Raw genomic sequence first — 230,686 nt, forward strand, 5'->3', positions numbered from 1 at the left:
GTCGTCGCCGCCGTCACCGGGCACGGCGCCGTAGGCGGTGATGGAGGTGCACTCGGCGGGCTGCGACGACGGTGGCGCGACCTGCTCCAGGTCGATCAGGTCGATGACGTAGAACGCCGCCGTGTCACCCGCGTCGCGTTGCAGCTTGAACCGGGTGCCGGCCGGGTAGGTCCGCGCCAGCAGGGCGTTCGCCTCGTCGAACAACCGCCGCGCGTCGGCCTGCGGCGTGTTGGTCAGCCCCTCGGGGTCGTCCGTGGTGCCGTAGAGCCAGCTGTGCTTCGACGACAACGTCAGCTTCCGCGTGAACACGTCGTCGACGTAGAGGCTGATGGTGGCCTCGATGCCGCCGCCGCCGGCCGCGTCCGGGATCGAGTTGCGCACCACGATCGAGTTCGCCGCGGCGGTCGAGGTGAACTCCACGAACTGGCCGGTGCCGGTCAGCCGCACGGACTTGCGGCCGGACGACTCGGTGGCGAAGTTGGTGTGCCCGAACCGCCGCAGCGGGTCGGCCTCCAGCAGGGTGCCCTGGTAGCGGGCCGCTTCCGCCTCGTGCTCGACGTACGGCACGGCCGCGCCGCGCCCGACCACGATCGACCGGGAGAACGCGTTGTTCGTCTCGTCGGTCTCGGTGACGACGTTGGTCGCGTCGGCCGTGGCGGTGATCGTCGCGCCGCCGGCGGTGGCCGTCCAGGTGCCGCCGACCGGGACGCTCACCGTCGCGCCCGCCGCGACGGCCGGGCTCTGCCCGGTGAGGGTGGCGCCGCCGACCGTGACGCGCGTGACGCTGCCCGCCGCGACCGCGGTGGTGCCCCGGTTGTGCACCGACGCGGTGAACGACACGGGCGTGCCGACCGCCGGGTTCGACGGGGTGGACGTGACGCCGGTGACGGTCAGGTCCGGGCCGGGCGCCTGCGACACCACCAGCGGGGACGGCGCGGTGTGCGCGTTGTTGCCGTTGTCCTGCTCGACGACGGTGTCGGTCGGGTCGACCACGGCCCGCACCGGGTAGCTGCCCATCGCCCGCCGGCCCGCGTTCACCGACACCGCGGCCGACGCGCCGGCGGCGAGCCCGGCGACCGGCGCGCTGCCGACGACCGTGCCGCCGAGGCTGAAGTCGACCGAGGTCGCGCCCGAGGCGGCCGAGCCGGTGTTGCGGACCGTTGCCGACAGCGTGACGGCGTCGACCTCCGACGGGGTGGCCGGCGTCCACGTCACCGACGCGACGGTCAGGTCCGGGTTCGGCGCGGGCGTGCCGACGACCTGGAGCTCGGCCACCTGCCCGCCCGGCGCGCCGGTGTTGCCGGAGAACTCCAGCCGCACGTCCGCCGCCCGCCCGCCGACCGGCACCGTCACGGTGTTCTGGTTCCCGGTCGGGCTGAACGCGTGGTCGGCGCGGGCCGCCAGCGACGTGAAACCGGTCGCGCCCTGCTCCCGGCCGAGCACCTGGAAGCTCTGCGTCCGCGGCCCCCACGCCGGGTCGGGGTTGAGCTTGACCACGACCGAGGTCACGTCGGCGTTCGCGCCGAGCTTCACGGTCAGCGTGGCCGACTGCCCGCCCGCCTCCCAGTACGTGGCGAGGTTGCCGTCGTTGGCGTTGGCGGCGACGAAGCCGAACGTCGACGACGACGCCTCGATCGGCTTGCCGGCCGCAAGGTTCGTGCCGCCGCCGCCCTGCCCGACGCGCGTCACCGCGTTGCTGTCGGCGGACACGTTGCCCGCCGCGTCCCGCGCCCGCACCGTGTAGGTCACGGTGGCGGTGGCCGGTTGGCTGTCGGTGTAGGTGAGCGTGGTGCCCGACACGGTGGCGCGCGCCGCGCCGTTGGCGTAGACGGTGTAGCCGGTCACGCCCGTGTCGTCGGTGGACGCCGTCCACGCCAGCCGGATCTGCCCGGCGGCGGGCTGGGTGAAGGAGAGGGAGCCCGGCGCGGTCGGCGCCCGGCCGTCGCCGGTGGTGGCGCCGTAGACCTCGAACGCCGAGACCTGGGCGGCGGGCCAGCCGGTGTTGCCGGTGACGCGCAGCCGCACGTGCCGGGCGTCGCGGGCGGTGAAGTCGATGGTGGCGGTGTTGCCGCTCGCCGGGGCGAACAGCCGCGCGGCGGACGGCGAGAGGTCGGTGAACGACGTGCCGTCGGTGCTGCCCTGGACGGCGAGCGCCTGCGTGCGCTCGCCCCAGCCGGTCGGCAGCTTCAGCACGACCCGGCTCACGCCGAAGGTCGCGCCGAGGTCGACCTGGAGCCACTGCGGGAACGCGTTGTTGGCGCTCTCCCAGTAGGAGGCCTGGTTGCCGTCGGTGGTGTTGGCCGCCGGGTAGCCGGCCTGCGAGCTGCTCGCCGAGGTGGGCTTGCCCGCGGCCAGGTCGACCGCGGCGGCCCGCACGGGGTCGGGCGCCGCTGAGGCGGGGGAAAGGCCGAGCGCGGTCAAGCCGACCGCGAGGATGCCGCCGATCAGTCGCCGGCTGCGCTGCTTCCGTGTCATCGGTGTCCTCTTCGTTGGGGACGACGGTGCGCTGTCGGCAGACTGCGGCGGAGCGCCTGCCGCTAAGTTGCGATTCGATATGAAGATTTTGAGCTTGGATTGTCAACTTCTTGCGAGGTTGCGTACAAAGGTTTCAGACGAGCGGCGGTTCGTCAACGGCCGACCGGACGCGGGCAGCACGAAACAGGGGCCCCCGGATCGGGAGCCCCTGCCTCGGGATCAGGACGTCAGCGGCCGGCGGGGGTGACGTTCAGCAGCCGGCCGGCCAGCCCGCGCGAGCGGGTCGACAGCTTCTTCGCCACGGCCGTCAGCACCTGGCCGGGCGCCGACTCGGGGTGCGCCAGCACGATCGGCGTGCCCGAGTCGCCCTGCTCGCGGACCCGCGGGTCGAGCGGCACCTGGCCCAGCAGCGGCACGTCCGCGCCCACGGCCTGGGTCAGCGAGTCGGCCACGACCTGCCCGCCGCCCGTGCCGAACACGTCCATCCGGGTGCCGTCCGGCAGCTCCAGCCACGACATGTTCTCGATCACGCCCGCGATCCGCTGCCGCGTCTGCAACGCGATCGACCCGGCCCGCTCCGCCACCTCGGCCGCCGCCTGCTGCGGCGTGGTCACGACCAGGATCTCGGCGTTCGGCACGAGCTGCGCCACCGAGATGGCGATGTCGCCGGTGCCCGGCGGCAGGTCGAGCAGCAGCACGTCCAGGTCGCCCCAGAACACGTCGGCCAGGAACTGCTGCAACGCCCGGTGCAGCATGGGGCCCCGCCACACGACCGGGGTGTTGCCCGACGTGAACATGCCGATCGAGATGAGCTTCACGCCGTGCGACTGCGGCGGCATGATCATCTTCTCGACCTGGGTGGGTCGGGCGTCCGTGCCCAGCATCCGCGGGATGGAGTGGCCGTAGATGTCGGCGTCCACCACGCCGACGGACAGCCCGCGCGCGGCCATCGCGACGGCCAGGTTCACCGTCACCGACGACTTGCCGACCCCGCCCTTGCCCGACGCGACGCAGTACACCCGGGTCAGCGAACCGGGCTGCGCGAACGGGATCACCGGCTCCTCGACGCCGCCGCGCAGCGTCTTGCGCAGCTCCGTGCGCTGCGCGTCGCTCATCACGTCCAGCTCGACGCGGACACCGGTCACGCCGTCGAGCGCGGACACGGCGGCGGTCACGTCGGCGGTGATCTTGTCGCGCAGCGGGCAGCCGGAAACGGTCAGGAAGACCGCCACGTCCACGACCCCGTCGTCACCGACCACGACGTCCTTGACCATGCCGAGGTCGGTGATCGGACGCCGGATCTCCGGGTCCTGGACACCGGCCAACGCCTTCTGCACGTCGTCAACGGTAGGAAGAGTCACGGGAACGCCTTCGGGAGAGGTGGTGGGACCGCCATGCTACGGCGGGCCGTGCACCTCCAAGCTACCGGTTGGTCACCCCCGTTCCGGGGGCAGCGCGCAGCCGGTCGCGTGCTTTCCGTAACATTGGTATCCGTGCCGGAAACCGGATCTGCCCGGTTGCCCACCCGTACCGAGCTGGGGGTGTGGCGATCCTTCCTCCGGGCGCACGCGAGGCTCACCCGGATCCTGGAATCCGAACTGATCGCCGAGCAACGCTTGTCGCTCGCGGCCTACGACGTCCTGGTCCAGCTCGCCGAGGCGCCGCAGCACCGACTGCGGATGACCGAGCTGGCCGACGCCGTGCTGCTGTCGCGCTCCGGCGTCACCAGGCTGGTCGACCGCCTGGAACGCGCGGGCCTGGTGCTGCGGGAACGCGCGGACGGCGACGGCCGCGGCGTGGTGGCGGTGCTCACCTCGCAGGGCCTGGAACGGCTGCGCGTGGCCTCCGGCACGCACCTCGCGGGCGTGGCGCGGCACTTCGCGGAGACGTTCGGCCACGCGGAGCTGGAGGCGTTCGGCCACACGTGCGACCGGCTGGGCGCCGACGAGCCCTGACGCTCACGACGACGGCACGTCGTCCTTGACCTCCCTGAGGCCCGGCAGGTCCTTGCCGTCCTTCGGCTCCTTCGCGTCCTTCGGCTCCTTCGCCGCGTCCTTGCCGTCCTTGCCGTCTTTGGCGGGCCGCTTGCGCTCGCGGAACACGCGTTCCAGCTCGCTGCGCAGGTAGTCGCGGGTCGCCACCTCGCCGACGGCGATGCGCAGCGCGGCCAGCTCCCGGGCCAGGTACTCGGTGTCGGCCTTGGTCTGCGCGGCGCGGGCCCGGTCCTCCTCCAGCGACACCCGGTCCCGGTCGTCCTGCCGGTTCTGCGCCAGCAGGATCAGCGGCGCGGCGTACGCGGCCTGCGTCGAGAACGCCAGGTTGAGCAGGATGAACGGGTACGGGTCCCAGCGCAGCGCCACCGCGAACAGGTTCAGCAGGATCCACACGAGCACCAGCAGCGTCTGCCCGAACAGGAACTTGCCGGTGCCGAGGAACCGGGCGAGCCGCTCGGAGAACCGGCCGAACGCCTCCGGGTCCAGCGACAGCCGGAACCGGCCCTCCGTGCGCGGCTGGTCGAGCCGTCGACGCGGCAGCAGCTCAGGCATGGGACAGCCCCGTTTCGCGCCAGTTGGCCGGCAGCAGGTGGTCGAGCACGTCGTCCACGGTGATCGCGCCGAGCAGGTGGTCGCTCTCGTCCACCACCGGCCCGCACACCAGGTTGTAGGCGGCGAAGTAGCGGGTCACGTCACCGAGCGACGCGGTCGGCGCCAACGTCGCCAGGTCCGTGTCCAGCACGCCCGCGACCAGGTCGGACGGGGGCTCGCGCAGCAACCGCTGGATGTGCACGCAGCCCAGGTAGCGGCCGGTCGGCGTGGCCGTCGGCGCCCGGCACACGAACACCATGCTGGCCAGCGCGGGCGTCAGGTCCGGGTTGCGCACGTGCGCCAGCGCCTCGGCCACGGTCGCGTCCGGCGCGAGCACCACCGGTTCCGGCGTCATCAGGCCGCCCGCGGTGTCGAAGCTGTACTCCAGCAGCCGCCTCACCGGCTCGGACTCCTCCGGCTCCATCAGCTCCAGCAGCCGGTCCTTCTCGCCCTCGGGCAGCTCCGACAGCAGGTCGGCCGCGTCGTCGGGGTCCATGGCCTCCAGGATGTCCGCGGCGCGCTCGTCGTCCAGGTAGGCCAGCAGGTCCTTCTGGTCCTCCTCGGCCATCTCCTCGATCACGTCGGCGAGCCGTTCGTCGTCCAACGCCTCGGCCACCTCGTAGCGCCGCTTGAACGGCAGGCTGTGCAGGGCCAGCGCCACGTCCGCCGCGCGCATCGTCTCGAAGATCGCCACCAGGTGCTGCGCGCCCTGCGGCTGCCCGGCCAGCTCGGTCACCGACAGGCCGGTCAGGTCCTCCCAGTGCAGCACCTGCACCGGCCCGCGCCGGGCCAGCCGGCCCGTGCGCTCCCGGACCGCGACCCGGGTCATCCGCCAGTCCCGGGTGCGGCTGGGTTCCATCGCGGCGTCGACCAGCACCGCCGCCGCGCCGGAGGCGAGCGTGACGCGCGCGTCGAGCAGCTCGCCGACGACCAGCACCTCGTTGGCGCGCTGGTGGAACTGGCGCAGGTTGACCGACCCGGTGGCGAGCGTCACGGCGTTCGGCTCGATCGAGTTGACCCGCAGCATCGGCACGAAGATGCGCCGCCGCGTCGCCAGCTCCAGCACCAGGCCGAGCACGCGGGGCGGCTGGCGGTCCACCCGCAGGCCGATGACCAGGTCGCGGACCTTGCCGATCGACTCGCCGTCCGGTCCGAAGACGGGCAACCCGGCGAGCTGAGCGGCGAAGACCCGGTTCACGGCAGGCACGTGATCAGGCTAGTCCGCCGGGTCCTCCGCCGCTGCGTTCCACTGTGGACCTAGGGGCGGAACGCGCGGCTGATCGCCTCGACCGCGACGGCCATCCCGTCCCACCCGCCCTCCAGGCACCACAGCCAGGTGTCGACGGCGCGGCAGAACGTCCAGGCGCGGGCCCGCCCGCCGTCGAGCTCGCCGATGTCGCACAGCGCGGCGAACCGGTCGCGCAGGCCGCGGTCGCCGGCCAGCTCGCCGAACCTGTTCCACAGCAACGGGATCATGCCGAACTCGCGGTCGCCGGCCAGCGGTTTCGGGTCGATCATCAGCCACGGCTCGCGGTCGCCGCGCAGCACGTTCTCGTAGTGCAGGTCCTGGTTGACCAGCGTGTTCCCGGCCGTCCCGGCGAGGTCGCGCCCCAGCTCGCGGGCCTGCTCGACCAGCGCGGCCGGCAGCGGGCCGCCCAGCGCGGCGTTCTCCGCGACCAGGTCGGGGAACTCGTGGCGGCGCAGCCCGGGACCGGCCGGGACGCGCAGCCGGCGCAGCAACCCGCCGGTGACCGCCAGCGCCTCCTCGATCGGCGCGTCGAGCAGCGACCGGGTGTGGTCGAGGCGTTCCAGCAGCAGCGCGCCGTCCCGGTCGTCGTGGTCGAGCAGCGCCACCACGCCCTGGCCGTCCCACGCCCGCAACGCCGCCGGCTCCTGCCGGGTCTCGTCGTCCAGCCAGGTGAGCTTGAGCACGGCCGGGTGGCCGTCGGCGCGGCGCACCGGCAGGACGACGGCGACGTTGCCGTGGAGCAGGTCGCCGTCCGGGGTGAGGCGCCAGCGCGCGCAGCACTTCGTGGCCAGCGCGGGCAGCGCGGCCCGCCACTCCCGCGCCTGGTCGCCGAGGATCGCGCCGAAACCGTCCGGGACGGTGATCACGCGGGCTCCAGGCGGTAGACGTCGTCCCAGTCCGGGCGGCCGTTGAGGCGGGCGGCTCTCAACGCCTGCGCGGAGTCGTCGTCCAGGTCGGCGCGCCGGGCCGTGGCCCGTGCGTCGACCAGGTGGGAGTGGGTGGTGGGGGAGCGGACGGTGACCGTGCACGCGACGCCGTCCGCCAGGCCCGGCACCTGCTGCTCCGTGCCGCCGACGGCCACCAGGACGGCCCCGTCGCGCCACAGCGCCCACACCAGTCGCGGCTCGTGGCCGTCCGGTCGGATCCACACCGCGGCGGCCTTGCGCAGCGCGTTGTCCAGCACCTGCTCGATCTCCACCGGTTCAGCCTGCCACGCGCCTGTGAGCCGTGACTCACGAAATAGCGGGCGGTATGCGGGCGTGCCACCCTTCGACCCACAGTAGTTACCGGCCGGTACGAGGAGGTACCCCCAGTGGTCGACCAGCAGCGCCCCCGTCGCTCGTGCCTGGCCGTGCCCGGCTCGAGCCAGAAGATGATCGACAAGGCTCGCACGCTGCCCGCGGACCAGGTGTTCCTCGACCTGGAGGACGCGTGCGCGCCGCTGGCCAAGCCGGGTGCGCGCAAGACCATCGTGGCCTCGTTGAACGAGGGCGACTGGGGTTCCCGCACGCGGGTGGTCCGGGTGAACGACTGGACCACCGAGTGGACCTACCGCGACGTCACCGAGGTCGTCGAGGGCGCGGGCGCGAACCTCGACTGCGTCATGCTGCCCAAGGTGCAGACCGCGCAGCAGGTGCACGCCCTGGACCTGCTGCTCACCCAGATCGAGAAGACGATGGGCTACGAGGTCGGGCGGATCGGCATCGAGGCGCAGATCGAGAACGCGCGCGGCCTGATCGACGTCAACGCCATCGCCACCGCGTCGCCGCGGGTGGAGACGATCATCTTCGGCCCGGCCGACTTCATGGCGTCGATCAACATGAAGTCGCTGGTCGTCGGCGAGCAGCCGCCCGGCTACGACGTGGGCGACGCCTACCACTACATCCTGATGCAGATCCTGATGGCCGCCCGCGCGCACGACAAGCAGGCCATCGACGGCCCCTACCTGCAGATCCGGGACGTCGACGGCTTCCGCCGGGTGGCCGGCCGCTCCGCCGCGCTCGGGTTCGACGGCAAGTGGGTCCTGCACCCGGGCCAGATCGACGCGGCCAACGAGGTGTACAGCCCGAAGCAGGAGGACTACGACCACGCCGAGAACATCCTCGACGCGTACGACTACTTCACCTCCGAGCGGGGCGGCAAGCGGGGCGCGGTGATGCTCGGCGACGAGATGATCGACGAGGCGTCGCGCAAGATGGCGCTGGTCATCTCGTCCAAGGGCCGCGCCGCGGGCATGTCGCGCACGAACATGTGGTCGCCGCCGGAGGACTGATCCGCCACCCGTTCGCCGTCGGCCGCGGTCGTGGAGTGGGGGCGGACCGGTGGGATCGGTGCTTACGGTGCGGCGGGGTGGACCGCTAGCATCGTCGCCGATGATCACGCGTCCGCTCCTCTCGCGCCCGGCGGTCGGTCACGACGCGGCGCCTCCGGCGGGCCTGACGGGGCGGCAGGTGCGATTACGCGCCGTCGTCCCCGCGGACCGCCACACGTTGACCGGTTTCGACCGCGCCGCCGCGCGCGGCGGCTCCCCGCGGGTCGGCGGGTACCGGCACTGGGCGGCGCACCGGGCGGTCGACGCCGGGGGTGGCGTCCAGTTCGCGATCGAGACGCTGCACAGCCGGATCCTGGTCGGCTCGCTGTGGACCGGCCAGGCCGACCCGCGCTCCGACCGGTTCAGCTACGGCATCGGGATCGGCCCGCAGCACCGGCGCTGCGGCTACGCCGCCGACGCCATCACCACGCTCCTCGCGTTCATGTTCGACGAGCGCGGCTACGGCGAGTGCGAGGTCGGCGTGCACGCCGGCAACACCGCCTCGCTGACCCTGCACGGCGCGCTCGGCTTCCGGGAGGAGGACCGCCCGCGCGACACCGAGCTGCCGCGCGGGTGGGTCGACCACGTGGTGCGGATGAGCATCACCGCGTACGAGTTCGCCCAGCTCCAACCGACCCTCGTCGCGGCGCGCCCCAGCCGGGGACGGCACTGGCGTCCCCGGCGGGGGAGGCACTGGCAGGTCCGGCTCTGACGGGTCCGGCGCCGACCGTGACCGCCGTGACCGCCGTGACCCGGAGTCACGGCGGCGTGGCGGGCTGTCGACCCCGGCGGTGAGCATGCCCACAACCAGCGGCGCCGAGTGGCGATCATGGTGGGCCGCGTGTGCATGGTGGTGGGCGTGTCCAGACATCGCACGCCGCGCAGGCGGCTGTTCCAGCGCCGCCACGACGACCTGGTCGAGCGCAGCTTCCGGCCGTGCCCCGCCTGCTCGCACGACGTCCACGTGTTCGCCGACGTGTGCCGCCACTGCGGTGGCGAGCTGGAGCTGCGCGCCTCCTGATCAGCGCGGCGCGGGCAGGTTCCCGGCCTCGCGGTACAGCCACACCACCAGCACGATCCACAGCACCGCGGCCAGCACCCACAGCACGGTGAGCACCACGCCGATGATCAGGCCGGCGGTCGCCATGCCCCAGCCCTGCTCACCGGTCCGCCGGATCTGCTTGCGCGCCACGATGCCCAGCACGATGCCCGCCGGCGAGAACAGGAACGCCGTGATCAGCGCCGCGATCGCCATCCCGTTCGTCTGCGCGGTCGGCGGCGGGTAGTAGCCCGGCTGCGGTCGGTACGGCTGCGACATGCGGATCCCCCTGCGAATCGTGCGGGCGCACAGGCTAACCCGCTGTTTCGGTTCAGCGCGTGGCGATGAGCACTCTCGTGACGCGAACGGGCGTTAACCGGTCCATACTCGCCGGTAACCCGTGAGCTACGAAGGGAACCGCGATGGCGCGCCTGGCCCGGACCGCAGGACTGACCGACGTCCAGGAGGAGATCCTGTCGACGGTCCGCACCTTCGTGGACAAGGAGATCATCCCGCACGCCCAGGCGCTGGAGCACGGCGACACGTACCCGGCCGACATCGTCGAGGGCATGAAGGAGATGGGCCTGTTCGGGCTCACCATCCCGGAGGAGTTCGGCGGGCTCGGCGAGTCGCTGCTGACCTACGCCCTGGTCGTGGAGCAGATCGCGCGCGGCTGGATGTCCGTCTCCGGTGTGATCAACACGCACTTCATCGTGGCGCACATGCTCAAGCAGCACGGCACGCCCGAGCAGCAGCAGAAGTACCTGCCCCGGATGGCGACCGGCGAGGTGCGCGGCTCGTTCTCCATGTCCGAGCCGGAGCTGGGCTCGGACGTGGCGGCGATCCGCACGCGGGCCGTGCGCGACGGCGACGACTTCGTGGTCAACGGCCAGAAGATGTGGCTGACCAACGGCGGCACGTCCAACCTGACCGCCGTGCTGGTGAAGACCGACGAGGGCGAGGAGAAGGCGCACCGGAACCTGACCACGTTCCTGGTGGAGAAGCCCGAGGGCTACGGCGAGGTCGCGCCCGGCCTCACCATCCCCGGCAAGATCGACAAGATGGGCTACAAGGGCGTCGACACGACCGAGATGGTCTTCGACGGCTTCCGGCTCCCGGCGGAGCAGGTGCTCGGCGGCCGGACCGGCCGCGGGTTCCGGCACATGATGGACGGCGTCGAGGTCGGCCGGGTGAACGTGGCGGCGCGGGCGTGCGGCATCGCGCTGCGGTCGTTCGAGCTGGCCATCGAGTACGCGCAGCAGCGCAAGACGTTCGGCAAGCCGATCGCCGAGCACCAGGCCATCGCGTTCAAGCTGGCCGAGATGGCGACCAAGGTCGAAGCCGCCCACCTGATGATGGTGAACGCGGCGCGGCTGAAGGACTCGGGCGCGCGCAACGACGTCGAGGCCGGCATGGCCAAGCTCATCGCGTCCGAGTACTGCGCCGAGGTGACCCAGGAGGCGTTCCGCATCCACGGCGGCTACGGCTACTCCAAGGAGTACGAGATCGAGCGGCTGATGCGCGAGGCGCCGTTCCTGCTCATCGGCGAGGGGACGAGCGAGATCCAGAAGACCATCATCAGCCGGGGCCTGCTGCGCGACTACCAGTCGCGCGGCTGACCTCCCGGCGTGTCCTGCGCCGGGCCGGGGTCCGGCGAGGTCCTCCGTGATCGGCGGGCGGGCACCGTTCCGCTCACCGGCGAGGACCTGGGCGGGATCCGGTGGACCGTCACCAGCCGGGCCTGCCGCGCGCCCCCGGTCGCGTGGCCGGCTGCGGGACGGGTTGTCCACAGGCCGGGGCCGGGGTGCCGCGCATCGTCGGTCCCGGCCGGCAGAATCAAGAACAGGGGTCCCCTGGTCGGGGGACCCCCGCGGCGCGTGCGGGACCATCGGGGCCTCCGCGCCAGGTCACGTTTCACACCCTTCCCGGCGACCTGTTTCGCGCCGCCCGCCCACTGTTGGCAGGATGGGGAGATCAGCACCGCGAAGAGGTGGTCACCGTGACGAGTTCCTTCTCCGGCCAGAACCGACCCGGGGTGCCTCCCCGCCTGCCCACCCCGCCCACCGGTTGGCCCATCGGCTCGTACGGCACCTACGAGGAGGCCCAGCGCGCCGTCGACTTCCTCGCCGACGACGACTTCCCCGTCCAGGAGGTCACGATCGTGGGTGTCGACCTCATGCTCGTCGAACGGGTGACCGGTCGCCTCACCTGGGGCCGGGTGCTCGGCACGGGCGCGGCGTCGGGGGCTTGGTTCGGGTTGTTCGTCGGCGTCCTGCTCAGCCTGTTCAACACCAGCCCCGGCGCCAGCCTCGGGCCCATCGTGGCCGGTCTGGGGGTCGGCGTCGCCTTCGGCCTGATCTTCGCCGCGGTCGGGTACGGGTCGGCCCGCGGCAAGCGCGACTTCCAGAGCGCCAGCCAGCTCGTGGCGGGCCGCTACGACGTGCTCTGCCAGCCCCGTTCCGCCGAACGCGGCCGTGACCTGCTCGCCAAGCTCGCCATGCGCCCCTCCGACGCGGGCAAGGCCGGCAAGGACTGAGGTTTGCCGCACCACCGGATCGGGTAACGCCGTTCCGGGCTCCGGTGGTTGCGGCACCTGATCACCGGGCCTACGTTCGTTCCACCGTTCGGCCCAGCCGGCGGTGGGGCACGACGGGGTGCCGGGCGTCGCGGTCTGGCTCCTCCGCTGTCGGGAGAGGAGGCAGGACCGATGAGGGGCAAGGGTCATCGGTTGGCCGCCGCAGGGAGCGCCGCGCTGATCGCGTCGTCCGTGCTGGCGGGCTGTGGTTCGGGTGACGGCGGGATCACCATCAACGTCTACAAGTACCCGCAGCAGAACTTCCAGAAGATCGTCGACAACTGCAACGAGCGCGCCGACGGGTACGAGATCGTCTACCACAAGCTGCCGCGCGAAGCGGACGGCCAGCGCGAGCAGATGGTCCGCCGGCTGGCCGCCGGGGACGACGACATGGACGTGCTGGCCCTCGACGTCACGTGGACCGCCGAGCTGGCCGAGGCCGGCTGGATCAGGGAGTTCACCGGCTCGACGAAGGCCCAGGTCGAGGACGGCACGCTGGAGACGCCGCTGGAGACCGCCCGCTACGAGGGCAGGCTGTACGGCGCGCCGGACAACACGAACGTCCAGCTCCTCTGGTACCGGGGCGACCTCGTGCCCACGCCGCCGACCACGTGGTCCGAGATGATCGAGATGGGCACGCGGCTCGAAGAGGACGGCAACGACAAGACCCCCGGCCGGGTCGCCGCCCAGGGCAAGCAGTACGAGGGCCTCGTCGTCCTCTACAACACCCTGGTCAACACCGCCGGCGGGCAGATACTGGACGACGGCGGCAGCAAGGCGGTCATCGACGACGGCGCGGTCGAGGCGCTCGAGGTGCTCAAGCAGTTCGCCACCTCCAAGGTGGTCGACCCGTCGTTCTCCAACGCCGCCGAGGACGACGCCCGCCTCGCCATGGAGACCGGCAAGGCCGCGTTCCAGCTGAACTGGCCCTACGTCTACGCCGCCGCCCAGGCCGTGCCCGACCTCGCCCCGAACCTCAAGTGGGCGCCCTTCCCGTCGATCGACGGCGGACCGGCCAAGGTGACCGTCGGCGGCATCAACTACGGGGTCAGCGCCTTCTCCCGGCACCCCGACGAGTCGTTCGACGCCGTCACGTGCCTGCGCAGCGCGGAGCACCAGAAGTTCGCCGCCATCAACGACGGCGTGCCGCCCACCATCGAGTCCGTCTACGACGACCCGGAGATGGCCAAGCCGTACCCCATGAAGGAAGCGATCCTGGAGACGCTGAAGAACGCGAGCGTCCGCCCGCGCACCCCCGCCTACCAGAACGTCTCGACGGTCATCTCCACGGTCCTCTCGCCGCCCGCCGACATCGACCCGCGGCCCACGGCCGACCGGCTGCGCGCCGAGCTCCAGGACGCGCTCGACTCGAAGGGGGTGCTGCCGTGAGCCACGCGTTGGACGCCGAACCGGGCGCCACCGGTCCGGGCCCCGCCGAACCGGAGCCGTCGTCCCGGGCCAAGGCCGCGCTCAGCGAGGGCAAGAAGGCCGAACGGCGGCTCGGCCTGCTGCTGTGCGCGCCCGCGATCCTCATCATGGCCGCCGTGGCGGGCTGGCCGATCATCTACTCCGTCTGGCTGTCGTTGCAGCGCTACGACCTGAAGTTCCCGGACCGCACCGAGTTCGTCGGCCTGGACAACTACGTCACCGTGCTCACCAACCCCTATTGGTGGAACGCCATGTGGGTGACGATCCTCATCACGGTGGTGTCCGTGGCGGTGGAGCTGGTGCTCGGCATGGCGCTGGCGCTGATCATGCACCGGACCCTGGTCGGCCGGGGCATCGTGCGCACGTCCACGCTCATCCCGTACGGCATCGTCACGGTCGTGGCCGCGTTCTCCTGGCGCTACGCCTGGACGCCCGGCACCGGCTACCTGGCCCAGACGATCGCCGGCGGCGAGCCGGTGCTCACCCAGAAGATCCCGGCGATCATGGTCGTGACGCTGGCCGAGATCTGGAAGACCACGCCGTTCATGGCCCTGCTGCTGATGGCGGGCCTGGCCCTGGTGCCGGACGACCTGCTCAAGGCCGCCGCGATGGACGGCGCGAGCGCGTGGCAGCGGTTCACCAAGGTCATGGTGCCGGTGATGAAGCCGGCGATCCTGGTGGCGCTGCTGTTCCGCACGCTCGACGCGTTCCGCATCTTCGACAACCTGTTCGTGCTCACGGCGGGCTCGCAGGGCACGTCGTCGGTGTCGATGCTGACCTACAACAACCTGATCAAGGGCCTGAACCTGGGCATCGGCTCGACCATGTCGGTGCTGATCTTCGTCGCGGTGGCGATCATCGCGTTCGTGTTCGTGAAGCTGTTCGGCACCGCCGCGCCCGGCGGCGACGGCGGGGGGAGGCGCTGATGGCGGGCATCGGCGGGGCCGTGACCACGAGCCGCAAGGCGCGCTGGACCGTCCTCAACGTCCTGGTGGTGGCGTACGCGCTGTTCCCGGTGCTGTGGATCGTGTCGTTGTCGTTCAAGACCAAGGAGACCCTGGGCGACGGCAACTTCATCCCGCGCGCCTGGACGTTCGACAACTACAAGGCGATCTTCTCCACCACGGAGTTCGTCCGCGCGCTGGTGAACTCGATCGGCATCGCGCTGATCGCCACGGCCATCGCGGTCGTGTTCGGCACGATGGCCGCCTACGCCATCGCCCGGCTCGACTTCCCCGGCAAGCGGCTGCTGGTCGGGGTGTCGCTGCTGATCGCGATGTTCCCGCAGATCTCGCTGGTCTCGCCGCTGTTCGAGATCGAGCGGGCGCTCGGGCTGTTCGACACCTGGCCCGGCCTGATCCTGCCCTACATCACCTTCGCGCTGCCGCTGGCGATCTACACGCTGTCGGCGTTCTTCCGCGAGATCCCGTGGGAGCTGGAGAAGGCGGCGAAGATGGACGGCGCCACGCCCGGTCAGGCGTTCCGCCGGGTCATCGCGCCGCTGGCCGCGCCCGGCGTGTTCACCACCGCGATCCTGGTGTTCATCTTCTGCTGGAACGACTTCCTGTTCGCGATCTCGCTGACCTCCACCGAGCGCTCGCGCACGGTGCCGGTCGCGCTGTCGTTCTTCACCGGCGGTTCGCAGTTCGAGGACCCGACCGGGTCGATCGCCGCCGCCGCCGTGGTGATCACCGTCCCGATCATCCTGTTCGTGTTGTTCTTCCAGCGTCGGATCGTCGCCGGGTTGACCTCCGGCGCCGTCAAGGGGTGAAGCAATGGCCGAGATCGTCCTGGACAGCGTGACCAAGCAGTACCCCGACGGTGCGGTGGCCGTGCGGGACGTGGACCTCGAGATCGCCGACGGCGAGTTCATCATCCTGGTCGGCCCGTCCGGCTGCGGGAAGTCCACGACCCTGAACATGATCGCGGGCCTGGAGGACATCACGTCCGGCGAGCTGCGCATCGGCGGCGAACGGGTCAACGAGCGCGCGCCCAAGGACCGCGACATCGCGATGGTGTTCCAGTCCTACGCGCTCTACCCGCACATGACGGTGAAGGAGAACATGGCCTTCCCGCTGCGGCTGGCCAAGGTGGACGACGCCACCGTGGAGAAGAAGGTCCGCGACGCGGCCGCGATCCTGGACCTGACCCACCACCTGGACCGCAAGCCGTCCAACCTGTCCGGCGGGCAGCGGCAGCGGGTCGCGATGGGGCGGGCGATCGTGCGCAGCCCCAAGGCGTTCCTGATGGACGAGCCGCTGTCGAACCTCGACGCCAAGCTGCGCGTGCAGATGCGCACGTCGGTGTCACGGCTGCAGAAGCAGCTCGGCACCACCACCGTGTACGTCACGCACGACCAGACCGAGGCGATGACCCTCGGCGACCGGGTCGTGGTGATGCGCGGCGGCGCGGTGCAGCAGGTCGGCGCGCCGCAGTTCCTCTACGACAACCCGGCCAACCTGTTCGTCGCCGGGTTCATCGGCTCGCCCGCGATGAACTTCGTGCCCGCGGCGCTGGAGGACGGCGTGCTGCGGTCGCCGCTGGGCGACGTGCCGCTCACCGACCGGGTGCGCGGGCTGCTGGAGAACGCCGACGCGCCCCGTGAAGTGATCATGGGGTTGCGGCCCGAGCACTTCGAGGACGCCCGACTGGTGGACGACGCCGTTCGCTCGAAGGGGGTCACGTTCACCAACCACGTGGACGTGCTGGAGTCGATGGGCTCGGACAAGTTCGCCTACTTCAGCGTCCAGGGTGAACAGGCGACCTCGGCGGAGTTGGCCGAGCTCGCCGCCGACGCGGGCTCGGCCGACGTGCCCGGCGGCGGCGTGTCGCTGGTCGCCCGGATCGCCGCGACGTCCACCGCGGTGGAGGGCGAGCCGGCCGACATCTGGTTCGACGCCGACCAGGTGCAGCTGTTCGACCCGGGCACCGGCCGCAACCTCACCTACCGCGGCTGAGCCGCCACGCCGTCCCCCGTCGCGCGAACCGCGCGGCGGGGGTGGCCTTTCACAGTTCCCGATGAAGCCCAACGGGAGGTTTCCGGAGGTCACGGGAAGGTGCCGACCAGTCCGGACCATCGGCAGGAACGAACTCCGTAGGCCATTCAGCGCAGCAAACCCACACCTCGTCGCACGTGTGGCGCTGCGGCTGCCGGCGATCCCCACGCTGGGCGGAGGCGGAAACGACTCCGGCCGTTTAGGGCCGGGGCAGGGGAGTCCGCCGAGCACAGAGAAGAGCGCGAGATGGGGATTCTTGACGGCAAAGCAGTGGTGATCACCGGGGCGGGACGGGGTCTGGGCGAGGCCTACGCGATGCACGCCGCGCAGGCCGGCGCCGCGGTCGTGGTCAACGACGTGGACGGTGACCAGGCCGAACAGGTGGCCGAGCACATCCGGGCGTACGGCGGGCGCGCGGTGGCGAGCACGGCGACGGTGGCCGATCCCAGCGAGGCCGAGAAGATCGTGGGAATGTGCCTGACCGAGTTCGGCCGGGTCGACGGCCTGGTCAACAACGCCGGGCTCAACTACGAGGCACTGCCGTGGGAGGACGAGCCGGAATCCATCCGGCGGATCGTCGAGGTCAACCTCCTGGGCGTCATGTACACGGGAATGGCCGCGATGCGCGTGATGCGCGAGCAGGGCCACGGCTCGATCGTGAACATTTCGTCGGGCGCGTTCCTCGGCCAGCGCAAACTCGGCGCCTACTCGGCCACCAAAGGCGCGGTGGCCTCGCTCAGCGCGTCGTGGGCGCTCGACCTGGAAGGGGACAACATCCGGGTCAACGCCGTCTGCCCGGTCGCCCACACCCGGATGGTGTGGAAGTCGGAGCGCTCGCTGCGGGCCATCCCCGCCGACCGCACCCCCGGCAAGGTCGCGCCGCTGGTGCTGTTCCTGCTCAGCGACGCGGCCGACGGCATCACGGGCCAGATCGTCCGGTGCAACGGCAGGCAGCTGCACCTCGTCGGCCACCCGTACTTCAAGCAGCCGATCCTGGAGAGCGACACCTGGGACACCGCGTCGGTGAAGCGGGCGTTCGACGGCGTCCTGCAAGCCCACCTGGAACCGTTCGGCCTGGAGAAGCGCATGCCGCCGCGGCTGCGCGAGCTGGTCGAGCCCGGCCGCACGGCCTGAGGTCGAGCGGGGGAGTGCCGTCCGGCGCTTCCCCCGCTTCGAAGCGCGGGACCGGCGTGTTTCACCTGTTTGCCGCCGCGCTGAATCGGATCCGCCCGGCTGGTCACACCTTCGGGTGATCGCCTGACAGGTGGACCTTGCTGCGACGATGCTGGACATGGGCACGCGCGCTCCCCGGGTCACGGACTGGCGGCTGGTGGTGCAGTCGCGGTTGGACCGCGTGCGGGCCGACCTCGCCGCGCTCGGACCCGTGGATCCGCTCGACCAGGAGAGCGCGCAGTGGCGCGGGGTGGCGGAGCAGGAGGCCGCCGTCGTCGAGGACATGGTCACGCGGGCCGAGTCGCGGTGGCGGACGGTGGCGTCGTGGTGGTCCGGGTGGCACATCGAGCGGGCCTGGCGGTCGCTGCACGAGGCCGAGATCGCGGTGGTGGCGGCGGACAGCGGGTTCCTCGGGCGGCTGCCCGGCCTGAAGGCCCGGGTCGCGGAGAACCTCGACGAGCACGACCCGCGGCGCATCGCGCTGGAGGAGCTGCGGCCCGGCGAGTTCCCCCTCGCGGTGGAGCGGGAGATCGTGGTGGACGCGCTGCGGGCCGCCTTCGACGCCTCCGACTTCGCCCACGCCGGGTCGCGGGCGCTGCGCAACAAGCTGATCGCCACGTCCGTGGTGCTCTTCCTGGTGAACACCGCGCTCGGCGTGATCGGGCTGACCGAGCCCGGTCTGGTGCCGATGTGCGTCAGCGCGGAGAAGCTGCCGACGGTGTGCCCGTCGGGCAAGTCGGCGGCCGGCGCGGACGTGTGGCTGATCCAGCTGTTCGGCGCGTTCGGCGCGGTGCTCTCGGCCGTCGTCCTGCTGCTGCGCCGCCGACCCAGCCTCTCGCCGTACGTGATGGTCGGCTACCAGGCCATGATCAAGGTCCTGCTGGGCGCGGCGCTCGCGGTGGTCGGCATCCTGGCCCTGGGCGCGGGCGTGACGACCGGTCTCATCGGCGTGGCGTCCCAGGCCGCCCTGCTGCTGTGGGCCGTCATCCTCGGCTACGGCCAGCAGGTCGCGACCCGGCTGCTCGACAGCTACACGGACCGGGTGATGGACCAGGCCCGGCCGCTGCCCAGGCTCGAAGGCCAGCGATGACCCCGGGGCTCACGGCGACAGCCTGCCCACCGCGAGCCGCGATCCCGCGGCGCCGGCGGCGGCTCACCGGCGCGACCGCAGGGTCGAGATGACGTCGGCGTCCCACCGGTGCGTGCGGATCAGCCGGTACCGCTCCGCCGCCACCCACAGGTACGCCTCGGTCTCCGTGCGGTCGCCCACCAGGTCCGCCTGCCGCAGCATCTCCACCACCGGCTGGTACTCCTCGGCGTACCAGCGCGCGGCGACCGCGGCCCGGTCCAGGAACACGCCCTCGTCCTGCATCAGCCGGAACCCCCACGCCTCCACGTGCTCGCCCAGCTCCGCGTACTCCCACGGGTCCGACAGCAGCACCGCCGCCCGCGCCTGCCCGTCCAACGGCGCCCGCTCCAGGAACAGCCGCCGGTAGTCCTTCACGATCAGGTCGCCCCGGTGCCGGATGCCGTGCGCCGGGATCCGCGTCACGACCTCCGTCACGTACGCGTCGATCACCTCCAGCCCCAGCGCGTGCGCCACCGACACCCGGTGGTGCCCGTCCTGCACGAAGTGCAGGTCGCCCACCCGGTACACCTCGATCGGCGGCACCGCCTCGCCCCGCCGCTGCGCCAGCGCCAGCCGCTGCCACCGCTCGCGCACCCGGGCCGACGTCGGCCGGAACCGGCGGTCGAAGTCGCGGGTCCGGTCCACGCTGCCGACGATCGAGTCCAGCCGGACCACCCGCAGCCCCAGCCGCCGCTCGCCGAGCATCCCCAGCGCCTCCACCACCTCGTGGAACGGCAGCATGATGTTCACGTCGTCGGGCTCGCGGCGCAGCCACGCCGCCAACCGCGACATCACCTGGCGGCGGCGGGCGCGCAGGAAGTCGTGCTCCGCGTCCGCCCGCGGGAAACCGGTGTCACGGGGCACGGTCGACTCCTCCTCGGGTCACGGGGACGTCCAGCACCCGGTAGCCCACGACGTTCACCACGCGGGTCGAGCCGAGCGCCCGGTCCGGCTTCGCCCGGCCGTGCGGGTGGATGTGCCCGTGCAGCAGCAGCGGTGGCCGCAACCGCCGCACGGCCTCGTGCAGGCACGCGAAGCCCCGGTGGGGCGGGTCCGGCTCGTCGCCGCAGCCCAGCGGCGGCGAGTGGGTGAGCAGCAGGTCCACCCCGCGCCCGTCGCGCCACCGCCGCCACCGGGCCGCCCGCAGCACCCCGCGCAGCCGCCGCGCCTGCTGCCGCTCGGTCCACTGGTTCGGCCCGCCGCTGTACCGGACGGACCCGCCCAGCCCGGCGATCCGCAGCCCCGCGACGTCCACCACCCGCCCGTCGGCGTTCACCGCGCCCGCGGGACCCGGCCAGCGCGCCGGCAGGCCCGCCTTCGTCCACAGGCCGCGCACGTCGGCGTAGCCGGTCAGGTCCACGTCGTGGTTGCCCGGCACGAACACGCACGGCCGGTCCAACGCCCCGGCCAGGAACTCCAGGTAGTCGAACGGCAGGTCGCCGGCCGCCACGACGAGGTCGACGTCGTGGCGGCGCACCCGGTCGGTCCACAACGCCTCGACCACCTCGTCGGCCACCGCGAGCACCCTCGGCACCCACCGAGCCTAAGCGCTGCCGCGGTCGGCGACACCTCGTCGGTGAAAGGGTGAACACCGCGGTCGTCCGCCTGCCGCACAAGGGAAACCGGGTTAACGTCACAGGGTGCTCGCCGAGCTGTTCCTCGACGCGTCCCGCGCCTGCGACGTCCACAGCCCGCTCACCCGCACCCTGCTGGTGGCCGCGGCGGACGACCTGGCCCGCGGCGGCGTCACCGCGCGGGTGATGGCGGGCGCCGAGTGCGACCGGCACGGCACCGTGCCCGGCCTGCGGTTCGCGGGCGCCCTGCACCGGCTCGTCCTGGAGGGCCGCGCGCCGACCCTGGCCAGGCACTACCCGACGGCCGGCGGCCGACCGGACCTGCGCACCGTGTGGGACGACGCGCTGCCCGTGCTGCACGAGCACACCGACGAGCTGCGCGCCCTGGTCACGTCCACGGTCGTGCAGACCAACGAGCCCGGCCGCAGCGCGCCCCTGTTCGGCGGCCTGCAGACCGCCACCCACCTGGCCGCGGCCGAGGCGGGCCGGCGCGCCACGTTCCCGATCCGGCTGCTGGAGGTCGGCGCGTCCGGCGGCCTGAACCTGCGCCCGCACCGCCTCGCCTACCGGGTGGACGGCGTGACGTTCGGCGACCCGGGCAGCCCGTTCGCCCTCGACCCGGGCTGGACCGGCCGCCCGCCCGTCGACCTGCGCCACAACCTGCGCCTGGTCCGCCGCGCGGGCTGCGACCTCAACCCGGTCGACGTGTCCACAGAGGACGGGCGGCTGCACCTGTCGTCGTTCGTCTGGGCCGACCAGCGGGCCCGCTTCGAACGGCTCCAGGCCGCCGTCGAGCTGGCCCGGCTCGACCCCGTCCCGGTGCGGCGGGCGACCGGCCCCGAGTGGCTGGCCGAGCAGCTCGCCCGCCCGGAGCGCGACGTGCTGACCGTCGTGTGGCACTCGGTCGTCTGGCAGTACGCGTCGCCGGCCGACCGCGCCATGGGCCGGGCGATCCTCGCCGACGCGGCCTCCCGGGCCACCCCGGTGGCGCCGCTGGCGCTGCTGGTCTACGAACCGCGCCGCACGCACACCGCGGGCGCGTACGAGTTCCGGCTGCTGCTCAAGCTGTGGCCGGCGGGCGTCTCGCTGCGCCTGGGCACGGGCGTCGGGCACGGCATCCCGTTCACGTGGGACACCGCGCCCTGGAACTGACCGGTCAGCTCCCGGTCGCGATCAGCAGGGTCACCGTGGCGAGCCACCCGATGAGAAAGGTGAGCACCCAGAACCGCAGGTTGGTGAACATTCTGGACATGGGGGGACGTCCCGTCGCTGGCTGGGGAGGGTGAAGGGGCTCAGAGCCATTGGTTGCGACGGAATATTCGGTACAGGGTGAGGCAGACGACGAGGATCACGGCGATCACCATGGGGTAGCCGTACTTCCAGTGCGTCTCCGGCATGTGGTCGAAGTTCATGCCGTACACGCCGACCACCATGGTCGGCACGGAGATGATCGCCACCCAGGCGGCGAGCTTGCGCATGTCCGAGTTCTGCTGGAGCGTGATCTTCGCCAGCACGGCGTTGACCAGCGTGGTGAGCAGCTCGTCGAAGTTGATCACGCGTTCGGACACCTCGGTGAGGTGGTCGTCCACGTCGCGGAAGTAGGAGCGCACCTGCTCGGGGATCAGCGGCGTGTAGCCCTCCGCCAACCGCCGCAGCGGCACGGCCAGCGGCATCACCGCCCGGCGCAGCTCCAGCACCTCGCGCTTCATCAGGTAGATCTGGTCGGCGCTGACCCGGCTGCGCGGCTGGAAGACCAGCGCCTCCATCTGGTCGATGTCGTCCTCGATGTGGTCGGTCACGTCGAGGTAGTTGTCCACCACGTGGTCGGCGATCGAGTACAGCACCGCGGCCGGTCCCGTGCGCAGCCGCTCCGGCTCCTCCTCCAGCTGGCGCCGCACCGCCGCCAGCCCCGAGTGGTTGCCGTGCCGGACCGTCACCACGAACTCGCGGCCCAGGAACACCATGATCTCGCCGCTCTCGACGATCTCGTTGGCGGTGTCCGGCGACGAGTTCTGGATGTACCGGACCGTCTTGAGCACCATGAACAGCATGTTGTCGTAGCGCTCGAGCTTGGGCCGCTGGTGCGCGTGCACGGCGTCCTCGACGGCCAGCTCGTGCAGCCCGAACGTGTCCGCGACGCCCTGGATCTGCTCCTCGTCCGGCTCGTGCAGCCCGATCCAGACGAACCCGTCGCCGCGCTTGCGCACCTCCTCGACCGCGTCGACGTGCGACCAGCGGCCGGGCAGGCGCTTGCCGTCGACGTAGACGCCGCAGTCCACGACGTACCGCGCGAGCGGCACGGGGATGGGCAGCGGGGGTCGTTCCTGCGCGCGGCCTCTCAAGCCGCCGAGCGAGGGCAAGCTGGGCACGGGTCCTCCAGGTGGGGAGCGTCGACTCGACGAACGACGACGGCACGTCCCGACCGGTACCGCTGGGCCTAGCTGTGGAAAGCCGGCTCCCCGATGAGGACGCGCGAGGTACTCGCAGGATGGGGGTCGTTACTCATCGGTAGTCCTCACCTCCTCGGGTCGACTGGCCGCGGCGGTGTAGTCGCTCACAGACCAGTTGCCGAGGGTACTCCCCCGGTGCTCACACTGTCGTCCCGGTCGGCGTGGTCCTCGATCACACCGACCCCACCAGTAGCCGGCCAACGGAGGCGTGCGGTGCAGTTCGGGCGTTATTACGAGGAGTTCGAGGTCGGCGCGGTCTACAAGCACTGGCCCGGGAAGACGGTCACCGAGTACGACGACCACCTGTTCTGCCTGCTCACCATGAACCACCACCCGCTGCACCTGGACGCGCACTACGCGGCGGAGACCACCGAGTTCGGCAAGAACGTCGTGGTCGGCAACTACGTGTACTCGCTGCTGCTGGGCATGTCGGTGCCCGACGTGTCGGGCAAGGCCATCGCCAACCTCGAGGTGGAATCCCTCAAGCACGTCAAGCCCACGTTCCACGGGGACACCATCTACGGTGAGACCGAGGTGCTGGACAAGACGCCCTCGAAGTCCAAGGACGACCGCGGCGTGGTCCACGTCGAGACGCGCGGGTACAAACAGGATGGAACGGTCGTCTGCGTGTTCCGCCGGAAGGTCATGGTGCCCAAGCGCTCCTACGCGCCCGGGAACGCGACCGGTGCGGCGCGCGGCGGCGAGCAGCCGGGCAGGCCCGAACCCTCGGCCGGCTGAGCCGGCGATTAGACAAGGGAGTGACGTGACCTCGCTGGATCTGGTGCGGCAACGACTGGCCCGGTTCGCCAGGAGCGAGGCGCACGGCGTCTCGCCGCTCTACGAGCACCTGGCCTCCCACGCCGCCGACGATCCGGAGGTCGCCGGCCTGCTGACCGCCGCCCCGGAGCGGTTCGCGCACGCGACCCTGCTCCTGGCGGCGGCGCACCGGCTGGTGCAGGCCGAGCCGTTCCACCGGCTGTCCGACTACTACCCCTCGCTCGGCGGCACGTACGGCGCGGACGAGAGCACCTGGCGGCTGTTCCGGGAGTTCGTGCTCGACCGCGCCGACAAGGTGCGCGAGCTGGTCGCCACCCGCTCGGTGCAGACCAACGAGGTGCGGCGGGCCACGCTGCTCTACCCGGCGCTGGCGCGCGTCAAGGGGCCGGTCGGGCTGCTGGAGGCCGGCTGCTCGGCCGGCCTGCTGCTCGGCCTCGACCAGTACGGCTACCGCTACCAGACCCAGCAGGCCGGGCAGCTCGTCGCGGGGCCGGCCAAGGCCGCGCTCGGGCTGCACTGCGCGCTGGAGCTGGCGCCGGGCGCGGAGCTGCCCAAGATCCCCAAAACGGTGAAGATCGCGGCCAAGGTGGGGCTGGACCGGGCGCCCGCCGACCTGACCGACGAGGACACCTACGCGTGGCTCGAGGCGTGCGTGTGGGCCGACCAGCCGGAGCGGCTGCGGCTGTTCGGCGTGGCCGCGACCGTGCAGCGCAAGTCGCCGCCGGAGTTCGTGGTCGGCGACGCGGTGGCGGACCTCGGCGCGGCCGCCGCCCGCGTGCCCGAGGACCTGCCGCTGGTGGTGCTGACCAGCAACGTCCTGCCGTACCTGGCGGGGGAGGAGTTCGTGGCCGCGCTGCGCGACCTCGGCCGCCCGGTGTGGTGGTTGAGCCACGAGGGCTACGCGGCGGGCCTGGCGCACGTGCTGCCCGGCCGGGACGACCTGCGCCCCGGCCCGGACGACCCGGCGTTCGGCGTGGTCGGGCTCGTCCGGTTCGAGGGCGGCGAGGTGCGGTCGGCGCAGGCGTTGGCGAGGACGGCGCCGCACGGCCAACGGTTGGTATGGCTCCCCTGAACGGGGGAGGCCGTTCACGAACGGGGTAGTTGGCCCCAGGCTTCGAGGGTCTCGCGCAGCATCTCGGTCAGTGGGAGTGTGGCCAAGATCGCAGCGTCGACCCAGCGCGCGTCCACCGCGTCGTCGCCTGGTCGGAGCACGCCGGATCGCACCTGGCAGGCGTAGTCGTGGATCTCGTAGACGCCGCGTGGCGCCGTGCGGGTGACGCTGCCCACCAACGCCCCGACGGTTACGGAGAGTCCCGTTTCCTCGCGCAGTTCCCGCACGATTGCGGTCTCGTCGGACTCGCCGGGCTCGACTCGGCCACCCGGTATCGACCACAGTCCCTCACCTGGAGCATTGCCCCTCCGCACGAGTAGCAGTCGCCCGTTCGAGTCATGGACGATGCCACCGACACAGCGGATCCGGGGCTCACGTTCGGCCGTCACGATTACCAAGAGTAGTCACACCGGGTTGGCGGTGCAGGACGCTGACCCAAGTGCGGTACAAATCTCCCGACGTGTCGCGGAGTGCGGTACAACGGTTTTCACTGGCGCCAAACGGGTGCGGTAGCGAACGGGGTTGATCACCGTGAATCTGAAGAAGATTCTCACTTTCGCCGGGGTCGGCTTGGTCCTGTTCTTCCTCATCGCAGAGCCTCAGCAAGCGGCTCAGCTGGTGCAGAACATCCTGGGCACCCTTCGGGAAGCCGCTGAGGCGCTCATCACCTTCGTGAAACAATTGTTCTGAGTCGCCCGACTCCTCCCCCACGGCGAGAGGTCGCAGGCATGTTCGCACCACGGGACCCCGACGAGTACCTGCTCCCCACGGAGCGTCGGGTCATCCGGGTACGCAGGCACTGGAGCAGCCTGCTCTGGGATCTCCTGGAGGCCGGCGCGCTGCTCGCCGGCGCCATGATGATCTCCTACCTGCTGCCCGACAACGCGGTCATCGTCCAGAACATCCTCTGGTACGCCTCGCTGTTCGTGCTGCTCAGGCTGGCCTACTTCGTCATGGAGTGGTGGGTGGAGCGGATCGTCGTCACCGACAAGAGGTTCATGATCTCCTCGGGGGTCTTCGAGACCAAGGTCGCCATGATGCCGATCAGCAAGGTCACCGACCTCACCTACGAGCGTTCGGTGCTCGGGCGCATGTTCGGCTTCGGCACCCTGGTCGTGGAGTCGGCGGGTCAGATCCAGGCCCTCAACCGGATCGAGTACCTGCCCAACCCCGAGGAGGTCTACGACGCCATCTCGGAGTTGACCTTCGGCGACAAGAAGGCCCAGGCGGAGCGCTTCTCGATGATCAAGGCGCAGCGGGCGGCGCGCGGCAAGAAGATGGTGCCGTAGGTCAGACCCGGCCGTGGTGGAGACTGGCAGGGTGCGCATCGACCTGCACACCCACTCGACCGAGTCCGACGGCACCGACACGCCCGCGGAGTTGGTGGCGGCCGCGGCCGCCACCGGCTTGACCGCGGTCGCGCTCACCGACCACGACACCGCTGCCGGCTGGGCGGAGGCGGCCACCGCGCTGCCACCCGGCTTGAAGCTGGTGCGCGGCGCCGAGCTGTCCTGTGCCTCCGACGACGGCCGGGGCCGGGTCATCACCGTCCACCTGCTCGCCTACCTGTACGACCACACCTCGCCCGCGCTGGTCGAGGAGCAGCAGCGGCTGCGCCTGGAACGACGACACCGACTGCGCCGGATGGCCGAGCGGATGGTCGACGACGGGTTCCCCATCGACCCCGACGAGCTGATGGCGGCCATGCCCGCCGACGCGCCCGCCGGACGTCCCCACCTCGCCATGGCGTTGATCCGGGCGGGCGTGGTGTCCACCGTCGACGAGGCGTTCGCCCGGTACCTCACCGGCGGCCGGTACTACGTGCCGCGCACCGACACGCCCGTGGCGCGGGCCATCGAGATGATCACCGAGGCGGGCGGGGTGACCGTCCTCGCCCACCCGTTCGCCACCTCGCGCGGCCCGATCGTGACCGACCAGGTGGTGGCCGACCTCGCCGGCCTCGGCCTGGCCGGCGTCGAGGTCGACCACCCCGACCACGACCCGCCGACGCGCGCGCGGCTGCGCGGCCTGGCGGGGGAGCTGGGGCTGCTGACCACCGGGTCCAGCGACTACCACGGCACCAACAAGACCGTGCGCCTCGGCGCGGAGACCACGTCACCGGACGTGCTCGACGCCCTGGCCGACCGGGCAACCGGGTGCAAGGTGCTGGTCGGTTGAGGTAGCGCCGCGAGAACTGTCGGACTCCCTCGGTAGCGTTGCGCCCGTGCAGGAACAGCTGGGGTTCGACTTCGGCGCGATGCCGAAGAAGCTCGTGCGGGTGACGCCGGCGAAGCTCACCACGTGGGCCGACTGCCCGCGCCGCTTCCGCATGGCCTACCTCGACCGGCCGTCGCCGCCGCGCGGCGGGGCGTGGGCGCACAACACCCTGGGCGCGGTCGTGCACAACGCGTTGAAGGCGCTGTTCGACCTGCCCGCCCAGCGGCGCACCCCCGAGCAGGCGGTCGCGCTGCTGCACCGGCAGTGGAAGAACGACGGGTTCCGCGACGCCGAGCAGGCGGCCGTGTACCGGGACCGGGCGGTCGGGTGGGTGCGCGACTACGTCACCGAGCTGGACACGTCGATCGAACCGGTCGGCATCGAGCGCTGGGTGTCCACGCCCACCTCGAAGATCGTCGCCGAGGGCCGGGTCGACCGGATCGACCTGCGCGACGGCGAGCTGGTGATCGTCGACTACAAGACCGGGCGGCACGCGCTGACCGTGGACGACGCGCGGGGCTCGCAGGCGCTGGCCCTGTACGCGCTGGCGGCCCGGCGGACGCTGCGCAAGCCGTGCCACCGGGTGGAGCTGCACCACCTGCCGACGGGCACCGTGGCGGTGTGGGAGCACACCGAGGAGAGCCTGGGGCGGCACGTGTCGCGGGCCGAGGAGGCGGCGGACGAGCTGCGCCTGGCCACCGACACGCTGGAAGCCGGCGGCGACCCGGAGATCCTGTTCCCGCCGCGCACCGGCAACCAGTGCACGTGGTGCGACTTCCGCCGGTCGTGCCCCGAAGGCCGGCAGGCCGCGCCGACGATCGACCCGTGGTCGTTGCTCGCGCCGTAGAGTTGGCCGCGTGACGATGGTGGACAGCGGACCCGAAGCACGCCTGGCCAGGCTGTGGCGCGGCGTCAGCGGCGCGCTCGCCGTCGGCTTGGCGCTGCTCGCGCTGGCCCTGATCGGCGTGCAGGTCTACGCGGGAGCCCACGACCTGCCCGGACCGGGCCTCGCCGTGGTGGCCGGGCACGGCGCGGCGGCCGCCGCCGCGGTGGTGGCGCAGGTCGTGGCCGACCGCCGGCGCGGCTGGGCGGTGGTGTGGTGCGGCCTGCTGGTCGTGCTGCTGACCGCGTCGACCCTGTGGTTCTTCTGGTGGGCCTAGCGGCTCGGGCCGGTCTCAGGACAGCCAGGCGCGCCAGGTCGGCAGCAGCGTGGCCAGCAGGGCGTCCGGCGCCTCGGTGTTCGGGTTGTGCATGACGCCGGACAGCACGGCGAAGTCGGCGTCGAGGCGTTCGGCCATGTCCCGCTGCCCGGCGGACGACCAGGCGTCGTCCAGGTCGCCGCACACCACCAGGCACGGGATGCCGTTCGACCGGGTGACGCGGGCCAGCTTGGCGACCAGGTCCGGTTCGGCGCGCAGCGCCTCGCCCATGCCGAGCAGCCCGACGGGTGACGAGCGGACGAACCGCTCGCGGTAGAAGTCCTTCAGCTCCTGCGGCACCATCCGCCAGCGCGGGTTGAGCGCCAAACGGGTCTCGTTGACCTGCTGCGACGCCTCGATGCCCTGCTCGCGGAGCACGATCTCGCCGTAGTCCAGGGCGGTGCGGCGCTCACCCGGCGGCAGCTCGGACGGACCGGACGCCATCAGCGTCAACCCGGCCACCGGCGCGCCCGCCAGCACCGCGCCACGCGCCACGAGCCCACCGAACGAGTGACCCAGCAGCAGCACCCGCCTGCCCTCGGCGGCCAGCTTCGCGGCCAGCTCGGCCACCACCCCGCCCAGCGCCTCGGGCCGGTAGTCGGACTCGGCCGGCGGGCCGGGCGACTCGTACTGGCCGGGCAGGTCGATCGCCACGACCTCGATGCCGGCGTCGGCGATCGGGTCGAGCAGCGGCGCGAAGTCCTCTTTGGACCCCGTGTAGCCGGGGAGGAGCAGCGCGGTCGCGCCGAGGTCGGGTCCGGCGGCGGGCGCGTGGAGGGCCGCGACGGGCCCGTGCCTGCCGGGCAGGTCCACGCGTTGCGCCCGGTGCGGGCTGAACTGCGAGTGCACGTCTGGCAGTCTGCCGCACCGGCCGCTCGTGCGCGTGACGCGTTACCGCAGTGGACGCCGCGCGGCGTGGTGCCGGGCGTGGTTCCGGGGGTTCAGCGGAGGGCGACGAGCGTGCCGCCGCGCTGCTCCAGCACGACCGGGCCCTCGGTGGCCATCTCGACCGGGCCGGTGTGGTCGCCGCGGTCGACCGGGATCGACGCGACCTCCTCGCCGGTGATCTGGTCGAGCACCTTCAGCCCGGCGTCGACCGGCAGCAGCAGCCGGCCGGCGAGCGTGGTGCCCGCGCCGAGCGTGCCGGTCGCGGTCCACAGCGGGTTCAGCTCGGTCAGCGACAGCGCCACCGTCTTCGACCCGGTGAACCAGTAGACGTTCGCGGTGCTGGTGAACGTCGACGCCACCCGTCCCGGCGGGTCGCCCGCGAGCTCCTCGGCGGTGACGTCGACCGGGTAGCTGCCGATCGAGGAGCCCGTCTCGGAGTCGAACACCACGAGCCGGCCCGGCACGACCAGCGCGACCCGGTTCGCCGTCACCGCGACCACCCGCGCGCCGTTCTCACCGGTCACGGTGGAGGTGATGACCTGCGGCTCGTCGGACTTCTCGGGGTTGGGCTTGAGGATGGTGAGGCGGTCGGACGGGTCGAGGGAGGGGCAGCGCTCGATCATCGCGATCTTGCCGCCGGTGACCGCGAACGAGTGGTACGTGCAGCCGGTGCGCGGCTGCTTGTTCGGGTTCACGATCGCGCGCAGGGCGCCGTACTCCATCGAGCGGACCAGGTCGTCGCGGCGGTAGACCTCGACGTACGTCCCGCCCGTGGTGAGCACGTGCGAGCCCTCGTTGAGCAGGCGGGTGCCGAACTCGGCGTCACCGTTGCGCTGCGGCCCGCGCTTGCCGGAGGCCGTCTCGAGGGTGGTGATCTCGGAGCAGTTGGTGTCCTTGCGGTGCGCCGCGAACACCCGGCCCCAGGCCGTGGTGACCGTGCACAAGGGGAGGTCGCGGGCGTAGCGCCAGCGGACGTCGCCGGTGAACGCGTCGCGGCCGACCACCTCGCCGCCGTCACCCGTGACGACAACCGAGTCGAGGTTCACCGGAACAGGTGTCGCCCCACTGGGCGCACGCCAAATCTCCGACAGCGTCGGCGGCATCGCGGTGACGGGCTGCAACGGGGTGATCTCGGACGGACCCGTTTGGCTGACGGTGTTGCGGGCGTCGCTGGTCAGCCACAGCACGAGGCTCGCCACCAGCACCGCGACCACGACCAGGGTCAGGCCGATGAAGTCGCCCCTGGTGCGCCACGACCTGGACGGCACCGGCTCGTGCGGCTCGGTGCCGTGCGGATCGGCGTCGTGCGGCTCGCGGCCGTCGTCGTGCGGCTCGACCTGGGGTTCGACGGGCTGCGCCAGGACGTCTTCCCCGTCCAGCACGACCTGCCCGTTCGACTCCGCCTGCTCCGGCTGGCCCACTGCCCGGCTCCCGATGGTCGGTGATCTGTCGCGTTCGTCTGGCGACATGCTGCCACCACCGGGAAGAGGTCGGTGTGAGGCGGCGGCCCTACCGCTGCCCGCGACCTCCCGCAACCGCGCGCGCCCGCCCGTCCTGCCTGGTGGGTGCGGCCTGACTGCCAGTTCTCGGCGGTCGATCCCCGGGCCAGTTCCCGGCGGCCGTTCCCAGCCGCCCGATCCCGGCCACCCGTTTCCCGGCCACCCGTTCCCCGGTCGCGCACTTCCACCCGCCCGTTCCCGGCGGCCCGGTCCTCGCGGTCCGGGCCGGTTCCGTTCCGGGTGGTGGCCGGTCGCGGCGGGGTGTGCCGCTGTCTCCTGGCGGACCCGGGTCGCCGTGGTGGCGGTGGGCGGGTTGGCCAGGGGCCGGGGTTGGTTCGGGGCTCCTCGTTTCAACCGAGGTGCGGTAACGGTGTTTCCGTACAATTTCAGGCCATGATCACCCGATCGTGTGGCTGATCGGGCCGGGCAGCGCTCGTGCCCGCGCTGCCCACCACGATCATCCCCTACTCGGCCGCCGCGGGCTCGGTGGAGTCGCCGCCGGTGCGGCGGCGCCTGCGACGACGCGGGCGGTCGGCGTCACCGGCCGGGGTGGCCGACGACTCCGGGGCGCCCGCGGTGACCTCGGCGGACGCCTCGGCGGTCCCGCCGCCCTCGCCGGCGGCCGACACGCCACCGCGGCTGCGGCGGCGCTTGCGCGGCCTGGTGCCGCCTTCCTCGCCCGAACCGGAACCGGTGGTGCTGCCACCGCTGCCGGCGCCGGACTCGGCGGCCGGAGCCGCGTCACCCGACCGGCCGGTGCGGCGGCGCTTGCGCGTCTTCTTCTCGCCCTTGAGGTTCTCCTCCGGCTCGGCGTCCAGGCCCGCGCGCGTGCGCAGCCCCAGCGGCAGCCGACCGGTCGAGCCCGCCGGGATGTCCAGCTCCGCGAACAGGTGGTCCGACGTCGAGTACGTCTCCACCGGTTCCGGTTTGCCCAGGTTGAGCGCGTCGCTGATCATCTTCCACCGGGGCATCTCGTCCCAGTCGACCAGCGTCACCGCGACACCCGTGCGCCCCGCCCGGCCGGTGCGGCCGATGCGGTGGACGTAGGTCTTCTCGTCCTCGGGGCACTGATAGTTGATCACGTGCGTGACGCCCTCGACGTCGATGCCGCGGGCCGCCACGTCGGTGGCCACCAGCACGTCGATCTTGCCCGAGCGGAACGCCCGCAGCGCCTGCTCGCGCGCGCCCTGCCCCAGGTCGCCGTGCACGGCCGCGGCGGCGAAACCGCGTTCGACCAGGTCGTCGGCGACCTTCTGGGCGGTGCGCTTGGTCCGGGTGAACACCATCGACAGGCCGCGCTCGCGCGCCTGCAACGCCCGCGCCAGCAGCTCCGACTTGTCCAGCGCGTGCGCCCGGTAGACGAACTGCTCGGTGCGCTCGTGGATGGCGCCCGCGTCGTTCTCCTCGGCCCGCACGTGCGTGGGCTGGTTGAGGAACGTGCGCGCCAGCGTGATGATCGGGCCGGGCATGGTCGCCGAGAACAGCATGGTCTGCCGCTCGTCGGGCACCATGCGCAGGATCCGCTCGATGTCGGGCAGGAAGCCCAGGTCGAGCATCTCGTCGGCCTCGTCGAGCACCAGCCCGCGCACCTTGCCCAGCACCAGGTGGCGCTGCTCGGCCAGGTCGAGCAGCCGGCCCGGGGTGCCGACGACCACGTCGACGCCCTTGCGCAGGGCCGCGATCTGGGGCTCGTAGGGCCGCCCGCCGTAGATGGCCAGCACGCGCACGTTGAGGTGCTTCGCCGCGTCCGTCAGGTCGTGGGTGACCTGGAGGCACAGCTCGCGCGTCGGCACGACGACCAGCGCCTGCGGCGTGCCGTCACCGGGGGTGACGATCCGTTGCAGCAGCGGGATGCCGAAGCCCAGCGTCTTGCCGGTGCCGGTGCGGGCCTGGCCGATGACGTCGTCGCCGGCCAGCGCCAGCGGGAGCGTCAGCTCCTGGATGGCGAACGTGCGGTGGATGCCCGCCTCGGCCAGGGAGCGCACGATCTCCTCGCGCACCCCCAGCTCGCCGAACGTGGGCGAATCGGACTTGACCGGGGCGTCGGCCACGAGCGGGTGCGAGGTGTCGTCCTCGGGGACACCTGCCTCGCTGTGCTCCAAGGCCACCGGGTCGACATGGGTCTCTTCGTTCGTCGCGGTCAGGGTGATCGCCTCTCTCGTACCAGCGCGCCACGGCCTGTACGGGCCGCTCGACCGCGTCACCGCCACTCGACCACCGCTAGGGGGCCGGGCGGGTCGCGGGAGGGCCAGCGAGGTGTGTGCGCGCACCCTCTCCTGGCGGCACGGTGCCGCCGCAGTTCAGCCTTCGGCACCGCTGCGAGCCCCCACTGGGCCGCGCCGCGCCGGGCGTCATCTGTCGAGTCTACCCGCCGACTAGGCCGATCGGGCTGGTTCGCGGCCGTGAGTGCGGATTCGCGTGCCTGGGGTGTCGCCGACGACACGCGACTAGGCTCCGTGGCATGAGCGACCGGGGAGTGGGTGCAGCGGTGGACCAGGTTGCGGTGGGCGGCGCGGACCAGGTGGCGGAGGGCGTCGTCGACCTGCTCGGGGCCCTCGCGTACGGCGAGCTGTCGGCGTTCGACCGGCTCGCCGAGGACGCCAGGACCGCGCCCACGCTGGCCGGGCGCGCCGCCCTGTCGCAGATGGCGGCGGCCGAGATCGGCCACTACGCGCTGCTGGACCGCTACCTGGCCGAGCGCGGCCACTCGCTGGAGGAGGCCATGCGGCCGTTCGCCGCGGGCTTCGACGGCTTCCACGCCTCCACGGCGCCGCGCTCGTGGCTGGAGTCGCTGGTCAAGGCCTACGTCGGGGACGCGCTGGCGGCCGACTTCTACCGCGAGGTCGCCGAGTGGCTGGACGAGCCGACGAAGGAGCTGGTGCTCGCGGTGCTGGCCGACACGGGTCACTCGGCGTTCGCCGAGCGCGAAGTCCGGTCCGCCTGCGACGACGACCCGAAGCTGCGAGACCGGCTCACGTTGTGGGGTCGCCGGCTGCTCGGCGAGGCATTGACGCAGGCCCAGTACGTGGTGGCGGAGCGCGACGGGCTGGCGGAGCTGATCGTGCGCGGCTCGGGCGACCTCGCGGGCATCGCGGCGCTGTTCCGACGCCTCCAGCAGAGCCACACGCGGCGCATGTCGGCCCTCGGGCTCGGCTAGGGTTGGTGTTCGAAAGCCATCAACGCCGCACGGAGGTCAGCGTGGAGGTCAGGGTCGGGATCGCGGACAGCCCGCGGGAGCTCGTGGTGTCCAGCGGGCTCACCCCCGAAGAGGTCGAGGCGCAGGTCCAGGACGCGCTGAAGGCGGGCACCGGGCAGCTCGTGCTGATCGATCAGAAGGGCGCCCGCTACCTGGTGCCGGCGGCGCGCATCGCGTACGTGGAGATCGGGCCGAGCGACTCGCGCCGGGTCGGGTTCATCTCCGGCGACTGAGCGCGCGGCACTGGGCCGAGTGAACTCCGGGCCCGGGCGACCGGGCACGCGAAAGGGCACCCGATCGGGTGCCCTTTCGCGTTCTCCGGCCCCGGTGATCAGCCGACTTTGAACGGCGGCGTCGAGGTGCCCGCCACGCGGTAGCGCAGCCACGGGTCGCGGTCGGTCAGCGCGCCGGTCGCCGAACCGTCGGGGGTGCGCAGCAGCGCGGTCCGCGCGCCACCCTCCACCAGCTCGGTGACCTGCTCGTTCGCGCCGACCCGGCCGTACCAGTGGTAGCGGCCGTCGATGGGCTGGAAGTAGCCGCGCAGCTCGACGTCGACCGGCACCTCCCGCTCGTCGAACACCAGCACGGCCGCGCCGGTGTAGCCCTCTTCGTCGTGCTCGTGCTCTTCGGACATCACGCCTCCTCGACGTCGACGACCCGCAGCCGGGGTCCTTCGGGCCGGTCGCCGTCGGCGAACCCGGTGCTCAGCGGCTCGTCCGGGTCGAGTGCCACGCCCGCGGAGCGGAGCAGGCCGTCGATGGCGTGCCAGATGATCGTGGTCAGGTAGTCGCTCAGGCTCGCCCGGGTCATGGACTGCCGGTCGAGCCACCAGTCGCCGGCGTTCTGCACCATGCCGACCAGCGCGTGCGCCCACGGCTCGGCGCCGCCGGAGTCCATGTCGAACGCCCGCAGGTAGTCGCCGAGCAGCCGGGCCAGGGCCGCCGCGATCAGCTGCTTGTCCTCGTTGACGACGTCCTGCTCGACCGGCCGGTCGGTGAACGACTTGCGCACCACGAACCGGTACAGGTTGGGGTGCTCCTCGATCACGGACAGGTACGCGTCGACGATGCCCTGGATGCGGGGCCGGATCGGGCCGTCGAGGTCGATCGCGGGGCCCATCTTGTCCATCAGCATCTCGGTGCCGCGCCGGCCCACGGCCAGGTAGAGGTCGGACTTGTCGGCGAAGTGCCGGTAGAGCACCGGCTTGCTGACGCCCGCCTCGGCGGCGATCTCGTCCATGCCCACGTCCGGGCCGTGCTTGGCGACGGCGCGGATGGTGGCCTCCACGAACTCGGCGCGCCGCGCTTCGCGGTGACCCTTCCACCGTTCCCGGCGGGCGTCGGTTCCGCCCTTGACAGTTCGAGCCATGTGACGCACGCTACCAGAAGTAACCGTTACCTCAAGTTACAGATAACTCTCCCCGGGAGGGACCACCGATGACGAAGGCCTTGAAGGTCGCGGATCGCGAGAAGACCGCCGAGCGTCTGCTCAACTCCTCGGCCGACAAGTTCTACGACCCAGAGGTGGACATCGACTGGTCCGCGCCCCTGGTCGACGGCCTGCGGTTCACGCCGGAGCACCGGTGCTCGCTGTACGGCACCGAGCTGTGGGACCGGATGAGCCCGGACCAGCGCGTGGACCTGTCCCGGCACGAGGTCGCGAGCGTGGCCAGCGTCGGCCTGTGGTTCGAGATCCTGCTGATGCAGATGCTGCTCAAGGAGGTCTACCGCTCGGACCCGACGACCAAGCACGCGCAGTACGCGCTGACCGAGATCGCCGACGAGTGCCGGCACTCGACGATGTTCGCCCGGATGGTCGAGACGATCGGCTGCCCGCCCTACGGGCCCGGCCAGTACACCTACCAGCTGGGCAAGCTGCTGCCGGTGATCGGCTACGGGCCCGCCCTCTACGGGTCGATCCTGGTCGCCGAGGAGATCCTGGACCGGCTCCAGCGCGAGACGATGGCCGACGAGACCGTGCAGCCGCTGGTGCGCATGGTCAACCGGATCCACGTGCTCGAAGAGGCCCGGCACGTGCGGTTCGCGCGGGAAGAGGTCGTGCGCGGCATGGCCGGGCTGACCCGGAAGGAGCTGCCCTACCAGCGGTGGCTGATCGCGACCACGTCCATGTTCATCACCCGGTCGCTGATCAACCCGGACGTGTACGCGGCCGTGGGGCTGGACAAGGAGCAGGCGCACAAGGCGGCGCTGGCCAACCCGCACTGGCGGGAGAGCATCCGCTGGTCGGGCGAGCGGATCATGAAGTTCCTGGACGAGGTCGGTCTGGTCGGCAAGCCGGGCATGAGCGCGTGGCGCCGCTCGTTCCTGCTCGGATGAACGCCGGGACGGCCGCCGTCGCCGTGGGCGGCGATCGGGCCGGGGAGGCCGGCCGGTACACGACCTCCGACGGCACGGCGCTGCACGTCGTGGACACCGGGCCGCGGGACGCCGAGGTGACCACCGTGCTGCTGCACGGCTGGACGTTGGACCACACGTCGTGGGACCTCGTGGCGTCGGGGCTGCCGGGGCGCGTGCTGCGGTACGACCACCGGGGTCACGGCCGCTCGGCGCCCGCGGCCCCGGGCACGGCCACCATCGCGCGGTGCGCCGACGACCTGGCCGAGCTGGTCGCGGCCCTCGTGCCGACCGGCCGGCTCGTGCTGGCCGGGCACTCGATGGGCGGCATGACGATCATGGCGTTGGCCGAGCAGCACCCCTCGCTGCTCGACCGCGTCGACGGGGTCGTCCTGGTCGCCACCTCGTCGGGTGAGCTGGCCGGGTCGACGCTGGGGCTGCCGGGCGCGGTGGGCCGGGCGTTCGTGGCGGGGGAGAAGGCGGTGAACCGGCGGATCGCCCGGTCGCGCCGGCCCGTGCTGCTCACCCGCACCGAGATGGTCCGGCCGGGGCTGCGGTGGCTGCTGTTCGGCAAGCGCCCGTCGTGGCGGGACGTCGCCATGACGGCCGCGATGGTCGGCCGGTGCCACCCGGTGAGCATGGTCGGGTTCCGCGACTCGCTCGACGGGCACGACCGGCGCGAGGCGCTGGCCGGGCTGGCGGGTGTCCGCGCGGTCGTGCTGGCGGGCGCGGAGGACCGGCTCACGCCGCTGCGGCACGCGCGGGTGCTGGCGGACGAGCTGCCGCACGCCGAGCTGGTGATCCACCTGGGCGCCGGCCACATGCTGCCCTTGGAGAGGGCGCGAGAGGTCACAGCGCACATCACCGCGCTGCTGTGAGCAACCGGTCGAGGGCCGCCACCACCAGGGGTACCCCCGCGAAGGGGAACCCTTGTCTTGATCCTGCCGGCAGCCACCGACAACCACCGCGCGTCCACGACGACCTGTGGACAACTCGGCGCGGCGGTGATCGCCGGTGAGGGCCGCTTGTCGGGGGCGGCCCTTACCGCGCGGACGCCCCCCGGCTCAGCGCCGCAACGGGGCTCAGTGCTGCAACGGGAAGCCGCCGCCGATGCCCCGCCAGGCGAGGTTCGAGATCAGGGCGACCGCGTCCTCCTTCGCGAGCTTCCGGTCGTCGGCCAGCCACGCACGTGCCGTGACCTGCGACAACCCCACCAAGCCGACCGCGAGCAGCCGGGCGCGGTGCTCGTCGAGGCCCGCGTCGGCGGTGATCGTGTCGGTGATGGCCTCCACGCTGTCGGTCGTCGCCCGCTCCACGGCGCGCGCCACCGCCGGCTCGCCGCGCAGGTCCGACTCGAACACCATCCGGAACGCCTGGCCCTCGCCGTCCACGAAGTCGTAGAACGCGGCGACCGCGGCCTTCACCCGCTGCTTGTTGTCCGTCGTGGACGCCAGCGCACCGCGCACGCGGTTCACCAGCTCGTCCACGTGGGACTCCAGCAGCGCCATGTACAGCTCAAGCTTGCCGGGGAAGTGCTGGTAGAGGACCGGTTTGCTGACCCCCGCGCGTTCCGCGATCTCGTCCATCGCGGCGGCGTGGTAGCCGTTGGTCACGAACACGTCCTGCGCCGCGGCCAGCAACTGGGCACGCCGAGCGGTCCGCGGGAGCCGTACACCCCGCCCCGCCGCGCCGCCGTGGTGCCCGACCGCAGTCTGGGTCGTCTCCGTCATGGTGCCTCCAGCCAACCAATCACTTCGCGCAACCGGGAAGGGGGTTGCCCTTCCGGCTCGCCGGCAACCTTACTCGCTGGTAGCTGCGTTCCGGGAAAGCTTCTCGTTTCGTAGGACGCCCGGCCAGGCATCCTGGGGTGGTGACCGAGACGCTGGAGGCCCGCAGGACCGCCATCACCCACGTGCCCCTGTCCACCGCGCCGCTACCTCCACTGGACACAACGATCCAGCCGTGGCCTGGTGACTACGTCGAGGTGGGCGGGCACAGCGTGCACGTCCGCCGCACCGCGGGACCGGCCGGGGCGAAGGCGGTCTACGTGCACGGGCTCGGCGGCTCGGCGACCAACTGGACCGACCTGGCGGCACAGCTGCGCGAGCACGTCGAGGGCCACGCCCTGGACCTGCCCGGGTTCGGCCGGTCCGAGCCGATCGACGGCTACGACTTCCGGATGACCACCCACGCGCGGGTCGTCATCGAGTACATCGAGTCGCTCGGCGCCGGCCCCGTGCACCTGTTCGGCAACTCCATGGGCGGCGCGATCACGTTGATCGCCGCCTCCGCCCGGCCCGACCTGGTGCGCACCCTCACCCTCGTGTCGCCCGCCGTCCCCGACCTGCGGCCGAGCCTGAGCCGGGTGTCGGACCGGCGGCTGCCGCTGGCGTTCCTGCCGGTCGTCGGCCCGCGCGTGCAGGCCCGCCTGGCCGCGATGACGCCACGCGAACGCACCCACCAGATGCTGCGGCTGTGCTTCGCCGACCCCGACGCGGTGCCGGCCGACCGGATCGAGCAGAGCGAGCACGAGTACACCGAGCGGTCCGCGCAGGCCTGGGCGGGCGGCGCGCTCAGCGCCAGCACGGTCGACCTGATCCGCTCGTGGCTGGTGCCGAGGTCGAAGTCGATGTGGCAGCTGCCGCCGAGGATCACCGCGCCGACGCTCGTCGTGTGGGGCACCGAAGACCGGCTGGTCAGCGTGCGCAAAGCACCCAGGGTCGCCCGGCTGCTCCCGCGCGGCCGGCTGCTCGTGCTGCCGCGCACCGGGCACGTGGCGCAGATGGAACGACCCGTGTCCGTGGCGCGCGCCGTGACAGGCATGTGGGAAGCGGTCGAACGGCAGGCGTGGTGACCCGCGACCCGTTCAGCCGACCGGGGACGCGCAGGTCACCTGGAGTCCGCCGCCCGGTCGCGGTTGTGGCACCCTGGTTGCCGTGAACCGGACGTCGCAGGGCGCGCGTGACACGGCGCCGTCCTCTGATGGCCCGCCGCCGCTGTCCGAAGAGCGCTACCGCCGCGGCACGCGCCGCACCGGCGCCGAACCGCTCGCCGCGGCCTGGGAACCGGCCGGTCGCCGCCGCCGCAAGCGCCGCCGGGGCCTGAAAGGGCTGATCGCCGGCTACGGCTGGCGGATCTACGCCATCCCCGTGCTGCTCGTGCTCACCGCGCTGGTCGTGCTCGACACCGCCGCGCCGTCGACCTCCGCCGACGGCGGGACGAACCCGACCACCGGCCCGCCCACGCCGCCGGCCACCTCCGGGCCGCCCGAAGCGACCGAGAAACCGCCGGTCGACGTGGACCTCAAGAACTTCCCCACCGCGCAGCTGCCCGACGGGCCGAAGTTCTCCGAACAAGGCGCGGGCACGTTCGCCGTGGTGCCGGGCGGCACCCAGCCGGCAGGCACGGGCGGCAAGCTCTACAAGTACGCGATCGCCATCGAGGACGGCGTCGAACCCGCGGACTACAACGGCGACCGCGAAGCATTCGCCCGCACGGTCGACGGCATCCTCGCCGACCCCCGCAGCTGGGTCGGCACCGGCCAGGTCACCATGCAGCGCGTCGAAGGCGGACCGGTCGACTTCACCGTGAGCTTGACCACCACCGGGACCACCCACGCCCTGTGCGGGTTCCAGATCCAGTTCGAGTCGTCCTGCTGGCACCCCGGCACCGAGCGGGTCGTCATCAACGTGGCCCGGTGGGTGCGCGGCGGCAAGGTCTACGGCAGCGACCTCAGCGCATACCGGACGTACGCGATCAACCACGAAGTCGGCCACGTGCTCAAGAACCCGCACGAAGGCTGCAAGGAGAACGGCAAAGCCGCCCCGGTGATGATGCAGCAGTCGTTCGGGGTGGCCAACGACTACGTCGCCCAGCTCAACTCGGTCGACTCCTCCAACCGGTACGCGGTCGAGGCCAACGGCCTGGTCTGCACCCCCAACCCGTTCCCGAACGCGCAGTGACATGGCGCCGCCTCCGGCGTCGCGGCGAGGTCGCCGGAAGTCGGGCGTCCGAGCCTCGTTTCCCGGCGATCGAAAAGCGTGATCGCCGGGAAAGGAGACTCGGACGCCCGACGCGACCTCGCGGTGAGGTGGCGGTGAAGGCCACACAGAGGTGTGAGGTGGGGTGTCCCGAGGCTTGGGACGACTTCCCATCGGGGAAGACGGACGGGCAGGCTGGTGTTGTCCGTCGGTAGAGGACATGTTTCGTCGAGGAGGACTCAGATGGCGCTTCCGCCGCTCGTGGAGCCCGCAGCGGAGCTGACCAAGGAAGAAGTAGCGCGCTACAGCCGCCACCTGATCATCCCGGACGTCGGGGTCGACGGGCAGAAGCGGCTGAAGAACGCGAAGGTCCTGGTCGTCGGAGCGGGTGGCCTGGGCAGCCCGGCCCTGCTCTACCTCGCGGCGGCGGGTGTCGGCACGCTGGGCGTGGTCGACTTCGACATCGTCGACGAGTCGAACCTCCAGCGGCAGGTCATCCACGGTCAGTCCGACGTCGGCAAGCCCAAGGCCGAGTCGGCCCGGGACTCGGTGGCCGAGATCAACCCGTTCGTGAAGGTGGTGCTGCACCAGACCCACCTGAACTCGGAGAACGCGCTCGACATCTTCCGCGACTACGACCTGATCCTGGACGGCACGGACAACTTCGCCACCCGGTACCTGGTCAACGACGCGGCCGTGCTGCTGGGCAAGCCGTACGTGTGGGGCTCGATCTACCGGTTCGAGGGCCAGGTCAGCGTGTTCTGGGAGGACGCGCCGAACGGCCAGGGCCTGAACTACCGCGACCTCTACCCCGAGCCGCCGCCGCCCGGCATGGTGCCGTCGTGCGCGGAAGGTGGCGTGCTGGGCGTGCTGTGCGCGTCGATCGGCTCGGTCATGGTCACCGAGGCGATCAAGCTGCTGACCGGCATCGGCGACCCGCTGCTCGGCCGGCTCATGGTCTACGACGCCCTGGAGATGTCCTACCGGACGATCAAGATCCGCAAGGACCCGGAGAGCCCGAAGATCACCGAGCTGATCGACTACGAGGCGTTCTGCGGTGTCGTGTCCGACGACGCGCAGCAGGCCGCCGCGGGCAACACGATCACGCCGCTGGAGCTGAAGCAGAAGCAGGACAGCGGCGAGGACTTCCTGCTGGTGGACGTCCGCGAGCCGCACGAGTACGAGATCGTGAAGATCCCGGGCTCGGTGCTCATCCCGAAGGACCGCATCCTGTCGGGCGAGGCGTTCGCGGAGCTGCCGCAGGACAAGCAGGTCGTGCTGCACTGCAAGTCGGGCGCCCGCTCGGCCGAGGCGCTGGCCGTGCTGCACCAGGCCGGGTTCAAGGACGCGGTGCACGTGGGCGGCGGCGTGCTCGCCTGGGCGCGCGAGGTCGACCCCTCCCTGCCGACGTACTGAGCCGACCCACGACGCCGGGGCTGCCCTCAGAGGCCGCCCCGGCGTCGTGCGCTCACGGCTCGGTCATCTCGGCCAGGAACGGCGGCAGGCGGTGCCCCGGTGGCGCACGACCAGCAGGAACGGCCGGTCGAACCGCACCACCAAGGCCGGCGGCTCGGCGAGGTCCGAGGCCGCCGCCAGGTCCACCTCGGGCAGGTGCAGGCCGACCTCGGTGAACCGCACCCCGGTGACCAGGTCGGCCAGGGCGCCGGGCCTGCGTGGCGTCGGTCACAGACCAAATCCTCCTACCGAGACCGCAATAATGCGGTTAGGCCGAATGCGTGGACACCACGTGTTCGAACGCCCGAGGTCCACCAACGGGAGGCCCGGTGCAGGTAGCGTGCCGGCCGTGACCACTCCGGAGCCGCCGCCGTCGCACGTGCGCGCCGCGTTCGGCGCGCGCGACGCCGAGCCGGAGCTGATCGACGGCGGACCGGTGTGGCGGTGCGGCGACGCGGCGATCCGGCCCGCGGGCAAACCGGCCGAGGCCACCTGGGTGGCCAAGACCCTCGACGCGCTCGACGTCGACAACCTGCGCGTGGCCAGGCCGCTGCGCTCCACCGACGGTCGGTACGTGGTCGGCGGCTGGGCGGCGACCAAGTACCTGTCGGGCCGCGCCGAGCCGCGTCACGACGAGGTCGTGGACGTGGCGGTGAAGCTGCACCGGGCGACCGCCGAGCTGACCAGGCCCCGGTTCCTGGACGCGCGCGTCGACCTGTTCGCCACCGCCGACCGCTGCGCGTGGGACGAGGAGAAGGCCGACCTCGACCCCGACCTCGGCGGGCGGCTGTTCGACCTGACCGCCGCCCGCCGCGAGCCGGTCGCGCTCAAGCCGCAGGTGGTCCACGGCGACCTGTTCGGCAACGTGCTCTTCGCGGGCGACGCCGCGCCGGCGATCATCGACTTCGCCGCCTACTGGCGTCCCGCGCCCTACGGCGCGGCCGTCGTCGTGGTCGACGCGCTCGCCTGGGGTGGCGCGGATCACGGTCTGCTCCAGCGGTGGGCGCACCTGGAGGAGTGGCCGCAAATCCTCCTGCGAGCCACCCTGTTCCGGCTCGCGGTCCACGCCCTGCACCCCCGTTCGAGCAGACAATCTCTGGCGGGCCTGGAGCGAACGGCCGCACTCGTCGTCGACCTGCTGTGACCTCACCCTCAACGCGCCGTAGCTGAGCAGGCAAGTTCGCGTGGACGAAACAATCCGCGGTCTGGCGTTAACAGCCGGTTCTTACCGTCGGGCACGTGACCGACTCCCGCAGGATCGACACGCACTGCCCGTACTGCGCGCTGCAATGCGCGATGACCATCGAGAACGGCAAGGTGTCGCCGCGGGAGTTCCCGACCAACCGCGGCGGGCTGTGCCAGAAGGGCTGGACGTCGGCCGAGCTGCTGACCTCGCCCGCGCGGCTGACCACGCCGCTGGTCCGCCGCGACGGCGAGCTCCGGCCGGCCGGCTGGGACGAGGCGCTGGACCTGATCGCGGCCAAGCTCGCGGAGCTGCGCGAGGAGCACGGGCCGGACTCGGTCGGCGTGTTCGGCGGCGGCGGGCTGACCAACGAGAAGTCCTACCTGCTCGGCAAGTTCGCCCGGGTCGCGCTGGGCACCTCCCAGATCGACTACAACGGCCGGTTCTGCATGTCCAGCGCCGCCGCCGCGGGCCTGAAGGCGTTCGGGCTGGACCGCGGCATGCCGTTCCCGGTCACCGACCTCGACCACGCGGACGCGATCCTGCTGGTCGGCGGCAACCCGGCGGAGACCATGCCGCCGTTCGTGCAGCACCTCAAGAACGCCGAGCTGATCGTCATCGACCCCCGGCGCACGCCCACCGCCGAGCTGGCCACCCTGCACCTGCAACCCGCGCCCGGCACGGACCTCGCGCTGGCGCTCGGCCTGCTGCACACCGCCGTGGCCGACGGCTACCTGGACAAGCAGTACCTCGACGAGCGCACCACCGGCTTCGACGACGCCTGGCGCGTCGCCGCGACGTGGTGGCCCGAACGGGTCGAGCGGGTCACCGGCGTGCCGGTCGCCGACCAGCGGGCGGCGGTGCGCATCCTGGCCGAGGCGCACAACGCCTTCATCCTCACCGGCCGCGGCACCGAGCAGCACGCCAGCGGCGCGGACACCGTGTCGGCGTGGATCAACCTGGCGCTCGCGCTGGGCCTGCCCGGCCGCGAGTACTCCGGGTTCGGCTGCCTCACCGGCCAGGGCAACGGGCAGGGCGGGCGCGAGCACGGCCAGAAGGCCGACCAGCTCCCCGGCTACCGCAAGATCGACGACCCGGCGGCCCGCGAGCACGTGATGGGCGTCTGGGGCGTCGACGACCTGCCCGGACCGGGCCGTTCGGCCTACGAGCTCCTCGACGCGCTCGGGCAGCCCGGCGGACCCAAGGCGCTGCTGGTGTTCGGCAGCAACGTCATCGTCTCCGCGCCGCGCTCGCAGCACGTCGCCGACCGGCTCGGGGCGCTGGACCTGCTGGTCGTCGCCGACCTGGTGCTGTCGGAGACGGCCGCGGTCGCCGACGTCGTGCTGCCGGTCACGCAGTGGGCCGAGGAGAGCGGCACGATGACGAACCTGGAGGGCCGCGTCCTGCTGCGCCAGGTGGCGGTGGCGCCGCCGGAAGGCGTGCGCAGCGACCTGGACGTGCTGCACGGCCTGGCCACCCGCCTCGGCCAGCCCGCCGAGCGGTTCCCGACCGAACCCGAGGTGGTGTTCGAGGAGCTGCGGCTCGCGTCCGAGGGTGGCGTCGCCGACTACTCCGGCGTCACCTACGAGCGACTGCGCCGGGGTGAGGCCCTGCACTGGCCCGTCGTGCGGGACAGCACGCCGCGCAACTTCCTCGACCGCTTCGCCCACGCCGACGGCCTCGCCAGGTTCGTCCCCGTCGAGCACCGCGGCCCGGCCGAGCTGCCCGACGCCGACTACCCGTTGCAGGCGACCACCGGCCGGGTGCTGCAGCACTACCAGTCCGGCGCGCAGACCCGGCTGGTGCCCGAGCTGACCAAGGCCGAGCCCGAGGCGTACGTGGAGGTCCACCCGGACACCGCGGCCAGGGCGGGCCTGGACCACGGCGGCATGGCGGCCGTCGTGTCGCGGCGCGGCCGGACCGTGGCGCGGGTGCGCTGCGTGCCCTCGATGCGGATCGACGTGGTGTTCCTGCCCTTCCACTACGCGGGCGAGGGCCGGGCCAACCTGCTGACCAACCCGGTGCTGGACCCGACCAGCCGGATGCCCGAGTTCAAGGTGTGCGCGGTCCGATTGGAGTCGGTATGAGGAACGTTGTCATCGTGGGCTACGGCATGGCCGGCGCCCGGCTGGCCGACGAGATCCGCCACCGCGACCCGAAGGCGGAGCGCGTCTCGGTGACCGTGCTGGGCGACGAGTCGCACCACGCGTACAACCGGGTGCTGCTCTCCAGCGTGGTGGCCGGGTCGCTGACGCCCGACGCGGTGCGGCTGCACGACCCCGACTGGGCCGCCAAGCACCACGTCGACCTGCGGCTCGGCGGCGCCGTCACCAAGATCGACCGCACCCGCCGGGTCGTGCACGTCGACGACACCGAGGTGCCCTACGACGCGTTGGTGCTGGCCACGGGCTCACGCTCGTGGGTGCCGCCGACGCCCGGCCTGCTCGACGGCAACGGCGACCTGGCCTCCGGCGTGGTGGCGTTCCGCTCGCTGGACGACTGCGCCGAGATCGTGGCGAAGGCCTCGCCCGGCACGCCGGTCGCGGTGCTCGGCGGCGGGCTGCTCGGGCTGGAGGCCGCCCGCGGCCTCGCCGGCCGGGGCTGCCTGGTCACCGTGGTGCACCCGGTCGGGCACCTGATGGAACGGCAGCTCGACGCGGGCGCGGGCCGGGTCCTGGCGACCACGTTGAACGGCCTGGGCATCGAGTTCCGGCTCGGCGTGCTGGCCGCGAGGTACACGCCCGGCGACGGCCTGGAGCTGGACGACGGCACGCACGTGCCCGCCGACCTGGTCGTCGTCTCGGCGGGCGTGCGCGCGGAGACCGGCCTGGCCGAGCAGGCGGGCATCGACGTCGACCGGGGCGTCCTGGTGGACGACGCGCTGCGCACCAGCGACCCCAGGGTGCACGCCATCGGCGACTGCGCCCAGCACGTCGGCACCGTGTCCGGCCTGGTGCAGCCCGCGTGGGAGCAGGCGGCCGTGCTCGCCGACCGGCTCACCGGCGTCGCGCCGGCCGCCCGCTACGCCGGCACCACCGTCGTGACCAGGCTCAAGGCCCGCGACGTCGACCTGGCCGCGTTGGGCGACGTGCACGTGGGCGTCGACTCGGCCGACGACGAGGTGCTGTGCTTCCAGGACCCGGCGCGCGGCCGGTACGCCAAGCTCGTGCTGCGCGACGACAAGGTCACCGGCGCGATCGTGCTCGGCGCACCGGACGCGGCGGCGGCCATCACCCAGCTGTTCGACCGCGGCCTGCCCGCGCCGACCGACCGGCTCGCGCTGCTGCTGGGCCGCGCGCTGCCCGCCGAGAACGAGGCCAGCCCCGCCGACCTGCCCGCCGCCGCGGTGGTGTGCCGGTGCAACACGGTCAGCAAGGGGCAGCTGGTCAGCGCCTGGCGGGGCGGCGCGACGACGCTGTCCGCGATCGCCGAGGTCACCCGGGCCGGCACGGGCTGCGGCGGCTGCAAGGACGCGGTCTGCGGGATCGTCGACTGGCTCGCGGCCTCACAGCCCCAGTCCGCGTGATGTGCGGGGGAGTTGCCGCCGACGACACCTGTCCGAACGTCGGGGTAACGGGCCGTTCTTACGGTTCCCACAACGGGAAATCGGTGTCCGGGAGGGTCCAATGAGCACGGTGGTGGAGACCGAGGGCGTTGCGCCGCAGGCGAAGCGCGGCGGTCGGTGGATCGAGCACTGGGAGCCGGAAGACCCGTCGTTCTGGGAGGCGCGGGGCAAGCGGATCGCCCGCAAGAACCTGGTCTTCTCGATCCTGGCGGAGAACCTGGGCTTCACGGTGTGGAGCCTGATGAGCATCGTGGTGGTGAGCCTCGGCCAGGTCGGCTTCAGCTTCAGCGTCGGCCAGACGTTCTGGCTGCTGATCGTGCCGAACCTGGTCGGCGCGGTGCTGCGCATCCCCTACACGTTCGCGGTGCCGAGGTTCGGCGGGCGGGCGTGGACCACCATCAGCGCCGGCCTGCTGCTGATCCCCACCACGATGCTGGCGATCGCGGTGTCGGACCCCGGCACGCCGTACTGGTTCTTCCTGCTCACGTCGGCCGCGATGGGTTTCGGCGGCGGCAACTTCTCCTCCTCCATGGCGAACATCTCGTTCTTCTACCCGGAGGGCAAGAAGGGCCTGGCGCTCGGCCTGAACGCGGCGGGCGGCAACCTCGGCGTGGCGATGGTGCAGCTGGTCGTGCCGATCGTCATCTCGCTGGGCACGGGCATCAACCTGGCCTACGCGGCGCTCGTCTGGATGCCGTTCGTCGTGGTCGCGGCGGCGTGCGCGTGGTCGCTGATGGACAGCCTCACCCAGGCCAAGCCGGACGGCTCGTCGTACAAGAAGGCCATGTCGAACAAGCACACGTGGGTGATGTCGTTCCTGTACATCGGCACGTTCGGCTCGTTCATCGGCTTCTCGTTCGCGTTCCCGTCGCTGATCAAGCTGAGCTTCGTCGAGTACAAGGGCTTCGTCGCGCTGGCCTTCCTCGGCGCCCTCATCGGCTCGGTGAGCAGGCCGTTCGGCGGCTGGCTCGCCGACCGGTTCGGCGGCGCGCGGATCACCGTGGCCGTGTTCGTCGGCCTGGCCGTCGGCACGGTCGGCCTGCTGGTCAGCATCGAGGTCCGCAGCTTCGCGCTGTTCTTCGGCTCGTTCATCGCGCTGTTCGTGCTGGCCGGCATCGGCAACGGCTCGACCTACCGGATGATCCCGGCGATCTTCGCCGCGCAGACCGACGACATCCGCTCCGCCAAGCGGCAGGCCGCCGCCGTGGTCGGCATCGCGGGCGCGATCGGCGCGTTCGGCGGCGTGCTGGTCAACCTGGTGTTCAAGTTCTCCCTCGAGGGCAGCAAGACGCTCGCGCCCGCGCTCACCGCGTTCCTCGTGTTCTACGGCCTCTGCCTGGCCACCACCTGGTGGTTCTACCTGCGGCGGCGGGTCTTCGCCCGCGTGCCGAGCCTCGCCTACGCCGGGGTGTGACGCACACAACGCTCTGAAGTGCGGCGTGAGGCTGCTTTAACGCCTGCGCAACATTCGCGACCTTGGCACGACACGGTGCCCGGTGAGCATTGACCCGGGCAGAAGAAGGGATTGGTCCCATGACGCGAACGCTCGTAGTGGTCGGTCACGGCATGGTCGGGCACCGTCTCGTGGAGGCGCTCCGCGAGAAGGACGCCACCGACCAGTGGCGGATCGTCGTGTTCGCCGAGGAGACCCGCCCCGCCTACGACCGGGTCGCGCTGTCGTCTTACGTGGACAGCTGGGACGCGGGGTCGCTGAGCCTCGCGCCGCACGACGACGACGCGGTCCGGCTGCACCTGGACGACAAGGTCGTGCACCTCGACCGGGACGCCAAGGTCGTGCGCACCGCGAAGGGCCGGGTGCAGCCCTACGACGCGCTGGTGCTGGCCACCGGCTCGGTGCCGTTCGTGCCGCCCGTGCCCGGCCGCGACCTGCCCGGCTGCCACGTCTACCGCACCATCGACGACCTGGACGGCATCCGCGCCACGGTCGAGTCGGCCCGCGCGGCCGGCCGGCACGCGGGCATGGTGCTCGGCGGCGGCCTGCTCGGCCTGGAGGCGGCGAACGCGCTGCGCGGCATGGGCATCTCGCCGCACGTGGTCGAGCTGGGCCCCCGGCTGATGCCGCTCCAGGTGGACGAGGGCGGCGGCGGCCTGCTCAAGCGCCTGGTGGAGAAGCTGGACCTGACCGTGCACACCGGCACGTCCGCGTCCTCCATCGAACCGGACGGCGAACGGCTCATCGCCAAGCTCTCCAACGGCGTCGAGCTGGACCTGGACGTCGTGGTGTTCTCCGCGGGCATCCGGCCGCGCGACGAGCTGGCCCGCTCGTTCGGCCTGGCGGTCGGCGAGCGCGGCGGCATCGTCGTCGACGAGGCGTGCCGCACCTCCGACGAGCACGTCTACGCCATCGGCGAGTGCGCCAGCCTCGACGGCGTGGTGTACGGCCTGGTCGCGCCGGGCTACTCGATGGCCGAGGTGGTCGCCGACCGGCTGCTCGGCGGCGCCGCGCGGTTCCCGGGCGCCGACATGTCCACCAAGCTCAAGCTCCTCGGCGTGGACGTCGCCTCGTTCGGCGACGCGCACGCCAAGCAGGAGGGCGCGCTGGAGGTCGTCGTCAACGACGCCGTGGCCGGCACCTACGCCAAGGTCGTGGTGTCCGACGACGCGAAGACCCTGCTCGGCGGCATCCTGGTCGGCGACGCGTCCAAGTACACGTCGCTGCGGCCCCTGGTCGGCAGGGCCCTGCCCGGCGACCCGGTCGCGCTGATCGGGCCGGAGGGCGGCGTCGAGCTGACCCTGCCGCACGACGCGCAGGTGTGCTCGTGCCACGCGGTCACCAAGCAGCAGATCGTGGACGTGGTGAACTCCGGCGAGGCCGTCGACGTGCCGGGCATCAAGGCCTGCACGAAGGCGGGCACCGGCTGCGGCTCGTGCGTGCCGATGCTGAAGAAGCTGCTCTCCGAGTGCGGCATCGAGCAGTCCCGCGCCCTGTGCGAGCACTTCGACCACTCGCGCGCCGACCTGTTCGAGATCATCCGCTCCACCGGCATCACCACCTTCACCGAGCTGATCTCCCGGCACGGCCGCGGCTCCGGCTGCGACCTCTGCAAGCCCGCCGTCGCCTCGATCCTCGCGTCCCTGGACAACGGGCACGTGCTGGAGGGCGAGCAGGCCGCCCTCCAGGACACCAACGACCGGTTCCTGGCCAACATGCAGCGCAACGGCACCTACTCGGTCGTGCCGCGCATCCCCGGCGGCGAGATCACGCCGGAGAAGCTGATCGTCATCGGCGAGGTCGCCCGCGACTTCGGCCTCTACACCAAGATCACCGGCGGTCAGCGGATCGACCTCTTCGGCGCCACCGTCGACCAGCTCCCGGAGATCTGGAAGCGCCTGGTGGACGCCGGGTTCGAGTCCGGGCACGCCTACGGCAAGGCGCTGCGCACGGTGAAGTCGTGCGTCGGCACCACGTGGTGCCGCTACGGCGTGCAGGACTCCGTGTCGCTGGCCATCGCGCTGGAGCTGCGCTACCGCGGCCTGCGGTCGCCGCACAAGCTCAAGTCCGCCGTGTCCGGCTGCGCGCGCGAGTGCGCCGAGGCGCGCGGCAAGGACTTCGGCATCATCGCGACCGAGAACGGCTGGAACCTCTACGTCGGCGGCAACGGCGGCTTCACCCCGCGCCACGCCGACCTGATCGCGTCCGACGTGGACACCGAGACCCTGATCAAGCTGATCGACCGGTTCCTGATGTTCTACATCCGCACCGCGGACCGGTTGCAGCGCACCTCGACGTGGATCGAGTCGCTGGAAGGCGGGCTTGACCACCTGCGCGACGTCATCGTCGACGACAGCCTCGGCATCTGCGCCGACCTGGAAGCGGCGATGGCCAAGCACGTGGACAACTACGCCGACGAGTGGCGCGGCGTGCTGGAGGACCCGGAGAAGCTCTCCCGCTTCACCTCGTTCGTCAACGCGCCCGGCACGCCCGACCCGACCATCAGCTTCCGCGAGGAGCGCGGCCAGAAGGTGCCGGTTCTGCTGGGTGTTCCCACTGTTGGCCAGGCGGAGGTTTCCCGATGACACCTGTGTGCGAGTTGAACGCCCTGCAGCCCGACCGGGGGGTGGCGGCCCTGCTGCCCGACGGCTCCCAGGTGGCGGTCTTCCTCACCTCGGCCGGGACCGTGCACGCGCTGGGCAACATCGACCCGTTCAGCAGCGCGGCCGTGCTGTCGCGCGGCATCGTCGGTGACCGCGGCGGCGTGCCGGTGGTCGTGTCCCCGGTGTACAAGCAGGCGTTCGAGCTCTCCACCGGCAAGTGCCTGGACGACCCCTCGACCGGGGTGCCGGTGCACCCGGTGGTCGTGACCGACGGTGTTGTCGAAATCGGGTCAATCCAGGTCGGGTCACCGTGAACGCCGCCCCGCTGGCCGGGTACACGGTCGGTGTGACCGCCGCCCGGCGGGCCGACGAGCTCGGCGCCCTGCTGGAGCGCAAGGGCGCGACCGTGCTGCACGGTCCCGCCATCCGGATCGTGCCGCTGCCCGACGACGCGGAGCTGCTGGCCGCGACCAAGGCGGTGGTGGAGGAACCGGTGGACGTCGCCGTGGCGACCACCGGCATCGGCTTCCGCGGCTGGGTGGAGGCCGCGGAGGGGTGGGGGCTCGGCGCGCGCCTGCTGTCCCGGCTGTCCGGGGCGCGGGTGCTGGCCAGGGGGCCGAAGGCGCGGGGCGCGGTGCGTGCCGCCGGGTTGGTGGAGGCGTGGTCGCCGGAGGGGGAGAGCAACGCCGAGCTGCTCGACCACCTGCTGCGGTCCGGTGTGTCCGGCCTGCGCATCGCCGTGCAGCTGCACGGCGAGCCGCTGCCGGAGTTCACGTCGACCTTGCGCGCGGCCGGTGCCACGGTCGTCGAGGTCCCCGTCTACCGCTGGACCGGCCCGTCCGACCCCGCGCCTCTGGAACGGCTGCTGGAGGCGGTGCTGGCCGGCCAGGTGGACGCGCTGACGTTCACCAGCGCGCCCGCCGCCGCTTCCGTGCTGCGGACCGCCGAGGCCATGGGCAGGCAGGCCGAGCTGGTCTCGTTGCTGCGCCGGGAGGTGCTGGTGGTGGGTGTCGGCTCGATCACCGCGAGCCCGCTCGTCGCGGCCGGCGTGCCGGTGGTCCAACCCGCCCGCGCCCGCATCGGCGCGCTGGCCCGTGAACTGACCCTGGAACTGCCCGCCCGCGCCACCAAGCTGCGCATCGCGGCCCGTGACGTGGAGCTGCGCGGCCAGGCGGTGGTCGTGGACGGCGAGCTGCGCCCCGTCCCGCCCGCGCCGATGGCCGTGCTGCGCGTCCTGGCCGCCGCGCGCGGCCGGGTCGTGTCCCGCCGCGACCTGCTGGCCGCGCTGCCCAGCGGCGGCGAGGAGCACGCCGTGGAAACCGCCGTCGGCCGGCTGCGCTCGGCGCTGGGCGAACCGCGCATGGTCGCCACCGTCGTCAAGCGCGGTTACCGCCTGGCCATGGACCCCGCCGGAGTGGCCGTATGACCCTGGTTCTCGTCGCGCACGGCACCCGCGACCCCGCCGGCGCCGTCGTCGTGGAGGAAATCGCCTCCCTGGTCCGCGCCCGCCTCGGCGGCGTACCCGTGCGGGTCGCCTACGCCGACGTGCGGCAGCCGGACGTCACCTCCGTGCTGGGGTCCGTCGCCGGCCCGGCCGTCGTCGTCCCCGCCTTCCTGGCCGCGGGCTACCACGTCCGGGTGGACATCCCGGCGCAGGTGGCGGCCTCGGGCCACCCCGACGCGGTGGTCACCGACCCGATCGGCCCGGCCCTCGTCCCGGCGCTGCTGTCCCGCCTGGCCGAAGCCGGCTGGACGGCGGGCGACTCGGTGGTCCTGGCCGCGGCGGGCTCCTCCGACCCCCGCGCGCTGGCCGACGTCCGCGCCATCGCCACCGCCCTGTCCCGCCGGGTGGGCCCGGTGAGCATCGGCTACGCCGCCACCGCGGATCCGCGCATCGGCGACGTGGTCGCCTCCGCCTCGGGTCGCGTGGCCGTCGCCTCCTGGCTGCTGGCGCCCGGCCTGTTCCACCGCGTCGTCGCCGACTCCGGCGCCGCCGTCGTCGCCGCCCCGATCGGCGCCCACCTGCGCGTCGTGGAAGCCGTCCTGCTGCGCTACTACGAGGCCCGCTGCTTCCAGGACGTCGCCTGACCCGCGAGTCCTACGTTCAGCACGCGCGTGTCCTACGTCCGGAACGTGCGTGTCCTACGTTCGCGCACCCCGAGTTGAACGCTCGGGCGCGGGCGGGCGCGCGCGGGCACGGAATAGTTGAGGGTTCAACCAGGTTGACTCGGGCGAGGCCGCCGGAACCAGGGGCGGTCACCCTTCGAGGAGGCAGCCATGCCCGCCGTCACCGCCGACACCCTGACCCTGCCCCGTCTCCCGGAGCTGCCCGAAGCCACCACGGCGTGGCGCGGGGTGCGCCGGGTCGTGCGGGCGCAGCGGTTCCTCGAAGGCGAGGGCTTCCAGGTCCGCCGCCCGTTCCCGGGCGTCGAGCTCGCCGACGCGGACCCGTTCCTGCTCCTGGACCACATGGGCGCCGTCGAGTACGGCCCCGGTGAGGCGAAGGGCGCGCCCTGGCACCCGCACCGCGGCTTCGAGACCGTCACCTACATGATCGACGGCGTCTTCGAGCACCGTGACTCGACCGGCGGCGGCGGGGTGATCACCAACGGTGGCACGCAGTGGATGACCGCCGGTTCCGGCGTGCTCCACTCCGAGCTGCCCTCGCAGGAGCTGGTGGCCCGGGGCGGGCTGTTCCACGGCGTGCAGCTGTGGGTCAACCTGCCGAAGGCCGCCAAGTGGACCCCGCCGCGCTACCAGGACATCAAGCCCGAGAACACCAGGCTGCTGTCCAGCGACGACGGTGGCGCGCTGGTCCGCGTGATCGCCGGCGACGTGGCGGGCCACCAAGGCCCCGGCATGACGCACACGCCGATCACCTACCTGCACGCCACGCTCACCGCCGGGGCACGGCTGACCCTGCCGTGGCCGGAGGACTTCACCGCGATGGTGTACGTCCTGTCCGGACGCGGCACGGTCGGCACGGACCGCCGCCCGCTCGAAGAGGGCCGACTGGCCACCTTCGGCGACGGCGCCGCGCTCACCATGCGGGCCGACACCACCTGGGACGTCCTGGTCCTGGGCGGGCTGCCGCTGCGCGAGCCGGTCGCCCGCTACGGGCCGTTCGTGATGAACACGCGGGCCGAGATCCTGCAAGCCGTCGAAGACTTCCAAGCCGGGCGACTGGGCGTCACGCACGTGCCGCACGTCACCGCGGCGGACGAGGAGCTGTCATGACCGATGTCCGCGAACTGCTGCGCAAGGGACGCCTGTTCCGCGCGTCCGGCGACCCGAGCGGCGCGGCCCGCTACCTGGCCGAGGCCGCCGAGCACGCGCCGGAGGACCGGACCGTGCTGACCGAGCTCGCGCTGGCGCACTTCCAGTCCGCCGCGCTGGGCAAGGCCGAGGGCGTGCTGAAGACCCTGGTGGACCTCGACCCGTCGGACGGCTACACGCGGCTGCTGCTGGGCCGCACGCTCAGCCGCCAGAGCAGGCACGCCGAGGCGCTGCCGCAGCTGCGCCTGGCCGCCGCGATCACCCGGGACCCGGAGGTCGGGTCCGAGGTGGCCCGGGTCGAGGCTCGGCTCAGAACAGGGCCGGAGGCTCCTCCGCCTTCTCCTTGACCGCGTCCTCCCAGCGGTACGTGCGCAGGTCGACCTTGCTCCCCTCGACCACCACACCCTCCTCGCGCAGCCGTTGCAGCTGCTCGTCGGCGATGTGGGGCGCGCACGTGCCGTTGGCGCGGAGCACCCGGTGCCACGGCAGGTCGAGCCCGTCCTGGTTGAGCACCTGCCCGACCAGGCGGGGCGACGGCGCGCGGGCGATGTCGGCGACGTCGCCGTAGGTCGCGACCCGGCCGCGCGGGATCCTGCGCACGACGGCGCGGACCATCTCGTGCAACTCTTCGTCCACCCGCACAGTGTCGCAGGCGTGGTGCCGCTGCCGCGCAGACGGCGGGGCGGACGGCGGGGCAGACGGCGGGGCAGACGGCGGGGCGGACGGCGGGCACGCCTCGCCGGGACGCGACCCCGCGAGGCGTGCCGCGCGGGGCGTGTCGGGGGGTCGTGGTTCCATGCTCCCCGTGGCAGGGAACAGGGCGCCGTTGTTGGTGCGCCGGGTGCGGCAGGAGGAACCCCGGCGTGACTGGGACGCGCCCGCACGCGCCGTGTTCGACCACGCGGGCGGGCCGTTGCGGGTGCTCGGCGGTCCCGGCACGGGCAAGACGACGTTGCTGGCCGAGGTCGTGGCGCACCGGGTGCTGCACGGCGGTGTGCACCCGGAGAACGTGCTGGTCCTCGCGCCCAACCGGCGGGCGGCCGAGGCGATGCGCGCCCACATCACCCGCCTGCTGACCGGCGCCCGGGCCGACGGCGTCCTGCCGACCACGCAGGAGCCGCTGGTCCGGACCGTCCACTCCTACGCCTTCGCGGTCCTGCGCGCGCAAGCCGTCCACCGGGGCGAACCCGCACCCCGCCTGCTGTCCGGCCCCGAGCAGGACGCGGTGGTGCGCGAACTGCTCGCCGGCGACGTGAGCATGGGCGCCCTGAAGTGGCCGGAACGCCTGCGTCCCGCGCTCGCGCTGCCCGCCTTCGCGCACGAGCTGCGCGACCTGATGCTCCGCGCCACCGAACGCGGCTTCGCCCCGGAGGACCTCACCGAGCTGGGCCGCAAGCACTCCCGCGAGGAGTGGGTCGCCGCCGGCCTGTTCGCCACCCAGTACGAGCAGGTCAACCTGCTGGCCAGCAGCGGGCAGGGGCACGCGCCGTCGTTCGACGCGGCCGAGCTGGTCGGCAGCGCGCTGCTGGCCTTCCAGACCGAGCCGGACGTCCTGGCCGCCGAGCACCGGCGCGTGCGGCACCTCCTGGTCGACGACGCCCAGCACCTCGACCCGTTGCAGCACGAGCTCATCCGCGTGCTGGGCGAGGCCGCGCACGAGTTCGTCCTCGCGGGCGACCCCGACCAGGCCGTGTTCTCGTTCCGCGGCGCGGACCCCACCCTCCTGGCCGAGGCGGACGGCCCGGCGGTCGTGCTCACCGCGGGCTACCGGATGGCGCCGGAGATCAGGGCCGCGGTGGGCCGCCTCGCCGGCCGCCTGCCCGGCGCGTCACCCACCCGAACGGTCTCCCCGGCCGACGGCACGGGCAACGTCCAGGTCCGCCTGTTCGCCTCCGCCGCGCAGGAAGCGAGCTGGGTGGCCGACCAGCTGCGCCGCGCCCACCTGATCGACGAGGTGCCGTGGTCGCACATGGCCGTCGTGGCGCGCTCGGCCACCAGGTCGCTGCCGGTCCTGCAACGCGCGCTCCTCGCGGCGGGCGTCCCGGTGGCCGTGCCGCGCGACGAGCTGCCGCTGGCGCGCCAACCGGCCGTGATGCCGTTCTTGGCGCTGCTGCGCTGCGCGGCCGTGCCCGGCACCCTCGACGAGGACACCGCCGCCATGCTCCTGGCGTCACCGCTCGGCGGCGCCGACCCGCTGGCGCTGCGCCGCCTGCGCCGCGGCCTGCGGCGGCTGGAACTGGCCGCTGGCCGGGACCGCCCGAGCGGCGAGCTGCTGGTCGAGGTGATCGAGTCGGACGACCGGCTGGCCGCGCTGGAGGACGCCGAGGCGCAGCCGGCCCGCCGCGTCGCCGGCCTGCTCCGCAAGGCGCGCAAGGGGATCGCGGACGGCCTGACCGTCGAGCAGGTGCTGTGGGAGCTGTGGCAGACCACGGGCCTGGAGCTGCGCTGGGTGGCGCAGTCCGCGCGGCACGGCACCGTCGGCATGCAGGCCGACCGGGACCTGGACGCGATCGTGGCGTTGTTCGAGGCCGCCGCGAAGTACGTGGACCGGCTGCCCGGCTCGGGCGCCGAGGGTTTCGCCGACTACCTGGCCGCGCAGGAGATCGTCGGAGACACGCTGGCCGCCGCCGCGCCCACCGGCGAAGCGGTGTCGGTGCTGACCGCGCACGCCGCCGCGGGTCGCGAGTGGACGGTCGTGGCGGTGCCGGGCGTGCAGGAGGGCAGCTGGCCCGACCTGCGGCTGCGCGGGTCGCTGCTCGGCGTGGAACGCATGGTCGACGTGGTCGCGGGCGTGTCGACCGAAACGGTGTCCGCGGTCGCGCCGATCCTGGCCGAGGAACGGCGGCTGCTGCTCGTCGCGGCGAGCCGGGCCCGGCGGACGTTGCTGGTCAGCGCGGTGCGCGGGGAGGACGAGCAGCCGTCGCGGTTCCTGGACGAGATCGAGGAGCTGTCGACCGACGAGCCGGAACGGCCGACGTTCACCCCCGAGCGCGGGCTGGTGCTGGCCGAGCTGGTCGGCGAGCTGCGCCGGGTCGTGTGCTCCGACGACGAGCCGGCCGAGCGCCGGGACCGCGCGGCGGCGCAGCTGGCCCGGTTGGCGGCGCAGGGCGTGCCGGGCGCGCACCCGGACTCGTGGTACGGCTTGGCGGAGGTCACCACCGACAGTCCCCTGTGGACCGACGAGCACACGGTCAGCGTGTCGCCGTCCACCGTCGAGACGCTGGCGAAGTGCCCGCTGCGCTGGGTCGTCGAACGGCACGGCGGGCAGGACCCGGCCGAGCTGGCGTCGATCACCGGCACCCTCGTGCACGCGCTGGCGCAGGCCGCCGCGACCGGCGCGAACGAGAAGGAGCTGCGGGTCAAGCTGGACGAGGCGTGGGCCGCGGTGGACGCGGGCGCGCCCTGGTTCTCCCGGCGCGAGCGGATCCGGGTGGAGCGGATGCTCGACACGTTCCTGGGCTGGCTCGCGTCGAGCCGCTCGCAGCTCACCCAGGTCGCGGTCGAGGAGGAGATCTCGGTCGAGATCCCCCGACCGGACAGCGGCCCGAAGCTGCGCGTGCGGGGCCGCGTCGACCGCCTCGAGACCGACCGCGACGGCCGGCCGGTCGTCGTGGACGTGAAGACCGGCAAGTCGCCGGTGAGCAAGGACAAGGCGCAGGAGCACCCGCAGCTCGCCGTCTACCAGCTCGCGACGGCGCTGGGCGGCTTCACGCACCTCGGCCTGGGTACCGACCCGGGCGGCGCGCGCCTGCTGTACGTGGCCAAGGAGGACCGCAAGACCGGCGCTGTGGAGCGGGAGCAGGTGCCGCTGGACGAGCAGGGCGTGCGGGTGTGGCTGGAGGCCGTGCAGCTGGCCGCCGGGTCCAGCGTCGGGCCGTCCTACCAGGCCAGCGAGAACGCGGACTGTGACCGCTGCCCGGCCCGCACCACCTGCCCGGTGCACTCCTCCGGCCGCCAGGTCAGCCACTAGCGCGGTCCTGACCAGCCAATTCGGCCTCGCCCTGCGGGTCGCCGAAGCCGGCCGGACCCGACCACGGAGAATGCGGGACGTGGTCGTGCCGAACGGGGTCGAACGGGTGGCGGGTGAGCCGGTGGCGCTCGCCGGCCCGTTCGAGGTCGCCGAGGCGCTCGGCCTGCCCAAGCCGACGCCCGAGCAGGCCGCCGTCGTCGCCGCGCCCACCGCGCCCGCGCTGGTCGTGGCCGGCGCCGGGGCGGGCAAGACCGAGACGATGGCCGCCCGCGTGGTCTACCTCGTCGCCAACGGCTTCGTCACGCCCGACCGGGTCCTCGGCCTGACGTTCACCCGCAAGGCCGCGCGCCAGCTGTCCGACCGGGTCCGGCTGCGGCTGCGCCGGCTCGGCGGCTCCACCCTGCTCGACCGGCTCGACCCCACCGGCGAACGCCGGGCCGCGGTGCTGACCACCGAGCCGGTCATCCTGACCTACCACGCGTACGCGGGCAGGCTCGTCGGCGAGCACGGCCTGCGGCTGCCCGTGGAGCCGGGCGTGCGGCTGCTCACCGAGACGGCGGCGTGGCAGCTCGCGCACCGCGTCGTGTCGACCTGGAACGACGACCTGGACACCGACAAGGTCCCCGCGACCGTCACCGGCTACCTGCTCGCGCTGGCCGGCGAGCTGGGCGAGCACCTGGTCGACCCGGTCACGCTGTGGCGGCACGCCGAGCGGCTGTGCGCGGTGATCGAGAACGCGCCCAAGACCGCCCGGCAGCGCGACGGCCTGCCGGAGTCGCTGAAGGCCGTGGTGAACGCCCAGCGGCTGCGGGTCAACCTGATCCCGCTGCTGGAGGCCTACCAGGCGCGCAAGCGGCGTGAGGCGGCGATGGACTTCGCCGACCAGATGTCGCTGGCCGCCCGGCTCGCGTCGGAGCACCCGGAGGTCGTGCGCGGCGAACGGGAGCGCTACGGGGCCGTGCTGCTCGACGAGTACCAGGACACCGGTCACGCCCAGCGCGTGCTGCTGCGGTCGTTGTTCGGGCGGGGCGAGCCGATGCCCGTGACGTCCGTGGGCGACCCGGCGCAGGCCATCTACGGCTGGCGCGGCGCGTCGGCGGCGAACCTGCCCCGGTTCGTGCACGACTTCCCGCCCGCGAAGAAGTACGGCCTGCTCACCAGTTTCCGCAACCCGCCGGAGGTGCTGGCCCTGGCCAACGCGGTGTCCGCGCCGCTGCGCGCCACGGGCCTGGACGTGGACGAGTTGCGGGCCCGTGACGGCGCCGGGCCGGGCGACGTGCGGATCGGGCTGTTCGACGACGTGCGGCAGGAGCTGGACTGGGTGGCCGACACGGTCGCCGCGCAGTGGGAGCAGCACCTGGACGGCAGCGACGAGCCGCCGACCGCCGCCGTGCTGGTGCGCCGCCGTTCGGACATGGCGAACATCGCCGCGGCGCTGCGGGAACGCGGCCTGCCGGTCGAGGTCGTCGGCCTGGGCGGGCTGCTGGACGAGCCGGAGGTGCGCGACCTGACCAGCGCCCTGCGCGTGCTGGTCGACCCCCTGGCGGGCACCGCCGCCGCCCGCCTGCTCACCGGTTCGCGCTGGCGGGTCGCCGCGTACGACCTGGCGGCGCTGTGGACGCGGGCACGTGACCTGGCGGGCGCGCCGAGCAGGCAGTCCGTGGCGGCCGACCCGCTGGCCGTGATCGCCGACGCGCTGCCCGGCGAGCACGCCGAACAGGCCGGTCTCGCGGACGCCCTGGACGACCCGGGCGACCCGACCGCCTACTCCGCCGAGGGCTACCGGCGCATCCGGCGGCTGGGCGCGGAGCTGTCGTCGTTGCGCCGCCGCCTGGTCCAGCCGCTGCCCGAGCTGGTCGCGGACGTCGAGCGCACCCTGCTGCTGGACATCGAGGCGATGGCGCGACCGGGCGGTGTCGGTCGGGCGCACCTGGACGCGTTCGCCGACGTGGTCAACGACTTCGCCGCCGCCAGCCCCTCGGCCACCCTGCCCGCGCTGCTGGACTACCTCTACACCGCCGAACAGGCCGAGGACGGGCTGGAACCCGGCGAGGTGGAGGTGGCCGAGAACCGGGTGCAGGTGCTGACCATGCACTCGGCGAAAGGCCTGGAGTGGCACATCGTCGCCGTGCCGCACGTGGTGAAGGACGTGTTCCCGGGCCGGAAGAAGTCGTCGAGCTGGCTGCGCTCGGTGGCGGAGCTGCCCGCCGAGCTGCGCGGTGACGCCGAGGACCTGCCGAAGCTGCGCATCGCGCCCGACGCCAACCGCAAGGAGGTGGAGGAGGCGCTCGCCGGGCACGAGGACGACTTCGACGCCCGACGGCTGGTGGAGGAGCGGCGGCTGCTGTACGTGGCGCTGACCAGGTCCGAGCACAGCCTGCTGGTGTCGGGGCACTGGTGGGGCGAGACCGGCGACAAGCCGAAGGGGCCGTCGGCGTTCCTGACCGAGATCCGGGAGTCGGTGCTGGCCGCCGACCACCCGCCCGCCGACATCTCCCACTGGGCGGCCCGGCCGGCCGACGACGAACCCAACCCGCTCGCGTCGCAGACGAAGACGGCCCAGTGGCCGACCGACCCGCTGGGCAAGCGCCGTGCCGCCGTGGCCGGGGGAGCCGAGCTGGTCCTGACCGCGCTGGACCGCCACCTCTCCGCCCCTCCCGCCCCACCCGCCCCACCCGCCGAACCGTCCGCGGCCGACCTCGACCTGCCCCCCGAGCCCCCGGCCGACGACCTGCCCCCCGACCCGCTGGACCTGCCCGAACCCCCGGACCACGAGCCGGACTTCGAGCCGGATTTCGAGGCGGACTTCGAACCGGGTGCGGAGCCGGAGTTCGGGCCGGAGCTCGGGCCGGACTCCGCGGTCCCGCCGCCACCCGACGCCCCCGAAACGTCCGAAGAAGTCGAAAGCCCCGAAAGCCCCGAGGTCTTCGACGACGACGACGACCCGGAGGGCTGGGCCCGCGACGTCGACGTGCTCCTCGCCGAACGCGCCGCCGCGGCCGACCGCCGGGAACGGGTCGTCCTGCCCGACCACCTGTCGGTCAGCCAGCTCGTCGAGCTCGCCGCCGACCCGGACCTGCTCGCCCGCCGGCTGCGCCGTCCCCTGCCGTTCCCGCCCAACCCGCTGGCCCGCCGCGGCACCGCGTTCCACACCTGGCTGGAACAGCGGTTCGGCGCGAGCCGCCTGTTCGACCTGGACGAGCTGCCCGGCGCGGCCGACGACGGCGCGGCGCCGGACACCGACCTCACCCGCCTGCAGGACGCGTTCCTGGCCAGCTCGTGGGCCGACCGCGTGCCGCACGACGTCGAGGTGCCGTTCGAGGCGGAGATCGACGGCCTGTCCGTGCGCGGCCGGATGGACGCGGTGTTCGCCGACGACGACGGCGGCTGGACCGTGGTCGACTGGAAGACCGGCGCGGTGCCGGAACCCGACCGCCTGCCGGCGCTGTCGGTGCAGCTCGCGGCCTACCGGCTGGCGTGGGCGGCGTTGACCGGCACGCCCGTGGAGAAGGTGCGGGCGGCGTTCCACTACGTCCGCCAGGACCACACGCTGCGCCCCGCCGACCTGCTGGACGCCGACGGCCTGCGCGAGCTGATCCGCTCGGTCCCGGCCTAGGTGTTCACCCGCGCGTGCGCGGGCACTTCCTTCAACACCCGGTCGTAGAGCACTTCCAGCAGCCACCGCCCGAACAGCGACGGCCCGAACTCCGTCGACCGGTCCTCCGGCGGCACCAGCAGCTCGGCCGCGCCCGCGGCGTCCACCGCGACCACGCCGATGCCGTAGTAGTCCAGCTCGATCAGCGGCCACGCCTGCTTGCCCAGCGGAGCCGGGAGCACCACCGAGCAGGGCGCGAGCGTCATCAACGTCCCGCACGACTGCAACGCGCGGTCCACCGTGGACTCACCCACCAGCACACCGACCAGCTCGACGGCCGGCACGGGCAGCCGGTCGTGCGCCGACGGCTCGAACCACGAGCGGAACCACGAGGGGTCGGCCTGCGGCGGCCAGCCGTTCGCGCTGCGCCACTCGTGCACATCGGCACGAACCCGCACGACGGCCGACACCTGGTGACCCAGCACGGCGACGTCGGGCACGACGATGCCGCGCCAACCCAACGCCGACGCGGCGGGGTGGAGGAGCGGTTGCACTCGGGCATCCTAGGACTGGTTGCGGTTTCAATGACAGACCCTCGGCCGCGCTGGGTGTCGAACCCAGTGCCGAGAGTGATCAGGGAGTTGAGCGTCCCACGCGCAAGGCCCACAGGATCAGCGGCACCTGCAACGGCAACCGCCCGTACGCGACGGCCTTCACCCTGGGTGACTTCGCCCGCAGGTCGTAGGCCATCTTGACGTTCGCCGGGAACACCGCCGCGAAGAACCCGGCCGCCAGCTTCCCGCCGACACCCCGCGTGCGCGGCACGGCCACCGTCGCCGCCAGCGCCAACTCGGCGACCCCGGACAGGTACGTCCAGGTCCGGGGCTTGCCGGGCAGCGCGCGCGGCACGATCGCGTCGTAGGGCTTCGGCTTGGCGAAGTGCGTGACACCCGCGACGCCGAGCAGCCCGGCCAGCGCGAGCGCCGACCGGGAACGGGAACGAGTGGGTTCCATGGGGTCACCCTGTCACGTCGTCCGGCGAACGGCGCTCCCAGGGCTCCTCCGGGGTTATCCTCCCCCACCGTGAGCGGTGATCCCGAAAATCCCGGACAGCCCGAGCGGGCGGCCGTCGCCGCGTTCGCCGACGACTTCCTCGTCGGCCTGCGCGAGTGGCTGGCCATCCCGTCGATCGGCGCCGACCCGGCCCACCACGGCGACGTGGCCGCTTCCGCGCACTGGCTGGCCGACGCGCTGCGCCGCGACGGGTGGCCCGACGTGCGGGTCTGGGACGAGGGACCGGCACTGCCCGCCGTGTACGCCTGTTGGCCCGCCGCCGATCCCGAAGCGCCGACCGTGCTCGTCTACGGCCACCACGACGTGCAGCCGGTCGACCCGGTCGAGCAGTGGCACCACCCCCCGTTCGAGGCGACGGTGATCGGCGAGGAGCTGGTCGGGCGTGGCGCCAGCGACGACAAGGGCCAGGTCGCGATGCACCTGCTCGGCGTGCGGGCGCACCTCGCGGCGACCGGCGCGGCGCAGCCCTCGGTGACGGTGAAGCTGTTCGTGGAGGGCGAGGAGGAGTCCGGCTCGCCGTACCTCACCCGGCTGCTCGACGAGCACCGCGACGACCTCGCGTGCGACCTCGTGGTGTTCACCGACACCCCGCTGTACGGGCGTGACGCGCCGACCGTGTGCACCGGTCAGCGCGGGGTGTACGGGGCGGAGGTCGTGTTCACCGGCGGGAGGTCCGACGTGCACTCCGGGCGGGCCGGCGGCAGCGTGCCGAACCCGGCGACGGCGATCGCGCGGCTCGTCGCGGCGCTGCACGACGAGGACGGGCGCGTCCAGCTGCGCGACTTCTACGCCGATGTGACCGAACCCACCGCCGCCGAACGCGCCGACTACGCGGCGTTGCCGTTCGACGAGGCGGAGTGGCTGGCGAACGCCGGCGGAGCCCAAGGCCTGGCCGGCGAACCCGGCTGGTCGACCCTCGAACGGGTCTGGGTGCGGCCCACGGCGGAGGTGAACGGCATCGAGGGCGGCTACACCGGGCCGGGGCTGAAGACGATCGTGCCCGCGCGGGCGTCGGTGAAGCTGTCGTTCCGGCTCGTGCCCGACCAGCGGCCGGAACGGGTGGCGGACGCGCTGCGCGAGTTCGTGGCCCGGCACACCCCGGCCGGGCTGCACGCCGAGGTGATCGCGCGCGGTGACGGCGTGCCGCCCTACGCGGTGGACGTCTCCCACCCGGCCGTGGAGGCGGTGCGCGACGCCGTGCAGGCCGCGTTCGACCAGCCCGTGCGGTTCAGCCGGACGGGTGGCTCCGGTCCGGCGGCGTTGCTGCACGGGTGGCTCGGTGTGCCGGTCGTGTACCTCGGCGCGACGTTGCCGGATGATCGGATCCACGCGCCCGACGAGCGCGTCGTCGTGCCGCTGCTGCTCCGCGGCGCCGAGGCCGCCGCCCGGTTGTGGCGGCTACTCCCGGAGAGGCTGTCATGATCCGCCGCATCGACCCGGGCGAGCCGCTGGCCGACCGGCCCGGCCACTCGCTCGTCGGCGTGATCAGGATGCCGGACACGGTGCAGAGCCCGGTCCGCGCGATCCTGAAGCGGGTGGTCGGCGCTCTCGGCGCGCTCATGGCGGCCGTGCTGATCGTGTACATCGACCGCGACGGCTACCGTGACGTCAACGGGGACGGCCTGTCCCTTTTGGACGCGGTGTACTACGCGACCGTGTCGCTGTCGACCACCGGGTACGGGGACATCGCCCCGGCCAGTTCGTCGGCGCGGCTGGTCAACGTCCTGGTGATCACCCCCCTGCGGGTGCTCTTCCTGATCGTCCTGGTCGGCACGACCCTCGAAGTGCTCACCGAGCGTTCGCGGCAGGCGCTGCGCATCCAGAAGTGGAGGATCAAGGTGCGGGACCACGTCGTCGTCATCGGGTACGGCACGAAGGGCCGGTCCGCCGTGAGCGCCCTGCTGGGCGACGGCGCCGAGCCGGGCTCGATCGTCGTGGTCGACACCACCCAGGAGGCCTTGGACGCCGCGTCCGCCATCGGCCTGGTCACCGTCCACGGCTCCGGCACCAGCAACGACGTCCTGCGCGTGGCCGGCGTCGCCCGCGCCCGTGCCGTGGTCGTCGCCGCGAACCGCGACGACACCGCCGTCCTGGTCACCCTCACCGCCCGTGAGCTGGCGCCGAAGGCGCAGATCGTCGCTTCGGTGCGGGAGCGGGAGAACGAGCACCTGCTGCGCCAGTCCGGCGCGGACTCGGTCGTGGTCTCCAGCGAGACGGCGGGCAGGCTCCTGGGCATGGCCACCGCCACCCCGTCCGTGGTCGACATGGTGGAGGACCTGCTGACCCCGGACGCGGGCCTGGCCATCGCCGAGCGGGACGTGGAACCGTCGGAGATCGGCGGGTCGCCTCGCCACCTGCCGGACATCGTGCTGGGCGTGGTGCGCGACGGCACCCTCTACCGGGTGGACGCCCCGGAAGCCGACGCCGTCGAAGCGGGCGACCGCCTCCTCTACATCAAGAAGGTCACCCCACCCCGCGAAGCCTGACCACTCCGCCCCGTCCGCCCACCTGGCACCGGCCCACCCGCCGCCGACGCCGGGTGGGCGTCATTCGGCCAACGGGATCCGCACCTCGAACGCGGCCCCGACCGAATCACCCCTCCGACCGCCTCCACCCACCTCGCCCAGCTCCCCGCCCTGCCGACCAGCGCCCGCCCCAGGCGGCTCGCTGTCCTTCAGGTCTGGGCTCGCGCCGGGCAGCCCGCCGCCCTGCCCCTGCTTCTCCGCCACAGCCTCAGCCTTCGGGCCGGTGACCGGAGCGGGCGGTGCCAGGTCCATCTCCGGTGTGGCGGTGGCGGTGGCGACTTGGTCGGGGTCGATGCAGGACAGTTCGCCGCCGTGGGCGCGCGCGATACCGCGGGCGATCGGGAGTCCCAGGCCCGAGCCGCCGGAGCGCTGGTCCCTGGCCTCGTCCAGGCGCACCAGCCGGTCGAAGATGCGTTCCCTGTCCTCCGGCGGCACGCCCGGGCCGTTGTCGGACACGACCAGCCGCGCGAAGCTGCCCACCCTGGACACGCGCAGCCGCACCCTGCCCGACGGGCCGGTGGCCTGGCGGGCGTTGTCGGCGAGGTTCGCCAACACCTGGGCCAACCGCTGCGGGTCGCCCGAGACGAACGCCGGCTCGCCCTCCGCGACGATGTCGAAGTCCGGCGCGAGCAACCGCGTCCGCGCCACCTCGGCCTCGGCCAGCGCGAGCAGGTCGACCCGTTCCCGGTGCAGTTCGAGACCGGCTTCGATGCGTGCCAGCGCCAGCAGGTCGTCGACCAGCCGCCCGGCCCGCCGCGACTCGCGCACCAGCAGCAGGTTCAACCGCTCCCGCTCCTCGGCACCGGCGGTCTGCATCAGCGCTTCCGCGACCGCCTGCACGCCCGCGATGGGTGTCCTCAGCTCGTGCGCCGCGTCGGCCACGAACCGTTTCGTCCGCTCCTCCGATCCCTCCAACGAGTCCAGCATGTCGTCGAACGCGGCCGCCGTCCGACCGAGCTCGTTGTCCGCCCGCGACGGGTTGAGCCGGTACCCGCGGTTGCCGCGCGCGATCGACCGGGCCAGCGTGGTCATCGCGTCCAACGGCGCCAACGCCCGCCGGACCACCAGCAGCATCGCCCCGATCGTCACCGCCAGCGCGCCGATCCCGGCCAGCAGCAGCAACCGCCGCAGCCTGGTCTGCGCCGCCGTGATCACCGCGGTCTCCGCGTACACCGTGATCTTCGACCCGTCGATCAACTGCCGACTGACTTCGTTCGCCACCTCCTCGTCCGGCTTGTTCCCGAACACCGTCCCGTCCGGCATGACCAGCCAGACCTCCACGCCCCGACCTTCGAGCCGGTTCGCCAGTTCCGCCCCGCGCACCCGCTGTTTGACCAGCTGCTGCGCCACCCGCGCCTTCTCCAGCAGCGCGGTGTCGACGTCCCGCTTGGACTGCGCCGCGAACAGCGCGTCCACCAGCAGCACGACGCCGATCAGCACGACGCCGAGCACCCCGATCGCGGACAGCGTCACCCGTCGGCGCAGCGAGACGGTCCGCAGGCTCACGTCTCGTCCGCTCTGAGCACGTAGCCCAGCCCGCGCACGGTGTGCAGCAACCGCGGCCCGTGCTCCTCCAGTTTGCGGCGCAGGGCGCTGACGTGGACCTCGACCAGGTTCGGGTCGTAGTCCTCGTAGCCCCACACCGCGGTGAGGATCTGCGTCTTGCCCACCACCCGCCCACGTTGCGCGGCCAGGTACCGCAGCAGGCGCAGTTCGGTGGCGGTCAACTCGACCGGCGCGTCACCCCGCAGCACGACCGCCGAGTCGGCGTCCACCACCAGGTCGCCGATCTGCACGGTCGACGGCGTCCGACCCAGCCGCCGCAGCACCGCGCTCACCCGGGCGACCAGCTCGGCCAGCACGAACGGCTTGACCACGTAGTCGTCCGCGCCCTGGTCGAGCCCGCGCAGCCGGTCGGACACCCCGTCCCGGGCGGTCAGCATCACCACCCCGGCCCCGCACGTCCGCCGGATGACTTCCAGGAGCATGAAGCCGTCCCGGCCGGGCAGCATCACGTCGAGCACCACCAGGTCCGGCCGGAACCGGACCAGGTCGCCCTCCAGGTCACGACCGTCCGGCCGGACCTGCACCTGGTAACCCGCGTCCCGCAGGGCGGAACTCACCGCGGCGCCGATCGCCTCCGCGTCCTCGATCACCAGCACCCTGGCAGCAGTCGACACCTCCTTATTCTGCGTCGCGTCGCCCAGCACGGCCGCAAGGCCGTGACGAGGCCGGAAAGTGACGGTCACCCGTCAGCGCCTGCCCGGGCACCGCCGCACCCACCCGTCGCCGCCTGTGGGCGGTTGGTCGCGAGGGGCGATGACCTCGGGTGCGGTCGCGGGTGTTGTCGGGTCAGGCGGTGAGGGCGGGATAAGCCCAGGGACAGTGACGGTCCCTCGTCAGCGCATCTGCCCGCCCATCGCCACACCCACACGTCGCCGCCTGCGGGTGGCTGGTTGCGATGGGTGATGACCCTCGGCGAGGTCCTGGGTGTCGGCAGGTTGGGTGGTGAGGCCGGGACGGGGCCGGACGAGTGGCGGTCACTCGTCGGCGCCTGCCCGGCATCGCCGCACTCACCTGTCGCCGCCTGCGGGTGGCTGGTTGCGGCGGGTGATGACCCTCGGCGAGGTTCTGGGTGTGGGCAGGTTGGGTGGTGGGGCGGAACGGGGCCGGACGAGTGGCGGTCACTCGTCGGCGCCTGCCCGGGCATCGCCGCACCCACCCGTCGCCGCCTGCGGGTGGCTGGTTGCGACGGGTGATGACCCTCGGCGAGGTCCTGGGTGTCGGCAGGTTGGGTGGTGAGGCCGGGCCGGGACCGGACAAGTGAGGGCTATCCGTCGGCACCTGTCCGTGCATCGCCGCACCCATCTGTCGTCACCGGTGGGCGGTGTGGTCGTGACGGGTGATGACCCTCGGGCGAGGTCCTGAGTGTCGGCAGGTTGGGTGGTGGGGGCGGGACGGGGCCGGACGAGTGGCGGTCACTCGTCGGCGCCGGCCCGGGCATCGCCGCACTCACCCGTCGTCACTTGTGGGCGGTTGGTCGCGACGGGTGATGACCTCGGGTGAGGTCGCAGGTGTTGTCGGGTCAGGCCGTGAGGGCGGGCCGGGCCTGGCGGTGGCGGTTGTCGGTGCGCCCGGAGCGGGCTCGTGTCACCGACCGTGGCCGGCGGTGCGGATCGGGAGCTGTCTTCGAGCGGCCGGCGGTGGTGGAGGTGGCGGTGTTCGCGGGGGTCGGCCGGATCCCGGACCTCTCCGGCGCGGTGGGCGGATCCAGGGGTGGAGATCCCGGCGCGCGGCGCGGTGCGGCATCCGGCGGCGGGCTCGGGGGCGGGCTGGTTCGGTGGGTTTCGCGGTGGGAGGCACGGGTCTAGTGTCGAACAGCAGTTCGAGGGTGGGCAAGATCACGATCAGGTGATGTTTCGGCGGCCGGCGAGGCCGCCGGCCCGCACGACAACCGCCCGCTCCGTCTGCGACCATCCACGCTGTGGCGGTTCCGCGAAGCCCGGTCAGGTGGGCGCTGGTGCTGCTGGTCGTGGGCCTGGTGGCCGTCGCGGCAGCGGTCGCGTTGTGGTGGCCGCGCACGTCCGCGCAGGTCCAGAAGGCCCCGGCCACGGTCGTCGCACCGGCTTCCTGCGGCGACGCGGAGGCGTACGACCGGGTCGAACTGACGATCGGTGACCGGACGCACACCGCCAAGCTCGACGGCTGCGGGCATCAGCAGGACGAGGTGGTGGAAGTGGTCGTCCCCGCGGACACCGACGGGGAGTTCACCGTGCAAGCCGCCGCCAGCACGCCCGAGGGCATGCCGTTCGACGCCCGCCTCACCACGTTGCTGCTGTGCCTGAGCGGCCTGGCCGGCGGCCTCTACGCCTACCTGCTGACCAGGCGTTCTCAGGCGACGGCCGCCGCCGGCGCCGCATAGGTGTTGCACGACGACGTCACGCCCGTCGTGAAGCCCTGCGACGCCCACTCCGACTGGTTGTCCGGGCTGCCGTGGGCGTTCTTCTCCGGCGGCTCCTCCACGGCGTACTGGAAGTCGTCCGCCGCCTCCTGCGCCAACCCGGAGCCGATCGACCCGGACGCCGCCACCAGGAACATCCCGGCGAAGCAGTTGGCCTGAAGCTCGATCCGCCGCGACATCTCCAGCCCCGCCGGCGTCTCCTCGCCCGCGTCGACGATCTTGCCGTCCGCCGCGCGCAGCATCCCCGTCAACGCCTGCACGTGGTGCCCGTACTCGTGCGCCAACGTCGCCAGGTGCGACCCGGCGCGCTCTCCGCCGCCGTTGTCGCGCAGCCGCCGCGTGGGCATGTAGATGGTCCTGTTGCGCCCGCAGTAGTACGCGACCGCTTCACTCTCCGCGGGCGCCGAGCCGCACGGTCCCTCGGCCAGGTCCGGCGACGTGTCCAGCGCGGGCGGGTCGAACGGCAGGTTCGCCTGCTCCAGCACGGGCCGCCACGCCTGGTCCAGGCACACCACGCCCGCCTTGTAGTACGCCGACAGCTGCGCGTCCGACACCCCGAACCCCGGCAACGCGCACGCCACCGCGGGCAGCCGCACCGACTCGGTGAGCAGCGGGTGGTCGGCCAGCCGGTGCACGGCGCGCGGCCGCGGGGGCTCCGTCTCGGTGGACTGCGCGACCGTCGCGCCCGGCGCGGCCACCGCCCGGCCGTGGATCCGGCGGGACGTCTCCAGCTGCGTGATGCCGCCGAGGCCCAGCACGCACAACACGATCAACGAGAACACGCCGATGAGGACGATCGGGTTGTTCTTGGGCTCCTCGGGCGTGTGCACGGTCCTCCAGTCGGGTCAGCTGACGTCCGCCGCGCTCGCCACCCAAGTGTTGCACGCGCTGGTCTCGTTGTTTTTGAACCCGTGGTTGACCCAGGCGGCGTTCTTCTCGGGCGCGCCGTGGTCCCGGTTGGGGTAGATCGGGTAGTCGCCCCGGTTCCCGGCGTCCGTCAGGGCCACCGAGATGACGTCGCCGGGCACCGCGCCGTGCGACAGGGGCGCGAGCGTCATCCCGCCGAAGCAGGTGGCCTGCAGCTCCTTGCGGCGGTTCAGGTCGAGCCCTTCGGGGGTGTCCCAGCCGCCCTTCTCGTACTGCGCCTGGCTGGACGCCCGCAGGATGCCGGACAGCCACTGGATGTGGTGGCCGTACTCGTGCGCGAGCTGCCCCAGGTACTTGCCGGGGTGGTTGGGGTTCGCCGAACCCTGTTCGTTCGCGTAGTGGTTCGGCGTCCAGTAGATGGTGCCGTCGCAGTACATGGCCGTGCGGTCGGGGCCCATGGAGCCGCACGTGTTGGTGATCTGGGACGTCACCATGACCAGCTCCACCGGCTGGTAGGGCAGGTTCGCGCGCTCGAACGACGGCTTCCACATCGACTCGATGCACGGCAGCGAGGCCCGGAGGAACCGGTCCTGGCCCGCGGGCGAGTAGTCCATCGCCGGCAGGGCGCAGCCGTCGATGTTGAACGCGCCGAGGCCGGCGGCGTGGATCGGGTTGTCGCCCAGCGCGATGACGGCCTTCGGGCCGGCCTTCGGCGTGCTGGTCGACGCGGACCGCCTGCTGCTGGTCTCCGTCTCGGACGTCGTCGTGGTGGTCGTGGTGGTGGTGGGTTCGGGCGTGTAGGTGTAGCTGTCGTACCCGGCGTTGGCCGAGTCGCTCGTGCTCTTGGAGCCGCGGTTCGCGGCCACGATGCCGATCGCCGCCACGCTCAGCACGAGGAAGCCGACGACCAGCACGGCCACCAGCGGGCCCTTGCTCTTCTGCCGGGGCAGCGGCGGGTACGGCATGGGCGCCGGGCCCCAGCCCTGGGGCGGTCCGGGCGGCGGACCCCAGGCGGCGGGCGGCGGCTGGGGCGGGGCCATCGGCGGCAGTTGCGGCGGGCCCGCCGGGTACTGCTGCGGGGACATCGGGTGCTGCTGAGGCGCGGCCATCGGCGGCGGCATCACGGGCGGTTGACCGGGCCAGGACGGCGGCGGGCCGGGCGGGGGCTGCTGGGCGGGCCACTGCTGGGGCTGCTGGGGCTGTTGGTGGTGCAGCGGCGCGGGCATCGGCGGCGGCCCAACCGGTCGTGGCGGCGGCCAGCCACCCGGCGGCGGTGGTTGCGTCATCGCTGGTCGTCCCCCATATCGCGGATGCCCGAATCAGCACAAGAGCTTAGGGGAACTCCGCTATTCTCCGCGGCCGTGTCGAAAAACTGGGGAGCGGCGGCCCTCTGCGCGGTCGCGCTGTGCACGGGCGCCGGCTCGGCCGCGGCGCAGCCGAGCGACACGGCCGGGCTGCCCGGGACGGTCGGCGCGGACGTGCGGCTCAAGCTGGAGCGCGACGGCAGGCTGACCGTGACCGAGGTGGTCACCGTCCCCGACGGCCGGACCGCCACGAGGGTCGTCCCGCTGCGCGTGCCGGTCTCCGCCGATCGCGACCGGGTGTTCCAGGTCGACGACGTGGCGGTGGAGGGCGGGGGCACGGCTACAGCATCGGACGACGAGCTGACGATCGCACTCCGGGCGGGCACGTCCACGGTCAAGTACTCCGTGGTCGGGGCCGTCGCCAAGATCGGTGACACGCTGGAGCTGCGCTGGCAGCCCGCGAGCGGCTGGGACGTCCCGCTCGACTCGGTGAAGGCCTCCGTGATCACGCCGGACGCGCCGCGGTCGGTGAACTGCCTGGCCGGCGAGCCGGGCACGTCGAAGCCGTGCACCAGCGCGGACCTGGGCGACGGGCGCGGCGTGCGGGTGACCGAGATCGGCCTGGCGGCCGGCGAGCGGGTCGACGTGACGGTCGGCTTGCAGGAGGGCGCGGCCCCCGCCAACGCGCGGGTGGAGGAGTCGTCGGGGCTCGCGGCGGCGTTCGCGTTGACCCCCCTCACCGGCATCGGGCTCGGTGGGCTGGTGGTGCTGCTGCTGTGCGGCGGGTTGTCGTTGTGGTACCTCCGCGGCCGTGACGCGCGGGCGTTGGCCGGCGAGGTCGGGCCGGTGAACGTGCTGGTCGCCGACGGCGCCGGGCGGGTGGCGTTCGCCTCGCCGGACGGCGTGCTGCCCGGCCAGGTGGGCACGGTGGTGGACGAGCACGTGGACGTGGTCGACGTGACCGCGACGATCGTGGACCTCGCGGTGCGCAACTACTTGTGGATCGAAGAGGTCGACGGGCACGACTGGCGGTTCGTGCGGCGCAACCCGGCCGACCCGGCGCTGTCCGGGTACGAACGCGCGGTGTACGAGACCTTGCTGCCCGACGGGGTGGACGCGGTGTCGCTGGCGGAGCTGCGGGGCAGGCGGATCGACCTGTCGCGGGTGCGGGACGCGCTGTACGCGGACGTGGTGGCGAAGAACTGGTTCACGCGCCGGCCGGACGCCGAGCGCAACCTGTGGTGGTGGGCCGGTGTCGGGGTCGCCGCGCTGGGCGCGGCGCTGACGGTGGCGCTGGCCCTGGCGGGTGGTGCGGCGTTGTTCGGGCTGGTGGTCCTGGTGGCCGGGGTGGCGTTGGCGGTGGGCGCGCGCACGATGCCCGCCCGGACCAAGCGCGGCAGCGTCTTGTTGGAGCACGTGCGCGGGTTGCGCGGTTATCTGCACACGGCGACGCCGCAGGACATCCCGGAGTCCGATCTGGAGATGGTGTTCTCGCGGTCGCTGCCGTACGCGGTGGTGCTGGGGGAGACGGAGCGGTGGCTGGCCGCGTTCGCCGGCGCCCGGCCGGGGCTGTACTGGTTCGGCGAGGCGGAGCAGGGCGGCGACCTGCGGCGGTTCGCGCAGCGGTTCCCGTCGTTCCTGGGCGCGGTGGACGGTGTGCTGGCGCAGGCGGGTCACCTGCGGTCGCTGCGGGGCTGACCCGCCGTTCACCCGAAAGTGATCTTGCACATCTCGAACACGAGTTCGACACTGGAGTCACCCCCGAAACACGACCCCGCGGGCGGCGGGCGAGGGTTCGGCGGGGTGAAGCCGCTGCCGACCCGGTGCCCACGCGCGCCGGCTCCACCGGGTGGGGCGGCCTGCTGAGACAGGCGGTGGTCCGGACCGGTGCGGGCGCGTGCCCGGCTCCGGATCGGCCGTCGAGTCGCTGGTCGACCGGTCCGAACCCGGTCGGTTCGCGCTGGGCGTAGCGCGACGCTTCGGTGGGTGGGCGACCATCGAGCCCGGCAGTGGTGTGAACCCGTAGGCTGCGTCCATGGCGCTACCCGAACTGCACAGGTTCACGCTTCCCAACGGTCTGCGGGTGGTGCTCGCACCCGACCGCAGCGCCCCGGTCGTCGGGGTGAGCGTGCACTACGACGTGGGCTTCCGCTCCGAGCCCGAGGGGCGGACGGGGTTCGCTCACCTCTTCGAGCACCTCATGTTCCAGGGCAGCGAGAGCCTGGAGAAGCTGGCCCACTTCCGGCACGTGCAGTCCTCGGGCGGCACGTTCAACGGGTCCACCCACCCCGATTACACCGACTACTACGAAGTGCTGCCGTCGGCGGCACTGGAGCGGGCTCTGTTCCTCGAGGCGGACCGCATGCGGGCGCCGAAGATCACCGAGGAGAACCTGCGCAACCAGATCGACGTCGTGAAGGAGGAGATCAGGCTCAACGTGCTCAACCGACCGTACGGGGGGTTCCCGTGGATCCTCCTGCCGCCGGTCCTGTTCCAGACCTTCCCCAACGCGCACAACGGCTACGGCGACTTCACCGACCTGGAGAACGCCACCGTGGACGACTGCGCCGCGTTCTTCGACACCTACTACGCGCCGGGCAACGCCGTGCTGACGGTGGCGGGTGACTTCGACCCCGAGGGGGCGAAGGCGCTCGTCGAGCAGCACTTCGGTGACGTGCCCGCCCGTCCGGTGCCGACCCGGCCGTCGTTCGCCGAGGCGGCGCCGAAGGGCGAGCTGCGGGCCGAGCACACCGACAAGCACGCGCCGATGCCCGCCCTCGCCGTGGGTTACCGCATCCCGGACCCGGTGAACGAGGTCGAGGGCTACCTCGCGTACCTGGTCCTGGCCGGTGTGCTCACCGACGGCGACGGGTCGCGGTTGCAGCAGCGGCTGGTGCACCGCGACGCGATCGTGGTCGACGTCGGCGCCGGCTGCGGCCTGTTCGGGCCGCTGGAGGCGCGCGACCCGGACACGTTCAGCATCACCGCGATCCACCCGGCGGAGGTCACCTCCGAGCAGGTGCTCGCGGCGGTGGACGAGGAGCTGCTGCGGTTGGCCGAGGAAGGGCCGACGGAGCAGGAGCTGGCGAAGGTCACCGCCCGCTGGGTGTCGACCATGCACCGCGAGCACGACCGGCTCACCAGCCGGACCCTGGGGCTGGGGTCGGCCGAGCTGCTGTTCGGGCGCGCGGAGCTGCTGTACGAGCTGCCGGACAAGCTGGCCGGCATCACCACCGACGAGGTCGCCGCGGCGGCCAAGGCGTTGCGGTCCGACTCGCGCGCCGTCCTGATCCTCAAGCCCGCCAGTGGAGGTAACGAGTGAGCGCCCCGACCAAGCACCGCAGCGCCGACGAGATCGGCCGTACGGAGCTAGGGCCTCGCCCGTTCCCGGAGCTGGGCGAGCAGCGGGCGGCGGCGGACCTGGACGCGATCGACACGACGCTGGCCAACGGCCTGCGGGTGCTGGCCGTGCGCCGGGACTCGGTGCCGCTGGTGGAGGTGCGGCTGCGGATCCCGTTCGGCGACCCGGCGACGAGCAGCGTCGGCTCGACGCACGCGGCCCGCGCCGAGGTGCTGGCGAACACGGTCCTCACCGGCACCGCCACCCGCAGCCGGGTGGACGTGGACACCGAGCTGGCCCTGGTCGGCGGCGAGCTGGACGCGGTGGTCGACCCGGAGCGGCTGTCGTTCTCCGGCAACGCGCTGGTGTCCGGTTTCGAGACCGTGCTGGACGTGCTGCGGGACGTGCTGACCGGCGCGACCTACCCGGCCGACGAGGTCGAGCGGGAACGCGCGCGGCTGGTGGAGCGGATCCGGTTGGCGCGGTCGCAGCCGAACGTGATCGCGCGGGAGGCGTTGCAGCGCCACCTGTACGGCGACCACCCGTTCGCCAAGGAGATGCCCGAGGCCGAAGAGGTCGAGGCGGTGACGCGGGACGACGTGCTGGCGCTGCACTCGTCGGCCGTGCTGCCGCGCGGCTCGGCGATCGTCGTGGTGGGCGACGTGGCGCCGGACGCGGCGGTGCGCGCGGTCGAAGCCGCGTTGGGCGGCTGGACCGGCGAGGGCACCGCGGTGGCGTTGTCGCCGCTGTCGCCCGTGCGGGGCGGCGACGTGCTGTTCGTGCACCGCCCCGGCGCCGTGCAGTCCCAGATCCGGCTCGCCGGGCGCGGGCTGGAGCGCACCGACGAGCGGTACCCGGCGTTGCAGCTGGCGAACCTGGTGTTCGGCGGGTTCTTCTCGTCCCGGCTGGTGGAGAACATCCGCGAGGACAAGGGTTACACCTACAGCGCGCGGTCGCACCCGGAGTTCACGCCGGGCGGCGCGACGCTCCTGGTGGACGCCGACACGGCCAGCGAGGTGACCGTCGCGGCGCTGCTGGAGACCAGGTACGAGCTGGGCAGGCTGGGCCTGGTGCCGCCGACGGAGTCCGAGGTGGACACCGCGCGCCGGTACGCGATCGGGTCGCTGCTGACGGCCACGTCGTCGCAGGGCGGGCTGGCGTCGTTCCTGGTGAACCTCGCCGGGCTCGGGCTGGACGTCGGGTGGTTCACCGGGCACCCGGCCCGGCTGGCGGCGGTCACCGTCGAGCAGGTCGCCGAGGTGGCGTTGGAGTTCTTCGCGCCGACGTCGTTCACCGGCGTGCTGGTGGGCGACGCGGAACTGCTGACCCCGCAGCTGCGGGCGCTGGGCGGCGTGACCCTGCCGTGAGCTTCGAGCTGGTGGAACTGCCCGCCCTGTCGCGGTCCACGGTGGACCGGCAGGAACCGTTGCGCGGCGACGCGGAGCGGATCGGGCAGCTGTGGCCGAAGGCGCGCGTCCTCACCGTGGACGCGCGTGGCCGCACGATGGTGGCCGACCGGGCATCGCGCCTGGTCGACCGCCCCGCCACCGAGTTCGGCGACGCCCCGCCGGACACGGCGGTGCTGCTCGGCGAGCAGGACGGCGTGGCGTACTGGGCGGTTCCGCTGACCGAGGACGAGACGGACGTCGGCGCGCCCGCCGGCCGGGCGTGGACCGGGCCGGAGCTGACGGACGAGCCGCAGTGGCTCGACCTGAGGGCGTGCGGCGCGTTGCTCGACGACACCGGCGCGGGCCTGTTCACGTCGGCGGTGGCGTTGTTCCACTGGCACCGGTCGGCGAAGTTCTGCGCGGTGTGCGGCGGGTCGACCGCGTCGATCAAGTCCGGGTGGGCCCGGGTGTGCGAGCGGTGCGGGCACGAGGAGTACCCGCGCACCGACGCGGCCGTGATCTGCCTGGTCCACGACGGCGCCGACCAGGTGCTGCTCGCCCGCGGCGAGGGGTGGCCCGAGGGGCGGTACTCGGTGCTGGCCGGGTTCGTCGAGGCGGGCGAGTCGCTGGAGGCGTGCGTGGCGCGGGAGATCGCGGAGGAGGTCGGCATCGTGGTCGGCGGCATCCGCTACCTCGGCAGCCAGCCGTGGCCGTTCCCGCGGTCGTTGATGGTGGGGTTCGAGGCGGTGGCCGACCCGGCCGAGCCCCTGCGGCTCGCGGACGGCGAGATCGCGCAGGCCCGGTGGGTGAGCCGGGCGGACGTGCGGCAGGCGCTCGCCGAGCCGGGCAGCGTGCCGGACCTGCTGCTCGCGCCGGGCGCCTCCATCGCCTACCGGATGATCCAGTCGTGGGCGGCGGTCGGCTGACCCGGCGCGTCACCGCCGGTCAGGGCGTTTTCAGCAGGTCCGGCCAGGGCAGCGGGCGGACGAAGTCGGCGTACCGCGTCCAGGTGATCTCGGGCAGGGCCGCGTGCAGCCGGGGCAGGTCGATGTCGGTGCCCACCTCGGTGAAGTAGCCGAACATGGCGGCCAGGTCCGCCGAGTACCGCGCCACCACGTCCAACGGCGGGCGGTGGTGGCGGATCGGGCGGCCGATGGCCGCGGTCAACGCCTCGGCCATGGCCGCCGGGGTCAGGGCCTCGCCGGCCAGGTCCAGCCGCCTGCCCGCGAACCGGTCGGGCTGCTCCAGGGCGAGCACGGCGACCGCCGCGATGTCCCGCACCGCGACCAGGTGCAGCGGGCGGTCCGCCGGCATGGGCAGGTGGAACGCGCCCTCGCGCAGACCCCGCATCGTCCACTCGCCGAACTTGTCGTCGATGAACGCGGCCGGCCCGAGGATCGTCCACCGGGGCCCGGCGTCGACCAGGTGCCGCTCGATGCGCTGCTTGCTGTCGAAGTGCGGGATGCCGGTGTCGCGGTCGGCGTTGGACGCGGACGTGAACACGACGTGCTCCACGTCCCGCGCCGCGTCGACCAGCGTGATGCCGTGGCGGACCTCGGTGTCGGTGTCGCTGCCGAACGGCGTGGTCACGGCGAAGACGGCGCGGGCGCCGTCCAGGGCCGCGCGCAGGGACGCGGGGTCGTCGAAGTCGCCGTGCGCGATGTCCGCGCCGAGCCGTCGGAGTTCCCGCGCCGCAACGCTGTGCGGGTCGCGGGTGAGGGCGCGGACCCGGTGGCCGCGAGCCAGGAGGGCGCGGGTCACGGCTCCGCCTTGGGCGCCGGTCGCACCGGTGACCAGAATAGGTTCCATGAGCAAAGGTTGACTCTGAAAATGTTCTGACGTCAAGTGAGTTTGGTAGAGTGCCGTCATGAGCCGACAAGAGCCGGGTGACGCGCTGCTGGCGTGGCTGTACGTCCAGCAGGGCGTGGACGCGGTGCGCGTCGCGGTGGAACGGCGCATCGAAGCCGTGGCCGGGTGCTCGCTGCTGGAACACGAGGCGCTGTACCGCATCCACATGAACGACCGCCTGCTGATGTCCGAGCTGTCCGACCTGCTCGCGGTCAGCCCGAGCGGCGTCACGCGCCTGGTCGAGCGGTTGGTGCGCCGGGGCTGGGTCGCGCGCGAGCAGCCGCCCGACAACCGCCGGGTCGTCCACGCCGTGCTGACCGACGCCGGGCGGCAGGTCCTCGCGGCCACGAGCGCCCCCGCCTACCGGGAATCGGTCGCCGAGGAGTTCGCCGCCGCGCTGAGTGATCGCGACCTCGCGGATCTGAAGCGCGTCGGGCGGAAACTGCTGGAGGCGCACGGCAAATGGGACGCCAAGCGGTTCGCAACCGACTAACGTCGGGAGTTCTACGCGCCCGTGTGGCGACCGTGGTCCTACTCGCCCGATGGGGGTCGCCGTGCACCGCAAGCTGACCGTGCGCGACCTGCGCGCCGGCAACCGGGCGCGGGTGCTGCGCGCCCTGTACTTCGACCACCCGCGCAGCCGGCAGGAGCTCGCGGGCGCCACCGGGCTCAGCCAGGCGTCGGTCAGCACCGTCGTCGCCGAGCTCATCGCGGACGGCATCGTCGTCGAGGCCGGGCAGGTCGACTCGGACGGCGGCCGGCCCCGCGTGCTGCTGCGGGTCGACCCGGCACACGCGGCGGTGGTGGGGGTGGACGTCGGCGAGACGCACGTGCTGGTCGAGGTGTTCGACCTCACGCTGCGACGGCTGGCGGAGGCGACGTTCCCGATGGAGCCCGAGGTCCACTCGGTCGACGACGTGGCGCGACGGGTCCTCGAAGGGCTCGACCGGTGCCTCGCCGCCAGCGCGGTCGGCGACGTGCTCGGCGTCGGCATCGGCGTGCCGGGGCAGGTCGAGGACGGGCTGGTGTACGCGCAGACCGTCGGCTGGCGCGGCGTCGCGCTGGAACAGCTGCTGCGGACCGGCACCGACCTGCCGCTGTTCCTGGACAACGGCGCGAACACGTTGGGGCAGGCCGAGGTCTGGTTCGGCGCGGGCCGCGGCACGGGTGACGCGGTGGTCGCGCTGATCGGGTCCGGCGTCGGCGCGAGCGTCATCGCCGGCGGCGTGCTGTACCGCGGCTCGTCGGGCGGCGCGGGGGAGTGGGGCCACACGACGGTCGCCCTGGACGGTCGCCCGTGCCGGTGCGGCGCGCACGGGTGCCTGGAGGCGTACATCGGCGCGTCGGCCGTGGTCGAGCGGTACCGCGCGGTGAAGGCGGACGTGCCCGCCGAGCAGGAGGCGGCGTTGGCGGCGCTGGTCGCGGACGGCTCGCGGGCGGCCCGGGACGTCCTCGCCGAGACCGCCCGGTACGCGGGCCTCGGCATCGCGAACCTGATCAACCTGTTCAACCCGTCGCAGGTGATCGTCGGCGGCTGGGCCGGGCTCCTGCTCGGCGCGCGGATCCTCGACGACGTGCGCGCCCAGGCCTCCCGCCACGCCCTGCGCCGACCGTTCGAGCAGGCGTCGATCACCCTGTGCGAACTGGGCCCCGAGTCGGTCGCGCTCGGCGCGGCGACCCTGCCGGTGGCCCAGTTCCTGGCCGCGGGAGGTGTGCGCCGCCGCACGGCCAGTCACGTCGTCTGACCGGGCTCAGGCGGTGTGCCGGTACGCCGGGTAGGTGAGGTAGCCCGCGTCACCGCCCTGGTAGTACGTCGCCGTGTCGGCGGACGCGAGCGGCAGGCCGGCGCGGAGCCGTTCGACCAGGTCCGGGTTCGCCACGAACGCGCGGCCGAAGCTGATCAGCTCCGCGCCCAGGCCGAGCCAGCGGTCGGCGGCGGCCCGGTCGGTCCGCCTCGGGCCCATCGGCACCACCGGGTTCACCACCAGGGCGCCCGGCCACGCGCGGCGCAGCCCGATCAGCACCTCCTCGTCGGCGGTCGCCTCCAGGTGCACGTAGGCGAGGCCGAAGCGGGCGAGCTCGGCGAGCAGGGCCGCGTACAGCCGCGGCACCTCGGTCTCCTCGACGCCCCAGAAGGTGCCGCCGGGGGAGAGCCTGATCGCGGTGCGGTCCGCGCCGACGGCGTCCACCGTGGCGGCGACCGCCTCGACGGCGAAGCGGATGCGGTGGGCGATCGGGCCACCGTAGGCGTCGGTGCGCAGGTTGGCGTTGGACGACAGGAACTGCGAGATCAGGTAGCCGTTCGCGCCGTGCAGCTCGACGCCGTCGAACCCGGCGTCGACGGCGCGCCGGGCGGCCTCGGCGTACGAGCGGGCGTGGTCGGCCACCTCGGCGGTGGCCAGGGCTCGCGGGACCGGCGCGGGCCGCGGTCCGTTCGGGGTGAACACCTCGCCCGCGGCGGCGACCGCGGACGGTCCGACCGGCTGGACACCGGTGGTGTCGGGGTGCGAGACCCGGCCGCCGTGCATGAGCTGGGCGAAGATGCGCCCGCCGTTGACGTGCACGGCGTCGGTGACGGGCCGCCACGACGCCACCTGCTCGTCGGTGTGCAGGCCCGGGGTGCCCGGGTTGGACTGCCCGACCAGGCTGGGTTGCACGCCCTCGGAGACGATCAACCCGGCCGTGGCGCGTTGGGCGTAGTAAGCCGCCATCGACGGGGTCGCGAGACCGCCGGCCGCGGCGCGGGCCCGGGTCATCGGCGCCATCACGACCCGGTTGGGCAGGTCCAGACCGCCGAGGCGGTAGCGGTCGAACAGCGTGGTCATGCCGGAACTCCTTCGTACTGGTCGAGGCCCGCGACGGGCCCGACCGGTACGCTAAAACCTGACATCAATGTGAGAGGCAAGCCGTGCGACCGGCGTCACAACGAGGAGGGCGCATGAGGATCGGCGACCTCGCGGCGCGGGCCGGTGTCAGCGTCCGCTCGCTGCGGTACTACGAGGAGCAGGGGCTGCTCAGCAGCACCCGCAGCGCCGGCGGGCAGCGGCACTACACGGAGGACGACGTCGAGCGGGTCGCCTTCGTCCAGCGCCTGTACGCGGCCGGGCTGTCCAGCCGCACCATCACCGAGCTGCTGCCGTGCATCGACTCGCCGAGCGACGAGAACTCGGACGCCGCGATGGAGCGCATGGCCAAGGAACGCGACCGGCTCTCCGACCACATCCAGGAGCTGCTGCGCACCCGTGACGCGCTCGACCTGCTGATGGTCGCCGCCCGGGCCCACCGCGACGCGAGCCGGGTCTCCGCCTGACCGGCCGCTCCGCCCCCCGGCACCCCGGTCAGGGGTCGACCCGGTCCAGCGCCGCGCCGTCCCACGTGGTCTGCGTGCACGCCACACCACGCCCGTTCTTGGGCCGCAGCACGTCGTAGATGTGCATGCGCGGGATCTTGTCGGACACGCCCCAGCCGCTCGGCCAGGTGATCACCCAGTCCATGTCGAGGTCCACCAGCAGGCCGAGCATGCGCGCGATCGTCGGGTCGTCCAGCCGCTCGAACGCCTCGTCCAGCAGCACCAGCCGCAACGGCGAGAACTCGCCGCTCACCGCGTCGTAGAACGACGCCGCCGCCGCGAACAGCGTCACGTACGAGATGAGCCGCGTCTCGCCGGAGGACAGCTGCCGCAGCCGGCGTTCCCGCGGGTTGCCGTCCGGGCCGGTGTCGGCGACCGTGACGGTGAACTGGTGCCACGTCCGGTAGTCCAGGGCGCGGGACAGGATCTCGGCGTAGTTGCCGGTGTGCGCGTCGCGTTCGGCTTCGATGCGCTCGGTGAACACGCGGCGCAGCGTGGCGTCCTGCTCGGGGTCGCGGTCCGCGTACGGGAGGCGGACCAGCGCCAACGCGTCACGCGTGTCCTCCTCCAGCGCCGACGACGGCTTCCACGACAGCTTCACGTGCACGCCCTGGCTGGAGCGGGCCTTGCCGAGCACCTCGTTCATCCGCTTGCACAGGTCCTCGGCGACGGCGATCTGCCCGCGCAGCCACTCGGCCAGGTCGCGGATCAGGTAGTCGGCGAAGATGTTCTGGTACTGCTCGTCGAGGAAACCGCGCTGCTCGGCCAGCTTCGCGGTCACCTGGCGGGCGGCGACGGCCACCGGGCGGGCGCCCTCCTCGCCGGTGACGGTGACGGTGAGCAGGCCGACGTGCTGCTCGGCGGCGATGTCGTGGCTGCCGGCCAGCGCCGTCTGCAACGCCTGGAGCTTGGTGATCACCGTGGCCTCGCCCGCGCCGCGCCGGTCGGTCGCCGCCAGGGCGGTGCGGACCGACGTGACGTCTTCCGGCGTGTCCGGCAGGGCGGCGACGAGGATGCCGGGCGCCTGCACGGTGGCCTTGAAGTGCTCGGTCGCGCGGGTCAGGGCGTCGCGGGCGGTGGTGAGCTGCTCGGCCGACGTCTCCAGCTGGGCGTTCAGCTTCGCGGCCTGCTCGCGGGCCGAGGTGACCTGTTCGCGCACACCCTTGAGCTCGTCGCGCATCCCGCGCCGTGAACGCTCCAAAGTGGACAGTTGGTCCGCGATCTCCTTGGCCTCGCCGCCGATCGCGTCGGTCAGCTCGGCCAACGTCGACGCCTGCGACGCGTAGTCGACGCACCGCGCCTCCGCGTCCGCCTCCGCCGCGCCCCGATCCGCCACGGCCGCGTGGTAGCGGTGCGCCGCGTCGGTCAGGTCGGCGACCGTGCCGCCGCACTGGCGGCGCAGCACGTCGCCCAACCGGTCGGCGGTGCGCTGCGCCTCGGCCGCCGCCTGCTGGGCCTGGTGCAGGCCGTCGGTGGTGGCGGGCAGGCCCGCGTCGCCGGCCTGGCGCACGACCTCGGCGGCGGCGGCTTCGCCTCGCGCCTGGGCGGTGGCGAGCTCGTCGCGCAGCTCCTCGGCGCGGCGGGCGGCGCGGTCGGCGGATTCCTGCGCGGCCTGGAGGCGGCCGTGGCGGGCGACCAGTTCGCGGTCCGCGGGGAAGCGGTCGAGGTGGGCCTCCCACTGCTCGACCAGGCCGCGCGCGGCGGCCAGGTCGGCTTCCGCCGCGCCGAGGTCGGCGCGCAGGGCGGCCAGCTCGTCCTCCAGCTCCGCGATCCGGCGCCGGCGGGCGGCTTCGCGGGCTCCGGCGCCGATGAACTCCGCCGCGTCCTTGTGCCACGCGCCGGTGAGCACGCCCGCCTGCCAGCGGCCGTCGGGCGACACCGCGAACGCGGCGGCCGGGGTGGCGGTCGGGTCCGGGGTGGCGGCCTCCGGGGTGGCGGCCGGGGTCGGGGGTCGCAGGGACACCGAGGCGAGCAGGTCCGCCACGACCGCGGCCGGGACCGGTGAGGCCGGCTCGACGGCCGGGATCAGCACCGTCGCCAGGGACGGGCCGGCGACCGGGGTGCCGGGTGCGGCCACCACGCCCGGTGCGCCGGCCGTGGGGTCCGCAGATCCGGCAGGGGCAGGGGCGGCGGCGGGATCGGGGGTCGGCTGGGGGCGGTCGGGGCGGTCGGGGGTGGTTTCGGCGGGTCCGCTGGTTTTCAACCGAGTGGCGGTAACGGTGTTTCCGTACATTGCCGGGATGGATTCACCCGAAGGTGTGACCCAGGCGTCCAGGAGGCCCGAGGCCTCCAGGGCGGCTTCCAGGCCGGCTTTGGCCTGGTCGTCGACGGTGGGGTGGAAGTCGACCAGGCGGTAGAACGGGGCGCCGGTGGCGGGGTCGCGGTCGGTCGCCGCGAAGCGGTTGCGGTCCGGGACCCGGGCCGTGCCGGAGCGGAGGGCGGACAGTTCGGCGTCACGGGTGTTGATGGACGTGGCCAGGTCGGTCCGCCGCTGCGCCACCGCGTGCCCGGCGTCCCGGGCCGCCGTCACCAGGGGGCCCACCCAGTCGCGGGCGGCGGTGGTGAGGGAGCGGGCGGTGGTCGGGTCGACGGTGGCGGGCAGCGGCAGGGGGGAGTCGGGGCTCGTGGCGGCCAGGGGGCCGGAGGTGCGCCACGCCTCGACGTCGGCCAGCCAGCCCTGGGCGACCTCGGCCAGTTCCTGCGCCTCCTGGTTGCGCAACGCCGCCGCCTCGGTCGCGGCGTGCTGAGCGTCCCGCGCGGTCTGCCGGAGGGCGTCGACCTGGCGTTGCGCCGTGTCCAGCTCGGCGGCCCGCGCGGCCAGCGCGAGCGCCAAGGCCCCCCGCTGCCGCGCCGAGGACGCGATGGACGACGTGCGCGACGCGAGGTCGTCCAACGCCAACTCGTCCACAGCGGGTGGCACTCGGCGTTCGATCGGCAGCGGCTCGGCCTCCGGGTCCGGCTTGGCCCGCACGGACTCCGTCCGCACCTCGGCGTCCAGAGTGGACACGCCGGGGACGTCCGGCACCGCGGCGGGCGACAGGCCGGCCACGCGCAGGTGGTGGCGCAGCGGCTCGACCAGCTCCCGCGCCGAGCCCAGGTCCTCGGCCAACCGCCGCAGCAGCCGCAGCACGCCGTCGACCGCGCCGTCCTCCTGCAACCGCTGCTTGTTCGCCATGTCCAACGCCGCCACCGCCGACGAGCGCTTCTCCGCCACGAGCTTCTCGCGCGTCTGCAGGTCCTGCAGGTCGCGGAACGCCGGCAGCTCCTTCAACGCGCCGATGGTCTCCTCGGCCTGCTGCTCACCGGCCTCCAACGCCGCCAACGAGTGCTCCGCCGCCGCGCGCGCCGCGAGCGTCTCCGCCAGCGACGCCGACAACCGGGCCGACGCGCGTTCCAGCTTCCGCACCCCGTCCTCGGCCCCGCCGAGCTTCTCCGCCGCCGCGCGCAGCCCGCCGAACGCGTAGTCCGAGTACGTCTTCAGGAACGTGCCCAGCGCCGCGTCGGCCGACGACAGCCGCGTGATGTTCTCCCGGATCGACTCCAGGTCGTCGAACGACGTGGCCAGCTGCTCGACCATCGCCTGGTCCAGCGGCGGCAGCGCGTCGGACAGGATCTGCTCCAGCTGCCCTTCCAGCACCTTCAGCCCGACGTCGGGGTTGCGCAGCGTCCGCTGCAGGTGCAGCAGGTCGCCGTACCGGGGCGCGGGCACGCCGTACACGGTCTCGGCCACGCGCGCCCGGAACGCCGCCTCCTCCAGCACGCAGTCCGCGCCGATCAGGTCCCGCAGCTGCGCCGGGCCCAGCGGGGTGCGGTCCGCGCCGACCAGCGTCAACCCGTGACCCACGCGCGAGGAGGTGATGAACCGCCACGAGTCGGTGATCGCCTGCGACGTCTTGGACGCCTTCACGCCCAACCCGCACGTCAGGTACTCGTCGTCGCCGCGCGTCAGCTCGACCCACGCGTACCCGATCCGGTTCGGCCCGCCGTCGTAGTCGTCCAGCATGAGCCGCCGCAGCGACACCGTGTCGAAACCCTTGGAGCCGACCTGCCGCAGGTCGCCGTCCAGGCACAGCGGCAGCAGCAGCTCCAGCGTGCGCGACTTGCCGGACCCGTTGGTGCCCTGGAAGATCGCGCGCCCACCCGAGAAGTCGAACGTCTGCTCGGTGTACTGCCAGATGTTGACGATGCCGCCCCTGTGCAGCCGCCACCTGTTCACGCGGTCTCCTCATCGAACAACGACCAGCTGGGCACGTCCGGCACGACGACCGGCTCCACGTCACGTTCGGGATCGCCGTCGGGCGAGGGCAGCCACCGGTGCGCGGCGGCGTTGAGCAGCCACCCGTCGGCCGAGGCGACCGCCAACCCCATGCGGCGCAGCAGTTCCAGGACCTCGTCGACCAGCCGGTCCAGGTCTTCGGTGAACTGCTTGGACCACGCGGTCGGGTAGTCCTCCACCAGCCGCGCGCACACCGTCCGCAGCCGCGCCGGGACCACGACGTGCCGCCCGTCGGGGCGCGGGTCGGTGTCGAGCAGCTCCGGCAGCGCCAGCAGCGCGATCCGCGCCACCGTGGACGTGCCGGGGAAGTACAGGTCGGTCAGGTAGTCCTCGGGGTCGGCCGCCAGCACGCCCTCGACCCGGCACTCGGTGTGCAGGCCGAAGCACGTCTCCAGCAGCGCGGTCTCCTTGCGCTGGTTGCGCCGCAGCCACTCCGCCTGCTCCGGCGGCAGGTCCGCGTACAGCACGACGGGGTTCTCCACCAGCTTGCGCCGCACCGCGTGCTCGACGCCGCGCGGACCGGGCCGCGCGGCCAGCTCCACCAGCCGCGCCGGCGAGTCGGCCTCCGCCACGGGCCCGGTCAGCAACTGGCCGAGCAGGTCGGTGTCGATGGTGATCAACGCCTCGGCCTGCACGTCCACCGTGCCCTCGGTCTCGTGCAGCACGCCGAGCGACACCAGGTGCCGCAACGCCGCCGTGAGCGCCCGCCGGTCCGCCACGTCGTCCACGACGGTGAGCCCGGCCTCGACCGCCGCCGCGCGGATGTCCGCCACCAGCCGCGACAGCAACGCCTGCCGCCCGACACCGGTCAGCACCGCCATGGTCAGCGCCACGTACGCGTACCCGCGCGGCGACATGCCGAGCACGCCGCGCGAGTCGTCGGCGCCCGGCCCGGACTTGTAGAGCCGCGCGAACCGCCGTTCCACCACGAGCCGGTAGCCCAGCAGCCGGGCGAACAGGTCCTGCAACGCCGCCCGGTGCCGGTAGACCAGGGTCAGCAGCTCGCCGTCCGGCCCGTCGGCGCGCAGCAACGGCCGCCGCAGCAGGGTGCGGGCGCAGCGCACCGCGGTCGCCGCGTCGATCTCGGAGAGGTCGTCGAACATCAGTCGAGCACCAGCGTCGAGTCGTGCAGCGTCAACGTGCCCGCCGCCGAACGGATGCGCGTCGACTTCCCGAGCGCGTGCGAGACGGTCACCCGCAGCCCGCGCACCGGGTCGGTCGCCGAACCCGAGTCGGCCGCCGTGTCGCGCTGCGCCATCGCCAACGTCAGCAGCTCGCACAGCACTTCGAGCGCCTCGCCGGACAACGTGGTGGACGCCAGCCGGGGAGCCGCCGCCGACAGCTCGGCCACCGACGCGGCCCGCCGCTCGTCGGCTTCCCGCGCCTCGGCCAGCAGCGACTGCTCGGTCATCGGGTCGTCCAGGATGCGCGACGTCCGCCCGCGCGCACCACGGTCGCCGCGGCTGCGCACGCTCACCTGCACGTCCACCACCGGTCCGTCGCGCCACGGGGTGCGCTCGTTGTCGCGGTCGTGCTCGGGCGCCGGCGACACGTGCCGCGCCGGGTACAGCCCGAACGCCGCCGCGTACAGCTCGTGGGCCTGCTCGCGCGAGCCGGCGTCGAACCAGCCGGCCAGCTTCAGCAGCTCGGCCCGGCGGCTCGGCAGCAGCCCGCCGCCGGACGTGGCCCGCTTCACGCTCGCCAGCAGCGACCCGATCGCGCGCGCCGTCGCCTCCCGCAGCGCCGTCACCTGGCTCGGCCGGCCGGGCCGGTCCACGAACCAGTCGGTCAGGTCCTGCCAGTCCTCCGCCGACCGCCCGCGCGCCCGTTCCACCTTCTCGCCCAGGTCGGCCCGGCCCAGCAGGCCCAGCAGCTCGGAACGCGCGGAGGTGACGCGGGCCAGGGCGTCCGCGATGGCCGGCGTGTGCCGCAGCACGTCCTCCACGACCATCTGGATGTACTCGACGAGCAGGTTGCGGAACCCGGAGATCTCCTCCGGCGCCAGGTGGTGCCGCGTCACGACCTGGCCCAGGTAGGCGTAGAAGTCGCGCACGGTCGCGGCCAGCTCGGCGTGCTGCAGGAAGAGCGTGGTGACCTGCTCGGCCAGCACCTCGCGGGAGCGGGGCGCGCCGCTGATCAACGCCTCCGACAGCGACTGGCCCAGCCGGTCGAGGCCGCGTTCGACGGCGGGCAGCAGCTCCCGCGACACCTCCCGCGCGCCCTCGGGCACGCGCAGCAGCTCGTCCACGTCGCGCTGGACCCGGACGGCGAGCTTGCCGACCTGGTAGCGGACGCTGCCGTGCTGGAACTCGGCGATGCTGGAGGCCACCACCTCGCGCCGCCCCTGCACCAGGTTGCCCCACTCGACGAGCTGCCGGAGCCGGTTGATCACGTTCTCGATGCGCGACTCGCCCGCCTCGACCCGGCCCTCCCGCTCGGCGCCCGCCAGCGCGCCCGCGACCTCGCCCGCCGACAGGTCGGCCAGCAGCGTGGACGTGAACAACCGCATGATCGCCAGGTACGTGCGTTGGTGATCGCGGGCGTCCAGGTACGCGTAGAGCTTGAGGCGGCCGGCTGGTTCCACGGTGCGCCACCCTAATGCGGCGGTCCGACACGTGCGGGCTACCGTGCCCCGTGTGAGTCTGGGGCGCGCGGTGGGGTTGGTGCTGGGCGTGGCCGCCGACGCGGTGTTCGGCGACCCCGAGAGGTATCACCCGGTAGCGGGATTCGGTCGGGCGGCGGCGGCGCTGGAGCGCAAGCTGTACCGCGACCACCGGGCGGGCGGCGTGGCGCACGTGGTGGTGCTCGTCGGCGGCACGGTCCTCGCCGGGGTCGCGGCGGAGCGGCTGGGCAGGCGCAGCCAGGTCTTCGAGGTCCTGAGCACGGCCGCCGCCACGTGGATCGTGCTGGGCGGGTCGTCGCTCGCCGACGAGGGCACCGCGATGGGCCGCGAGCTGGACGGCGGCGACCTCGACGCGGCGCGCAATCGTTTGCCGAACCTGTGCGGGCGCGAGCCGAGGAAGCTCGACACGATGGGCCTGGCGAAGGCGACCGTCGAGTCCGTGGCGGAGAACACGTCCGACGCGGTCGTGGCGCCGTTGTTCTGGGGCGCGGTCGCGGGCGTGCCCGGTCTGCTCGGCTACCGCGCGGCGAACACCCTCGACGCCATGGTCGGGCACCGCAACGAGCGCTACCGCCGGTTCGGCTGGGCCGCGGCACGGCTCGACGACGTGGCGAACCTGCTGCCCTCGCGGCTGGCCGCGCTGCTCACGGCGGCGGGCGCGCCGGTCGTCGGCGGGTCGGCGGGCGAGGCGTGGCGGACGTGGCGGCGGGACGCGGCGGCGCACCCGAGCCCCAACGCGGGCCAGGTCGAGGCGGCGTTCGCGGGCGCGTTGGAGGTCCGGCTGGGCGGTCGCACGGTGTACGCGCACGGCGCGGAGGACCGGCCGGTGCTCGGGCACGGCCGCAACCCCGACGCGGGGCACGTGACGCGGGCGGTGGAGCTGTCGCGGGTGGTCGGCGCGTCGGCGGCGGCCGTGACCGCGCTCATCGCGCTGGCGCGGCCTCGTCTTCGGCGAGCTGTTCGGCGACGGACTTCCGCCTGACCTTCGGCCGGCCCGCGTCCTCGCGCAGCGCGCCGCCGGGGCGGATCTCGCGGACGGTGAAGTACAGCCAGCCGCCCAGGGCCATCGCGCCGAACGCGATCCACTGCAACGCGTAGGAGAAGAACGGCCCCGCGTCGAGCTTCGGCAGCGGCAGCGACTCCTCCACCCCCGGCTGGCCGTCGGTGAGCTGGAAGTAGCCCGGCCGCAGCTCCAGCCCGGCGGCCCGGCCGACCACGGCGGAGTTCACCGAGTACACCTGCCGGTGCTCGTCCTCCTGGAACGCGTCCCGGGTGTCCGACTCGTCCCGGCGGACCAGCGCGACCAGCGTCACGTCACCGGTCGGCACGGGCTTGAGGCCGGGGACCTTGATGCCGTTGACCGGCCGCACGTAACCCCGGTCCACCAGCACGGTCGGCCCGTCGGCCAGCCGGAACGGGGTCAGCACCTCGAACGCCGCCTCGCCCTGCACGGTCCGCAGCCGGGCCACCGCCTGCCCGTCGGGCAGGTAGCGGCCGGTCAGCGTCACGCGCCGCCACTCGACCTCGGCGTTGGGCCGGTCGAGCAGCGTGGTGACCGGCACCGGGTCCGTGCGCAGGGACGACACGACCGCGCTGTTCTGCGCGTCGCGCTCGGTGTCGCGGTCGAACTGCCAAGGCGCGAGCAGCGTGAAGCACGCGCCCGCGAACACCCAGACCGCCAGCGTCAACGCCAGCCATCCGGGCTGCAACAGGAACCTCAACCGCACGTGACCACGGTAAGCCCTAGGTCGTTGTGACCTGCACCCGGTCGAAGCGGGTGGTGAAACCCGGCCCCGTCGGCGCCGCGACCATCACGCCGACCAGCGCCTCCGCGCCCGGCGGGAAGTACGCGAGCCGCAGCAGGGTCGTGGGCTCGGCGTCGCCGACGCCGTAGCGGACGGTCACCGCGTCGCCCTCGCGCACCGCCGCGATCGTGACCCGGTCGACGTGCCCGGCCGGCACCACCGACCAGTCGGAGAAGTCCCTGGTCACGACGGTGCTGACCTGGAACTCTTCGTCCACCAGCTCGACGCCCGCCTTGATCCAGTTCCGGTCGTCGAGCCACAGCGCGACACCGGCCTGGTCGTACTGGGCGGCGTAGTCCGCGGTGAACGACGCGGCGATGGCGAAGTCGCCGGCCAGCGGCACGCCGAGGACGTGGCCGCTGCCGCGGTCGTAGCCGTAGTGGGTGGTGCGCCAGAAGTCGGTCCCCGGGTCGCTGGTGACGGTCAGCCCGCCCTGGTCGCTCCACGCGCGCGGCTCGTTGAGCCAGCGCCAGTCGTCGCGGTCGAACACCGTGATCCCCATGGGGCCATCATCGCAGTGAACGCGCCGCGGCCAAGGCCTGCCGGGCGTAACCGCGGCCGAACAGCGCGGCGTGCACGAGCAGCGGGAACAGCTGGTGCAGCGGCACCCGGTCGCGCCACCCGTCGGCGAGGGGCGCGGCCTCGTCGTAGGCGGCGAGCACGCGGTCCAGGTGGGGGCAGCCGAACAGGGCGAGCATGGCCAGGTCGCTCTCCCGGTGGCCGCCGTGCGCGGCGGGGTCGACGAGCCAGGCGCGGCCGTCGGCGGCCCAGTGCACGTTGCCGTTCCACAGGTCGCCGTGCAGGCGGGCGGGCGGCTCGTCCGGCGCCCGCACCGGCACGGCCTCGACGGTCCGGGCCTCGGCGGCGGTCAACGCGCCCGCGTCCACCGCGAGCCGGGCGTAGTAGGCGATCCGGTGCTCCGCGAACCACTCGGCCCAGTCGTCGGACGGCACGTCGGGCATCGGCGCGAGCCCGATCGACGCCTCGTTCGGCCCGCCGGGCGGTGGCGCGCCGAACGCCGGTGCGCCGGTCGCGTGCAGCGCGGCGAGCCGGCGGCCGAACTCCTCGGCGGCGGCGGGCGACGGCCGGCCCGGCGCCACCCGCTCCATCGCCAACCACGGCCCGCGGCTCCCGCGCAGCCGCGGCACCGGCGGGCCCGCGGGCTCGGCCAGCCACCGCAGGGAGGCGGCTTCGGCCGCCGCGGCGCCCGGCGAGCCGTGCCGCTTCACGACCACCACGTCGCCGTCGGCGAGGTCGACCTCCCACACGGCGTCGCCGAGTCGCCGGACCCCGGCGCCCGGCACCCCGGTCAGCTCCCGCGCCGCCCGCGCCGGTGTCACAGCCGTTCGCGCACCCAGGCCAGCAGGCCGGGCACGGCGGCCTCCACCATCTCCACCACGCGGTCGAAGCCCGCCTTGTCGCCGTAGTACGGGTCCGGCACGTCCTCGCCGTCCGCGTCCGGGTCGAACGAGCGCAGCAGCCGGACCCGCTCCGGGTCGTCCACCAGCCGCCGCAGCGCCCGCGCGTGCCCGGTGTCCAACGCCACCAGCAGGTCCGCGTCCAAGTGGTCGTCGCCGACCTGGGCGGCGCTGTGCGTGGTCGGATAACCGTTGTCGGCCAACGACTTCGCCGCGCGCGGGTCGGCCGGGTCGCCGACGTGCCACCCCCCGGTGCCCGCGCTGGTCACCTCCACGAGGTCACCCAGGCCGGCCCGGCCCAGGTGCTCGCGGAATATGATCGCGGCCACGGGGGAACGGCAGATGTTGCCGGTGCAGATGAACGAGACGGTCAGCGTCACGGCAGGGGAGTCTGCCAGGTCGAGCGCTCCGCGACCGCTCGCGTTGGGGGTCCAAGCATGTCCGGGGTCGTGGTCGGTGTCGTCGTGGTGCTCGCGGTCTCGGTGATCGCCGCGGTGGTGGCGGCGGTGCGCCGCCGGTCGTGGCCGGAGACACCCGCGTTCGCCCGGCCGCGGCCCGTGACGTCGCCCGGCGGACCGGCTCCCGACCCCAACGCCGGATTCTTCACCCACCGCCGTTTCGCGTTCCGGAAAAGGCATTTCTTCGTCGGCACGGGGTGTCCTCCGGTGCTGGTCGCCGATTTCCCGTCACTCGACGTGTTGCGTCGGGAACAGCCCGTGCGCATTGCCCGTTACGGCATTCGGGTGTGGTGGTGGTTCGAGGAGGATTTCTACCGGGAGGCGGTCGGCTTGGGGGCCGACGACGTGCGAGCATGGGTGCGTGAGCGGGAACGGAAGCAGCGGGCACGGCGGGATCGGGACCGACTGCTCTCAGCGGCCGAAGAGAGTCTGCGAAGGCGAGCTAACGGGTAACGAGCGGTCCCGGAACTCCGACGTCAAAGGCGTGGGGAATGTGTCGGGAAGGAAAGTGAATGACGCGCACATGCGGCGTGCGGCCGGTCCGCCCGGTCAATTCGGGACGGGCGTCGCGCTGGAGCACCGGGCGGCCCGGCCGGACGGGGCCGTCGAGACCGGCGCGGGCCGGCGACCGGTGGTAGTCGAGCCGTTGCTGTGCCGTGAAGCCCGGGGCGGCGCGCCGTCGGCGGTCCACTTGGCGCTGTGCCTCGCCCTGCTGTGCTTCGCGGTCGCCATCTCGATGCTCTGACGGCGGTCCGGGCCCGGTCTCAGCGGGCTCTCAGGCGTGGCGGGCGACGATCGCCTGGTGTCCACAGTGCAGTCGAACCAAGCGCAGTCGACCATGCCGACCATGCCGGCGCTCGCCCGTGCGCTGCCGAGGGTCGAAGACGAGATCCGGGCGTTGGCGACCTCGTCGTCGCTGCCGATCGTGAACACCTTCGCCGGCCGCATCACCGCGGCCGGCGGCAAGCGGCTGCGCTCCGTGCTGGTCCTGGCCGGTTCGCTGGCCGTGTCCGGCCGGATCACCGACAAGGCGGTCACCGCCGCCGCCTGCGTCGAGCTGCTGCACGCCGGCTCGCTGGTGCACGACGACCTGATGGACGACGCCGAGGAACGGCGCGGCGTGCGCACGGTCAACGCGGACTGGGGCACCGGCCCCGCCGTGCTGGTCGGCGACTTCATGCTGGCCCGCGCGAGCCAGGTCGCGCTGGACCGGATCTCGCCGTTCGCCGCGAGCAGGCTCGCCAAGGCCGTGACGGACCTCGTCGAGGGCCAGGTGCTGGAAGTCGTCGACCTCTACGACCCGCACCGCGACCCGGACGACGCGGTGCGGTCCATCGAGCTGAAGACGGGCGCGCTGTTCGAGGTGGGCTGCGTGCTGGCCGCGCACTGCGCCGACGCCGACGAGGCGACCACCGACGCCATGGCCCGCTTCGGCGCGCTGTTCGGGCTGATGTTCCAGCTCCTCGACGACCTGCTGGACCTGGCGTCCACCTCGCAGCGGCTGGGCAAGCCGGTCGGCAACGACATCCGCCAAGGCGTCTACACGGTCCCGCTGCTGCGGGCGTTGACCGACGAGCAGCGCGCGCTGCTCGCGCGACGCGGCCGTGAGCTGACCGACGCGGAGCTGTCCGGGCTGCTGGCGGAGCTGCGGCGGACCAGCCTGGTCGCCGACACCGTCGCGCACTGCACGACGCTGGCCGCGCGGGCGGTGAGCGCGCTGCCGGACCTGCCCGGGTCCGACGCGCTGGACATCCTGCGCGAGCTGCCGGGCGCCTACCTGGACTGGGCCGCCTCCCAGATCGGGTGACGACGCTGATCGCCTAGACTCGCGGCGATGACCAGCCAGGATTCCGGCCGGGCGCTGCTGCGCCACCACGGGGACGTCGACGCCGCGCCCGGGCTCGCGGACTTCGCGGTGAACGTGCGGACGCCCGCCCCGCCCGCGTGGCTGCGCGACCGGTTGGTCGCCGTGCTCGACGGCCTCGGCTCCTACCCGGCCGCCGCCGCCGACGACCGCGCCCGCGCCGCCGTCGCCGCGCGGCACGGGCGCACGCCGGACGAGGTGCTGGTCCTCAACGGCGCCGCCGAGGGCTTCGCGCTGCTGCCGACCCTGCGCCCGCGCCTGGCGGCGGTGGTGCACCCGTCGTTCACCGAGCCCGAGGTGGCGTTGCGGGACGCGGGCGTGCCGGTGCGGCGGGTGCAGCTGTGGCCGGAGGACGACTACCGGCTGCGCGCCGACCTGGTGCCCGACGAGGCCGACCTGGTGGTGCTGGGCAACCCGACCAACCCGACGTCCGTGCTGCACCCGGCGGAGGTCGTGGCGTCGCTGAGCCGGCCCGGCCGGGTGCTGGTGGTGGACGAGGCGTTCGCCGACGCGGTGCCCGGCGAGCCGGAGTCGCTGGCCGGCCGCGCCGACCTGCCGGGTCTGCTGGTGCTGCGCAGCCTGACGAAGACGTGGGGCCTGGCGGGTCTGCGCGCGGGCTACCTGCTCGGCGCGCCGGAGCTGCTGGCCCGGCTCGCGCTGCCCCGGCCGCAGTGGCCGGTGGGCAGCCTGGTGCTGGAGGCCGTCACCGCGTGCTGCGAGCCGGCGGCGGTGGCCGAGGCCGAGGCGCTGGCGCGGGAAGCCCGGGAGCACACCGCGCACGCCGTCGCGCGGCTCGGCGACCTGGTGGTCGTGCCACCGGACGCGCCGTTCGCGCTGCTGCGCGTGCCGCAGGGGCAGCGGGTGCGGGAGGCGTTGCGGGACAAGGGGATCGCGGTGCGGCGCGGCGACACGTTCCCCGGGCTGACCGCCGACCACCTGCGGGTCGCGGTCCGCGCGCCCGAGGAGTTCGACCTGCTGGTGGACGCGCTGCGAGTCGTGCTGGAGGAGCTGTGACGACGCTCGGGGACGTGCTGGCCGCCCTGGAGGCCGCCTACCCGCCCGCGACGGCCGAGCCGTGGGACGCCGTCGGCCTCGTCTGCGGCGACCGCGCCGAACCCGTGACGCGGGTGCTGTTCTGCGTCGACCCGGTCGAGTCCACTGTGGACGAGGCGGTGGCGGTGGGCGCGCAGCTCGTCGTCGCGCACCACCCGCTGATGCTGCGCGGCGTCACGGGGGTGCCGGCCGACGACCCGAAGGGCGGGCTGGTGCACCGGCTCATCCGCTCGGGCATCGCGCTCTACACCGCGCACACCAACGCCGACGTGGCCGACCCCGGCGTCTCGGACGCCCTCGCCGAGGCCATCGGCCTGCGCGTCACCGGCCCGCTGGTGCCCGCGGACGGCGCGCCCGGCACGGGCGCCGGCCGCATCGGCGAGCTCGACCGGCCCGAACCGCTGCGCGACTTCGCCCGGCGCGTCGCCGAGGCGCTGCCCGCCACGGCGTGGGGGCGTGCGCGCGGCCGGCGACCCGGACCGGCCGGTCCGGCGGGTCGCCGTGTGCGGCGGCGCGGGCGACAGCTACCTGACCGCGGCGGCACGCGCCGGCGTGGACGCCTACGTCACCGCGGACCTGCGCCACCACCCGGCGGGCGAGCACCTCGCCGCCGGCGGGCCCGCGCTGGTCGACGTGGCGCACTGGGCCAGCGAGCAGCCGTGGTGCGGGCAGGCGGCGCACGTGGTGCGCGCCGCGTTCGGCGGTACGGTCGAGGTTCTCGTCTCGACCCGCCGGACCGACCCGTGGACCCTGGGCGTGACGAGCCCGAACTCCGAGCACACCGAATGAGAGGCTCACCGTGAAAGCCGATCCCGCCGTGCAGCGCAGGCTGCTCGACCTCGCACAGGTCGACGCCGAACTGTCGCGCGTCACCCATCGGCGCCGCACGCTGCCCGAGATCGCGGAGATCGCCGAGGCGGAGAAGCAGTTCCGCGCCAAGCAGGACGCGCTGACCACGATCGAGACGACCTTGGGCGACCTGAACCGCGAGGTCAAGCGGCAGGAGACCGAGATCGACCAGGTCAGCGCCCGCGAGGAGCGCGACCGCAAGCTGCTGCAGGGCGGCGCGGTCGGCGCCAAGCAGCTCACCGACCTGGAGCACGAGCTGGCCACCCTCGGCCGCCGCCGCGGCGCGCTGGAGGACGACCTGCTGGAGCTGATGGAACGCCGCGAGGCCGTCGAGGCCGACATCCAGCACGCCCGCGTCGCGCTGGACAAGGCGCAGGAGGCGCTGTCCGACGCGGCCCGCCGCCGCGACAGCGCGCTGGCCGACCTGGAGTCGACCGAGACCAAGCGCACGGCCGACCGCGAGCGGATGACCGGCCAGTTCCCGGAGCCGCTGCTGGCGCTCTACGAGCGGGTGCGCAAGCACAAGAACATCGGCGCGGCCCTGTTGCAGTCGCGGCGCTGCGGCGCGTGCCGCATCGAACTGGACCGCAACGCGTTCGCCAAGGTCAAGGAGTCCGCGGCGGACGAGGTCATCCAGTGCGAGGAGTGCGGCGCGATCATGGTGCGGACCGGGGAATCGGGTCTGTGAGGGTCGTCGTCGAGGCCGACGGCGGCTCGCGCGGCAACCCCGGGCCCGCCGGGTGCGGGGCCGTCGTGCTGGACGAGTCGGGCGCGGTGCTGGCCGAGCGGTCCGCGGGCCTCGGCGTCGTCACCAACAACGTCGCCGAGTACCAAGGGCTCATCGCGGGGCTGCGGGCGGCGGCCGAGCTCGGCGCGTCCGAGGTGTCCGTGCGGATGGACTCCAAGCTCGTGGTCGAGCAGATGTCCGGCCGGTGGAAGGTGAAGCACCCGTCCATGCAGCCGCTGGTCGCGCAGGCGCGCGAGGTGGCGCGGGCGTTCGACCGGGTGGCCTACGAGTGGATCCCGCGCGAGCGCAACCAGCGCGCCGACCGGCTGGCCAACCAGGCGATGGACGTGCAGGCGGGCGGCGCCCCAAGGGAACGGGGCCAGAAGGAACGGACCCGGCCGGCGGAGGCCGAGCCCGCGCGGGCCCGGCCTCCGCAGCCGGACCCGGCGACGACCCAGTCGCCGGTGTCGTGGACCGGCGCGGTCGGCGAGCCGACCCGGCTGTACCTGCTGCGGCACGGGCAGACCGAGCTGTCGGTGGCGCGGCGCTACTCCGGTCGCGGCAACCCGCCGCTGACCGAAGTCGGCCGGGGCCAGGCCGAGGCCGCGGCGCGTCGGCTGGCCAAGGTCGAGGGCCTGGCCGCGATCGTGTCGTCGCCGCTGGGACGGGCCCGGGAGACGGCGCGGGCCGTGGCGTCGGCCACCGGCGCCGAGCTGTCGTGGGACGACGACCTGATCGAGACCGACTTCGGCGCGTGGGAGGGCCTGACCTTCACCGAGGCCGCCGAACGCGACCCCGACGTGCACCGGCGCTGGCTCGGCGACCCGTCCGTGCCGACGCCCGGCGGCGAGAGCTTCGACCAGGTGCACCACCGGGTGCGGCGGGCCCGCAACGCCGTCGTGTCCCGCTTCGGCGGCGCGAACGTCGTCGTGGTCAGCCACGTCACGCCGATCAAGCTGCTGCTGCGGATGGCGCTGGACGTCGGCCCGTCGCTGCTGTTCCGGCTGCACCTGGACCTCGCGTCGCTGTCGGTCGTCGAGTTCTACCCCGACGGCCTCGCCTCCGTGCGGCTGGTCAACGACACGTCGCACCTCGGCTAGCCGGCGGGGCGCAGCCGGGCGCGCTCGTCGCGCCGGAACCGGGCGTCCTCGACGGCCAGCGCGAACCGGTCCACCGCGTCGCGAATCGCCTCGGCGGCTTTCGGCGCGATGGTCCCGCCCTCGATGTCCGGGTCGAGCACGAATTCGCCGCGCAGCACCGAATCCGCGCCTTTGCCGGCCAGCAGCGGGTTCAACGCGTAGTCCATCGCGACCAGGAAACCCTGGCTGCCGCCGGTCGCCAGCGGCAGGATCACCCGGCCGCGCAACGCCTTCTTCGGCAGCAGGTCGACCAGCGCTTTCACCAGCCCGCTGTACGCCGCGCGGTAGACCGGGCTGGCCACCACGATGCCGTCCGCGCGCAGCACCGCGGCGACCGCGTCACCGATCTCCGGGTCCCGCAGATCCTCGGTGAGCAGCGGCAACGTCGGCAGCTGCCGCACGTGCAGGGTGTGCACCGCGTACCCGGCCGCGCGCAGCAGCCCTTCGACGTGCGAGACCAGCACGCCGGTGCGGGACGTCGGCGACGGGCCGCCGGAAATCATCAGAATGGAGGACATGGGTCACTGACACCTTTCAGGAAAAGGCTCGGAGTACGAGGTAAAAAGTGTCAGTGGCAACAGATCGCGGCGGCGGTGCGGCCGAAGTCGACGTGCCGGCGGCGGGTGAGTACCCCGATTCCTGCCATGGTTTCGAGTAGAGCAGCAAGCCCACATCACGACAAGGTTTCCCGGCCCTGGTTCCACTGCCTGGGAAGCCGCCGGTATCCTGGTGCGGCGGATGAGTCGGCAGGGCGGTCGCGTCGACGGGTTCTCGGATCCGTCGCCGAGGAAAGTCCGGACTCCACAGGGCAGGGTGGTTGTCAACGGCAACCAGGGGCGACCCTCGGGACAGTGCCACAGAGAACAGACCGCCCCGGCGCGAGCCGGGGTAAGGGTGAAACGGTGGTGTAAGAGACCACCAGCGCTCCCGGTGACGGGAGCGGCTAGGTAAACCCCACCCGGAGCAAGGCCAAGAGGGTGCCCCAGGGCACCTGCGCAGGCGATCGAGGGCTGCCCGCCCGATGCCTGCGGGTAGGCCGCACGAGCCTGTCGGCAACGGCAGGCCGAGATGGATGGCCGCCGAACGGGACCGCCGCGAGGCGCCCGGGAACAGAATCCGGCTTACATGCCGGCTCATCCGCCCCTTCCCGGCCGCTCGGCCGACGGCCGCCCACGGCCCGGGTCTTCCGCGCCTCCCGGTCGACCGCGTACCCCGGCGGGCCCCGCATGCCGGCCCCGTCCGCACCCGCCGTCCGTCGCCGCGGCGGTTCCCACCGCCCCGTCCGGCCGTTCGGCTCAGCCCGGCCGTTCAGCCCACCGCCCGTCCGGCCGCACCCGTCCGTTCGGGCTCATCGGCGCCCGAGGGCCTATGCGCCCGCCTATACATCCGTTGCGTGCCAAGGGTGTTACACAAGTGAGGCCGTTCGAGTGGTTGTCGGTATCAGCCCCGGCCGGCCCGCGTCCTCCTCGCAGACCACGGGCCCTGCCCCGCGGTACCCCGAGGAGGGAACTACATGTCCACCAACAGGAGGCGTGCCACCACCTGGCTCGCCCTCACCGGCCTGATGGGCGCGGCGGCGATCACGGGCTCCACGGCCGCGGTCGCGGCGGCGGCCGCGGAGATGCCGGTCTACCAGGTCCGCTCCGTGGGCCTCACCCAGGACCAGGCCACGGTGTTGCAGCGCGCGTTCGGCCTCAAGGCCGTCCAGCGCGCCGAGGACGGCTCGGTGTCCTTCGCCGACGAGTCGACCTACCTGCGCGTGCCCGGCCTGGACCTGGGCGCGGGCCAGCCGGACGAGTCGGGCGCCGCGACCACGCAGACGGCGCTCGACGTCGACTCCCTCAAGCGCCTGCGCGCCATCCCCGTCGAGGACGCCACCAAGAAGGCCCTCGAAACCCTGCGCGGGGTCGGCCTGCTGCCCGCCAACGCCACCCCGACCGCCGGGCAGACGACGTTCGAGGTCGTCGACGCCAACCAGCAGGCGGTGGTGACCGCGCCGCTGGACACCGCGGTGTCGTTCGCCTTCACCCTCGGCGGCGTGCCGCTGGAGGGTCCGGGCGCGAAGGTGCGGATCGCCTTCGACGGCCAGGGCGCCGTCGCGGGCCTCACCTACGCCGTCCGCGGCCTGCTGAGCGGGCCCAGCGTGCCGGTGCTGACCCTGGACGAGGGTCGTGACCGGTGCGCGAAGGTCCTCGGGTCGAGCGTGCGGCCGACCGGGGTGTCGTACGTGTACGAGGCGCCGCCGCTGGCCGAGAAGGTCGACCGGATCGAGCCCGGCCTGCGCTGCGACGGCGTGAACTCCGACGGCGCGGCCGTCCAGTCCGTCATCGTCGGCGCGGCCGTCGACGCGCGGCTGCCCGAGCCCGGCCCGGCGGACCCGCCGCGCGAGCAGAGCTCGTTCACCCCGCAGTGGACCAACCGGGTCGACGTCGGCAGCGAGGGCACTGGCCCGTGCTCCGGCCTGCCGTGGACGGCGGCCAACCTGGCGTCGTTCAACAACCGGTTCACCTCCGCCGGCGTGCCGGTGCAGTTCAGCTGGGTCAACCACAACGCCTGGGAGCGCGACTTCAAGGACCCGGTGTTCGCGGGCGGCCAGGACCAGCTCTACGCCGACGACGTCGACATGACCTACTGGCAGGGCCACGGCTCGCCGACCGGCTTCTCCTTCGCCGGGTGCAGCAGCAACACCGACACGTTCCTGTCCAACAACGACGCGCGCTGGGGCAACCGGGACGTCGAGTGGATGAGCCTGTTCACCTGCTCGATCCTGCAGGGCACGTCGGGCGGGCAGAGCTGGGCGACGCGCTGGGGCCGGGCGTTGCGCGGCCTGCACCAGATCAACAGCTTCGACACCGTCTCCTACCACTCGGCCGTGCACGGCGGGAAGTTCGCGAACTACCTGGTGCGCACGCCGTTCCTGTGGTGGAACCGGCCGATGAAGGTCCGTGACGCGTGGGCGCAGGCGTCGATCGACACCCAGCCGGCGACGGTGCGGTGGGCGACCATGGGCCCGATCGGCGGCGGTGGCCTGGCCAACTTCAACGACTACTTCTGGAACAAGGGCCCGGTCGGCCCGGACACGCTGCCGAGCACCGGCTACTGGCGCATCTCCGGCTCCAGCTGACGCGGCACGCGCGCGCAGAGGGGTCCCTTCCTCACCTGGGGGTGGGAAGGGCCCCCTTTTCGCGTGCGCGTCACACGCGGCGGGCCGGGCGACCGGGCGGCATGCGGAACACCGGGCGGAACGCCGCGCCGCCGTTGTAGCGGCGCTCCAGCTCGGCCACGTACGCCTCGACGGCCGGGTTCACGATGTCGGCGAGGCTGCGCACACCGGCCTCCGCCTCGTACGCCGCCAGGTAGGTCGCCGCCGCCCGCGCCCGCTCCAGCACCTCCTGGTCGAAGTTGACCGTCCGCTGCACCCGCCGCCCGGTTTGCCGGTCCCCACCGGTAACCTGATCATCGTCCGAGACGACCACGGAGACGGTGATTTCGTTCACTCCGCCGGCTGGTTCGGGCACGGCCTCGGGGGGCTTGGTCATCGGCGAGCCTCCTCGGCGTCGTCACTCCGGCCTGCGGACCGTTCGGGTGTCCCCCGCTCGGCCGGACGGGGGATTCGCCGTGGCCGGCGGGATGTGGGCTGAAGATCGTGCACACTGTGCGTGACCAGGGGCTTCGCAGGCGGGTGAACTAGCTCAGCAATCGGGAGAATCCCGGGACGTCGGTTCTCCACCGGCTCACCCCGCTCCATGATGTCCGTGGTCAGATTAGACGTAATCGACTACCAGGGGAACGCTTATTGATCTACGCACCGCTGATCGCCAGATACACCTGGTGACGAAGACGTGTTCTACTCGATAGCGCACCAACCGGACGGGCACCCCTCGGCCCGCCCGGCGAAGTCCTGCGTACTCAGGAGTACGAGATGACCGCCATGACCCTGGTAACACTCGCCCAGCAGCCGCCCGCTTTGGGCACAGGCGGGGTGCGCCAGTGGATCCTCGACAACCTGGTCCCGCTGCTCTTGTTGACCGTCGCGGTCCTGCTGCTCTGGCTCGGCGGCGGCAAGGGCGACAACGCCGGGGTCATGCGCCGCCTGGGCGGCGTCATCATCGCGTTGGCGATCATCGGCCTGGCCGTCACCACGAACGCGGGCGCCAACATCGGCCAGTGGATCGCCGGCCTGTTCACCGGCGGGTGACCCTTGCGGGTACGCACTGACGACGAGGTCTACCGGGTCGACGCCGTCTGGCTCGGCCCGCCCAAGGCAACCTTCCCGTGGCGTGCGCGGTACGTCGCGTGGGGTGTCGGCATCGTGGTCTTCCTGCTGGTCACGGCTGTCCAGCGGCAGGTCGGCTTCGGTTTCGACTTCATCAACACCGGCTGGGGCTTCGTGGTCACGATCGCCCTGACCAGGTTCATCTGCTCGCGGATCAGCCACGAGCGCCCGCTGTCGTCGGTCCTGGCGATGTGGGTGCGCGAGCTGACCGCGCCGCGGGAGACCACGTCGGGCCGGGGCGGCGCCGCCAGCGCCGCGCGGATCCGGGTCAACGCGCAACGCCCGCGCAAACGTCCCAAGAAGGGTGCGAAACGCGCGAGCGCCGCCACCCGGTCCCAGCTCCGCCCGCAGCAAGACCGCCGTCAGAAGGAGGTGCGCGGTGTTCGGACGCCGGCGTGACCGTGACCGACGATCCGCTGCGCACGTGGCCCAGCACGCGGCTGCGGCGCGCGACGACCGCAAGGTCTACAGCAAGCGCGGACGCCGCCTGCCGGGCGAGCAGTCCGTGCCGAGCTACACGCCCTCGATCTCGGCCCGCAGCATCGACGGCCACCTGCTGCGCACCGGCCAGGAGGTCTACGCCTGGTACCGGCTCGCGCCGCAGCGCTGGTCGTTCCGGTCGGACTCGCAGCGCCAGGACCTGATCGCGGCGATCGCGGGCCAGTACGCCGAGCTGCAGGGCCGCTGGATGCACCTGCGCGTGACGAACCGGCCGTACCCGATCCGGATGTGGGCCGAGGCGCACGTGCACAACGCGGTGCGCCGGCTCCCGGACACCCCCGGCACGCTGAGCTTCGACGACTACATGGTCGGCGAGCAGCAGCAGCTGATGGGCCGGTCGATGGCCGAGAAGGAGGTCTACCTCGGCGTCCAGGTGCAGACCCGCAACATGATGGACCGCGCGGTCGAGCGCGCCGCGCCCGTGCTGCGCAAGGTCTTCCCGGACGCGGTGGACGCCGAGCTGGTCGCGATCGAGTCCGAGATCGACCACCTCGACCAGGTGATCGGCTCCGCCGGCCTGGAGGGCCGCCCGGCCACGGCCGAGGAGATGGCCTGGCTGATGCACCGGTCGTGCTCGCTGGGCCTGCCCGCGCCCCGCAACCTGCCCGCCGTGCCCGGCGCGCCGTGGGAGCCGGAGGACCTGGCGTCGTTCACCGACGCGGCGGACTTCCACCAGGAGCCCTACTCGCCGACGGTCACCGTGCGCGGTCGCACGGGGTCGAACGCGGGCATCAAGCGGCACGTCGCGGTGCTCACCGTCGGCTTGATGCACGGCTTGCAGATCCCCGAGCAGGACGACCCGTGGGTGCAGCGCTCGGACCGGCTGCCCGCCGCCGTGGAGTGGTCGGCGCGGATCTACGTTCGGCGTCCCGAAGAAGTCTCCGGCGAGTTGCAGCGGCAGATGAGCAAGGTGCGCTCGCAGGTGCGCCACTACACCGACGAGCACGAGCTGGACCCGCCGCAGTCGCTGGCCCGCCAGGCGTCCCGGGTGCTGGAGATCGACGACGAGATGACGTCGGGCTTCACCGCGCTGGGCACGCGGGTGCGCAGCTGGTGGCGGCTCGCGGTGTCCGGGCCGACCGAGCGCGAGGCGCTGCGGCTGGCGCAGGGCCTGCTGGACCTCTACAAGCCGAAGGTGGCCATCGAGCACCCCGAGGCGCAGTACGCGATCGCGCGGGAGTTCATCCCGGGCGAGCCGCTGTCGTCGTCGGCGTACCTGCGGCGCGGCTCGGTGCTGTGGGCGGCGTCGGCCGTGCCCACCGCCACGGCCGAGGTGGGTGACCGGCGCGGCATCCTGCTGGGCGAGACGGTGACCGCGACCCGCCGCCCGGTGGCGTGGGACCCGTGGATGGCGCAGGAGCTGCGCGACTCGTCCGGCCTGACCGCGATGGTCGCGGGCCTCGGCGCGGGCAAGTCGTTCCTCGGCGGCGGCATCGTCTACAAGACGTTGCGCGCCGGGGCGCACTGGACGCTGCTCGACCCGTCCGGGCCGCTGGCGGCGCTGTGCGAGCTGCCCGAGCTGAAGCCGTACGCCCGGCCGATCAACCTGCTCAACGCGCAGGCGGGCATCCTCAACCCGTACCGGGTGGTGGCCGAGCCGCAGCTCGACCACTTCATGGACGAGGAAGACCCGGAACGGGCGTGGCGGCGGGAACGCGCGCTGGCCGCGGCCACCCGCCGACGGCTGGTGCTGGACGTGCTGTCCGGTCTGCTGCCGTACGAGGTGTCCCGGTTGCCGCAGACCCGGATCGTGCTGCTGCGCGCGGTCCGCACGGTCGGCGGCCGGCCCAACGCGCACCCCGGCATGGTGTTCGAGGCGTTGCGGCGCGACGCGAGCGAGCACCACGAGCACGCCGTCGTCGTCGCCGACTTCCTCGACGAGATGCGGGAGCGCATGTCGCTGCTCATCCCGGAGCAGGACCTCGACCCGTACAACGAGGCGCGCGACGACCGGCTGACCGTGCTGACCATGGCGGGCCTGAACCTGCCGAAGGACGGCGTCGGCCGCGAGCACTGGACGGACGCGGAGGCGCTCGGCGTGGAGATGCTGAACCTCGCCGCGTGGCTGACCCAGCGGTCGATCTACGAGCGGCCGAAGGACCTGCGCAAGGGCGTCTGGATCGACGAGGCGTTCTTCCTGTCCGAGGTGCCGACGGGTCGCGTGCTGATGAACCGGTTCGCCCGCGACTCCCGCAAGTGGAACGTGCGCGTGCTGCTGTCGTCGCAGATCCCGGCGGACTTCCTGAAGATCCAGGGCTTCGTCACGCTGCTCGACTCGGTGTTCGTCGGCCGGTTGGACGACGACCAGGCCCAGGCCGACGCGCTGCGCCTGCTCAAGGTGCCGATCGGCGCGGGCTACGAGCAGGTGGTGGCGTCGCTGGGTCGCCGTCCGGGCGGTGTCCGCACCAACCTCGAACGCGACCGCGCGCCGCGCCAGTTCATCTTCGGCGACGGCGCGGGCGGTGTGGAGCGCATCCGCATCGACTTCTCCGGGCCGCACCTGGAGCACCTGCGCAACTCCCTCGACACCACCCCGGACGCCATGCGCGAGGGCGCGGACTCGACCGAGGTGGAGGTCTCCTCCCCGCCGCAGGACCCGTTCGCCTACGCCGAGCAGTACACCGACGAGTACGACGACGAGCTGGCGGCCGACCTGGAGGTCGGCCTGACCGATGGGTTGGGCGACTCGGCTGAGCTGGTCGACTCGGCGCACGGCGAGGGAGGAAACCGCCGACCGGGCCGGGAAGGCGGCGCATGAGCGGGATCGCGCGCGGGTCGCGGGCACGCGGGGTACCCGCATGAGCACCCTTCTGCTGGTGGCGCTGGTCGCCGTCGCGCTCTACGCGCGACGGCGGTTCAGACACGCCCAAGAGCACGCCGAGGCGCACGGCCGGCCGGCGCGCGCCCGGTGGCGCGCGATGGCCGTGGTGGTCGCGATCGTCGGCCTCCAGGTGGTCATCGGCGCCACGCCGGCCAGTGCCGCGCCGTGCGGCGAGGCGCCGAACCCGGAGCGGCCCGGCTCGGGCATGGTCGGCGCGATCGACCCGCCGATCGGCAACGGCCTGCCGGACACGCCCTACCTGAACCACGGGTACGCGGGCATGGTCTGGCACACCTACCAGGAGAAGTGCCTGGTGCCCAACGCCACCCCGGTGCTGGACACCTGGATGGGCAACGAGCTGTTCAACATCGGCAAGAACATCGTCGGCGCGACGAACGCCCTGCACTACACGGTCGTCGGCCAGGGCCTGCTGCAACCGCTGGACGAGGCGGTGAAGACGGGCGTGCAGAAGGTCTACGACAACGTCTACCTGCGCTGGTTCGGCCTGGTCGCGCTGATCCTGGCGGTGTTGATGTTCCGCCAGATCTGGCAGGGCGACCTGGCCTCGATCAGCAAGCGGGGGCTGTGGGCGCTGGCCGCGATGTGGCTGGCGACCTCGACGCTGGCGCTGCCGCAGTTCTACAACCTGCTCGACAGCACCCTGGTCACCAAGACCTCGGAGATCCAAGCCGGGTTCATCGACGTGGACGCGGGCCAGGACACCCTCGACAAGCTGCCGACGGACCTGCACACCACCGTGGTCTACCAGAGCTGGCTGCGCGGCGAGTTCGGCGCGCCCGAGGCGCCGCAGGCCACCGAGTTCGGCCCGAAGCTGCTGGCCGCCCAGTCGTGGACGGTGCAGGAGCTCGCCGACCACAAGGACGGCGACCAGGCCGCGCTCGACGCCAAGAAGGCCGAGTACAAGAACATCTACGCGCAGCTCGGCCCGACGAAGGGCTACTTCAGCGGCGAGGACGGCGGCCGCACCGGCGCCGGGTTCCTGTCGCTGCTGCAGGCCGTCGCGTTCTCGTTGTTCCAGCTGTTCGCGAAGGCCGCGGTGCTGCTGGCCCAGCTGCTGCTGCGGGTGCTCACGCTGGCCGGCCCGCTCATCGGCCTGGTCGCGCTGATCCACCACGACCTGCTGCGCAAGGTCGCCCGCGCGGCGGCCGTGACCGTGTTCAACGTGCTGGTGCTGGCGGTCCTCGCGGGCACGCACGCGCTGCTGCTCCAGGCGATCTTCAACGCCACCGGGTTGACGCTGCTGACCAAGGCGCTGCTGGGCCTGATGCTGACCCTGGTCTGCTTCATGGTCGGCAAACCGCTGCGCCGCATGTGGCAGATGGTGGAGATGTCGGTCGGCTCGGCCAGCAACGCGCTGCCCATGCGCGGCGGGGTGTTGTCGCGGTTGCGGAAGAAGAAGGAAGGGCCCTCGCCGCAGGAGGAGTTCTGGGACACCGTGCGCGACGCGGACCCGGACGGGCCCGAGGTGCCGCAGCGGGACCGGCGGCGGGTGCGGCCCGAGGCGGCCAACCCGGTGGCGGCCACCGCGCAGCGGTTGGACCGGGCCGGGAACAGCGTGGGCGAGCTGGGCGTGGGCGCCGGCGGGAACGGCGCGGCGGCGTTGTCCGCGGGCGGGTACGCCGGTCCGGCGGCGTTGCCGTCCGGGCGGTCCAGGGTGGTCGACGCGGTGCCCATCGCCGACCGGAACTACGACCGGGTGGACGACGCGGTGCTCGTGCCGTCCCGGGTCAGCGGGTCCGGTCGGGTGCCGGACGCGCCGACCGGCGTGCCGGGGCCGCGCCGCGCCGAGACGGAGGTCGTGGCGGGACGGCAGGTCCACGTGATCTACCGGCCGTCACGCGGGCTTGAGGTCAGGGACAGCTGATGCCGATCCGAACCAATCGCGGCCGCACGGCCGTGTACCGACGCCTGTGGGGCTGGCCCCTGCGCTCGCCGCGCCACCTGGTCACCTCGATCGTCGGCGTGTTCGTCGTGGTCACCACGATCAGCGTGGTCATCCCGAACGCGATCAAGCCGCCGCCGCGCGGCGGCGCGGCGGGCACCACGTCCACCGTCACGACGGGCAGCAGCGGCGGCAACCAGGTCGGTGTGCTGCCCACCGCCACGTCCACCGCGCTGCCGACCAAGGCGCAGAGCCCCACCGCCGCGCCGAGCTCGGCCCCGGTGAACTCGAACGCGGCGGCCGTCGCGACCGCGTGGGTGGACGCCTTCAGCCGCTTCGAGCCCGGCAAGACGACCAAGGAGCAGTGGCTGGACGGCCTGGACCGGTGGACGGCGGACGAGGTGTTCCCCCGGTTGCAGTCGGTCGAGCCGGCGAACGTGCCGGTGGTGCTCGACAAGACGGTCCGGACCATCAAGTCGTTCACCGATTCGGCGGAGTTCGAGGCGAAGCTCGAGGAAGGCAAGCTGATCGTCACGGTGGCGAAGCTGCCCGAGGGTTGGGTCGTGACCGACTGGACGAAGGTGGGGTGACATGCTCAAGATCGGGCTCGTGGTCGTCGCGGTGGTGGCGGTCGTCGCCGTCGCCGTGACCAACGGCGTGTCCACCGTGCTGGACGAGCACACCCCGTCGGAGGAAGCCGCCAAGATCCGGATGGCGAGCTGCAACGCCGCGATCGGCCCTTGGGGCGGCGGCGGCGAGGAGAAGGGCCGCCGGGAGGCGGACCGGCTCACCGACGAGCAGCGCACCACCGTCGCCAACATCATCTCCATCGGCCGCAAGCGCGAGCTGCCGCCGCTGGCCTGGCAGGTCGCGATCCAGGCGGGCATGACCGAGTCGGGGCTGCGCAGCCTGGACTACGGCGACCGGGACTCGCTGGGCATCTTCCAGATGCGCCCGTCGATGGGCTGGGGCACGCCCCGGCAGGTCACCGACCCCGAGTACGCGATCAACAAGTTCTACGACGTGCTGCTGAAGCTGCCGGACTGGGAGGAGCAGCGGCCCGGCGACTCGGCCCAGGACGTGGAGCGGTCGGCGTTCCCCGACCGGTACCACAACTGGGAGGCCATGGCCGCCTTCCTGATCAGCAAGGAAGGCGACGTCAGCGACCCGGCCGGGTGCGGCGAGAGCGCCGGTCAGTACCTGCTCGCGTCGAACGCGGCGGGCACCGCGATCGAGTTCACGAAGCAGCAGCTCGGGGAGCCGTACCTGTGGGGCGGCAACGGCCCCGACGCCTGGGACTGCTCCGGCATCCTGGTCAAGGCGTTCGGCGCGGCGGGCGTGAAGATCCCCCGGGTGGCGAACGACCAGTACATGTCCGGCGGCGCGTACCTGCCGGTGCGCGAGGCCAAGGCCGGTGACCTGATCTTCTGGGCCACCAACCCGGCCAACCCGGTCACCGTCCACCACGTGGCGATGTACCTGGGCAACGACGAGTACATCCACGCGCCGCAGACCGGTGACGTGGTGAAGATCAGCAAGGTGAACTGGGACTACCACGAGTTGATGCCGCTGGCCGTCCGGCCGGGCGTGTAGGGAGGCACGACGGTGTTCAACCACGAACCCATCCAGCGCCACGCCGGGCCGCCCGCGTCGAGCACGCCGACGCGGGACTACCTGAACAGCCGGCCGCCGGGCACCGACCAGTCGTACGCGGTGCTGCCGCGGTCGCTGGTCGAGGCCATGCCGCTGCCGTGGCAGCAGCAGATGGCGCACCTGCTCGCCGACTTCCACCGCGCCTACGCGCACCTGAACTGGCCGGTGTACCGGGTGGTGCCGTCGCGGATGGAGCGGTTGGTCGACCTGGACGAGGAGCAGCTGGCCGAGGTCGGCGCGATCGTGGAGATCGACGCGGACGGCGAGCTGGTCTACCGGGACCGCGCCGGCGCGCTGATCCCCGACCCGGAGCACAAGACGGTGCTGGTGTCGGTGCTCGACCCGATCCCGGGCGAGTACGCCAACGCCAACCAGAACACACCGCCGCGCGGCTTCCCCCAGCCGCCGGCCGTGCCGCAGCCGACGTTCCCGCAATCGGGCCCGGTGCCCGTGCAGGCGCCCCAACCGCCCCGCTGGTGAACATGACATGCGCTCCGGCGCGTGGAAACCTGGTGGCATGGCTTCTGACCCGAACGCTTGGTACTACTGCCTGACCCACCAGACGGTCGAGCACGGTGTGGGCTGCCGGGGCGGTGACCGCATGGGCCCGTACCCGGACGAGGCGACGGCGCAGCGCGCGCTGGAGCTGGCTCGGGAGCGCACGAAAGCCGAGGACAAGGCCGATAAGGACTGGGGCAAGCGCTGAGGCCGGCCTAGGGTGCACCCCATGGTGATCCGCACCGGCCGAGCGGACCTGGACTTCGGCGGCATCCGGACCGAGTTCGGCCTGCCCGAGCAGTTCCCGGCCGACGCGCTGGCCGAGGCGCAGGCCGCGGTGGCGCGCGACGTCGGCGCGGCCGACCGCGAGGACGCGACCGACCTGCCGTTCGTGACCATCGACCCGCCCGGCGCGAAGGACCTGGACCAGGCGCTGCTGGTGCAGCGGGTCGGCTCCGGGTTCCGGGTGCACTACGCGATCGCCGACCTCGGCGCGTTCGTGGTGCCCGACGGCGCGCTGGACGCGGAGGTGCGCAAGCGCGGCCAGACGCTGTACCTGCCCGACGGCAACGTGCCGCTGCACCCGCCGGTGCTGTCGGAGGGCGCGGCGAGCCTGCTGCCGGACCAGACGCGGCCCTCGGTGCTGTGGACGTTCGAGTGCGGCCCGGACGGCGAGCCGGTCGAGGTGCGGGTGCGCCGGGCGATGGTGCGCTCGACCGCGCAGTTCGACTACGAGACCGTGCAGGCGCAGTTCGACGCCGGCACGCCCCACCCGTCGATCGAGGCGCTGCCCGACTTCGGCCGGTTGCGGCGGGAACGCGCGGTCGAGCGCGGCGCGGTCGAGCTGCAGCTGCCGGAGCAGGAGATCGTGCCGAACGGTGACGGCGACTGGAAGCTCGCGGTCCGGCCGCGCGCCGACGTCGACGCCTGGAACGCGGAGATCTCCCTGCTCACCGGCATGGCCGCGGCCAAGATCATGATCGACGCGAAGGTCGGTGTGCTGCGCACGCTGCCCGACGCGGACGACGGCGCGGTGGACGCGCTGCGGCGGTCGGCGCACGCGCTCGGCGTGCCGTGGCCGGCCGGCACGACCCCGTCCCGGCTGCTCGCGGGCCTGGACCCGAGCAGGCCGGAGGCGTTGGCGCTGTTCGTGGACGCGACCCGGCTGCTGCGCGGCGCGGGCTACACGGCGTTCGACGGCGAGGTGCCCGCCGTCTCCACGCACGCGGGGTTGGCCTCGCCGTACGCGCACGTGACCGCGCCGCTGCGCCGGCTGGTCGACCGCTTCGCCACCGAGGTGTGCCTGGCCGTGACGGCGGGTCAGGACGTGCCCGAGTGGCTGAGCAGGGCGTTGCCGCTGCTGCCGGGCCTGATGGGCGGTTCGGACGCGGTCGCGGGCAAGGTCGACCGGGCGTGCCTGGACCAGGTCGAGGCCTGGGTGCTCGCCGACCGGGTCGGTCAGCGGTTCGAGGCGGTGGTGCTGCGGGCGGAGGGGAACGGCGCGGACATCTTCGTCCCCCAACCGCCGGTGATGGGCCGCTGCACGGGCGAGGACCTGCCGGAAGGCGAGCGGATCGCGGTGCGCCTGGTCGAGGCCGACCCCGAACGCCGCAAGGTCGTCTTCGAACGCCTCTGACCGCTACCCGTCGAGCCGCCCGCTCTTCACCGCCGCCAGGAACGCCGCCGCCGACCGCCCGCCGACCACCAGCACGCCGGCGCCGGGGTTCTTCGAGTCGCGGACCGCGCGCACCTCGTCGCCGCACGCCAGTTCCACGCAGGACCCACCCGACGAGTTGGATCGGCTGCTCTTCCGCCACGCACCCAGCATGTCGACTCCCTCTCGATCACAGCTCCGCTGCAACCGTATCCAGCAACGACAGGGAAGCGGCAGCGGTCAAGGCGGTGGCTTTCATCTCGGCCATGACCGCCTCGTACCGGTGGATGCGCTCGGGGTCGTCCACGAACAACCCGTCGGTGAGCGTCTCCACGTAGACCACGCTCGGTCGACCCGGGGGCGTGAGGACCAGGAACGCCGGCGCGCCGAAACCGGCGTGCGCGCCGGCCGCCGTGGGGATGACGCGGATCTCCACCACTTCGCGTCGAGCCAGGTCGGCGACATGTCGCACCTGCTCCGCCATGACCTCGCGGCCGCCGATCAAGGCGTGGAGCACGTGCTCGTCGAGGACCATGGTCACCTTCGGCGGGCGTGGCGCGGTCAGGACCGCCTGCCGGGCCAGGCGCGCCTGCACGAGCCGGTCCACGTCAGCGCGCACGAGCGAGGTGTTGGTGCCGATGACCGCGCGGGCGTAATCCTCGGTCTGCACGAGCCCTTGGAACAGCGCGGGTTGGTAGACCTGGATCACCGCGGCCGTCTCCTCGGCGGCGAAGAACCGCCGGAGCCGGTCGGGCACCGCGCTGCCCCAGGGTGTGCGCGGTTTGCGCTGCCTCGCCAGCTCGGCCAGGTGTTCGAGGTCGGCGCGTTCGGCCGGGTCGACCCGGAAGCAGTCCAGCAGGTCGCGCAGCTCGGCCGGTCTGATCGACACCTGGCCGCGTTCGATCGTGCGGATCTTGGACACGGAGCAGCCGAGCGCGCGTGCCGCGTCCTCCCGCTCCAGCCCGACCTGCTCGCGCGCCCGGCGCAGCGCCTCGCCCAGTTCGGCCTTGTAGAGGACCGGACTCGCGTCTCCGATCATGTCCCCGCTCTCCTCGGTGATCAACCGAACCAGTGTGCACCACGACGACCGGCCGGCTTACCCCTCGATCGGGCGACTATTCAAAGTTTGTACGCAAGGTTAGCGTCGGTTCATGCGCGAAACGCCCCCATCACGCAGTCAGTCGCTCGGCCGGCGGCTGCGCCACCACCGCGAGGCCGCCGGTCTGAGCGTGGAACAGCTCGCGGCCCGGGCCCGCCTCTCGCCGGACCGGCTGCGCGGCATCGAGGCCGGGCTGCCGTCCTACCCGCCGGACCTGCACTGCAAGTGGGGCGACGAGGCCGCGGCCGTGCTGGACCGGTTGTGCCGCACCGCGCACCGGATCGACTCGTTCGCGCCGTTCGGGCTGCCCCGCCTCGACGGCGTCGACGCCGGGCGCTGCACCGCCTACGTCCTGGAGGGCACGCCCGCCATCCCGGCCGACGTGGCGACCCGGGCCGTGCACGGCGGTGTCGGGGTCGAGCGCCCGCTGACCCTCTTCCACCTGCCGGACGGCTCGTCCGTCGTGTTCTACGCCTACCCGCACGAAGCCTTCTTCACCGAGGCGCCCGACGAGACCGAGGCCGCCCAGGCGTTGTTCTCCCGGCTCCACGACTGCTCGTCGGCCGTGTGAGCCGTCAGAGGGCCGGCTCGTCCAGGGAGATCGCGTGCTTGGCCCGGTCCACCGACTCCTCGGCGGGCGGACCCACCGGGTTCTCGGTGGCCAGGGCCTGGTTCAGCTCGACGAACGGGCGCATCCGCCGCTCGTAGGCCGCGAACGCGGTCGGGTGGTCCACGCCCGCCCGGCCCAGTTCCTCGGCGAGCACGTACGCGCCGACCAGCGCGAGGCTGGTGCCCTGCCCCGACAGCGGCGAGGCGCAGTAGCCGGCGTCGCCGACCAGCGCCACCCGGCCGGTGCTCCAGCGGTCCATGCGGATCTGGGCCATCGCGTCGAAGTAGAAGTGCTCCGCCTCCGCCATGGCGGCCAGCAGCGCCGGGGTCTGCCAGCCCAGGCCGGCCAGCCGCTCGGCCACGACCCGCTTCTGCCAGGCCACGTCCCGGTGGTCGTAGGCCAGCGGCTCGGAGGCGAAGCCGAGCGTCACCCGCAGCTCGCCGTTGTCGCGCACGGGGTAGATCGCGCCGCCCGTGCCCGCCGCCTGGTCCTGGAACCACAGCTGCCACCGGTCGAGGTCGAGGAAGTTGGCGGTGGGGAAGATCGCCAGGTACTGGCCCAGGTGCCGGCCGAACCGCTCCTCCGGCCCGAAGGCGAGCCGCCGCACCGCGGAGTGCGCGCCGTCCGCGCCGATCACCAGGTCGAAGGTGCGGAAGCCGCCGTGCTCCAGCTCGACCCGCACGCCGTGCTCCTCCTCCCGCAGCGTGGTGACCGAGTCGCCGTAGACGTGCTCGACCTGGTCCGCGGTCGTCTCGTGCAGCAGCGCGACCAGGTCCTCCCGCAGCAGCTCGACGTCCTCGCCGTCCAGCCGGCCGCTGCTGAGCGCGTACTCCTCGGACCGGAACAGCTCGTTGCCCTCACCGTCCAACACGGACATCCCGCGCATCCGGGTCCGCGCGGCCCGCACCCGCTCGCCGAGCCCCATCCGGTCCACCACGTCGAGCGCGACACCGCGCACGTCGACGGCCTGGCCGCCCTGGCGGGGGCCGGGCGCGCGTTCCAGCACCGTCACCGAGAAGCCGTGGTGCCGCAGCCAGTGGGCCAGGGCCGTGCCGGCGACGCCCGCACCCGAGACCAGGACGTTGCGCATGTGTTCCTCCGATTGAGTAGACGCTGTACGTTTACGGTGAACACACTGCATGAACGAGCAGAAGACAGCCAAAACTGACCTAGTACAGTTGCACATCTGTACCAGCACAGACAGGGGCGGACGTGTCGACCGGACCGCGGTACCTGGGCATCGTCGCCGACCTCCGGCGCCGCATCGAGCAGGGCGAGTGGCCGCCGGGCGCGAAAGTGCCCTCCACCCGCCGGATCGCCGCCGAGTGGGGCGTCGCCGCGGCCACCGCCGCCAAGGCGCTCGACACCCTGGCCAGGGACGGGCTGGTGCGCGCCGAACCGCGTTCCGGCACGGTGGTCGCCGACACCCGCCGGCCCTCGACCGGCAAGCACCGCCCGGCGCACGCCCGGCAGCCGGAGCTGACCCGGGAACGGGTCGTGCGGGCGGCGATGGCGATCGCGGACGCCGAAGGGCTCGGCGTGCTGTCCATGCGGGGCGTCGCCGCCCGGCTCGGGGTGGCGCCGATGTCGCCGTACCGGCACGTGGCGGGCAAGGACGAGCTGGTCGTGCTGATGTCCGACGCCGCGTTCGGCGAGCGGGGCTACCCGGACCGGCCGCCGGCGGGCTGGCGGGCCCGGCTGGAGCTGTGCGCGCGCACCCTGTGGTCGCTCTACCGGCGGCACCCGTGGCTGGCGCAGCTCACCCCGATCACCCGGCCGCTGCCGCTGCCGAACCTGGCCGTGCACGCGGAGTGGGCGCTGGCCGCGCTGGACGGCTTCGGCCTCGACGCCGCCACCCTGTGCGACCTGCACGTGATGCTCTTCAGCTACGTGCACGGCGTCGCGATCCACCTGGAACGCGAGCAGCAGGCGCTGGGCGCGTCCGGGCTGTCCGAGGACGAGTGGATGGACAGCCAGGAACCCGCGATGGAGGCGATCATGGGCTCCGGCCGCTACCCGACCTTCGCCCGGATGTTCACCACCCTGTCCCGGGACGGCTACGACCTGGACCTGGACCACCTGTTCGAGCTGGGCCTGCGCTCGTTGCTGGACGGCCTCGCCCTCCGGCTGGACCGGCTGTGATCACGCACGCGATCGGGCGGCCCGCCCGGAACTCCTGTGATGTGATGGCCGGGTGACTGATATTCGGGAGCTCACCGTCGGGGTGCTGGGCGGCACCGGAGCGCAGGGCAAGGGCTTGGCGCTGCGGTGGGCCAAGGCGGGCTTGGCGGTCGTCATCGGATCGCGCGACGCCGGGCGCGCCGAGGCCGCGGCCGCGGAGATCCGCGAGCAGGCGGGCGGCGGGCACGTCGAAGGCGCGGACAACGAGGGCTGCGCCACGCGGGCGGACGTGGTGCTGATCGCCGTGCCGTGGGACGGGCACGCGGACACCGTGGCGTCGCTGCGCGAACCGCTGCGCGGCAAGGTCGTCATCGACTGCGTGAACCCGCTCGGCTTCGACAAGCAGGGCCCGTTCGCGCTGCCCGTGCCCGAGGGCAGCGCCGCGCAGCAGGCCGCCGCGCTCCTGCCGGACTCCCGCGTCACGGCCGCGTTCCACCACGTCTCCGCGGTCAACCTCGCCGACCTGGGCATCGAGACCGTCGACAACGACGTGCTGGTCCTGGGTGACGACCGCGAGGCCACCGACCTCGTGCGCGCGCTGGCCGAGACGATCCCCGGCTTCCGCGGCGTCTACGGCGGCCGGCTGCGCAACGCCCACCAGGTGGAGGCGTTCACCGCGAACCTCATCGCGATCAACCGGCGCTACAAGGCGCACGCCGGCCTGAAGATCACCGACATCTGATGCTGCCGGTCGACGACCTCGGCGAGCCGGTCCCGCTGCCCGGCCCGCCGACGCGCGTGGTCAGCCTGGTGCCGTCGATCACCGAAGCCCTGCTCACCGGGGCCGTCGACCCGGCCGCCCTCGTCGGGGCCACGGACTACTGCACCCACCCGCCGGACCTCGACGTCACCCGGGTGGGCGGCTCGAAGTACCCGCGGGTGGACCGGGTGCTGGCGTTGCGGCCGGACCTGGTGGTGGCCAACAGCGAGGAGAACCGCCCGGAGGACGTCGAACGGCTGCGCGCCGACGGCATCCCGGTGTGGGTCACGGCCGCGCCCGCCACCGTCCCCGCCGCGCTGGGCTCGCTGCGCCGCCTGCTCGGCACGGCGTGGGACGTGGAGCCGGACTGGCTGGTCGAGGCCGAACGGCGGTGGCGCGAGGTGACGCCGCCGTGGGCGCGGGCCGTGGTGCCGGTGTGGCGCAAGCCGTGGGTGGTGCTCGGCCGCGACACGTTCGCCGGCGACGTGCTGCTGCGCCTGGGCGTGGTCAACGCCTTCGCCGAGCACCCCGAGCGCTACCCCCGCCCCGAGCTGTCCGAGCTGCAGGACGCCGACCTCGTCGTGCTGCCCGACGAGCCGTACCTCTTCACCCCGGACGACGGCCCGCAGTTCTTCCCCGGCCTGCGTCCCGTGCACGTCTCGGGCCGCCACCTGACCTGGTACGGGCCGTCGCTGGTGGACGCGCGCGAAGCCCTGGAAACCGCGCTCGGGCGCTGACGGCGTCGCCCGGCGGCCGGTCCGGGATCAAGCCGCCTTGAACCGGTCGGTGGCCGCCAGCAGCGCGCGCAGGATGCCCGGCTCGTCGAACGCGTGCCCGGCGCCCGGCACCACCACCAGCTCCGATCCCGGCCACGCCCGGTGCAGGTCCCAGGCCGTGACGGCGGGGGTGGCGAGGTCGTAGCGGCCCTGCACGATCACGCCCGGGATGCCCGCGAGCCTGCCCGCGTCCCGCAGCAGCTGCCCCTCCGCCAACCACCCGCCGTGCCGGAAGTAGTGGTTCTCGATCCGCGCGAACGCCAGCGCGTACCGGGGCTGCGCGAACACCTCCACCAGCTCCGGCCGGGGCAGCAGCGTGACCGTCGACCCCTCCCACACGCTCCACGCCACCGCCGCCGGTTCGCGCACGGCCGGGTCCGGGTCGGCCAGCAGCCGCCCGTAGGTCTCGATCACGTCCGCGCCCTCGGGCACGCGCGACACGACCTGCTCCCACAGCTCCGGGAACAGGAACCCCGCGCCGCCGCCGTAGTACCAGTCGAGTTCCTTGCGCCGCAACGTGAAGACGCCCCGCAGCACCAGCTCGGTCACCCGCTGCGGGTGCGTCTGGGCGTACGCCAGCGCCAACGTCGAGCCCCACGACCCGCCGAACACCTGCCACCGGTCGACGCCCAGGTGCTCGCGCACCTCCTCCAGGTCCGACACCAGGTGCCAGGTGGTGTTGCCCGACAGGTCCGTGCCGTGCTCGGACGCGTGCGGCAGGGACCGCCCGCAGCCGCGCTGGTCGATCAGCACGATCCGGTACGCGGCCGGGTCGAACAGCCTGCGGTGCACGGGCGCGGACCCGCCGCCGGGCCCGCCGTGCAGGAACACCACGGGCTTGCCGTAGGGGTTCCCGCACACCTCCCAGTAGACGCGGTTGCCGTCACCGACGTCGAGCAGGCCCTGGTCGTACGGTTCGATCTCGGGGTACATGCGCCCACTGTGCCCCAGGAACGCCCCGGAGTGGATCACCGTCAGCCGGTGATGTCGACGTCCCCGCTCAGCGACCCGGCCTGGAGCACGTGCCCGGTCAGCGTGCCGCCCTCGGTGACGGTGACCGTGTTGACGGTGTTGTTGACGATCGACTGGGCCTGCTGGTCGAACGACGCCGTGTGGTAGCCCGCGTCACGCAGGATCTCCGCCACGGCCAGCGTGACGCGCGTGCGCAGCAGGTGCGTGTAGCGCTCGACGTCGGCCTGCTGGAAGTAGCTGTGCAGCTCGACGTCGGCCGCCATCTCCCGCAGCGTCATCAGGGAGCCGTACTTGTCGGCGTCCACCCGTGCGCCCGCCTGGGCGCTGGGGCGCGGGTGCGCGGCGAGCCGCACGATCCGGGACAACGCGCTCGCGGGCAGCAGCACGAGGTCCTTGAGGGCACGGCCCACCGGCACCCACGCCGACGCCGGCTCGGCGTCCACGGACTTGAGCTCGGCGCTGATGGGCCGCAGCACGCACGGCGTCCACTCCAGGTACAGCGTGGACTCGTCCATCGCCACGTGCACGAACACGGACAGCACGAGGTCGCGGTCCCAGGTCTCCACCGAGAACCGGCGGTAGAAGCGCGACCACTCCAACGGGTCGTCGCGCAGCTCGTGCGCGTGCGCCCGGGACACGTGCGTGTAGGGCGGCTCGCCGGGCCGGCGCAGGTAGTGCGCCGAGACCCGGTCGGGCAGGTGGTCCACCAGGCCCTGCGCGGCGACCACGACGTAGTCGTCCACCTTGAGCGCGCCGAGCCGGCCGCTCGGCGCGAGCAGCGACGCGGCCCGCAGGTCGGTGACCTTGGCCGTGATGCCGTCCAGGAGCGTCGAGGTGCCGAGGGTGACGTCGGTGCGCGGCACACCGGACCGGCGTTCGAGCGGCACGGCGACGGTCCACGGCTCGTGGATGTCGCCCGCCCCGACGAACGGCTGGTAGCCGCGGTGCACCACGAGCGGCACGAGACCGTCCTCTTCGGACGTGCCGGGCGCGACGCGGGTGGCCGTGCCGTGGCGTTCCGCGATGCGCCGGGCGAGCGCGGGCGCCAGGCGCAGCAGGGCGCGGTCCACCGGAGGCGGCACGGAGCCGCGCAGCGGACCGAAGCGCGCCGTCACGTGGTGCGCGACGACCAGCCGGTTGGCCAGCAGCACGACCAGCGCCGCCGCCGTCAGCGAGAGGCCGACCAGGTCCTCGAACGCGTCCTCCACGGTGCCTTCGGGGTCGCCGCCGATCGTCGTGACCACCGGTCCGATGGCCAGCACGAGGGTGAGGACGGTGATGCCCGTGCGCACCGGCCGGACCGGGCGGGAGTCGCCCCGCCTGGCCCGTGCCGCGAGCCACACCCGGATGATCTTCGGCAGGCTCAGCAGCACCGCGACGGTGATCCACACCACCGCGAGCGACACCGAGAAGTACACCGTCAGGCCCAGCAGCACGAGCACCAGCACGTCGACGACGTCCGTGCGCAGCCGGGCCGCGAGCGCCTCGGTGAGCACGGCCGAGGTGTCCACCCCGGGCGCGGGCGCGGCCGGTCGGGTCGGCTCGACCAGCAGCTCCCGGAGGGCCGCGTCGGCGAAGTCGCGGCTGAGGTGGGCGGCGGCGCACAGGTGGCGCGTGCCCTCGTCGCGGTCGGCGCCCCTGTCACCGTCGGCTGCCGCGTGCCGGACGGACCGCGTGTCGGCCAGGACCATCTTCGGTGTCGCTCCTCAGGGAGTGTCGCTGTGGTCGATCATCGTGTCGAGCAGCTGCCGCGCCTGCGACCAGCGGCCCGTCGGGGCCGTGGCCAGCAGGACGTACTCGATGCCGCCCGTGCGCCAGTAGTGCGCGCGGACCCGCCGGGTCTGGCCCTCTTCGGTCTGGTACTGGAACTCCCAGTCCACCGCGTCGAGACCGCCGTGCCCGGTGCGCTCCAGCGCGTGCTGCCGGTAGTCCTTCAGCCCGGCGTTGCTCTCGGCCGCGGCGGCGATGGTGTCGTAGAGGCCGTCGTAGCCCTCCGGCGGAGCCCCGCCGAACCGCACCTCGACGTCGGGGTCGAGCTGGTCGCGCGCGGTGACGACCCCCGCGCCGCTGCCGTCGACCACCGCGTACGAGTCCGGGAGCACGGTGGTGAGGCCTTCGGGGCCGGTGTACCGGAAGTACCCGACCGGCGTGCCGCTCGACGTGCTCCGCGTCGTCGTCGGCCGGCCGGTGGTCGTCCACGACGACGTCGTGCCGGTCGCCGTCACGTCGTACGGACCCGCCTCGGCGGTGGGCGCGGCGGGAGGCGGATCCTCCCACCACCGCGGCACGTGGATCATCCCCAGGCCGAGCCCGAGGCTCACCACCAGGAAAAGACCCGCGGCCGTCGCGGCGAAACCGAGGGACCCGGGCGCGACCGGCCGTCTCGTCCGTTCCGGGGACGTCTCGTGCGGCGGCCGTTCCGCGTCGCGGTTCTCGGCTATCTTCGCGCCGAGCGAATCGCTCATGGAAACCTTCTCCCGAACCGAGAATCGGAGGTCGACGTGGAGAACCGGATCGACTTGGCGGTCGCCCACCGGTGGACCGAGGTGGCCGAGGCCGAACACGAGCCGGACGCCGTCGACCTGCTCGCGGCCCGGCTGCTCGCGGTCGCGGACACGTGCCGTTCGGTCACCCGCGACGGGGACCTGGAGATCACCAGCGCGGCCCAGTTCGTGCAGTGCGCGAAGGTGGCCGAGCGGCTGGCGGAGCTGGAGCCGGTCGACCCCGACCTGGCCCGGCGGTCGTACGAACTCCGCGAACAGGTGTTGACTGGCCGGGATTTCCGCTGGTCGGACCCGGCGCGCACGGCGGCGCTCGGCGTGGCCGCGGTGGTCGTCGCCTTCGGCGGCGCGACGCTGGGCGGCGGCGAGGAGGACGTCGCGATGGTGGTCGTCTCCGCGGTCCTGGGCAGCGCGCTGCTGTTCGCCACGATCCTCACCTCGCGGCGGCCGGTGTGGCGCACGCGCGCCGAGCTGGTCGCGCCGATGGTGCGGCGGCACGGGCTCTGAGCCGCCACGCGGGCGCGCGACCACTCGCCGTTGGAGACCATCAACCGTCCCGGGTCGACCCGAAATCACGCCTTCGGTCGCGATGGTGGCATACCCGGGGCGCGGTCGACCCGCAATTTTGGGATAACCGGGCGGAAGCACCCGAAAGCGAATAGCGCCCGGTGTCGCGCTATTCCGCTCCCAAAGGAATCACCGGGAATTCGGGCCCGGCACGAACGAGGTCGCCGCACCGGCCCGAGCCGGTGCGACGACCTCGATCAGGACCTCAGTGGAAGGTGTGCTCCGGGCCGGGGAACTGGTGGCCCTTCACCTCGGCCGCGAACTGCTCCGCCGCCGACTTCATCACGCCCGCCACGTCGGCGTACCGCTTCACGAACCGGGGGGCGCGCCCGCGGCGCAGGCCCATCATGTCCTGCCAGACGAGGACCTGCGCGTCGGTGTCCGGTCCCGCGCCGATGCCGACGGTCGGGATGAGCAGGTCGTGCGTGATCTGCTTGGCGACCTCGCTGGTCACCATCTCCAGCACCACCGCGAACGCGCCCGCGGCCTCGACGGCGTGGGCGTCCTCGACCACCGAGTCGAACGCGTCGCTGCGGCCCTGCACGCGGTAGCCGCCGAGCTGGTGCTCGCTCTGCGGGGTGAACCCGATGTGCGCCATGACCGGGATGCCCGCCCGCACGATGGCCTCGATGTGCGGTGCGAAGTGCTTCCCGCCTTCGAGCTTCACCGCGTGCGCGCGGCCTTCCTTCATGAACCGCACGGCCGTCGCCACGGCCTGCTCGACCGACACCTGGTAGGAGCCGAACGGCAGGTCGGCCACGACCAGCGACCGCTTCACCGACCGGGTCACGCCCCGGACCAGCGGGATCAGCTCGTCCACGGTCACCGGCAGCGACGTGTCGTAGCCGTAGACGTTGTTGGACGCGGAGTCGCCGACCAGCAGCACCGGGATGCCCGCCTCGTCGAACAGCTCCGCGGTGTACATGTCGTAGGCGGTGAGCATGGGCCACGGCTCGCCGCGCTCCTTCAGCTCCCGCAGGTGGTGGATGCGCACCTTCTTGCCGGTGGGGGCGCTGCCCGCCCCGTTGCCGTAGGGCGCGGTTACCTCTGACGAGGTCATCGTCGACCGTCCTCCCTCGGGGCCGGCTTCATCGCTGGTCCCCGGGATCTTGTTGCACGGTTACCCGACCAGCCTGACACCGACACCGGGGTAAATGCGCGTAGTGCGAGACGCTTCACACGCTCCGCCCACCACATCGCGCGCCACGCCGATCACGAGTACCGTGCGCCCGCCCCGCTCACCCGCCGCGCAACGCCGTGAGCACCGCCAACGCCACCGCGTCGGGCCGGTCGACCGGCACCATGTGGCGGCTGCCCGGCACCAGCACGGTGCGCCCGGTCGGGGCCATCGCGGCCAGCGCCACGTGCGCCGCGAACTCCCGTCGACCGGCCGTGAGCACGGTGAACGGCGCCCGCGGCAGCGGTCGGAACGCCCGCAGCCGCTCCACCGCGGCCACCTGCGCCGGGTAGGACGCCAGCTCGTCCAGCACGGCCCGCGTCACCGACGGCCGCCCGTACACCGACCGCACCGCCGCCGGCGACGCCGGGTCGCGCCGCCCGAGGGTCGACCCGAGCATCGCCCACCGGCGCAGCCGCGGCGCCTGGGCGGCCACGAGCGGGTCCAACCCGGTCCGCAGCACCCACCGCGCCACCGCCGCCGACACGTCGGACGGGCGTCCCGCGCCCGGCGCCTCCGGATCGGGGTCCACCAGCACCAGCCCGCGCACCCGACCGGGCCGCAACCGCGCCCACGCCTCCACGTGCAGCGAGGCCATCGAGTGCCCCACCAGCACCACCGACGGCTCACCGGCCAGCACCGCGTCCAGCACGGCCACCTCGCGGGCCAGCGTCGCGGGCGCCGACGCGGGGTCGGACCACCCGGTGCCCGGCCGGTCGAACACGAGCACGCGCGCGTCCGGCAGCAACGCGACCACCGCGTCCCAGTCGAACCACGCGCCGCCCAACGCCGAGCTGAGCACCACGGCGGGCCCGTCGACACGCCCGGACGCGCGCACGTGCACCCGACCGGCGAGTGACGCGATCATGGTGGACAACCCGAACCCCTTGGAGCGTGTCGTGGCGGTGGCCAGGTGGAAGTGGCGGACGGCGGGGGTGGTCGCCACCGTCGTCCAGGCGGCGGCCGTGGCGTCGGTCCTGCTGTTCGTGCTCGACGAGGAGTCCGACCTCGCCGAAGGCATCTTCGCGGTCTCCTACCTCCTGGGCCTACCCGTCGAGGCGAACCTGTTCATCGCCTTGGTGCTGGTCGTGCTCGGCGCGGCCCTGCGCAGGCGCAAGCGGGCGGCGCTGTGGACGTTGCTGCTGTTCGAAGCGCTCAACGTGACCTCGGTGCTGCTCTTCCTCGTCCTCTACTGGATCGACCCGTCGCCGTTCCTGGGCGCCGACGAGTCGCCGGACCCGGCGGGCCTGGCGGTCGAGCTGAGCGCCGGCGTCGTCGTCGGCCTCGCGCTCATCGTGCTCCTGCTGGTGGTCCGCGACGCGTTCCCGGCCAAGCTCGCGCCCGGCGCGTGGCGGCAGGCGCTGGTGGTGTTCCTCACCGGGATCGTGGCGTTGTGCCTGCTCGGCTGGGGTCTGACCGAGGTGTTCCCGGGCCACCTGCACGGCTCGTGGCACAAGCTGGTGTGGGCGGCGAACCAGATCACCGGCGAGGTCCTGCCGCAGCGGCGCGGCGGCGAGGGCCCGTCGTGGCTGGGCGTGCTGCTCGGGTTCGGCGGGATGCTCGTCGCCATCGCCACGCTGTACGTGTTCTTCCGCGGCGAGCGCTCCAGCCGGTGGTTGAACGACACCGAGGAGCTGGCCGTGCGCCGGCTGCTGGCCGCGCACGGCGAGCCGGACTCGCTGGGCTACTTCGCGACCCGCCGCGACAAGAGCGCGGTGTTCGCCCCGAACGGCCGCGCCGCGCTCACCTACCGCGTCCTCGCGGGCACCACGCTGGCCAGCGGCGACCCGATCGGTGACGAGGAGGCGTGGCCGCAGGCGGTGCAGGCGTGGCTGGCCGAGGCGCGGCGGTACGGCTGGCTGCCCGGCGTGCTCGGCGCGAGCGAACGCGGCGCGCACGTCTACGCGGCGGCCGGGCTGAAGGCGTTGGAGATCGGCGACGAGGCCGTGCTCGACGTGCGCGAGTTCACCCTGACCGGTCCCGAGCGGCGGGGCGTGCGGCAGGCGGTGAGCCGGGTGGCCCGCGCCGGGCACACCGCCCGCGTGCGGCGGCACGCCGACATCCCGGCCGACGAGCTGGCCGCGATCCTCGACCTGGCCCGGCGGTGGCGCGGCGCGGAGACCGAACGCGGGTTCTCCATGGCGCTGGGCAGGCTGGGCGACCCGACCGACGGCCGGTGCGTGATGGTCGAGGCCTACGACGCGCACGGCGAGCTGCGCGGCCTGCTGTCGTTCGTGCCGTGGGGCAGGCGCGGGCTGTCGCTGGACCTGATGCGCCGCGACCGGGCCGCCGAGAACGGCCTCAACGAGTTCATGGTCGCCGAACTGGTGGCCGCCGCCGGCCGGCTCGGCGTCGAGCGGGTGTCGTTGAACTTCGCCATGTTCCGCGCGGTGTTCGAGGAGGGCGGGCGGATCGGCGCGGGACCGGTGCTGCGGACGTGGCGGGCGGTGCTGAGCCTCGCGTCCCGGTTCTTCCAGCTGGAGTCGCTGTACCGGTCCAACGCCAAGTACGGCCCGGAGTGGCTGCCGCGCTACCTGTGCTTCACCCGCGCCCGCCACCTGCCCCGGGTGAGCATCGCGGCGGGCGTCGCCGAGGGGTTCGTGCCGAGCCTGAGGTCGCTGGTCAAGCGCGGGTCCTCGCGCGCGCTGCGCTACGAGACCGTCGGCACGGGCTTCGCCGCCGCCGTGGCCGAGATCGACGCGACCAAGGTCGAGCCGCGGCAGCCGCGCCGCCCGGAGCAGGTCCGGGTGCGCATCGCCAAGCTCGACCGGCTGCGCGCCGACGGCATCGACCCCTACCCGGTGAACTACCCGCGCGAGCACTCGGTGGCGCAGGCCCGGGAACTGCTCGGCGACACCGTCTCGGTGGCCGGCCGGGTGGTGGCGCTGCGCGAGTTCGGCGGCCTGAGCTTCGCCCGCGTCCGCGACTTCACCGGCGAGGTCCAGCTCATGCTCGACGCCGGGCGCGTGGACCTGGCGGCGTGGAAGGCGGGCGTCGACCTCGGCGACCACGTGGGCGTGCGCGGCGAGGTGATCCGGTCCAGGCGGGGCGAGCTGTCCGTGCTCGCCGACGAGTGGACCGTGACCGCGAAGTGCCTGCACCCGTTGCCGGACAGGCGCAAGGGCCTGGCCGACCCGGAGGCGCGGGTCCGCAGGCGGTACCTGGACCTGGCGGTGAACCCCGACTCGGCGCGGATGCTGCGGCTGCGCAGCGCCGTGGTGCGCGGCATCCGCGACTTCCTGCACGACCGCGACTACCTCGAAGTCGAGACGCCGATGTTGCAGGCCGTGCACGGCGGCGCGAACGCCCGGCCGTTCGTCACCCACATCAACGCCTACGACATGCGCATGTACCTGCGCATCGCACCCGAGCTGTACCTGAAGCGGCTGTGCGTGGCGGGCGTGGACCGGGTGTTCGAGCTGAACCGCAACTTCCGCAACGAGGGCGCGGACGCCTCGCACAACCCCGAGTTCACCATGCTGGAGGCCTACCAGTCCTACGCCGACTACACGACGATGCTGCACCTCGTGCGGGAGCTCGTGCAGCACGCCGCGGTGGCCGCGCACGGCCGCCCCGTCGCCGTGCGCGACGGGCTGGAGGTGGACATCTCCGGGGAGTGGCCGATCGTCCCCGTCCACGCCGCCGTCTCCGCCGCGCTGGGCGTCACCGTCACGCCGGACACCCCGCTGCCGGAGCTGCGCGCCCTGCTCGCGGGCCACGGCATCGAGCCGGCCGACGACGCCGACCACGGCGCGCTGGTGCAGGAGGCGTACGACGAGCTGGTGGAGCCCACCACCGTCGAACCCACCTTCTACACCGACTTCCCGACGTCGGTCTCGCCCCTGACCCGGCCGCACCGCGCCGATCCCCGCCTGGCCGAGCGCTGGGACCTGGTGGCGTTCGGGGCGGAGATCGGCACGGCCTACTCGGAGCTGACGGACCCGCTGGAGCAGCGCCGCCGGTTGCAGGCGCAGTCGCTGAAGGCGGCCAGCGGCGACGTCGAGGCCATGGAGCTGGACGAGGACTTCCTCGACGCCCTGGAGCACGGCATGCCGCCCACCGGCGGGCTCGGGGTGGGCGTGGACCGGGTGCTGATGATGCTCACCGGCACGTCGATCCGGCAGACCGTGCTGTTCCCGTTCGTCAGGCCCGTCTCGTGAGCAGCCCCGCTGCCGCCCTGATGTCCGCCGTGGCGGTGTCGAGCCCGGCCGGGTCGGCGATCGTGGTGTTGCCCTCGTAGGTGACGCCGTCCGGCACGGCGTCGCTGCCCACCGGGTCGGCGTCCCAGAAGTTGCCCCGGTAGACGACGTGCTCCAACGGAGGGTGGACGTGCAGCACGGCCGTGTTGTCCGCGCGGGCCACCACGTTCCCCTCGACCGCCACCCACGTGGCCCCGTAGTCGGTGTAGAGGCCGAAGTTGTACGGCGTGCGCGTGTCCTCGACGACGTTGCCGCTGATCACGGCCCCGTGCTCGGAGGTGCCCTGCGCGCCGGACAGGTAGATCCCGCCGCCGTCGGCCAGCACGCCCATCGTCCGGGTGACGAGGTTGCGCGTGATGCGGGTGCCGCCGCGCGACGGGTGGGCCACGATGCCGTTGTGCGGCACGTCGCGCACGTGGTTGTGCGCCACCGTGCAGTCCGCGGTGTCGTGGAACGTGATGCCGGCCGAGCCGGAGTGGTCCAGGCCGACGTCCGCGACGAGGTTGTCCTCGATCACCGCCCCGTCCGTGCCGGTGACCGAGATGGCGGACGCGGCGAGGGTGTCGAAGTCGCAGCCGCGCACCACGAGGTCCGCGCCGCCGGTCGCGCCCAGCCCCGCGGCGCCCAGCCTGGTGAACCGGCAGCCCTCGAACCGCACCCCGGTCGAGCCGTCCACCTGCACGCCGGCGGGGATCTGCTCCTGCTCCTCGGGCACGGTCAGCCACGCGCCCTCGGCCGGCTCCACCCTCCCGATCCGGCCGCCGTCGTAGTAGCCGTTCGAGTGGTAGTGCAGGAAACCCCGGTCGCCACCCGGCCGCAGCCACGTGGTGTCGGCGAACACCACGCCCCGGAACGCCACGTCCCGCACGCCGGTGGCGCGCACCAGCACCTCCAACGCAGGCACGACCACCCGCGGCTCCTCGCCCGGGCGGGGCAGGTAGTGCACGACGTGCCCGCCCGGCCGCGAGCGGTCCAGCGCGAACGTGCCCTCGGTCAGGAACGCCGGGTCGTTCTCCACCCGGGTCGGCGCCGGGGGACCGGACATCACCTGGCCGAACCACTCCGAGTTGTAGACGTCCACGGCCCAGCCGAACGCGGGCTGCGCCATGGTGATCTCGCCGTCGTGGACGGCCGCGACCGCCGTGCGCGCCTCCGTCCACGGGTAGACGCCCCGGTGCACGAACTCGACGCCCGCCGGGGAGCGCCAGTCCAGCGGCGCGTCCGTGGCGTAGCCGGTCGCGGTGCGGCGGACCGTGCCGGGCAGCCCGTCCACGCCGGCGCGCTCGACCCGCCGCCCGTCCACCACGAGGTGCCGGGTGACCAGGTCGCCGACCTCGGCCCGCCACACCCCGTCCGGTCCCCGCCGGCCGGCGACCTCCCGCCCGCCGCTGACGACGGCTTCCTCCTGCGCGGCGGTGCCGTAGCCGAAGGCCTGGTAGACGACCCGTGAGTCCTCCTCGGTCAGGTCGAGCGGCTCGGTGAGCACGTGCGTGCCCGCCCTGAGGTGCACGGTGACGTCACCGTCCGCCTCACGGGCGGCCTGCCGGGCGCGGGCCAGCGTGGCGAACGGCCGCTCGGCGGTGCCCGGCGTGGCATCGTCCCCGCTCGGAGAGACGTGGAAATCGGTCATGAACAGCCCCCAACGTGTTTATGGCGTAAACCGCAGTAGGTATATCATGGAGGCGTGATGGGGACAGCGGGCGATCCCGACCGTTCGGTGGAGTTGCTGTGGGACGGCCGGCCGGGGCTCAGCCTCCGGGCGGTCGTGGGCGCCGCGGTCGAGGTGGCCGACGCCGAGGGCCTGGCGGGGCTGTCGATGCGCAAGGTCGCCGAGCGGCTCGGCTTCACCACCATGGCCCTCTACCGCCACGTGCCCGGCCGGGACCACTTGGTCGACCTGATGTGCGACGCCGTGCTCGGCGACCCGCTGCCGTCGGCGGGCGGTGGCTGGCGCACGGCGCTGGAAGCGTTCGTCCGGCACGCCTGGGAACTGCGGAAACGGCACCCCTGGCTGGCTGAGGTGCCCGGTCGGCACGTGCCGGGGCCCAACGCGCTGGCCCACTACGAGCACGCGTTGGGCATCGTCGCCGGCACCGGCCTCGCCCCGGCCGAGGTGGTCGCGGCGGTCGGTCTGGTCGCCCGGTTCGTCGACGCCGAGGCGTCCGCCCTGGTCGAGGCCGCGCGGGCGGAGCGCGGCACCGGGGTGAGCGACGAGCAGTGGTGGGGTGCGCGGGACGCGTTGTTCGCCCGGTTCGACCGCTACCCGACGCTGACGTCGCTGTGGGAGGCCGGCGGCTTCGACCAGCCGGACCCGTTCGGCTTCGGTCTGGCCCGGCTGCTCGACGGCATCGAACTGCTGATCCGCCAGCGTGATGAAAAGCGTGATGATACTTGTCGGGTGTGTGGCGGGCCGGTGGTGCAACCGGCGTCCGGCCGGCCCCGCGCGTACTGCTCGCGGGGCTGCCAGCAGCGCGCCTACCGCAGCCGCCGGTCGAGCTGAGCCGCCCGCCGACCCCCGTCGACGGGCGGCCCGGCCCTCAGACCTGCACGGTCGGCAGCACCACGAGCTGCCGCAGGTTCACGTTCCTGGACCGGCTGGTGGCGAACCCGACCACGTCGCCGATGTCGGCCGGGTCCAGCGGCGGCACTTCCTGCCGCCACTGCGCCAGGTGCGCGGCCACGTCCGGGTTGTCGATGTGGCCCGCCAGCTCGCTGTGCACCAGGCCGGGTTCGATGTTCGTCACCCGCACGCCCTTCGGGCCCAGCTCGGTGCGCAGGTTCGCCGACAGGTGCGTGACGGCCGCCTTGGTAGCGGTGTAGACGGCGTAGTCGGGGAACGTGAGGTGCGCGCCGACGGACGAGATGTTCACCAGGTCCGCGGCGCCGACCGCACCCGCCTCCACCAGGTCCGCGGTGAACGCCTTGGTCACGTTCAGCAGGCCCTTGAGGTTGGTGTCGATCATCCGGTGCCACTCGTCGTCCCGGCCCTCGGAGAGGGGGTTGGCGAGCATCACGCCCGCGTTGTTCACCACCAGGTCGACCCGCCCGAAGGCGGTGTGGACCGCCTCGACGGCCTCGGTGAGGTCACCGGTGACGTCGGCGGCGACGGCGAGCGCCCGCCCGCCCTCGGCGGCGATCTTGTCGGCCAGGTCGGTGAGCCGGTCCGCGCGGCGGGCCAGCAGCGCGACCTTCGCCCCGGACCGGGCCAGGACGAGCGCGATCTCGGCGCCGATGCCGCTCGCGGCCCCGGTGACGACGGCGGTGCGGTTGTTCAGGTCGTAGGTCATGGGAAGAACACTGGACCTGGTCCCGGCGGTTACCGGAGGTGCTGGTCGACCTGGGGAGCGGCGTTCCCTGGGACTGGCAGTACCCAGGCTCGGCGCGGGCCGGGCGGCCATACTGGGTGGGTGAACCACGACCTGGGCGAGTTCCTCCGCAGCCGCCGGGCTCGCGTCCGCCCGGACGACGTCGGCCTGCCCGGTGGCGGCCGGCGCCGCGTGCCCGGCCTGCGCCGCGAGGAGTTGGCGATGCTGGCCGGCGTGAGCGTGGACTACTACATGCGCCTCGAACAGGGCCGCACGCCCGCCGTGTCCGACTCGGTGCTGGACGCCGTCGCCCGCGTGCTGCGGCTGGACGACACCGAACGCGCCCACCTGCGCAACCTCGTCCGCCCGACGCCGGCCAGGCGGCCCGCGCCCCAACGCGTCCGACCGGGCCTGCGGCGGCTGCTGGAGATGGCCGACGACGTGCCCGCGTTCGTGATGGGCCGCCGGGCGGACATCCTGGCCTGGAACCCGCTGGCGGACGCCCTCTACGGCTTCGGCGACCTGCCGCCGGAGGACCGCAACTCCGCCCGGCACACGTTCCTGCGCCCGGAGTCCCGCACCTTCTACCGCGACTGGCCCACCGTCGCCGCCGACATGGTGGCGTTCCTCAGGCTGGACGCGGGCCGCTACCCGGACGACGCCAGGTTGGCGGCGCTGGTGGGCGAGCTGTCGGTCAAGGACGAGACGTTCCGCAAGCTGTGGGCGCAGCACAAGGTGCTGGAGAAGACCCACGGCACGAAGCTCATGCGCCACCCCGTGGTCGGGGACCTGGACCTCGACTACGAGACCCTGCGACCGACCGGCGACCCGGACGTGGTCCTCGCCCTCTACACCGCTCGCGCGGGTTCGCCGACCGAGGACCGCCTCAAGCTGCTGGCGAGCTGGTCCGCAGTGCCCTCGGGAACGCCCTCGGAGCAGCAGGCCTGACCTCCGTCACGGGCCCGTCGACGTTCTTCGAGACCCGCACCGCGTCCCAACCGGCCCGCACCTCGACGCAGCTCCCGCCGCTGTTCCCGCTGTACTCGATCACCGCTCGCGCGTATGCCTCGGTCTGCGCCGACCAGTGCGGTGTCCTGGGACGGCGTCCTGCGCATGAGCCTGCGAGGCCCGGAGAGCTGCCTGCACCCTGTTCAAGGGTTCTGAGCTGCTGCGGATCGATCGGACAATAAATCTTGTCAAGACAGGAAAAATTGTCCTAAGCTGGGTGCACACCGACGACCAAGGAGCCGGCCATGTCCTTCCAGGCGTACCTCGACACCATCGAGCGCAAGACCGGCAAGACCCCGGCCGAGCTCCTCGCCGAGGCGGGCGGTCGCGGGTACGACGCCACCACGAAGGCCGGCGTCGTCCTCCAGTGGCTGAAGGACGACTACGACCTGGGCCGCGATCACGGCATGGCGCTCTACCACGTGCTCAAGAACGGCACCGCGATCAGCGCCAAGCACGTCGGCGGCACCGGCGCCCACCGGGACGACTCCGCGACCCTGCGGGTGGACGGCCTCGCCCACCGCTGATCCGATCGACCGAGGAGGCCCCGCGTGCGACTGAACCCCGGTGAGACCCAGGCGACCGGGTGGCGCGTCGAAACGCTGCCCGACGTCGTGCGACGACTGCGCGAAGCGGCCGGCGACGTCACCGGGCGCCCCGTCGTCGTCGCGATCGACGGCCGCGGCGGCGCCGGGAAGTCCACCCTCGTCGAGCGGCTGCGGAAGGTCGTTCCCGGCTCCGGGGTCGTGCACACCGATGACATCGCCTGGCACCACGCCTCCTTCGACTGGGTCGACCTCGTGGTCGACAACGTCCTGCGGCCCCTGCACCGGGGCGAGGCGGTGGAGTTCCGACCGCCGGCCTGGGACGAGCGCGACCGCCCCGGCGCGATCCGCGTCGCCGCCGGTGCGGGTGTCGTGTGGGTCGAGGGCACCGGCATCCTCCGCCAGGACCTCGTCCCGTGGCTCGACGCCTCGATCTGGGTGCAGGGCGACCTGGACGAGCAGGAACGCCGGATGACCGCGCGTGATGGCGACTCCGTCGACCGGCGGCGGTTCCTCGCCGACTGGCTGGCCGAGGAAGTGCCCCTGCTGCTCCGCGAGCAGCCGTGGCGGAAAGCGACCGCGGTCGTGGCCGGCACGACCGTGCTCGACCACGACCCGGACACGGAGGTCGTCACCGCCGCGGCACGTCCTTGACCGGAACCGCCCGCGGTTCCGGTCAGAGCGTGTAGAACCAGTTCTGCACCGTGTCGTGCAGGTTCTCCTCGACCCACGCGCTCATCTCCGCGTCGTGCGACTCGTCCAGGGTGGGAATGCTCACGGCGGTGATGTTCGGCGACCACCCGCGCACCGCCTGCCACTCCCGCACCCCGTCCTGCGGGAAGCACTGGAGCGGAACGCACAGCGCGGCCTGCCGGGCGGCGGGGAGGCCCTGGGCGATCACCTGTGGCACCAGGCCGCCCGCCGGCGGGAAGAACGTGGTCCCGCCCCTCCCACCGTGCCCGATCGTCACCAGGACCAGGTACGTCGGAGCGGCGTGCGCGCCGGGGAACGTCACGCTCTTCGGCTGGGCCGTCGCCCGGTAGGCCACCGCCCCCTCCGGGAAGCGGAGTTCCGCGGGCGGGCGGATCAGCGCGGTGTCGGGCGGCACGTGCACGGTGATCCGGTCGCCCACGAAGCCCGCCAGCAACCGCCGGACCTCCCGCACCGCTTCGGGGTGGATGCGCTCCTGGTCGAGCCCCTGCGCGGCGAGGTGGTCGGGCAGGGCGTCACCCGCGATCGTGCGCGGCACGTCCTGGTTGCGGTCGGCGTCCACCCGCATCCCCGGGTCGAGCGCGGCGTAGGCCGCGCGCAACCGGTTCACGTAGTTCTGCGACAGCTTCCCGCCCGACCAGACGATCACCGCCCGCGTCTGCGCGACCTTGGCGTCCAACGCCTGGACGTAGGCGTCCTCCCGGCCCTGGAGCCTCTCGAAGCGGTCGATGAAGTCCGCGTCACGGGTCAGGTGCTCGATGTTCGAGGTGATCGAGGCGACGAGGAACTGGTTCATCGGTGACGGCAGGTGGTCCGAGATCGCCACGCCGACCTCGTTCAGGGAGGCGCGTAACCGCCTCACACCCTCGGCTCCGACCTGGCTCACGCCGTCGACGGTCATGCGAACACCCTCCCCGGTGTGGAAATGTTCGCGATCGTAATGCCGTCCCGCACGCGTGTTCGCGGGATCACCCGGTCGGCTCAGCTCGGATCAGGAGCAGCGGGTGCCCTCCGGCGGCAGCTTCAGCTCGACCAGGTAGGCGTGCCCGGCCTCGTCGACGCACTCGTTGCCGTGGAAGTAGACGGTGTGCTGGTTCCCCTCGAACGTCAGCAGCCCGCCGCCCAGCTCCTTCGCCAGGCTGACCCCCGCCTCGTACGGCGTCGCCGGGTCACCCGTCGTCGAGATCACCAGCACGGGCGGCAGCCCGGACACCGGCTTGTGCTCCTGCACGGTCGGCGGCACGGGCCAGAACGCGCAGGCGTCCAGCGCCGCGCCCGGCGGCTGGCCGTCGTCCAGGAACGGCGCGGCCTCCTTGTAGCGCCGCGCCACGTCGTTCAGCACGTTCTTGTCCGTCACGCGCGGCTCGTCCACGCACTTCACCGCCACGAACGCGTCCGTGATCGTCGAGTACCGGCCCTGCGGGTCCCGGTCGAAGTAGTTGTCCGCCAACAACATCAGCACGTCACCGCGGTTGTTCGCCAGCTCCGTCAACCCGGAGTTCAGCGGCGCCCACAGCTCCTCCGAGTACATCGCCTGGATCGCCCCGGTGATCGCGTCGTTGTACGACAGCTTCCGGTCGCCCACCGCCACGGGCCGCTGCACCAGCGGCAACGTCAGCTCCCGGAACGCCTGGTTCGCCTTCGCCGGGTCCGTCCCCAGGGCGCAGTCCGGCCGCTTCGCGCACCACGCCGCGAACGCGTCGAACGCCTTCTGGAACCCGGCGCCCTGCGCGATCAGCGACTCGACCTGGTTCTGCGTCGGGTCGACCGCCCCGTCGAGCACGAGCGCCCGCACGTTGCCCGGGAACGCCTGCGCGTAAGCCGCGCCGATGTGCGTGCCGTACGAGTAGCCCAGGTAGGTCAGCTTCTCGTCGCCGAGCGCGGACCGCATGACGTCCAGGTCGCGCACGACGTCCCGGGTGCCGACGTTGGCCAGCACGTCGACGCCCGTCGCCGCGGCGCACTTGTCCGCGTACGCCTTGTTCTCCGCCTCGGTCTGCGCCAGGCCCGCCGGTGACGTGTCGATGTCGCTGTCGAGCCGGTCGGCGTCCCGCTCGGCGTCGGTCAGGCACTTGACCTGCGGCTCGCTCGCCCCGATGCCCCGCGGGTCGAACCCGATCAGGTCGAACCGCTCACCGACCGGCGTGGACTTCACCTGCGAGCCCATGCCCGCCGCCGCGGCCATGCCGGACGCGCCCGGACCACCCGGGTTGATGACGAGCGAGCCGATCCGGTCGCCGGTCGCGGGCTGCCGCAGCAGACCGATCCTGATCGTGCGGCCCTCGGGCGCGGTGTAGTCGAGGGGCACCTCCAGGCGGGCGCACTCGATCGACTTCTTGTTCTTGAACTGCGACGTCGTCGTCCCGGTCGTCGCGTACGGCGCGCAGTCCTCCCAGCCGAGCTGCTGGCCGTAGAACCGCTCCAGCCCGGCGGGCACCACCCCGGCCGGCCCTCTCCGCTCCAACGCGGTCCCGGCGTTGGGCGACCCGGGCAGCACGCTCGTGCACGAGGCCAGGAGCGGGAGGGCGAGGAACAGCATCATCGGACGGCGCACATCTTCGATCGTAGGTGTGACGCGTCGGCCACAACGCGCGCCTTGGCCGCTCCGCGTGAGCGAGAATGCCACCATGCCACAGCTCCGACTCGCCCTCGCCCAGGTCAACGCCTGTGTCGGCGACCTGGCGGCCAACACCGAACTCGTCGTCGAGTGGTCCCGCAAGGCCGTGGAGGCGGGCGCACACCTCGCGGTCTTCCCCGAGATGGCGCTGACCGGGTACCCGGTCGAGGACCTCGCGCTGCGCGTGTCGTTCGCGGAGGCGTCCAAGGAGGCGTTGACCGCGCTCGCGTCCAGGCTGGCCGACGAGGGGTGCGGCGAGCTGGCGGTGTTCGTCGGCTACCTCGACCGCGACGAGCACGGCATGCGCAACGCCGCCGCCGTGCTGCACCGGGGCGGGGTGGCGGCCCGGCAGCACAAGCACCACCTGCCCAACTACGGCGTGTTCGACGAACGCCGGTACTTCACGCCCGGCGACGCGCTGGACGTCGTGCGCGTGCACGGCCTCGAAGTCGGCATGGTGATCTGCGAGGACCTGTGGCAGGACGGCGGGCCGATCGCCGCGCTCGGCGAGGCGGGCGTGGACCTGGTGGTCTCGCCGAACGCGTCGCCGTACGAGCGGAAGAAGGACGACGCCCGGCTGCCGCTGGTGGCTCGGCGCGCGGTCGAGGCGGGCGCGCCGCTGGCGTACGTGAACCTGATCGGCGGGCAGGACGAGCTGGTCTTCGACGGCGACACGATGGTGGTCGCCGCGGACGGCTCGCTGATCACCCGCGCACCCCAGTTCGTGGAGCACCTGGTCGTGCTCGACCTCGACCTGCCCGGCGGCGCGCCCCGCGCGGAAGGCTCGTACGGCGGGTTCACCGTCAACCGCCGCTCCCTGACCCACGACCCGCTGCCCGCCTACGACCCGCTGCCCGTGCCGCAGTCCGCCGAACCGCTGTCCGACGAGGCGGAGGTGTGGCACGCGCTGGTCACCGGCCTGCGCGACTACGTCCACAAGAACGGCTTCCGCTCGGTCGTCCTGGGGCTGTCGGGCGGCATCGACTCGGCGGTGGTGGCCTCGTTGTCGGTGGACGCCCTCGGCGCGGACCACGTGTACGGCGTGTCCATGCCGTCGGTGTACTCGTCGGACCACTCGAAGTCCGACGCCTACGACCTGGCCCAGCGCACCGGCTGCCACTACTCGGAGCAGCCGATCGCGGACATGGTCCGCGTCTTCGTGGACCAGCTCGGGCTGACCGGCCTGGCGGAGGAGAACGTCCAGGCCCGGTGCCGCGGCGTCACGCTGATGGGGCTGTCGAACCAGCACGGCCACCTGGTGCTGGCCACGGGCAACAAGACCGAGCTGGCCGTCGGCTACTCGACCATCTACGGCGACGCGGTCGGCGGGTTCGCGCCGATCAAGGACGTGCTGAAGACGCTGGTGTGGGACCTGGCGCGGTGGCGCAACGCCGAGGCCGAGAAGCTGGGGGAGCTGCCGCCGATCCCGGAGAACTCGATCACCAAGCCGCCGTCGGCGGAGCTGCGCCCCGGCCAGGTCGACACCGACTCGCTGCCGGACTACGAGCTGCTCGACTCGGTCCTGGACGACTACGTCGAGGGCGACAAGGGCTACCGCGACCTCATCGCGATGGGGTTCACGCACGAACTGGTCGACAAGGTGCTGCGCATGGTCGACAAGGCGGAGTACAAGCGCCGCCAGTACCCGCCGGGCACCAAGATCACGTTCAAGGCCTTCGGCCGCGACCGCCGGCTGCCGATCACCAGCGGCTGGCGTGAGGGCTGATCACGTAACACCGTCCCACCGCGGGCACTGACCACCGGCCGCTACCCTCCCTGTCCTCACAGCGGGCAGGGGAGGGGGAGCTTCGGTGGTGACGGAGTCGTCCGAGGACACGTCCGCGCGCCTGTTGCCGCAGGGCGTCGGGATCGCGGCCGACGTGGCCGCGGTCTCGGCGCTGGTGGTCGCGGGCGGGAGCCCGCTCGTGGTGGCGGCCGGCGCCCTGGCCGTGTTCACCGGGGTGTACGTGGTCTGGAAGCGGTGGGCGAAGCCGGTCGACCGGACGCTCGCCGTCGCCGTGGCCGTCGCCGCCCTGGGCGCGGGCGTGATCGGGTTCTCGGTCAAGCCGTCGTCCGCGACCTCGCCACCCGCCGACGCCGCCGCCTCGACCACCAGCCGCACCACGACGACCACCACCACCGTGGATCCGACGACGACCTCTGCCGCCGCCGGCACGGCGGTCACCACCTCGACATCGGTGACCACCACGACCACCGCGACGTCGACCAACCGCAGGCTGTACAGCTCGGGCAGTGACCGGGAGCTCGACTCCATCGACTTCGAGGACGGCATGACGTCCGGGCACGACCTGACGATCGGCCCGATGTCGTTGGACTCGAAGAACGGCGCGCAGTTCGCCCTGCTGGAAGCCGGCGCGCCGGACCCGGTTCACAGCGCGTGCGCCGCGCGCCCGGACGGCGACTGGCGGACCTCCGTGCCGCTCGTGGAGTTCCGCGAAGCCGTGCGCCTCTTCTGCGTCCGCACGGACAAGGGTCGGCTGGGGTTCGTGGAGGTGAGCGCGGTGCGCATGGGCACCGGTGCGGGCATCGACTCGGTCCACCTGCGCTGGACGGTCTGGGAGTAGCGCGGGTCAGGCGGTGGCGGTCGTCCCCGTGGGTGCGGCGGACTTCGCGGTCTTCGGCTTGCGGTCGACGCTGATGGCGCCCGCGATGGCCATCGCGCCGAAGACGATCAGCACCACGGCGAGCAGCCAGGCCAACGCGAGCAGGCTCGCCACCGGCCACACGAGCACCACGACCCCGCCGATCGCGGTCACGACCCCGGAGAACACCGCCCACCCGCTCTTGCCGAACCCGTGGAAGACCTCGGCCACCCCGCCGACCACCCAGGTCGCGCCGAGCAGCAGCGCCAGCACCGCGATGGTCTGGAACGGCGCGCGCAGGCACAGGATGCCCGCGACCAGCGCCAACAACCCGGCGACCGCCAGCAGCCACCGCTGTCGTCCCATCGCGTCCGCGGTGAACGAGGCGGCGAGCCAGAAGACGCCGGTGATGAGCATCTGCGCGCCGAACAGCACCGCCGCGGTCAGCAGCGTCAGCCCCGGCCAGAGCAGGACGGCCAGCCCGATCAACAGGGTGATCACCCCAAAGGTGATCCACAACGCCCGCCCGTGCCCGGCCGGAGTCTCAGCGCGCCGATCCTGACCAGCGGTGTTCGCATCGGGATACGTCATGCGGCCATGGTCCGTCCCCCACACCCCACCCGCAGTCGCCACCGGCGGACTCCGACCTATCGAGTGACCCCGACCGTCAGTCGGTGACACACCGCACATTCCATCCCCACCGTTGGAGTTCATCCCCTCCTCGGCCTACGCTAATTCCAACGTCACAGTTGGACTTCTCCCGACCTCCTCCTCCCCTTCCCTTCACCCGTTCCGCGCAGACCCCCGGAGCTCGCGTTGCCCCCTTCGCTCCCCACCCCCCACCCTCACCCCATGCACCACGGTCACCAGCTCGACCGTCCCCGTCCCCGCCGCCGGTCCGTGACCCGGGCGCCCTTCGTGGTGGCGGTCCTGGTGGCGGCCGTGATCCTGGCGGTGGGCCAGCTCTACCTGACGGTCCCGCTGCTGCCGGGCGTGGCCGAGCGCTACGGCATCCCCCTCTCCACCGCGGCGTGGGTGGGCGGCGGTTTCGGGTTCGCGTTCGCCCTGGGCAACCTGCTCTTCGGCACCATCTCCGACCGCTACGACCGCCGTCACGTGATGGCGGTCGGCCTCGCCCTGGGCGCCGTGGTCAGCGCGATCGCGGGCACCTCCACCGCGTTCGCCCCGCTGCTCGCGGCCCGTTCCGTGCAAGGCTTCCTGGCCGCCGCGATCCCGTCCGTGTCACTCGCCTACGCCACCGAGGCCCTCCCGCCGGCCCGCCGCGCCGTGGGCGTCACCGCCGTCTCCGGCTCGTTCCTGCTGGCGGGCGTGATCGGCCAGGCCTACGCCCTGGGCGTGGACGAAGCCCTCGGCTGGCGCTGGGTCTTCTGGCTCCTGGCCCCCCTGCTGCTGGCCGTCGCCCTCACCCTCACCCGCCTGCCCGCCGTCCCCCGCCCCACCCCCACCGCCCTGGCGACCACGTTCACCCGTCTGGGTCACCTTCTGCGCCGCCCGTCACTCCTGGTCGCCTACACGGGTGGCATCACCCTGCTGCTGACCTTCGTGGGCATGTACACGGCCCTGACCACCACCGTCGGCGAGCGCTACGGCATCCACAGCGCCGTCGACCTGCTCCTGCTCCGCCTGCCAGGCCTGCCCGGCATCGCCCTGGGCCTCTTCGCCGGCCCGCTGATCACCCGCTTCGGCGCCCACCGCGTCGCACCCGCCGCGTTCCTCATCGCCGCCGCCGGCCTGGCCCTGGAAGCGGGCTCCGTCACGCTCCCCGTGCTCCTCGTCGGCAGCGCGATCTTCGTTGCGGGCCTGGCCGTCACCATCCCGGCGCTGGTCACCCTGGTCGGCCGCGCGTCCGGCGAAGCACGCGGCGCGGGTCTGGCTGGCTACGGCTTCCTGGTCGGCCTGGGCGGCGGCATCAGCCCGGTCCTCGTCACCGCCCTGGCCCCGGCGGGCTTCGCCGCCGTCTGCCTGACCCTCGCCGGCCTGCTCATCCTCGCGGCGGCCACCCTCGCGCTGGGCCCCCAGCCGACTCCCGCGCCCGCCACCGTCTGACCCACGCCGGCCATTGCCCGACTCGCGCTCGCCGCTTCCGCTCGCCGCTTCCGCTCGGTGCGCGGGCGGCGTGGTCCGGGGGAGGAGTGAGGTCTGGGCGGTGGGTGGACGGGTGGTGCGGGTGGTGGTGTGGACGGTCGGGGGGTGGTTTCGGCGGGTCCGCTGGTTTTCAACCGAGGTGCGGTAACAGTGTTTCCGTACATTTCCGGGCCAGGTTCACCCGAACGTGTTGCTGCCGCCCTCGATCGACTCCAGCTTACCGCGTAGCCGTGACCTGCGCAGATGCCATCCGCCGCGCCGCCTCCACGACCGCGGCACGGCGGCGTGCGGGGTCGGCCGGTCCGGTCACCATCCGGGCCACCTGGGGCACGGCCAGCCACCACGTCGACAGCGACATGATCAGCAGCACCAGGTCGGCGGCTTCCGGCGACGCGACCATCACCCCGGCCGCCTGGGCCGACCGGAAAGCGTCGACCTTGCGCCGGTAGTGCGCCGCCCGCCCCTCCTCGTCGGGCACGGCGCCGTCCCCGTAGGCCAACGCCTCCCACTGCAACAACCGCACCAGGTGCGGGTTCGCCACGTGGTAGTCGAAGCACCGCCCCGCGTACTCGCCCACGTCCCGCAACGCCTCGGCGTCCAGCGGCACGGCCGCCGCGATCTTCGCCAACTCGTCCGACAGCACCGTGTGGAACAGCTGTTCCTTGTCGCCGAAGTAGTTGTACAGCCGTTCCTTGTTCACCCCGGCCCGCGCCGCGATCCGCTCCACCCGAGTGCCCGCCAACCCGTGCGCGGCGAACTCCACGACCGCCGCCTCCTTCAGGCGCCGCCGCGTCTCCTCGGTGTTCCAGGCCATCCCACGATGGTAGCCAACCGCACCGTTGCCCCCGGCCACCCGAAGATCGAGAAGATCACCGAGCCGAACGGGGCAGCAGCAGCGACACGATCGCGCCGACGCCGCAGATCACCGCGGTGATCCAGAAGATCTCGTGGTACTCCGTCAGCAACGCCGCCGTCAGCGCCTCCCGGTACGCCGCCGCCTTCTCGGCGAACTCCTCCGGCGTCATCCCGAACGGCAGCGGCGTGTCCAGGTCGGCGGTCAGCTCGCGGAACCGGTGCAGGCCCCACGCCGACAGCCCGGCCACGCCGACCAGCATCCCGGTCATCCGCGCCACCACCACCGCGGCCGACGCCACACCGTGCTGCGAGGACGGCACCACCCGCAGCACCGCCGCCGACACCGGCGCGATCACCAGCCCCAACCCGAACCCGGCCACCGCCAGGTCCCGTCCCACCACGAACGACGACACCGAAGCGGGCCACTGCGCGATCAGCGCGTACGCGCCCGCGGCCACCGCCAACCCGACGAACGACACCCACCGGTCACCCGACGGGGTCCGCGCCGCCAGCCACCCGCCGATCAGCGCACCCACCGGCAACGCGATCAGGAACCGCGCCAACATCCCCGCCGCCGCGGCCGAGTCACGCCCCAGCACGGTCTGCGCGAACAGCTCCACGTCCACCAAGGTCACCATCAACGCCGCACCGGTCGCCAACGACACGCCCAGCGACGCCAGGAACGGCCGCATGGCCACCCCCGCCGTGTCCAGCAGCCGCACCGACGACCGCCGCTCCCACAGCACGAACCCGACGAACACCACCGCCGCCGCCCCGAGCGCGGGCCACCCCCACGACGGCAGCACGGACCGCGCCGGATCGGGGTTGTAGAGCCCCACCACCAGCAGCGACAACGCCAACGCCAACAGGCCGCCGCCGACGACGTCGATCCGCACCGACGACCGGACCGACCGCGGCACGGTCGCCTGCACGACCGCCATCGCGATCGCCGCCAACGGCAGGTTCACCCAGAACACCCACCGCCAGCTCTGCGGCTCCACCGACTCGAAGAACGACCACGCGTTGAACAGCGACGCCAACCCGACGCCGTACAGCGTGCCGAGCACGCTGCCCAGCTCCTGCGCCGCGCCCACCACGCCCAGCGCCGACGCCCGCCGTTCCGCCGCCCAGAGGTCCGCGACCAGCGCCATCGTCACCGGCAGCAACGCCCCACCGGCCAGCCCCTGCACCACCCGCCCGGCCACCAGCAGCGGCAGGTCGCCCGCCAACGCCGTCACCGCCGAGCCGACCGCGAACCCGACCAGGCACAGGTGCAGCACCAGCCGCCGCCCGAACCGGTCCGACAGCTGGCCCAGCAACGGCATCCCGGCGACGTACCCGAGCAGGTACCCGGTCACCACGGGCGTCGCGCGCTCCAGGTGGTTCACCGGGATGCCCAGGTCGCGCACCATGTCCACGAGCACGCCGACGACCACGTACGCGTCGAGCGCGCCCAGCAGCACCGCCGTCGCGCCGGCCCCGATCGCCAGCCGACGAGCCCTGGCCGTGCCCACCTCACCCACCGCGGCGCCCACTGCCGGGCTCACGCGGGCGGCGAGACGGTGACGGGCTTGTTGAAGTCGGACAGCTCGATCGTCACCTTCGCACCGCTCGGCAACGTGAACAGCGCCTTCTGCAGCTTCTCATCCCGCACGGAGAACTCCGAGGCGACGTCGGCGTCGATGCCCGGCACGAGCCCGGCGACCACGTCACGCGGCACGGTCGCCTCGACGACCGCGAGCCCGTCGTCGTTCGACACGGTCTTGGCGTCACGCGCGTCGGCCAGCACGCGGGCCACGCCCTTGTCCGGGTCCAGGATCGCGGTCGGGTCGTACACCTGGCCCGCCAGCGCCGCGGGCAGCTTGGTGAACCCGCCGGTCGGACCCTTGAAGTACAGGTCCGTCGCGACCAGCACGTACTCGACCTCGATCAGCTGGCCGAACTGCTCGACCTTCGCCCGGCCCTGCGACTCGCCCTCGGCGTTCAGGTCGCCCTCGGCGTCCTTCACGCTCACGCCCGGCAGCTCGCCGTCCACCTTGATGGTGAAGTGGGTGCTGGTCACGGACTTCATCCCGGCGGACGCCTTCGCCAGCAGGTCCGGCCCGTCCGGCTGGGCCCCGGCGCCACCGGAGGACGTGCAGCCCGCCACGAGGGCGAGCACGAGCGACCCGATCAGGGCGCGACGAGGGAGCATGGGGTGAATCGTAGATCCAGCCGTCCTCCGACACCGCGAAACACCACCGCAAGTCCCTGACCTGCGCAATCATCAACGCGGGGCAAACGGCCCAGCGCGTTCCGCCGAGTCGGCAACGCACGGTTGACCGTCCTTACCTAGGCTTCGGGTCATGAACCGCCAGCAGGAGTTCGTGCTCCGCACCCTCGAGGAACGCGACATCCGGTTCGTCCGGCTCTGGTTCACCGACGTCCTGGGCTTCCTCAAGTCGGTGGCGATCGCTCCAGCGGAGCTCGAGGGCGCCTTCAGCGAGGGCATCGGCTTCGACGGCTCCGCCATCGAGGGCTTCGCCCGCGTGTACGAGTCCGACATGGTGGCCAAGCCGGACCCGTCGACGTTCCAGGTGCTGCCCTGGCAGACGCCGGACAAGAACCACTACTCGGCGCGCATGTTCTGCGACATCGCCATGCCGGACGGCTCGCCGTCGTGGGCCGACCCGCGGCACGTGCTGCGCCGCACCCTGGCCAAGGCCAGCGAGGCGGGCTTCACCTGCTACGTGCACCCGGAGATGGAGTTCTTCCTGCTCAAGGGCCTGCCCGACGACGGGAGCGAGCCCGTCCCGGCGGACAACGGCGGTTTCTTCGACCAGACCAGCCACGAGACCGCGACCCACTTCCGCCGCCACGCCATCGAGGCGCTGGAGGCGATGGGCATCTCGGTCGAGTTCAGCCACCACGAGGGCGCGCCCGGCCAGCAGGAGATCGACCTCCGCTACGCCGACGCGCTGACCATGGCCGACAACGTGATGACGTTCCGGTACGTGATCAAGGAAGTCGCGATCACGCAGGGCGTGCGGGCCTCGTTCATGCCGAAGCCGTTCACCGACCAGCCCGGCAGCGGCATGCACACGCACGTCAGCCTGTTCGAGGGCGACCGCAACGCGTTCTACGACGCCGAGGACCCGTACCAGCTGTCCGACACCGGCAAGATGTTCGTCGCCGGCCTGTTGAAGCACGCCCGGGAGATCTCCGGTGTGACCAACCAGTGGGTGAACTCCTACAAGCGGCTGATCGTGGGCGGCGAGGCCCCGACGGCGGTCTGCTGGGGCCACGCGAACCGGTCCGCCCTGGTGCGCGTGCCGATGTACTCGCCGGGCAAGTCGTCGTCGCGCCGCGTCGAGATCCGCTCGCTCGACTCCGCCTGCAACCCGTACCTGGCGTACGCGGTGATCCTGGCGGCCGGGCTCAAGGGCATCGAGAAGGGCTACGAGCTGCCGCCGCCCGCCGAGGACGACGTGTGGTCGCTGACCGACCGCGAACGGCGTGCCGCCGGGTACGACAACCTGCCGCAGAACCTCGGCGAGGCGCTGACGGAGATGGAGAACTCCGAACTGCTCCCCGAAGCGCTGGGCGAGCACGTCTACGACTTCTTCCTGCGCAACAAGCGGGCGGAGTGGGACGGCTACCGCCGCAGCGTGACGCCGTACGAGCTGCGCAACCTGTTGCCGGTCCTGTGAGGGAGACACCCGTGCGGGTGGTCCACACCGGGCACTCGGAGAAGCTAGGTTTGCAGACCGTGACCGAGGTGCCCGGGCGTTCGGAATCCCGTCCCACGTTCATCGCCTGCACGGTGGCGACCGCCGCCGAACTGCCCGCGGTGAAGGTGCTGTCGAGCTCGTTCCTGGCCAACCACCCGCAGGCCAGGTTCCTGGCGCTGGTGGTCGACGCCCTGCCGGAGAACTCCGGCCCGGGCCTCGTCACCCCCGCCGACCTGGGCATGAGCCAGGACGAGCTGGCGGAGCTGGCCACCGGCTGCACGGCGGCGCAGCTGTGCGGCGTGCTGCGGCCGAAGCTCCTGGAGCAGCTGCTCGGCCAAGGTGTGCCGGTGCTGTGCCTGGACCCGTGGGTGCAGGTGCTCAACCCGCTCACGGATCTGGTCGAGGCCGCCGTGCGCCGCGGCCCGCTGGTCCTGGTGCCGAGGGCGTTGCGGCCGCTGCCCGACGACGGCCTGCGCCCGACCCCGACCGAACTGCTCGAGACGGGCGTCTTCGACCCCGGGTTCCTGCTGGTCGCGCCCGGCGCGGAACCGTTCCTGCGGTCCCTCGGCGAACAGCTGCGCCGCACGCCCGACGCCACGAAGGCCGTGCTCGACATGGCTCCCGCGCTGGTCAACCTGCACGTCCTGCGTGACGCGACGGTCGGCCTGTCGGTGTGGAACGCGGCGCAACGCGACCTGCACCGCCGCCCGGACGGCACGTTGACGACGATCGGCGAACCGGTCCGCAGCGTCCACTTCGCGGGCTTCGACCCCCACCGCCCGTGGCTGCTGTCGGCGGACTTCGCCGACCGCCCCCGGGTCCTGCTCTCGGAACACCCGCAGCTGGCGGAGCTCTGCACGGCGTACCGGGCGGAACTGGTCCGCAAGGGCCACTCGCCGCAGCGGGTCCGGTACGGCTTCGGGCAGCTCGCGGACGGCACCCAGATCCCGGACGAGCTGCGCGCGGACTACCGCGAAGCCGCCCGCACCCACCCGGGCTCGGCCTTCAGCCCGGGCGGCAGGCAGACCACCGAGCCCGCCTCCACGCCGACCACCGAACCGGTGACCGCCGAACCGGTGACCACGCCGGCCGTCAACGGCACCCGCCCGAGCACCGAGCCCGAGGTCCTGCCCCCAGCCCCGGCCTCCACCGAACCTCCCGCGCCGGCCGAGCCTGCCCCGGACCCCGTCGCCGCAACCCCGGCCGCCGCCGAGCCGGCCGCCGCCGAGCCGGCCGCCGAAGGCATCACCCTGACCGGTCACCTCGACCAACCCGCCGAGGGCGTCGACCCGACCGGTCGGGTCGACCAGCCCGCCGAAGGCTCCGAGCCGCCCGTCGAGGTCCCGGCAACCGCCGACCGCGAAGAGCCGGCTGCCGATGCCGCGCCGACTGCTGACAGCGCCGAGCCCGCCGGCCAGGCCGCATCGTCCGCCGATGCCGATGCCGATGCCGAGCCCGCCGGCGATGTCGATGTCGATGCCGAGCCCGCCGCCGACCACCCCCGTCCGGCCGCCGCCGAGCGCTCCACCCCACTCGAACCGGCCTCCCCGACCACCCGAAGCACCCCACCCCCGGCCTTCGGGCCGGACGGCGGAGCGGGCTTCGTGGCCTGGGCGAGCGAACCCGTGCCCGGCCTGCCCGGCAGCACGCGCTGGTCCGTCGCGCTCTGGCGCTCCGACCAGGCCCTCCGCGCCCAGTTCCCCGACCCGTTCGGCGAGGACGGCCCGGCGTTCCGCGACTGGTGCGCGAGCGTCGGCGTGGCCGCGGGCCGGTTGCCGGTCGCCGCCGTGCCCCGGCCCCGCGCCGAAGGACCCGTGCTGCACGACCAGCTCGGCGTGTCCGTCCTCGGCGCCGGCCCGGTCGCCGAGCTCGTCCACGCCGCCGCCCGCGCGTCCGGCCTCCCGACCTCGACCACCGCCGGCTACCCGGTCGTGATCCGGGTCGGCACCGCCGAACGCGTCCCGGACAGCCGCTTCGTCGTCGACTACCTCCTCGACGACGACCAGCCGACCGACGCCGCCGAGCTGTGGGTGCCGTCCGAGGCGACGCGCGCCACCCTCGAACGCCAAGGCGGCCCGGCCGTCCGCGTCCTCCCGCTGCCGGTCGTGGACATCGAGGACCAAGACCCCGAGGCGCACGACGGGGTGATCTTCGGAGCCCTCGCCGATCACGCGATCGACCGCGCGGGCAACGTGCTGGGCGCGGTTTCGGCGTTCCTCTCGGCCTTCCCCGACCGCAACGACGTGACGCTGCGCATCGAGGTCAGCAACGCGTCGGCCCACCCCGAGGCCGCCGAACGACTGCGCTTGGCCACCGCCGCCGACCCGCGCATCGAACTGGTCGACACCCTCGGCCCCGTCGACTGCCTCGTGCACCTGCACCGGGGCGGCGCGTGCGACCGGATCGCGCACACCCTCGCCGGGCACGCCGCCCGCGCCACACCGGTCATGACCTCGGACCACGGCGCGGTCGCCGAGCTGTTCGACAAGGCCGCGGTGATCTTCGTGCCGTGCCGCCAAGGCGTGGAACCCGACGTCCAGGCCGCCGCGAAGCTCATGCGCGCCCTCGCCGACGACCTGCCGACGGCCGTCGCGATCGGCCTCAAGGGACGTGACCACGTCCGCGCCACCCGGGACGTGGCCAAGGTCGGCGAGATCCTCCGCGAACGCGTCGAGCACGCCTACCGGGGCTGGCGCGCCCGCCGGGCCAAGCCCTCGCCGACCGTCGACCCGCTCAAGGCGCTGCACTCGGCGAAGCACGCCCTGCTGCGCCAACCCGACGTGGGCACGGCCAGCCGCACGCCCATGGCGCCGCAGCTGCGCAAGGTGGTCCTGCGCGTCCTCGACCACTACGACAACCACATGCGCAACGTGCTCACGTCCCTGGTCGAAGGGGTCGAGCGCACGGTCTCCGAGGTGGTCCGCCGCCAGGACGACCTGTCCACCGGCGTGGGCCTGGGCGAGCTGGAGGTGCTGCGCGCCGAGCTGGAACAGCACGCCGAGCACCAGGGCCACCTGGCCGACCAGCTCGTCGGCATCGACGACGGCGTCGTCCGGGTCCGCGCCGACATGGCCGGCCAGGGACGGCGGGTGCGCGAGATCGAGGACGCCGTGGTCGCCGAGGCCGCGAAGCGCGCCAAGCAGGGCGACGCCCTGGCCCAGCGCATCGACAAGCTCGCCGTCGCGCTCGAACGCACCCTCGACCGGATCGACTCGCTGGAGTCCAAGGTCGTCGACGTGCTGCGGGACCGCGACACCAAGCTCGAGTTCGGCCTGCGCGCCGCGAACCAGGCGCAGCAGACCGCCGACGCCCTGCGCCGCGTCGTCGTGCGGGAGCACGAGCGGCACAGCGACACCGTGCCGCGCAGCTCGCTCGTGCTGACCGACGTGGGCCTGCTGCGCCTGCCGTCGGACGACGCGTTCATGCTGCCGATGCTGTCCAGCAACGGGGTGTGGGAGACCGGCCTGTCGGAGCTGATCGACTCGGTGGTCGAGCCGGACGGCATCTTCCTCGACATCGGCGCGTACGTCGGGTACCAGACCGTGCGCATGCTCAGCCGGTTCGGGACGGGCGGCGCGGTGGTCGCGGTCGAGCCGTGCCCGTCCGCGCGGGCGCTGCTGCGGCACAACGTCGACGTCAACCTGCCCGAACGGGTGGCGCAACAGCTCGTGCTGGTGGACGCCGCTGCCTGGGAGAGCACCGGTGAGCTGGCGACCCAACCGTCGTTGACGGGCGGGGTGTCGGTCGCGCCGCTGCCGGAGGACGCCGGCGACGACGTGCCGCGGGTGCGGGCGGCCAGGCTCGACAAGGAGCTGGAGGCCGTGCCGTCGTTGCAGGGCCGCAAGCTGTCCGTCGTCCGGGTGGACGCGCCGGGCCGCGGTCACCGCGCGTTGGCCGGACTGGTGCGCCTGCTGCGCCGGGATCGCCCGCACGTGTTCCTGGACTTCTCCGCGACGGCGACGTCGGGTTTCGGCGACGATCCGGTCACGGTCCTGAAGGAGTTCCGGATCTGGGGCTACGACCTGGTGCCGGTGCCCACCCGGGAACCGGCGTCGCCGGAGCAGATCGTGACCGCGATGGAGGGGATGCGGAGCATCCCGCTGTGGTTGCGACCCCGTCCGGTGGCGCCCAAGGGACCGGGTCCGCAGGTCGCGATGCCGGCACGCACCGCGCCGGCAAGCCGCTGACCAGGCGATTTGACACCGACGAAGGTCATGAGTAACTTTTACCGAGTCGCCAGCAAGAACCTCGGAACGAGCGGTTGACACCGCGAATCGGGCCGAGTAGACTACTGCGGCGTCAAGCTCCCAGAAACGAATAAGCAGCACAGAGTGCTGCCTCCGCTCTGGAAACAGATACAAATTGAATGCGAAGCGAGTTCAGCGCGGAGCCGAGAAGCCGAAACCGGCCGATTTGACACCGCGAAAACGAACAAGCTAAGGTTCAACCACAGCAAGCGAAACACCGGAAACACAAAGCCCCGGATTGAACCGCGGTAAGACTGCGGAACGAAATGGTGAGCGCGTGTTCTTTGAGAACTCAACAGCGTGCCGAATAGCCAGTAAATTTATGAACCTCGTCAAGAGGTTTCCTTTGAGATTGTTACTGGACAACTGACATTCATGTCAGTGTTGTTCGGAGCGATCAAACATTCCTTATTGGAGAGTTTGATCCTGGCTCAGGACGAACGCTGGCGGCGTGCTTAACACATGCAAGTCGAGCGGTAAGGCCCTTCGGGGTACACGAGCGGCGAACGGGTGAGTAACACGTGGGTAACCTGCCCTGTACTCTGGGATAAGCCTGGGAAACTAGGTCTAATACCGGATATGACTCCATTAGGCATCTTGTGGGGTGGAAAGTTCCGGCGGTACAGGATGGACCCGCGGCCTATCAGCTTGTTGGTGGGGTAATGGCCTACCAAGGCGACGACGGGTAGCCGGCCTGAGAGGGTGACCGGCCACACTGGGACTGAGACACGGCCCAGACTCCTACGGGAGGCAGCAGTGGGGAATATTGCACAATGGGCGAAAGCCTGATGCAGCGACGCCGCGTGAGGGATGACGGCCTTCGGGTTGTAAACCTCTTTCAGCGGGGACGAAGGGCAACTGACGGTACCCGCAGAAGAAGCACCGGCTAACTACGTGCCAGCAGCCGCGGTAATACGTAGGGTGCGAGCGTTGTCCGGAATTATTGGGCGTAAAGAGCTCGTAGGCGGTTTGTTGCGTCGGCTGTGAAAACTTCACGCTTAACGTGGAGCCTGCAGTCGATACGGGCAGACTTGAGTTCGGCAGGGGAGACTGGAATTCCTGGTGTAGCGGTGAAATGCGCAGATATCAGGAGGAACACCGGTGGCGAAGGCGGGTCTCTGGGCCGATACTGACGCTGAGGAGCGAAAGCGTGGGGAGCGAACAGGATTAGATACCCTGGTAGTCCACGCCGTAAACGGTGGGTGCTAGGTGTGGGGGACTTCCACGTCCTCCGTGCCGCAGCTAACGCATTAAGCACCCCGCCTGGGGAGTACGGCCGCAAGGCTAAAACTCAAAGGAATTGACGGGGGCCCGCACAAGCGGCGGAGCATGTGGATTAATTCGATGCAACGCGAAGAACCTTACCTGGGCTTGACATGCACCGGAAACCTGCAGAGATGTAGGCCTCTTCGGACTGGTGTACAGGTGGTGCATGGCTGTCGTCAGCTCGTGTCGTGAGATGTTGGGTTAAGTCCCGCAACGAGCGCAACCCTCGTTCCATGTTGCCAGCGCGTAATGGCGGGGACTCATGGGAGACTGCCGGGGTCAACTCGGAGGAAGGTGGGGATGACGTCAAGTCATCATGCCCCTTATGTCCAGGGCTTCACACATGCTACAATGGCCGGTACAGAGGGCTGCTAAGCCGTGAGGTGGAGCGAATCCCACAAAGCCGGTCTCAGTTCGGATCGGGGTCTGCAACTCGACCCCGTGAAGTCGGAGTCGCTAGTAATCGCAGATCAGCAACGCTGCGGTGAATACGTTCCCGGGCCTTGTACACACCGCCCGTCACGTCACGAAAGTCGGTAACACCCGAAGCCCGTGGCCCAACCAGCTTGCTGGGGGGAGCGGTCGAAGGTGGGACTGGCGATTGGGACGAAGTCGTAACAAGGTAGCCGTACCGGAAGGTGCGGCTGGATCACCTCCTTTCTAAGGAGCATTCCTCACCGGTTCTCTTCGGAGGGCCTGTGGAGAGCCATGCCGGCGGCGAATGATCGTCGGATGGTTGCTCAATGATGTGGATGCTGGCTATATACAGAATCTGGGATTGTCCGGGGAGTTAGTACTGTCCGTAAGGGCGTGGAAGGGTCTCCCGAGGGTTCGAGTCTTCTGTTCGGTACGCTGTTGGGTCCTGAGGGAACACGTGAGTGTCTCTTTCAGCGAGAAACGACAGGACGGTCTCCGTCCGCGAACCGCTGGTCTTCGGATCGGGTAGGCGTGGGCAGTAGTGGGATGGTGTCTGGTTGTTCTTTGAGAACTGCACAGTGGATGCGAGCATCTTTGTGGCAAGTTATTAAGGGCACACGGTGGATGCCTTGGCACCAGGAGCCGATGAAGGACGTAGGAGACTGCGAAAAGCCTTGGGGAGCTGTCAACCGAGCTGAGATCCAAGGGTATCCGAATGGGGAAACCCGGCCCCAGTCATGTGGGGTCACCCACGCCTGAACACATAGGGCGTGTGGAGGGAACGCGGGGAAGTGAAACATCTCAGTACCCGCAGGAAGAGAAAACAACCGTGATTCCGTGAGTAGTGGCGAGCGAAAGCGGAAGAGGCTAAACCGTATTCGTGTGATACCCGGCAGGGGTTGCGTGTACGGGGTCGTGGGACCTGTTCGTCAGTTCTGCCGGACTGACAAGGAGTCATAAAACGGTGTCGTTAGCGGAACGCGTCTGGAAAGCGTGGCCGTAGAGGGTGAGAGTCCCGTACGCGAAAACTCACCGTCTCCTTACAGTGTTCCCAAGTAGCAGCGTACTCGTGAAATTCGCTGTGAATCTGGCGGGACCACCCGCTAAGCCTGAATACTACCTGGTGACCGATAGCGGACTAGTACCGTGAGGGAAAGGTGAAAAGTACCCCGGGAGGGGAGTGAAATAGTACCTGAAACCGTGTGCCTACAATCCGTCGGAGCCTTTCGGGGTGACGGCGTGCCTTTTGAAGAATGAGCCTGCGAGTTAGTGCTGCGTGGCGAGGTTAACCCGTGTGGGGTAGCCGTAGCGAAAGCGAGTCCGAATAGGGCGTTCCAGTCGCGTGGTCTAGACCCGAAGCGGAGTGATCTAGCCATGGCCAGGGTGAAGCGTGGGTAAGACCGCGTGGAGGCCCGAACCCACCAGGGTTGAAAACCTGGGGGATGAGCTGTGGTTAGGGGTGAAAGGCCAATCAAACTCCGTGATAGCTGGTTCTCCCCGAAATGCATTTAGGTGCAGCGTCGTGTGTTTCGTGCCGGAGGTAGAGCACTGGATGGTCTAGGGGGCCCACAAGCTTACCGAAATCAACCAAACTCCGAATGCCGGTACGTGAGAGCGCGGCAGTGAGACTGCGGGGGATAAGCTTCGTAGTCGAGAGGGAAACAGCCCAGAACGCCGGCTAAGGCCCCTAAGTGTGTGCTAAGTGGGAAAGGATGTGGGGTCGCCCAGACAACCAGGAGGTTGGCTTAGAAGCAGCCACCCTTTAAAGAGTGCGTAATAGCTCACTGGTCAAGTGGTCCTGCGCCGACAATGTAGCGGGGCTCAAGCACACCGCCGAAGCCGTGTCATTTCAGTGTCATGCTGGGATGGGTAGGGGAGCGTCGTTCAGCCATTGAAGCGCCGGAGTGATCCAGGTGTGGAGGCTGGACGAGTGAGAATGCAGGCATGAGTAGCGAAAGACGAGTGAGAAACTCGTCCGCCGGATGACCAAGGGTTCCTGGGCCAGGCTAATCCGCCCAGGGTAAGTCGGGACCTAAGGCGAGGCCGACAGGCGTAGTCGATGGACAACGGGTTGATATTCCCGTACCCGTGTGAACGCGCCCATGGCGAACCTTGTGATACTAACCGCCCGAAGCCCGCTCTGATTCTTCGGATGAGGGGCGATGTGGAGCGCGGGACCTGAACTTGTAGTAGTCAAGCGATGGGGTGACGCAGGAGGGTAGCTCCGCCAGTGAGTGGTAGTACTGGTGTAAGCGTGTAGGCCGGTGTGTAGGCAAATCCGCACATCGTCAAGGCTGAGACGTGATGCATAGCCGATTGAGGCGAAGTAGAGTGATCCCATGCTGCCGAGAAAAGCCTCTAGTGAGTGTTCATGCGGCCCGTACCCCAAACCGACACAGGTGGTCAGGTAGAGAATACCGAGGCGATCGGGCGAACTGTGGTTAAGGAACTCGGCAAAATGCCCCCGTAACTTCGGGAGAAGGGGGGCCGAGGGATTTGAAGCCCCTTGCGGGCTAGGATTTTTCGGCCGCAGAGACCAGCGAGAAGCGACTGTTTACTAAAAACACAGGTCCGTGCGAAGTCGCAAGACGATGTATACGGACTGACGCCTGCCCGGTGCTGGAACGTTAAGGGGACCGGTTAGTCTTTCGGGGCGAAGCTGAGAACTTAAGCGCCAGTAAACGGCGGTGGTAACTATAACCATCCTAAGGTAGCGAAATTCCTTGTCGGGTAAGTTCCGACCTGCACGAATGGCGTAACGACTTCTCGACTGTCTCAACCACAGGCCCGGCGAAATTGCACTACGAGTAAAGATGCTCGTTACGCGCGGCAGGACGGAAAGACCCCGGGACCTTTACTATAGCTTGGTATTGGTGTTCGGTTCGGCTTGTGTAGGATAGGTGGGAGACTGTGAAGCGCTGACGCCAGTCAGTGTGGAGTCGTCGTTGAAATACCACTCTGGTCGTACTGGATGTCTAACCTCGGTCCGTGATCCGGATCAGGGACAGTGCCTGGTGGGTAGTTTAACTGGGGCGGTTGCCTCCCAAAGGGTAACGGAGGCGCTCAAAGGTTCCCTCAGCCTGGTTGGCAATCAGGTGTCGAGTGCAAGTGCACAAGGGAGCTTGACTGTGAGACCGACAGGTCGAGCAGGGACGAAAGTCGGAACTAGTGATCCGGCCATGGCTTGTGGAAGCGTGGTCGCTCAACGGATAAAAGGTACCCCGGGGATAACAGGCTGATCTTGCCCAAGAGTCCATATCGACGGCATGGTTTGGCACCTCGATGTCGGCTCGTCGCATCCTGGGGCTGGAGTAGGTCCCAAGGGTTGGGCTGTTCGCCCATTAAAGCGGTACGCGAGCTGGGTTTAGAACGTCGTGAGACAGTTCGGTCCCTATCCGCCGCGCGCGTAGGATACTTGCGGAAGGCTGTCCCTAGTACGAGAGGACCGGGACGGACGGACCTCTGGTGTGCCAGTTGTCCTGCCAAGGGCATTGCTGGTTGGCTACGTTCGGAAGGGATAACCGCTGAAAGCATCTAAGCGGGAAGCCTGTTCCTAGATGAGGTATCCCACCCCTTTGTGGGTTAAGGCCCCCAAGAGACCATTGGGTTGATAGGCCGGAGATGGAAGGTCGGTAACGGCTGGAGTTGACCGGTACTAATAGGCCGAGGACTTGTCATGAAGACGCTACGCATCCACTGTGCGGTTCTGAAAGAACCGAACCGGACCATCACGGTCCACCCTGCTTTGTGTGGGGTGGGGTGTGGTGCCTACGGGTTGGTAATTTCATAGTGTTTCGGTGGTCATAGCGGTTGGGGAACACCCGGTCCCATTCCGAACCCGGTAGTTAAGCCTTCCAGCGCCGATGGTACTGCACTCGTGAGGGTGTGGGAGAGTAGGACGCCGCCGAACAATTCTTCGCCTTCAGGGGCACTCGATCAACTCGGGTGCCCCTGAAGGCTTTTTGCGTTACCGTCCCGGTCGTGGCCGAGGTGACGAGACACGACGACCTGGCGGAGTTCTGGGCGTTGACGGGTGACTTCTTCAACGCGGACCCCGTGTTCCACACCATCCCGATCGCGGCAGTGGACCGCAGGCTCCACCACGCCGACCCGGAGGACGAACCACCGCTGCTGGTGAGCGTCACCGAGGACGGTGTGCTGGTGGCCGCGGCACTGCGCACACCGCCGTGGCCGTTGACGTTGAGCGGTGTCGGGCCGGAGTGGGCGGAGGTCGTCGCGGACGCGTTGGCCGGCGAAGTGGAACTGCCCGGCGTGAACGGTCCCCGCGAGTCTGTGGAGGCGTTCGTCGTCGCCTGGGCCGCCCGCACGGGCTGCAACGCGCGGGAGCACATGGCGTTGCGCCTGTACGCGCTGGACGAGCTGGACGCCCCCGCCGACGTGCCCGGCACGGCACGGTTGGCGACCATGGACGACCTGGACCTGCTCACCGACTGGCGCACCGAGTTCGGTGTCGAAGCGACCGGGCAGGACCGCGACGGCACCAGCGAGGACCGGGTCCGGCTCATGGTGCGCGTCGGCCTGGAGGCCGGGCACGGCCACCTGATCTGGCACGTCGGCGACACCCCGGTGGCGTGGGCGGCGGCGAACGCGCCGGCGTCCGGCATGTCCCGCATCGGTCCCGTCTACACGCCGCCGGAGCACCGCAGGCACGGGTACGGCGCGGCGGTCACCGCGGCCTGCGCGGCGTGGGCGCAGGAGAACGGGGCCGAGCACGTGGTCCTCTACACCGACCTGGCGAACCCGACGTCCAACTCGATCTACCAGCGGATCGGTTTCCGGCCGGTGGTCGACTCGGCGGAGTTCGTGTTCACCCCGGCCGGTGGCTGAGCAGGTCCCCCGGCTGGCAGTCCAACGCCTCGCACAGGGCGGTCAGGGTGCTGAACCTGATCGCCCTGGCGCGGCCGTTCTTGAGGACCGACAGGTTGACCACGGTCACGCCGACGCGGTCCGCCAACTCGGTCAAGGTCATCCCGCGCTCGGCCAGCAGCCGGTCGAGGTGCACCTGGATGCTCACACGGTTCCCTCCAGGTCCGCGCGCATCTCCGCGCTCGTGCGCATGATCTTGCCAAGTGCCAGGAGACCCAACCCGCTGACCACCGCCCACCACGGCACGTCCCACTCGGCGGTCAGGGACGTCACGCCGGCCTCGGGCAGCACGGGCGCCAGGAGCCGGAGCCGGGCGGCGGCCTCGGTCAGCGTCACGGCCGGCACCGCGACGAGCGTGAACCACCCGAGGCGACGCAGCCGGTCCGCGGTGGCGGCGGTGTGGACGCCGTCGACGGCACCCCGTTCGAGCAGCCGCATGAGGAGCAGGAACAGCAAGGCGTAGCCGGCCATCGGCAACGCGACGTCGACCAGGTAGAGGACCCGTTCCCAGGTCGTCGGCTCGCTCAGGCAGACGCGCAACGACCCCGCGCTGAGGTGCCCGACGTCGGCCTGCGGCACGGTGCGGATCAGTTCCGTGCCCACGTGCGCCGTGATGCACACGGAAGTGCCGTAGGAGGCCACCGCGACCAGCGTGATCGCGGCCAAGGACACCGCGGTGGTCACCGACCACAGGAGCCGGACGACGACGGTCAGCGGCTGCAACGGGTTGCGGGGCACCGTCACACCGTTCCTTCGAGGTCCGCGCGCATCTCCGCGCCGGTCCGCATGACCTGCGCCAGCGACAGCAGCGCGATGCCGGTGATGACCGCCCACCACGGCGCCTCCCACCCGCCGAGGAACGCCAGGAACCCGGCGTCGAACGTGACGGCGGCGTGCACCAGCGAGGTCCGCGCGATCGACTCGACCAGCGCCGCCGCCGGCAGCACCCACAGCAGGTAGTGGCCGAGGCGGCGCACGCCGATCGCGGTGCCCGGGGTGTAGATGCCGTGCCGTGACGCTCCCCGCAGCAGCAACAGGAGCAGCAGGAGCGCGCCGACCTGGGTGAAGGCGGTCGGCGCCGCGGACAGGACGCCGAGCACGTGCTGCCACGGCGCGGGGTCGTCGACGCACAGCGTGACCCGGTCGACGGCGGCCAAGCGGACGCCCGCGGCGAGGTCACGGCCCTCGGTGTCGTGCGGCCAGGAGTCGGCGGTGAAGCACACCGGGTCGAACAAGCCGATCGTCAGGCGGATCGCGGTGGCGAGGCCGTAGACCCCCAGGCTCACCGCGAACACCGCCGACACGACACCGGTCAACGGCTCTAACGGGTTCCCCCTCGACATGACAGCCCCCCTGCATATCGTTTATCGATGTTATCGAGAAACGATACCGTCGAGGACGTCGCGCGTCACGGGCCGGTTGCGGGCGTGGGAGGAGAACACCAGGGACGTGGTCGTGTCGCCGTACCGCTGGGCCTGCTCCACGAACTCCTCCAGCTCGACCGTCGACCGGCACACCACGCGCAGCAGCCAGCAGTCGTCCCCGGTCACGTGATCCGCGTCGCGCACCTGGGCCAGCGTCACCACTCGCTCCCGGAACCGGGGCGTGTCCAGGCTGCGCACCCGCACCCGGACGATGGCCTCGATCGGCAGTCCGAGCCGCCGCGGGTCGACCACCGCCGCGTACCCGGTGACGATCCCGGCCTGCTCCAGCCGCCGCACGCGCTCGGTCGTCGCGGGCGCGGACAGGGAGACCCGCTTGGCCAGCTCGGTGAACGTCATCCGCCCGTCCCGCTGGAGCAGGTCCAACAACTTCCAGTCCAGATCGTCCAGTTCCACCGTGGAATCGTAGGCGGAACCCAGGTCACGCCTGGAGTTCTGCATGGGGAAGAACACGCTGGTCAGCGACGATCTACCCATGACGAACACGCTCCGCTTCCCCGCTGCCGACCCCGCCGACGCGGCGGCGTTCTTCGCCGCCGAACTGGCCTTCGAGGCCGACCCGGACGACGTGGTCCGCGACCTCCGGGCCGGCACGACCGAAGGCTTTCGGCTGGTCGAGACGCGCAGCCCCGAGGCGTTCGCGCGGGTCCGCATCCCCGGCGCGATCAACCTCCCGCACTGGGACGTGGACGAGACGACGACCGCCGGCTGGGACCGCGACCTCGTCTACGTCTGCTACTGCGAGAGCTTCGAGTGCAACGCCGCCACCAAGGGCGCGCTCGAGCTGTCGCGCCTCGGGTTCAAGGTGAAGCGGCTGGCCGGCGGCATCACGACCTGGCACGCGTCGGGCTACCCGGTGGAGGGCGACGCCGTCGAGCCCGGCGGCACGAGCCTGCACGGGATCTCCTGCGACTGCTGATCTACCCTCGGACGAGTGACGCGCCTGCTCGTGCTGCAACCCGACCACGACGACCCGCCCGCCCGCCTCGGCGAGTGGCTGACCACCGCCGGGGCGGTGCTGGACGTGGTGAAACCGTACGAGGAACCGCTGCCGGACGCGCTCGACGGCTACCAGGGTGTGGTGTGCCTGGGCGGCGCGATGGGCGCGCTGGACGACGTCGAGCACCCGTGGCTGGCGGACGTGCGCAAGCTGCTGTCGCAGGCGGTGTCGAAGCGGGTGCCGCTGCTCGCGATCTGCCTCGGCGCGCAGCTGCTGGCGGCGGCCACCGGCGGGCAGGTGCGGCGCAGCCCGCAGGGGCCCGAGATCGGCGTGCAGCTGGTGGCGAAGCGGGACGCGGCGAGCGGCGACCCGCTGTTCGGCGAGCTGCCGTGGACGCCGGACGTGCTGCAGTTCCACGAGGACGAGGTCGGCTTCCTGCCGCCGACGGCGCTGCTGCTCGCGTCGTCCCCGAAGTGCGCGAACCAGGCGTTCCGCGTCGGTGACCGCGCCTACGGCGTGCAGTTCCACATCGAGACCACGCCGGAGATGGTTCTCGGCTGGGCCGAGGGGTACCCGGAGGTGGTGGCGGGCGTGCGACCGGGCGTGCTCGACGCGGACCGACTCGTGGCCGGTCACGAGGACATTCGGGAGGTGTGGCAGCCGTTTGCCGAACGATTCGTGCGCTTGGCCGCCGGTGAGCTGACGATCCACCGGAGCCTGCCGCTGGTGTGATGAACCTCCGTTGGTGTGAGCGTTCATCGATCGGACAGGTAGCGTTCACCTTGTCGTTGTGAGTGTTCATCGGCCAGACGGGTAGCGTTTACCTTCGACTGTGTCGATTCAGTTGGAGGAATCAGCGTGGATGCCTCGCTCCTCGTCATCATCGTGGTCATCACGGCTCTGGTCTTCGACTTCACCAACGGCTTCCACGACACCGCGAACTCGATGGCGACCTCCATCGCCACCGGCGCGCTGCGGCCACGCACGGCCGTCGCGTTCTCCGCGGTGTTGAACCTGGTGGGAGCGTTGTTGTCGGTCGAGGTGGCCAAGACCATCTCCGGCGGGATCGTCGACGACGCGAGAATCACGCCCGCGATCGTGTTCGGCGGGCTGATCGGCGCGATCATGTGGAACCTGGTCACCTGGTACGTCGGGCTGCCGTCCAGCTCGTCGCACGCCCTGTTCGGCGGCCTGATCGGCGCGACGTGGGTCGCCTCGGGCGCGGACGCCGTGCACTTCGAGAAGGTCGTGGACAAGGTCGTCGCGCCCGCGATCGCCGCGCCGCTGGTGGCGGGCATCGTGGCGCTGCTGGCCACCTTCCTGACCTACCGGCTGACCAAGCGGGCGCGGAAGTCCGTGACCGACAAGGGGTTCAAGGCGGGCCAGATCGCGTCCGCCGCGCTCATGTCGCTGGCGCACGGCACGAACGACGCCCAGAAGACGATGGGCATCATCACGCTCACGCTGATCACCGCCGGGACGCTCACGCCGGGCTCGGAACCGCCGCTGTGGGTGATCCTGAGCGCGGCGGTCGCCATCGCGCTGGGCACGTACCTGGGCGGCTGGCGGATCACGAAGACCCTCGGCTCGGGCCTGACCACGATCGAGGCGCCGCAGGGCTTCGCCGCGCAGACCAGCGCGGCGACCGTGATCATGGCGTCCTCGCACCTGGGGTTCGCGCTGTCCACCACGCACGTCGCGTCCGGCGGCATCATGGGCTCCGGCCTGGCCCGCCAGCGCGACGGCGTGCGGTGGGGCGTGGCGGGTCGGATGGCGGCGGCCTGGGGGCTGACGCTGCCGGCGGCGGGCCTGGTCGGCGCGCTCGCGGGCAAGGTCGCGTCGCTGGGCACGCTCGGCGTGGTGGCCGTGGCGGTGGTGGGCATGGCGGTGGCGCTGGTGATCTGGCTGCTGTCGCGCCGTGAGCCGGTGCGGCCCGAGCACGTGGTGGACGAGATCGCGGCACAGGCCGAGACGCACAAGGTGGCGGCGTGAAGATCGACTGGGTGGCGCTGGGCTCCGTCTTCGGGGTGAGCCTGGCGGTGGTGCTGGGCCTGGTCCTGCTGTTCTCCGGCGGGCTGCGCGCGTGGTCGGCGCGGGAGGTGGCGCAGGAGCGGCAGGCGTCGACGGCGCTGCCGACGGTCGCGGCGGTGGCGTGCCTGCTGGCGTGCGTGACCGTAGTGTTGTTCGGCATCTACTTGATCGTGGCGAGCTGACGCTTCCCGGAGCGTCCCGGCGGGCTACGGTGTTCGTCGATGACCGATCCAGCCCGCCTCCCCACGTCCCCCGCCCGGTTCGGCCTGACCGAGGCGCGCGGCGGTGAGCACCTGCGTGCCGCCGGGTGGTGGGAGGGGCGACGGCCGACCGAGGGCAACGAGCCGATCCTGGTGGCGTTGTCCCGCAGCCCCGACCCGGACCTGGCGCTGCTGGGGATCGACCGGCTGCGCGTCGCGCTCGGCGACCGGTGGCCCGAGCTGGACCGGGCGCTGCGGGACGGCGAGGCGTTGCGCGGTCGGCTGCTCGCGGTGCTCGGCTCGTCCACCGCGCTGTCGGACTTCCTGGTCGCCAACCCGGACCGCTGGCGCGACCTGGTCGACGACGAGCCGGTGGACGCCGGGGCGTTCGCGCCCGCCCTGGTCGCCGCGGTCGACGGCCTGACCGACGCGGACGCGGTGCGGGCGCTGCGGGTCGAGTACCGGGCGCTGCTGTGCCGGATCGCCGCCGTCGACCTGGCGCACGTGGTCGAGCCGGACCAGCGGTACGTCAACTACGACGACGTCGCGAGCCTGCTGTCGGACCTCGCGGTGGCCGCGTTGCGGGCCGCGCTGGACGTCGCCGGACGGCAGGTGCCGCGGTCCGACGAGTGCCGGCTCGCGGTGATCGCGATGGGCAAGTGCGGCGCGCGGGAGCTGAACTACGTCAGCGACGTCGACGTGGTGTTCGTCGGCGAGGGCGACCTGGCCGTGGCGACCCGGTTGGCCGGCGCGGTGATGCAGGTCGCGGGCCAGGCGTGCTTCGAGGTGGACGCGGCGCTGCGGCCGGAGGGCAAGGCGGGCGCGCTGGTGCGCACCCTGGACGGCCACGCCACCTACTACCAGCGGTGGGCGCGGACCTGGGAGTTCCAGGCGCTGCTCAAGGCCAGGCCGGTGGCGGGCGACGAGGAGCTCGGCCGGCGGTACATGGACGTCGTGCGGCCCCTGGTGTGGACGGCCGCCGAACGGGAGAACTTCGTGCCCGACGTGCAGGCCATGCGCCGCCGCGTCGAGGACCACGTGCCGGCGGGCCTGACCGACCGGGAGCTGAAGCTGGGCCGGGGCGGGCTGCGCGACGTCGAGTTCGCCGTGCAGCTGCTGCAGCTCGTGCACGGCCGCGGTGACGAAGAGCTGCGCATCACCACGACCACCCAGGCGTTGGCGGCCCTGGGGCGCGGCGGGTACGTCGGTCGCACGGACGCCGCCGACTTCGGTCGCGCCTACCGGTTCCTGCGCACGTTGGAGCACCGGTTGCAGTTGCAGCGGATGCTGCGCACGCACCTGTTCCCGGCTGACGACGACGTGGCCGCGCTGCGCCGGCTGGCGCGTGCGTCGGGGTTGCAGGCCGAGGGCGGGCTGTCGGAGAGCCAGGTGCTGCTCGCCGAGTTCCGCAAGCGCGCCAACCAGGTGCGCCGGCTGCACGAGAAGCTGTTCTACCGGCCGTTGTTGCAGGCCGTCGCGAACGTGCCCACGGAGGCGCTGCGGCTGACCACGTCCCAGGCCGCGGCGCGCCTGGCCGCCCTGGGTTACGCGGCGCCGGACGGAGCGTTGAAGCACATCGAAGCGTTGACCAGGGGTGTTTCCCGGCGGGCCCGGATCCAGACGGCGCTGCTGCCGGTGCTGCTCGACCTGTTCGCCACCACCCCGGACCCCGACCGCGGCCTGCTGGCCTACCGGAAGGTGTCGGAGGCGTTGGCCGAGACGCCCTGGTACCTGCGGCTGCTGCGGGACGAGGGCACGGTGGTCGACCGGCTGGCCGCGCTGCTGGGCACGTCGAAGCTCGTGCCGGACCTGCTGGTGCGCGCGCCCGAGGTGCTGCCGCTGCTGGCCGACACCGACGCGCTCGTCGGCCGCGACCCCATGACCATCGGCAACCCGCTGCGCAGCGCCGTGTCCCGGTACAACGACCTGGAGCGCGCGGTCACCGCCGCCCGGTCGCTGCGCCGCCAGGAGCTGCTGCGGGTGGCGTCGGCGGACCTGCTCGGGCTGGTGCCGCTGCGCACGGTGTGCGTGTCGTTGTCCGAGGTGTGGGTGGCGGTGCTCCAGGCGGCGTTGGACGCGGTGGTGCGCTCGGCCGGTGAGCGGCAGGCGTCGATCGCGGTCATCGGCATGGGCCGGCTCGGCGGACGTGAGCTGGGGTACGGGTCGGACGCCGACGTGCTGTTCGTGTGCGAGCCCGCGCCCGGGGTGAGCGACGCGGACGCCGCCCGGTACGCGTCGTCGGTGGTGGAGCAGGTGCGGCGGCTGCTCAACGCGCCCAGCCAGGACCCGCCGCTGCAAGTGGACACCGACCTGCGGCCGGAAGGCAGGCAGGGGCCACTGGTGCGCACGCTCGACTCCTACCGGGCCTACTACGCGCAGTGGGCCGAGCTGTGGGAGGCGCAGGCGCTGCTGCGGGCGCGGTTCATCGGCGGCGACGCGGACCTCGGCGCGCGGTTCGTCGAGATGATCGACCCGGTGCGCTACCCCAAGCAGGGCCTGGACGCCGGCGCCGTGCGGGAGATCCGGCGCATCAAGGCACGCGTCGAGGCCGAGCGACTGCCGCGCGGCGCCGACCCGTCCACCCACACCAAGCTGGGGCGGGGCGGGCTCGCCGACGTCGAGTGGACCGTGCAGCTGCTGCAGCTGCAGCACGCGGGCGAGGTGCCCGGCCTGCGCACGCCGTCGACCGTGCGGGGGCTGCGTGCGGCCACGGAGGCCGGGTTGATGTCGGAGGACGACTCGTCGGCCCTGATGGACGCGTGGGTGATGGCGACCGAGGCGCGCAACGCCGTCGTGCTCGTGCGGGGCAAGGCCGGCGACCAGCTGCCGACGGCCGGGCGGGACCTGGCCGCGGTGGCGTCGGCGATGGGGCACGCCGGTGACCCGGGCGAGTTCCTGGACTCCTACCGGCGCACGGCGCGGCGCGCGCGGGCCGTGATCGAGCGCATCTTCTACGGGTCCTGAACACTGGGGTCCGTGAAAGCGATCGCGCAGACCGAATTCGGAGATGCCGAAGTCCTCGTGGTGCGGGAGCTGCCGGACCCGCCGATCGCGCTGGACCAGGTGCTGGTCGAGGTGCGTGCCGCCGGGGTGAACCCGGTGGACCGGCTGGTGCGCATGGGGTACGTGGCGAGTTCGATGCCGTGCCACTTCCCGCTGGTGCCGGGCTGGGACGTGGCCGGGGTGGTGCGGGCCGTCGGGCCCGCGGTGGACGGGTTCGCCGTCGGCGACGAGGTGTTCGGCTACCAGCGCAAGGACCACGTGCAGAACGGGACGTACGCGGAGCTCGTCGCGGCCACCGAGCGCGGGTTGGCGCACAAGCCGGCGTCGCTGTCGTTCGAGGAGGCGGGCGGGCTCGCGCTGACCGGGCTGACCGCGCTGCAGTCGTTGCGCAAGGTCGGGGTGTCCTCAGGCGACACGGTGCTCGTGCACGCCGCCGCCGGCGGTGTCGGGCACCTGGCCGTGCAGGTGGCGCGGATCCTCGGCGCGGCGCGGGTGATCGGCACGGCGTCGCCGCGCAACCACGACTTCCTGCGGTCGCTCGGCGTGGAGCCGGTGGCCTACGGGGACGCGCTGGTGGACAACGTGGCCGAGCTGCTCGGCGGCGACGGGCTGGTCGACGTGGTGTTCGACTGCGTCGGCGGCGCGGCGCTCAACGACTCGCCGGCGCTGGTACGCGACCCGGCCCGGATCGTGTCCATCGTGGACACCAACGTGCTGGAGCTCGGCGGCCGCTACTCCTACGCCAAGCCCGTGCGGGAAGACCTGGACTGGCTGGCCGGGCAGGCGGGGTCGGGCGCGTTGAAGGTGGAGGTCCAGCAGACGTTCCCGCTGGCGCAGGCCGCGGAGGCGCACCGGCTGCTGGAGGGCAAGCACGTGCGCGGCAAGATCGTGCTGACCGTGTGACCGGTGGTGAAGGGCCCCCGTCGCGGACGGCGGGGGCCCTCCGGTCGCCTACTCCTCGTCGACGGTCGGGACCGTGGTGAGCAGTTCGACGATCCACTCCTCGACGAGCGTGTCGTCGGACTCCTCGTCCTGGACGAGGCGGTTCGACACCCGGACACCGAGGCCGAGCACGTCGGCGGCGCCGATCGCCTCGATCGCCTCGGCGGCGGAGTCGAAGATGTTGGTGGACAGCACCTGGGCGGGGATTGCGACGTCATCAGACACGGCGCGACCTTAACCGCCCGCCACGATCGGGGTCGGAGCAGCCCTGGTGTCGACGGCCTGTTCACCGGGGACTACCCACCGTCGAACCAGGGCCGCCTCGCATTGACTATCGGTGTTCCTTATGCCGAGACTAGCGACACTCCTGGGGGAGACTCACGTTCGCACGCGTGCGCCCGGACGAAGGACGTCATGGACGACGAGACCCACCGCAAGAAGAGCAGCGCGGTTCTGAAGATCAGCTTGGTCGTGCTCGGCGTGCTGGTCCTGCTCGGGGTGATCCAGGCGGTCACCGCCGGCACGGTCGGCGTCGGCGCGCTGAGCGTCACCCTGCGTGAGCCCCCTTCGCCCTCCGCTTCCGCGTCGTCCTCGTCGTCCACGTCGGACGAGACCGTCGGCAGCCTGGACGGCGCGGTGGGCACCACGTCCCAAGTGGACGTGCCGTCCGGCGCGGACGCGTCCGCCAAGGTCCTCACCGGGTCGTGGAAGCAGGCGCGCGGCCTGCTCACCGTCGAGGTCACCAAGGTGGAGAACGCGGGCGGCCGGGTCAAGGTGTTCGTGACCGCCGTCAACGCCGGCAACGCGAAGATGGACCTGCCCGTCGCGTCCGTCACCGCGGTCGACGACGCGCAGCGCGAGTACGGCGCTTCCGCGTCCGCCAGCCGGTGGCCGGTGTCGATCGCGAAGAACTCCAGCATCAACGGGTACCTGGAGCTGGACCAGCGGGTCGGCGCCGACAGCACCGCGTTCTCGCTGACGTTCGCGGGGATCATCGGCCGGCTCGCGCCGACCGGCGGCGCGGTGACCGTGACCGGGATCCCGATCCCCGCGTAGGTGGACGTCCTCGTCGGTGTCGCGCTCGGGCTGGTCGGCCTGTGGCTGCTGCTCGTGCTGTGCCTGTTCCTGGGGCGGCCACGCGGGGTGGCGCTGCGGCTGGTCCTCCGGCTGCTGCCGGACGTGCTGCGGCTGGTGACCCGCCTGGCCCGCGACCCGCGGGTGTCCCGGTCGGCGCGGGTGCGCCTGTGGCTGCTGCTGGCCTACCTGGCGCTGCCGTTCGACCTGGTGCCCGACTTCATCCCCGTCCTGGGGTACGCGGACGACGCGATCGTGGTGGTCTGGGTCCTGCGCTCCGTCATCCGCGCCGCGGGCCCCGAGGTGGTCGCCGAGCACTGGCCGGGCACACCGGACGGCCTGGCCGTCGTGCGGCGGCTGACGAGGACCTAGCCAGGCACACCGCGAACGGGTCGTCCGAGCCCGACGCGACCCGCTTCCCGACGTCCGCGCCGGTCAACACCTCCGCGAACCGTTGGTGAGGATGTCCAGCAGTACAAAACCACCGGCGGGTGATCGAGTCGTTAGGTGCGGGTGGCCGGTGAGGACTCCGGTGGACCGACGCCGACCGCCGGATCGAAGTACCCGAAGGCCGACGGCCGGGTGACTGTCACAGTCACCCGGCCGTCGGCCTGTGGAGGATCGAGTGGGGCTGGAAGGCAGCGCCCCGCGCCGATCACACGTCGTAGTACAGCGCGAACTCGTAGGGGTTCGGGCGCAGGCGCAGCGGGTCGATCTCCTGCTCGCGCTTGAACGAGATCCAGGTGTCGATGACGTCCGGCGTGAAGACGCCGCCTTCCAGCAGGAACTCGTGGTCCGCCTCGAGGCTGTCCAGCACCGCGTCCAGGGACGCCGGCACCTGCTTGACGTCGCGGGCCTCCTCGGGCGGCAGCTCGTAGAGGTCCTTGTCGATCGGGGCCGGCGGCTCGATCTTGTTCTTCACGCCGTCCAGGCCGGCCATCACCATGGCCGAGAACGCCAGGTACGGGTTGCCCGACGAGTCGGGGCAGCGGAACTCGATGCGCTTGGCCTTGGGGTTGTTGCCGGTGATCGGGATGCGCACGCACGCCGACCGGTTGCGCTGGGAGTAGACCAGCGACACCGGGGCCTCGTAGCCCGGCACCAGGCGGTGGTAGGAGTTCACCGTCGGGTTGGTGAACGCCAGCAGCGACGGCGCGTGGTGCAGGATGCCGCCGATGTAGTGGCGCGCCGTGTCCGACAGGCCCGCGTAACCGGACTCGTCGTGGAACAGCGGCTGGCCGTCCTTCCACAGCGACTGGTGGGTGTGCATGCCCGAGCCGTTGTCGCCGAACAGCGGCTTCGGCATGAACGTGACGGACTTGCCGGCCTGCCACGCGGTGTTCTTGATGATGTACTTGAACAGCATCAAGTCGTCCGCGGCGTGCAGCAGCGTGTTGAACTTGTAGTTGATCTCCGACTGGCCGGCGGTGCCCACCTCGTGGTGCGCGCGCTCGACCGAGAAGCCCTGGTCCTGCATGTTCAGGACCATCTTGTCGCGCAGGTCCGCGTAGTGGTCGGTCGGCGAGACGGGGAAGTAGCCGCCCTTGTACTTGACCTTGTAGCCGCGGTTGCCGCCCTCTTCCTCACGGCCCGTGTTCCAGGCGCCGGAGATCGAGTCGATCTCGTGGAAGGCCGCGTTCGCGGTGGTGTCGAAGCGGATCGAGTCGAAGATGTAGAACTCCGCCTCGGCGCCGAAGTACGCGGTGTCCGCGATGCCCGACTCGGTGATGTACTGCTCGGCCTTGCGCGCGATGTTGCGCGGGTCGCGGCTGTAGGCCTCACGCGTGAACGGGTCGTGCACGAAGAAGTTGACGATCAGCGTCTTCTCGATCCGGAACGGGTCGAGACGCGCGGTGTACAGGTCGGGCAGCAGCAGCATGTCCGACTCGTGGATCGACTGGAAGCCGCGCACCGACGAGCCGTCGAACGCGAGGCCCTCGGCGATGGCGTCGGCGTCGAACGCGGAGGCTGGGAGCGTGAAGTGCTGCATCACGCCGGGCAGGTCGCTGAAGCGGACGTCGACGAACTTCACGCCCTCGTCGGAAATGAACTTCAGGACCTCGTCGGGATTCTTGAACACCCTCGTCGACTCCTCTGCTGCGGTGGGGGCGTGGTTGTACGCCGCTGCGTGGTGCGGCCTGCCATCGTGGCGAAACTAAGACCGCGGTGTTGCCCAGCCGTCACCCACGTGTTTCGCCAGTGTTAACGGGCCTCCCAGGTCGGGCAACCCGACCGCCGCTCCTCACCCGCTGAGCACGGCCTTACTCTGGTGGGGTGAGCAAGTGGACCGGATCGTGGCTGTCAGGACCCCGCTCGGCGTTGGAACCAGGCGCCGACTCCGGAGACGGTACCGGGCAGCAGTGGCGGGGTGAACGCCTCGGCCTGCCCCGCTCGGGTCCCGGCTCCGTCGCCTCCACGGGCCGCCGCGCGATCGCCATCCTGGTCGACTTCGCGCTCTCGGGCGGCGTGGCGGGCCTGTTCACGATGCCCGAGCTGCCGCAGAACTGGAGCCTGCTGGCCTGGTTCTCCATCACCGTCATCGCGGTCGGCTTCTTCGGCTTCACCCCTGGTCACGCGCTGTTCGGGCTGCGGGTCGCCCGGCTGGACGGCGCGGGGACCGTCGGTCTGCCCCGGGCCGCGCTGCGGACGGCGTTGATCTTCCCCATCATCCCGGCCGTGGTGTGGGACGCCGACGGCAGGGGCCTGCACGACAAGGCCGCGGGCACCGTCGTCATCCGCGTCCGCTGACGTTCCCGAGAACGCCTCAGGCCCGCCCCGGGCACTTGCCGGAACGGGCCTGAACTGCGGAAACACTCGTCCGAGGCGTGCTCGGCGACGACGCGGCGAGCTCAGCGACGACGCTCAGCGACGACGCATGGCGCGCTGCACGTTGCGCATCTTGGCGCCCTGGGGCATCGGGCCCTTGGGCAGCGCCGCGCCGCGGCTGGCCAGCGCGGCCAGCCGGTTGTCGATCGTGTCGACCTGGGCGGTCGAGATGTTGCGCGGCAGCTTCATCAGGTGGCCCTGGAGCTTGCGCAGCGGCACCTGGCCGTCCTCGGTGCCCACGATGACGTCGTAGATCGGCGTCTCGCCGATGACCCGCGCCACCCGCTTCTTCTCCTGGGCGATCAGGTTCTTGACCCGGTGCGGCGCGCCCTCGGCGACCAGCACCACGCCCGGCCGGCCGAGCACCCGGTGCACCATGTCACCGCTCGTCGTGCCCGCCACAGCCTTCGTGACGCGCCACTTGCCGCGCAGGTTGTCCAGCGCCCACGCCGCCGCGCCGGCCTGGCCGTCGGCCTTCGCGTACACGGTGCGCTGCACCCGGCGGCCGAACACGATGACCGCGAGCAGCGCGCCCACCGCGATGCCCATGGGCAGCAGCACCCACTGCATGTCCCAGATGAGGCCGATCAGGAACGCCGCGGCCGTCGCGCCGAGCAGGCACGCCAGCATCAACGGCACGAGCGCCTTGTCCTCGCGGCGCTGCATCTTGAACGCCTCGAAGATCTGGCTGCGCTTCGCCTTCGATGCCGCGCGCCGAGCCTTCGCCGCTTCCTTGGAGGCCGCCTTGGCAGCCGCCTTGTCCTGCTTACCAGCCATGCCCACCAGGATACGGCGCGCCGTCGCGCCCCATGACGGGAGTACTCGCTGACCTCTGCGAGGATGCAGCGCATGGACCGGCTGCTGGAGGGACTCGACCCGGAACAGCGCGCCGCCGTGGAAGCTCCGCGCGGCCCGGTCTGCGTGCTCGCGGGCGCCGGCACCGGCAAGACCCGCACCATCACGCACCGCATCGCCTACTTGGCCCAGCGTGGCCACGTCTCGCCTGGTCAAGTCCTCGCCGTCACGTTCACCGCGCGTGCCGCGGGCGAGATGCGGACCCGGTTGCGGGCGCTCGGCGTGCACGGCGCGCAGGCCCGCACGTTCCACGCCGCCGCCCTGCGCCAGCTCCGCTACTTCTGGCCGCGCGTGGTCGGCGGCGAGCAGTGGCAGCTGATCGACCGCAACAAGCTGCGGCTGGTCGCGCAGGCCGCCAACCGCGCCGGCCTGTCCACCGAGTCCGACTCGCTGCGCGACCTCGCCGGCGAGATCGAGTGGGCCAAGGCGTCGCTGGTCGCGCCCGACGACTACCCGAACGCCGCCGGCCGCACGAGCCGTGACACGCCCGCGCCCGCCGACCAGGTCGCGCAGGTCTACCGGACCTACGAGGAGCTGAAGAACCAGGCGCAGCTGCTCGACTTCGACGACCTCCTGCTGCACACCGCGGCGGCGCTGGAGGAGCACGGCGAGGTCGCCGAGGAGTTCCGCGACCGGTACCGGTGCTTCGTGGTGGACGAGTACCAGGACGTCACGCCGTTGCAGCAACGCGTGCTGGACGCGTGGCTGGGCGCGCGTGACGACCTGACCGTGGTCGGCGACGCGAACCAGACCATCTACTCGTTCGCGGGCGCCTCGCCGCGTCCGCTGCTGGACTTCCCGCGCCGCTTTCCCGAGGCGGTCGTGGTGCGGCTGGAGCGCGACTACCGCTCGACACCCCAGGTCGTTGGCCTCGCCAACGAGGTGATCAAGTGGGCGCGCGACCGGCCGTCCGGGTCGCGGCTGCGGCTGATCGGGCAGCGCCCGGACGGCCCGAAGCCGACGTTCACCGAGTTCGACGACGAGACGCTGGAGGCCGCGGCCGTCGCGCGGCGGGTGAAGGCGCTGCTCGACGAGGGCGTGTCGGCCAGCGAGATCGCCGTCCTCTACCGCGTCAACGCCCAGTCGGAGGTCTTCGAGCAGGCGTTGGCCGAGGTCGGCGTGCCCTACCAGGTGCGCGGCGGCGAGCGGTTCTTCCAGCGGGCCGAGGTGCGGCAGGCGATGGTGGCGCTGCGGTCGGCGGCGGCGCACGAGCCGACCGGTGAGCTGCCGAAGGTCGTGCGCGGGGTGCTGGCCGGGATCGGCCTGACCGACGAGCCGCCCGCCGGCGGGACGGCGCGCGAGAAGTGGGAGTCGCTGCTCGCGCTGGTCGAACTGGCCGAGGAGCTGGTCACGACCGTGGACTCGGCGGACCTGCGGGCGTTCGTCACCGAGCTGGAGCTCCGCGCCGAGGCGCAGCACCCGCCGACGGTGGAGGGCGTGACGCTGGCGTCCCTGCACGCGGCGAAGGGCTTGGAGTGGGACGCGGTGTTCCTCGTCGGACTGGTCGAGGGCACGTTGCCGATCCAGCACGCCGAGGGTGACGACGCGGCCATCGAAGAAGAGCGCCGACTGCTGTACGTGGGCGTGACGCGGGCCCGTGAGCACCTGTGGATGTCGTGGGCGTTGGCGCGCGCCGCGGGCGGACGTCGTTATCGGCGGCGCAGCCGGTTCCTCTACGGGCTGGTGCCGGAGGACCACCCGGCGTCGCGCACGGCCAAGCGGGAGCCGCTGCAGAAGCGGCCCAAGCCGCAGTGCCGGGTGTGCGGGTCGGCGCTGGTGGACTCGCGGGCGGTCAAGCTCGGCCGGTGCGCCTCCTGCCCGTCGGATCTGGACGAGGAGCTGCTGGCCAAGCTGCGGGCGTGGCGGGCGGACCGGGCGCGTGAGCTGAAGGTGCCCGCGTACGTGGTGTTCACCGACGCGACGCTGGTCGCGATCGCCGAGCAGCGGCCCGAGGACGTCGCCGGGCTGGTGTCGATCTCCGGCATCGGCGCGGCCAAGCTCGACCGCTTCGGGGACGACGTGCTGGCCCTCGTGCGCGGCGGGCACTGACCGCCACCTCGGCCGGGCCGGCTTCACGGCCCGCTCGCACCTCACGTGGTCGGCGTGGCGCCTCACGTGGTCACTCCCGTCGAGGCCGCACCGGGCGGCGTTGATCCGGCGTTGATCTCCCGTTGATCCGCGGTCCGTGACCGCGCCCGACCCGCCCGCAGGCGGCGTGCTCCGTCCGAGTGGTCGACCCCTAGCGCTCTGTGCAGGGCAAACGCTGAATTTTCACTCAATCGACAGGTATTTGGAAAAACCGGTTGCACCCGTCCTGCACGGGGTCATAACCTGCTCAGGCCGGGCACGAAGTGCCCGCTGGGGATTCAAGAGCTAGCAGTCGAGTACGAGCCACCCGAGGAGGTGACCGGTCGTGAACACTCCCACGTGCTTCGAGACGCCCGGTTACCTGATGACCGGGGTGATCTTGGCTTCAGGCGCTGCTCGTGTCGCGGGGGAGAAGTCTGCCCGCGATCGCCACGCCCTCAAGTGGGGTGCTGAGCGAGTTCAGCTGATCCAGGTGCCGACGCCGCACGCGTCGACCGTTGTCCCGACTCAGAACGTTGCGCCGTCCGCGCACGAGCGAAGTACCTGACCACCTTGTAGTCAGGCCACCAAGCTCACGAAGGCCGCGGACCCGTAACCGGATCCGCGGCCTTCGTGCTGTTCCGACCCGTTTTGCGGTTCGAACGACCAACAAAAACCCCATGCAAGACCCTTGACAGGAGTCCACCTGATGTTGACCGCGACCGTCCCCATAAACGGGACGTTGTCCACCGAGCCGGAGCTCTCCGGGGCGGGTGTCGCCACTCTGATCGACACCGCGCCGGACGCCGGCTTGGAACTTCCTTGCCGTACCAACAACCCCGACCTGTGGTTCGCCGACGCGCCGGCGGAGCTGGAGGAGGCGAAGAGGTTCTGCGCCACCTGCCCCGTCATCGCGGAGTGCCTGGCCGGTGCGCTTGCTCGCCACGAGCCCTGGGGGGTCTGGGGCGGCGAGATCTTCGAGCGCGGAACCGTGATCGCGCGGAAGCGTCCCCGTGGGCGCCCCCGCAAGAACGCAGCACCTGTTGTACCCGCGGCACCCGCCGCGACCGTTGTCCGGGGGGCTAACGACCAGGAGGCCGCCGCGTGACCACGTACCGATCCACCGCAGACGAAACCATGCTGATCGAGGTCAATCCCAAGGGGAACCCCATGCTGCTCGAAGAAAATCTCGCCAGATCCCGAATGCATGACGCGGAGATATTCGCGCGACAGCATCGGCTGGCCCACCGCCTCGTCGTCGCCCGCAGGTGGCGCCGGCTCGCCGGATGGGCCCAGCGCAGGGCTGCCACGAAGGCCCGCGCGATCTGATGCACGGAGCGGCCCGCCCTCCTCGTCCCACGACGGGAGGGCGGGCTTCGCCGTCTCCGCGGTGAGGAAGGAGCACGTCACCGACCACCTCCCCGCCGACCACCGGCCCGATGCTCGGCGGGGCTTTTTCAGTGGGAGGGTTCTGCTCGGCATGGGTACCGTTCTTCGTGTGGCAGCTCACTCTCACAACCATGCCCATGCCCACACCCACGACGGGATCGACTGGTCGTCCCGGCTGGACTCGTTGCGGCAGGCCGATGAGCTGGATGCCGAGGCGCGGCGGGTCGTCGCGCGCAGACTCGTCCGCCTCCTGCCCGACAACCCGGCCGTCCTGGACGTCGGATGCGGCGCGGGTGGGATGAGCGTGGCGCTCGTCGAGGCCCTGTCCGCCCGGGGCGGTGGCACCGTCGTGCTGGTCGACGCCGTGCCCGAGCTGCTGGACGCGGCCACGGGCGTCGCCCGGTCGGCGGCCACCTACGAGACCGACACGACCACGGCGACCGTGCGCGTCCGGCCGGTGCTCGCCGACCTGGCCACCGAACGGCCGGTGGAGATCGCCGGACCCGCCCAGTTGGTGTGGGCTTCGAACGTGGTGCATCACCTCCCTGACCAGCGTGCGGCGGTGGCGGGGTTGGTCGAGGCGGTCGCGTCGGGCGGGTGGCTGGCGCTCGCCGAAGGTGGGCTGAGCGGCAAGTTCCTCCCGTTCGACCTGGGCATCGGCGAGCCAGGCTTGCAGGAACGCCTGACCGCCGCCCGCGACCAGTGGTTCGTGCGGATGCGGGAGAACACGGCCGGCGCCGTTCGCCTGCACGGTGGCTGGAACCTGGCACTCTCCGCCGCCGGTCTCGTGGACGTGACCGCGTTCAGCTACCTGGTCGACCACCCGGCCCCGCCCAAGCAGGCGGTGCGGGATTGGGCGGTGAACCAGCTGGCGTGGTTCGCCGACGTCGCCGGGGACGCCCTCCACCCCGCCGACCGCCGCACGGTGAAGCAACTGCTCGACCCGCAGGACCCGGCATTCCTCGGGCTGCGCGACGACGTGTTCCTGCTGACCGCCAACACCGTCTACCTGGGCCGCAAGCCGTGACCGACACGTGCGCCCGCTGCGGGCGGACGCGTTCGTCCGTCACGGACCCGGCCCAGCTCCTGGCCTGGGTGCGGGAACGGGAGCACGGCGCCGACCAGTGGTTGTGCCACGTCTGTGCGCGGGCGCACGTGCGGGACATCGAAGGCAAGCTGCCGTCGGATTACTGGACTGCCAGGTAGGGCAGCTTGGCTGCCGCCGCCGGGTAGAGCAGGTTGGTGTGAGGTGCGGAGCGCAGCCGACTGGCGTGGACTGACCGCTGCCGCTGGGTGGGGTGGGTGTGCGGGCGTAGGTACGGGCCGCGGATGTGGTGTGGGGGCGAGCGGCTCCATGCAGTGTCCGGGCCCACCAGCACGCTGCGGGTGCCCGGAATAGAGGGATACCAGCCCGCCGTCGAAGCGCTCGCCGTCGACGGACGCAGCATCGCTGCTTTCAACTGCCTCAAACAGTTCCGGCTGGCCACCCGCTACGCCGCACGAGCCGCCTACTTACAGGCCGATGGCGGATGGGGTTGGTGCAGGGCCGGGGTGCTGGTGTGAGGTGCGGGTGCTGGCAAAGACGGGCGCGTGGTGCAGTGGGGATGTGCGGGGTGGGGTAGGGGATGCGGCCCGACTGGTTCCTCGATGGGGGTGAGGAGTGGACTGGGTGTGCGGGCCGGTGAGGTTGGAAGTGTGGGCTTGGCCGGCTGGTGAGGGGGCCGCTGTGGTGGAGGGGCGCGGTGCGGTGGGCTGAAGTGCGGGGTGAGGCAGGAAGCGGTGGGTGAGAGCGGGTGGTGGTGAGAGGGGTCGGTAGGGGCGGGTGGTGTTGGGAGGAGTGGCGGGGCGGTGGTGGTGTGAGGGTGGTGGGGCAGGGGTGGTTGGTGGGTCGGTGGTCAGTGGAGGAGGGCGGTGAGGAGTTTCAGGGTGGCGCGAGGGGTGGCGGTGCCTCGTTTGCTGCCCGCGTCCAGTTCCCTGGTCAGGCCCGTGACGGTGCACATGCCGGAGCGGACGGCGGTGGCCAGGAGGTGGTGTTGGCGCAGCGGGTCCGGTTCGTGGCGGGCGGCGTCCAGGGTGGCTCTCGTCGGTTCGGCGACGGGCAGGCCGGCTTCCACCACGACCTCCGGTGGGCGGGTGGTGCGTTCCAGCAGCACGTGGTCGGCGCACGAACGGCGGGTGGTGGCGGGTTGCAGGAGGTGGATGCGGGGTGGGGGAGGCAGGTCGCGCAGGCCGTGGGCGTGCAGGGCGTCGACGCCGGTGACCACTGCCTTCGGGCCCGCGTAGGCGAGCGCGGCTCGGAGGCGCTGGTCACGGGTGGGAGGGCTCGCGCTGAGCAGCACCACGCCCGGCAGGATGCGCTGCCACGGCCCGCCGGGACGGCACTTGAGGTCGATGAGGTAGCCCGGCACGCCGGTCGCCTTCAGGTCCGCCGAGGTGATCACTTGGTTCATGGGTCAGATCCTCCGGTGGTTCCGGAGGGCGGGCCATGGGGTGTTCGGGATCTGTGGATAAGTGGGTGACCTGTGGACAACTCAGTCGTCGAAGCCTGGTTGCCACTGGGCGACGATGGCCCTGGCCTGCACGTTCGCGTCGAGCTGGCAGAGGATGCCGGTCGCGCCCAGCGTCACCCTGTGGACAAGTAGGTACTGCGGGGGCAGGTTCAACGACCTTCCCGTCTGCGAATCGGGGCTGCGGAGGTCGCCGACGCGCTCCGCCTGCTTCTGCAACCACCGCCGGGTGAAGTGGAACGTCTCCGTCCGCAGCGGCTCGACGAACGGCGCCAGGTAGTTCAGCACGTCCTCGGCGTGCAGCTCGGTCCCGGGACGGATGAACCGCTCCGACCGCAGCAGCTCCACCAGGTCCGCCGAGCGGCCGTCCAGCGCCAGCCGGGTCATCAGGCCCAACGTCCGCGGCAGGCCGTCGGGCAGCCGGGCGACCGCGCCGAAGTCCAGCACGCGCAACCGGCCGTCCGCGCCCAGCATGAAGTTGCCGGGGTGCGGGTCGGCGTGCAGCAGCCCGGACCGGCTCGGCGCGGAGAAGTGGAACTCCGACAGCAGCTGCCCGGCCAGGTCGCGCTCCTCGCGCTCACCCGCACGGATGATCTTCGACAGCGGTGTGCCCTCGGTCCACTCGGTGACCATCACCTTCGGCGAGCTGGCCACCACCCGCGGCACGAGCACGCGGTCGTCGCCGTCGAACGCCTTCGCGAAGATCCGCTGGTTGGCCGCCTCGGTCCGGTAGTCCAACTCCTCCAGGTACCGGTCCCGCAGCTCCTCCAGCAGCGGCTTGACCTCCGCACCCGGCATCACGGCCTGCAACACCCGGCTGAACCGCAGCAACGTGCTGAGGTCGCTCTGCAACGCCTCGTCCGCGCCCGGGTACTGCACCTTCACCGCCACGTCGCGGCCGTCGTGCCACACCGCCCGGTGCACCTGCCCGATGCTCGCCGACGCGGCGGGCGAGTCGTCGAACGAGGTGAACCGCTTCGCCCACCCCGAGCCGAGCTGCTCGGCCAGCACGCGGTGCACGGTGCGGGCGGGCATCGGCGGCGCGGCCGTCTGCAGCTTGGTCAACGCCTCGCGGTACGGCTCGGCCAGCTCGTCCGGCACCGCCGCCTCGAACACGCTCAGGGCCTGGCCGAACTTCATGGCGCCGCCCTTGAGCTGCCCGAGCACCGCGAACACCTGCTCCGCGGTCTTCGCCGACACCTCGGCGCTGACCTCCTCGGAGCTGCGGCCTGCCAGGCGCTTGCCCCAGCCGCCCACCACCCGGCCCGCCACGCCGAGCGGGAGGCTGGCCAGCTTGGCGGTGCGCTGCACGGCCTTGCGCGGGATCTCGCTCACCCGGTGATTCTCCTCCCGCACGTTCACGTGGTCGCAGTGGTGCACGCCCTGCCACAAAACCTACACAGCCCCACCTGAGGGCGGATCACGTCGCGTGACGGCACTCGCAGCGCGGGTGCACCGGCGCGATGCGGTGCTCCACCGCCCCGGTGAACGCGTCCACCTCCAGGGTCGCGTCCCAGGTGGGCGGTCTGGTCGCGGCCTGCTCGGACCGGTCGAGCGCCAGCAGCGCCTGCCCGACCGCCACCCCGGCCGTCGCCGTGACGGTGGCCAGGTCGGCGTGCTGGGCGCGGTCCACCAGCTGCGCGGCGATCATCGGCCACTCCGGGTCCGCGTCGGCCGCGTGCCGGTCCGCGCACCTCAGGCAGCTGCTGCGACCGGGCACGACCAGCGGCCCGACCACGCCCACCCCTTCCCGGACCCGCACGGCCAGGTGCGGTGTGCCGTCCGCCACTAGCCGGTGCAGCACCTCCGGGGCGGGCACCAGGGCGTCGGCCAGGACCACCAGGTCCACGGCCCGCCCCACCGGCCGCACGGTCGCGCACGCCCGCCGCACGGCGTCCTCGGCGGCCTCGGCGCGCGGTCGGCCGACGTCCGCTTCGACGTACCCCGATCCGGTGTCCTCCGGCCCGACCCGACCCCGCGCGACCACCCGAACGTGTGCCACCCCGGAGGCCGCCAGGAGAGCGGCGACGGTGACCGCGAGCCGGCCCTCGCCCTGCACCACGACGGACCTGGCGGCCCGGTCGGCGGGTAGCGCGGCGGCGCACCGGCGGGTCCGCAACGCCCACCCGGTGACCTCGGCGGCCAGCCTCGGGTGCGGCACGGGCACGGACTCCTCGACCAGCCCGGCTCTCGCCAGGCCGTGCAGCACGCCGGCGAGCTCGGCGGCCTGCCGACCGTGACCGGCGAGGCGTTCCCGCAGGTCGGTGAGGGTGTGTCGACCGTTGAGGCCGAGCAGCAAAGAGGCCATCGGCTCCGGCACGTCCTCGACGAGCATCGCGTGCCGCGGGTCGGTGCCGATCTGCACCACGTCGTCCCGGCGGCGCAGCAGCGGCAGGCCGGGCAGGACCCTGGGGCGGTTGGGTAGCTCCACGACGGCAGCCTGCCCGTGACGGCCGGTCCGGCAAAACGCCTGTCCACAGGCGTGCCGGTTGTCCACAGAGGCCACGAAGGGCCTTGACGAGCGGCCGGACGCCCGCGAGGGGCCCGGCCGCCCGTCCTCGATCAGACCTTCGCCTTGCCGAGGATCCGGGTCACCGTGGTTCCGCAGACCGGGCACTTTCCCTTGGCCATCCTGCGGTTGTTGCTCTCGTGCACCTCGCCCGTGAAGTCGCGCTTCTCACGGCACTTGACGCAGTAGCCGTTGTAGGTCTCGGCCACGGCTTCCTCCTCGCTTCGAGAGTGCGGAGCGATCTGCGCCACACTCGGGGGTTGCGCTGAACGCTACCTCCGGGAACGCGCCTCCGCTGCACGCCGCGTCGAGCGTGTCCAGCCGCCTTTCGGTGGAACCTGTCGGTACGTCCCTCCACAGACCGCCGCTTGGCCGCCGCGGATTGTCGGTCCCTGGCCTTACCGTGAACGCCATGCCCGAACCGCAGGTGGAGGTGCGGCGCAGCGCCCGGCGCCGTCGCATGGTGAGCGCGTACCGCGAGGGGGACACGGTCGTCGTCCTGCTGCCGGCTCGCATGAGCAAGAGCGAGGAGAAGCACTGGGTGGCGGAGATGCTCAGCCGCCTGCAGCGCAGCGAGACCCGCAGGCGCTCGCCCACGCGCACGTCGGACGCGGCCCTGCTGGCGCGGTGCGAGGAGCTGGCGGAGAAGTACCTGGACGGCCTGCAGCCGAGCAGCGTGCGGTGGGTGCCGCCGATGCGCACGAGGTGGGCGTCGTGCACGCCGAGCGAGGGCACGATCAGGATCAGCGAACGGCTGCGCGACGTGCCCGCTTGGGTGCTCGACTACGTGCTGGTGCACGAGCTGGCGCACCTGGAGGTGCCCGGCCACGGCAAGGACTTCTGGCTGCTCGTGCACAGGTACCCGAAGGCGGAACGCGCCATCGGGTACCTGGAAGGCCTCTCCGCCGCGGCGGGCCTCGGGATCACCGAGGAAGACTGAAGGCGGCCGAGGGGGTTACTCCTCGTCCTTCTTCGGCTCGCCGCCCTCACCGGACCCGTCCGCGTCACGCAGCGTGCGCTCCAGCTCCGCCATCGGGTCCTCCAGCGCCTTGCGCGTCTGGCCGAACCGCTCGGCGAACTCCATCGGGTCGTCCAGGTCCTCCGCCGTGGGCACCAGGTCGGGGTGCTCCCAGACGCTGTCGCGCTGCTCGATGCCGTGCTGGTCGGTGAGCAGCTTCCACAGCGCCGCCGCCGAGCGGTGGCGCCGGGGCCGCAGCTCCAGGCCGACCAGCGTGGCGAACGTCTGCTCCGCCGGCCCGCCGGACGCACGCCGCCTGCGCAGCGTCTCCCGGAGCGCGTCGGCGCCGGGCAGCCGCTCGCCGACCGCCTCGTTCACCACCACGTCGACCCAGCCCTCGACCAGGGCCAGCAACGTCTCCAGGCGGGTCAGCGCGGCCTTCTGCTCGGGTGTGGTCTGGGGTTCGAGCATCCCCGACTTCATCGCCTCTTCGATGCTCGCCGGGTTGGCCGGGTCGATCTGGCCGGCCAGCTGCTCCAGCGCCGAGGTGTCGACGGTGATGCCGCGGGCGAACTCCTCCACCGTGTCCAGCAGCCGCTGCCGCAGCCACGGCACGTGGCTGAACAGCCGCTGGTGAGCCGCCTCGCGCGCGGCCAGGAACACCAGCACCTCGCTGGTCGGCCGCTCCAGGCCCTCGGTGAACTTCTCGATGTTGTCGGGCAGCAACGCCGCCGTGCCCTCGGGCCCGAGGGGCAGCCCCACGTCGGTCGACGTCAGCACCTCCGCGCCGAGCTGCGCCAACGCGCCGCCCAGCTGCGAGCCGAACGCCATGCCGCCCATCTGGCCGAGCATCGACAGCAGCGGTCCGGCGGCCTCCTTGGCCTCGGCGGGCATCGCGTCGACCCAGGCGCCGGACACGCGCCGGGCCACCGGGTCGCACAGCCGCTGCCACGTCGGCAACGTGCGCTCCACCCAGTCGCGCGCGCTCCAGCTCTGGGACGTGCGGGCGCCCGCGGGCAGCGACGTCACCGGGTCGAGCCACATCTCCGCCAGGTGCACGGCGTCGGCCACCGGGCCGCTCTGGTCCGGGCCGAACCCGGTGCCGCCCTTGCCGGCGAGCTGCTGCAGCGCGATCTGCTTCGCGAGGTCGTAGTTGACCGGCCCGGCCGACGTGCCCGAGTTGCTGAACATCGCACCGAGCTGGCTCAGCATCGCGCCGAGCTGGTTGAAGTCGAAGGGGTTCTCCCCTTGCTCCCCGGGTTTGCGGTCGCGGTCGTCGGGGTCCTGCGGGCTGAACCCGAAGGGCAGGTCACTCATGGGTCCACGGTACGCGGCACGGCAGCCCCGCGTGGGACCGGTTCGCCGGCAGCGTGACGCCGTGGTCGTACCCTGTCTGGCGTGACCGAAGGCACCGACACCGCCGTGGACCAGGCACCACCCCCACCGCACGCGCCGCGGCGCGGCCTGACCCGGCGGACGTGGACCCTCGTGGTCAGCCTCACGGTCGTGCTGGCGCTCGGCCTGCTCGGCGGGTTCGCCCGCGTGCCGTACGTCGCCCTCGGTCCCGGGCCGACCTACGACACGTTGGGCCAGGTCAACGGCGGTGACGTGGTGAAGGTGGACGGTCAGGAGACGTTCCCGACCGGCGGCCACCTCACCATGACCACGGTGTCGCTCACCGACGACGTGTCGCTGTTCGGCGCGCTCGGCCTGTGGATCAGCGGCCGGTACGCGCTGGCGCCGCGCGAGGAGTTCTTCCGGCCCGGCGAGTCCGAGCAGCAGGTCCGCGACCAGAACGTGAAGGCGTTCCAGGACTCGCAGAGCAGCGCCGAGGTGGCCGCGCTGAGCTACCTGGACTACCCGATGAAGGTCGTCGCCGCCGAGATCACCAACGACACCGCGGCCGCCACCGTGCTCGAGCCGGACGACCGGCTGCTGGAGGTCAACGGCAAGCAGGTGACCACGGCCGACGACGTGCGCGCGGCGCTGGAGAACACGAAGCCGGGCGACCGGATCTCCCTGACCTTCGAGCGCAAGTCCGAGCGCAGGACCGCCACCGTCACCCTCGGCCGCACCGACGGCCGCGAGACCGGTTTCCTCGGCGTGCTGCCGCTGGACCGCGCGGACGTGCCGTTCGAGATCAAGATCAGCCTGACCGACGTCGGCGGGCCGTCGGCGGGCCTGCTGTTCGCGCTGTCGATCGTCGACAAGCTCACCCCCGGTGAGCTGAACGGCGGCCAGTCCGTCGCGGGCACCGGCGAGATCGACGACAAGGGGCAGGTCGGCCGCATCGGCGGCATCGGGTTCAAGATGGTCGCCGCCCGCGAAGGCGGCGCCACCGTGTTCCTCGTGCCCGCGGGCAACTGCGAAGAGGCGAAGCAGCACGCCCCGGAGGGCATGCGCCTGGTCAAGGTCGAGAAGCTGGACGACGCCGTGCAGTCCCTGGAGTCGCTGAGCAAGGGCGGCGACGCGCCGAGCTGCTAGCCACTGCTCCCCCCGCACCCACTCGCGAGGACGCGAACGATCGACTTCCCGGCGCCCTCGCCGCGACGCCGGAGGCGGCGCCGTCCAACGCCGGAGGCGGCGCCGTCCGACACCCTCACGGTCGGAGGGTCTCCAGCAGGGCGCGGGTGAGGTTCGGGGCCAGTTCGGGGTGCGCCACGACCTCCTCGGGCACCTCCACGCTGCCGCGCAGCCGCAGCACGCACGCCGCCGAGCCGTCCCTCAGCACCGCCGCCACGAGCCGCGCCTCCCGGCGCTGGGGGTGCTCGGCGGCGAACCTGCGCGCCTGCTCGTCGTCCAGCTCCTGCTCGGTCAGCTCCGCCTCCGCGTCCGGCGGCAGCACGACGATCTCCTGCGCCAACGCGCACCCGTGCACGACGTCGGGCCAGACGATGCCCGCCAGCGCCCGGTCCAGCTCGTCGTCGGGCAGCGAGTCCTGCGCGATCGGCGTCAACGGCGAGGCGGCGGGGTCGAGCTGGCCCGCCAGCTCGGGTTGCTGCGCCAACAGCTCGGCCGTCGGCACCAGCGCGAACAGCTGGGTCGGCTGGTTCCACCCGGCGGTGGACACGAACTCCTCGACCTCGCGGGCGACCTCGGGCAGCACCACGGGTGGCGTTTCACTGGCTGACACGCCCGCCATGGTCGCACCTGCCCCGGCCGCGTCGACAATCAGATGCGAAGACAAGACCGAACGGGGAACCTCGGGCGGCCTCCGTAGAGTTGGACAGAACGTACGAACGCCACTACCGCGATCCAGGAGCGTGCCCCGTGGCCACACGGCCCCCGGTCGGACTGCCCAGGCTGTCCCGTCGCAGCCGGATTCTGCTCATCGTCGGTGCGGTGGTCCTGGTCGGTCTGATCACCGGCTCAAGGCTGCTCGGCACCTACGTCAACTGGCTCTGGTTCGGTGAGGTCGGCTTCCGCAGCGTCTACGGCACGGTGCTCGCGACCCGGTTCGGGTTGTTCTTCGCCGTGGGTCTGCTGGTCGGCGGTCTCGTCGCGATCAACCTGATCCTCGCCTACCGCTCCCGGCCGGTCTTCGTGCCGGTGTCCGGGCCCGACGACCCGGTGGCCCGCTACCGCGCGGTCGTCAGCAAGCGGATGAAGCTGTTCGCCATCGGCCTGCCGGTGCTGGTCGGCCTCATCGCCGGCACCTCGGCCCAGGGCGACTGGCGCGAAGTCCAGCTGTTCTTCAACGCCACGTCGTTCGGGGTGAACGACCCCGAGTTCGGCCACGACATCGGCTTCTACGCGTTCCAGCTGCCGTTCTACACGTGGGTGCTCGGGTGGCTGTTCGTCGCCACGGCGGTCGCGTTCGTGGCCGCGGTCGTGGCGCACTACCTGTTCGGCGGCATCCGGCTGGCGGGCCGCGGCGGTCAGCTCTCGGGGCCCGCCCGCACCCACCTGGCGATCGTCGCCGGCGTGTTCATCCTGCTCAAGGCCGTCGCGTACTTCTTCGACCGGTACAGGCTGCTGTTCTCCGACCGCAACGACAAGTTCGACGGCGCGAGCTACACCGACCTCAACGCGGTGCTGCCCGCCAAGCTGATCCTGCTGTTCATCGCGGTGTTCTGCGCCATCGCCTTCTTCACCGGCGCGGTGCTGCGCAACCTGCAGCTGCCGGCGATCGCGACCGTGCTGCTGGTGCTGTCCTCGATCCTGGTCGGCGCCGCGTGGCCCGCCGTGCTGGAGCAGTTCTCGGTGCGGCCGAACGCCATCGAGAAGGAGGCCGAACCCATCGGCCGCAACATCGAGGCCACCCGGCAGGCCTTCGGGTTGACCGCGGACAAGGTGGAGAGCAAGCCGTACGCGGGCAAGCAGAACGTCTCGCTGGACGAGCTGAAGAACGACCAGGCGACGGTCGGCAACGTCCGGCTGCTCGACCCGGCCGTCATCTCCAAGACGTTCACCCAGTTCCAGCAGCTGAGGCCGTTCTACGCGTTCCCGGAGAAGCTGGACGTCGACCGGTACACAAAGGACAAGCAGCTCCAGGACTACATCGTCGCGGTCCGCGAGCTCCACACCGCCGGCATCCCGCAGGGTCAGCGCGACTGGATCAACCAGCACCTCATCTACACCCACGGCAACGGCATGGTGTTCGCCGAGGCCAGCAAGGTGAACTCGCCCGCGGACGAGGGCGGCAACGGCGGCTACCCGGTGTTCGAGGTGGCGCAGGTCGGCCAGGACGGCAAGGTCCAGCCCGGCCCGTTCGGCGTGGAGCAGCCGCGCACCTACTTCGGTGAGCTGGGCAGCCCGGCCGACTACGCCATCGTCGGCGGCCGCGGCGAGGGCGCTCCCGGCGAGTACGACACCGACGGCTCGTCCTACACCTACGGCGGCAAGGGCGGCGTCCGCATCGGCGGCCTGTTCAACAAGATGGTCTTCGCCGCCGCCTACGGCGAGCGGAACATCCTGTTCAACTCGGCCATCGGCGACGACTCGCGGATCATCTTCAACCGCCACCCGCGCGACCGGGTCGAGGCCGTGGCGCCGTGGCTGACCGTGGACGGCGACCCGTACCCGGCCGTGGTGGACGGCCGCATCACGTGGATCGTCGACGGCTACACCACGCTCGACAACTACCCGTACGCGCGCCGCACGGCGCTGGGCGACGCCACGAACGACTCGCTGCCGGGCGTCGCGCAGCAGCCCAACCGGGAGATCAGCTACATCCGCAACTCGGTCAAGGCCACTGTGGACGCCTACGACGGCACGGTGACCCTGTTCGAGATGGACACGCAGGACCCGGTGCTGAAGGCGTGGATGGGTGTCTTCCCGGGCACGGTGAAGGCCAACAGCGAGATGTCGCAGTCGCTGAAGGAGCACCTGCGCTACCCCGAGGACCTGTTCAAGGTGCAGCGGGAGATGCTGTCGGAGTACCACGTGGACAACCCGCGTGACTTCTACTCCGGCGTCTCGTTCTGGGACGTGCCGTCCGACCCCACCATCGACAACGCCACCACCGTCGAGGCCCAGCAGCAGGGCGTGCAGCAGCAGCGGGACCGGCAGCCGCCGTTCTACGTGCTGGCGGGCGACCCGACCGGGGACGCGAACAAGGTGAGCTTCCAGCTGACCAGCGCGCTGGTGCGGTTGAACCGGGAGTTCATGGCGTCGTACGTGACGGTCAGATCCGACCCGGACAACTACGGCAAGATGAGCGTCCTGACGCTGAACAACGAGGTCAAGGGCCCGCAGCAGATCCAGACCACCTTCCTCACCAACGGCGAGGTCAGCGGCGAGCTGAACCTGCTCGCCCAGCGGCAGACGAAGGTCGTCTACGGCAACCTGCTGACCCTGCCGGTGGGCGGCGGCCTGCTCTACGTGGAGCCCATCTACATCGAGCGGGCCAGCCAGAACACCCAGTTCCCGCAGTTGTTCAAGGTCCTGGTGAGCTTCGGCGACAAGGTGGGCTACGCGCCGACCCTGGCCGAGGCGATGGAGGAGGTCCTGTCCGGTTCGTCGTCCCAGGTGCCGCAGACGGACCCGAACGGCCAGCCGCCGACCTCGACCCCGTCCACCACGCCCACGGCGCCCAACGACGGGCAGGGCGGCACGGAGCTGCAACAGGCCGTGCGGGACATCCAGGCGGCGCTCGCACGGGTGAAGGCGGCGCAGTCCAGCGGTGACTTCGCCGAGCTCGGCAACGCCTACAAGGCGCTGGACGACGCCACGAAGAGGTTCAACACGGCCGCCGGCGCTCCGACCACGACGCCGACGACCACCTCGGCGTCACCGCCACCGACCGGCTGACCTGCGCTGATATCGCCATCGGGTGGCCTGGGACACGTTCCGGGCCACCCGATTTGCATTCCGGTTAACCCCAGGCGTAGAGTTCTAAATGCAGCGCGGGGTGGAGCAGCTCGGTAGCTCGCTGGGCTCATAACCCAGAGGTCGCAGGTTCAAATCCTGTCCCCGCTACAAAGTGGGAAAGCCGTGTTCACGGAGATCGTGAACACGGCTTTTTCGCATTTACGGCGGGGAACCGGGGCGCAGCCCTTGGACTCCGTCCGGTGCGAGTTCGGCGGAGGAGCGGGACCGGCGCCGGCAGCGGGAATGCGATGGCGTTTCGGCTGGGTGAGCTGGGGTTTTGCCGGTTGGGGGACCCCGGTGAAAAGTGGTTTTCAGGGCGTGTATAGTTGTCCTTACAGCGCGGGGTGGAGCAGCTCGGTAGCTCGCTGGGCTCATAACCCAGAGGTCGCAGGTTCAAATCCTGTCCCCGCTACCACGTGAAAGGCCCCCGGAGTCACGACTCCGGGGGCCTTTCGCTTGCGCGTGCTCAGGTCATGTTCTCGGCCCAGTACTGGGCGCACGTGAGGGAGCACACCCGGCCTTCGCCGCTGACCGTGCGGTGCCTGCGGATCTGCTTGCCGCACACCATGCACTCGTCCTTGCCCGCCTGCTCCGGGATCGTGCCGGACGCCCAGGCGCGGGCGTTGCGGACTACCTTCGTCCCCGTCGTCCATTTGATGCCCACAGCTGACCTCCCAGTCGTACGAACACCCGACGTAATGGTCCCACCACCCGACGTGTTTGCCACGTCGAGAGCACGACATCACCGGGTTGTGCTATCGCCCGATGGTGCGGGCGGAGCCGGGTGGCAGCGGCGCGTGACCCCGCGCTGCCGTTCGAGTGAACGCAAAGTGCGGCTTCCCTTGTGCCTCAATGGATTTCCACTCGGCGTGGACAGACCGGGTCAAGAGGCCGAACGCGTGGCGTTGATCAGCGGGCGGTTACGCAGCGATGTTTGCGTTGCTCCGCTTGGCCCAACTCGACTAGCCCGTGATCAGCCACAGTGGACAGAACGGCTGACCATTGTGGACAGCGGCCGGTGAGCGTGGCACCGTTGGTGGGGTGTCGGACCTGAATGCGACGGCGGCCGCCCTGCTCGGGCTGCTGCACGACGGACCCAAGACCGGTGGCCAGCTCGTGGCTGAGGCCGGAGAGCGCTTCGGCGCGTTCTTCAGCGTCACCCGCAGCCAGGTCTACCGCGAGCTGCCCGCGTTGGCGGACGCGGGCCTGCTTCGCCTCGGCAAGCAGGGCCCGCGCTCCAGTCAGCAGTACGTGCTGACCGCGGCGGGCAAGAAGGCGTTCAAGAACTGGCTGCTCTCCGAGCCTGGACCGGACCACCTGCGCAGCCCGCTGATCCTGCGGCTGGTGCACGCGGGCTCCCTGACCGCAAAACAGCGGCAAGGGCTCGTGGACTCCGCCCGCGCGAGCTACGGCGCCCACCAGGAGGCCCAGAAGATCGCCGCCAAGACCGCGGAGGACGCCTACGCCAAGGCGGTCGCCGAGTTCGGCCTGGCGCACGCCAAGGCGGTGCTCAAGCTGCTCGACGCCATCCCGACGGCCTGAATCGCGCCCACCGGTCGCACTCCGCGACCGGTGCCGGCGTAATCTTGGGACGTGAATCCCGACGTCGAAGCAGACATCAAGGACCTCTCCGCCACGCTCACGAGCATCGAGGCGGTCATGGACCTCGATGCGCTGCGCGCCCAGGTCGCGGAGCTGGAGCAGGCCGCGGCCCGGCCGGACCTGTGGGACGACCAGGAGAAGGCGCAGAAGGTCACCAGCCTGCTCTCGCACCGGCAGGGCGAGCTGCGCCGCATCACGACCCTGCGCGAGCGCCTCGACGACCTGTCGATCATGTACGAGCTGGCCGAGGACGAAGGTGACGCGGGCAGCCTCGCCGAGGCCGACAACGACCGCGCGAAGCTCCGCGACGAGATCTCCTCGCTGGAGGTCCGCACGCTGCTGTCCGGCGAGTACGACGAGCGCAACGCGCTGGTCACCATCCGTGCCGAGGCGGGCGGCATCGACGCGGCCGACTTCGCCGAGATGCTGCTGCGGATGTACTCGCGGTGGGCCGAGCGGCACGGCTACGGCGTCGACGTGTTCGACACGTCCTACGCCGAGGAGGCGGGCATCAAGTCCGCCACGTTCCGCGTCACGGCCCCCTACGCCTACGGCACGCTCAGCGTCGAGCAGGGCACCCACCGCCTCGTGCGCATCTCGCCGTTCGACAACCAGGGCCGCCGGCAGACGTCGTTCGCGGGCGTCGAGGTGGTGCCCGTGGTCGAGCAGACCGACCACGTCGACATCGACGAGAAGGACCTCAGGGTCGACGTCTACCGCTCCTCCGGCCCCGGTGGCCAGGGCGTCAACACGACCGACTCGGCGGTGCGCCTGACGCACATCCCGACCGGCATCGTGGTCTCCTGCCAGAACGAGCGCTCGCAGCTGCAGAACAAGGCCACCGCGATGGCCGTGCTCCAGGCCAAGCTGCTCGAGCGGCAGCGGCAGGAGGAGCAGGCGAGGATGGACGCGCTCAAGGACACCGGGTCCAGCTGGGGCAACCAGATGCGCTCCTACGTGCTGCACCCCTACCAGATGGTCAAGGACCTGCGCACGGAGCACGAGGTCGGCAACCCGTCCGCGGTGCTCGACGGCGAGATCGACGACTTCCTGGAAGCCGGCATCCGCTGGCGCAAGCAGCAGCAGTCCTGATCGGTCAAGCCCCCATCCGGCGGGCGAGACGAGGGCTTCACCCCGCCCGCGAGTACACTCGCGCCTCGTGATTCGCCTCGAACACGTGTCCAAGGTCTACAAGAGCTCCGCGCGTCCCGCGCTCGACAACGTCTCGGTCGAGATGGACAAGGGTGAGTTCGTGTTCCTCATCGGGCCTTCCGGTTCCGGGAAGTCCACGTTCCTGCGGCTCCTGCTGCGGGAGGAAGTGCCCAGCAAGGGCCGCGTGTACGTGTCGAACTTCGACGTGGCCAAGATGTCCCGGCGCCGGGTCCCCCGCCTGCGCCAGTCCATCGGCTGCGTGTTCCAGGACTTCCGGCTGCTGACCAACAAGACCGTGGCGGAGAACGTCGCGTTCGCGTTGGAGGTGATCGGCAAGCCGCGCAACACCATCGTGAAGGTGGTGCCCGAGGTGCTGCAGCTGGTCGGCCTCGACGGCAAGGCCGACCGGATGCCGCACGAGCTCTCCGGTGGTGAGCAGCAGCGGGTGGCGATCGCCCGCGCGTTCGTCAACCGGCCGCTGGTGCTGCTGGCCGACGAGCCGACCGGGAACCTGGACCCCGACACCAGCCAGGACATCATGTTGCTGCTGGAGCGGATCAACCGCACCGGCACGACGGTGGTGATGGCGACCCACGACCACTCCATCGTCGACTCCATGCGCCGCCGCGTGGTCGAGCTGGACAACGGCCGAATCATCCGCGACGACGCGCGGGGTGTTTACGGCGTGGGCCGCTGAGCCCGAGGCCGCCGGACCCCCTCATCCCCCGACCCTGAGGAACGTTCCCCCCGATGCGTACCAGCTTCGTGTTCAGCGAGGTCGTCACCGGCCTGCGCCGGAACGTCACGATGACCATCGCGATGATCCTCACGACCGCGATCTCGCTCTTCCTGCTCGGTGTCGGCCTGCTGGTCGTCAACATGGTGGGCAAGATGCAGGACGACTACCTCGGCCAGCTCGAGGTGGCGGTCATGCTCACCAACGACATCAGCGTGAACGACAAGGACTGCACGCAGCAGCCCTGCTCGAGCCTGCGCAGCCAGCTGGAGACCACGTCCGGGGTCGAGACGGTCGTCTACGAGAACCGCGACAAGGGCTTCGAGCGGTTCAAGAAGGTCTTCGAGTCGCAGCCGGAGCTGGCGAAGCTGGCCCGCCCCGAGGCGATCCCGGCGATGTTCCGGGTCAAGCTGGAGGACGCGCAGCGGTCCGACGTGATCGTGCAGGCGTTCACCGGCAAGGCGGGCGTCAAGAAGGTCGACGACCAGCGCGAGGACCTGGACCGGCTGTTCGGCTTCCTCAACGGCGTGCGCGACGCGGCCCTGGCGCTGGCGCTGCTCCAGGCGTTCGCCGCGCTGATGTTGATCTCCAACACGATCCAGGTATCGGCGTTCACCCGGCGCACTGAGGTCGGCATCATGCGGCTGGTCGGCGCCACCCGCTGGTACACCCAGCTGCCGTTCCTCATCGAGGCGGTGGTCGCCGGCGTGATCGGCGCCGTCGCCTCGATCGGGTTGCTCGTGGTGACGAAGCTCTTCCTGCTCAACCGGGTGCTCGGCGAGCTGTTCGCGGCCAACATCATCCCGGAGGTGAGCATGGTGGAGATCCTCTTCCTCTCACCCATCCTGGTCGGTGTGGCGATCGCGATCTCGGCGCTGACCGGCTACGTCACGCTGCGTCTCTACGTGCGCTTGTAGGTTCCGGCTGCCGATAACCGCTGGCGCGCTCACGTAAGGTTCCGGTCATGGTCAAGGAACGCGGTCAGAAGGTGATCGCGTCGAACCGCAAGGCTCGGCACGACTACACCATCCTCGACACCTTCGAAGCCGGTGTCGTGCTCGTCGGCACCGAGGTGAAGAGCCTCCGCATGGGTCGGGCGTCCCTCGTGGACGCCTTCGGCCAGGTGGACGACGGCGAGATCTGGCTGCACGCGCTGCACATCCCGGAGTACGTGGCGGGCACCTGGACCAACCACGAGGTCCGCCGCAAGCGCAAGCTCCTGCTCCACAAGGGCGAGATCGAGCGGCTGATCGGCAAGACCAAGGAGAGCGGTCTGTCGCTGATCCCGCTGTCGATGTACTTCAAGGACGGGTACGTCAAGGTCGAACTGGCCCTGGCGCGCGGCAAGAAGTCCTACGACAAGCGGCAGGACCTCGCCAAGCGGGACGCGGAGCGGGAGATCCAGAAGGCGCACGGCCGCGCGTTGAAGGGCCGCTACTGAACGGGCTGCCCGGCCTGGTCGACGTGCACGTGCACTTCATGCCGCAGCGCGTGCTGGACAAGGTGTGGGCGTTCTTCGACGAGGCGTCGCGGCACTACGGCGTCGACTGGTCGATCCGCTACCGGCTGCCCGAGGCCGAACGGCTGGCCGCGCTGCGGTCGTTCGGCGTGGTGGCGTTCGCGCCCCTGGTGTACCCGCACAAGCCGGGCATGGGCGAGTGGCTGACGGACTGGGCGCTGGACTTCGGGTCGCGGGTGGACGGCGCCGTGCCGACCGCGACGCTGTACCCGGAGCCGGGCGTCGAGGCGTACGTGTCGCGGGCGTTGTCGGCCGGCGCGCGGTGCTTCAAGGCGCACGTGCAGGTGGGCGGCTACGACCCGCGTGCCCTCGACGGCGCGTGGGGCCTGCTGGCCGAGGCCCGGGTGCCCGTGGTGGTGCACTGCGGGCACGGGCCCGTGCCGGGCGCGCACACCGGGCTGGACGTGTTCGAGGACGTGCTGCGGCGGCACCCGTCGCTGGTGGCGGTGCTGGCGCACGCCGGGATGCCCGACTACCTGGGCGCGTTGGACCTGGTCGCCCGGTACGACGGGGTGCACCTGGACACCACGATGGTGGGCGTGCCGTTCACCGAGGCGCGGGCGGCGCTGCCGGGTGACTGGGCGTCGCGGCTGGTCGACGTGGCCGACCGGGTGGTGCTCGGCTCCGACTTCCCGAACATCCCGTACGACTACTCGGCGCAGCTGGCCGCCATCGAGGGCTGGGCCGCCGCCGACGACCGGCTCGGCGAGCCGTTCCTACGGGCCGTGCTGCACGACAACGGGGCCAGGCTGCTCGGGCTCAACCCAGGTTGAGGTAGGCCAGGACGGCGCGCACCCGGCGGTGCTCGCTCGTGCTGGGCTCCAGGCCGAGCTTCGCGAAGATGTTGCCGACGTGCTTCTCCACCGCGCCGTCGGACACGACCAGCGAAGCCGCGATGGCGGCGTTCGACAGGCCCTCCGCCATCAGCCCGAGCACCTCGCGCTCACGCTGGGTGAGCGAGTCGACCGGGTTGCGCTTGGACCGGGCCATCAGCTGCGTGATGACCTCGTGGTCGATGCTCGTGCCGCCGTCGGCGACCCGGCGGACCGCGGCCACGAACTCCGCCACGTCCGCCACGCGTTCCTTGAGCAGGTAGCCGATGCCGTTCGCGCCGCCGGCCAGCAGCTCCACCGCGTACCGCTCCTCCACGTACTGCGAGAGGACCAGCACCGGCAGGTTCGGGATGCGCTTGCGCGCCTCGATCGCCGCCCGCAGGCCCTCGTCGGTGAACGTCGGTGGCATCCGCACGTCCACCAGGGCCAGGTCGGGGCGGTGCTCGTCGATCGCGGCGAGCAGCGCGCCACCGTCTTCCACCGCCGCGACCGTCTCGATGCCCTCGTCGGCCAGCAGGCGTTGCACACCCACCCGCAGGAGGACCGAGTCCTCCGCGATCACCACGCGCACGGCAGCTCCGTCCGGATCACGGTCGGCCCGCCGATCGGGCTCACCACGACGACCACGCCGTCAATCGTCGCAGCCCGGTCCGCCAGGCCCGCGAGGCCACCACCCGGGCGCACCTCCGCGCCTCCGCGACCGTCGTCGGTGACCTCCACCACCACGGAGTTCGCCGTGCGGGACACCTTCACGTGCGCCCGGGTCGCGCCGGAGTGCTTCGCGACGTTGGTCAGCGTCTCGGCGACGGTGAAGTACGCGGTGCTCTCCACGGCTGTCGGCGGGCGCGGCTCGACGTCCACCTCCACCTCGACCGGGATCGGGGACCGCGCGGCCAGCGACGACAGCGCCGCGTCCAACCCGCGGTCGCCCAGCACCGACGGGTAGATGCCGCGGGCCAGGTCGCGCAGCTCGGAGATGGCGAGCTTGGCGTCCGCGTGCGCCTCGGCGATCAGCTCGCGCGCGCCGTCCGGGTCCGACTCCATCTTGCTGCGCGCCCGGCCGAGGCCCATGGCCACGGCGACCAGGCGCTGCTGCGCGCCGTCGTGCAGGTCGCGTTCGATGCGCCGGCGTTCCGCCTCGGCCGCCTCCACGCCCCGGGCCCGGCTGGCCGACAGCTGCTCCGCCTTGGCCGACAGCACGCCGTAGCGCGACGGGCCGAGCAGGGACTGGGCGAGCAGCGCGTGACCCCGGCCGAGGGCCTTGAGCACCCGGTACGACAGGACGCCGAACAGCAGGCCCAGGACGCTGACCGGGATCGCGCTGGCGAAGGAGTCGATCAGCCACACGTTGCCCGCGCTGAACGTGACCTCCCACGTCATCGGCAGCCAGTGCAGGTAGAACGGCAGGAGCACGGTGGCCGCGACGACCGCCCACAGCGTCACCGTGAGCGCGAACTCGAACACGCCCAGCGGCAGCATGATCAACCAGTAGGCCAGGTCGCGCCACGTCGCCGGGTCCTTCGCGATGGCCTTCGCGCGGGCGGTCGCGCCCTCGGGCAGCGCCCGGTACGGCCGGGGGATGTCCACGCCGAGGGTCGCCCGCAACCAGGACCGCTCGGCCGTCGCCGCGCCGCGCGCCACGGTCAGCGTCAGCACGCCGAGGGGCACGCCGACCCAGATCACCGCGGTGCCGATGCTCACCGCGCCCAACGCCACCAGCAGGACGAACCAGAAGAGCCCGGTGACCAGGTTCAGCAGGAAGTACCCGCTGACCCGGCCGATGTTCGGGTTGACCCGCGTCGTCATGTCCCCCACCTTCACGCCCGATGTTGCCCCGACCAGCATCGCTCGAACGGGTGGTCGGGACCATCAGGTCCGCCGGTCGGCGAGGGGTGGGGACAGCCCTACCAACGTAATGGGAATGAACCGGGGACGGCGGGGGGTTATGCTGTGCGGGAGCAGTACCTCACGACACGGGGGTGAACGGTTTCGACTTTGTGCGTTGATTCAAGGGAAGCGTGCCGGTGCAGGCGAGAGACCACCGTAAGCGTCATCGCAAACCAATAAGCGCCGAGTCTAACGACCAGCGCGCGTTCGCCCTCGCCGCCTGAGGCTAGGAGCGACGCTGTCGGCCCGGAGGAGCCTCCGCTCCGGTCGCCGGCATCAGCTAGGAGGCTCACCGCCGTCCCCGGCCACGGGGGACGGTCGGGACACCCACAGTGGCTGGGCTCATCACGGTGACTTGTCCGCGTGATCACCGGGGCCGAGTAGAGATGTAGCGGACTGCGCACGGAGAAGCCTTGATGATGCGGCAGAGGACCCGGGTTCGATTCCCGGCACCTCCACTCGCTCTGGGCGAGGTGCGTCCGCGGAACGCGCGGACCACCTCGCTCGTCGTTTTTCCGGGGGTGCGAGGGGCGGATCCGCTGCGGCCCAGAGGTGGTGCGAGGGGTGGATCGGTGCGGCTCGCAGGTGGTGTGAGGGCGGATCGGTGCGGCTCGCAGGTGGTGTGAGGTGTGGTTCGTGGCGGCCGGGGTGGGGGCATCAGGGTCGCCGGTCGCAGCGCCCGGCGGCGGCGTTCAGCTCGGCGCGCAGGTGTTCGGCCTGCTGCTGCGCTCGGGTCCGGAGCCGGGCGAGTTCCGCGTAGTGGCGGGAGTACGGCTCCTGGTGGTCGCGCAGCCAGCCGGCCACGGGGTCGCGACGAAGCTGCAGGGTGATCACGTAGATGCGTTCCCGCGTCGACAGCAGGTCGCGGGCGAGGTCGCGGGCTCGCGCCAGGTGCGGGGCCCGGGTCGACAGCAGGCGCCTCGCCATCATCAACGCCGGCACGTGACGCGAGGGCTGCCGGGAGCGCAGGCGTGACAGGCCGGTCGCGTGCGACAGGTCGACGGCGGTGGTCCGCTGCCCGTCCGGGGCGAGCATCCGGCCGAGCACGTGGGCGAGCTTGTGCTCCTCGCCGCGGAAGCGGGCGGCCCTCGCGTGCTGCCACCGGGCCCGCCAGGAGCACGACCAGTTGCGGGTGGCGGTCGTCGCGAGGTTCACGAGGTACTCGCGCCGGGCCTTCCCGGTCAGTTCGAGCAACTGGCCGCGCATCTCCTCCAGCCACAGGTCGACGCGGTCGTGCGGGAACCCGGCGGCGACGACCGTGAGCACCCAGTGGCCACTTCTCCGGTGCAGGGCGCGGACGCGGTGCCACAGGACCAGGCCGAGGGTGGCGAGCGACCAGAGGAACGACGACCCGAGCCCGACGGCCACGGGCACCCACGGCGAATCGCTCAGCGTCGTGCCGATCGCCACCCCCAGCGGAAGGGCGGCCAGGGACGCGAGCCGGAGGCACCGCTGCACCTCTTGGTTCACCGGCTGTTCCGCGCCTGCTGTGCGCTCTTCGCGGTCGGCCTCGGCACCCGAGGCTCGGGCCTGAGCAGGCGAACCAGTTCGGCCAGGCGCTGCCACGGTTCGTCGCGTCGGGCGCAGATCGCGAAGGCGAAGACGCCGGCGCCCCCGACCGCGAGCACGAGCAACGCCGTGGTGAGCGACCACGACAGGCCGGTGGACAGCGTCGTCACGGCGAGGCCGCCGAGTGCCAGCTGCCCCGGCAGGCGGGCGCCCCGGGGTAACCCCGCTCCCGCGGGGGATCGGCGGCGCTGAGGGGTGGTCATCGTGGGGTTTACCTCGGGAGAAGTGAAATATCGGTGCGGGTGCTGGACAACCGTCTAGCGTGGTCAGACTTTATGTCCTAAGTCTTTCTCATCATAGGGTCGTCACTCGAAAGTGTGGCGCGCTGTATTGGCAGGACCGCCGGTCGCGAACCGCGAGCGGCTCGTGTTCCCATGAGGTGGCGTTCGCGAACACGGTGGCTGGTCCATCCGTGTGGCGGCGCGTGTCGGCTTCGTGCTATGCCGGTCACAGCGCTAGGCCGTTCACCCAGTTGGGCTGCACTGAAGGGTGGTTCGACGCACACCACTGTGTCCAGGTGCGGCTAGGCCATATAGGGTTCACCCCGTGCCAGCACTGCGGATGACTGTTCAAACGCAGGCAGTCCTTCACACCCTCCTCGCCGATCCCACGGCTGAGTTGTACGGGCTCGAGATCGCTGAACGCACGAATCTGTTGCCTGGAAGCACCTATCCGATCCTCACCAGGCTGCTCGACGCCGGATGGATTGAGGATCGATGGGAAGAGGTCGATCCGCACGACGAGCGAAGACCGCGTCGGCGCTACTACCGCCTGACCGAGGACGGTGCGGCATCGGCTCGCGAAGCACTTCGCAAAACGACGAAGAGCCTGGCTGAATCGCTTCCGATCTGGAACGCCACGGTCGAGGGCACTTCGTAGTCCGACTCGCGGGTCGGCGGGCACCCTAGCCACCTCCCCGGGCGAGTGCCCGAACAATCAGCTCGTGCACCGTCGACGTGGTGTGCCCGATCTCCAGCAGCAAGGCTGCTTCGTGCGCCGTGCAGCGGCGGTAAGGCGCGGCGGGCCGCAGTTGCGTCTGCTCCTCTAGGAAATCACGGCACCGGTCCTTCAACCATTTCGCCCGGCTGACGAGTTCCGGGTGCCGGCGTTCGCTGACGAAATGGTCGAGCAACCAGGCGTTGCGGCGCAACGTCGAGCACCGCGCCTTCAGCCGGTACCACCGTCGTTCGTCGGTCGGCCAGATCGGCGCCGGTGACTGGAACGCGACGTCGACCGGCCCGAGTCGCCACCTGACCGCGGACAGGACCACTCGCTCCACGGCACCGTGCAAGGGGTCGATCTTCGTCACCGCCGAGACCGCCCACGTCGTGCCGAGGAGGCTCGGCAACGAGCGGATGACGTCCGTGGTCAACTCTTTTCGGGTGGCGGGGCTGAGCGTCGCGAACTGTTGTTCCAGTTCCGGGACCCAGAGGATTGCTTCTCGCCTGGGCAGCAGCGGGGCGAGGAGCAGCAGGGTCAGGCGGTGATTCGCCGCCGGGTACAGGCGCAGTACCCGCACCAGTCGCACCGCGTAGACGACTGCGCTCAGCACTCCGAGCAGGAGAAGGGTCGCCGGCACCGGGACGGGCGAGGTCGACTGCGGTTCGTGCGGAAATCCACCGGCGATGCCGGCAAGCAGGCCGACGCCTGCCGCGCCACTCGTCAAGGCAAGCGCCGTTCGTACTCCGGCTGCCATTCGACGACCGGGCGCGGTCCTTTTCCTCGGCCGCTCGCCACCCACAGCCCATATGCGCTGGCCCGGTACAGCAGCGGACTGCGAAGTCGCACATCATGCTCGTCGGGGCGGCTCCAGCGCGATAAGACCCATCTTTTCTTCCTGAGCGTCACCAATGCGACGTGGGTCCGAGCCGGCCCCATTCCTGCCTGGCCGGCGAGGAATCTGGCCGTCATCTCCCGGTTCGGGGCCGCGGCGAGCACGTCGAGAACACGACGGGCAGCTCTCCGGCGTTGCCAGAACATGAGCAAACTCTACCTATTCGGTGACTGATGTACTCAATATAGGTTAGCCGTTCACCCGACAGGATGATTTCACGACGAATGGGACCTGCCGGGCTGAATGATCCGGGCACGGCGTGTCGCCGTGACGCTGTTATCAAGCATGCCTGACGCAGGGAGGTGTGGTCTGCCGCCGGGCGGTCCTCGTCGGCGAGCGGACTCGCGGCTGCGCCGAGTGGCCCGCGCTGTTCGGTCCAACCGATGGGTGAAGGTCGGCGACCTCGATATCGCCTCGGCACACGCTGAGATTTCCGTTGTCCGGCCCGAATGGAATGACAACGCTGTCATATCACTCGGAAGAGTGATACGACAGCGATTGTCGGACGGACTTCGATTGCCGTTATGTGCGGCGTTCTACTCTGGGTAGGACTCGTGCGGCCGTTCGGGGTGTGCCGCTTGTCGGCGGAGGTGATCCGCTTGGCGAAGTCGACCGCCGGCGAGGTATCCACCGGACGGTCGGGCCGGGTGGTGTCAGCGGTCGGCCAGGTAGCTGTTGACCAGGGTGGCGACCATGGCCGGGTCTTCCCGGGTCATGGCGTGGGTGGTGTCCACGTGGACGACTTCGACGTTCGGCGGCAAGGTCGGGAGGTCGCGGGCCAGGCCCTGTCGGTACGGCTCGAACAAGGGGTGGCCGGGCAGCGGCCTGGTGGCCAGGGCCAGCAGCATCGGGCAGTGGAGGCCGCGGAAGACGTCGAAGCAGTCGAGGTCTTCCAAGGCCTGTTGCAGGTCGGGTTGGCCGTAGGCGCGGAACAATTCGCGCAGCGTTGCGATTTCTTCCGCAACGGCGTCGGGGTGTAGGTAGCGCTGCGCTTGGGTTGGCACGCCGTGGCCGTCGAGGTTGATCACGGCCGGGCACTCCGGGTGCCTGCTGCCCCACAGCGCGGCGACCATGCCGCCCAGCGACATGCCGAGCACGGCGGGGTTGTCGGTGGCGTGCGGTTCGATCCGGTCCAGGACCGAGTCCCAGTCCCACGGGCCGGTCAGCGGTAAGGCGACGACCTCGTGCACGCCGCCCATCGCCGCGATCACCTCGTCCCAGTCCGCCGGCGAACCGCCCGCGCCGTGCAGTGCCAGCACCTTCATCCGCCCAACCTCGCTCGTACCGAGGCGACGGTCACGCCGCCGCCGTCCGCGTTCCGCTCCAACTTGCCGCGCCGCACCAGGTCGTGGACGCCCTGCTTGGTGACGCCGAGCATCGCGCCGGCGACCGAGTACGACACCGCCCGCGCCGCCGGGTGACCCATCCGCCGCGCCACGACCTGGCCGAGCGGTGTGCGCCACCAGTCGGCGGGCGGGTCGAACGGCTCGTCACCGGGGTACAGCGCGCCGACGAGCCGCGCGATGGCGTGCACGGCCGCCGCGTCGTCGTCGCCCCGCATGGCCGCGGCCATGCGTCGTGCCACCTCGTCGGCCCGGGACGGCAGGTCGCCGACGTCGTCGAAGAGGATCTCCAACGGGTCGAGCAGCCGCGTGCGGATGATCGTGGCGATCTGTTCGGCGAGCACTCGCGTCACCTCCTTGACGGCTATCGTCAAGTACTTGACGCATCCCGTCAAGTAGCTAGCGGCGGGCCGGGTGGGCGGTCAGCGGGTCCTCCGGCCAGCGGTGCTTCGGGTAGCGGCCCCGCAGTTCCGAGCGGACCCGCGGGTAGCCCGTCCGCCAGAACGACGCCAGGTCCCCGGTGACGGCGGTCGGCCGACCCGCGGGGGAGAGCAGGTGCAGCACGACCGGCACGCGGCCGTCGGCCAGGCGCGGGGTCTCGGTCCAGCCGAACACCTCCTGCACCTTCACCGGCAGCGCCGGCTCGGACCCGGAGTAGTCCACCCGGATGCGTGAACCCGAAGGCACTTCCAGCCGGTCCGGCGCGAGCTCGTCGAACCGCGCGGCGGCGGGCCAGGGCAGCAGCCGGCGCACGACCTGCTCGCCGCTGATGCGGGCCAGGTCCGCCTTGCGGCGCGCGTCACCCACGTCGACCACGGCGAGCAGCGCGTCGTCGTCCACCGACGGCCACGGGTCGCCGATCACGCGGTGCAGGAACGCCATCCGCTCCCGCGTGCGCAGCCCGTCCGCGTCCCACCGCAGGAGACCCACGCCTTCCGCGCGCAAGCCGTCCAGGAGCGCGGCGCGGATGGCCTCGCGGTCCTGCAACGGTTTGCTGGACAACGTGATCGCGCCCAGCTTGCGCAGCCGGTTCGCCACCACGTCACCGTCCCACCGCACGTCGTCCTCGACGGCCAGCAGGGACGACGCGGCGGTCACCGCCAGCTCCTCGTCGGCGCGCGCGGCCAGGCGGATGCGGCCGTGCGCGCGGCCCGCCTCGCGGTCGGCGACGGCCACGGCGAGCCACTCGGCGTCGGCCAACCCGCTGCCCGGCGGCAGCTCCACCGCCGTGCCGCCGGCCATCAGGTACACCGGGGAACCGGGGGAACGCCTGCGCGCCAACCGCTCCGGGTAGGCGAGGGCGACCACGAGGGCCGGGTCGCCGTGACCCGTGCCCTCGACCATCGCGGCCAGGCGGCGGACCTCCCGCGGGTCGGCGTCACGGGTCGACAGCTCGACCCCGGAACTGGCCCGGTCGTCGTCCAGCAGGGCCACCACCTCGGCGGCCTTGCGCGCCCCCACGGCCGCCGCGCCGTCCAACAACGCCCGAGCCAGCCGGGGGTGCAGGCCGAGGTCGGCCATCCGGCGGCCCCGATCGGTCGCGCCACCGTCCGGGTCCAACGCGCCGAGCGCGCGCAGCACCGAACGGCCCGCGTCCAGCGCACCCGGCGGCGGCGCGTCCCACCAGCCGAGGCCGGTCCCGTCCGGCACGCCCCAGCAAGCCAGCTCGAGGGCCAGCCGGGTCAGGTCGGCGGTGCGGATCTCCGGCTCCGGGTAGCGAGGCAGCGTGCTGTGCTCGTGCGCGGGCCAGCACCGGTAGACCTTGCCGGGCGCCTCACGTCCCGCCCGGCCCGCGCGCTGGTCGGCCACCGCCGCGCTGACCCGGACCGTGGCCAGGCCCGACAGCCCGCGCCGGTGGTCGACCCGCGGCACCCGGGACAACCCGGAGTCCACGACGGCGCGCACACCCGGCACGGTCAGGCTCGACTCGGCGATCGCGGTGGCCAGCACGACCCGCCGCCGGGCGCCCGGGCGCAACGCGTCGTCCTGCGCGGTGGTGGTGAGGCGACCGTGCAGCGGCAGCACGTCCACGTCGTCGCCGAGCAGCGCGGCACAGCGCCGGATCTCCGCCACGCCCGGCAGGAACGCCAGCACGTCACCGTCCACTTCGGACAAGGCTTGGCGGATGGCGCGGGATGCGGTGGCTTCGACCCGTTCCCGGCGCGCCGGCGGGGTGTGGACCACGTCGACCGGGAACGTCCGCGCCTCGACCCGGATGACCGGCGCGTCGCCGAGCAGGTGCGCCAGCCGCTCGGCCGCCACGGTCGCGGACGTGGCCAGCAGCCTGAGGTCCGGCCGCAGCCCGGCGCGGGCGTCGAGCAGCAACGCCAGCAGCAGGTCCGCGTCCAGGTGCCGCTCGTGGCACTCGTCCAGCAGCACCGTGCCGACACCCGCCAGCTCCGGGTCGTGCTGCAACCGCCGCACCAGCAGACCGGAGGTGACCACCTCGACCCGCGTGTGCCGGGACGTCTTGCGGTCACCGCGCACCGAGTAGCCGACGGTCTGCCCCACCGGTTCGCCGAGCAGGCTCGCCATCCGCGCGGCGGCGGCGCGGGCGGCCAGCCGGCGCGGTTCGGCCACGACCACGCGACCGTCCAGCGCCAACGGCACCAACGTCGTCTTGCCCGTGCCCGGCGGCGCGACCAGCACCGCCGAGCCGTGCGCGGTCAGCGTGGCCGCGATCTCGCCGAGCAGCGGGCGGATCGGCAGGTTCGGCAGTTCCACGGCCCCAGTGTTGTGCCACTGTGGACCCATGGGGAAATGGGGTGTCCTCGGCGCGACGGTGGCCCTGGCCCGCGCGGCCGTGACGATCAAGGTGTGGCAGGAGGTCGAACGGCTGCCCGCGACGCAGGTGGACGCCGGTCCGGTGACCGTCGTCGTGCCCGCCCGCGACGAGGAGCACACGATCGACCGGTGCCTCACCGGCCTGCGCCGGCAGGACCACGCGGACCTGCGGATCGTGGTCGTCGACGACGCGTCCACCGACCGGACCGCCGAGATCGTGCGGCGGCACGCCTCGGAGGACCCGCGCGTGCGGCTGGTCAGCAGCTCCGGGCCGCCCTCCGGCTGGGCGGGCAAGGTGCACGCGCTGCACGTGGGCACCGCCGACGCCGACACCGACTGGCTGCTGTTCGTGGACGCCGACACCGAGGCCGCGCCCGACCTGGTCGGCAGGCTCCTCGCGGGCGCCCGGCGCGACGACCTCGACCTGGTGTCCACCTCCGGGCGCGGGGCCCAGCCGAGCGCCGGCTGGTGGCTGCTGCTGCCGCCGGTGAACCAGCTGCTGTTCGAGACGACGACCGTGGACGGGCGGCGCGGCATGGCGCTGGCCGTCGGGCACTGCATCCTGGTCCGCCGCGCGGCCTACGAACGGGCGGGCGGCTGGGCCGCGATCGCCGGGTCGCGGGCCGACGACGTCGGCTTCGCCACGCTGGTCCGCGACACCGGCGGCCGGACGCGGTACGTGGACGGCGGGGACTCGCTGGTCACGTCGGGCCTGGACACGTTCGGCGGCACGTGGGCGTCGATGCGCAAGAGCATGGTCGCCGGCACCTCCCTGTACGCGAAAGGGCCGGCCGGCGCGTTCCTGTCGCTCGGGTCGACCGGTCTCGCGCACATCGCGTACGGGGTCGTGCCGGTGGTGACGGCGTTGCGCGGGTCGAAGCGCGGGATGCTGGCGTGGCTCGGCCAGTCCCTCGCCGAGTGGATCTTCCTGCGGCGGTCCCGGCAGCCCCAGCCGGCGGCCGTGCTCGCGCCGCTGGCCTACGTCACGTTCGGCGTCCTGTCGCTGGACGCGGCGTGGCGGGCGTTGCGCGGCACCACGAAGTGGAAGGGCCGGGACGTGCGAGGCTGACGTCGTGGTTGACCCGCTGCGCGATCCCGACGACCCCGACCTGCTGGACCCGTACCGGGCCCGTGACCTGGCCGGACTGGTGGAAACCGCCCGCCTGGCCGCGGGCGCCGTCCGGTACGGCAAGGTCGGCCGCGTCGGCGTGGCCCAGGTGGTGGTCAACCGGGACAACCCGCTGCCCGGCGGCAACCACGCGTGCGGCGTGTACGGGTCGTCGGCCGAGGTCGCGGGCACCCTGATGCGGCTGGAGCAGACGTTCGCCGACGTGGGGCGCGCCGAGGCGGTGCTGTACGCGTCGCCGACCACGGTCGCCGAGATCGAGGGCATCGCCGACGACACCGGGTGGCACGCGGTGGAAGAGTCGTTGGCCGTCGTGCACCGGGGAGGCGCGCGGCGGTCGCCGCTCGTGCGGCCGGCGTCGGACGCGGACCTGCCCGGCATCGCCGAGCTGCTGGCCGACGACCTGGGCGTGGACGGGCCGAGGCTGCTGCGGCACCTCGGGCAACGGCTGGACGACCCGCGGTGCGCGTTCGTCGTGGTCGACGACGGCGACCGGGTCGGCGGGTTCGCGTCCGGGTTCGGCGAGCGCCGGATCGGGCTCGTCGAGCACGCCGTCGTGCGGCCCGCGCGCCGTCGTCGCGGCCTGGGCAAGGCGCTGGTCGACGGCGTGGTCGTCGAACTGCGGCAGGCCGGCGCGATGCTGGTGGCCTCGCACGTGGCCGAGGGCGGCGCGGGGGAGCGGTTCGTCGAGGCGTGCGGCTTCGAGGTCTGCTACCCGGTGACGGCCTATGCGCGCAGGGTGGACGAACTCCTCGATTGAGTAATCGGTTGCCGGAGCGCATATCCTTAGCACAGCTAACGGAGATCGGAAGGGGCGCACAGTGCTGGGGACCGGGTCCGACGTGAAGGTCAAGCCCCGGCTACCCGGCGAGGTGTGGGTGCTCGTCGTGGCGAGCTTCATCATCGCCCTCGGGTTCGGCATCGTGGCGCCCGTCCTGCCCGCGTACGCCAAGAGCTTCGACGTCGGCACCTTCGCCGTGTCCGCCGTCGTCAGCTCGTTCGCCCTGGTCAGACTGCTGTTCGCGCCGATGAGCGGCCGCCTGGTCAACCGGTTCGGCGAGACGTGGGTCTACATCGTCGGCATCCTCATCGTCGCCGTCGGCACCGGCGCGTGCGGCTTCGCCACCGCGTACTGGCAGCTCATCGTGTTCCGGTCGTTCGCGGGCATCGGGTCGACCATGTTCACCGTCGCCGCCGTCGGCCTGCTGATCCGCATCACCCCCGCGCCCATGCGGGGCCGGGCGTCCGGGCTGTGGGCGACCGGGTTCCTGCTCGGCAACATCGGCGGCCCGATCGTCGGCGCGGCACTCGTCGAGATCTCCATCCAGGTGCCGTTCGTCACGTACGCGGCGGCGCTCGTGGTGGCCGCGCTGTTCGTGTGGTGGTTCCTGCGCCGGTCCACGCTCGCCGCCGCGCTGGACAAGTCCATCGAACAGGAGTCCATGCCCGTGCGGGCGGCCGTGCGGCTGTCGGCGTACCGGGCGGCGCTGGCCTCGGGGTTCGCCAACGGCTGGGCCGTGTTCGGCGTGCGGATCTCGCTGGTGCCGCTGTTCGTGGTGGAAGCGCTGCACAGCACACCCGCCATCGCCGGCATCTCGCTGTCGGTGTTCGCGGCCGGCAACGCCGCCGTGCTGATGATCTCCGGGAAGCTCTCCGACACGATCGGCCGCAAACCCGTCGGCATCGCGGGGCTCGCGGTGTCCGCGGTGGGCACGGTGTGGCTCGGGTTCAGCGTCGGCGTGCCGATGTTCATGGTGGCGTCCCTCGTCGCGGGTATCGGCGCCGGACTGCTCAACCCGCCGCAGAACGCCGTCGTGGCCGACGTGATCGGGACGAAGGCCAAGGGCGGGCCGGTGCTGGCGGCGTTCCAGATGGTCGCCGACTGCGGCGCGATCGTCGGACCGCTGCTCGCCGGCGTGCTGGTCGACCAGTTCTCGTACCAGGCGGCGTTCACCCTGACGGGTGCCATGGCCGCGGTGGCGATGGTCTTCTGGCTGTTCGCGCCCGAGACCCTGCCGAAGACCGAGGAGACGCACGTCGCATCGGAAGTGGCCGGTGAGTCGGGGTGCCTCGACGAGGGCCCCGAGGTGCCCGTCGGCGAGCGCGTGGCCGGTCGTCCGCGTCAACCGGACGCGTGAGCGCTCAGGTTCCGCTCAGCATCTCTCGGTAGCCTGCGGGCCGGGTTTTGACCGGGAGGGCAGTGCGGTGGGTGGCGCGGAGCGCAACGCTCGGAAGAAGAAGCAGCAGCAAGCGACCAAGGCGGTGGTCTCGGCGCGCGGCGCGTCCAACGACCGCAACAAGGTCATCATCGGCGTCGTGGTCGTCGTCGTGCTCGCCGTGGCCGTCATCGGCGGGGTGATCTGGTCGTCCTCCGGCTCGGACCCGGGCACGGACGACTCCCTGGCCAACCCGCCCTCGGTCGCCGGCGTGTCGGCGCCCATCGTGCGCGAAGCCGGCGTCGTGATCGTCGGCAAGGACGGCGCGAAGGTCACCCTCGACCTGTACGAAGACTTCCTCTGCCCCGCGTGCGGCGCGTTCAAGAAGGCGTACGGCGAGCAGATCAAGCAGGAGATCGAAGCGGGCACGCTCAAGGTCCGCTACCACGCCCTGCCGTACCTCAACCGGCTCTCGGACCCCGAGGGGTACTCCCGCGACGCGGCCAACGCCGCACTGTGCGCGGCCGACGAGGGCAAGTTCTGGGAGTACCACGAGACGCTGTTCCTGCGGCAACCCGAGGAAGGCGGGCCGGGGCACACCAAGGACGAGTTGGTGAAGCTCGGCACGGACCTCGGCATCACCGGAGACGCGTTCCGGCAGTGCGTGCAGAGCGGGACGCACGAGCAGGACGCCCAGGCCGAGCTGGACGCCGTGCGGGCGACGGGCAAGTTCGAGGGCACCCCCACCGTGATGAGGGACGGCGAAGTCGTCAAGTGGGACGACCGCGACTGGCTGACCAACCTCCTCAAGTAGCCCCGCACACCCCCGCTCAGCAGGCCGGATGCCGTAAGGTGCCCCCCGATTTCGTCCTTGCGGGTGCCGTGTTGTACGGTATTGCCACACGAGAACGGCGGCCCCAACCGCCGGGAAACGTGCAGGCAAGGGGCTGTGGCGCAGCTGGTAGCGCATCACACTGGCAGTGTGAGGGTCAGGGGTTCGAGTCCCCTCAGCTCCACAATCGAGTACAGCACATGAATCGCCCGCTTGACCTGGTAAAACAGGTTCGGCGGGCGATTTTGTATGTCGGTCCACTGTGGACAGCTGCACGCCTGACTGGAGCAAAACTGGAGCAGGGGCCGAGATCCCGTGGAATGGGGTCGCGGACTGCTCCAGGAGCCTGTCGCCCATCCAGGTGGTAACCGGTGAGACTGCAGGACCCATCTGCACCGTTCGCTGGGACGATGCTGGTTCCCAGGCCGATGCTGTCCTGGATCTCGACGCTAACGCCGCAGGTGGCTGTATCGATGACCGTTGTGACGAAGGCGCAATGCTGTGTACGCAAAGATGCTCCTGTGACGCACCGGCTGCCGCGGCCTGTGCGCCGCCTGTTCGGACGGCGCACGAGCTCGCGCTGGGCGTCCAGCGTTCATCATCGAGTGAGCCTCGTGAGGAGCCTTGTGAGCACCCTCGGTAGCTTCATCTGGTCGATCGCCGACCAACTTCGGGGTCCATACCGCCCCAACCAGTACGGCAACGTGATCCTCCCGCTCACGATCCTGCGCCGCCTCGACTGCATCCTTGAGCCCGACCGGGAGACGGTCCGGAAGTTGGCTGCGAAGTACGACAACCCGAACCGGCTCAAGATCGAGGTCAAGAAGGCGACCAGCAGGCCGTTCTACAACACCTCGCACTACTCTTTCGCCAACCTGCTGGCTGATGCCGATGGGCTGGCGGACAACCTGGCCGACTACATCGACCGGTTCTCGCCCGATGTTGATGTGTTCGAGTACTTCGACTTTAAGAAGGAGATCCTCGCCTTGGAGAAGGCAGGGCTCCTGCGCGAGGTCATCACCTCCTTCAAGGCCGTCGACCTGCATCCGGACGTCGTCTCCAACGCCGACATGGGCGATGCGTTCGAGTACATCATCCGCAAGTTCAACGAGGCCGCTAACGAAACATCGGGCGACCACTACACGCCGCGGGACGCGATCCGGCTGCTGGTTGACCTGCTCTTCGCTGAGAAGGACGCCGACCTGACCGAGGCTGGCATCGTCCGCACGCTCTACGATCCCACTGCGGGCACCGGCGGCATGCTCGCCTTGGCTGAGGAGCACCTGCTCGCGCAGAACCCCGACGCGAAGTTGAGTCTGTACGGCCAGGAGTACAACCCGCAGTCGTACGCGATCTGCAAGTCCGACCTGCTTGCCAAGGGTCACGACGCGACCAACATCGCCTTCGGCAACACGCTAACCGATGACGCGTTCAAGGGTCGCCAGTTTGACTTCTGCATGTCTAACCCGCCCTACGGCGTCGACTGGAAGCAGTACGCAAAGGCGGTTACGAAGGAACGTGACGAAGCAGGCCCCTACGGCCGGTTTGCCCCCGGCCTGCCGGCAACCTCGGACGGGCAGATGCTCTTCCTGCTCCACCTGGTGCACAAGATGCGGGCACCGGAGGACGGCGGCGGTCGGGCCGGGATCGTGATGAACGGCTCGCCACTCTTCAACGGCGCTGCCGAGTCCGGACCCTCCAACATCCGCAAGTGGCTGCTGGGAAACGACCTAATCGATGCCATCGTCGCGCTGCCGACCAACATGTTCTTCAACACCGGCATCGCCACCTACATCTGGATCCTCGACAACGACAAGCGCTCCGAGCGCAAGGGCAAGGTCCAACTCATCGACGGCGCGTCGTTCTGGACCAAGATGCGGAAGAACCTCGGCTCTAAGGGCCGCGAGATCAGCGACGCCGATCGCGACGAGGTGGTGAAGTTGTACGCCGCCTTCAGGGATGCTGACCCGGACTATTCCAAGGTGCTGCGTACCGACGAGTTCGGCTACTGGACGATCACGGTTGAGCGCCCGCTCCTCGACCAGTCCGGCAAGCCGGTTGTCGACCGCAAGGGTCAGGCGAAGCCGGACTCGAAGAAGCGCGACACCGAGAACGTCCCGTTCACCTACGGCGGCTCGACCGCCGGTGCGGATGGCAAGGTCGAGGTCATTCAATCGTATTTCGAGGCAGAGGTGAAGCCTCACGTCCCCGACGCCTGGATCGACTGGACCAAGGTCAAGACGGGCTACGAAATCCCCTTCACCCGCCACTTCTATAAGTACACCCCACCCCGCCCCCTCTCCGAGATCGACGCCGACCTAGAGAAGCAGGTCGCCAAGATCCTCGATCTGCTGCGGGAGGTCGAAGGATGATCGACTCGATCCGTCTCAAGTGGCTGCTCACCGAATCCGACGTGCGAGCGGGGGCTGAAGCCGAAGCACTGCCGCTGCTGTCGGTCTCGATCAGTTGGGGTGTCCGACGTCGGGAGGCGTCGGACACGACCACACGGGCGGCTTCCGAGGATCTGTCCAATTACAAGCTCTGCCGCGCTGGCGACCTTGTCATCAACCGGATGCGGGCGTTCCAGGGCGCACTCGGCATCGCGCCGGAGGATGGGGTCGTCAGCCCGGACTACGCGGTGCTGCGAGTCGACGCGACAGTCGACAAGCGTTGGCTGAACTACTTCTTGACCAGCGGATTCACTGTGGCGACGATGGCAAGCCTAGTTCGGGGCATCGGCGGAACCGAGGCCGGGAACGTTAGAACTCCCCGGTTGAACATTAGTGAACTGCAGTCGATGACCGCACCCCTCGTGCCCGCAGACGAGCAGCGTGCGATCGCCGATTACCTCGACCGCGAGACCGCCCGCATCGATACGCTTATCGAGGAGCAGCAGCGCCTGATCGAGATGCTCCGTGAGCGCCGAGTAGCGACGATCGCCGAGGAGTTGAACGGCTACGACGTGACTCGTCTCCGTCGGCTGGTCGACCGTGAACGTCCCATGACCTACGGAATTCTTCAGTGCGGACCGCCGGTCGACGGCGGCGTTGTCTACGTTGGTCCATCGGACATCGTTGGAGAGGGACGCTCGCCAGAGCGTGTTGCGTTGCGGACGACCGCACCAGAGATTGCAGCTGCATACCAGCGGTCGGTTCTTGCTGGAGGAGACGTGATCGTCTCGATTGGTCCGGCGTATGGAAAGGTCGCAGTCGTCTCCGACGAACTAGCAGGGGGGAATCTTACGCAGGACACGGTACGGGTGGCACTGCGTCATGATCTCGTGGATACAAGGTTCGTCGTGTGGGTCTTGCTGTCGCGGCAGACCACGGACTATTGGGACCGCGAGATTATGGGGGCAACCTTCCGTCGGCTGAACCTCGGAACGTTGGCGAAGACGCCGATTCCGCTTCCAAGCCTGGAAGAGCAGCGTCGCATCGCGGCGTATCTCGACCAGCAGACTGCCAAGATTGACATGTTGATCGCGGAAACTGAGCGGTTTATCGAACTTGCCCGTGAGCGTCGTGCGGCATTGATAACGGCGGCGGTGACGGGTCAAACCGACGTACGGGAGATGGTCTGATGGCGGACCACCACGAGGGCGTCTTCGAGATTGAGATCTGCGAGTATCTGGCCACCCAGGGGTGGCTCTACTCAGTCAATGACACCGGGTATGACCGGGAGCGGGCGCTCTTCCCTGCGGACCTATCCGCCTGGCTAGAGGAGACTCAGAAGACAGCGTATGACAAGGCTCTGAAGGCGGCAGGGTCGGAGACGAAGTTCCTCGACGTGCTGGTTGCTGCACTTGACAAGCCTCTCGAACATGGTGGCGGGATGTTGAACATCCTGCGCAACGGGGTGCAGTACATCGGTGGTGGTCGGTTGAAGATGGCGCAGTTCCGCCCCGAGACCAGCCTTAACACGACCACCAACGAACAATACGCGGCCATGCGGGTGCGGATGATGCGGCAGGTGCACTTCTCCACCGCAGATCAGCGCAGCATCGACCTGGTCTTCTTCGTCAACGGGTTACCGGTGGCCACCGTCGAGTTGAAGACCGACTTCACTCAGTCCCTCGACGAGGCGATCAACCAGTACCGCAAGAACCGGAACCCGCTGACCAACGGCCGGCCGGAGCCGCTGCTGTCGTTCGGGCATCGAGCGCTGGTGCACTTCGCCGTCTCCAACGACCTGGCCGCGATGACCACCAAGTTGGAGGGGGAGAAGACGCATTTCCTGCCGTTCAACATGGGCTACAACGCTGGCGCGGGGAACCCGCCCGCCACGGACGGGCGGTCGGCGACGGCGTACCTGTGGGAGCGGGTCTGGGAGAAGCACGCCTGGCTCAACATCATCGGCCGACTGATGATCGTGGAGACCAAGGAGGAGTGGGACGTCGCCACCGGCACCTCGGCGCGGCGTACGAGCATGCTTTTCCCGCGGTTCCACCAGTGGGAGGCCGTGACGAACATCGTGGCCGCGGTGCGCGAGGAAGGGGTGGGACAGCGCTACCTGATCGAGCACTCGGCAGGATCGGGGAAGACGAACACCATCGCCTGGACCGCGCACCGCCTGGCGCGGCTGCACGGGAACGACGAGAAGGTCTTCGACTCGGTGATCGTGGTCGTGGACCGTACGGTGCTCGACGGGCAGCTCCAGGAAGCGATCCGGCAGATCGACGGGTCGGGGAACATCGTGGCCACGATCAGCCCGGAGGACGTCCGCAAGGCGGGGGCGAAGTCGAAGTCAGGGCTGCTGGCGACCGCGTTGAAGAACGGTGAGCTGATCATCGCGGTGACGGTGCAGACCTTCCCGTTCGCGCTCGACGAGATCCGGGCCGACAAGGGTCTGAAGGGCAAGCGGTTCGCGGTGATCGCGGACGAGGCGCACTCCTCGCAGTCCGGTCAGATCTCCTCCAAGCTCAAGGCGGTGCTGACCGCCGAGGAGGTCAAGGAGATCGAAGAGGGCGGCTCCGTCAACGTCGAGGCGATCCTGACCGCGGAGATGACCGAGCGGGCCGAGTCGAAGAACATCTCCTACTTCGCGTTCACCGCGACGCCGAAGAACAAGACCTTGGAGCTCTTCGGTCGCAAGGGCCCTGACGGGAAGCCGGTCGAGTTCCACCTCTACTCGATGCGGCAGGCGATCGAGGAGGGCTACATCCTCGACGTGCTCAGGGGCTACCAGTCCTACGACACTGCACTGAAGATCGCTGGTCAGGCCGAGAGCGGCGATGGTAACGAGGTGGTGGAGGAGGCCGCAGCGCGGAAAGGGCTGATGCGGTGGGTGAAGCTGCACCCCACCAACATCAGCCAGAAGGTACAGATCATCGTCGAGCATTTCCACGCCAATGTCGCTCACCTGCTGGAGGGCAAGGCGAAGGCGATGGTCGTGACCGACTCGCGCAAGGCCGCGGTGAAGTACAAGAAGGCGATCGACGCCTACATCGCCAAGCGTGCCACCCAGGACGCCTCGTACAACTACCGCACCTTAGTCGCCTTCTCCGGCTCGGTGACAATGGCTGAGGACGAGGAGTGGGTCTCGGATTGGGGGCCGCAGCCGAGCAAGGACGACGAGTTCACCGAGGTCAACCTGAACCCTGGTGCCGGCTCGGACTTGGCCTCTGCCTTCAAGGGCACGACGTACAAGGTCATGCTGGTCGCCAACAAGTTCCAGACGGGGTTCGACCAGCCCTTGCTCTCGGCGATGTACGTCGACAAGAAGCTCTCCGGAGTCGCTGCGGTGCAGACGCTCTCGCGGCTCAACCGCACCCACCGCACCGCGGGCGGGGAGCAGAAGCGCAAGACGTTCGTCATCGACTTCGTGAACAAGCCCGAGGACATCCGGACCGCGTTCGAGCCGTACTTCACCAACGCCACACTGGAGACCGAGACCGACCCGTACGTCGTGTTCCACCTCGCCACCAAGCTCGATCAGGCTGGGATCTACACGCCGGAGCAGGTGCGCGAAGTCGCAGGGCTATGGGTCACCCGGAAGGGCAACAACGCGCTCTCAGCTGCGATCAGCCCCGCCAAGAACGAGTTCGCCCGCCGCTACGCTGCTGCGATCGAGGCTGGCGACAAGGTCACCCTCAATACCCTCGACCTGTTCCGCAAGGACGTCTCCACCCTCGTCCGGCTCTACGACTTCATGAGTCAGATCGTCGACTACGGCGACGCGTACATGGAGATGCTGTCGATCTTCCTGCGGCTCCTGGAGAAGGTCATCGCAGACTCGTCCTGGGCCGCGGAGGTCGACCTTTCCGATGTGGTCCTGGTCGGGGTCAAGCACAGCAAGGGGACCACGGTCGACATCTCGCTGACCGGGGACGGTGAACTGAAGGGGATCGGCGCCGCAGGCACCGGCACCCGGAAGGAGCCGAAGTACGTCGCACTCCAGGTTGTCATCGACAAGATGAACGACCTCTTCGGCGCTGAGTCGTTCACCGCGTCACAGGTCCGTGAGTTCGTGCAGGGACTGGTGCAGCGGTTGCTCACCTACCCGGACCTGATCAGTCAGACCAAGGTCAACTCGAAGAAGCAGTTCATGGAGTCGCAGGACTTCCAGGCGGCCGTCACTGAGGCGGTCGTCGACAACCAAGAAGCCCACAACACCATGGCGGACTACTTCTTCAGCGACGGACCTGGCATCAGCGCTGTCATCATGGCCCTCGCAGACGCCTTCTACGAGGCCGCGATCGATCAGCGGACGGAGGTGTGAGCGGCGCTGGCCGTGCAGAGCAGCTTGCCTCGGTGCCAGCCGTGGACCACGAGTCACGGCCAGCGAGGTTATTTCGTCTGCCGTTGCCGTACCTGGGACCACGACCGCACCGCCCAGCCTGTCACCACCGCCTACCTTGCCGGTACCCACGACGAGGCCTTCACTGAAGGACAGGTGATCGACAAGCGGATCGTCCGACTGGTCATCACCGCGTGACGGTGCTCCGCATACCTCGGCGACACCGAAGCTGCGTCCGGGCACTCGGCCATGCGGATGGGCGGCACGAACGCTCCTCACTTGTTCCGGCTGGCCCACTCAGGGGTGTCGTGGCGGTACTGATTGGCATCCGGGTGGTTTACAGCCGGTACTGCCCGCTGGGCTCGTGTGGAGTGCGGTAGGACTGAGGGTGCTTCACTGCGTGCCCGGTCGCGAACGGAGAAGCTCGATGCCCGACCGCAGCGGTTCTGCCCGCATCGTTGGTGACGCGCAGCCGCAGATTTGGACGCCGCCCGCACCACGTGAGCTGCCCGCGCTGCGGGCTGCGCTGGCGGAGTACCTGCGCAGCCCGTTGCAACTTCAGACCCAGACGCAGTTGCTGCAGACCAGCACGCCGGGAACGCTGCGGCCTAACACCGGCGACCCGGCCCGGGACGCCCGGCTGCTACTGGAGCAGGAGCGCACGCGGCTGGCCGAGGCAGTGTTGTACTACGTCACCGAGGACATGACCCGGCTGGCGCTGGCGGCGGCCACCACGTTGCCGGTGCACTCCTTCCACCCCGACGACGTGCCGACCGAATCCGGATTCCTGGTCTTCGCCGAGCCAATCGCCGCTTACCACCCTGAACCGGACCCGGAACAGACGGTGACCATCGTGGCCGTGTCCTGGGGACCGCTGGCCGCTGTGGTGCGCGGTGGCCAGTCGGGCGTATGGCTGACGTTCTGGTCGATGACCGACTACGAGGCCGACGCGGCCTGGCTGCACCGTCAAGGCATGCCGCTGCAGCAGGCCCGTGCACGGATCCGTCAGGTGCGTGCCGAGCTGACCTGGGACAACGAGGTTGCCCTGCGCTACGGCGCCAGCACCCTGGCGGTAGTGGATCACCACGAGCACGGCACGGTCGTGCACAAGGACCGCCTGGACACCCCCCGACGGCGGATGGGACACGATCAAGGACACCACCGCGGCTTGGGCGCACATCGTGCGTACGACCTGGCTCCTGATGACCCAGGCCGGTGTCATCGACATCGACGAACAGCATCTGCCGCGCAGCCTGCGCCGCCGCGCCGAACGCGACGGCTACAACCCCACGGCGTCCGCGTCGTCCGAATCCGCCACCGCGGCGACGTCCCCGCCCGCGACGACCACGCCGCGGCGCACGACCAACGCACCTACCGGGTGCGCTGGACCGTGCGCGGCCACTGGCGCAACCAGTGGTACCCATCCCGCGCCGAACACCGCCCGGTGTGGATCAACCCGCACGTCAAGGGCCCGGACGACGCGCCGCTGCGCACAGGCGACACCGTCCACGTATTCGACGGCAGGTGACCGCGTCCATGACCGACGACACGACCGGGAACCCGACCGAGGTGATCGACGACGACATCCGCGGGTTCTGGAAACCGCCCGCGCCACGCGAACTGCCAGCGCTGCGTGCCGCGCTCGCCGAACACATGCGCAATCCCTTCAACCTGGAGATGACCGCGCGGACCCTGGCGGCGGGAAAGGGCGCGCTGATTCCACCCGGACCACCTCATCAGGCCGCCGCGACCCTGCTGGCCGACGAACATCGGCGGCTGCGGGCGGCGCAGCTGTACTACGTCACTGAGGAGATGACCGAACTGGCTCGGGTGGCCGGCGCGGGACTGCCCGACCACCGGCTCCACCGCGACGACCTGCCCTCCTCCGGCGGGTTCGTCCAGTTCGCCTCCCCGATCGGCGGCTACGTCTCCGACGACGAAGGCATGGGGCCCCGGCGCACCCACATCGTGGCCTGCTCGTGGGGCGACACCACCATGAAGACGTCCCGGGACGGGGTGTGGCTGACGTTCTGGTGTCCGGTCAACACCTCGTGGCTTGCCGAGCTGTTCGTCCACACCGAGGGCTACAGCCAGACCGACGCCGAGCGGGTCGTACGCGCCACCCACACCGAACTGCTGTGGGACAACGAGGCGTTCGTTCCCTTCGACGGCGAGGACCGGGTCGGCCTGATCGCGGCCAACCGTGACGTCACCGACCAGGTGGACCCGTCCCAATCCATCGCACCGTGGATCCAGACCGTGCGGGCGGCCTGGCTGCTGATGACCCAGCCCGGCATCACCGACGTCGAACATCAACGGCTACCACGGCAACAGCAACGCCGCGCCGCCCGTGATGGCTACCCCGCCAGCGACGTGCACGTCGTGCGACTCCGCACTCACCCTGCCGCCGACCGGGACACAGACGGGAACGGGGGCGGCCCGCGTGCCTACACCGTGCGCTGGATGGTCCGAGGCCACTGGCGCCAACAACCCCATGGTCCCAACCGCAGTCTGCGCCGACCCGTCTGGATCAACCCACACCTCAAAGGCCCCGCCGACGCGCCGCTGGCCACCACGGAGAAGGTCTACCTCGTCGACCGCGCACCCGATCCGACCTCGTGACCGTCAGGGCCCGCAGCCCAAGACCCGCCGACCTTGAGCCGAGTCGGACCTGGGTCCGACTCGGCTGCAGCACGCACTGCGGGACCAGGTTGTGAAGCATGTACTGCTGTCGGTGTTCGAGGAGGAGCCGTTCTAGTGGGACTCGCTCGCCGGCTTCCTTCGACAGTGGCGCGTGGGTTTCGCGCGGCATCATCGTTGGAGCCGATGACCATAGCGAGGCGCGGTTGAGGGCACGCTCATGGCGGACTCTCCTGACCGACTGCTTCTCCTCGACAACGGTCTCCACGTCTGCTTGCGACACCACTGACCTCCCGGCAATATGCCAATGCGGGCAATATCGGTAGCGTCAACCAAATCGGGGAATGCACCCCGGAAAAATCTTCCGGGTCAAATCGACGATCACCCGAGAGGATGAAGCGGTGCGTGGAATGACGAACGGCCTGACCATCGGCGAGTGCGTCGCCTGGTACCGCCGCCGCAGAGGCGTGTCGCAGGAAGTGCTGGCTGGGCGGGTCGGCCGCACCATTGACTGGCTGAGCAAGGTGGAGAACAACCGGATCGACCTCGACCGCCTCTCGGTCATACGCAACCTCGCGGACGCCCTGGGAATCTCGGTCGGCGACCTGATCGGCGAACCCACACTGCTCGACTGAAGTCCCAAAGGCGGGATGGCGAGCGTCTCCGCCCTCCGAGCCACGCTCATGGACTACCGCCAACTCAGTCCACTGCTGGCAACGCCCAACGGTGACGCCGGCCCCGTCGACCTGGGCGACCTGCGCCGCGAAGTCGAAGCGGTCTTCAACGCCTACCAAGCCTCCAAGTATGGCTTCGTCGCTAATCGAGTCCCACTCCTGCTCGCCGATGCCGTCCAAGCTGTGCAGACCCACGGCGTCCAAGCTCAACGACTCCTGGCTCTCAGCTACCAGGCCGCGACGTCCCTGCTCACCAAGCTCGGAGAAGCAGACCTCGCCTGGATCGCCGCAGAACGCGGGCTGGTCGCCGCCCAGCAGGCAGGCGACCCCGTCATCCTCGGCTCACTGTTCCGCTCAGTCGTACACGCCCTGCTCTCAACCGGCCGCTACGCGCCAGCCATGCAGCTCACCGAAGCAGCGGCCAGCGTCCTCCACCCCGAGCTGCTTCACGCCAACCGCACCATGCTCTCGATCTACGGCAGCCTGTTCCTCGCCGGTGCGATGGCGGCAGCGCGCGCCAACAACCGCACGCGCACCCAGGACTTCCTACGCGAAGCGAACGACACGGCACAACGCCTGGGCACCGACGCCAATTACATGTGGACCGCCTTCGGCCCGACCAACGTCAAGATCCACCAAGTGGCCGCAGCGATGGAACTCGGAGACGTCCAGATCGCTGTAGACCTCGGCCCCACGGTCGACACCTCCGGCCTTCCCATCGAGCGCCAAGTACGACACTCCTTGGAGGTAGCCCGCGCGCTGAGCGCATGGAACAGGACCGACGAAGCGCTCACGGTCATGCTCGACGCCGAGCAGCGCGCACGCGAACAGGTCCAACACCACTACCTCAGCCGCCAATTGGTGCTGACGTGGATGCGCCGGCAACGCACCAAGCCCAGCCACACTCTCGCTAGCCTGGCCCAACGCTTGAACCTGGAGTAGCGCGGCCGTCCGACGACCTCCGTAGGCTCAGCGCATGGCTACAGACGCCGACCGCTTCTCAACGCCCCGCATGGCTGCCGGAGCATTGTTCGTCGATGACCAGGACCGCATCCTGCTGGTGCACAAGACCTACAGCAACGGCTGGGACATCCCTGGTGGTTACGTAGACATCGGAGAGTCGCCAGCGGCAGCCTGTCGACGTGAACTGCACGAGGAGTTGGGCCTGGACCGCGTGCCACAGCGCCTACTCGTCGTGGACTGGGCACCGAACGATGGTGAAGGCGACAAGGTGCTTTGGCTGTTCGACTGCGGACCGCTCGGCGACGATGAACAGAGAATAATCCTGGACGTCTCCGAATTGGATCGCTGGGAATGGGCTCCGGCGAGCAAGATCGACGACTACGTTATCCCTCGGCTCACTCGCAGGCTAACCCACGCTCATAGTGCATACGTTCATGGAGCGCCAGTTTACCTGGAGCAGGGAAAACCACCTGGTTGATGGCATCCGGCGGCATTTCGAATTGACCACCAATGAACATGGTGCGACGCCGCATGACATGTCGATGTGAAGCTGGCCAGTTGGTCAACCGACGTCGGCGGCAGTTCATCTTCGACACGGCCCAGTCACGCACTGGAAGTTTAATCGGATCCTACTGGTCGCCTCGTGCGACTTCCAGGTCCGGAGTGATCGCTATCCAGCAGACCAAGTGGATGTCTTCGAGGTCAGCAGGGGGGAGCGGGACCGGTGGTTCGGGGATGCTAAGTCCGTAGTCGTCGGCGACGGCGGCGATGCGTTCGACGGATTCTCGCGGTGTGCCGTTCTCGGCATGACCGAGCGCGGCTCGGACAGCTCGTTGAACCCTGTTGGTGTAGGGCGCCTTGAGCCGCGATGCGAGGTCGTCTTGCTGTTCACCCAGGAACGCGCCGTGTTGTTCGACGTACTCGAAGGCGGTTCTCATCACCTTCGGCAGGGGCGGCGCGAGCCGTCCTGGATCGGTGTGGAGGGACCAGTCCCGGTGGATGTCGGCTCGTGCGACGGTCCAGGCGTCGAATGCGGCCTGGTACATATGTTCGTCCATGGGAGCCGCTGGAGTGGTCGGGTCACCGGGATCGGCGTGATCCAGGCACGCGAGCGTGTCACGGACGATTTCAGCGGTTGTGTCGCCGTCTGCTGCGTGGACAGTGCGCGTCGTGAAGTCGTCGTTGAGAGGCACGTACCGGTAGAACGGCTTGTCGTGGTCGCCGACCCGGGCGCAAAAGACGAACGCCGGGTCGGCGTTGCTGCGGACCAGGGCGCTGCCCGATCCCCACGGCAGTGCGGTCACCCGGTTCTTGGTGACACTGCTCTTGAAGGCGTTTGCGAGCTTGCGCCGGTACTCCTCGCCAGACAGCGCCGCTGAACCGCCTTCTTCGAACAGCGTGGCCTCTTCCCGCTTGATGCGGTCGATCATGTCGCGGGTCTCGGTGATCGATCGTTCGACCGGATCGACGCCTGGGAGAACTATGCCGACGCCTACGGCGGCTGCGGCTTGCTTTAGCTTCCGTTGGAGTCGTTCTTCGAGGCGGAGGAGTCGGTCGAGGTCTTCGTCGGGGAAGAAGCAGCGCATGAAGACGCGTTTGTGCAGGGAGCCGATGCGGTCGATGCGCCCGTGGCGTTGGACCAGCTTCATCGGGTTCCAGGGCAGGTCGTAGTTGATGATGTGCCGTGCTTGTTGCAGGTTCACGCCCTCGGCGAGCACGTCGGTGGTGATCACGAGGTCGTACAAGTCGTCTTCGTTCCCGGTGCCGGCGGTGCGCGGTGCGAATCCGGTGATCACCTCGGTGCGGCTGTTCCTGTCAGAGCCGGAGACAGCGGCGTGGCGATCGCGGTATGCCTGGAGACGGTCATCGGAGATGACCGCGTCCTTGACGGCGGTGTGGATGTAGTCGGCGGTGTCGGCGAAGTAGGTGAAGACGAGCACCTTCCGCTTGTTGCGGGTGTCCTCGTCGCCGATGCCTTCGGCGTGTGCTTCCGCGGCGATGGTGGCGAGCTCGTCGATGAGCCGTTCGATCTTGGGATCGCTGGTGTGGTCGACGTGGCGGACCCGTTCGTGGAAGTCGGACAGGATGTGTCGATCCGCCTCGACGGCTCTGCGGAGCGCGTCGACGTCGTAATTCGAGGCGTCCAGCGTGCCGTCGTCGTCTTCCAGTTCGGTGAAGAAGTCCTCTGTGTCGTCCACGTCGACGGCGACGAAGTCGCGTAGGTGCTCGCCCGTGAGCACGTAACCGGTGTCCAAGGCGTGTAGGAATCGGTCGTGGGACTCGATCATCTTCTCGACGGTGCGCCGGAAGGCGTGCGCCGAGGATTCGAACCGCTTCAGCAGCGCTGATCGGAGAAGGCCGGCGTTCTGCGCCTCGTACTGCTCGGTGTCGCCGTCGCGCCGGAACTGGGAAGGCACGTAGCGCGCCATCGTGAGGACGTGGCCGATGTCGGCGAGGATGACCCCCGCAGCCACGGTCGCCGCCATGACCTCGTCCGCCACGTGGGCGCCCAACGCCGTCGCCAACGCGTCGAACATGCCCGGCAGCACACCGGCTAGGTCGTAGTCGACGCGGCGCACCTCACAGGTGGGGAAGGAGATCTCCTGCTCGACGCCGTTCACGCGGATAGTGTCACCTCGGTAGTGGTTCTTCACGAACCGCCGTGTGCGCCGCACGGCGGTCGCGTCGAGCACGTCGAACAACTGCTGCGCGGTCAGGTTGTCGGGATCGGTCGCGATCGCCCGATTGAAGTACTGCCGCAGCGACGAAATGCCGACGTCGGCGAACGCGTAGTCGTTGCGGGCAAAGTACATGATCAGGCTGTAGAGGTCTTCGAGGCTGTTGTTCACGGGGGTCGCCGTGAGCAGGACCAGGTCCTTGGGAACCCTGGAATCGACGATGCGGTGCAGCGCGTCCGCACGCCTGGTGAGGTTGTTGCGGAACGCATGTGCCTCGTCGATGACGACCATCGCGTACTCGTCGAGATCCTGGAGCGTGGACGTGCGATTCCCGGCCGAGTCGATGTTCGACACGAGCTCTTCGTACGACAGCACGTCGGCGCGGAGGTTGTGGTGGCGCAGGAACGCGTTCCAAGTGGAGTCGCGCAGCGTGGCTGGACAGATGACAAGGACCTTCTGACGGCGCACTACGGTCGCCTCGTAGATCAACTCACCGGCGAGGTAGGTCTTCCCGAGGCCGACCTCATCCGCGATCAGCACACCGTTGCGGCGCTCCAGGATCCTTTTGGCCCGCCACACGCCATCGGCCTGGAACGCGGTGAGCCCCAGTTTCGATCCGACTGTGGCGTCTTCGAGATCTGCGCCGTAGTTCTCGTGCAGCATCCGGAGAAAGACATCCCATGGCTGGTGCGGCTCCCACCGCGCCTTGTACAGCCCGACGAGGTCATAGGGTGCCGCCTTGACCCACTGCTCGTCGAACCAGTCGATCACCTGCCTCACCGTGGTCGGCTGGTAGTGCCCGAGGTTCAACTCGTTGTTGCGAGCCAGACCGGCGTAGGTAAAGTTGCTCGATCCGGCGATCACGCCGGTGCCGTCCGTCTCCACGATGAACGCCTTGCCGTGTAGGAATCCCTGCTCATAACGCCGTACCTGCACGTCGGGGTGATCTTCGAGCCATTTCACCAGGCGGCGCGCGGCCATGTCGGCTTCCAGGGTGAAGCCGAGCAGGTCGCGGTCCTCCGCCAGCGACCGCGCGTGTCCCTCCAGCGCACGGATCACTTCGGGGGACGGCCCGCGGCGCCGGCGCCGCTGTCCCAGTGGCCGCACCCGTGACCGCTGGTCGACATCCGTCGGCTCGGCGCCCAGCAGTAGGCGTACCGGCCCGGCCTTCTCCAATTCATTGGCGAGCAGGCTGAACCCACCGGGGTTGAAGTAGGCCGTTGCGATGGCGAGGGCGGGCGGGTCCACCCACTTGGTACGCAGGTAGGAGAGCAGGGAGTTGATCGCGGAAGCGACTCGTCGCCCTGTCGTCTCGTCGTTCGTCGCGAACTCAGGGCGGACGTTCTCCGGTGGCGTCGTCATGGTCAGGCCGCCTTCGCACGCCACGTCATGTAGTGCGTCAGCACCAGATCCAGGTGGCGAGGCGGGAGCCCTTTGTCGGAGAAGTCCTTCTTGATAGTCACGAAGTCCTCGGCGCTCAAGCCGTAGCCGCTGAGCGCGAGCACCTCGATCATCGCGAGCAGGTCCTCGTCCGAAGCGCCGGTCAGGTCTTCCCGCACGTGACGGAGTCGATCGTCGAGATCGATGCCGCCCGCCAGTCGGCTGTAACCGCGTCTGGACAGCAACACCGCGACTCTGTCGGCCACAGCGTCGATCTCATTGCTCGACCAGTCCGGAAGGGGAAGTTGGTTAACCACAGGGGCGGTCACGTGACGATCAGCAAATCTCCGCACCCACCAGTCGAGAGTATTCGTGTTCAACAGCCCTAACAGTGCAAGCCGACTTTCCTCGGGGGTGTCAGGAGCGTGTGCAATGGCGTGTACATATCCTGCATTGTGCAGAAGTCCCCGCTCGGGCAGGGCTGTTGCAATCATGGTGCGCGTGTCTACGCTTCTGCTCGGTCGACGGAAGACTACGACCGGATGGGAGTCATTCAGAGTGAAACCGTGTCCGTGAACGGTTACTCCACGGCCTTTTAGGGTCAACCCTGGAAGATGTGTCAGGAACTGCTTGAATTTAGTGGAGTTGTCGAACGAGTATGCATCCACATGTCCGGCCATGAGGACTTTCCAGGCGTCACGCGATGGCGAATGGGAGGCAAATGGTCTGTCGGGTCCGGTGGCACAGAAGTTCCATCTGGCGTCATGGTGGCCAGCAATCCATCCTTCCGTCTGGGTCAGGCGTGGTCGGCCTCGCATCCTGTCGAATACTATTTTATCCGCTGCATCGACGAACCATGGTATTACACTGGTCTCGGAGTACGAACTCAAGTCTTCCTGACTCAAAGAGATTGCGTTCGAATTAGCGACACTACGAATCTCCGCTGGTGAAGTCGCCACCCAGACCCGAAGGGGCTCGCTGACTCTAGGGCCGGCCGTCAGCAAAGCAACCGCATATGATGCATGCACATCTTCAAAGATCCACTCCGCACGATTTCGTGCCTGGATGATACGGAGGCCGTACCCCTCTGTCAGGGCTTTCCGCAGGTTCTTCCAGCCGGCCAACACCATGCTCTGCCGCGGAAGAACCAGCCCGATACGCCCGCCTGGGCACAGCACCTTCAGCGCCCGTTCCAGCATCAGCTGGGCGAGTTCGAGGTGGGTTCCGCCTCGGAGGGTGAACCCGCGCTTGAAGTACTCCTGAAGTTCGGCACGGTGCTCCTGCTCCGCCGCTTCATGAGCCGCCTCCAGCGGGTGTGATGCACGGAGTTCCTCGATCTTGGCTTCTCGGACCTTGTCCGGAAGTGCCATGAGACCCGGGCTGACCCCGACCCAGTAGGGGGCTGGCTCCCATCGGACCTTCTCCCACGGTGGGTTGCCGAGGACGACATCGAAACCCGGTGTCCCGCGCATGAAGACCTCGGGGAACAGGAAAGGCAGGTGGACCGCTCTCAGCCGTCGAACGGCCTGCTTCGTCACCTCGGAGGTTCCCAGCGTCAGGGCCTCGTCGACGTCGGCAGGTACCGGGACGATCCCGAGCCGGACACCCACGGCGGCATCGAGCAGTGCCTTCGCGCCGGCGGCTTCCTCCATCGCCTTGGCGTGTGCGCGGGACGCCTCCCGTGCCTCGGCTTTGGTGGCCTCGGCTGTGCGCGCGACACGAACGAGGCGATCCCTGGCCGTAACGAGCGCCTCTACGATCTGTTCACCGAACAGGCTGTACTGGCCGACCGCCGCTTTCGGTTCGAAGACGGCCAGCGCTTCGTCGACGGTACCCATCCCGGTGAGGCTGTTACCGACCCGGAGACCGTGGTCCAGCGAGGACATCGGAAGCCCCGGTACGAAGGTGTGGATCCAGATGGCGAGCCTGGCCAGCTCCACCGCCATCGGGTTGAGGTCGAGCCCGTAGACGCAGCGTCGGGCGATCTGGCGGCGCAGGAGCATGGAGGTGTCGATCTCCACCTGCCCAGCCGCATCGCCGAGCGCTTCTTCGGCTGCTCGCGAGAGGCGGAGCAGCTCGTCGTTCACCGCAGGCACGGGGTGATTGCTGAGGAAAGTGGCGAAGCGGTTCTCGACCCGGTCGATGGCGGCCACGAGGAAATGTCCCGACCCCATGGCAAGGTCGACGATCCGGAAGTCGAAGAACTTCTCAGCGGCTCCAGCCTCGTCTCCCGCCGCGAGAAGATCCTCTATCGCGGCCAAGTGGTCGAGCAGAGCCGGTTCGAGAGCGGTATCCAGGAGGTGCTCGACGGCGAACGCCTTGGTGAAGTAAGAGCCGGTGGCCTTGCGGGCGCCGGAGGCGTTGTGGAAGTAGACCGCTCCCGCCGGGACGACGATGTCGTCGCCCGGTTTGGCAGGCAAGTACGCCTTCGTTTTGGCATCGAGAGCGAGGTCTTTGGGCGCTACGGAGAGCGAGGACTCGAGCAGGCCTTCGTAGATGGTGCCGAACTCACGGACCGACAGGGAGCGGAAGTCGACAGGGCCTGGCTCGCCGTCGCTGCCGGCGTCGATCACGAGCGCTCTGAGAGCGGGACCGATCTCGGCGTCGGTGAGCCGCATGCGGTTGATGGCGTTCCCCGACGGGTGGAGCTCGTGGTCATCGGCGAAGAGACCACCGTTGTAGGCGGGAACGTCCCAGTCCCGATTGCCGTCGTCGACCGCGTGCCACACCGACAGAAGGTCGCTCCAACGGTCGTGGGAGTCAGTATCGAACCCGAGGTTGGGGTTGTCCGTGAACTCACGGGCGAGGGTCTTGAGCGCCTTCTTCGTGTACCTGGGGTTGCGCTGGTACGGCAGCAGCCCGCGGTCCTCGGCGTAGGCGACGAATAGGAGTCGGAACAGGATGGTGAGCGTCCGGTGGTACGCCTCGCCCAGTTCAGCCTCGTCGAGGTCCGAGCCTGTGTCGGCCTTCATTGCCCTGGCGACAGCGACAGCGAGCGCGGGTACGACATCAACGTAGACACGCTCGCGAAGCCGCGTGCCGAGTGCACTGGCATGGTCGACGGACGCCGTGAGTATCTCTGTGACGGTGCCGTTGTCGGCAAGCGCGGACGGTGCGAACAGCAGCGGGAGGTAGCCGGCGTCCTCCTCGGTCAGGAGGGCCAGGTCGAGCTCGACGAACGTCTCGGACCGGCCCTTCCTTCCCACACCGACATCGGGCCTGGCGGGGTAGAGGCGCAGCTGCGTCCCTCGGACCACGACCAGCCAAGGCAGGCCCTGGCTCTGCGCGACGGCCAAACCCTGCACGACCGGAGACGCGGTCCCGAACCGCTGCCCTGGCCGGTCGAACAGCTCGTCCTCGTGAAGGAGGACCGCCACCGCCTGCCTGCTGCCTCCGGCAGACAGCACCTGCGCAACGGACCCATGGGCGGTGACCTGATACCCCAGTCCGGAGATGAGGTCGAGTCCGGTCTTGCCGAGCAGTGCCTGGCCGACAGTTCGGGCACCTTCCCAGTCGGAACGAGCGGGGACGCCGTGGCGGAGTTCGTGCGAGGCGAAAAGCCCTTGGTTGGTCAGGCCAGCGATCAGCTGGTCCTTCAGCCCACCGAGCAGTCGTTGCAAGGTCCGCTTCGCGGCCGACGGGTTGGGCTCTGCCAAGGCCGCGGCGCAGATCCGCTCGACCTGCCGCAGGTCGAGGCTGGTAATTGCCGCTGGGTCATCTGCTGTGCCGCAAACGGTCGCTTCCCAGCCAACGACTGTTTCGTAGCCGACAACGAGGAGGACGGGTGCGGCTCGTCGGTTCCAGCGCATCGACCAGAGCCGCCGGACGTCGTCCATCCGAGGAGCCTTGTCGGAGGTCGCAAGCACGACCTCGAGCGCATCTGCTCCCCACCCGATGTTGATTCTCGCGGGCTTTAACGAAGCTGGCGCGCCGCCCGGTAAGAGCCAGTCGATCTCCTGCGTGTCGCTGTCGGCCAAGAAGTCGTCGATCGTGAACCCCGCCATGTACCGCACCCTCTTGTCGAATATTTCTGGCACGCTTGTGATCCGCTCCTGATCCGGAAGCGGAAGTCGGTCAAGCGTTGTGTCGAAGCTGGATGGTCGATAGCACCCACGTACGCGAAAGGGTGAGTCGTTCCAGCGGGCGATGGAGTGCGTAAGCCGCTATCGCGTCGACAGGTTGCTTGTCATCGACGCTCGCTCGACACCATTGGCCCATGCGAGGAAACCCCGCCTGGGAACCTCACCTCGTTGTTGCATCGCGGCCTGACGTCGACCTGGTAAGGCCAGGTCACGTCCTGTGTGTTCGAGCATGAAGACGGTGGCCAGCCGCATGGCAAGAGGAAGACGACAATGTGTGCCGACATGGCTGCATGCTTCGGGCATAGGTACCTCATCGCGTCTTCGAGTAAAAGTCATGCGGTGCTGTGGGTCCGCACGTAGATCTTTCTTCGCGCGCAGTCCTCCTTGTGTTACATCACCCGAACGCCGACCGCGTAATTACGGATGACGCACTGTGAGTAGCTTTGGAGGACATCGAAGTTCGTCCTAATGCCGGATGCGGGCTCTTCGGTACGCCCATCGGCACTGATTGGTGCCAGGCGTGCATACTGTCGTGACCTTGGACCAGGGATGGCATGGCAGTCGGTCGACAGGAGCGCGAGCAGTGGATGCGAACACCTACTCGTTGAAGCAGATCCTCACCCAGGACCGGCGTTACGTGATCCCGACCTTCCAGCGCGACTACGAGTGGACCAGGAAGGGGCAGTGGGAGTTGCTGTTCTCCGACCTGGAGACCACAGCGGACCGGCTGTATCAAGCCAGGCAGTTGGCGGAGGCGCTCGGCGAGCCACTGGCCAAGGCGGATAAGAAGGTCGTGCCGCACTTCTTAGGTGCCATCGTCTGCGACCAGCTCCCTGCACCAGCTGGCGGGCTGGACCTCCGGGCCGTCATCGACGGTCAGCAGCGGCTCACCACCGTCCAACTCCTGCTGCGTGGTGTCCTGGACGTGCTGATCGAACGCGGTTCTCCACGCGTCCGCCAGGTACGCCGACTGCTGGAGAACCCCTCCGATGTGGTCGGCGCGCCGCACGAGCGCCACAAGTTGTGGCCCCGGCGCAGGGACCGGCAGATGTGGCCGCTCGCCATGGACGACAAACCGGAACCGTCGAAGACCGAGCACCTCTACCTGGACGCTCGACGCTTCTTCGCGGACAGCACACGTCAAGCCATCGTCGGTCCGGACGGGAGCGATCGCACGGACGCCCTGATCGATGCCCTGCTCGACCTGTTCAAGCTTGTGGTCATCGACTTGGAGGACAACGACGACGCTCAGGTCATCTTTGAGGTCCTCAACGGTCGGCAGACCCCGTTGTCCGCCGCCGACCTGGTCAAGAACCTGCTGTTTCTGCGCGGTGAGCTGTCCGATGAGAAGGAGTTGGAGCAGCTCTACGACACCTACTGGTCGCCCTTTGACGCGGACTGGTGGAAGAGCACAGTTGGGCGCGGCCATGCACAACGGGGCCGTCGCGACGTCCTGCTGTCAAGCTGGCTCACCGCTGTGTCCCGCTCCGAAGCCAATATCGGACACCTCTACGGAGAGGTCCGTAGTTACCTCGACACCGCCGATCGCAAGACGGTGGACGTCCTCGCGGAGCTGGCCGACTTCGGCCGCGCCTACCGTGTGGTGGTTGGCGCCGAACCAGCCGAGACACCAGCTCTTCAGCGGTCCTACCGCCGCATCGAGTCACTGGGCATCACCACCGCCGTACCGCTCCTGCTTTGGCTCCGCACCTTGCCTGCAGAACGGTTGCCCCTGCCCGAACACGAGCAGGCGGTAGGGGCGGTGGAGTCGTGGGTTGTCCGGCGACTCCTCATCGGCGCCAATACGCGCGGCTACGGCAAGGTCTTCGTCGACGTCTTGAAGCTCGCCTCCGAACAAGCGCGGATGTCGGGCACCTCTGTAGCCGAGACTGTGGTGAACGGGCTCAAGCGCAACCCCGACAGACTGCCCTGGCCCACTGACGACGATCTCGTCACCGCGTTCACCACGCGCAAGGTTTATGGCAACCTGACCCAAGAACGCATCCGCCTCGTGCTGGGTGCCATCGACGAGCGCCTCCAGCGGACCAACCCCAAGACCGAACCTGCCGACTTCCACTACAACGAACTGCAGATCGAGCACGTCATGCCGCAGAAGTGGCGCGAACACTGGCCGTTCACCGCCACCGCCGACGCTGATCGACTGCTGGAGGCGCAGAGGCGTGACCAAGTACTCCACCAGTTCGGCAACCTCACGCTGGTGACCTCGGCGTTCAACCAGGCCCTCTCCAACGCGGCCTGGGAGATCAAGCGCCCCGAATTCACGAGCCAGTCCAAACTGCAACTGAACCACGCGGTCGCGGTCAGTCCCACGTGGGACTGACCGCGACCGCGCAACGAGGCGCCAACTTGGCCCACATCGCTGCTCAAGTCTGGCCGCGGTAGACGACCGACGCCGAAAGCTCACTGGAAGCGGTGTACCGCCTTGGCGTACTCGACGGGCGTCTCGGCGGACAGGGCGTCGTTGAGACCGCTGGTGCCCAGGCGCAGCGCGTCCGCGACGCGGCTGGCGATGCCGACAGCCGAGACGATCAGCAGCGATCTGGCTGTGCGCCCGGCCGCTGCGTCGAGTCCCGCTGTTACGTGTCATGACGTTGGTGATGGTGGAGCAGGCCTGAACGAACGGACAGGTCTTCCGACGACAGGATGAGAAGTGCGACCAACTCGTCCGCCGAGCAGAAAGACCCGTCCGCGCTCCACCGTAACGCCCGTTGTCCCATGAAGGCCGCCGCTGCCTGGTCCAACGCAGCAAGACCCGCCCGATCGCCCACGTCGCGGCCGAGATGGGCATCTCCCGTCAATGCGCGTCGCGGTGGGTCAACCGCCATCACTGCTGAGGCATCGGCGATGAGCACCGCCGCACGCGCCTGCTGCTCGGTCGTGAGCTGGACTTCGGTGCGGACCTGCACGTCGGCGACGGTGGCCAGCGGTAGGTGATCGTCCAGAATGGTTCTCCTCCTGGCGCGTGGCCTGTACGACCGGACAGAGGTGTCAACAATCTGCACAGGCGGCAACCGCCGATGCCGAGCGATGTCGAGTCGGACAAGGGGGAAGAGCAGTCCGGCCTGCGGCCTCAGCACGGAGTTGACATTCGACGTTGAGCAGAAGTTGCATTACTTATCTACAGGAACCCGCTACAGCGGCAAGTCATCCGCTTGTATCACGGCTATCGCGAGAGGCTCCTGTGCGACACTCGGCACCATGACGACGGACACGGTCGTAGCCCTCCCCACAGTCACCCGCAGCGGCCCGCCTGCCCCACTTCCCCAGCATGAGACGATCGAAAATCTCCTCAAGGGCTTCCGGCGTCAGTTCGTGCCCATCCGCAAGTCCTTTGTCCAGCAAGGGAAGGGCAGGGAGACGAAGCCAGGGCCGCTTAGGAACTTCCTCGCGGGCCACGACAGCCGAGGACTTGATGCCTACCTGTTGCTTCACGCGATGGCCAGCTCGCCGCCCTGGAACTGTGATCTGCCCTCGGGCTTCTGGGTACGGGCACTCGGCCTCGTCGGCGCGGCAACGAACGGTGCTAATGCTTTCGACAACGCCCGCCCGGCTGTCTCCAAGATCATGCGTCGGTTGGTCGACCGTCGCCTCGTCGCCCGGACACGTGTCAAGGGGCAGTCGTCCCTCACCTTGCTCTGCGAGGACGGGTCGGGCAGCGCCTACGCGCACCCATTCGACACCGACGAGCAGTGGCTTCAACTACCGCACGAGTACTGGTACGGCAGGCACTACCTCACCTTGAGCCTGCGAGCCAAGATCATGCTCCTGATCGCACTTGCACGGCACGACAACTTCACCCTGCCGCAGAACAAGGCACTGCCGTGGTACGGCGTCTCCGAAGACACGGCATACCGCGGGTTCCGAGAGCTGCGTGACGCGGACCTACTTCACGTCAGGCAAGGCTGGATCGAGGCTCTGCGCTCCGACATCGGCTACACGCAACAGTGGGTCTACTCCCTCAAGGGAGCATTCTCGGACGCTGAGCGAAAGAAGGCGTCCGCCAAGGCGAAACGCGACTTCGTCAACGGGAACCGGGAGGGGGTGTGACAACCGAGGGCTTTGTCGCAGTCATTCGCCCGATCCTGCTTGCCTTGCCCGCGTTGATCGTAGTGCTGTTCGTGGGATTGATCTGGTTCGCCGCACTCTGGATGAGCGAACCGCGACGGAAGTACGCGCTCGCCGTCTCGAACAGTGGAATCGAGTTAGCTCGCGTTCTCGTGGGGCTCGGCTCCAAGACATCCCCGAGGGCGTTGTCGGCGAAACGGTAGGCCACACCATCGGGTCGGGCGGACGCAGGTTCGCGGGTCTCCGCATTTCGGGGCTAATCCAGCAGCAGTCGACTTCTTCGGTGGTCGCCCTCCCGCAGCACGGACGCTAAGTTCACTGGGCAGATGCAGACCACGATGGAATGTGTTTGGCGGTTGAGCCCTGCCGCCATTCACACCGCTGTGGGTGGAGCAGGTCTGGAGCAGGCGCGGGGTCGAACGACGTGCGACGGCTTCGAACGGCGGTGAACGGAACCGGCTGACGTGCGGGTTTTCTGTTTGCGCTGGTTAGGGAAACGGCTGGACCATGCTGGCAGTGTGAGGGTCTGTGGTCCGAGTCCATCATTTCTACAATCGAATGCGACATGCGAATTGTCTGCTGAGATGAGGTAATGCAGGTGGCGTGCGGTTATCTTTTCTGGTCACTATGGAGGAGTCTGACGATTTAGGGCAACCCGGAGTATGAGTGTGCTCCGTACGAAATGTTGTCGGCTGTGTGCTTCTGCTCTCGCTGACGCGGCTCGGTCGGTCTGCATTAGGGCGCGTTGGGTCGCCGTGGTTGCTGTTGCTGTTCGGCGACGGTGGGAGTTCTTGGTGGTTCTCCTGTCGTGTGGTGGACACGGGCGGCTGTTTGGTTGGTGGTAGTGGTGGGGATGGGGACTGCTACAGCGCGTCGGCCGGTGCGCTGGGGTTGCCAGCGCACCGGCCGGTTGGCTCTTACTCCTTGGCGCACAGGGCCTTGTCGAAGAAGGTGAGGACTTCACCCCGGCCGACTTCGTCGTTCGTGACGGCGACGGTGACCGCCCGTCCTTCGGGGGTGATCGCGGTGCGGGTTTGGAAGCCGTCGGCGTCGCCGCCGTGGCCGTAGGCGGTGATGCCGCAGCTCAGCTTCATCTCGATGGTGCCCAGGCCGTACCGCCACCCCTCGGGGAAGCCGGGCGCACTCACGGTCTGACGCATCTCCGCCAGCCGGTTGGGCTTGAGGAGCCGACCGCCCTGCAGGGCGACGAGGAACTTGTTCACGTCGCTCGGAGTGGCGATCATCTGCCCTGCGGCACCGGCGATCGACGGGTCGAACCGGGTGATGTCGACCAGGTCGCCGGTCGGCTTGCCCGTGTCGTCCCTGGCCGGCAGGTAGCCCTGGGGGTGCGGGGAACGGATGTCGCGGTCGCCCGGACCCGGGTAGTAGGTCTCCTTCAAACCGATCGGGTTGATGATCCGTTCGGTGACGACCTCGGCGAACGGTCGTCCCGCCACCTTCTGCGCCACCAGGCCCAGCAGCACGTACCCGGCGTTGCTGTACCCCCACGCCCTGTCCTGCCCCGGGCCGTAGGTCGGCGCCTGCGTCAACGCGGCGTCGAGCAACTCCCGGGCGTCGAAGTACCGGTCCTTGATCGGCAGGATCCCGCGGGGCATGAGGGGCATCTCGGTGGTCATCCCGCTGGTGTGGTTCAGCAGCTGCCTGACCGTGATCGTCCTGCCGTCGACCGCCGCACCGGCGCCGGTGCCCCGCACCACACCCGGCAGGAACTTCTCCACCGTGTCGTCCAGCGCGAGCTTGCCCTCGTCGGCCAACTGGAGGATCGCCACGGCGGTGAACATCTTCGTGCTGCTGGCGATCCGCACGTAGCCGTCCGTCGGCACCTTCGACCGCGTCCGGAGGTCACCGACCCCGGCGGTGTAGTTCGTCACCCGCCCGTCCCGGTTCCGCACGGACACCAGCGCCCCGGGCAGCGACCCGTCGGCGACCAGCGCCTCCAGGTCCGCCTGCAACGCCTTGTCGTGCCCCGGCCTCGACCTGCCGTCCGACGCGCCCGCCGACGCCACGTTCGTCACGGCGAGTCCGGCGACCGCCACCGCCGCCACCGCCGCGACGACCGCACGACGCCGACGGCCTGGGCGTTTTTCGGTCGGACGGCTGAAATCCTTCGACAAGGGACACTCCCCACTGGACGTTTTGCACTGACTCGCACAGTGTTGCGACCGCTACGGCGCGCTACGAGCCCGCTCACTGCACACCTCTGGTACAGCTGGCACTACCCGGGACACGCGTCCGCCTGACAGGCGCGGGCTCCGCCCTCTTGCTCGGGCTTCAGTTCGCGCACAGCGCGGTGTCGAGGAGCGCGGCCCGGTCCGCGGCAACGGACTCGTCCTTCACCGATCCGTTGAGCGAGGTGACCACGATGGTGGCCGCGCGACCGTCGTCGGTGGCCGCGTCGACGGTCGAGTAGCCCGGGATGTCGCCGCCGTGGCCCCAGGCGACGCCTCCGCAGCTCAACGGTGTGCTGAACACGCCGAGCCCGTAGCCCAGGTCCGATCCCGGGCGAGTCGGGATGGTGGTGCGCAGCTGCGCGAGCTGGGCCGGCTTGAGCAACTTCCCGTCGAGCAGCGCGCGCAGGAAGGTGTTGAGGTCGTCCGGCGTGGAGATCAGGTGGCCGGCGGCCCAACCCCAACTCGGGTCCATCCGCGTGAAGTCGAGCAACTCGTCGGTCGCCGGGTCGCGCTGGTAACCCCTGGGGTGCCGACCGCGGATCTCCTCCTCGCCGACCCCCGGCGCGTACGTGTCGCGAAGACCGGCCCGCTGGATGACCCGGGTGGTGACCAGCTCGTCGAACGGGCGGCCGGTCACCCGCTGGGCGATCAGGCCGGCCAGGAGGTAGTTCGTGTTGCTGTAGGACCAACCGCTGCCGGCGGCACGCGCGTCATCTCTGGCGTTCGCCAGGTCGAGCAGGGCGCGGGGTTCGAGGTAGACGTGCTGGTACGGGAGGAAGTCGCCCGCGGACTTGAACATCGAGTCGGTGTGGTCGGGCAGGCCGCTGTCGTGCTGGAGCAACTGGCGGACCGTGATCCGGGTGGCGTCGATGCCCTTGCCCCGCACCAGACCCGGCAGGTACGTCTCGATCGGGGCGTCGAGCTCCACCCGGCCCTCGCCGACGAGCTGCAGCACGACGACGGAGGCGAACATCTTGCTCGCGCTGCCGATCCGGACCCTGCCGTTCGTCGGCACCTCGCCACCGGTCCGCAGGTCGCCGACCCCGGCCGTGTAGTGGCGGGTCCGGCCGTGCCGGTCCCGGACGGCGGCCAGCGCTCCGGGGTGCCGGTCGACACCGACGAGCTTGTCCATGCCCTGCTGGATCGCGCCACGGGGTGCGGTGTGGGCGGCGGGGATCGGGCCGGCGAACGTGAAGGCGCCCGCGGCGACCGCTACCGCCGCCGTCATGGCGGCCACACGGCGATACCGGGAGGACGAAGTTCGATCTCTCTGGAAAGAAGACACCAACAAGGCAGACAACTCCTGGGTTCGGCAGACGCCGGTCCTGCGACGACCGGTCGGACCCAGGCTGGTCACCTCCGCCCGCGCGGACAATCCAGCCCGCTGGACAACCGGAGTAGTGGTGGCACCCCCGGACCGGGGCCGCTCTTGTTGCGGCGGCTCCGGACGTGACGGGTAGGTCGGCTCGGGTCCGCTGTGGGTTGCCCCGGTTGGATAAGGTTCGGCCGGGGAGGTGGCATGGCACGGGTGCGCAAGCGCCTGCGGGCGTCGTTCGACGTCGTCGCACGCCTGGTCGGCGGCTTCGGCACGGCGTTGCTCGCGGTGGCCGTCTTCCTCTGGCTCGGCGTGGTCGCGCTGCTCAGCTGCGTCGGTGTGGGCGTTCTCCTGCTGCCCGCGGCCCTGCGCGCGCTGCGGGTGGCCGCGAACCGGGAACGGGCCCGGCTCGACGTGCTCACCCCCGGCCCGGTGCCGCGTCAGGTGGTCGCCGCGCTGCGTGACGTGACCGTGCGGCGTGAGCTGGCCTGGCTGCCGCTGCACGCCACGGTCGGCCTGGCGGCCGGGTTCCTCGGTCTCGCGATGCCGGCCACGGCGCTGCAGAACGCGACGTACCCGTTCTGGTACCACCTGCTGCCGCCGGAGGACAACACCCCCAGCTTCATCTCCTGGGCGGTCACCGACCTCACCGGCGCGGTGGCCGTGTCGCTGACCGGCGTGTTCTGCGCCGTCTTCATCGTCGTGCTCGGGCCGGCGCTGGTCCGGGCGCAGGAGCGGCCGGGCCGGCACCTGCTGGCACCTCCCGCGGGCACCGACCTCTCGTTGCGGGTCGCCGAGCTGACCGCCACCCGTGCCGCCGCCCTCGACGCGCACGCCGCCGAGCTGCGCCGCATCGAACGGTCGCTGCACGACGGCACGCAGAACCGGCTGGTCGCGGTGACCGTGCTGCTCGGCGCCGCGCGGCGGGCCGTGGACCGGGACCCGGCCGCCGCCGTCGCGGTGCTCGACCGGGCCCAGGACGCCGCCGAGCAGGCGCTCGCCGAGCTGCGCGCGGTGGTCCGCGGCATCCTGCCCCCGGTCCTGGCCGACCGCGGGCTCGCCGACGCCCTGGCCGGCCTCGCCGGCAGCTGCGGCGTGCCGTGCGAGGTGGTGGTGGACGTGCCGGGCCGGTGCGCGGCCTCGGTCGAGGCCACCGCGTACTTCGTGGTGGCCGAGGCGCTTTCCAACGTGGCCAAGCACAGCGGCGCGGCCAGTGCCGCGGTGGCGGTGGGGCGGGAAGGCGATCGGCTGCTGCTGCGGATCGGCGACGACGGCCGCGGTGGCGCGGACGAACGCGGCGGGTCCGGCCTGTCCGGCATCCGCCGACGGGTCGAGGCGTACGACGGGCGCTTCACCCTGGACAGCCCGCCCGGCGGGCCCACGACGATGCGGGTGGAGCTGCCGTGCGGATCGTGATCGCGGAGGACGACCCGCTGCTGCGGGAGGGGTTGGCGCTGCTGCTGCGGGCCGAGTCGCTCGACGTGGTGGCCACCACCGACACGCCGGGATCGTTCCTGGCCGCGGTGGCCGAGCACGAGCCGGATGTCGCCATCGTCGACGTGCGGATGCCGCCCACCCACACCGACGAGGGGATCGTGGCCGCCGTCGAGGCGCGACGCCGTCGGCCCGGCCTGGCGGTGCTCGTGCTCTCGGCGTACGTGGAGCAGGCGTTCGCCACCGAACTGCTCGCCACCGGCGCCGACCGGCTCGGCTACCTGCTGAAGGAGCGGGTGGGGCGGGTCGAGGAGTTCCTGACCGCGCTGCACCGGGTGGCGGGCGGTGGCACCGCCGTGGACCCCGAGGTGGTGGGCCAGCTGCTGGCCCGAAACCCGCACACCAGTGCGCTGGGCCGGTTGAGCCCTCGGGAACGCGACGTGCTCGCGCTCATGGCCGAAGGCCTCGGCAACACCGCCATCGCCGAGCGGCTCGTCATCACCGAAGGCGGGGTGCACAAGCACATCCGCAGCATCTTCGC

At 71.3% G+C, this 230,686-nt stretch carries 201 protein-coding genes, 3 tRNA genes, 3 rRNA genes, 2 other RNA genes and 1 pseudogene (2 of these 210 running past the window's edge); 130 read left to right on the plus strand and 80 right to left on the minus strand.

Translation table 11 applies throughout. The annotated features are described in order from the left end of the window. Positions 1-2,475, minus strand: the 5' portion of a protein-coding gene (locus tag IOD16_RS01375; protein ID WP_201438582.1) for a CARDB domain-containing protein. The gene continues 1,212 nt to the left of window position 1, outside the view; 2,475 of the gene's 3,687 nt are visible here — the first part of the coding sequence; the start codon lies at positions 2,473-2,475; the stop codon falls past the left edge of the window. A gap of 227 nt (positions 2,476-2,702) precedes the next feature. Then, positions 2,703-3,836: an Mrp/NBP35 family ATP-binding protein gene (locus tag IOD16_RS01380; RefSeq protein WP_123744043.1), complete on the minus strand. Its 1,134-nt coding sequence runs from the start codon at positions 3,834-3,836 to the stop codon at positions 2,703-2,705. 132 nt (positions 3,837-3,968) lie between these two features. Between IOD16_RS01380 and IOD16_RS01385 the strand changes: the two genes are divergently transcribed. Then, a complete protein-coding gene (locus IOD16_RS01385; RefSeq protein ID WP_425471212.1) occupies positions 3,969-4,430 on the plus strand; it encodes a MarR family winged helix-turn-helix transcriptional regulator in 462 nt (153 codons plus the stop codon). 3 nt (positions 4,431-4,433) lie between these two features. Here IOD16_RS01385 and IOD16_RS01390 read toward each other — a convergent pair whose 3' ends face one another. From IOD16_RS01390 to IOD16_RS01405, 4 genes are read right to left on the minus strand one after another with little or no spacing between them, the layout of a single operon-like run. Further along, entirely contained in the window at positions 4,434-5,021 is a 588-nt protein-coding gene (locus IOD16_RS01390) for a DUF1003 domain-containing protein (protein ID WP_201438583.1), read from the minus strand. Next, positions 5,014-6,267, minus strand: a complete 1,254-nt coding sequence (locus IOD16_RS01395; protein ID WP_123744040.1) for a magnesium transporter MgtE N-terminal domain-containing protein — start codon at positions 6,265-6,267, stop codon at positions 5,014-5,016. Before IOD16_RS01395 ends, IOD16_RS01390 begins: the two co-directional genes overlap by 8 nt. Positions 6,268-6,317: 50 nt before the next feature. Beyond that, positions 6,318-7,175: an aminoglycoside phosphotransferase family protein gene (locus tag IOD16_RS01400; protein WP_201438584.1), complete on the minus strand. Its 858-nt coding sequence runs from the start codon at positions 7,173-7,175 to the stop codon at positions 6,318-6,320. Next, the gene (locus tag IOD16_RS01405; RefSeq protein WP_236594678.1) at positions 7,172-7,507 is read right to left on the minus strand and encodes a hypothetical protein; all 336 of its coding nucleotides are present in this window, start codon (positions 7,505-7,507) and stop codon (positions 7,172-7,174) included. Before IOD16_RS01405 ends, IOD16_RS01400 begins: the two co-directional genes overlap by 4 nt. A 114-nt stretch (positions 7,508-7,621) precedes the next feature. Between IOD16_RS01405 and IOD16_RS01410 the strand changes: the two genes are divergently transcribed. The 3 genes from IOD16_RS01410 (at position 7,622) to IOD16_RS01420 (ending at position 9,641) form a co-directional block, all read left to right on the plus strand. After that, positions 7,622-8,581 carry an HpcH/HpaI aldolase/citrate lyase family protein gene (locus IOD16_RS01410; RefSeq protein WP_201438585.1) on the plus strand — a complete coding sequence of 320 codons (960 nt, stop codon included), beginning with the start codon at positions 7,622-7,624 and terminating at the stop codon, positions 8,579-8,581. A gap of 178 nt (positions 8,582-8,759) precedes the next feature. Further along, positions 8,760-9,332 carry a GNAT family N-acetyltransferase gene (locus tag IOD16_RS01415; RefSeq protein ID WP_236595104.1) on the plus strand — a complete coding sequence of 191 codons (573 nt, stop codon included), beginning with the start codon at positions 8,760-8,762 and terminating at the stop codon, positions 9,330-9,332. A gap of 108 nt (positions 9,333-9,440) precedes the next feature. Further along, positions 9,441-9,641: a hypothetical protein gene (locus IOD16_RS01420; RefSeq protein WP_123744037.1), complete on the plus strand. Its 201-nt coding sequence runs from the start codon at positions 9,441-9,443 to the stop codon at positions 9,639-9,641. Here IOD16_RS01420 and IOD16_RS01425 read toward each other — a convergent pair whose 3' ends face one another. Beyond that, positions 9,642-9,938 (minus strand): DUF4190 domain-containing protein, encoded by a 297-nt coding sequence (locus tag IOD16_RS01425; protein ID WP_123744036.1) that lies wholly within the window; start codon positions 9,936-9,938, stop codon positions 9,642-9,644. A 143-nt stretch (positions 9,939-10,081) separates the two neighbouring features. Between IOD16_RS01425 and IOD16_RS01430 the strand changes: the two genes are divergently transcribed. The 8 genes from IOD16_RS01430 to IOD16_RS01465 all read left to right on the plus strand — a co-directional run bounded on the left by IOD16_RS01430 (position 10,082) and on the right by IOD16_RS01465 (position 18,921). Beyond that, positions 10,082-11,278, plus strand: coding sequence for an acyl-CoA dehydrogenase family protein (locus IOD16_RS01430; RefSeq protein WP_201438587.1), 1,197 nt, complete (start codon positions 10,082-10,084; stop codon positions 11,276-11,278). A gap of 371 nt (positions 11,279-11,649) precedes the next feature. Next, positions 11,650-12,195, plus strand: coding sequence for a general stress protein (locus IOD16_RS01435; RefSeq protein ID WP_201438588.1), 546 nt, complete (start codon positions 11,650-11,652; stop codon positions 12,193-12,195). Between the two features lie 171 nt (positions 12,196-12,366). Next, positions 12,367-13,623: an ABC transporter substrate-binding protein gene (locus IOD16_RS01440; RefSeq protein WP_201438589.1), complete on the plus strand. Its 1,257-nt coding sequence runs from the start codon at positions 12,367-12,369 to the stop codon at positions 13,621-13,623. 8 nt (positions 13,624-13,631) lie between these two features. After that, positions 13,632-14,588 carry a carbohydrate ABC transporter permease gene (locus IOD16_RS01445; RefSeq protein WP_328809482.1) on the plus strand — a complete coding sequence of 319 codons (957 nt, stop codon included), beginning with the start codon at positions 13,632-13,634 and terminating at the stop codon, positions 14,586-14,588. After that, positions 14,588-15,433: a carbohydrate ABC transporter permease gene (locus IOD16_RS01450; protein WP_201438590.1), complete on the plus strand. Its 846-nt coding sequence runs from the start codon at positions 14,588-14,590 to the stop codon at positions 15,431-15,433. The genes IOD16_RS01445 and IOD16_RS01450 overlap by 1 nt, the downstream gene beginning before the upstream one ends. 4 nt (positions 15,434-15,437) lie before the next feature. Beyond that, on the plus strand, positions 15,438-16,619 hold the full coding sequence (locus IOD16_RS01455; protein WP_201438591.1) for an ABC transporter ATP-binding protein: 1,182 nt from the start codon (positions 15,438-15,440) through the stop codon (positions 16,617-16,619). Between the two features lie 285 nt (positions 16,620-16,904). Further along, positions 16,905-17,792 (plus strand): SDR family NAD(P)-dependent oxidoreductase, encoded by an 888-nt coding sequence (locus tag IOD16_RS01460; RefSeq protein WP_201438592.1) that lies wholly within the window; start codon positions 16,905-16,907, stop codon positions 17,790-17,792. A gap of 157 nt (positions 17,793-17,949) precedes the next feature. Further along, positions 17,950-18,921: a hypothetical protein gene (locus IOD16_RS01465; RefSeq protein ID WP_170184863.1), complete on the plus strand. Its 972-nt coding sequence runs from the start codon at positions 17,950-17,952 to the stop codon at positions 18,919-18,921. Positions 18,922-18,984: 63 nt separating this feature from the next. Here the strand turns inward: IOD16_RS01465 and IOD16_RS01470 are convergent, their stop codons facing one another. After that, positions 18,985-19,824: a chromosome partitioning protein ParB gene (locus IOD16_RS01470; RefSeq protein WP_123744027.1), complete on the minus strand. Its 840-nt coding sequence runs from the start codon at positions 19,822-19,824 to the stop codon at positions 18,985-18,987. Then, complete coding sequence (locus IOD16_RS01475; protein ID WP_201438593.1) at positions 19,814-20,494, minus strand: metallophosphoesterase family protein; 681 nt, start codon at positions 20,492-20,494, stop codon at positions 19,814-19,816. Before IOD16_RS01475 ends, IOD16_RS01470 begins: the two co-directional genes overlap by 11 nt. A gap of 106 nt (positions 20,495-20,600) precedes the next feature. On the opposite strand from IOD16_RS01475, the gene IOD16_RS01480 reads away from it, so the two are divergent. Continuing rightward, positions 20,601-21,686 carry a DUF2332 domain-containing protein gene (locus IOD16_RS01480; RefSeq protein ID WP_201438594.1) on the plus strand — a complete coding sequence of 362 codons (1,086 nt, stop codon included), beginning with the start codon at positions 20,601-20,603 and terminating at the stop codon, positions 21,684-21,686. A gap of 140 nt (positions 21,687-21,826) precedes the next feature. Here IOD16_RS01480 and corA read toward each other — a convergent pair whose 3' ends face one another. Continuing rightward, a complete protein-coding gene (gene corA, locus IOD16_RS01485) occupies positions 21,827-22,903 on the minus strand; it encodes a magnesium/cobalt transporter CorA (protein ID WP_123744024.1) in 1,077 nt (358 codons plus the stop codon). A gap of 294 nt (positions 22,904-23,197) precedes the next feature. Here corA and IOD16_RS01490 point away from each other — a divergent pair, with 294 nt between their 5' ends. Both IOD16_RS01490 and IOD16_RS01495 read left to right on the plus strand, forming a co-directional pair. Then, entirely contained in the window at positions 23,198-23,722 is a 525-nt protein-coding gene (locus IOD16_RS01490; RefSeq protein ID WP_201438595.1) for a MaoC family dehydratase, read from the plus strand. Positions 23,723-23,747: 25 nt separating this feature from the next. Beyond that, positions 23,748-24,833 (plus strand): DUF2332 domain-containing protein, encoded by a 1,086-nt coding sequence (locus IOD16_RS01495; RefSeq protein ID WP_201438596.1) that lies wholly within the window; start codon positions 23,748-23,750, stop codon positions 24,831-24,833. A gap of 14 nt (positions 24,834-24,847) precedes the next feature. Here IOD16_RS01495 and IOD16_RS01500 read toward each other — a convergent pair whose 3' ends face one another. Beyond that, complete coding sequence (locus tag IOD16_RS01500; RefSeq protein WP_123748119.1) at positions 24,848-25,261, minus strand: NUDIX hydrolase; 414 nt, start codon at positions 25,259-25,261, stop codon at positions 24,848-24,850. A 142-nt stretch (positions 25,262-25,403) separates the two neighbouring features. On the opposite strand from IOD16_RS01500, the gene IOD16_RS01505 reads away from it, so the two are divergent. Genes IOD16_RS01505 through IOD16_RS01525 form a run of 5 tightly spaced genes read left to right on the plus strand, consistent with a single transcriptional unit; the run spans position 25,404 to position 28,249 of the window. Further along, entirely contained in the window at positions 25,404-25,562 is a 159-nt protein-coding gene (locus IOD16_RS01505; RefSeq protein WP_170185132.1) for a hypothetical protein, read from the plus strand. A gap of 38 nt (positions 25,563-25,600) precedes the next feature. After that, complete coding sequence (locus IOD16_RS01510; RefSeq protein WP_123744021.1) at positions 25,601-26,161, plus strand: PH domain-containing protein; 561 nt, start codon at positions 25,601-25,603, stop codon at positions 26,159-26,161. 31 nt (positions 26,162-26,192) lie between these two features. Further along, positions 26,193-27,050: a PHP domain-containing protein gene (locus IOD16_RS01515; RefSeq protein WP_123744020.1), complete on the plus strand. Its 858-nt coding sequence runs from the start codon at positions 26,193-26,195 to the stop codon at positions 27,048-27,050. Between the two features lie 46 nt (positions 27,051-27,096). After that, positions 27,097-27,936 (plus strand): RecB family exonuclease, encoded by an 840-nt coding sequence (locus tag IOD16_RS01520; protein WP_123744019.1) that lies wholly within the window; start codon positions 27,097-27,099, stop codon positions 27,934-27,936. 10 nt (positions 27,937-27,946) lie between these two features. Further along, on the plus strand, positions 27,947-28,249 hold the full coding sequence (locus IOD16_RS01525; RefSeq protein ID WP_201438597.1) for a hypothetical protein: 303 nt from the start codon (positions 27,947-27,949) through the stop codon (positions 28,247-28,249). A gap of 15 nt (positions 28,250-28,264) precedes the next feature. Here IOD16_RS01525 and IOD16_RS01530 read toward each other — a convergent pair whose 3' ends face one another. From IOD16_RS01530 to IOD16_RS01540, 3 genes are all read right to left on the minus strand, one after another. Next, entirely contained in the window at positions 28,265-29,137 is an 873-nt protein-coding gene (locus IOD16_RS01530) for an alpha/beta fold hydrolase (RefSeq protein ID WP_201438598.1), read from the minus strand. Positions 29,138-29,229: 92 nt separating this feature from the next. Continuing rightward, on the minus strand, positions 29,230-30,645 hold the full coding sequence (locus IOD16_RS01535; RefSeq protein ID WP_201438599.1) for an Rv3212 family protein: 1,416 nt from the start codon (positions 30,643-30,645) through the stop codon (positions 29,230-29,232). A gap of 494 nt (positions 30,646-31,139) precedes the next feature. Then, positions 31,140-32,783: a DEAD/DEAH box helicase gene (locus IOD16_RS01540; RefSeq protein ID WP_201438600.1), complete on the minus strand. Its 1,644-nt coding sequence runs from the start codon at positions 32,781-32,783 to the stop codon at positions 31,140-31,142. A gap of 353 nt (positions 32,784-33,136) precedes the next feature. Between IOD16_RS01540 and IOD16_RS01545 the strand changes: the two genes are divergently transcribed. After that, positions 33,137-33,832: a ferritin-like fold-containing protein gene (locus IOD16_RS01545; RefSeq protein WP_201438601.1), complete on the plus strand. Its 696-nt coding sequence runs from the start codon at positions 33,137-33,139 to the stop codon at positions 33,830-33,832. Between the two features lie 41 nt (positions 33,833-33,873). Further along, on the plus strand, positions 33,874-34,104 hold the full coding sequence (locus IOD16_RS01550) for a DUF3107 domain-containing protein (RefSeq protein WP_201438602.1): 231 nt from the start codon (positions 33,874-33,876) through the stop codon (positions 34,102-34,104). A 98-nt stretch (positions 34,105-34,202) separates the two neighbouring features. Here IOD16_RS01550 and IOD16_RS01555 read toward each other — a convergent pair whose 3' ends face one another. Both IOD16_RS01555 and IOD16_RS01560 read right to left on the minus strand, forming a co-directional pair. Beyond that, positions 34,203-34,505, minus strand: coding sequence for a DUF4873 domain-containing protein (locus IOD16_RS01555; protein ID WP_201438603.1), 303 nt, complete (start codon positions 34,503-34,505; stop codon positions 34,203-34,205). Further along, positions 34,505-35,239, minus strand: coding sequence for a TetR/AcrR family transcriptional regulator (locus IOD16_RS01560; protein WP_201438604.1), 735 nt, complete (start codon positions 35,237-35,239; stop codon positions 34,505-34,507). The genes IOD16_RS01555 and IOD16_RS01560 overlap by 1 nt, the downstream gene beginning before the upstream one ends. A 68-nt stretch (positions 35,240-35,307) precedes the next feature. Here IOD16_RS01560 and IOD16_RS01565 point away from each other — a divergent pair, with 68 nt between their 5' ends. Beyond that, complete coding sequence (locus tag IOD16_RS01565) at positions 35,308-36,207, plus strand: AurF N-oxygenase family protein (protein ID WP_201438605.1); 900 nt, start codon at positions 35,308-35,310, stop codon at positions 36,205-36,207. Beyond that, positions 36,204-37,103 (plus strand): alpha/beta fold hydrolase, encoded by a 900-nt coding sequence (locus IOD16_RS01570; protein WP_201438606.1) that lies wholly within the window; start codon positions 36,204-36,206, stop codon positions 37,101-37,103. The genes IOD16_RS01565 and IOD16_RS01570 overlap by 4 nt, the downstream gene beginning before the upstream one ends. Positions 37,104-37,307: 204 nt before the next feature. Here IOD16_RS01570 and IOD16_RS01575 read toward each other — a convergent pair whose 3' ends face one another. Then, positions 37,308-37,955 carry a TetR/AcrR family transcriptional regulator gene (locus IOD16_RS01575; RefSeq protein WP_201438607.1) on the minus strand — a complete coding sequence of 216 codons (648 nt, stop codon included), beginning with the start codon at positions 37,953-37,955 and terminating at the stop codon, positions 37,308-37,310. 140 nt (positions 37,956-38,095) lie between these two features. On the opposite strand from IOD16_RS01575, the gene IOD16_RS01580 reads away from it, so the two are divergent. From IOD16_RS01580 to moeZ, 3 genes are all read left to right on the plus strand, one after another. Next, the gene (locus IOD16_RS01580; protein WP_201438608.1) at positions 38,096-39,079 is read left to right on the plus strand and encodes an alpha/beta fold hydrolase; all 984 of its coding nucleotides are present in this window, start codon (positions 38,096-38,098) and stop codon (positions 39,077-39,079) included. Positions 39,080-39,161: 82 nt separating this feature from the next. Continuing rightward, positions 39,162-40,187, plus strand: a complete 1,026-nt coding sequence (locus IOD16_RS01585; protein WP_201438609.1) for a DUF3152 domain-containing protein — start codon at positions 39,162-39,164, stop codon at positions 40,185-40,187. A 261-nt stretch (positions 40,188-40,448) separates the two neighbouring features. After that, positions 40,449-41,621: an adenylyltransferase/sulfurtransferase MoeZ gene (moeZ, locus tag IOD16_RS01590; protein ID WP_123744008.1), complete on the plus strand. Its 1,173-nt coding sequence runs from the start codon at positions 40,449-40,451 to the stop codon at positions 41,619-41,621. Positions 41,622-41,684: 63 nt separating this feature from the next. Here moeZ and IOD16_RS01595 read toward each other — a convergent pair whose 3' ends face one another. Continuing rightward, positions 41,685-41,843, minus strand: coding sequence for a hypothetical protein (locus tag IOD16_RS01595; RefSeq protein WP_201438610.1), 159 nt, complete (start codon positions 41,841-41,843; stop codon positions 41,685-41,687). A 166-nt stretch (positions 41,844-42,009) separates the two neighbouring features. On the opposite strand from IOD16_RS01595, the gene IOD16_RS01600 reads away from it, so the two are divergent. From IOD16_RS01600 to IOD16_RS01645, 10 genes are all read left to right on the plus strand, one after another. Continuing rightward, complete coding sequence (locus IOD16_RS01600) at positions 42,010-42,804, plus strand: TIGR02569 family protein (protein ID WP_236594679.1); 795 nt, start codon at positions 42,010-42,012, stop codon at positions 42,802-42,804. Positions 42,805-42,956: 152 nt separating this feature from the next. Further along, positions 42,957-44,930 (plus strand): molybdopterin oxidoreductase family protein, encoded by a 1,974-nt coding sequence (locus tag IOD16_RS01605; RefSeq protein WP_201441144.1) that lies wholly within the window; start codon positions 42,957-42,959, stop codon positions 44,928-44,930. Further along, positions 44,927-46,369 carry an FAD-dependent oxidoreductase gene (locus IOD16_RS01610; RefSeq protein WP_201438612.1) on the plus strand — a complete coding sequence of 481 codons (1,443 nt, stop codon included), beginning with the start codon at positions 44,927-44,929 and terminating at the stop codon, positions 46,367-46,369. Before IOD16_RS01605 ends, IOD16_RS01610 begins: the two co-directional genes overlap by 4 nt. 100 nt (positions 46,370-46,469) lie before the next feature. Beyond that, the gene (locus tag IOD16_RS01615; protein ID WP_123744003.1) at positions 46,470-47,822 is read left to right on the plus strand and encodes an MFS transporter; all 1,353 of its coding nucleotides are present in this window, start codon (positions 46,470-46,472) and stop codon (positions 47,820-47,822) included. Positions 47,823-47,941: 119 nt separating this feature from the next. Continuing rightward, on the plus strand, positions 47,942-50,446 hold the full coding sequence (gene nirB, locus IOD16_RS01620) for a nitrite reductase large subunit NirB (protein WP_201438613.1): 2,505 nt from the start codon (positions 47,942-47,944) through the stop codon (positions 50,444-50,446). Then, positions 50,443-50,778 carry a nitrite reductase small subunit NirD gene (nirD, locus tag IOD16_RS01625; RefSeq protein ID WP_201438614.1) on the plus strand — a complete coding sequence of 112 codons (336 nt, stop codon included), beginning with the start codon at positions 50,443-50,445 and terminating at the stop codon, positions 50,776-50,778. The genes nirB and nirD overlap by 4 nt, the downstream gene beginning before the upstream one ends. Beyond that, the gene (locus IOD16_RS01630; RefSeq protein ID WP_201438615.1) at positions 50,775-51,890 is read left to right on the plus strand and encodes a uroporphyrinogen-III synthase; all 1,116 of its coding nucleotides are present in this window, start codon (positions 50,775-50,777) and stop codon (positions 51,888-51,890) included. The genes nirD and IOD16_RS01630 overlap by 4 nt, the downstream gene beginning before the upstream one ends. Next, the gene (locus IOD16_RS40825; RefSeq protein WP_201438616.1) at positions 51,887-52,552 is read left to right on the plus strand and encodes a sirohydrochlorin chelatase; all 666 of its coding nucleotides are present in this window, start codon (positions 51,887-51,889) and stop codon (positions 52,550-52,552) included. Before IOD16_RS01630 ends, IOD16_RS40825 begins: the two co-directional genes overlap by 4 nt. A gap of 189 nt (positions 52,553-52,741) precedes the next feature. Further along, a complete protein-coding gene (locus IOD16_RS01640; protein ID WP_201438617.1) occupies positions 52,742-53,701 on the plus strand; it encodes a pirin family protein in 960 nt (319 codons plus the stop codon). After that, positions 53,698-54,087: a tetratricopeptide repeat protein gene (locus IOD16_RS01645; protein WP_123743997.1), complete on the plus strand. Its 390-nt coding sequence runs from the start codon at positions 53,698-53,700 to the stop codon at positions 54,085-54,087. The genes IOD16_RS01640 and IOD16_RS01645 overlap by 4 nt, the downstream gene beginning before the upstream one ends. Here IOD16_RS01645 and IOD16_RS01650 read toward each other — a convergent pair. After that, complete coding sequence (locus tag IOD16_RS01650) at positions 54,050-54,376, minus strand: MGMT family protein (protein ID WP_123748116.1); 327 nt, start codon at positions 54,374-54,376, stop codon at positions 54,050-54,052. The genes IOD16_RS01645 and IOD16_RS01650 overlap by 38 nt on opposite strands. Positions 54,377-54,536: 160 nt before the next feature. On the opposite strand from IOD16_RS01650, the gene IOD16_RS01655 reads away from it, so the two are divergent. Both IOD16_RS01655 and IOD16_RS01660 read left to right on the plus strand, forming a co-directional pair. After that, entirely contained in the window at positions 54,537-57,710 is a 3,174-nt protein-coding gene (locus IOD16_RS01655; protein ID WP_201438618.1) for an ATP-dependent helicase, read from the plus strand. Positions 57,711-57,780: 70 nt separating this feature from the next. Next, a complete protein-coding gene (locus IOD16_RS01660) occupies positions 57,781-61,326 on the plus strand; it encodes an ATP-dependent helicase (protein WP_201438619.1) in 3,546 nt (1,181 codons plus the stop codon). Here IOD16_RS01660 and IOD16_RS01665 read toward each other — a convergent pair. Both IOD16_RS01665 and IOD16_RS01670 read right to left on the minus strand, forming a co-directional pair. Further along, on the minus strand, positions 61,323-61,859 hold the full coding sequence (locus tag IOD16_RS01665) for a hypothetical protein (RefSeq protein WP_201438620.1): 537 nt from the start codon (positions 61,857-61,859) through the stop codon (positions 61,323-61,325). The genes IOD16_RS01660 and IOD16_RS01665 overlap by 4 nt on opposite strands. A gap of 79 nt (positions 61,860-61,938) precedes the next feature. Further along, the gene (locus tag IOD16_RS01670; RefSeq protein ID WP_123743993.1) at positions 61,939-62,319 is read right to left on the minus strand and encodes a DoxX family protein; all 381 of its coding nucleotides are present in this window, start codon (positions 62,317-62,319) and stop codon (positions 61,939-61,941) included. Positions 62,320-62,388: 69 nt separating this feature from the next. Here IOD16_RS01670 and IOD16_RS01675 point away from each other — a divergent pair, with 69 nt between their 5' ends. Together IOD16_RS01675 and IOD16_RS01680 are read left to right on the plus strand one after the other, a co-directional pair. Further along, positions 62,389-63,801, plus strand: a complete 1,413-nt coding sequence (locus IOD16_RS01675; protein ID WP_201438621.1) for a M20/M25/M40 family metallo-hydrolase — start codon at positions 62,389-62,391, stop codon at positions 63,799-63,801. Next, a complete protein-coding gene (locus IOD16_RS01680; protein WP_201438622.1) occupies positions 63,798-64,865 on the plus strand; it encodes a potassium channel family protein in 1,068 nt (355 codons plus the stop codon). Before IOD16_RS01675 ends, IOD16_RS01680 begins: the two co-directional genes overlap by 4 nt. 60 nt (positions 64,866-64,925) lie before the next feature. Here IOD16_RS01680 and IOD16_RS01685 read toward each other — a convergent pair whose 3' ends face one another. Both IOD16_RS01685 and IOD16_RS01690 read right to left on the minus strand, forming a co-directional pair. Then, positions 64,926-66,410, minus strand: a complete 1,485-nt coding sequence (locus tag IOD16_RS01685) for a sensor histidine kinase (RefSeq protein WP_236594680.1) — start codon at positions 66,408-66,410, stop codon at positions 64,926-64,928. Next, complete coding sequence (locus IOD16_RS01690) at positions 66,407-67,084, minus strand: response regulator transcription factor (RefSeq protein WP_123743990.1); 678 nt, start codon at positions 67,082-67,084, stop codon at positions 66,407-66,409. The genes IOD16_RS01685 and IOD16_RS01690 overlap by 4 nt, the downstream gene beginning before the upstream one ends. Before the next feature lie 1,304 nt (positions 67,085-68,388). Here IOD16_RS01690 and IOD16_RS01695 point away from each other — a divergent pair. Next, on the plus strand, positions 68,389-68,826 hold the full coding sequence (locus IOD16_RS01695) for a hypothetical protein (RefSeq protein ID WP_201438623.1): 438 nt from the start codon (positions 68,389-68,391) through the stop codon (positions 68,824-68,826). On the opposite strand, the gene IOD16_RS01700 is transcribed toward IOD16_RS01695, so the two are convergent. Continuing rightward, positions 68,796-69,695, minus strand: a complete 900-nt coding sequence (locus IOD16_RS01700; protein ID WP_201438624.1) for a neutral zinc metallopeptidase — start codon at positions 69,693-69,695, stop codon at positions 68,796-68,798. The two genes, IOD16_RS01695 and IOD16_RS01700, sit on opposite strands and share 31 nt — an antisense overlap. 15 nt (positions 69,696-69,710) lie before the next feature. Further along, positions 69,711-70,958, minus strand: a complete 1,248-nt coding sequence (locus IOD16_RS01705; RefSeq protein ID WP_236594681.1) for a neutral zinc metallopeptidase — start codon at positions 70,956-70,958, stop codon at positions 69,711-69,713. A 135-nt stretch (positions 70,959-71,093) separates the two neighbouring features. Here IOD16_RS01705 and IOD16_RS01710 point away from each other — a divergent pair, with 135 nt between their 5' ends. The 4 genes from IOD16_RS01710 (at position 71,094) to nudC (ending at position 76,690) form a co-directional block, all read left to right on the plus strand. Continuing rightward, positions 71,094-72,734, plus strand: coding sequence for a DUF2207 domain-containing protein (locus tag IOD16_RS01710; RefSeq protein ID WP_201438625.1), 1,641 nt, complete (start codon positions 71,094-71,096; stop codon positions 72,732-72,734). A 337-nt stretch (positions 72,735-73,071) separates the two neighbouring features. Continuing rightward, on the plus strand, positions 73,072-74,358 hold the full coding sequence (locus IOD16_RS01715; RefSeq protein WP_123743985.1) for a M16 family metallopeptidase: 1,287 nt from the start codon (positions 73,072-73,074) through the stop codon (positions 74,356-74,358). Further along, a complete protein-coding gene (locus IOD16_RS01720; protein WP_201438626.1) occupies positions 74,355-75,743 on the plus strand; it encodes a M16 family metallopeptidase in 1,389 nt (462 codons plus the stop codon). Before IOD16_RS01715 ends, IOD16_RS01720 begins: the two co-directional genes overlap by 4 nt. Then, on the plus strand, positions 75,740-76,690 hold the full coding sequence (gene nudC / locus IOD16_RS01725) for an NAD(+) diphosphatase (protein WP_123743983.1): 951 nt from the start codon (positions 75,740-75,742) through the stop codon (positions 76,688-76,690). Before IOD16_RS01720 ends, nudC begins: the two co-directional genes overlap by 4 nt. A 19-nt stretch (positions 76,691-76,709) precedes the next feature. Here the strand turns inward: nudC and IOD16_RS01730 are convergent, their stop codons facing one another. Further along, positions 76,710-77,573, minus strand: coding sequence for an NmrA/HSCARG family protein (locus IOD16_RS01730; protein WP_201438627.1), 864 nt, complete (start codon positions 77,571-77,573; stop codon positions 76,710-76,712). A 58-nt stretch (positions 77,574-77,631) separates the two neighbouring features. On the opposite strand from IOD16_RS01730, the gene IOD16_RS01735 reads away from it, so the two are divergent. Beyond that, positions 77,632-78,105 carry a MarR family winged helix-turn-helix transcriptional regulator gene (locus IOD16_RS01735; RefSeq protein ID WP_123743981.1) on the plus strand — a complete coding sequence of 158 codons (474 nt, stop codon included), beginning with the start codon at positions 77,632-77,634 and terminating at the stop codon, positions 78,103-78,105. 49 nt (positions 78,106-78,154) lie between these two features. Further along, complete coding sequence (locus IOD16_RS01740; protein WP_236594682.1) at positions 78,155-79,357, plus strand: ROK family transcriptional regulator; 1,203 nt, start codon at positions 78,155-78,157, stop codon at positions 79,355-79,357. Between the two features lie 6 nt (positions 79,358-79,363). Here the strand turns inward: IOD16_RS01740 and IOD16_RS01745 are convergent, their stop codons facing one another. Beyond that, entirely contained in the window at positions 79,364-80,437 is a 1,074-nt protein-coding gene (locus IOD16_RS01745) for an alkene reductase (protein WP_201438628.1), read from the minus strand. A 113-nt stretch (positions 80,438-80,550) separates the two neighbouring features. On the opposite strand from IOD16_RS01745, the gene IOD16_RS01750 reads away from it, so the two are divergent. Then, positions 80,551-80,922 carry a MerR family transcriptional regulator gene (locus tag IOD16_RS01750; protein WP_201438629.1) on the plus strand — a complete coding sequence of 124 codons (372 nt, stop codon included), beginning with the start codon at positions 80,551-80,553 and terminating at the stop codon, positions 80,920-80,922. A 28-nt stretch (positions 80,923-80,950) separates the two neighbouring features. Here the strand turns inward: IOD16_RS01750 and IOD16_RS01755 are convergent, their stop codons facing one another. The 3 genes from IOD16_RS01755 to IOD16_RS01765 are packed head-to-tail and all read right to left on the minus strand — an operon-like array spanning position 80,951 to position 87,821. Then, entirely contained in the window at positions 80,951-85,177 is a 4,227-nt protein-coding gene (locus IOD16_RS01755) for an SbcC/MukB-like Walker B domain-containing protein (protein WP_201438630.1), read from the minus strand. Next, positions 85,174-86,340: a TIGR02678 family protein gene (locus IOD16_RS01760; RefSeq protein ID WP_123743977.1), complete on the minus strand. Its 1,167-nt coding sequence runs from the start codon at positions 86,338-86,340 to the stop codon at positions 85,174-85,176. Before IOD16_RS01760 ends, IOD16_RS01755 begins: the two co-directional genes overlap by 4 nt. Further along, positions 86,340-87,821 carry a DUF2397 domain-containing protein gene (locus IOD16_RS01765; protein WP_201438631.1) on the minus strand — a complete coding sequence of 494 codons (1,482 nt, stop codon included), beginning with the start codon at positions 87,819-87,821 and terminating at the stop codon, positions 86,340-86,342. Before IOD16_RS01765 ends, IOD16_RS01760 begins: the two co-directional genes overlap by 1 nt. 52 nt (positions 87,822-87,873) lie before the next feature. Between IOD16_RS01765 and IOD16_RS01770 the strand changes: the two genes are divergently transcribed. Continuing rightward, positions 87,874-88,842: a cobalamin biosynthesis protein gene (locus IOD16_RS01770; RefSeq protein ID WP_201438632.1), complete on the plus strand. Its 969-nt coding sequence runs from the start codon at positions 87,874-87,876 to the stop codon at positions 88,840-88,842. On the opposite strand, the gene IOD16_RS01775 is transcribed toward IOD16_RS01770, so the two are convergent. Genes IOD16_RS01775 through IOD16_RS01790 form a run of 4 tightly spaced genes read right to left on the minus strand, consistent with a single transcriptional unit; the run spans position 88,784 to position 91,457 of the window. Beyond that, positions 88,784-89,587: an SURF1 family cytochrome oxidase biogenesis protein gene (locus IOD16_RS01775; RefSeq protein WP_201438633.1), complete on the minus strand. Its 804-nt coding sequence runs from the start codon at positions 89,585-89,587 to the stop codon at positions 88,784-88,786. The two genes, IOD16_RS01770 and IOD16_RS01775, sit on opposite strands and share 59 nt — an antisense overlap. Before the next feature lie 16 nt (positions 89,588-89,603). Continuing rightward, complete coding sequence (locus IOD16_RS01780; protein WP_201438634.1) at positions 89,604-90,167, minus strand: DUF1349 domain-containing protein; 564 nt, start codon at positions 90,165-90,167, stop codon at positions 89,604-89,606. Positions 90,168-90,174: 7 nt separating this feature from the next. Beyond that, complete coding sequence (locus tag IOD16_RS01785; RefSeq protein WP_442978086.1) at positions 90,175-91,005, minus strand: fructosamine kinase family protein; 831 nt, start codon at positions 91,003-91,005, stop codon at positions 90,175-90,177. Further along, complete coding sequence (locus IOD16_RS01790; protein WP_201441148.1) at positions 91,002-91,457, minus strand: low molecular weight protein-tyrosine-phosphatase; 456 nt, start codon at positions 91,455-91,457, stop codon at positions 91,002-91,004. Before IOD16_RS01790 ends, IOD16_RS01785 begins: the two co-directional genes overlap by 4 nt. Positions 91,458-91,520: 63 nt before the next feature. Between IOD16_RS01790 and IOD16_RS01795 the strand changes: the two genes are divergently transcribed. The 7 genes and pseudogenes from IOD16_RS01795 (at position 91,521) to IOD16_RS01825 (ending at position 97,134) form a co-directional block, all read left to right on the plus strand. After that, positions 91,521-91,994, plus strand: coding sequence for a hypothetical protein (locus tag IOD16_RS01795; protein ID WP_201438635.1), 474 nt, complete (start codon positions 91,521-91,523; stop codon positions 91,992-91,994). Positions 91,995-92,064: 70 nt separating this feature from the next. Beyond that, complete coding sequence (locus IOD16_RS01800; protein ID WP_201438636.1) at positions 92,065-92,286, plus strand: hypothetical protein; 222 nt, start codon at positions 92,065-92,067, stop codon at positions 92,284-92,286. A gap of 57 nt (positions 92,287-92,343) precedes the next feature. Then, on the plus strand, positions 92,344-93,348 hold the full coding sequence (locus tag IOD16_RS01805; protein ID WP_236594683.1) for a polyprenyl synthetase family protein: 1,005 nt from the start codon (positions 92,344-92,346) through the stop codon (positions 93,346-93,348). Between the two features lie 27 nt (positions 93,349-93,375). Beyond that, positions 93,376-94,419 (plus strand): Rv2231c family pyridoxal phosphate-dependent protein CobC, encoded by a 1,044-nt coding sequence (cobC, locus tag IOD16_RS01810; protein ID WP_201438637.1) that lies wholly within the window; start codon positions 93,376-93,378, stop codon positions 94,417-94,419. Continuing rightward, positions 94,416-95,247, plus strand: a pseudogene (locus tag IOD16_RS01815) (Nif3-like dinuclear metal center hexameric protein). Before cobC ends, IOD16_RS01815 begins: the two are co-directional and overlap by 4 nt. Before the next feature lie 10 nt (positions 95,248-95,257). After that, entirely contained in the window at positions 95,258-95,995 is a 738-nt protein-coding gene (locus tag IOD16_RS01820; protein WP_123743968.1) for a zinc ribbon domain-containing protein, read from the plus strand. Next, a complete protein-coding gene (locus IOD16_RS01825; protein ID WP_201438638.1) occupies positions 95,992-97,134 on the plus strand; it encodes a bifunctional RNase H/acid phosphatase in 1,143 nt (380 codons plus the stop codon). Before IOD16_RS01820 ends, IOD16_RS01825 begins: the two co-directional genes overlap by 4 nt. Here IOD16_RS01825 and IOD16_RS01830 read toward each other — a convergent pair. Next, positions 97,131-97,691 (minus strand): NAD(P)H-dependent oxidoreductase, encoded by a 561-nt coding sequence (locus IOD16_RS01830; RefSeq protein ID WP_123743966.1) that lies wholly within the window; start codon positions 97,689-97,691, stop codon positions 97,131-97,133. The two genes, IOD16_RS01825 and IOD16_RS01830, sit on opposite strands and share 4 nt — an antisense overlap. 221 nt (positions 97,692-97,912) lie before the next feature. Between IOD16_RS01830 and rnpB the strand changes: the two genes are divergently transcribed. Both rnpB and IOD16_RS01840 read left to right on the plus strand, forming a co-directional pair. Next, an RNA gene (rnpB, locus tag IOD16_RS01835) (RNase P RNA component class A) lies at positions 97,913-98,313 on the plus strand. 373 nt (positions 98,314-98,686) lie between these two features. Then, positions 98,687-100,297, plus strand: coding sequence for a DUF6345 domain-containing protein (locus tag IOD16_RS01840; RefSeq protein WP_201438639.1), 1,611 nt, complete (start codon positions 98,687-98,689; stop codon positions 100,295-100,297). 70 nt (positions 100,298-100,367) lie between these two features. On the opposite strand, the gene IOD16_RS01845 is transcribed toward IOD16_RS01840, so the two are convergent. After that, positions 100,368-100,712, minus strand: a complete 345-nt coding sequence (locus IOD16_RS01845) for a hypothetical protein (protein WP_201438640.1) — start codon at positions 100,710-100,712, stop codon at positions 100,368-100,370. A 383-nt stretch (positions 100,713-101,095) separates the two neighbouring features. On the opposite strand from IOD16_RS01845, the gene IOD16_RS01850 reads away from it, so the two are divergent. The 9 genes from IOD16_RS01850 to IOD16_RS01890 are packed head-to-tail and all read left to right on the plus strand — an operon-like array spanning position 101,096 to position 110,461. Continuing rightward, complete coding sequence (locus IOD16_RS01850) at positions 101,096-101,371, plus strand: hypothetical protein (protein ID WP_053721548.1); 276 nt, start codon at positions 101,096-101,098, stop codon at positions 101,369-101,371. Between the two features lie 3 nt (positions 101,372-101,374). Then, complete coding sequence (locus IOD16_RS01855) at positions 101,375-101,848, plus strand: hypothetical protein (protein WP_201438641.1); 474 nt, start codon at positions 101,375-101,377, stop codon at positions 101,846-101,848. Positions 101,849-101,873: 25 nt separating this feature from the next. Further along, positions 101,874-104,708 carry an ATP-binding protein gene (locus IOD16_RS01860; RefSeq protein ID WP_236594684.1) on the plus strand — a complete coding sequence of 945 codons (2,835 nt, stop codon included), beginning with the start codon at positions 101,874-101,876 and terminating at the stop codon, positions 104,706-104,708. Between the two features lie 40 nt (positions 104,709-104,748). Continuing rightward, entirely contained in the window at positions 104,749-106,656 is a 1,908-nt protein-coding gene (locus IOD16_RS01865) for a hypothetical protein (protein WP_201438643.1), read from the plus strand. Then, positions 106,656-107,264, plus strand: a complete 609-nt coding sequence (locus tag IOD16_RS01870; protein WP_201438644.1) for a hypothetical protein — start codon at positions 106,656-106,658, stop codon at positions 107,262-107,264. The genes IOD16_RS01865 and IOD16_RS01870 overlap by 1 nt, the downstream gene beginning before the upstream one ends. 1 nt (position 107,265) lies before the next feature. Continuing rightward, positions 107,266-108,267 (plus strand): C40 family peptidase, encoded by a 1,002-nt coding sequence (locus IOD16_RS01875; RefSeq protein ID WP_201438645.1) that lies wholly within the window; start codon positions 107,266-107,268, stop codon positions 108,265-108,267. A 12-nt stretch (positions 108,268-108,279) separates the two neighbouring features. Next, positions 108,280-108,807, plus strand: coding sequence for a hypothetical protein (locus tag IOD16_RS01880; protein WP_123743960.1), 528 nt, complete (start codon positions 108,280-108,282; stop codon positions 108,805-108,807). A gap of 37 nt (positions 108,808-108,844) precedes the next feature. Beyond that, entirely contained in the window at positions 108,845-109,033 is a 189-nt protein-coding gene (locus IOD16_RS01885; RefSeq protein WP_157621353.1) for a hypothetical protein, read from the plus strand. A 21-nt stretch (positions 109,034-109,054) separates the two neighbouring features. Next, entirely contained in the window at positions 109,055-110,461 is a 1,407-nt protein-coding gene (locus tag IOD16_RS01890; protein WP_201438646.1) for an RNB domain-containing ribonuclease, read from the plus strand. Positions 110,462-110,464: 3 nt separating this feature from the next. On the opposite strand, the gene IOD16_RS01895 is transcribed toward IOD16_RS01890, so the two are convergent. Continuing rightward, entirely contained in the window at positions 110,465-110,653 is a 189-nt protein-coding gene (locus tag IOD16_RS01895; RefSeq protein WP_201438647.1) for a DUF397 domain-containing protein, read from the minus strand. A 16-nt stretch (positions 110,654-110,669) separates the two neighbouring features. Beyond that, complete coding sequence (locus IOD16_RS01900; protein ID WP_201438648.1) at positions 110,670-111,518, minus strand: helix-turn-helix domain-containing protein; 849 nt, start codon at positions 111,516-111,518, stop codon at positions 110,670-110,672. A gap of 112 nt (positions 111,519-111,630) precedes the next feature. Here IOD16_RS01900 and IOD16_RS01905 point away from each other — a divergent pair, with 112 nt between their 5' ends. Continuing rightward, complete coding sequence (locus IOD16_RS01905) at positions 111,631-112,149, plus strand: helix-turn-helix domain-containing protein (protein ID WP_201438649.1); 519 nt, start codon at positions 111,631-111,633, stop codon at positions 112,147-112,149. A 4-nt stretch (positions 112,150-112,153) separates the two neighbouring features. Here IOD16_RS01905 and IOD16_RS01910 read toward each other — a convergent pair whose 3' ends face one another. Beyond that, positions 112,154-113,278, minus strand: coding sequence for an FAD-dependent monooxygenase (locus tag IOD16_RS01910; protein ID WP_201438650.1), 1,125 nt, complete (start codon positions 113,276-113,278; stop codon positions 112,154-112,156). Positions 113,279-113,400: 122 nt separating this feature from the next. Here IOD16_RS01910 and IOD16_RS01915 point away from each other — a divergent pair, with 122 nt between their 5' ends. Genes IOD16_RS01915 through IOD16_RS01925 form a run of 3 tightly spaced genes read left to right on the plus strand, consistent with a single transcriptional unit; the run spans position 113,401 to position 115,806 of the window. After that, positions 113,401-114,330, plus strand: coding sequence for a TetR/AcrR family transcriptional regulator C-terminal domain-containing protein (locus IOD16_RS01915; protein WP_201438651.1), 930 nt, complete (start codon positions 113,401-113,403; stop codon positions 114,328-114,330). Positions 114,331-114,382: 52 nt separating this feature from the next. Continuing rightward, positions 114,383-115,051: an NADPH-dependent F420 reductase gene (gene npdG / locus IOD16_RS01920; protein ID WP_123743956.1), complete on the plus strand. Its 669-nt coding sequence runs from the start codon at positions 114,383-114,385 to the stop codon at positions 115,049-115,051. Continuing rightward, entirely contained in the window at positions 115,051-115,806 is a 756-nt protein-coding gene (locus IOD16_RS01925; RefSeq protein WP_201438652.1) for a helical backbone metal receptor, read from the plus strand. Before npdG ends, IOD16_RS01925 begins: the two co-directional genes overlap by 1 nt. A 27-nt stretch (positions 115,807-115,833) precedes the next feature. Here the strand turns inward: IOD16_RS01925 and pip are convergent, their stop codons facing one another. The 3 genes from pip to IOD16_RS01940 are packed head-to-tail and all read right to left on the minus strand — an operon-like array spanning position 115,834 to position 119,282. Then, entirely contained in the window at positions 115,834-116,778 is a 945-nt protein-coding gene (gene pip / locus IOD16_RS01930; protein WP_201438653.1) for a prolyl aminopeptidase, read from the minus strand. Positions 116,779-116,819: 41 nt separating this feature from the next. After that, positions 116,820-118,508 (minus strand): hypothetical protein, encoded by a 1,689-nt coding sequence (locus IOD16_RS01935; RefSeq protein WP_201438654.1) that lies wholly within the window; start codon positions 118,506-118,508, stop codon positions 116,820-116,822. Positions 118,509-118,523: 15 nt separating this feature from the next. Beyond that, positions 118,524-119,282 carry a hypothetical protein gene (locus IOD16_RS01940; protein ID WP_201438655.1) on the minus strand — a complete coding sequence of 253 codons (759 nt, stop codon included), beginning with the start codon at positions 119,280-119,282 and terminating at the stop codon, positions 118,524-118,526. Positions 119,283-119,318: 36 nt separating this feature from the next. Here IOD16_RS01940 and IOD16_RS01945 point away from each other — a divergent pair, with 36 nt between their 5' ends. Then, positions 119,319-119,825, plus strand: coding sequence for a hypothetical protein (locus IOD16_RS01945; RefSeq protein ID WP_201438656.1), 507 nt, complete (start codon positions 119,319-119,321; stop codon positions 119,823-119,825). Positions 119,826-120,090: 265 nt separating this feature from the next. Here IOD16_RS01945 and panB read toward each other — a convergent pair whose 3' ends face one another. Beyond that, complete coding sequence (panB, locus tag IOD16_RS01950) at positions 120,091-120,945, minus strand: 3-methyl-2-oxobutanoate hydroxymethyltransferase (RefSeq protein WP_123743951.1); 855 nt, start codon at positions 120,943-120,945, stop codon at positions 120,091-120,093. 178 nt (positions 120,946-121,123) lie between these two features. Then, positions 121,124-121,930 (minus strand): alpha/beta fold hydrolase, encoded by an 807-nt coding sequence (locus IOD16_RS01955; protein WP_201438657.1) that lies wholly within the window; start codon positions 121,928-121,930, stop codon positions 121,124-121,126. Between the two features lie 31 nt (positions 121,931-121,961). Between IOD16_RS01955 and lysX the strand changes: the two genes are divergently transcribed. Then, the gene (gene lysX, locus IOD16_RS01960) at positions 121,962-125,222 is read left to right on the plus strand and encodes a bifunctional lysylphosphatidylglycerol synthetase/lysine--tRNA ligase LysX (RefSeq protein WP_442978087.1); all 3,261 of its coding nucleotides are present in this window, start codon (positions 121,962-121,964) and stop codon (positions 125,220-125,222) included. Here lysX and IOD16_RS01965 read toward each other — a convergent pair. After that, entirely contained in the window at positions 125,206-126,891 is a 1,686-nt protein-coding gene (locus IOD16_RS01965; protein WP_236594686.1) for a right-handed parallel beta-helix repeat-containing protein, read from the minus strand. The genes lysX and IOD16_RS01965 overlap by 17 nt on opposite strands. A gap of 57 nt (positions 126,892-126,948) precedes the next feature. On the opposite strand from IOD16_RS01965, the gene IOD16_RS01970 reads away from it, so the two are divergent. Continuing rightward, entirely contained in the window at positions 126,949-127,761 is an 813-nt protein-coding gene (locus tag IOD16_RS01970) for a TetR/AcrR family transcriptional regulator C-terminal domain-containing protein (RefSeq protein ID WP_201441151.1), read from the plus strand. 37 nt (positions 127,762-127,798) lie between these two features. Here the strand turns inward: IOD16_RS01970 and IOD16_RS01975 are convergent, their stop codons facing one another. Beyond that, positions 127,799-128,548: an SDR family oxidoreductase gene (locus IOD16_RS01975; RefSeq protein WP_201438659.1), complete on the minus strand. Its 750-nt coding sequence runs from the start codon at positions 128,546-128,548 to the stop codon at positions 127,799-127,801. 120 nt (positions 128,549-128,668) lie between these two features. On the opposite strand from IOD16_RS01975, the gene IOD16_RS01980 reads away from it, so the two are divergent. Next, positions 128,669-129,514 (plus strand): helix-turn-helix transcriptional regulator, encoded by an 846-nt coding sequence (locus tag IOD16_RS01980; RefSeq protein WP_123743945.1) that lies wholly within the window; start codon positions 128,669-128,671, stop codon positions 129,512-129,514. On the opposite strand, the gene IOD16_RS41375 is transcribed toward IOD16_RS01980, so the two are convergent. Then, the gene (locus IOD16_RS41375) at positions 129,453-129,617 is read right to left on the minus strand and encodes a DUF397 domain-containing protein (RefSeq protein WP_201438660.1); all 165 of its coding nucleotides are present in this window, start codon (positions 129,615-129,617) and stop codon (positions 129,453-129,455) included. The genes IOD16_RS01980 and IOD16_RS41375 overlap by 62 nt on opposite strands. A gap of 202 nt (positions 129,618-129,819) precedes the next feature. Here IOD16_RS41375 and IOD16_RS01990 point away from each other — a divergent pair, with 202 nt between their 5' ends. Together IOD16_RS01990 and IOD16_RS01995 are read left to right on the plus strand one after the other, a co-directional pair. Further along, positions 129,820-130,101, plus strand: coding sequence for a DUF4287 domain-containing protein (locus tag IOD16_RS01990; protein ID WP_201438661.1), 282 nt, complete (start codon positions 129,820-129,822; stop codon positions 130,099-130,101). A gap of 24 nt (positions 130,102-130,125) precedes the next feature. Next, entirely contained in the window at positions 130,126-130,773 is a 648-nt protein-coding gene (locus IOD16_RS01995; RefSeq protein WP_201438662.1) for a uridine kinase family protein, read from the plus strand. A 22-nt stretch (positions 130,774-130,795) separates the two neighbouring features. On the opposite strand, the gene IOD16_RS02000 is transcribed toward IOD16_RS01995, so the two are convergent. Beyond that, the gene (locus IOD16_RS02000; protein ID WP_201438663.1) at positions 130,796-131,731 is read right to left on the minus strand and encodes a hypothetical protein; all 936 of its coding nucleotides are present in this window, start codon (positions 131,729-131,731) and stop codon (positions 130,796-130,798) included. 90 nt (positions 131,732-131,821) lie between these two features. Continuing rightward, on the minus strand, positions 131,822-133,369 hold the full coding sequence (locus IOD16_RS02005) for an alpha/beta hydrolase (RefSeq protein ID WP_201441152.1): 1,548 nt from the start codon (positions 133,367-133,369) through the stop codon (positions 131,822-131,824). Positions 133,370-133,457: 88 nt separating this feature from the next. Between IOD16_RS02005 and IOD16_RS02010 the strand changes: the two genes are divergently transcribed. Together IOD16_RS02010 and IOD16_RS02015 are read left to right on the plus strand one after the other, a co-directional pair. Continuing rightward, positions 133,458-135,173, plus strand: coding sequence for an NAD+ synthase (locus IOD16_RS02010; RefSeq protein WP_123743940.1), 1,716 nt, complete (start codon positions 133,458-133,460; stop codon positions 135,171-135,173). 88 nt (positions 135,174-135,261) lie between these two features. Further along, entirely contained in the window at positions 135,262-136,032 is a 771-nt protein-coding gene (locus IOD16_RS02015; protein ID WP_201438664.1) for a hypothetical protein, read from the plus strand. Between the two features lie 6 nt (positions 136,033-136,038). Here the strand turns inward: IOD16_RS02015 and IOD16_RS02020 are convergent, their stop codons facing one another. Continuing rightward, on the minus strand, positions 136,039-136,551 hold the full coding sequence (locus tag IOD16_RS02020) for an HdeD family acid-resistance protein (protein WP_201438665.1): 513 nt from the start codon (positions 136,549-136,551) through the stop codon (positions 136,039-136,041). 351 nt (positions 136,552-136,902) lie between these two features. On the opposite strand from IOD16_RS02020, the gene IOD16_RS02025 reads away from it, so the two are divergent. Next, entirely contained in the window at positions 136,903-138,117 is a 1,215-nt protein-coding gene (locus IOD16_RS02025) for an MFS transporter (protein WP_201438666.1), read from the plus strand. A gap of 256 nt (positions 138,118-138,373) precedes the next feature. On the opposite strand, the gene IOD16_RS02030 is transcribed toward IOD16_RS02025, so the two are convergent. From IOD16_RS02030 to IOD16_RS02040, 3 genes are read right to left on the minus strand one after another with little or no spacing between them, the layout of a single operon-like run. Continuing rightward, positions 138,374-138,970: a TetR family transcriptional regulator gene (locus IOD16_RS02030; protein ID WP_201438667.1), complete on the minus strand. Its 597-nt coding sequence runs from the start codon at positions 138,968-138,970 to the stop codon at positions 138,374-138,376. Positions 138,971-139,025: 55 nt separating this feature from the next. Continuing rightward, positions 139,026-140,558 carry an MFS transporter gene (locus tag IOD16_RS02035; RefSeq protein ID WP_236594687.1) on the minus strand — a complete coding sequence of 511 codons (1,533 nt, stop codon included), beginning with the start codon at positions 140,556-140,558 and terminating at the stop codon, positions 139,026-139,028. After that, positions 140,555-141,205: an LppX_LprAFG lipoprotein gene (locus IOD16_RS02040; RefSeq protein WP_123743935.1), complete on the minus strand. Its 651-nt coding sequence runs from the start codon at positions 141,203-141,205 to the stop codon at positions 140,555-140,557. Before IOD16_RS02040 ends, IOD16_RS02035 begins: the two co-directional genes overlap by 4 nt. Positions 141,206-141,356: 151 nt before the next feature. On the opposite strand from IOD16_RS02040, the gene IOD16_RS02045 reads away from it, so the two are divergent. From IOD16_RS02045 to IOD16_RS02070, 6 genes are all read left to right on the plus strand, one after another. Then, the gene (locus IOD16_RS02045; protein WP_123743934.1) at positions 141,357-142,700 is read left to right on the plus strand and encodes a glutamine synthetase family protein; all 1,344 of its coding nucleotides are present in this window, start codon (positions 141,357-141,359) and stop codon (positions 142,698-142,700) included. Between the two features lie 11 nt (positions 142,701-142,711). Further along, positions 142,712-146,908 carry an FkbM family methyltransferase gene (locus IOD16_RS02050; protein ID WP_201438668.1) on the plus strand — a complete coding sequence of 1,399 codons (4,197 nt, stop codon included), beginning with the start codon at positions 142,712-142,714 and terminating at the stop codon, positions 146,906-146,908. Between the two features lie 468 nt (positions 146,909-147,376). Continuing rightward, positions 147,377-148,894, plus strand: a 16S ribosomal RNA gene (locus IOD16_RS02055). Between the two features lie 354 nt (positions 148,895-149,248). Then, a 23S ribosomal RNA gene (locus IOD16_RS02060) occupies positions 149,249-152,330 on the plus strand. Between the two features lie 114 nt (positions 152,331-152,444). Continuing rightward, positions 152,445-152,561, plus strand: a 5S ribosomal RNA gene (gene rrf, locus IOD16_RS02065). Together the 16S, 23S and 5S rRNA genes form the textbook arrangement of a ribosomal RNA operon. 71 nt (positions 152,562-152,632) lie before the next feature. After that, positions 152,633-153,499, plus strand: a complete 867-nt coding sequence (locus IOD16_RS02070) for a GNAT family N-acetyltransferase (RefSeq protein WP_201438669.1) — start codon at positions 152,633-152,635, stop codon at positions 153,497-153,499. Here IOD16_RS02070 and IOD16_RS02075 read toward each other — a convergent pair. From IOD16_RS02075 to IOD16_RS02090, 4 genes are read right to left on the minus strand one after another with little or no spacing between them, the layout of a single operon-like run. Continuing rightward, the gene (locus IOD16_RS02075; protein WP_123743931.1) at positions 153,480-153,686 is read right to left on the minus strand and encodes a helix-turn-helix domain-containing protein; all 207 of its coding nucleotides are present in this window, start codon (positions 153,684-153,686) and stop codon (positions 153,480-153,482) included. The two genes, IOD16_RS02070 and IOD16_RS02075, sit on opposite strands and share 20 nt — an antisense overlap. Continuing rightward, positions 153,683-154,282: a DUF2975 domain-containing protein gene (locus IOD16_RS02080; protein WP_201438670.1), complete on the minus strand. Its 600-nt coding sequence runs from the start codon at positions 154,280-154,282 to the stop codon at positions 153,683-153,685. The genes IOD16_RS02075 and IOD16_RS02080 overlap by 4 nt, the downstream gene beginning before the upstream one ends. Beyond that, positions 154,279-154,854 (minus strand): DUF2975 domain-containing protein, encoded by a 576-nt coding sequence (locus IOD16_RS02085; RefSeq protein ID WP_201438671.1) that lies wholly within the window; start codon positions 154,852-154,854, stop codon positions 154,279-154,281. Before IOD16_RS02085 ends, IOD16_RS02080 begins: the two co-directional genes overlap by 4 nt. Positions 154,855-154,911: 57 nt before the next feature. Beyond that, positions 154,912-155,376 (minus strand): Lrp/AsnC family transcriptional regulator, encoded by a 465-nt coding sequence (locus IOD16_RS02090; RefSeq protein WP_201438672.1) that lies wholly within the window; start codon positions 155,374-155,376, stop codon positions 154,912-154,914. A gap of 79 nt (positions 155,377-155,455) precedes the next feature. Here IOD16_RS02090 and IOD16_RS02095 point away from each other — a divergent pair, with 79 nt between their 5' ends. From IOD16_RS02095 to IOD16_RS02120, 6 genes are all read left to right on the plus strand, one after another. Then, entirely contained in the window at positions 155,456-155,899 is a 444-nt protein-coding gene (locus tag IOD16_RS02095) for a rhodanese-like domain-containing protein (RefSeq protein WP_201438673.1), read from the plus strand. 15 nt (positions 155,900-155,914) lie between these two features. Beyond that, positions 155,915-156,652, plus strand: a complete 738-nt coding sequence (locus tag IOD16_RS02100) for a type 1 glutamine amidotransferase (protein WP_201438674.1) — start codon at positions 155,915-155,917, stop codon at positions 156,650-156,652. 126 nt (positions 156,653-156,778) lie between these two features. Continuing rightward, positions 156,779-157,912: an inorganic phosphate transporter gene (locus IOD16_RS02105; protein ID WP_201438675.1), complete on the plus strand. Its 1,134-nt coding sequence runs from the start codon at positions 156,779-156,781 to the stop codon at positions 157,910-157,912. Then, on the plus strand, positions 157,909-158,133 hold the full coding sequence (locus IOD16_RS02110; protein WP_123743927.1) for a hypothetical protein: 225 nt from the start codon (positions 157,909-157,911) through the stop codon (positions 158,131-158,133). The genes IOD16_RS02105 and IOD16_RS02110 overlap by 4 nt, the downstream gene beginning before the upstream one ends. Positions 158,134-158,172: 39 nt before the next feature. Next, positions 158,173-161,115, plus strand: coding sequence for a bifunctional [glutamine synthetase] adenylyltransferase/[glutamine synthetase]-adenylyl-L-tyrosine phosphorylase (locus IOD16_RS02115; RefSeq protein WP_201438676.1), 2,943 nt, complete (start codon positions 158,173-158,175; stop codon positions 161,113-161,115). A gap of 12 nt (positions 161,116-161,127) precedes the next feature. Then, entirely contained in the window at positions 161,128-162,057 is a 930-nt protein-coding gene (locus IOD16_RS02120; RefSeq protein ID WP_123743925.1) for an NADP-dependent oxidoreductase, read from the plus strand. Between the two features lie 48 nt (positions 162,058-162,105). On the opposite strand, the gene IOD16_RS02125 is transcribed toward IOD16_RS02120, so the two are convergent. Then, a complete protein-coding gene (locus IOD16_RS02125; RefSeq protein WP_123743924.1) occupies positions 162,106-162,321 on the minus strand; it encodes a hypothetical protein in 216 nt (71 codons plus the stop codon). A 189-nt stretch (positions 162,322-162,510) separates the two neighbouring features. Here IOD16_RS02125 and IOD16_RS02130 point away from each other — a divergent pair, with 189 nt between their 5' ends. After that, positions 162,511-163,152: a hypothetical protein gene (locus tag IOD16_RS02130; RefSeq protein ID WP_201438677.1), complete on the plus strand. Its 642-nt coding sequence runs from the start codon at positions 162,511-162,513 to the stop codon at positions 163,150-163,152. Further along, on the plus strand, positions 163,153-163,542 hold the full coding sequence (locus IOD16_RS02135) for a YkvA family protein (RefSeq protein WP_123743922.1): 390 nt from the start codon (positions 163,153-163,155) through the stop codon (positions 163,540-163,542). Positions 163,543-163,825: 283 nt separating this feature from the next. Here IOD16_RS02135 and glnA read toward each other — a convergent pair whose 3' ends face one another. Beyond that, positions 163,826-165,250 carry a type I glutamate--ammonia ligase gene (gene glnA / locus IOD16_RS02140; protein ID WP_123743921.1) on the minus strand — a complete coding sequence of 475 codons (1,425 nt, stop codon included), beginning with the start codon at positions 165,248-165,250 and terminating at the stop codon, positions 163,826-163,828. 194 nt (positions 165,251-165,444) lie between these two features. Here glnA and IOD16_RS02145 point away from each other — a divergent pair, with 194 nt between their 5' ends. Further along, a complete protein-coding gene (locus tag IOD16_RS02145) occupies positions 165,445-165,918 on the plus strand; it encodes an RDD family protein (protein WP_123743920.1) in 474 nt (157 codons plus the stop codon). A 114-nt stretch (positions 165,919-166,032) separates the two neighbouring features. Here the strand turns inward: IOD16_RS02145 and IOD16_RS02150 are convergent, their stop codons facing one another. Further along, positions 166,033-166,773, minus strand: a complete 741-nt coding sequence (locus IOD16_RS02150) for a DUF4191 domain-containing protein (RefSeq protein WP_123743919.1) — start codon at positions 166,771-166,773, stop codon at positions 166,033-166,035. A 63-nt stretch (positions 166,774-166,836) separates the two neighbouring features. Here IOD16_RS02150 and IOD16_RS02155 point away from each other — a divergent pair, with 63 nt between their 5' ends. The 4 genes from IOD16_RS02155 (at position 166,837) to IOD16_RS02170 (ending at position 171,334) form a co-directional block, all read left to right on the plus strand. Next, positions 166,837-168,900, plus strand: coding sequence for an ATP-dependent DNA helicase UvrD2 (locus tag IOD16_RS02155; protein ID WP_442978088.1), 2,064 nt, complete (start codon positions 166,837-166,839; stop codon positions 168,898-168,900). Between the two features lie 727 nt (positions 168,901-169,627). Next, a complete protein-coding gene (locus tag IOD16_RS02160; RefSeq protein ID WP_236594688.1) occupies positions 169,628-170,026 on the plus strand; it encodes a WhiB family transcriptional regulator in 399 nt (132 codons plus the stop codon). Further along, positions 170,023-170,247, plus strand: a complete 225-nt coding sequence (locus tag IOD16_RS02165) for a hypothetical protein (RefSeq protein ID WP_201438679.1) — start codon at positions 170,023-170,025, stop codon at positions 170,245-170,247. Before IOD16_RS02160 ends, IOD16_RS02165 begins: the two co-directional genes overlap by 4 nt. A 169-nt stretch (positions 170,248-170,416) precedes the next feature. Next, entirely contained in the window at positions 170,417-171,334 is a 918-nt protein-coding gene (locus tag IOD16_RS02170; protein WP_236594689.1) for a class I SAM-dependent methyltransferase, read from the plus strand. A gap of 868 nt (positions 171,335-172,202) precedes the next feature. Here IOD16_RS02170 and IOD16_RS02175 read toward each other — a convergent pair. From IOD16_RS02175 to IOD16_RS02190, 4 genes are all read right to left on the minus strand, one after another. Then, entirely contained in the window at positions 172,203-172,757 is a 555-nt protein-coding gene (locus IOD16_RS02175) for a hypothetical protein (protein ID WP_123743913.1), read from the minus strand. Positions 172,758-172,838: 81 nt separating this feature from the next. Then, a complete protein-coding gene (locus IOD16_RS02180) occupies positions 172,839-174,149 on the minus strand; it encodes an ABC1 kinase family protein (RefSeq protein WP_201438681.1) in 1,311 nt (436 codons plus the stop codon). An 85-nt stretch (positions 174,150-174,234) separates the two neighbouring features. After that, on the minus strand, positions 174,235-175,245 hold the full coding sequence (locus tag IOD16_RS02185) for a TOMM precursor leader peptide-binding protein (RefSeq protein ID WP_236594691.1): 1,011 nt from the start codon (positions 175,243-175,245) through the stop codon (positions 174,235-174,237). Positions 175,246-175,376: 131 nt separating this feature from the next. After that, positions 175,377-175,532, minus strand: coding sequence for a DUF5679 domain-containing protein (locus IOD16_RS02190; protein ID WP_015098458.1), 156 nt, complete (start codon positions 175,530-175,532; stop codon positions 175,377-175,379). Positions 175,533-175,735: 203 nt separating this feature from the next. Here IOD16_RS02190 and IOD16_RS02195 point away from each other — a divergent pair, with 203 nt between their 5' ends. Further along, positions 175,736-176,263, plus strand: a complete 528-nt coding sequence (locus IOD16_RS02195) for a M48 metallopeptidase family protein (protein WP_123748100.1) — start codon at positions 175,736-175,738, stop codon at positions 176,261-176,263. Between the two features lie 15 nt (positions 176,264-176,278). On the opposite strand, the gene IOD16_RS02200 is transcribed toward IOD16_RS02195, so the two are convergent. After that, entirely contained in the window at positions 176,279-177,598 is a 1,320-nt protein-coding gene (locus IOD16_RS02200) for a zinc-dependent metalloprotease (RefSeq protein WP_201438682.1), read from the minus strand. A gap of 81 nt (positions 177,599-177,679) precedes the next feature. Between IOD16_RS02200 and IOD16_RS02205 the strand changes: the two genes are divergently transcribed. Then, positions 177,680-178,765 (plus strand): YlbL family protein, encoded by a 1,086-nt coding sequence (locus tag IOD16_RS02205; RefSeq protein WP_236594692.1) that lies wholly within the window; start codon positions 177,680-177,682, stop codon positions 178,763-178,765. A 115-nt stretch (positions 178,766-178,880) separates the two neighbouring features. Here IOD16_RS02205 and IOD16_RS02210 read toward each other — a convergent pair whose 3' ends face one another. Then, positions 178,881-179,423: a PPA1309 family protein gene (locus IOD16_RS02210; RefSeq protein WP_123743910.1), complete on the minus strand. Its 543-nt coding sequence runs from the start codon at positions 179,421-179,423 to the stop codon at positions 178,881-178,883. A 128-nt stretch (positions 179,424-179,551) separates the two neighbouring features. Between IOD16_RS02210 and IOD16_RS02215 the strand changes: the two genes are divergently transcribed. The 3 genes from IOD16_RS02215 to IOD16_RS02225 all read left to right on the plus strand — a co-directional run bounded on the left by IOD16_RS02215 (position 179,552) and on the right by IOD16_RS02225 (position 183,008). Next, a complete protein-coding gene (locus IOD16_RS02215; RefSeq protein WP_201438683.1) occupies positions 179,552-182,533 on the plus strand; it encodes a UPF0182 family protein in 2,982 nt (993 codons plus the stop codon). Between the two features lie 94 nt (positions 182,534-182,627). Next, a tRNA-Met gene (locus tag IOD16_RS02220) sits at positions 182,628-182,701 on the plus strand. Between the two features lie 230 nt (positions 182,702-182,931). Beyond that, positions 182,932-183,008: transfer RNA gene (locus tag IOD16_RS02225), tRNA-Met, on the plus strand. Positions 183,009-183,059: 51 nt separating this feature from the next. Here IOD16_RS02225 and IOD16_RS02230 read toward each other — a convergent pair. Further along, entirely contained in the window at positions 183,060-183,257 is a 198-nt protein-coding gene (locus tag IOD16_RS02230) for a hypothetical protein (RefSeq protein ID WP_053717392.1), read from the minus strand. A gap of 377 nt (positions 183,258-183,634) precedes the next feature. Here IOD16_RS02230 and IOD16_RS02235 point away from each other — a divergent pair, with 377 nt between their 5' ends. From IOD16_RS02235 to IOD16_RS02260, 6 genes are all read left to right on the plus strand, one after another. Then, positions 183,635-184,135, plus strand: a complete 501-nt coding sequence (locus tag IOD16_RS02235; RefSeq protein ID WP_123743908.1) for a PadR family transcriptional regulator — start codon at positions 183,635-183,637, stop codon at positions 184,133-184,135. Between the two features lie 51 nt (positions 184,136-184,186). Beyond that, positions 184,187-185,287: a peptide chain release factor 2 gene (gene prfB / locus IOD16_RS02240; RefSeq protein ID WP_123743907.1), complete on the plus strand. Its 1,101-nt coding sequence runs from the start codon at positions 184,187-184,189 to the stop codon at positions 185,285-185,287. Positions 185,288-185,354: 67 nt separating this feature from the next. After that, complete coding sequence (gene ftsE / locus IOD16_RS02245; RefSeq protein WP_123743906.1) at positions 185,355-186,044, plus strand: cell division ATP-binding protein FtsE; 690 nt, start codon at positions 185,355-185,357, stop codon at positions 186,042-186,044. A 53-nt stretch (positions 186,045-186,097) separates the two neighbouring features. After that, positions 186,098-187,000: a permease-like cell division protein FtsX gene (ftsX, locus tag IOD16_RS02250; protein ID WP_123743905.1), complete on the plus strand. Its 903-nt coding sequence runs from the start codon at positions 186,098-186,100 to the stop codon at positions 186,998-187,000. A 47-nt stretch (positions 187,001-187,047) separates the two neighbouring features. After that, positions 187,048-187,524, plus strand: a complete 477-nt coding sequence (gene smpB / locus IOD16_RS02255) for an SsrA-binding protein SmpB (protein WP_123743904.1) — start codon at positions 187,048-187,050, stop codon at positions 187,522-187,524. Beyond that, entirely contained in the window at positions 187,521-188,375 is an 855-nt protein-coding gene (locus IOD16_RS02260; protein WP_268957730.1) for an amidohydrolase family protein, read from the plus strand. The genes smpB and IOD16_RS02260 overlap by 4 nt, the downstream gene beginning before the upstream one ends. Here the strand turns inward: IOD16_RS02260 and IOD16_RS02265 are convergent. Together IOD16_RS02265 and IOD16_RS02270 are read right to left on the minus strand one after the other, a co-directional pair. Beyond that, positions 188,362-189,006: a response regulator transcription factor gene (locus tag IOD16_RS02265; protein WP_201438684.1), complete on the minus strand. Its 645-nt coding sequence runs from the start codon at positions 189,004-189,006 to the stop codon at positions 188,362-188,364. The genes IOD16_RS02260 and IOD16_RS02265 overlap by 14 nt on opposite strands. Further along, positions 188,994-190,241 carry a sensor histidine kinase gene (locus tag IOD16_RS02270; protein ID WP_123743903.1) on the minus strand — a complete coding sequence of 416 codons (1,248 nt, stop codon included), beginning with the start codon at positions 190,239-190,241 and terminating at the stop codon, positions 188,994-188,996. The genes IOD16_RS02265 and IOD16_RS02270 overlap by 13 nt, the downstream gene beginning before the upstream one ends. A gap of 169 nt (positions 190,242-190,410) precedes the next feature. Here IOD16_RS02270 and ssrA point away from each other — a divergent pair. After that, positions 190,411-190,783, plus strand: a transfer-messenger RNA (tmRNA) gene (ssrA, locus tag IOD16_RS02275). A 196-nt stretch (positions 190,784-190,979) separates the two neighbouring features. On the opposite strand, the gene IOD16_RS02280 is transcribed toward ssrA, so the two are convergent. Together IOD16_RS02280 and IOD16_RS02285 are read right to left on the minus strand one after the other, a co-directional pair. Continuing rightward, positions 190,980-191,792: a hypothetical protein gene (locus IOD16_RS02280; RefSeq protein ID WP_201438685.1), complete on the minus strand. Its 813-nt coding sequence runs from the start codon at positions 191,790-191,792 to the stop codon at positions 190,980-190,982. Next, a complete protein-coding gene (locus IOD16_RS02285; protein WP_201438686.1) occupies positions 191,789-192,094 on the minus strand; it encodes a hypothetical protein in 306 nt (101 codons plus the stop codon). Before IOD16_RS02285 ends, IOD16_RS02280 begins: the two co-directional genes overlap by 4 nt. 343 nt (positions 192,095-192,437) lie before the next feature. Between IOD16_RS02285 and IOD16_RS02290 the strand changes: the two genes are divergently transcribed. Continuing rightward, a complete protein-coding gene (locus IOD16_RS02290; protein WP_236594693.1) occupies positions 192,438-192,770 on the plus strand; it encodes a PadR family transcriptional regulator in 333 nt (110 codons plus the stop codon). A gap of 25 nt (positions 192,771-192,795) precedes the next feature. Here IOD16_RS02290 and IOD16_RS02295 read toward each other — a convergent pair whose 3' ends face one another. The 4 genes from IOD16_RS02295 to hrpB all read right to left on the minus strand — a co-directional run bounded on the left by IOD16_RS02295 (position 192,796) and on the right by hrpB (position 197,792). Further along, the gene (locus tag IOD16_RS02295; RefSeq protein ID WP_201438687.1) at positions 192,796-193,557 is read right to left on the minus strand and encodes a hypothetical protein; all 762 of its coding nucleotides are present in this window, start codon (positions 193,555-193,557) and stop codon (positions 192,796-192,798) included. 821 nt (positions 193,558-194,378) lie between these two features. Further along, positions 194,379-194,990: an alpha/beta fold hydrolase gene (locus tag IOD16_RS02300; RefSeq protein WP_201438688.1), complete on the minus strand. Its 612-nt coding sequence runs from the start codon at positions 194,988-194,990 to the stop codon at positions 194,379-194,381. Then, a complete protein-coding gene (locus IOD16_RS02305; protein WP_236594694.1) occupies positions 194,987-195,412 on the minus strand; it encodes a hypothetical protein in 426 nt (141 codons plus the stop codon). Before IOD16_RS02305 ends, IOD16_RS02300 begins: the two co-directional genes overlap by 4 nt. Positions 195,413-195,467: 55 nt before the next feature. Next, positions 195,468-197,792, minus strand: a complete 2,325-nt coding sequence (hrpB, locus tag IOD16_RS02310; protein ID WP_201438690.1) for an ATP-dependent helicase HrpB — start codon at positions 197,790-197,792, stop codon at positions 195,468-195,470. Between the two features lie 28 nt (positions 197,793-197,820). On the opposite strand from hrpB, the gene IOD16_RS02315 reads away from it, so the two are divergent. The 13 genes from IOD16_RS02315 to IOD16_RS02375 all read left to right on the plus strand — a co-directional run bounded on the left by IOD16_RS02315 (position 197,821) and on the right by IOD16_RS02375 (position 213,456). Next, on the plus strand, positions 197,821-198,921 hold the full coding sequence (locus IOD16_RS02315; protein ID WP_201438691.1) for a glycosyltransferase: 1,101 nt from the start codon (positions 197,821-197,823) through the stop codon (positions 198,919-198,921). A 4-nt stretch (positions 198,922-198,925) separates the two neighbouring features. Further along, positions 198,926-199,738, plus strand: a complete 813-nt coding sequence (locus IOD16_RS02320; RefSeq protein ID WP_201438692.1) for a GNAT family N-acetyltransferase — start codon at positions 198,926-198,928, stop codon at positions 199,736-199,738. Between the two features lie 61 nt (positions 199,739-199,799). Further along, a complete protein-coding gene (locus IOD16_RS02325) occupies positions 199,800-201,116 on the plus strand; it encodes an MFS transporter (RefSeq protein ID WP_201438693.1) in 1,317 nt (438 codons plus the stop codon). 67 nt (positions 201,117-201,183) lie between these two features. Next, positions 201,184-201,948, plus strand: coding sequence for a DsbA family protein (locus IOD16_RS02330; protein WP_201438694.1), 765 nt, complete (start codon positions 201,184-201,186; stop codon positions 201,946-201,948). 129 nt (positions 201,949-202,077) lie between these two features. Continuing rightward, positions 202,078-202,150: transfer RNA gene (locus IOD16_RS02335), tRNA-Ala, on the plus strand. A gap of 187 nt (positions 202,151-202,337) precedes the next feature. Beyond that, positions 202,338-204,338: an HsdM family class I SAM-dependent methyltransferase gene (locus IOD16_RS02340; protein ID WP_236594695.1), complete on the plus strand. Its 2,001-nt coding sequence runs from the start codon at positions 202,338-202,340 to the stop codon at positions 204,336-204,338. Next, positions 204,335-205,546 carry a restriction endonuclease subunit S gene (locus IOD16_RS02345; RefSeq protein ID WP_201438695.1) on the plus strand — a complete coding sequence of 404 codons (1,212 nt, stop codon included), beginning with the start codon at positions 204,335-204,337 and terminating at the stop codon, positions 205,544-205,546. The genes IOD16_RS02340 and IOD16_RS02345 overlap by 4 nt, the downstream gene beginning before the upstream one ends. Beyond that, complete coding sequence (locus tag IOD16_RS02350) at positions 205,546-208,683, plus strand: type I restriction endonuclease subunit R (protein WP_201438696.1); 3,138 nt, start codon at positions 205,546-205,548, stop codon at positions 208,681-208,683. The genes IOD16_RS02345 and IOD16_RS02350 overlap by 1 nt, the downstream gene beginning before the upstream one ends. 445 nt (positions 208,684-209,128) lie before the next feature. After that, the gene (locus IOD16_RS02355) at positions 209,129-210,229 is read left to right on the plus strand and encodes a hypothetical protein (RefSeq protein WP_201438697.1); all 1,101 of its coding nucleotides are present in this window, start codon (positions 209,129-209,131) and stop codon (positions 210,227-210,229) included. An 8-nt stretch (positions 210,230-210,237) separates the two neighbouring features. Then, positions 210,238-211,323, plus strand: coding sequence for a hypothetical protein (locus IOD16_RS02360; RefSeq protein ID WP_201438698.1), 1,086 nt, complete (start codon positions 210,238-210,240; stop codon positions 211,321-211,323). A gap of 428 nt (positions 211,324-211,751) precedes the next feature. Next, on the plus strand, positions 211,752-211,976 hold the full coding sequence (locus tag IOD16_RS02365; protein ID WP_201438699.1) for a helix-turn-helix domain-containing protein: 225 nt from the start codon (positions 211,752-211,754) through the stop codon (positions 211,974-211,976). A 48-nt stretch (positions 211,977-212,024) separates the two neighbouring features. Then, the gene (locus IOD16_RS02370) at positions 212,025-212,957 is read left to right on the plus strand and encodes an XRE family transcriptional regulator (RefSeq protein ID WP_201438700.1); all 933 of its coding nucleotides are present in this window, start codon (positions 212,025-212,027) and stop codon (positions 212,955-212,957) included. Between the two features lie 34 nt (positions 212,958-212,991). Next, positions 212,992-213,456 (plus strand): NUDIX domain-containing protein, encoded by a 465-nt coding sequence (locus tag IOD16_RS02375; RefSeq protein ID WP_201438701.1) that lies wholly within the window; start codon positions 212,992-212,994, stop codon positions 213,454-213,456. A 151-nt stretch (positions 213,457-213,607) separates the two neighbouring features. Here IOD16_RS02375 and IOD16_RS02380 read toward each other — a convergent pair whose 3' ends face one another. Both IOD16_RS02380 and IOD16_RS02385 read right to left on the minus strand, forming a co-directional pair. After that, positions 213,608-217,042, minus strand: coding sequence for an SNF2-related protein (locus tag IOD16_RS02380; protein ID WP_236594696.1), 3,435 nt, complete (start codon positions 217,040-217,042; stop codon positions 213,608-213,610). Then, the gene (locus IOD16_RS02385) at positions 217,021-221,073 is read right to left on the minus strand and encodes an Eco57I restriction-modification methylase domain-containing protein (protein WP_201438703.1); all 4,053 of its coding nucleotides are present in this window, start codon (positions 221,071-221,073) and stop codon (positions 217,021-217,023) included. Before IOD16_RS02385 ends, IOD16_RS02380 begins: the two co-directional genes overlap by 22 nt. A 628-nt stretch (positions 221,074-221,701) precedes the next feature. Here IOD16_RS02385 and IOD16_RS02390 point away from each other — a divergent pair. Beyond that, positions 221,702-223,459: a DUF262 domain-containing protein gene (locus IOD16_RS02390; protein ID WP_201438704.1), complete on the plus strand. Its 1,758-nt coding sequence runs from the start codon at positions 221,702-221,704 to the stop codon at positions 223,457-223,459. A 256-nt stretch (positions 223,460-223,715) separates the two neighbouring features. On the opposite strand, the gene IOD16_RS41380 is transcribed toward IOD16_RS02390, so the two are convergent. Then, positions 223,716-224,045, minus strand: a complete 330-nt coding sequence (locus IOD16_RS41380) for a hypothetical protein (protein WP_442978147.1) — start codon at positions 224,043-224,045, stop codon at positions 223,716-223,718. Between the two features lie 292 nt (positions 224,046-224,337). On the opposite strand from IOD16_RS41380, the gene IOD16_RS02400 reads away from it, so the two are divergent. After that, positions 224,338-225,186 (plus strand): hypothetical protein, encoded by an 849-nt coding sequence (locus IOD16_RS02400; protein WP_201438705.1) that lies wholly within the window; start codon positions 224,338-224,340, stop codon positions 225,184-225,186. A gap of 935 nt (positions 225,187-226,121) precedes the next feature. On the opposite strand, the gene IOD16_RS02405 is transcribed toward IOD16_RS02400, so the two are convergent. Then, the gene (locus IOD16_RS02405) at positions 226,122-227,261 is read right to left on the minus strand and encodes a serine hydrolase domain-containing protein (protein ID WP_201438706.1); all 1,140 of its coding nucleotides are present in this window, start codon (positions 227,259-227,261) and stop codon (positions 226,122-226,124) included. Positions 227,262-227,496: 235 nt separating this feature from the next. Continuing rightward, positions 227,497-228,624 carry a serine hydrolase domain-containing protein gene (locus IOD16_RS02410; RefSeq protein WP_201438707.1) on the minus strand — a complete coding sequence of 376 codons (1,128 nt, stop codon included), beginning with the start codon at positions 228,622-228,624 and terminating at the stop codon, positions 227,497-227,499. Between the two features lie 291 nt (positions 228,625-228,915). Here IOD16_RS02410 and IOD16_RS02415 point away from each other — a divergent pair, with 291 nt between their 5' ends. Beyond that, the gene (locus IOD16_RS02415; RefSeq protein WP_201438708.1) at positions 228,916-230,127 is read left to right on the plus strand and encodes a sensor histidine kinase; all 1,212 of its coding nucleotides are present in this window, start codon (positions 228,916-228,918) and stop codon (positions 230,125-230,127) included. Further along, positions 230,115-230,686, plus strand: partial view of a response regulator gene (locus IOD16_RS02420; protein WP_201438709.1) — the 5' portion only. Its footprint extends 85 nt past the window's final position; only the first 572 of its 657 coding nucleotides appear in the window; its start codon is at positions 230,115-230,117; its stop codon lies off the right edge, out of view. Before IOD16_RS02415 ends, IOD16_RS02420 begins: the two co-directional genes overlap by 13 nt.

The sequence above is a fragment of the Saccharothrix sp. 6-C genome (assembly GCF_016695385.1).
Lineage (GTDB): Bacteria > Actinomycetota > Actinomycetes > Mycobacteriales > Pseudonocardiaceae > Actinosynnema > Actinosynnema texasense.

What these genes read in the sequence shown, in the direction of transcription:
- IOD16_RS01390 (WP_201438583.1), bottom strand. Translation starts at nt 5,021, where the DNA reads ATGCCTGAGCTGCTGCCGCGTCGACGGCTCGACCAGCCGCGCACGGAG.
- IOD16_RS01425 (WP_123744036.1), bottom strand. Translation starts at nt 9,938, where the DNA reads ATGTCGCAGCCGTACCGACCGCAGCCGGGCTACTACCCGCCGCCGACC.
- IOD16_RS01430 (WP_201438587.1), top strand. Translation starts at nt 10,082, where the DNA reads ATGGCGCGCCTGGCCCGGACCGCAGGACTGACCGACGTCCAGGAGGAG.
- IOD16_RS01440 (WP_201438589.1), top strand. Translation starts at nt 12,367, where the DNA reads ATGAGGGGCAAGGGTCATCGGTTGGCCGCCGCAGGGAGCGCCGCGCTG.
- IOD16_RS01450 (WP_201438590.1), top strand. Translation starts at nt 14,588, where the DNA reads ATGGCGGGCATCGGCGGGGCCGTGACCACGAGCCGCAAGGCGCGCTGG.
- IOD16_RS01455 (WP_201438591.1), top strand. Translation starts at nt 15,438, where the DNA reads ATGGCCGAGATCGTCCTGGACAGCGTGACCAAGCAGTACCCCGACGGT.
- IOD16_RS01460 (WP_201438592.1), top strand. Translation starts at nt 16,905, where the DNA reads ATGGGGATTCTTGACGGCAAAGCAGTGGTGATCACCGGGGCGGGACGG.
- IOD16_RS01465 (WP_170184863.1), top strand. Translation starts at nt 17,950, where the DNA reads ATGGGCACGCGCGCTCCCCGGGTCACGGACTGGCGGCTGGTGGTGCAG.
- IOD16_RS01510 (WP_123744021.1), top strand. Translation starts at nt 25,601, where the DNA reads ATGTTCGCACCACGGGACCCCGACGAGTACCTGCTCCCCACGGAGCGT.
- IOD16_RS01535 (WP_201438599.1), bottom strand. Translation starts at nt 30,645, where the DNA reads ATGTCGCCAGACGAACGCGACAGATCACCGACCATCGGGAGCCGGGCA.
- IOD16_RS01545 (WP_201438601.1), top strand. Translation starts at nt 33,137, where the DNA reads ATGAGCGACCGGGGAGTGGGTGCAGCGGTGGACCAGGTTGCGGTGGGC.
- IOD16_RS01555 (WP_201438603.1), bottom strand. Translation starts at nt 34,505, where the DNA reads ATGTCCGAAGAGCACGAGCACGACGAAGAGGGCTACACCGGCGCGGCC.
- IOD16_RS01560 (WP_201438604.1), bottom strand. Translation starts at nt 35,239, where the DNA reads ATGGCTCGAACTGTCAAGGGCGGAACCGACGCCCGCCGGGAACGGTGG.
- IOD16_RS01565 (WP_201438605.1), top strand. Translation starts at nt 35,308, where the DNA reads ATGACGAAGGCCTTGAAGGTCGCGGATCGCGAGAAGACCGCCGAGCGT.
- IOD16_RS01570 (WP_201438606.1), top strand. Translation starts at nt 36,204, where the DNA reads ATGAACGCCGGGACGGCCGCCGTCGCCGTGGGCGGCGATCGGGCCGGG.
- IOD16_RS01575 (WP_201438607.1), bottom strand. Translation starts at nt 37,955, where the DNA reads ATGACGGAGACGACCCAGACTGCGGTCGGGCACCACGGCGGCGCGGCG.
- moeZ (WP_123744008.1), top strand. Translation starts at nt 40,449, where the DNA reads ATGGCGCTTCCGCCGCTCGTGGAGCCCGCAGCGGAGCTGACCAAGGAA.
- IOD16_RS01605 (WP_201441144.1), top strand. Translation starts at nt 42,957, where the DNA reads ATGACCATCGAGAACGGCAAGGTGTCGCCGCGGGAGTTCCCGACCAAC.
- IOD16_RS01610 (WP_201438612.1), top strand. Translation starts at nt 44,927, where the DNA reads ATGAGGAACGTTGTCATCGTGGGCTACGGCATGGCCGGCGCCCGGCTG.
- IOD16_RS01615 (WP_123744003.1), top strand. Translation starts at nt 46,470, where the DNA reads ATGAGCACGGTGGTGGAGACCGAGGGCGTTGCGCCGCAGGCGAAGCGC.
- nirB (WP_201438613.1), top strand. Translation starts at nt 47,942, where the DNA reads ATGACGCGAACGCTCGTAGTGGTCGGTCACGGCATGGTCGGGCACCGT.
- nirD (WP_201438614.1), top strand. Translation starts at nt 50,443, where the DNA reads ATGACACCTGTGTGCGAGTTGAACGCCCTGCAGCCCGACCGGGGGGTG.
- IOD16_RS40825 (WP_201438616.1), top strand. Translation starts at nt 51,887, where the DNA reads ATGACCCTGGTTCTCGTCGCGCACGGCACCCGCGACCCCGCCGGCGCC.
- IOD16_RS01640 (WP_201438617.1), top strand. Translation starts at nt 52,742, where the DNA reads ATGCCCGCCGTCACCGCCGACACCCTGACCCTGCCCCGTCTCCCGGAG.
- IOD16_RS01645 (WP_123743997.1), top strand. Translation starts at nt 53,698, where the DNA reads ATGACCGATGTCCGCGAACTGCTGCGCAAGGGACGCCTGTTCCGCGCG.
- IOD16_RS01655 (WP_201438618.1), top strand. Translation starts at nt 54,537, where the DNA reads ATGCTCCCCGTGGCAGGGAACAGGGCGCCGTTGTTGGTGCGCCGGGTG.
- IOD16_RS01660 (WP_201438619.1), top strand. Translation starts at nt 57,781, where the DNA reads ATGCGGGACGTGGTCGTGCCGAACGGGGTCGAACGGGTGGCGGGTGAG.
- IOD16_RS01670 (WP_123743993.1), bottom strand. Translation starts at nt 62,319, where the DNA reads ATGGAACCCACTCGTTCCCGTTCCCGGTCGGCGCTCGCGCTGGCCGGG.
- IOD16_RS01680 (WP_201438622.1), top strand. Translation starts at nt 63,798, where the DNA reads ATGATCCGCCGCATCGACCCGGGCGAGCCGCTGGCCGACCGGCCCGGC.
- IOD16_RS01705 (WP_236594681.1), bottom strand. Translation starts at nt 70,958, where the DNA reads ATGCCCGCGCCGCTGCACCACCAACAGCCCCAGCAGCCCCAGCAGTGG.
- IOD16_RS01715 (WP_123743985.1), top strand. Translation starts at nt 73,072, where the DNA reads ATGGCGCTACCCGAACTGCACAGGTTCACGCTTCCCAACGGTCTGCGG.
- IOD16_RS01730 (WP_201438627.1), bottom strand. Translation starts at nt 77,573, where the DNA reads ATGGAACCTATTCTGGTCACCGGTGCGACCGGCGCCCAAGGCGGAGCC.
- IOD16_RS01735 (WP_123743981.1), top strand. Translation starts at nt 77,632, where the DNA reads ATGAGCCGACAAGAGCCGGGTGACGCGCTGCTGGCGTGGCTGTACGTC.
- IOD16_RS01740 (WP_236594682.1), top strand. Translation starts at nt 78,155, where the DNA reads ATGGGGGTCGCCGTGCACCGCAAGCTGACCGTGCGCGACCTGCGCGCC.
- IOD16_RS01745 (WP_201438628.1), bottom strand. Translation starts at nt 80,437, where the DNA reads ATGACCACGCTGTTCGACCGCTACCGCCTCGGCGGTCTGGACCTGCCC.
- IOD16_RS01750 (WP_201438629.1), top strand. Translation starts at nt 80,551, where the DNA reads ATGAGGATCGGCGACCTCGCGGCGCGGGCCGGTGTCAGCGTCCGCTCG.
- IOD16_RS01760 (WP_123743977.1), bottom strand. Translation starts at nt 86,340, where the DNA reads ATGTTCGACGACCTCTCCGAGATCGACGCGGCGACCGCGGTGCGCTGC.
- IOD16_RS01780 (WP_201438634.1), bottom strand. Translation starts at nt 90,167, where the DNA reads ATGGGGATCACGGTGTTCGACCGCGACGACTGGCGCTGGCTCAACGAG.
- IOD16_RS01795 (WP_201438635.1), top strand. Translation starts at nt 91,521, where the DNA reads ATGTCCGGGGTCGTGGTCGGTGTCGTCGTGGTGCTCGCGGTCTCGGTG.
- IOD16_RS01800 (WP_201438636.1), top strand. Translation starts at nt 92,065, where the DNA reads ATGCGGCGTGCGGCCGGTCCGCCCGGTCAATTCGGGACGGGCGTCGCG.
- cobC (WP_201438637.1), top strand. Translation starts at nt 93,376, where the DNA reads ATGACCAGCCAGGATTCCGGCCGGGCGCTGCTGCGCCACCACGGGGAC.
- IOD16_RS01830 (WP_123743966.1), bottom strand. Translation starts at nt 97,691, where the DNA reads ATGTCCTCCATTCTGATGATTTCCGGCGGCCCGTCGCCGACGTCCCGC.
- IOD16_RS01840 (WP_201438639.1), top strand. Translation starts at nt 98,687, where the DNA reads ATGTCCACCAACAGGAGGCGTGCCACCACCTGGCTCGCCCTCACCGGC.
- IOD16_RS01845 (WP_201438640.1), bottom strand. Translation starts at nt 100,712, where the DNA reads ATGACCAAGCCCCCCGAGGCCGTGCCCGAACCAGCCGGCGGAGTGAAC.
- IOD16_RS01850 (WP_053721548.1), top strand. Translation starts at nt 101,096, where the DNA reads ATGACCGCCATGACCCTGGTAACACTCGCCCAGCAGCCGCCCGCTTTG.
- IOD16_RS01865 (WP_201438643.1), top strand. Translation starts at nt 104,749, where the DNA reads ATGAGCACCCTTCTGCTGGTGGCGCTGGTCGCCGTCGCGCTCTACGCG.
- IOD16_RS01870 (WP_201438644.1), top strand. Translation starts at nt 106,656, where the DNA reads ATGCCGATCCGAACCAATCGCGGCCGCACGGCCGTGTACCGACGCCTG.
- IOD16_RS01875 (WP_201438645.1), top strand. Translation starts at nt 107,266, where the DNA reads ATGCTCAAGATCGGGCTCGTGGTCGTCGCGGTGGTGGCGGTCGTCGCC.
- IOD16_RS01885 (WP_157621353.1), top strand. Translation starts at nt 108,845, where the DNA reads ATGGCTTCTGACCCGAACGCTTGGTACTACTGCCTGACCCACCAGACG.
- IOD16_RS01890 (WP_201438646.1), top strand. Translation starts at nt 109,055, where the DNA reads ATGGTGATCCGCACCGGCCGAGCGGACCTGGACTTCGGCGGCATCCGG.
- IOD16_RS01895 (WP_201438647.1), bottom strand. Translation starts at nt 110,653, where the DNA reads ATGCTGGGTGCGTGGCGGAAGAGCAGCCGATCCAACTCGTCGGGTGGG.
- IOD16_RS01900 (WP_201438648.1), bottom strand. Translation starts at nt 111,518, where the DNA reads ATGATCGGAGACGCGAGTCCGGTCCTCTACAAGGCCGAACTGGGCGAG.
- IOD16_RS01905 (WP_201438649.1), top strand. Translation starts at nt 111,631, where the DNA reads ATGCGCGAAACGCCCCCATCACGCAGTCAGTCGCTCGGCCGGCGGCTG.
- IOD16_RS01910 (WP_201438650.1), bottom strand. Translation starts at nt 113,278, where the DNA reads ATGCGCAACGTCCTGGTCTCGGGTGCGGGCGTCGCCGGCACGGCCCTG.
- IOD16_RS01925 (WP_201438652.1), top strand. Translation starts at nt 115,051, where the DNA reads ATGCTGCCGGTCGACGACCTCGGCGAGCCGGTCCCGCTGCCCGGCCCG.
- pip (WP_201438653.1), bottom strand. Translation starts at nt 116,778, where the DNA reads ATGTACCCCGAGATCGAACCGTACGACCAGGGCCTGCTCGACGTCGGT.
- IOD16_RS01935 (WP_201438654.1), bottom strand. Translation starts at nt 118,508, where the DNA reads ATGGTCCTGGCCGACACGCGGTCCGTCCGGCACGCGGCAGCCGACGGT.
- IOD16_RS01940 (WP_201438655.1), bottom strand. Translation starts at nt 119,282, where the DNA reads ATGAGCGATTCGCTCGGCGCGAAGATAGCCGAGAACCGCGACGCGGAA.
- panB (WP_123743951.1), bottom strand. Translation starts at nt 120,945, where the DNA reads ATGACCTCGTCAGAGGTAACCGCGCCCTACGGCAACGGGGCGGGCAGC.
- IOD16_RS01955 (WP_201438657.1), bottom strand. Translation starts at nt 121,930, where the DNA reads ATGATCGCGTCACTCGCCGGTCGGGTGCACGTGCGCGCGTCCGGGCGT.
- IOD16_RS01965 (WP_236594686.1), bottom strand. Translation starts at nt 126,891, where the DNA reads ATGACCGATTTCCACGTCTCTCCGAGCGGGGACGATGCCACGCCGGGC.
- IOD16_RS01970 (WP_201441151.1), top strand. Translation starts at nt 126,949, where the DNA reads ATGGGGACAGCGGGCGATCCCGACCGTTCGGTGGAGTTGCTGTGGGAC.
- IOD16_RS01975 (WP_201438659.1), bottom strand. Translation starts at nt 128,548, where the DNA reads ATGACCTACGACCTGAACAACCGCACCGCCGTCGTCACCGGGGCCGCG.
- IOD16_RS01990 (WP_201438661.1), top strand. Translation starts at nt 129,820, where the DNA reads ATGTCCTTCCAGGCGTACCTCGACACCATCGAGCGCAAGACCGGCAAG.
- IOD16_RS02000 (WP_201438663.1), bottom strand. Translation starts at nt 131,731, where the DNA reads ATGACCGTCGACGGCGTGAGCCAGGTCGGAGCCGAGGGTGTGAGGCGG.
- IOD16_RS02005 (WP_201441152.1), bottom strand. Translation starts at nt 133,369, where the DNA reads ATGCTGTTCCTCGCCCTCCCGCTCCTGGCCTCGTGCACGAGCGTGCTG.
- IOD16_RS02010 (WP_123743940.1), top strand. Translation starts at nt 133,458, where the DNA reads ATGCCACAGCTCCGACTCGCCCTCGCCCAGGTCAACGCCTGTGTCGGC.
- IOD16_RS02025 (WP_201438666.1), top strand. Translation starts at nt 136,903, where the DNA reads ATGCACCACGGTCACCAGCTCGACCGTCCCCGTCCCCGCCGCCGGTCC.
- IOD16_RS02030 (WP_201438667.1), bottom strand. Translation starts at nt 138,970, where the DNA reads ATGGCCTGGAACACCGAGGAGACGCGGCGGCGCCTGAAGGAGGCGGCG.
- IOD16_RS02040 (WP_123743935.1), bottom strand. Translation starts at nt 141,205, where the DNA reads ATGCTCCCTCGTCGCGCCCTGATCGGGTCGCTCGTGCTCGCCCTCGTG.
- IOD16_RS02045 (WP_123743934.1), top strand. Translation starts at nt 141,357, where the DNA reads ATGAACCGCCAGCAGGAGTTCGTGCTCCGCACCCTCGAGGAACGCGAC.
- IOD16_RS02095 (WP_201438673.1), top strand. Translation starts at nt 155,456, where the DNA reads ATGACGAACACGCTCCGCTTCCCCGCTGCCGACCCCGCCGACGCGGCG.
- IOD16_RS02115 (WP_201438676.1), top strand. Translation starts at nt 158,173, where the DNA reads ATGACCGATCCAGCCCGCCTCCCCACGTCCCCCGCCCGGTTCGGCCTG.
- IOD16_RS02130 (WP_201438677.1), top strand. Translation starts at nt 162,511, where the DNA reads ATGGACGACGAGACCCACCGCAAGAAGAGCAGCGCGGTTCTGAAGATC.
- IOD16_RS02150 (WP_123743919.1), bottom strand. Translation starts at nt 166,773, where the DNA reads ATGGCTGGTAAGCAGGACAAGGCGGCTGCCAAGGCGGCCTCCAAGGAA.
- IOD16_RS02155 (WP_442978088.1), top strand. Translation starts at nt 166,837, where the DNA reads ATGCAGCGCATGGACCGGCTGCTGGAGGGACTCGACCCGGAACAGCGC.
- IOD16_RS02160 (WP_236594688.1), top strand. Translation starts at nt 169,628, where the DNA reads ATGTTGACCGCGACCGTCCCCATAAACGGGACGTTGTCCACCGAGCCG.
- IOD16_RS02175 (WP_123743913.1), bottom strand. Translation starts at nt 172,757, where the DNA reads ATGAACCAAGTGATCACCTCGGCGGACCTGAAGGCGACCGGCGTGCCG.
- IOD16_RS02195 (WP_123748100.1), top strand. Translation starts at nt 175,736, where the DNA reads ATGCCCGAACCGCAGGTGGAGGTGCGGCGCAGCGCCCGGCGCCGTCGC.
- IOD16_RS02200 (WP_201438682.1), bottom strand. Translation starts at nt 177,598, where the DNA reads ATGAGTGACCTGCCCTTCGGGTTCAGCCCGCAGGACCCCGACGACCGC.
- IOD16_RS02210 (WP_123743910.1), bottom strand. Translation starts at nt 179,423, where the DNA reads ATGGCGGGCGTGTCAGCCAGTGAAACGCCACCCGTGGTGCTGCCCGAG.
- ftsX (WP_123743905.1), top strand. Translation starts at nt 186,098, where the DNA reads ATGCGTACCAGCTTCGTGTTCAGCGAGGTCGTCACCGGCCTGCGCCGG.
- smpB (WP_123743904.1), top strand. Translation starts at nt 187,048, where the DNA reads ATGGTCAAGGAACGCGGTCAGAAGGTGATCGCGTCGAACCGCAAGGCT.
- IOD16_RS02270 (WP_123743903.1), bottom strand. Translation starts at nt 190,241, where the DNA reads ATGACGACGCGGGTCAACCCGAACATCGGCCGGGTCAGCGGGTACTTC.
- IOD16_RS02285 (WP_201438686.1), bottom strand. Translation starts at nt 192,094, where the DNA reads ATGACCACCCCTCAGCGCCGCCGATCCCCCGCGGGAGCGGGGTTACCC.
- IOD16_RS02300 (WP_201438688.1), bottom strand. Translation starts at nt 194,990, where the DNA reads ATGAAGGTGCTGGCACTGCACGGCGCGGGCGGTTCGCCGGCGGACTGG.
- IOD16_RS02315 (WP_201438691.1), top strand. Translation starts at nt 197,821, where the DNA reads ATGGGGAAATGGGGTGTCCTCGGCGCGACGGTGGCCCTGGCCCGCGCG.
- IOD16_RS02345 (WP_201438695.1), top strand. Translation starts at nt 204,335, where the DNA reads ATGATCGACTCGATCCGTCTCAAGTGGCTGCTCACCGAATCCGACGTG.
- IOD16_RS02350 (WP_201438696.1), top strand. Translation starts at nt 205,546, where the DNA reads ATGGCGGACCACCACGAGGGCGTCTTCGAGATTGAGATCTGCGAGTAT.
- IOD16_RS02355 (WP_201438697.1), top strand. Translation starts at nt 209,129, where the DNA reads ATGCCCGACCGCAGCGGTTCTGCCCGCATCGTTGGTGACGCGCAGCCG.
- IOD16_RS02360 (WP_201438698.1), top strand. Translation starts at nt 210,238, where the DNA reads ATGACCGACGACACGACCGGGAACCCGACCGAGGTGATCGACGACGAC.
- IOD16_RS02365 (WP_201438699.1), top strand. Translation starts at nt 211,752, where the DNA reads ATGACGAACGGCCTGACCATCGGCGAGTGCGTCGCCTGGTACCGCCGC.
- IOD16_RS02370 (WP_201438700.1), top strand. Translation starts at nt 212,025, where the DNA reads ATGGACTACCGCCAACTCAGTCCACTGCTGGCAACGCCCAACGGTGAC.
- IOD16_RS02375 (WP_201438701.1), top strand. Translation starts at nt 212,992, where the DNA reads ATGGCTACAGACGCCGACCGCTTCTCAACGCCCCGCATGGCTGCCGGA.
- IOD16_RS02400 (WP_201438705.1), top strand. Translation starts at nt 224,338, where the DNA reads ATGACGACGGACACGGTCGTAGCCCTCCCCACAGTCACCCGCAGCGGC.
- IOD16_RS02410 (WP_201438707.1), bottom strand. Translation starts at nt 228,624, where the DNA reads ATGACGGCGGCGGTAGCGGTCGCCGCGGGCGCCTTCACGTTCGCCGGC.
- IOD16_RS02415 (WP_201438708.1), top strand. Translation starts at nt 228,916, where the DNA reads ATGGCACGGGTGCGCAAGCGCCTGCGGGCGTCGTTCGACGTCGTCGCA.